This window comes from Pseudomonas sp. WAC2, assembly GCF_030403525.1.
Lineage (GTDB): Bacteria > Pseudomonadota > Gammaproteobacteria > Pseudomonadales > Pseudomonadaceae > Chryseomonas > Chryseomonas luteola.
In genome coordinates this window covers 57,672-288,357 of record NZ_JAUEPD010000007.1, presented here as the reverse complement: position 1 = coordinate 288,357, position 230,686 = coordinate 57,672, and the positions used below count along the sequence as shown (strand labels likewise).

Annotated in this window: 187 protein-coding genes and 5 pseudogenes (2 of these 192 only partly in view); 92 read left to right on the top strand and 100 right to left on the bottom strand. The window is 54.9% G+C overall.

The genetic code is table 11. From position 1 onward, the window contains the following. From QWJ10_RS16705 to QWJ10_RS16695, 3 genes are all read left to right on the top strand, one after another. A protein-coding gene (locus tag QWJ10_RS16705; protein WP_289928136.1) for an AGE family epimerase/isomerase crosses the window boundary here: on the top strand, window positions 1-338 show its 3' end. The gene continues 874 nt to the left of window position 1, outside the view; only the last 338 of its 1,212 coding nucleotides appear in the window; its start codon lies off the left edge, out of view; it ends in the stop codon at window positions 336-338. Window positions 339-414: 76 nt separating this feature from the next. Then, window positions 415-1,731, top strand: a complete 1,317-nt coding sequence (locus QWJ10_RS16700; RefSeq protein WP_019365555.1) for a carbohydrate porin — start codon at window positions 415-417, stop codon at window positions 1,729-1,731. Window positions 1,732-1,805: 74 nt separating this feature from the next. Next, window positions 1,806-1,979 (top strand): DUF1289 domain-containing protein, encoded by a 174-nt coding sequence (locus QWJ10_RS16695; protein ID WP_010798440.1) that lies wholly within the window; start codon window positions 1,806-1,808, stop codon window positions 1,977-1,979. 44 nt (window positions 1,980-2,023) lie between these two features. On the opposite strand, the gene QWJ10_RS16690 is transcribed toward QWJ10_RS16695, so the two are convergent. Next, window positions 2,024-2,899, bottom strand: coding sequence for a MurR/RpiR family transcriptional regulator (locus QWJ10_RS16690; protein WP_010798439.1), 876 nt, complete (start codon window positions 2,897-2,899; stop codon window positions 2,024-2,026). A 161-nt stretch (window positions 2,900-3,060) separates the two neighbouring features. On the opposite strand from QWJ10_RS16690, the gene zwf reads away from it, so the two are divergent. From zwf to rluB, 4 genes are all read left to right on the top strand, one after another. Beyond that, entirely contained in the window at window positions 3,061-4,530 is a 1,470-nt protein-coding gene (gene zwf / locus QWJ10_RS16685; protein ID WP_010798438.1) for a glucose-6-phosphate dehydrogenase, read from the top strand. Beyond that, window positions 4,517-5,227 (top strand): 6-phosphogluconolactonase, encoded by a 711-nt coding sequence (gene pgl / locus QWJ10_RS16680; RefSeq protein ID WP_019365558.1) that lies wholly within the window; start codon window positions 4,517-4,519, stop codon window positions 5,225-5,227. The genes zwf and pgl overlap by 14 nt, the downstream gene beginning before the upstream one ends. A gap of 2 nt (window positions 5,228-5,229) precedes the next feature. Further along, complete coding sequence (locus QWJ10_RS16675) at window positions 5,230-5,877, top strand: bifunctional 4-hydroxy-2-oxoglutarate aldolase/2-dehydro-3-deoxy-phosphogluconate aldolase (RefSeq protein WP_033352374.1); 648 nt, start codon at window positions 5,230-5,232, stop codon at window positions 5,875-5,877. A gap of 171 nt (window positions 5,878-6,048) precedes the next feature. Continuing rightward, window positions 6,049-7,155, top strand: coding sequence for a 23S rRNA pseudouridine(2605) synthase RluB (gene rluB, locus QWJ10_RS16670; protein WP_019365560.1), 1,107 nt, complete (start codon window positions 6,049-6,051; stop codon window positions 7,153-7,155). Between the two features lie 69 nt (window positions 7,156-7,224). Here the strand turns inward: rluB and QWJ10_RS16665 are convergent, their stop codons facing one another. The 3 genes from QWJ10_RS16665 to QWJ10_RS16655 form a co-directional block, all read right to left on the bottom strand. Next, the gene (locus tag QWJ10_RS16665; protein WP_010798434.1) at window positions 7,225-8,412 is read right to left on the bottom strand and encodes a benzoate/H(+) symporter BenE family transporter; all 1,188 of its coding nucleotides are present in this window, start codon (window positions 8,410-8,412) and stop codon (window positions 7,225-7,227) included. Window positions 8,413-8,422: 10 nt separating this feature from the next. After that, window positions 8,423-9,025 carry a LysE family translocator gene (locus QWJ10_RS16660; protein ID WP_037030959.1) on the bottom strand — a complete coding sequence of 201 codons (603 nt, stop codon included), beginning with the start codon at window positions 9,023-9,025 and terminating at the stop codon, window positions 8,423-8,425. A 119-nt stretch (window positions 9,026-9,144) separates the two neighbouring features. Continuing rightward, window positions 9,145-9,615 (bottom strand): MarR family transcriptional regulator, encoded by a 471-nt coding sequence (locus tag QWJ10_RS16655; protein ID WP_010798432.1) that lies wholly within the window; start codon window positions 9,613-9,615, stop codon window positions 9,145-9,147. 80 nt (window positions 9,616-9,695) lie between these two features. Here QWJ10_RS16655 and QWJ10_RS16650 point away from each other — a divergent pair, with 80 nt between their 5' ends. Both QWJ10_RS16650 and QWJ10_RS16645 read left to right on the top strand, forming a co-directional pair. After that, window positions 9,696-10,853, top strand: coding sequence for a PLP-dependent aminotransferase family protein (locus QWJ10_RS16650; protein WP_019365563.1), 1,158 nt, complete (start codon window positions 9,696-9,698; stop codon window positions 10,851-10,853). A gap of 15 nt (window positions 10,854-10,868) precedes the next feature. After that, a complete protein-coding gene (locus QWJ10_RS16645; RefSeq protein WP_289928119.1) occupies window positions 10,869-11,471 on the top strand; it encodes a glutathione S-transferase family protein in 603 nt (200 codons plus the stop codon). Between the two features lie 54 nt (window positions 11,472-11,525). Here QWJ10_RS16645 and galE read toward each other — a convergent pair whose 3' ends face one another. Continuing rightward, on the bottom strand, window positions 11,526-12,635 hold the full coding sequence (gene galE, locus QWJ10_RS16640) for a UDP-glucose 4-epimerase GalE (RefSeq protein ID WP_010798429.1): 1,110 nt from the start codon (window positions 12,633-12,635) through the stop codon (window positions 11,526-11,528). A gap of 432 nt (window positions 12,636-13,067) precedes the next feature. Between galE and QWJ10_RS16635 the strand changes: the two genes are divergently transcribed. From QWJ10_RS16635 to QWJ10_RS16620, 4 genes are read left to right on the top strand one after another with little or no spacing between them, the layout of a single operon-like run. Then, window positions 13,068-14,258 carry a glycosyltransferase family 1 protein gene (locus QWJ10_RS16635; protein WP_019365566.1) on the top strand — a complete coding sequence of 397 codons (1,191 nt, stop codon included), beginning with the start codon at window positions 13,068-13,070 and terminating at the stop codon, window positions 14,256-14,258. Between the two features lie 14 nt (window positions 14,259-14,272). Continuing rightward, a complete protein-coding gene (gene glf / locus QWJ10_RS16630) occupies window positions 14,273-15,451 on the top strand; it encodes a UDP-galactopyranose mutase (protein ID WP_289928213.1) in 1,179 nt (392 codons plus the stop codon). An 18-nt stretch (window positions 15,452-15,469) separates the two neighbouring features. After that, entirely contained in the window at window positions 15,470-16,606 is a 1,137-nt protein-coding gene (locus tag QWJ10_RS16625) for a family 1 glycosylhydrolase (RefSeq protein WP_019365568.1), read from the top strand. Next, window positions 16,603-18,405, top strand: a complete 1,803-nt coding sequence (locus tag QWJ10_RS16620; RefSeq protein WP_026003916.1) for an ABC transporter ATP-binding protein — start codon at window positions 16,603-16,605, stop codon at window positions 18,403-18,405. Before QWJ10_RS16625 ends, QWJ10_RS16620 begins: the two co-directional genes overlap by 4 nt. 44 nt (window positions 18,406-18,449) lie before the next feature. Here QWJ10_RS16620 and folE read toward each other — a convergent pair whose 3' ends face one another. The 4 genes from folE to pnuC form a co-directional block, all read right to left on the bottom strand. Beyond that, a complete protein-coding gene (gene folE, locus QWJ10_RS16615; RefSeq protein ID WP_010798424.1) occupies window positions 18,450-18,998 on the bottom strand; it encodes a GTP cyclohydrolase I FolE in 549 nt (182 codons plus the stop codon). A 92-nt stretch (window positions 18,999-19,090) separates the two neighbouring features. After that, window positions 19,091-19,648 carry a Smr/MutS family protein gene (locus QWJ10_RS16610; RefSeq protein WP_010798423.1) on the bottom strand — a complete coding sequence of 186 codons (558 nt, stop codon included), beginning with the start codon at window positions 19,646-19,648 and terminating at the stop codon, window positions 19,091-19,093. 49 nt (window positions 19,649-19,697) lie between these two features. Further along, window positions 19,698-20,222 carry an AAA family ATPase gene (locus tag QWJ10_RS16605; RefSeq protein ID WP_197870699.1) on the bottom strand — a complete coding sequence of 175 codons (525 nt, stop codon included), beginning with the start codon at window positions 20,220-20,222 and terminating at the stop codon, window positions 19,698-19,700. Then, window positions 20,219-20,779 (bottom strand): nicotinamide riboside transporter PnuC, encoded by a 561-nt coding sequence (gene pnuC, locus QWJ10_RS16600; RefSeq protein WP_019365572.1) that lies wholly within the window; start codon window positions 20,777-20,779, stop codon window positions 20,219-20,221. Before pnuC ends, QWJ10_RS16605 begins: the two co-directional genes overlap by 4 nt. 193 nt (window positions 20,780-20,972) lie before the next feature. On the opposite strand from pnuC, the gene QWJ10_RS16595 reads away from it, so the two are divergent. After that, a complete protein-coding gene (locus tag QWJ10_RS16595; protein WP_019365573.1) occupies window positions 20,973-21,803 on the top strand; it encodes an undecaprenyl-diphosphate phosphatase in 831 nt (276 codons plus the stop codon). A gap of 162 nt (window positions 21,804-21,965) precedes the next feature. On the opposite strand, the gene mqo is transcribed toward QWJ10_RS16595, so the two are convergent. The 3 genes and pseudogenes from mqo to QWJ10_RS16580 form a co-directional block, all read right to left on the bottom strand. Beyond that, window positions 21,966-23,456 carry a malate dehydrogenase (quinone) gene (gene mqo, locus QWJ10_RS16590; protein ID WP_289928107.1) on the bottom strand — a complete coding sequence of 497 codons (1,491 nt, stop codon included), beginning with the start codon at window positions 23,454-23,456 and terminating at the stop codon, window positions 21,966-21,968. 546 nt (window positions 23,457-24,002) lie between these two features. After that, window positions 24,003-25,592, bottom strand: coding sequence for an ABC-F family ATPase (locus tag QWJ10_RS16585; RefSeq protein ID WP_289928212.1), 1,590 nt, complete (start codon window positions 25,590-25,592; stop codon window positions 24,003-24,005). Window positions 25,593-25,631: 39 nt separating this feature from the next. Next, a pseudogene (locus QWJ10_RS16580) lies at window positions 25,632-25,816 on the bottom strand (site-specific integrase); the annotation flags it as partial. A 157-nt stretch (window positions 25,817-25,973) separates the two neighbouring features. On the opposite strand from QWJ10_RS16580, the gene QWJ10_RS16575 reads away from it, so the two are divergent. Continuing rightward, entirely contained in the window at window positions 25,974-26,387 is a 414-nt protein-coding gene (locus QWJ10_RS16575) for a hypothetical protein (RefSeq protein WP_289928104.1), read from the top strand. Window positions 26,388-26,855: 468 nt separating this feature from the next. Here QWJ10_RS16575 and QWJ10_RS16570 read toward each other — a convergent pair whose 3' ends face one another. Together QWJ10_RS16570 and QWJ10_RS16565 are read right to left on the bottom strand one after the other, a co-directional pair. Then, window positions 26,856-27,254: a hypothetical protein gene (locus QWJ10_RS16570; RefSeq protein ID WP_289928101.1), complete on the bottom strand. Its 399-nt coding sequence runs from the start codon at window positions 27,252-27,254 to the stop codon at window positions 26,856-26,858. 1,693 nt (window positions 27,255-28,947) lie between these two features. Further along, entirely contained in the window at window positions 28,948-30,606 is a 1,659-nt protein-coding gene (locus tag QWJ10_RS16565; protein ID WP_289928098.1) for a glycoside hydrolase family 5 protein, read from the bottom strand. A 338-nt stretch (window positions 30,607-30,944) separates the two neighbouring features. On the opposite strand from QWJ10_RS16565, the gene QWJ10_RS16560 reads away from it, so the two are divergent. Continuing rightward, window positions 30,945-31,184 (top strand): hypothetical protein, encoded by a 240-nt coding sequence (locus QWJ10_RS16560; protein WP_289928095.1) that lies wholly within the window; start codon window positions 30,945-30,947, stop codon window positions 31,182-31,184. Here QWJ10_RS16560 and QWJ10_RS16555 read toward each other — a convergent pair. Continuing rightward, a pseudogene (locus QWJ10_RS16555) lies at window positions 31,181-32,023 on the bottom strand (IS5 family transposase). The gene QWJ10_RS16560 and the pseudogene QWJ10_RS16555 sit on opposite strands and share 4 nt — an antisense overlap. A gap of 236 nt (window positions 32,024-32,259) precedes the next feature. Here QWJ10_RS16555 and QWJ10_RS16550 point away from each other — a divergent pair. Then, window positions 32,260-32,409, top strand: coding sequence for a hypothetical protein (locus tag QWJ10_RS16550; protein WP_289928092.1), 150 nt, complete (start codon window positions 32,260-32,262; stop codon window positions 32,407-32,409). Between the two features lie 243 nt (window positions 32,410-32,652). Here QWJ10_RS16550 and QWJ10_RS23190 read toward each other — a convergent pair. Further along, a pseudogene (locus QWJ10_RS23190) lies at window positions 32,653-33,258 on the bottom strand (tripartite tricarboxylate transporter substrate-binding protein); the annotation flags it as partial. Between the two features lie 814 nt (window positions 33,259-34,072). On the opposite strand from QWJ10_RS23190, the gene QWJ10_RS16545 reads away from it, so the two are divergent. Beyond that, window positions 34,073-34,261, top strand: a complete 189-nt coding sequence (locus tag QWJ10_RS16545) for a hypothetical protein (RefSeq protein ID WP_010798406.1) — start codon at window positions 34,073-34,075, stop codon at window positions 34,259-34,261. Between the two features lie 142 nt (window positions 34,262-34,403). Further along, window positions 34,404-34,748: a hypothetical protein gene (locus QWJ10_RS16540; protein WP_074826654.1), complete on the top strand. Its 345-nt coding sequence runs from the start codon at window positions 34,404-34,406 to the stop codon at window positions 34,746-34,748. A gap of 67 nt (window positions 34,749-34,815) precedes the next feature. Here the strand turns inward: QWJ10_RS16540 and QWJ10_RS16535 are convergent, their stop codons facing one another. The 4 genes from QWJ10_RS16535 to QWJ10_RS16520 all read right to left on the bottom strand — a co-directional run bounded on the left by QWJ10_RS16535 (window position 34,816) and on the right by QWJ10_RS16520 (window position 39,760). Next, entirely contained in the window at window positions 34,816-35,040 is a 225-nt protein-coding gene (locus QWJ10_RS16535; protein ID WP_074826650.1) for a hypothetical protein, read from the bottom strand. A 590-nt stretch (window positions 35,041-35,630) separates the two neighbouring features. Next, a complete protein-coding gene (gene ssb / locus QWJ10_RS16530; protein WP_289928085.1) occupies window positions 35,631-36,110 on the bottom strand; it encodes a single-stranded DNA-binding protein in 480 nt (159 codons plus the stop codon). A 1,226-nt stretch (window positions 36,111-37,336) separates the two neighbouring features. Then, window positions 37,337-38,548 carry an MFS transporter gene (locus tag QWJ10_RS16525; protein ID WP_289928084.1) on the bottom strand — a complete coding sequence of 404 codons (1,212 nt, stop codon included), beginning with the start codon at window positions 38,546-38,548 and terminating at the stop codon, window positions 37,337-37,339. 21 nt (window positions 38,549-38,569) lie between these two features. Next, window positions 38,570-39,760, bottom strand: a complete 1,191-nt coding sequence (locus QWJ10_RS16520; RefSeq protein ID WP_289928083.1) for an MFS transporter — start codon at window positions 39,758-39,760, stop codon at window positions 38,570-38,572. Window positions 39,761-40,365: 605 nt separating this feature from the next. Between QWJ10_RS16520 and QWJ10_RS16515 the strand changes: the two genes are divergently transcribed. From QWJ10_RS16515 to QWJ10_RS16495, 5 genes are read left to right on the top strand one after another with little or no spacing between them, the layout of a single operon-like run. Continuing rightward, a complete protein-coding gene (locus tag QWJ10_RS16515) occupies window positions 40,366-40,800 on the top strand; it encodes a type IV pilin protein (protein WP_019365586.1) in 435 nt (144 codons plus the stop codon). Then, window positions 40,794-41,288: a prepilin-type N-terminal cleavage/methylation domain-containing protein gene (locus QWJ10_RS16510; RefSeq protein ID WP_289928082.1), complete on the top strand. Its 495-nt coding sequence runs from the start codon at window positions 40,794-40,796 to the stop codon at window positions 41,286-41,288. Before QWJ10_RS16515 ends, QWJ10_RS16510 begins: the two co-directional genes overlap by 7 nt. Next, window positions 41,263-41,685, top strand: coding sequence for a hypothetical protein (locus QWJ10_RS16505; RefSeq protein WP_019365588.1), 423 nt, complete (start codon window positions 41,263-41,265; stop codon window positions 41,683-41,685). Before QWJ10_RS16510 ends, QWJ10_RS16505 begins: the two co-directional genes overlap by 26 nt. Continuing rightward, the gene (locus QWJ10_RS16500) at window positions 41,682-42,404 is read left to right on the top strand and encodes a hypothetical protein (RefSeq protein ID WP_019365589.1); all 723 of its coding nucleotides are present in this window, start codon (window positions 41,682-41,684) and stop codon (window positions 42,402-42,404) included. The genes QWJ10_RS16505 and QWJ10_RS16500 overlap by 4 nt, the downstream gene beginning before the upstream one ends. Beyond that, complete coding sequence (locus QWJ10_RS16495) at window positions 42,380-44,533, top strand: hypothetical protein (protein WP_289928078.1); 2,154 nt, start codon at window positions 42,380-42,382, stop codon at window positions 44,531-44,533. The genes QWJ10_RS16500 and QWJ10_RS16495 overlap by 25 nt, the downstream gene beginning before the upstream one ends. On the opposite strand, the gene QWJ10_RS16490 is transcribed toward QWJ10_RS16495, so the two are convergent. The 3 genes from QWJ10_RS16490 to xthA all read right to left on the bottom strand — a co-directional run bounded on the left by QWJ10_RS16490 (window position 44,524) and on the right by xthA (window position 48,001). After that, window positions 44,524-45,558, bottom strand: coding sequence for a TerC family protein (locus QWJ10_RS16490; RefSeq protein ID WP_289928076.1), 1,035 nt, complete (start codon window positions 45,556-45,558; stop codon window positions 44,524-44,526). The genes QWJ10_RS16495 and QWJ10_RS16490 overlap by 10 nt on opposite strands. 123 nt (window positions 45,559-45,681) lie before the next feature. Continuing rightward, window positions 45,682-47,058: a phosphate ABC transporter substrate-binding/OmpA family protein gene (locus tag QWJ10_RS16485; RefSeq protein WP_289928073.1), complete on the bottom strand. Its 1,377-nt coding sequence runs from the start codon at window positions 47,056-47,058 to the stop codon at window positions 45,682-45,684. Window positions 47,059-47,188: 130 nt separating this feature from the next. Next, entirely contained in the window at window positions 47,189-48,001 is an 813-nt protein-coding gene (xthA, locus tag QWJ10_RS16480; protein ID WP_019365593.1) for an exodeoxyribonuclease III, read from the bottom strand. Window positions 48,002-48,138: 137 nt separating this feature from the next. On the opposite strand from xthA, the gene QWJ10_RS16475 reads away from it, so the two are divergent. From QWJ10_RS16475 to QWJ10_RS16445, 7 genes are all read left to right on the top strand, one after another. Further along, window positions 48,139-49,872 carry an autotransporter assembly complex family protein gene (locus QWJ10_RS16475; RefSeq protein WP_289928071.1) on the top strand — a complete coding sequence of 578 codons (1,734 nt, stop codon included), beginning with the start codon at window positions 48,139-48,141 and terminating at the stop codon, window positions 49,870-49,872. Beyond that, entirely contained in the window at window positions 49,872-53,555 is a 3,684-nt protein-coding gene (locus QWJ10_RS16470; RefSeq protein WP_289928211.1) for a translocation/assembly module TamB domain-containing protein, read from the top strand. Before QWJ10_RS16475 ends, QWJ10_RS16470 begins: the two co-directional genes overlap by 1 nt. A gap of 165 nt (window positions 53,556-53,720) precedes the next feature. Then, window positions 53,721-54,221 (top strand): thiol peroxidase, encoded by a 501-nt coding sequence (tpx, locus tag QWJ10_RS16465; protein WP_010798387.1) that lies wholly within the window; start codon window positions 53,721-53,723, stop codon window positions 54,219-54,221. Window positions 54,222-54,470: 249 nt separating this feature from the next. Beyond that, a complete protein-coding gene (locus QWJ10_RS16460) occupies window positions 54,471-55,751 on the top strand; it encodes an MdtA/MuxA family multidrug efflux RND transporter periplasmic adaptor subunit (protein WP_019365596.1) in 1,281 nt (426 codons plus the stop codon). Then, a complete protein-coding gene (locus QWJ10_RS16455) occupies window positions 55,748-58,891 on the top strand; it encodes an MdtB/MuxB family multidrug efflux RND transporter permease subunit (RefSeq protein WP_289928067.1) in 3,144 nt (1,047 codons plus the stop codon). The genes QWJ10_RS16460 and QWJ10_RS16455 overlap by 4 nt, the downstream gene beginning before the upstream one ends. Beyond that, the gene (locus QWJ10_RS16450; protein WP_019365598.1) at window positions 58,888-62,016 is read left to right on the top strand and encodes a multidrug efflux RND transporter permease subunit; all 3,129 of its coding nucleotides are present in this window, start codon (window positions 58,888-58,890) and stop codon (window positions 62,014-62,016) included. Before QWJ10_RS16455 ends, QWJ10_RS16450 begins: the two co-directional genes overlap by 4 nt. After that, window positions 62,016-63,512: an efflux transporter outer membrane subunit gene (locus tag QWJ10_RS16445; protein ID WP_289928210.1), complete on the top strand. Its 1,497-nt coding sequence runs from the start codon at window positions 62,016-62,018 to the stop codon at window positions 63,510-63,512. Before QWJ10_RS16450 ends, QWJ10_RS16445 begins: the two co-directional genes overlap by 1 nt. A 74-nt stretch (window positions 63,513-63,586) precedes the next feature. Here the strand turns inward: QWJ10_RS16445 and QWJ10_RS16440 are convergent, their stop codons facing one another. The 4 genes from QWJ10_RS16440 to QWJ10_RS16425 form a co-directional block, all read right to left on the bottom strand. Then, on the bottom strand, window positions 63,587-64,978 hold the full coding sequence (locus QWJ10_RS16440; RefSeq protein ID WP_289928063.1) for a TolC family protein: 1,392 nt from the start codon (window positions 64,976-64,978) through the stop codon (window positions 63,587-63,589). Continuing rightward, a complete protein-coding gene (locus QWJ10_RS16435) occupies window positions 64,975-68,145 on the bottom strand; it encodes an efflux RND transporter permease subunit (RefSeq protein WP_289928061.1) in 3,171 nt (1,056 codons plus the stop codon). The genes QWJ10_RS16440 and QWJ10_RS16435 overlap by 4 nt, the downstream gene beginning before the upstream one ends. 94 nt (window positions 68,146-68,239) lie before the next feature. Further along, complete coding sequence (gene mexE, locus QWJ10_RS16430; RefSeq protein WP_019365602.1) at window positions 68,240-69,472, bottom strand: multidrug efflux RND transporter periplasmic adaptor subunit MexE; 1,233 nt, start codon at window positions 69,470-69,472, stop codon at window positions 68,240-68,242. Between the two features lie 169 nt (window positions 69,473-69,641). Further along, window positions 69,642-70,556 (bottom strand): LysR family transcriptional regulator, encoded by a 915-nt coding sequence (locus QWJ10_RS16425; RefSeq protein ID WP_019365603.1) that lies wholly within the window; start codon window positions 70,554-70,556, stop codon window positions 69,642-69,644. Between the two features lie 179 nt (window positions 70,557-70,735). On the opposite strand from QWJ10_RS16425, the gene QWJ10_RS16420 reads away from it, so the two are divergent. The 5 genes from QWJ10_RS16420 (at window position 70,736) to QWJ10_RS16400 (ending at window position 80,537) form a co-directional block, all read left to right on the top strand. Next, the gene (locus QWJ10_RS16420) at window positions 70,736-71,752 is read left to right on the top strand and encodes a zinc-dependent alcohol dehydrogenase family protein (protein ID WP_289928057.1); all 1,017 of its coding nucleotides are present in this window, start codon (window positions 70,736-70,738) and stop codon (window positions 71,750-71,752) included. Window positions 71,753-72,029: 277 nt separating this feature from the next. After that, window positions 72,030-74,033: an alpha-1,4-glucan--maltose-1-phosphate maltosyltransferase gene (locus tag QWJ10_RS16415; RefSeq protein WP_289928055.1), complete on the top strand. Its 2,004-nt coding sequence runs from the start codon at window positions 72,030-72,032 to the stop codon at window positions 74,031-74,033. 18 nt (window positions 74,034-74,051) lie between these two features. Continuing rightward, a complete protein-coding gene (gene treS / locus QWJ10_RS16410; protein ID WP_010798376.1) occupies window positions 74,052-77,384 on the top strand; it encodes a maltose alpha-D-glucosyltransferase in 3,333 nt (1,110 codons plus the stop codon). Next, complete coding sequence (glgB, locus tag QWJ10_RS16405; protein ID WP_289928053.1) at window positions 77,381-79,612, top strand: 1,4-alpha-glucan branching protein GlgB; 2,232 nt, start codon at window positions 77,381-77,383, stop codon at window positions 79,610-79,612. Before treS ends, glgB begins: the two co-directional genes overlap by 4 nt. Window positions 79,613-79,811: 199 nt before the next feature. After that, window positions 79,812-80,537 carry a polysaccharide lyase family 7 protein gene (locus tag QWJ10_RS16400; protein ID WP_197870666.1) on the top strand — a complete coding sequence of 242 codons (726 nt, stop codon included), beginning with the start codon at window positions 79,812-79,814 and terminating at the stop codon, window positions 80,535-80,537. Between the two features lie 15 nt (window positions 80,538-80,552). Here QWJ10_RS16400 and QWJ10_RS16395 read toward each other — a convergent pair whose 3' ends face one another. From QWJ10_RS16395 to QWJ10_RS16340, 12 genes and pseudogenes are all read right to left on the bottom strand, one after another. Next, complete coding sequence (locus QWJ10_RS16395; RefSeq protein ID WP_019365608.1) at window positions 80,553-81,560, bottom strand: YbhN family protein; 1,008 nt, start codon at window positions 81,558-81,560, stop codon at window positions 80,553-80,555. Between the two features lie 32 nt (window positions 81,561-81,592). After that, the gene (clsB, locus tag QWJ10_RS16390; RefSeq protein ID WP_019365609.1) at window positions 81,593-82,837 is read right to left on the bottom strand and encodes a cardiolipin synthase ClsB; all 1,245 of its coding nucleotides are present in this window, start codon (window positions 82,835-82,837) and stop codon (window positions 81,593-81,595) included. Further along, the gene (locus QWJ10_RS16385) at window positions 82,834-83,595 is read right to left on the bottom strand and encodes an endonuclease/exonuclease/phosphatase family protein (protein WP_019365610.1); all 762 of its coding nucleotides are present in this window, start codon (window positions 83,593-83,595) and stop codon (window positions 82,834-82,836) included. The genes clsB and QWJ10_RS16385 overlap by 4 nt, the downstream gene beginning before the upstream one ends. After that, a complete protein-coding gene (gene glgX / locus QWJ10_RS16380) occupies window positions 83,592-85,790 on the bottom strand; it encodes a glycogen debranching protein GlgX (protein WP_197870664.1) in 2,199 nt (732 codons plus the stop codon). Before glgX ends, QWJ10_RS16385 begins: the two co-directional genes overlap by 4 nt. A 389-nt stretch (window positions 85,791-86,179) precedes the next feature. After that, window positions 86,180-86,314 (bottom strand): annotated as a pseudogene (locus tag QWJ10_RS16375) (general stress protein); the annotation flags it as partial. Window positions 86,315-86,955: 641 nt separating this feature from the next. Then, a complete protein-coding gene (locus QWJ10_RS16370) occupies window positions 86,956-87,303 on the bottom strand; it encodes a DUF2934 domain-containing protein (RefSeq protein ID WP_019365612.1) in 348 nt (115 codons plus the stop codon). Further along, entirely contained in the window at window positions 87,303-90,107 is a 2,805-nt protein-coding gene (gene treY, locus QWJ10_RS16365) for a malto-oligosyltrehalose synthase (RefSeq protein WP_289928043.1), read from the bottom strand. The genes QWJ10_RS16370 and treY overlap by 1 nt, the downstream gene beginning before the upstream one ends. Further along, window positions 90,104-92,179, bottom strand: a complete 2,076-nt coding sequence (gene malQ, locus QWJ10_RS16360; protein WP_289928041.1) for a 4-alpha-glucanotransferase — start codon at window positions 92,177-92,179, stop codon at window positions 90,104-90,106. The genes treY and malQ overlap by 4 nt, the downstream gene beginning before the upstream one ends. Then, window positions 92,176-93,975 (bottom strand): malto-oligosyltrehalose trehalohydrolase, encoded by a 1,800-nt coding sequence (gene treZ, locus QWJ10_RS16355; RefSeq protein WP_019365615.1) that lies wholly within the window; start codon window positions 93,973-93,975, stop codon window positions 92,176-92,178. Before treZ ends, malQ begins: the two co-directional genes overlap by 4 nt. Before the next feature lie 125 nt (window positions 93,976-94,100). Then, window positions 94,101-95,675, bottom strand: a complete 1,575-nt coding sequence (glgA, locus tag QWJ10_RS16350; RefSeq protein ID WP_289928038.1) for a glycogen synthase GlgA — start codon at window positions 95,673-95,675, stop codon at window positions 94,101-94,103. 346 nt (window positions 95,676-96,021) lie between these two features. After that, entirely contained in the window at window positions 96,022-97,143 is a 1,122-nt protein-coding gene (locus QWJ10_RS16345; protein ID WP_019365617.1) for a mechanosensitive ion channel family protein, read from the bottom strand. Between the two features lie 64 nt (window positions 97,144-97,207). Further along, a complete protein-coding gene (locus tag QWJ10_RS16340; RefSeq protein WP_010798360.1) occupies window positions 97,208-97,351 on the bottom strand; it encodes a hypothetical protein in 144 nt (47 codons plus the stop codon). 453 nt (window positions 97,352-97,804) lie between these two features. Between QWJ10_RS16340 and QWJ10_RS16335 the strand changes: the two genes are divergently transcribed. The 13 genes from QWJ10_RS16335 (at window position 97,805) to QWJ10_RS16275 (ending at window position 115,615) form a co-directional block, all read left to right on the top strand. After that, complete coding sequence (locus tag QWJ10_RS16335) at window positions 97,805-99,835, top strand: PAS domain S-box protein (RefSeq protein ID WP_289928037.1); 2,031 nt, start codon at window positions 97,805-97,807, stop codon at window positions 99,833-99,835. Between the two features lie 16 nt (window positions 99,836-99,851). Further along, complete coding sequence (locus tag QWJ10_RS16330) at window positions 99,852-100,508, top strand: response regulator transcription factor (protein ID WP_010798358.1); 657 nt, start codon at window positions 99,852-99,854, stop codon at window positions 100,506-100,508. An 85-nt stretch (window positions 100,509-100,593) separates the two neighbouring features. Next, window positions 100,594-104,577, top strand: a complete 3,984-nt coding sequence (locus QWJ10_RS16325; protein ID WP_289928035.1) for an EAL domain-containing protein — start codon at window positions 100,594-100,596, stop codon at window positions 104,575-104,577. 357 nt (window positions 104,578-104,934) lie between these two features. Then, on the top strand, window positions 104,935-106,845 hold the full coding sequence (locus QWJ10_RS16320; protein WP_125888413.1) for a methyl-accepting chemotaxis protein: 1,911 nt from the start codon (window positions 104,935-104,937) through the stop codon (window positions 106,843-106,845). Between the two features lie 23 nt (window positions 106,846-106,868). Then, window positions 106,869-108,410 carry a chemotaxis protein CheW gene (locus QWJ10_RS16315; RefSeq protein WP_289928030.1) on the top strand — a complete coding sequence of 514 codons (1,542 nt, stop codon included), beginning with the start codon at window positions 106,869-106,871 and terminating at the stop codon, window positions 108,408-108,410. Window positions 108,411-108,428: 18 nt separating this feature from the next. After that, window positions 108,429-109,544 (top strand): chemotaxis-specific protein-glutamate methyltransferase CheB, encoded by a 1,116-nt coding sequence (gene cheB, locus QWJ10_RS16310; RefSeq protein ID WP_289928028.1) that lies wholly within the window; start codon window positions 108,429-108,431, stop codon window positions 109,542-109,544. Further along, window positions 109,528-110,151 (top strand): HEAT repeat domain-containing protein, encoded by a 624-nt coding sequence (locus tag QWJ10_RS16305; RefSeq protein WP_289928026.1) that lies wholly within the window; start codon window positions 109,528-109,530, stop codon window positions 110,149-110,151. The genes cheB and QWJ10_RS16305 overlap by 17 nt, the downstream gene beginning before the upstream one ends. Then, on the top strand, window positions 110,148-110,996 hold the full coding sequence (locus tag QWJ10_RS16300) for a protein-glutamate O-methyltransferase CheR (RefSeq protein ID WP_289928024.1): 849 nt from the start codon (window positions 110,148-110,150) through the stop codon (window positions 110,994-110,996). Before QWJ10_RS16305 ends, QWJ10_RS16300 begins: the two co-directional genes overlap by 4 nt. Beyond that, complete coding sequence (locus tag QWJ10_RS16295) at window positions 110,993-111,364, top strand: response regulator (RefSeq protein ID WP_010798351.1); 372 nt, start codon at window positions 110,993-110,995, stop codon at window positions 111,362-111,364. Before QWJ10_RS16300 ends, QWJ10_RS16295 begins: the two co-directional genes overlap by 4 nt. Next, window positions 111,361-113,775, top strand: coding sequence for a chemotaxis protein CheA (locus QWJ10_RS16290; protein ID WP_289928022.1), 2,415 nt, complete (start codon window positions 111,361-111,363; stop codon window positions 113,773-113,775). Before QWJ10_RS16295 ends, QWJ10_RS16290 begins: the two co-directional genes overlap by 4 nt. Beyond that, window positions 113,772-114,008 carry a hypothetical protein gene (locus tag QWJ10_RS16285; protein ID WP_010798349.1) on the top strand — a complete coding sequence of 79 codons (237 nt, stop codon included), beginning with the start codon at window positions 113,772-113,774 and terminating at the stop codon, window positions 114,006-114,008. Before QWJ10_RS16290 ends, QWJ10_RS16285 begins: the two co-directional genes overlap by 4 nt. A gap of 11 nt (window positions 114,009-114,019) precedes the next feature. Further along, window positions 114,020-114,394 (top strand): response regulator, encoded by a 375-nt coding sequence (locus QWJ10_RS16280; RefSeq protein WP_125888409.1) that lies wholly within the window; start codon window positions 114,020-114,022, stop codon window positions 114,392-114,394. A gap of 9 nt (window positions 114,395-114,403) precedes the next feature. After that, window positions 114,404-115,615, top strand: coding sequence for a methyl-accepting chemotaxis protein (locus QWJ10_RS16275; RefSeq protein ID WP_289928019.1), 1,212 nt, complete (start codon window positions 114,404-114,406; stop codon window positions 115,613-115,615). A 56-nt stretch (window positions 115,616-115,671) separates the two neighbouring features. Here QWJ10_RS16275 and QWJ10_RS16270 read toward each other — a convergent pair whose 3' ends face one another. The 15 genes from QWJ10_RS16270 to QWJ10_RS16200 form a co-directional block, all read right to left on the bottom strand. Further along, on the bottom strand, window positions 115,672-116,325 hold the full coding sequence (locus QWJ10_RS16270; RefSeq protein WP_289928018.1) for a methionine ABC transporter permease: 654 nt from the start codon (window positions 116,323-116,325) through the stop codon (window positions 115,672-115,674). After that, complete coding sequence (locus tag QWJ10_RS16265; RefSeq protein ID WP_125888407.1) at window positions 116,309-117,469, bottom strand: ATP-binding cassette domain-containing protein; 1,161 nt, start codon at window positions 117,467-117,469, stop codon at window positions 116,309-116,311. The genes QWJ10_RS16270 and QWJ10_RS16265 overlap by 17 nt, the downstream gene beginning before the upstream one ends. A 3-nt stretch (window positions 117,470-117,472) precedes the next feature. Continuing rightward, entirely contained in the window at window positions 117,473-118,297 is an 825-nt protein-coding gene (locus QWJ10_RS16260) for a MetQ/NlpA family ABC transporter substrate-binding protein (RefSeq protein WP_289928017.1), read from the bottom strand. 62 nt (window positions 118,298-118,359) lie between these two features. Continuing rightward, complete coding sequence (locus tag QWJ10_RS16255; protein ID WP_289928015.1) at window positions 118,360-119,760, bottom strand: LLM class flavin-dependent oxidoreductase; 1,401 nt, start codon at window positions 119,758-119,760, stop codon at window positions 118,360-118,362. Between the two features lie 7 nt (window positions 119,761-119,767). Next, window positions 119,768-120,970 carry an SfnB family sulfur acquisition oxidoreductase gene (locus QWJ10_RS16250; RefSeq protein WP_289928013.1) on the bottom strand — a complete coding sequence of 401 codons (1,203 nt, stop codon included), beginning with the start codon at window positions 120,968-120,970 and terminating at the stop codon, window positions 119,768-119,770. Between the two features lie 3 nt (window positions 120,971-120,973). Then, window positions 120,974-122,212, bottom strand: coding sequence for an SfnB family sulfur acquisition oxidoreductase (locus QWJ10_RS16245; RefSeq protein ID WP_289928012.1), 1,239 nt, complete (start codon window positions 122,210-122,212; stop codon window positions 120,974-120,976). A 169-nt stretch (window positions 122,213-122,381) separates the two neighbouring features. Next, complete coding sequence (locus QWJ10_RS16240; protein ID WP_289928010.1) at window positions 122,382-123,218, bottom strand: ABC transporter substrate-binding protein; 837 nt, start codon at window positions 123,216-123,218, stop codon at window positions 122,382-122,384. Window positions 123,219-123,277: 59 nt separating this feature from the next. Continuing rightward, window positions 123,278-125,263: a Fe(3+)-hydroxamate ABC transporter permease FhuB gene (fhuB, locus tag QWJ10_RS16235; RefSeq protein ID WP_289928008.1), complete on the bottom strand. Its 1,986-nt coding sequence runs from the start codon at window positions 125,261-125,263 to the stop codon at window positions 123,278-123,280. Window positions 125,264-125,307: 44 nt separating this feature from the next. Continuing rightward, window positions 125,308-126,078, bottom strand: coding sequence for an ABC transporter ATP-binding protein (locus tag QWJ10_RS16230; RefSeq protein WP_289928006.1), 771 nt, complete (start codon window positions 126,076-126,078; stop codon window positions 125,308-125,310). After that, window positions 126,059-126,835, bottom strand: a complete 777-nt coding sequence (locus QWJ10_RS16225; RefSeq protein WP_289928005.1) for a siderophore ferric iron reductase — start codon at window positions 126,833-126,835, stop codon at window positions 126,059-126,061. Before QWJ10_RS16225 ends, QWJ10_RS16230 begins: the two co-directional genes overlap by 20 nt. Window positions 126,836-127,038: 203 nt before the next feature. Beyond that, window positions 127,039-128,238, bottom strand: coding sequence for an MFS transporter (locus tag QWJ10_RS16220; RefSeq protein ID WP_289928003.1), 1,200 nt, complete (start codon window positions 128,236-128,238; stop codon window positions 127,039-127,041). Window positions 128,239-128,517: 279 nt separating this feature from the next. Next, complete coding sequence (tcyN, locus tag QWJ10_RS16215; protein ID WP_289928001.1) at window positions 128,518-129,270, bottom strand: L-cystine ABC transporter ATP-binding protein TcyN; 753 nt, start codon at window positions 129,268-129,270, stop codon at window positions 128,518-128,520. A 3-nt stretch (window positions 129,271-129,273) separates the two neighbouring features. Then, the gene (gene tcyL, locus QWJ10_RS16210) at window positions 129,274-129,942 is read right to left on the bottom strand and encodes a cystine ABC transporter permease (RefSeq protein ID WP_125888398.1); all 669 of its coding nucleotides are present in this window, start codon (window positions 129,940-129,942) and stop codon (window positions 129,274-129,276) included. After that, window positions 129,939-130,727, bottom strand: coding sequence for a cystine ABC transporter substrate-binding protein (gene tcyJ / locus QWJ10_RS16205; protein ID WP_289927995.1), 789 nt, complete (start codon window positions 130,725-130,727; stop codon window positions 129,939-129,941). Before tcyJ ends, tcyL begins: the two co-directional genes overlap by 4 nt. A gap of 166 nt (window positions 130,728-130,893) precedes the next feature. Continuing rightward, entirely contained in the window at window positions 130,894-131,058 is a 165-nt protein-coding gene (locus QWJ10_RS16200; protein WP_010798332.1) for a hypothetical protein, read from the bottom strand. 224 nt (window positions 131,059-131,282) lie between these two features. Between QWJ10_RS16200 and QWJ10_RS16195 the strand changes: the two genes are divergently transcribed. From QWJ10_RS16195 to thpR, 7 genes are all read left to right on the top strand, one after another. Continuing rightward, complete coding sequence (locus tag QWJ10_RS16195) at window positions 131,283-132,539, top strand: lipase family protein (protein ID WP_289927991.1); 1,257 nt, start codon at window positions 131,283-131,285, stop codon at window positions 132,537-132,539. Window positions 132,540-132,788: 249 nt separating this feature from the next. Next, the gene (locus tag QWJ10_RS16190; RefSeq protein WP_289927988.1) at window positions 132,789-133,940 is read left to right on the top strand and encodes an amino acid deaminase; all 1,152 of its coding nucleotides are present in this window, start codon (window positions 132,789-132,791) and stop codon (window positions 133,938-133,940) included. Between the two features lie 53 nt (window positions 133,941-133,993). Further along, window positions 133,994-135,343 carry a gluconate:H+ symporter gene (locus QWJ10_RS16185; protein ID WP_019364162.1) on the top strand — a complete coding sequence of 450 codons (1,350 nt, stop codon included), beginning with the start codon at window positions 133,994-133,996 and terminating at the stop codon, window positions 135,341-135,343. Next, a complete protein-coding gene (locus QWJ10_RS16180; RefSeq protein WP_289927986.1) occupies window positions 135,343-136,203 on the top strand; it encodes a MurR/RpiR family transcriptional regulator in 861 nt (286 codons plus the stop codon). The genes QWJ10_RS16185 and QWJ10_RS16180 overlap by 1 nt, the downstream gene beginning before the upstream one ends. A 2-nt stretch (window positions 136,204-136,205) precedes the next feature. After that, window positions 136,206-137,666 carry a D-aminoacylase gene (locus tag QWJ10_RS16175; RefSeq protein WP_289927984.1) on the top strand — a complete coding sequence of 487 codons (1,461 nt, stop codon included), beginning with the start codon at window positions 136,206-136,208 and terminating at the stop codon, window positions 137,664-137,666. Between the two features lie 9 nt (window positions 137,667-137,675). Further along, window positions 137,676-138,065: a RidA family protein gene (locus QWJ10_RS16170; protein ID WP_289927982.1), complete on the top strand. Its 390-nt coding sequence runs from the start codon at window positions 137,676-137,678 to the stop codon at window positions 138,063-138,065. 57 nt (window positions 138,066-138,122) lie between these two features. Continuing rightward, window positions 138,123-138,638 (top strand): RNA 2',3'-cyclic phosphodiesterase, encoded by a 516-nt coding sequence (thpR, locus tag QWJ10_RS16165; RefSeq protein ID WP_289927981.1) that lies wholly within the window; start codon window positions 138,123-138,125, stop codon window positions 138,636-138,638. A gap of 76 nt (window positions 138,639-138,714) precedes the next feature. Here the strand turns inward: thpR and QWJ10_RS16160 are convergent, their stop codons facing one another. Together QWJ10_RS16160 and QWJ10_RS16155 are read right to left on the bottom strand one after the other, a co-directional pair. After that, on the bottom strand, window positions 138,715-139,323 hold the full coding sequence (locus tag QWJ10_RS16160) for a PH domain-containing protein (protein ID WP_289927979.1): 609 nt from the start codon (window positions 139,321-139,323) through the stop codon (window positions 138,715-138,717). Window positions 139,324-139,687: 364 nt separating this feature from the next. Next, the gene (locus tag QWJ10_RS16155) at window positions 139,688-140,821 is read right to left on the bottom strand and encodes a tyrosine-type recombinase/integrase (protein ID WP_260466382.1); all 1,134 of its coding nucleotides are present in this window, start codon (window positions 140,819-140,821) and stop codon (window positions 139,688-139,690) included. Window positions 140,822-141,187: 366 nt separating this feature from the next. On the opposite strand from QWJ10_RS16155, the gene QWJ10_RS16150 reads away from it, so the two are divergent. Continuing rightward, window positions 141,188-143,368: a bifunctional diguanylate cyclase/phosphodiesterase gene (locus tag QWJ10_RS16150; RefSeq protein WP_125888391.1), complete on the top strand. Its 2,181-nt coding sequence runs from the start codon at window positions 141,188-141,190 to the stop codon at window positions 143,366-143,368. Between the two features lie 47 nt (window positions 143,369-143,415). On the opposite strand, the gene QWJ10_RS16145 is transcribed toward QWJ10_RS16150, so the two are convergent. From QWJ10_RS16145 to QWJ10_RS16125, 5 genes are all read right to left on the bottom strand, one after another. Then, window positions 143,416-143,964 (bottom strand): hypothetical protein, encoded by a 549-nt coding sequence (locus QWJ10_RS16145; RefSeq protein WP_289927975.1) that lies wholly within the window; start codon window positions 143,962-143,964, stop codon window positions 143,416-143,418. 17 nt (window positions 143,965-143,981) lie between these two features. Next, entirely contained in the window at window positions 143,982-145,151 is a 1,170-nt protein-coding gene (locus tag QWJ10_RS16140; protein ID WP_010798320.1) for a zinc-dependent alcohol dehydrogenase, read from the bottom strand. Window positions 145,152-145,391: 240 nt separating this feature from the next. Further along, the gene (locus QWJ10_RS16135) at window positions 145,392-145,823 is read right to left on the bottom strand and encodes a DUF393 domain-containing protein (RefSeq protein WP_289927971.1); all 432 of its coding nucleotides are present in this window, start codon (window positions 145,821-145,823) and stop codon (window positions 145,392-145,394) included. Window positions 145,824-145,872: 49 nt separating this feature from the next. Further along, window positions 145,873-146,916, bottom strand: a complete 1,044-nt coding sequence (gene mgrA, locus QWJ10_RS16130) for an L-glyceraldehyde 3-phosphate reductase (protein ID WP_289927969.1) — start codon at window positions 146,914-146,916, stop codon at window positions 145,873-145,875. A gap of 81 nt (window positions 146,917-146,997) precedes the next feature. Continuing rightward, window positions 146,998-147,909: a LysR substrate-binding domain-containing protein gene (locus tag QWJ10_RS16125; RefSeq protein WP_019364172.1), complete on the bottom strand. Its 912-nt coding sequence runs from the start codon at window positions 147,907-147,909 to the stop codon at window positions 146,998-147,000. Window positions 147,910-148,039: 130 nt separating this feature from the next. Here QWJ10_RS16125 and QWJ10_RS16120 point away from each other — a divergent pair, with 130 nt between their 5' ends. Both QWJ10_RS16120 and QWJ10_RS16115 read left to right on the top strand, forming a co-directional pair. Continuing rightward, window positions 148,040-151,615 carry an indolepyruvate ferredoxin oxidoreductase family protein gene (locus tag QWJ10_RS16120; RefSeq protein WP_289927966.1) on the top strand — a complete coding sequence of 1,192 codons (3,576 nt, stop codon included), beginning with the start codon at window positions 148,040-148,042 and terminating at the stop codon, window positions 151,613-151,615. Between the two features lie 166 nt (window positions 151,616-151,781). Next, on the top strand, window positions 151,782-152,171 hold the full coding sequence (locus QWJ10_RS16115; protein WP_289928209.1) for a hypothetical protein: 390 nt from the start codon (window positions 151,782-151,784) through the stop codon (window positions 152,169-152,171). Window positions 152,172-152,217: 46 nt separating this feature from the next. Here QWJ10_RS16115 and QWJ10_RS16110 read toward each other — a convergent pair whose 3' ends face one another. Beyond that, window positions 152,218-153,900 (bottom strand): AMP-binding protein, encoded by a 1,683-nt coding sequence (locus QWJ10_RS16110; RefSeq protein ID WP_289927964.1) that lies wholly within the window; start codon window positions 153,898-153,900, stop codon window positions 152,218-152,220. A 243-nt stretch (window positions 153,901-154,143) separates the two neighbouring features. Here QWJ10_RS16110 and QWJ10_RS16105 point away from each other — a divergent pair, with 243 nt between their 5' ends. The 6 genes from QWJ10_RS16105 to QWJ10_RS16080 are packed head-to-tail and all read left to right on the top strand — an operon-like array spanning window position 154,144 to window position 160,999. After that, entirely contained in the window at window positions 154,144-154,530 is a 387-nt protein-coding gene (locus tag QWJ10_RS16105; protein ID WP_010798313.1) for a MerR family DNA-binding transcriptional regulator, read from the top strand. Between the two features lie 45 nt (window positions 154,531-154,575). After that, the gene (locus QWJ10_RS16100; RefSeq protein WP_289927962.1) at window positions 154,576-155,739 is read left to right on the top strand and encodes an isovaleryl-CoA dehydrogenase; all 1,164 of its coding nucleotides are present in this window, start codon (window positions 154,576-154,578) and stop codon (window positions 155,737-155,739) included. A 53-nt stretch (window positions 155,740-155,792) separates the two neighbouring features. Next, on the top strand, window positions 155,793-157,400 hold the full coding sequence (locus QWJ10_RS16095; protein WP_019364176.1) for a carboxyl transferase domain-containing protein: 1,608 nt from the start codon (window positions 155,793-155,795) through the stop codon (window positions 157,398-157,400). Between the two features lie 11 nt (window positions 157,401-157,411). After that, complete coding sequence (locus QWJ10_RS16090; protein ID WP_219652723.1) at window positions 157,412-158,212, top strand: enoyl-CoA hydratase-related protein; 801 nt, start codon at window positions 157,412-157,414, stop codon at window positions 158,210-158,212. Between the two features lie 2 nt (window positions 158,213-158,214). Further along, window positions 158,215-160,119, top strand: a complete 1,905-nt coding sequence (locus tag QWJ10_RS16085; protein WP_289928208.1) for an acetyl/propionyl/methylcrotonyl-CoA carboxylase subunit alpha — start codon at window positions 158,215-158,217, stop codon at window positions 160,117-160,119. Continuing rightward, the gene (locus QWJ10_RS16080) at window positions 160,106-160,999 is read left to right on the top strand and encodes a hydroxymethylglutaryl-CoA lyase (protein ID WP_289927955.1); all 894 of its coding nucleotides are present in this window, start codon (window positions 160,106-160,108) and stop codon (window positions 160,997-160,999) included. The genes QWJ10_RS16085 and QWJ10_RS16080 overlap by 14 nt, the downstream gene beginning before the upstream one ends. A 476-nt stretch (window positions 161,000-161,475) precedes the next feature. On the opposite strand, the gene QWJ10_RS16075 is transcribed toward QWJ10_RS16080, so the two are convergent. Beyond that, complete coding sequence (locus QWJ10_RS16075; protein ID WP_197872268.1) at window positions 161,476-161,946, bottom strand: Hsp20 family protein; 471 nt, start codon at window positions 161,944-161,946, stop codon at window positions 161,476-161,478. 645 nt (window positions 161,947-162,591) lie between these two features. Here QWJ10_RS16075 and QWJ10_RS16070 point away from each other — a divergent pair. Further along, on the top strand, window positions 162,592-162,906 hold the full coding sequence (locus QWJ10_RS16070) for a hypothetical protein (protein WP_010798306.1): 315 nt from the start codon (window positions 162,592-162,594) through the stop codon (window positions 162,904-162,906). A gap of 83 nt (window positions 162,907-162,989) precedes the next feature. On the opposite strand, the gene QWJ10_RS16065 is transcribed toward QWJ10_RS16070, so the two are convergent. Further along, complete coding sequence (locus tag QWJ10_RS16065) at window positions 162,990-163,604, bottom strand: cyclodeaminase/cyclohydrolase family protein (RefSeq protein WP_289927954.1); 615 nt, start codon at window positions 163,602-163,604, stop codon at window positions 162,990-162,992. A 149-nt stretch (window positions 163,605-163,753) separates the two neighbouring features. On the opposite strand from QWJ10_RS16065, the gene QWJ10_RS16060 reads away from it, so the two are divergent. The 4 genes and pseudogenes from QWJ10_RS16060 to arsH all read left to right on the top strand — a co-directional run bounded on the left by QWJ10_RS16060 (window position 163,754) and on the right by arsH (window position 166,632). Then, on the top strand, window positions 163,754-164,110 hold the full coding sequence (locus tag QWJ10_RS16060) for a metalloregulator ArsR/SmtB family transcription factor (RefSeq protein WP_019365753.1): 357 nt from the start codon (window positions 163,754-163,756) through the stop codon (window positions 164,108-164,110). Between the two features lie 30 nt (window positions 164,111-164,140). After that, window positions 164,141-165,424 carry an arsenic transporter gene (locus QWJ10_RS16055; RefSeq protein WP_019365752.1) on the top strand — a complete coding sequence of 428 codons (1,284 nt, stop codon included), beginning with the start codon at window positions 164,141-164,143 and terminating at the stop codon, window positions 165,422-165,424. 15 nt (window positions 165,425-165,439) lie between these two features. Then, entirely contained in the window at window positions 165,440-165,907 is a 468-nt protein-coding gene (locus QWJ10_RS16050; protein ID WP_019365751.1) for an arsenate reductase ArsC, read from the top strand. A gap of 38 nt (window positions 165,908-165,945) precedes the next feature. Next, window positions 165,946-166,632, top strand: a pseudogene (gene arsH, locus QWJ10_RS16045) (arsenical resistance protein ArsH). Here arsH and QWJ10_RS16040 read toward each other — a convergent pair. Continuing rightward, a complete protein-coding gene (locus QWJ10_RS16040; RefSeq protein ID WP_289927952.1) occupies window positions 166,617-167,678 on the bottom strand; it encodes an ArsO family NAD(P)H-dependent flavin-containing monooxygenase in 1,062 nt (353 codons plus the stop codon). The pseudogene arsH and the gene QWJ10_RS16040 overlap by 16 nt on opposite strands. A 174-nt stretch (window positions 167,679-167,852) precedes the next feature. Between QWJ10_RS16040 and QWJ10_RS16035 the strand changes: the two genes are divergently transcribed. From QWJ10_RS16035 to QWJ10_RS16025, 3 genes are all read left to right on the top strand, one after another. Then, entirely contained in the window at window positions 167,853-170,075 is a 2,223-nt protein-coding gene (locus QWJ10_RS16035; protein ID WP_289927950.1) for an ATP-binding protein, read from the top strand. Window positions 170,076-170,521: 446 nt separating this feature from the next. Beyond that, on the top strand, window positions 170,522-171,943 hold the full coding sequence (locus tag QWJ10_RS16030) for an amino acid permease (protein ID WP_219652731.1): 1,422 nt from the start codon (window positions 170,522-170,524) through the stop codon (window positions 171,941-171,943). Window positions 171,944-172,052: 109 nt separating this feature from the next. Continuing rightward, window positions 172,053-172,841 carry an SDR family oxidoreductase gene (locus QWJ10_RS16025; protein WP_289927949.1) on the top strand — a complete coding sequence of 263 codons (789 nt, stop codon included), beginning with the start codon at window positions 172,053-172,055 and terminating at the stop codon, window positions 172,839-172,841. A gap of 30 nt (window positions 172,842-172,871) precedes the next feature. Here QWJ10_RS16025 and QWJ10_RS16020 read toward each other — a convergent pair whose 3' ends face one another. From QWJ10_RS16020 to phhA, 3 genes are read right to left on the bottom strand one after another with little or no spacing between them, the layout of a single operon-like run. Continuing rightward, complete coding sequence (locus QWJ10_RS16020; RefSeq protein WP_289927948.1) at window positions 172,872-174,068, bottom strand: amino acid aminotransferase; 1,197 nt, start codon at window positions 174,066-174,068, stop codon at window positions 172,872-172,874. Then, complete coding sequence (locus QWJ10_RS16015) at window positions 174,065-174,427, bottom strand: 4a-hydroxytetrahydrobiopterin dehydratase (RefSeq protein WP_019365745.1); 363 nt, start codon at window positions 174,425-174,427, stop codon at window positions 174,065-174,067. The genes QWJ10_RS16020 and QWJ10_RS16015 overlap by 4 nt, the downstream gene beginning before the upstream one ends. Window positions 174,428-174,444: 17 nt before the next feature. Continuing rightward, on the bottom strand, window positions 174,445-175,230 hold the full coding sequence (phhA, locus tag QWJ10_RS16010; RefSeq protein ID WP_289927947.1) for a phenylalanine 4-monooxygenase: 786 nt from the start codon (window positions 175,228-175,230) through the stop codon (window positions 174,445-174,447). 278 nt (window positions 175,231-175,508) lie between these two features. On the opposite strand from phhA, the gene QWJ10_RS16005 reads away from it, so the two are divergent. Then, complete coding sequence (locus tag QWJ10_RS16005) at window positions 175,509-177,077, top strand: sigma-54-dependent transcriptional regulator (protein WP_289927946.1); 1,569 nt, start codon at window positions 175,509-175,511, stop codon at window positions 177,075-177,077. 159 nt (window positions 177,078-177,236) lie between these two features. On the opposite strand, the gene QWJ10_RS16000 is transcribed toward QWJ10_RS16005, so the two are convergent. From QWJ10_RS16000 to QWJ10_RS15965, 8 genes are all read right to left on the bottom strand, one after another. Next, window positions 177,237-178,424: an extracellular solute-binding protein gene (locus QWJ10_RS16000; protein WP_289927945.1), complete on the bottom strand. Its 1,188-nt coding sequence runs from the start codon at window positions 178,422-178,424 to the stop codon at window positions 177,237-177,239. Beyond that, window positions 178,421-179,410, bottom strand: a complete 990-nt coding sequence (locus tag QWJ10_RS15995) for a GTP-binding protein (RefSeq protein ID WP_289927944.1) — start codon at window positions 179,408-179,410, stop codon at window positions 178,421-178,423. The genes QWJ10_RS16000 and QWJ10_RS15995 overlap by 4 nt, the downstream gene beginning before the upstream one ends. Beyond that, the gene (locus QWJ10_RS15990) at window positions 179,407-179,706 is read right to left on the bottom strand and encodes a hypothetical protein (protein ID WP_219652736.1); all 300 of its coding nucleotides are present in this window, start codon (window positions 179,704-179,706) and stop codon (window positions 179,407-179,409) included. The genes QWJ10_RS15995 and QWJ10_RS15990 overlap by 4 nt, the downstream gene beginning before the upstream one ends. Window positions 179,707-179,818: 112 nt before the next feature. Then, entirely contained in the window at window positions 179,819-180,568 is a 750-nt protein-coding gene (locus tag QWJ10_RS15985; RefSeq protein ID WP_289927943.1) for an SDR family NAD(P)-dependent oxidoreductase, read from the bottom strand. A gap of 46 nt (window positions 180,569-180,614) precedes the next feature. Next, window positions 180,615-181,379, bottom strand: a complete 765-nt coding sequence (locus tag QWJ10_RS15980) for an SDR family NAD(P)-dependent oxidoreductase (protein WP_033352437.1) — start codon at window positions 181,377-181,379, stop codon at window positions 180,615-180,617. 21 nt (window positions 181,380-181,400) lie between these two features. Beyond that, window positions 181,401-182,756: an MFS transporter gene (locus QWJ10_RS15975; protein ID WP_289927942.1), complete on the bottom strand. Its 1,356-nt coding sequence runs from the start codon at window positions 182,754-182,756 to the stop codon at window positions 181,401-181,403. A 27-nt stretch (window positions 182,757-182,783) separates the two neighbouring features. Then, entirely contained in the window at window positions 182,784-183,665 is an 882-nt protein-coding gene (locus tag QWJ10_RS15970) for a polysaccharide deacetylase (protein WP_289927941.1), read from the bottom strand. A gap of 72 nt (window positions 183,666-183,737) precedes the next feature. Then, window positions 183,738-185,063, bottom strand: coding sequence for an amidase (locus tag QWJ10_RS15965; RefSeq protein WP_289928202.1), 1,326 nt, complete (start codon window positions 185,061-185,063; stop codon window positions 183,738-183,740). A gap of 331 nt (window positions 185,064-185,394) precedes the next feature. Between QWJ10_RS15965 and QWJ10_RS15960 the strand changes: the two genes are divergently transcribed. Continuing rightward, complete coding sequence (locus QWJ10_RS15960; RefSeq protein WP_197870561.1) at window positions 185,395-186,399, top strand: GntR family transcriptional regulator; 1,005 nt, start codon at window positions 185,395-185,397, stop codon at window positions 186,397-186,399. A gap of 172 nt (window positions 186,400-186,571) precedes the next feature. Here QWJ10_RS15960 and QWJ10_RS23185 read toward each other — a convergent pair whose 3' ends face one another. From QWJ10_RS23185 to QWJ10_RS15915, 10 genes are all read right to left on the bottom strand, one after another. Beyond that, entirely contained in the window at window positions 186,572-186,949 is a 378-nt protein-coding gene (locus QWJ10_RS23185) for a PQQ-binding-like beta-propeller repeat protein (protein ID WP_354669632.1), read from the bottom strand. Between the two features lie 77 nt (window positions 186,950-187,026). After that, window positions 187,027-187,182, bottom strand: coding sequence for a hypothetical protein (locus QWJ10_RS15955; RefSeq protein ID WP_185749682.1), 156 nt, complete (start codon window positions 187,180-187,182; stop codon window positions 187,027-187,029). Window positions 187,183-187,256: 74 nt separating this feature from the next. Continuing rightward, window positions 187,257-188,816 (bottom strand): altronate dehydratase family protein, encoded by a 1,560-nt coding sequence (locus QWJ10_RS15950; protein ID WP_289927940.1) that lies wholly within the window; start codon window positions 188,814-188,816, stop codon window positions 187,257-187,259. 18 nt (window positions 188,817-188,834) lie between these two features. After that, on the bottom strand, window positions 188,835-190,013 hold the full coding sequence (gene uxuA, locus QWJ10_RS15945) for a mannonate dehydratase (RefSeq protein ID WP_289927939.1): 1,179 nt from the start codon (window positions 190,011-190,013) through the stop codon (window positions 188,835-188,837). A gap of 11 nt (window positions 190,014-190,024) precedes the next feature. Next, the gene (locus QWJ10_RS15940) at window positions 190,025-191,482 is read right to left on the bottom strand and encodes a mannitol dehydrogenase family protein (RefSeq protein WP_289927938.1); all 1,458 of its coding nucleotides are present in this window, start codon (window positions 191,480-191,482) and stop codon (window positions 190,025-190,027) included. Continuing rightward, window positions 191,475-192,578 carry an Ldh family oxidoreductase gene (locus QWJ10_RS15935; protein WP_289927937.1) on the bottom strand — a complete coding sequence of 368 codons (1,104 nt, stop codon included), beginning with the start codon at window positions 192,576-192,578 and terminating at the stop codon, window positions 191,475-191,477. Before QWJ10_RS15935 ends, QWJ10_RS15940 begins: the two co-directional genes overlap by 8 nt. A 10-nt stretch (window positions 192,579-192,588) precedes the next feature. Further along, entirely contained in the window at window positions 192,589-193,878 is a 1,290-nt protein-coding gene (locus tag QWJ10_RS15930) for an MFS transporter (protein WP_289927936.1), read from the bottom strand. An 84-nt stretch (window positions 193,879-193,962) separates the two neighbouring features. Further along, the gene (locus QWJ10_RS15925) at window positions 193,963-194,994 is read right to left on the bottom strand and encodes a Zn-dependent oxidoreductase (RefSeq protein WP_122042566.1); all 1,032 of its coding nucleotides are present in this window, start codon (window positions 194,992-194,994) and stop codon (window positions 193,963-193,965) included. Window positions 194,995-195,119: 125 nt separating this feature from the next. Further along, a complete protein-coding gene (gene manD / locus QWJ10_RS15920; RefSeq protein WP_125888369.1) occupies window positions 195,120-196,331 on the bottom strand; it encodes a D-mannonate dehydratase ManD in 1,212 nt (403 codons plus the stop codon). 3 nt (window positions 196,332-196,334) lie between these two features. Continuing rightward, entirely contained in the window at window positions 196,335-197,321 is a 987-nt protein-coding gene (locus QWJ10_RS15915; RefSeq protein WP_125888367.1) for a sugar kinase, read from the bottom strand. Window positions 197,322-197,587: 266 nt separating this feature from the next. Here QWJ10_RS15915 and kdgR point away from each other — a divergent pair, with 266 nt between their 5' ends. Beyond that, window positions 197,588-198,376 carry a DNA-binding transcriptional regulator KdgR gene (kdgR, locus tag QWJ10_RS15910; protein ID WP_289927930.1) on the top strand — a complete coding sequence of 263 codons (789 nt, stop codon included), beginning with the start codon at window positions 197,588-197,590 and terminating at the stop codon, window positions 198,374-198,376. A 23-nt stretch (window positions 198,377-198,399) separates the two neighbouring features. Here kdgR and QWJ10_RS15905 read toward each other — a convergent pair whose 3' ends face one another. Beyond that, window positions 198,400-199,050: a DUF4198 domain-containing protein gene (locus tag QWJ10_RS15905; RefSeq protein ID WP_289928200.1), complete on the bottom strand. Its 651-nt coding sequence runs from the start codon at window positions 199,048-199,050 to the stop codon at window positions 198,400-198,402. A gap of 314 nt (window positions 199,051-199,364) precedes the next feature. Here QWJ10_RS15905 and QWJ10_RS15900 point away from each other — a divergent pair, with 314 nt between their 5' ends. Next, the gene (locus QWJ10_RS15900; RefSeq protein WP_289927928.1) at window positions 199,365-201,596 is read left to right on the top strand and encodes a TonB-dependent siderophore receptor; all 2,232 of its coding nucleotides are present in this window, start codon (window positions 199,365-199,367) and stop codon (window positions 201,594-201,596) included. Between the two features lie 64 nt (window positions 201,597-201,660). Here the strand turns inward: QWJ10_RS15900 and QWJ10_RS15895 are convergent, their stop codons facing one another. Beyond that, on the bottom strand, window positions 201,661-202,131 hold the full coding sequence (locus QWJ10_RS15895) for a 3'-5' exoribonuclease (RefSeq protein ID WP_125888364.1): 471 nt from the start codon (window positions 202,129-202,131) through the stop codon (window positions 201,661-201,663). 59 nt (window positions 202,132-202,190) lie between these two features. Here QWJ10_RS15895 and QWJ10_RS15890 point away from each other — a divergent pair, with 59 nt between their 5' ends. Beyond that, the gene (locus tag QWJ10_RS15890; protein WP_125888363.1) at window positions 202,191-202,811 is read left to right on the top strand and encodes a flavin reductase family protein; all 621 of its coding nucleotides are present in this window, start codon (window positions 202,191-202,193) and stop codon (window positions 202,809-202,811) included. A gap of 193 nt (window positions 202,812-203,004) precedes the next feature. Here QWJ10_RS15890 and QWJ10_RS15885 read toward each other — a convergent pair whose 3' ends face one another. Both QWJ10_RS15885 and QWJ10_RS15880 read right to left on the bottom strand, forming a co-directional pair. Beyond that, the gene (locus QWJ10_RS15885) at window positions 203,005-204,447 is read right to left on the bottom strand and encodes a heavy metal sensor histidine kinase (RefSeq protein ID WP_125888361.1); all 1,443 of its coding nucleotides are present in this window, start codon (window positions 204,445-204,447) and stop codon (window positions 203,005-203,007) included. Continuing rightward, window positions 204,420-205,115 (bottom strand): heavy metal response regulator transcription factor, encoded by a 696-nt coding sequence (locus QWJ10_RS15880; protein WP_125888360.1) that lies wholly within the window; start codon window positions 205,113-205,115, stop codon window positions 204,420-204,422. Before QWJ10_RS15880 ends, QWJ10_RS15885 begins: the two co-directional genes overlap by 28 nt. A gap of 139 nt (window positions 205,116-205,254) precedes the next feature. Here QWJ10_RS15880 and QWJ10_RS15875 point away from each other — a divergent pair, with 139 nt between their 5' ends. The 4 genes from QWJ10_RS15875 to QWJ10_RS15860 all read left to right on the top strand — a co-directional run bounded on the left by QWJ10_RS15875 (window position 205,255) and on the right by QWJ10_RS15860 (window position 207,946). After that, window positions 205,255-205,878 (top strand): hypothetical protein, encoded by a 624-nt coding sequence (locus QWJ10_RS15875; RefSeq protein WP_289927920.1) that lies wholly within the window; start codon window positions 205,255-205,257, stop codon window positions 205,876-205,878. A 53-nt stretch (window positions 205,879-205,931) separates the two neighbouring features. Then, window positions 205,932-206,555: a cytochrome b/b6 domain-containing protein gene (locus QWJ10_RS15870; RefSeq protein ID WP_125888358.1), complete on the top strand. Its 624-nt coding sequence runs from the start codon at window positions 205,932-205,934 to the stop codon at window positions 206,553-206,555. Further along, complete coding sequence (locus tag QWJ10_RS15865) at window positions 206,548-207,324, top strand: molybdopterin-dependent oxidoreductase (protein WP_289927915.1); 777 nt, start codon at window positions 206,548-206,550, stop codon at window positions 207,322-207,324. The genes QWJ10_RS15870 and QWJ10_RS15865 overlap by 8 nt, the downstream gene beginning before the upstream one ends. A 346-nt stretch (window positions 207,325-207,670) precedes the next feature. Next, the gene (locus QWJ10_RS15860) at window positions 207,671-207,946 is read left to right on the top strand and encodes a hypothetical protein (RefSeq protein ID WP_289927913.1); all 276 of its coding nucleotides are present in this window, start codon (window positions 207,671-207,673) and stop codon (window positions 207,944-207,946) included. Here the strand turns inward: QWJ10_RS15860 and QWJ10_RS15855 are convergent, their stop codons facing one another. Beyond that, window positions 207,947-209,071, bottom strand: coding sequence for a metallophosphoesterase (locus tag QWJ10_RS15855; RefSeq protein ID WP_289927911.1), 1,125 nt, complete (start codon window positions 209,069-209,071; stop codon window positions 207,947-207,949). A gap of 221 nt (window positions 209,072-209,292) precedes the next feature. On the opposite strand from QWJ10_RS15855, the gene QWJ10_RS15850 reads away from it, so the two are divergent. From QWJ10_RS15850 to QWJ10_RS15830, 5 genes are all read left to right on the top strand, one after another. After that, window positions 209,293-210,036, top strand: coding sequence for an SDR family oxidoreductase (locus tag QWJ10_RS15850; RefSeq protein ID WP_019365713.1), 744 nt, complete (start codon window positions 209,293-209,295; stop codon window positions 210,034-210,036). Between the two features lie 197 nt (window positions 210,037-210,233). Beyond that, window positions 210,234-210,899 carry a 4Fe-4S dicluster domain-containing protein gene (locus tag QWJ10_RS15845; RefSeq protein WP_289927909.1) on the top strand — a complete coding sequence of 222 codons (666 nt, stop codon included), beginning with the start codon at window positions 210,234-210,236 and terminating at the stop codon, window positions 210,897-210,899. Between the two features lie 37 nt (window positions 210,900-210,936). After that, window positions 210,937-213,567: a molybdopterin-dependent oxidoreductase gene (locus tag QWJ10_RS15840; RefSeq protein ID WP_289927908.1), complete on the top strand. Its 2,631-nt coding sequence runs from the start codon at window positions 210,937-210,939 to the stop codon at window positions 213,565-213,567. 279 nt (window positions 213,568-213,846) lie between these two features. Continuing rightward, a complete protein-coding gene (locus QWJ10_RS15835; RefSeq protein ID WP_019365709.1) occupies window positions 213,847-215,523 on the top strand; it encodes a Na+/H+ antiporter in 1,677 nt (558 codons plus the stop codon). A gap of 355 nt (window positions 215,524-215,878) precedes the next feature. Beyond that, the gene (locus QWJ10_RS15830) at window positions 215,879-216,223 is read left to right on the top strand and encodes a hypothetical protein (protein ID WP_289927904.1); all 345 of its coding nucleotides are present in this window, start codon (window positions 215,879-215,881) and stop codon (window positions 216,221-216,223) included. A 2-nt stretch (window positions 216,224-216,225) separates the two neighbouring features. On the opposite strand, the gene QWJ10_RS15825 is transcribed toward QWJ10_RS15830, so the two are convergent. The 3 genes from QWJ10_RS15825 to QWJ10_RS15815 all read right to left on the bottom strand — a co-directional run bounded on the left by QWJ10_RS15825 (window position 216,226) and on the right by QWJ10_RS15815 (window position 219,104). Then, complete coding sequence (locus QWJ10_RS15825; protein WP_010798266.1) at window positions 216,226-216,564, bottom strand: hypothetical protein; 339 nt, start codon at window positions 216,562-216,564, stop codon at window positions 216,226-216,228. Between the two features lie 121 nt (window positions 216,565-216,685). Further along, the gene (locus QWJ10_RS15820; RefSeq protein ID WP_289927899.1) at window positions 216,686-218,230 is read right to left on the bottom strand and encodes a sensor domain-containing diguanylate cyclase; all 1,545 of its coding nucleotides are present in this window, start codon (window positions 218,228-218,230) and stop codon (window positions 216,686-216,688) included. 127 nt (window positions 218,231-218,357) lie between these two features. Beyond that, window positions 218,358-219,104, bottom strand: coding sequence for an NYN domain-containing protein (locus tag QWJ10_RS15815; RefSeq protein ID WP_125888350.1), 747 nt, complete (start codon window positions 219,102-219,104; stop codon window positions 218,358-218,360). Window positions 219,105-219,388: 284 nt separating this feature from the next. Between QWJ10_RS15815 and bglX the strand changes: the two genes are divergently transcribed. Further along, window positions 219,389-221,686 carry a beta-glucosidase BglX gene (gene bglX, locus QWJ10_RS15810; RefSeq protein WP_289927896.1) on the top strand — a complete coding sequence of 766 codons (2,298 nt, stop codon included), beginning with the start codon at window positions 219,389-219,391 and terminating at the stop codon, window positions 221,684-221,686. Window positions 221,687-221,727: 41 nt separating this feature from the next. Here the strand turns inward: bglX and QWJ10_RS15805 are convergent, their stop codons facing one another. The 6 genes from QWJ10_RS15805 to QWJ10_RS15780 form a co-directional block, all read right to left on the bottom strand. Further along, entirely contained in the window at window positions 221,728-222,951 is a 1,224-nt protein-coding gene (locus QWJ10_RS15805) for a DUF445 domain-containing protein (protein WP_051001224.1), read from the bottom strand. A gap of 122 nt (window positions 222,952-223,073) precedes the next feature. Beyond that, window positions 223,074-223,349 carry a peptidylprolyl isomerase gene (locus QWJ10_RS15800; protein ID WP_289927894.1) on the bottom strand — a complete coding sequence of 92 codons (276 nt, stop codon included), beginning with the start codon at window positions 223,347-223,349 and terminating at the stop codon, window positions 223,074-223,076. A 78-nt stretch (window positions 223,350-223,427) separates the two neighbouring features. Continuing rightward, window positions 223,428-223,958: a hypothetical protein gene (locus tag QWJ10_RS15795; protein WP_289927892.1), complete on the bottom strand. Its 531-nt coding sequence runs from the start codon at window positions 223,956-223,958 to the stop codon at window positions 223,428-223,430. 107 nt (window positions 223,959-224,065) lie between these two features. Then, entirely contained in the window at window positions 224,066-224,950 is an 885-nt protein-coding gene (gene mmsB / locus QWJ10_RS15790) for a 3-hydroxyisobutyrate dehydrogenase (protein WP_286788840.1), read from the bottom strand. A 37-nt stretch (window positions 224,951-224,987) separates the two neighbouring features. After that, a complete protein-coding gene (locus QWJ10_RS15785; RefSeq protein ID WP_289927888.1) occupies window positions 224,988-226,514 on the bottom strand; it encodes a CoA-acylating methylmalonate-semialdehyde dehydrogenase in 1,527 nt (508 codons plus the stop codon). Continuing rightward, window positions 226,511-227,884, bottom strand: a complete 1,374-nt coding sequence (locus tag QWJ10_RS15780) for an MFS transporter (RefSeq protein ID WP_197870509.1) — start codon at window positions 227,882-227,884, stop codon at window positions 226,511-226,513. Before QWJ10_RS15780 ends, QWJ10_RS15785 begins: the two co-directional genes overlap by 4 nt. A 126-nt stretch (window positions 227,885-228,010) precedes the next feature. Here QWJ10_RS15780 and QWJ10_RS15775 point away from each other — a divergent pair, with 126 nt between their 5' ends. From QWJ10_RS15775 to QWJ10_RS15760, 4 genes are all read left to right on the top strand, one after another. After that, entirely contained in the window at window positions 228,011-228,964 is a 954-nt protein-coding gene (locus tag QWJ10_RS15775) for a LysR family transcriptional regulator (RefSeq protein WP_289928195.1), read from the top strand. 218 nt (window positions 228,965-229,182) lie between these two features. Then, window positions 229,183-229,794, top strand: a complete 612-nt coding sequence (locus QWJ10_RS15770; protein ID WP_019365697.1) for a paraquat-inducible protein A — start codon at window positions 229,183-229,185, stop codon at window positions 229,792-229,794. Next, window positions 229,791-230,408, top strand: a complete 618-nt coding sequence (locus QWJ10_RS15765; protein WP_019365696.1) for a paraquat-inducible protein A — start codon at window positions 229,791-229,793, stop codon at window positions 230,406-230,408. The genes QWJ10_RS15770 and QWJ10_RS15765 overlap by 4 nt, the downstream gene beginning before the upstream one ends. After that, window positions 230,398-230,686 carry the start of an MlaD family protein gene (locus QWJ10_RS15760; RefSeq protein WP_019365695.1) on the top strand. Its footprint extends 1,388 nt past the window's final position, so the window shows 289 of its 1,677 coding nt (coding positions 1-289); the start codon lies at window positions 230,398-230,400; its stop codon lies beyond the right edge, outside the window. The genes QWJ10_RS15765 and QWJ10_RS15760 overlap by 11 nt, the downstream gene beginning before the upstream one ends.

Below are 230,686 nucleotides of genomic sequence, written 5' to 3'. Positions count from 1 at the left end.
CGTGGAAAACCTCATGGGATCATGAACATGGTGGCCTATATTACGGGTTCGCTCCGGATGGCAGCGTTTGTGATCCAGACAAGTACTTCTGGGTTCAGGCCGAGGCCTTGGCGGCTGCAGCCTTGCTTGCCGAGCGCACCGGCAACGGTAAATATTGGAAACAATATGAACAGCTCTGGCACTATAGTTGGGAGCATTTCATTGATCACGAGTATGGCGCTTGGTGGCGCATCCTCGACCGTCGAAATACTAAGTATTCCGACGAAAAAAGTCCGGCCGGAAAGGTCGACTACCACACCATGGGAGCCTGTTACGAGGTACTCAATGTTCTGCCGTGAAGTTTAGCCAGTTATTGGCGTGGGACCTGTGGTGTGTTGCGTATAGCCCATTAAAAATTATAAAGGACCGAGAAGAATGTATAAGCATAAAGGCAAACGCGTACGGCACTTGGCTGTGTTGTCGTTAGCTGCACTGGGTGGACTCAGTGCCACTGCCCATGCAGCCGATGCCTTCGACCCTGAAGCAGGTGGTATGACAGGCGATTGGGGTGGCCTGCGTACTGAACTGCTAGATAAGGGTTACGACATCAAGTTGGAGTACGTCGGGGAAGGCGCTACCAACATGCGAGGTGGATACGACAAGGATCACACCGCACGTTGGTCTTCCCAGTACATGTTCGGCCTGGCGGTCGACATGAACAAGACGTTGGGTTGGGAGAATTCCGTATTCAAAGTTGCCATTACTTCACGTGACGGCCGTAACCTGACCAACGACAATATTGGTGATCCACGTTCCGGTACGTATTCTTCCGTACAAGAAGTCTGGGGTCGCGGCCAGACCTGGCGCCTTACCCAGCTGTGGTTGAGCAAGGGGTTCTTTGATGGCCGTCTGGACATTAAGGCTGGTCGTTTCGGCGAGGGTGAAGATTTCAACTCGTTCGACTGTGACTTCCAGAACCTGGCGTTCTGTGGTTCCCAGGTGGGTAACTGGGTAGGTGATCAGTGGTACAACTGGCCGGTCAGCCAGTGGGCCATGCGCGTCAAGTACAACCTGACACCTGAGCTGTTTGCCCAGGTTGGGGTTTACGAGCAGAACCCGTCGCTGCTTGAAACCGGTAATGGCTTCAAGATGAATACCAGCGGTGCCAAAGGCGTGATCCTGCCAGTTGAGCTGGTATGGTTGCCAACGCTGAACAGCCTACCGGGTGAGTACCGCTTCGGTTACTACTACAGCACCGCTGATGCGGATGATGTGGATGGTGTTTCCAGCCGTCATTCCAGTAAGCATGGCTACTGGGTTGTAGCCAAGCAGCAGCTGACCAAGCACAACGGTGATGCTTCTCGTGGTCTGAGTGTATTCGCCAACTTCACGGTGCATGACAAGGCTACCAACAAGGTAGACAACTACATCCAGGCTGGTGTGGTGTACAAGGGACCATTCGATGCGCGACCAAAAGACGACATCGGTTTCGGTGTGGCTCGTATCCACACCAACAGCGATGCGCGTGATGCGCAACGTGCAGCCAACCTTGCTACCGGTATCGACGATTATGACAACCCAGGCTACGTACCGCTGCAGTACAGCGAATACGATGCTGAGCTGTACTACGGCGTACACGTGACCAACTGGCTCACCCTACGTCCGAATATTCAGTACATGCGTAACCCGGGTGGCGTCAAGGAAGTCGATAATGCTGTTGTCGGCGGCCTGAAGGTCCAAGCGGTGTTCTAATTCCGCAGATGGTACTGGGCGCAGCGAGCAGTGTGTTTATACTGTTCGCTGTGTCCAGATGCTGAGGTAGCCCTGTGGGTAAGGTTGAGAGTCCCTGCGTAAGCCAATGCAAGCTCAAGGATGAAGTCTGTCAGGGATGCGGCCGCAGCCGCGATGAAATCAAGGGCTGGAAGTCCATGAAGGACAAAGAGCGCAAGGATGTAGTCGAAAAGGCCAGCAAGCGTCTCAAGAAGCTCAAGAAGAAATAACCTCGCTACAGGCTGAAGCGTACTGCTCCAGCCTTTCTCGTCGATTACAACTCTTCCTGTTCCTGCTCCATTGGATAGCGTGTTGCTACCAGACTTTCCTTTACTTTGCGCAGGTGCGGCTGGAAATCAACGCCGCGGCGCAGCGTAACGCCAGTGGCCAGAATGTCGAGTACTGTCAGCTGAACGATACGTGACGACATTGGCATATAGATATCAGTATCTTCGGGCACTGGAATATCAAGGCTAAGTGTTGAAACCTTCGCAAGCGGAGAATTAGCAGCAGTCATCCCGATAACTGATGCCCCGTTATCCCGTGCCAGCTTGGCAACATCCACCAGTTCGCGCGTGCGGCCGGTGTAGGAAATGATGACGAAGACTTCGCCCATCTGCGCTACAGACGCAAGCATGCGTTGCATCAGAATGTCTGAATGGGCCGAAACAGCTAGACCGAAGCGAAAGAATTTGTGCTGGGCATCCAGCGCTACAGGTGCAGATGCACCCAGGCCAAAGAAATGAATCTGCCGTGCCTGAATCAGGAGATTGACGGCTCGATTGATCACTTGAGCATCCATGCGCTGACGAGCATTATCGAGCGAGGCGATGGTGCTACTGAAAATTTTTTCTGAGTAGGCTTCAGGCTCATCATCCGCTTCCACCGCCTGGCTTACGTAGACGGCGCCGCTGGCGATGCTCTGGGCCAGCTGAATCTTCATTTCAGGGTAGCCGCTGATTCCCAGTGATCGGCAGAAGCGATTGACAGTCGGTTCGCTGACGTGTGCTGCCTGCGCCAGGGCCGCAATGGTCAGGCGGGTAGCCTGCCGTGGATTGTTTAGAATAACCTCGGCTACCTTGCGTTCGGCACGGTTCAATTCCGGCAGACGGGTCTGAATCAATTGCAGCAATGTGCTGGCCCGATCCATCAAATGCTCCTGAAAGTTGTCATCCTTTTATCGTACAGCTATAGAGGAATAAGGCTGCACAAAAAGGTTTTATTAAATTTTTGATTTTTATACTACGTAAAAGGGGAAAGCTCACTTAAACTGGGCTTTCATTCACCAACTTTTCGTAAAAGAACGAATATATGCCAGCAGTTCGCGTACTCCCTTGCACTTTGGCCCTGTTCGGCGCGTTGGGCGATCTCGCTCTGCGCAAGTTGTTTCCGGCTCTCTATCAACTCGATCGCGAAGGTCTCCTCCATGATGACACGCGTATCGTCGCGCTTGCTCGAGATCAAGGAGACGGCACCAAGCAGCTCGCTCACATTGAAGAGCGGGTTCGGCATTACGTGCCGAATGCTGACTGGAATCAAGCCGTCTGGGAACGTTTCGCCGCCCGCTTAAGCTACCGTGCCATGGATTTCCGACGCATGGAAGACTATGCCGGACTGGCCGAAGACGTGGGTGACTCCGAAACGGTGATTGCGTATTTCGCAACACCCGCCTCAGTATACAGCTCGATTTGCGAGAATCTTGATGCGGTAGGGCTTAGCAGCCGTACACGCGTCGTCATGGAAAAGCCCATCGGCCATGACCTTGAGTCTTCGCGTGTCGTGAACGACTCCGTGGCTCGGTTCTTCCCGGAAAGTCAGGTCTACCGTATCGACCATTACCTGGGTAAGGAAACCGTACAGAATCTGATTGCTCTGCGGTTTGCAAACAGTCTGTTCGAGACCCAATGGAACCAGAACTATATCTCCCATGTGGAGATTACGGTTGCTGAGAAAGTAGGGATCGAAGGCCGCTGGGGTTATTTCGATCAGGCCGGGCAGCTACGCGACATGGTGCAGAACCACTTGCTGCAGCTGCTTTGCCTGACTGCAATGGACCCGCCCGCTGATCTCTCGGCGGACAGTATCCGTGACGAAAAGGTCAAGGTGCTCAAGGCGCTTGAGCCGATCACCGCCGATCAGCTGGCCAGCCGTGTCGTGCTGGGCCAGTACACGAGTGGTTACAGCGATGGCAAGCCGGTGCCTGGCTATCTGGAGGAAGAGAATTCTAACGAGAGCAGCAGCACGGAAACATTCGTGGCCATTCGCGCCGATATTCGTAACTGGCGTTGGTCTGGAGTGCCTTTCTATTTGCGTACCGGCAAGCGTATGCCGCAAAAACTTTCGCAGATCGTTATTCATTTCAAGGAACCGCCACACTACATCTTCGCGCCTGAGCAGCGGAGTCTGATCAACAACCGACTGATCATCCGTATTCAGCCGGACGAAGGGATTTCCCTGCAGGTCATGACCAAGGATCAAGGCTTGAGCAAAGGGATGCAGCTGCGCAGCGGTCCGTTGCAGCTCAATTTCTCCGAGGCCTTCAAGTCGGCGCGGGTACCAGACGCGTATGAGCGTTTGTTGCTGGAAGTGATGCAGGGCAACCAGTCTCTCTTCGTGCGCAAGGACGAGATCGAGGCGGCCTGGCGCTGGTGCGACCAGCTCATGGAAGGCTGGGAAAAAATGGGCGATACCCCGAAATCATACGCAGCTGGCACATGGGGCCCGCTGACTTCCATTGCTCTCATTGCACGTGACGGGAGATCCTGGTATGGCGACATCTAACCTGCCACAAGGCGTCGAATTCATCGAGCTGAACGGTCGTGAGGCCCATGCTGAGCAGCTGACCCAGGCTGTAGCGGCTGCTCTTCGTGAGGCCATTGCACAGAAAGGGGCGGCCACACTGGTGGTTTCGGGTGGTCGTAGCCCAGTGCCGTTCTTTGAACAGTTATCCGAGCAGGAGCTGGACTGGGCGAAGGTCACGATTACGCTCGCCGATGAGCGCTGGGTGCCTTTAGAGCATCCGGATAGCAACGGCGGGCTAATTCGCAAGCACCTGTTACGTAATGCAGCCCGTGCAGCGACTTTTGTAGACCTCTATGCCGCTGGCGAAAACGCTGAAACGGCTGCTCAGGAGGCTGATAACCGCTTGCAGAATCTGCCCAAGCCTATCGATGTGCTGGTGCTGGGAATGGGCGACGATGCACATACTGCTTCGTTGTTTCCCGGAAGTCCTGGGCTTGAAGATGCGCTTGATCCACAGAGCGAGCGCTTGTGCCTGCCCATGTGGGCACCTTCCGTGCCTCGTCAACGTCTGACCATGACACGCGCATTGTTGTCTGGTGCTCACAATCAGTTCCTGGCCATCCAGGGCCAGAGCAAGTTGGCCGCTCTGCAAACCGCTGCAACCGCCGGTGATGAGCTGGCGACTCCTATCAGCGCCTTCCTGCGAGAGCCGCTGAAGATCTATTGGTGCCCTTGAGGATGAGTGACATGCAAAACAAGATCGCTGCCATTGATGCGCTGAGCCAGAAAGCACGCATCCTGCCCGTCATCGTGATCAACGATCCGGCTGACGTCCTGCCTTTTGCCGACGCGATGGCAGCGGGGGGGCTCAAGACACTGGAAATCACGCTTCGCTCTGCCCATGGTTTGGATGCTGTGCGCCTGCTGCGCAAGGAGCGCCCGGAGCTAACGGTGGGTGTCGGTACTGTTCTGGACACCCACATGTTTGATGCTGCGGTAGAAGCAGGTGCTCAGTTCATTGTAACGCCCGGCTGCACGGACGAAATCCTTGAGGCAGGCGTTAAAAGCGATGTGCCACTACTGCCCGGTATTGCTACGCCTTCAGACATCATGCGTGCCTATCGGCTGGGTTACCGTCGCTTCAAGCTCTTCCCGGCCAATGTTTACGGTGGAATAGACGCGCTTAAAGCCTTTGCCGGTCCTTTTGGCGATCTTCGATTCTGCCCAACGGGCGGCGTCAATCCGGGTAATGTCAAAGCCTATTTCCAGCAGAGCAATGTCATGTGCGTAGGAGGTAGCTGGATGCTGCCTTCCGACGCTATCAAGGCGCGTGACTGGACAAAGATAGAGCAGCTTTGCCGCGAAGCCCTGGCTGCGCTCGATTAAGGCAGTCATCTTGTTCGACGGCCTGCATCATGCAGGCCGTCTGCATCTCAGACCATCCATCTCTTTTCTGTCGAAAGGCCTGCACGTCGAGTCATTTAGTCGCTAGGCTCAAGGGCTAGGTGACGCTATGATGCGCGCCTTTTTGTTGCCGCTTACACCGGGAGGTGCCTTATGAACGACAACACTCCTCATACCCCAGTCGGGGAAAAACTCCAGAAAGTCCTGTCCCGTATGGGTGTAGGTTCCCGCCGTGATGTGGAAGCCTGGATTGCCGAGGGCCGTATTCAAGTAAACGGAAATGTCGCCACTCTGGGTCAGCGTGTTACGCCTCAGGATGCCATTGCTGTGGACGGGCGTGTGCTACGCCGCGAAGAAGCCGCCGAAAATGTTCGCCGTGTACTGATTTACAACAAGCCTGAAGGTGAAGTCTGCACCCGTGATGACCCCGAAGGGCGTCCTACGGTGTTTGACCGATTGCCGCGCCTGAGAGGCGGGCGGTGGATCAACATTGGTCGTCTGGATATTAACACGACCGGCCTGCTTTTGTTCACGACCGACGGTGAGCTGGCCAACCGCTTGATGCATCCCTCTTATCAGATGGACCGGGAGTACGCGGTACGTGTGCGTGGTGAAGTCGATGAGGCCATGATCGAGCGTCTCAAGGCAGGTGTCATGCTGGAAGACGGTCCTGCACGTTTTACCGATATCCAACAGGCTCCCAATGGTGACGGTTTCAACCACTGGTTCCATTGCGTGGTCATGGAAGGACGTAACCGAGAGGTTCGTCGCCTGTGGGAATCCCAGGGCGTGCTGGTCAGCCGCTTGAAGCGGGTACGTTTCGGACCGGTTTTCCTGACGGCTGAATTGTCCATGGGCCGCTGGCGCGAGATGATGCAGGGTGAAATCAATATTCTCAGCGCAGAAGTAGGGCTGACGCCTGTTGAATTGCCTCCTGTGACCGCGAAGGTTCGCGAAAAGCTTGAGCGTATGCAGCGCAAGTCCGGCAAGCCTGTTGAGGCTGGCCGCGGCGGCCGTGGTGACAAGCGCTCTGGCAAGCCGCAGGGCGAGGGCCGCCGTGGTGGCACACCATTAGCCGAGCGTCCATCCGAAAGTGGGCGCAAGCGTCCGGTACGGACTCGTGAAGAGCATGCCTCTGGTGATGACGGACGTCGCGAGCGTCCTGTCCGGGAACGGGCCGCACCGGCACAGCGCCGTAATGGTCCAGCCCGTGAAGGTCAGCGTCCAGGCTTTGGTAGTAATAATCGCGGTAAACGCTAAGCGGTTACCTGTGCTCGAACGGCTCGCCTAGGCGAGCCGTTTTTGTATGGGCTCTACCTATATCGTTAATCAAGTAGCCTTCTTCCAATTCAGGACTAACTGGGTGATCAGGCCTGCGACCACTCCCCAGAAAGCCGACCCAACGCCTAATAATGTCATGCCTGAAGCGGTTACAAGAAAAGTGACAAGAGCGGCTTCGCGTTGTTTGGGGTCGCTCATGGCACTGTTAAGCCCATTCATGATGGACCCAAGCAGTGCAAGTGCGGCGATGGATAGCACTAATTCTTTAGGAAGCGCTGCAAACAGGGCTGCCAGTGTTGCACCAAACGTTCCGGCTATACCGTAAAAGAAGCCGCACCAGAGCGCTGCGGTGTAGCGCTTTTGTGAGTCTTCGTGGGCCTCAGGCCCTGTACAGATGGCTGCGCTGATGGCCGCCAGGTTAATTCCGTGGGAGCCGAATGGGGCCAACAGTAACGAGGCTATTCCGGTAACGGATATCAGGGGGGAGGCAGGTGTCTGGTAGCCGTCGGTCCGCAAAACCGCAATGCCTGGCATGTTTTGAGAAGCCATGGCAACAACAAATAGCGGAATACCAATGCTGATGATGGCGGACATGGAGAAGGACGGTGTGGTCCAGACAGGCACCGCCAATTGCAAATGAAAGTGCTCGAAATGCAACAGCCCTATGACGGCGGCGATGATCATTCCAATCATCAGGGCAGCCAACACGGCATAACGGGGTGCCTGCCGCTTGGTCAGCAAATACGTCAGGAACATGCCTATTACAAGCAGAGGTTGCTGCTCAGTAGCCGAGCAGATCTCAATGCCGATCCGAAACAGGATGCCTGCCAGCAGCGCGGCGGCCAATGCAGCAGGAACCTTGCGCATCAGACGCTCGAAGCTGCCAGTCATACCGCAGAAGGCCGTGAGGAGGGCGCATAACATGAAAGCGCCAATAGCCTCGCTGTAAGGGACCTGAGGCAAGCTGGTCATCAGCAGGGCAGCACCGGGGGTAGACCATGCGATGACGATGGGAGTCCTGAAGCGCAGCGAGAGCGCGATCGTGGTTATCGCCATCCCGATGGACAGCGCCCAGATCCAGGAGGAAATCTGAGCGTTGTTCAGCCCTGCATTCTGGCCTGCCTGGAACATAAGCACCAGGGAGCTGGTGTAGCCAACCAGCATCGCTACGAAACCGGCAACGATTGAAGAAGGCGATGTGTCGGCAAACGGGCGCAAGGCGGTGGATACGGTCATGGTACGGTCTTCAATGGGTAGACAGCAGAATGGGGTACAGAGAAATAACTAGCAGGGCAGCCATCGTCCAGTTGAACGCACGCAGACGCATCGGGCTATTCAAAAGTGTACGTAATGCCATACCAAACAGCGTCCAAAGGCTAACGCTAGGCAAGTTGATAAGCGCAAACAGCAGCGCTATCAGCAGCAGGTTGCTGTTGAAATCTTGAACGGGCAAATACGTGGTGACGGCGCCTATGGCCATTACCCAGGCTTTTGGATTAACCCATTGAAAGGCAGCTGCCTGAAAAAAACCGAATGGTTTGCCGGAAGCCTGCTTGGGCGTAGGCGGTGCGGCGTTGGCAATTTTCCATGCCAGGTACAACAGGTATGCAGTAGCCACGACCTTCAAGGCCATGTGCAGTGAGGGGTACAGGCTGAACAATTGTCCAAGACCCAATCCCATGGTGATTACCATCACCATATGCCCAAGGCTAATGCCGAACATATGCGGAAGTGTCCGGCGGAAACCATAGTTAACACCTGACGCGAGCAGCATCATGTTATTGGGACCCGGAGTAGCTGAGGATACGAAGGCAAAAAGTATAAAAGCGGTAAGTAATTCGGCTGTCATGGCTGGGCTTCCTTTTTTCCAGCATAAACAGCCTGTTGGCTGGCGTACCGATACACTCACCTGTAGAAGGAGCCGTACAGTCGATCAGGCTTTGTCTGAATGAAGCCGCTAGTCTGTGCTCAAGTCGACCCGTCTTTCCGGCTCGATTCGCGTTGGCGCTCCTGGCCTGCCAGCGTCTGGTTGATTTTCATCCATCCCTCTACTGCGGCTTCTCCGGCTTCGTCAAAGGCACGCTGTAGCAGCTTGACCTGTTCCCGCCGCAGGAGCTGCTCAAGCTTTGCACCGTGCGATGTCAGCCGCAACTTGCGCTTGCGCTTGTCTTCCGCGTCTGACTCCACCACAAGCATATCCTTTTCAATTAGCTGGCGAACGGGCGGATTAGCGGCCTGCTTGGTAACCCCCAAAGCCTCCAGCAACTCTTTGTGGCTGATTCCTGGCGAGCCAGCCACGAAAAAGAGAATACGCTGGTGTACGCGGCTAAACCCGCGGCGCGAAAGCATTTCGTCGGCCTTGGCGGTAAATGCCTGGTAGCCGAAGAAGAATGACTGCATCGCCTGGCGTTGGGCTACGGTATTTTTTAGGTCAAGCATATTGACGCTTCTATCCGGTTCAGCGTAGTTTCGGTCAAGCAGTTTGACTTATTCTCCGGCCGCTGACTACTGGTGCTTCCATGGCTTTCTCCGAACGCGTTACCCGTCTAAAAAGCAGTCTTATCCGCGAAATTCTGGCAGCGGCACAGCGTCCGGAAGTGATGTCCTTTGCAGGTGGTCTGCCTGCGCAGGAGATGTTGCCTCGCGTGGAATGGGATGCTCTGCCGGTGAATCTGGGGCAGTATGGAACGAGCGAAGGAGAGCCGGAGCTGCGCGAAGCGATCGCTGCCCAGGCCAGAGCCTTGGGCGTTGAGTGTGATGCCAGTCAAGTACTGGTTACGGCTGGTTCGCAACAGGCATTGGATCTGGCTGCAAAACTCTACATCGACCAAGATACTCAGGTGCTGTTAGAAGGCCCCAGCTATCTGGCTGCGCTGCAAAGCTTTCAATTTTTCGGTGCCGATTGCCTGACAGTACCACTGACGGCGGAAGGCATGGATATTGAAGCGCTGCGCCAGTGCCTCGAGACCAACAAGCCAGCCTTTGCCTATCTGATTCCTACTTTCCAGAACCCGTCCGGTGTACGTTACACCGAAGCCTGCCGTGATCAGGTGGCAGCCTTGATGGATGAGTTCAGCGTCACGCTGATCGAAGATGAGCCATATCGCGAGCTGATCTTTGATGATGCTCCGGCTACGCCTATTGTAAGCCGCTTGAAGCGAACCAGCTGGATCTATACCGGTACAGTCTCCAAGACGTTACTGCCCGGTTTGCGGGTGGGGTATCTGATTGCCTCTCCTGATTTGTATCCCTATCTGCTACGTCTCAAACAGGCCGCTGACCTGCACACGAATCGTATCGGGCAGTGGCAGGCCTTGCAGTGGGTCGGAACGCCACGTTACCAAGCCCATATTCAAGAACTGCGCAATTTCTATCGTGCTCGTCGCGATGCCTTCCAGGCTGCGCTGGTTCGCCACTTTGGTGAGCTTGCAGACTGGAATCAGCCTCAGGGGGGACTATTTTTCTGGCTAACACTGCGCCAGCCAATCGACACACGCTTGCTGTTGGAGCCCGCTTTGGCTCAGGATGTGGCCTTCATGCCTGGGGAGCCTTTCTTCAGTGACCCGGAGGGCAACCTTGGTCGCTTGCGCCTGAATTTCAGCCATGTGGCACCTGAGCGTGTTGATGAAGGGCTGAGCCGTTTGGCCAGTGTCATAAAGGCCGCCCAGGCCTTGTAATGAAAGGAGATCATTATGTACCGGATTTATGGAGACCAGCGTTCCGGCAACTGCTACAAGGTCAAGCTGATGATGGCCTTGCGCGGATTTGCCTATGAATGGGTTGATGTAGATATCTTAAAGGGCGAGACACGCTCTCCAGCGTTTCTTGAAAAAAACCCCAATGGCAAGATTCCTGTGCTTGAGCTGGATGATGGCTCCTACCTATGGGAGTCCAATGCCATTCTGAACTACCTGGCAGAAGGCAGCACATTCCTGCCCCAGGAGCCGCGTTTGCGGACTCATGTACTGCAATGGCAATTCTTCGAGCAGTACAGTCATGAGCCCTACGTAGCAGTGGCGCGGTTTATTCAGTTTTACCTTGACATGCCTGAAGAGCGGCGTGCCGAACATGCAAGTTGCCTTAAGGGAGGCTATAAGGCATTGGATGTTATGGAGCAGCAACTCTCCCGGACCCCGTATCTGGTAGGCGATACGTACTCCATTGCCGATATTGCGCTATACGCCTATACGCACGTGGCGGCAGAAGGTGGATTCGACTTGTCTCGGTACCCTGCCATCAATGCCTGGCTACAGCGTATTGCAAGCCATCCGCAGCATGTGGGCATGTATGATTAATTGACGAGAATGAAAAAGGCCGCTGTTTTACAGCGGCCTTTTTATAGCTGAGAATCAAGCCGAGGCGTTGGCAGACGTGTTTATCCGGCTTCCGGTAGTGCCTGTAATAGGCTTTGCTGGAATCTGTTTGATGGACTTCTTCACTGTCTCTGCAACACGATAACCATTTGGATTCTGCGATTGCCAGCGCCAAGCATCGGCAATCATCTGCGTCAGGCTGCGTTCTGCTCTCCAACCCAATTCCTGTTCGGCTTTGTGAGGATCGGCCCAGCACTCCGCAACATCCCCCTCGCGGCGAGGCGCCAAGCGATAGGGCAGCTGCATCTGTGCAACCTCTTCAAACACCCTGACTAACTCCAGTACCGAATAGCCGCGCCCGGTTCCGAGGTTCCAGACGTGCGCTCCCTTGACGCTTTGTAGCTTGCGCAGGGCGGAAAGATGTCCTTTGGCCAGATCGACTACATGAATGTAATCACGTATCCCGGTACCGTCTGGAGTAGGGTAATCCGAGCCATAAATGCTCAAGCGCTCCAAACGGCCAATGGCTACCTGCGTGATGTATGGCAGAAGGTTATTGGGAATGCCACTTGGGTCTTCACCAATCATGCCGGATTCGTGTGCACCTATGGGATTGAAATAGCGCAACAGGGCAATGGACCAGCGAGGATCTGCAGCAGCCAGATCGCGCAGCAGGTTTTCAACCATGAGCTTGGATTGCCCGTACGGATTGGTTGGTATACCGGTAGGTGCCTGCTCGCTGATAGGAACCGTGTCAGGCATGCCGTAAACGGTTGCTGATGAACTGAACACCAGCTTGAAAACACCCGCGTCAGCCATTGCCTGGCAAAGCGTCAGGCTGCCACCCACATTATTGTCGTAATAGCTCAACGGGTGTCTTACGCTTTCGCCTACTGCTTTGAGCCCGGCAAAGTGCAGGACAGCCTCGATTGGATATTGTGCAAACAGAGCATCCAACTGCGCGCGTCGGCGTATATCACCTTTGACGAAATGCACGCTGCGGCCAGCTAGCTGCTCGACCCGTTGTAATGCTACACGTGAACTGTTGCACAGGTTATCCAACACGAGAACGTCTTGCCCTGACAGTAACAGCTCCAAAACAGCATGCGACCCTATATAACCCGCGCCCCCAGTCACAAGAATCATCGTCACGCTCCATTGATCTAGTCGTAATACAAAGCACGCCGACACAGCGAAGCGCTGAACGAGGTTCAGCGGCCTATTCGAAGCGGCAAACAAGACAGGCCATGCACAAAGAATATGCATGTATAAAGCCAGACCCGGTGATATGACGACTAGTTCCTATAGGAATGAGGTAAGTGTAAAAAAACATGTATCGACGAAAGGGTTGGAACTGGGTTTGCTCAGAACCAGTCTCACCGCCCAGTGACTCTATTGATATTCGATGATGTTCGAATGCAAGGTGTTCTGATTTTTGCCGGTTTTGGCGTATTGAGTAGCCGGCGGGTTTAGCTCTTAAATGGAAAGGATCGGATCTTTCCAACGGGAAAAGGCATAGAACTCGATTCGTGTTGTACGAGTTCCTGACTTGGTCATACACGAGTTAAGGAGTAATCGATGAGCTGGGCTGGACCCTTTCAATATGAGATTGGCAAGTCAAAGCCGTCATCCAGAACGGAAATGGGCTTTGATGCATCAGGCAGGGAAAACCTTCCTACCCTGATCTGTCTTTCCCATCTGCGCTGGAATTTCGTCTACCAACGGCCTCAGCACTTGATGTCCCGCTTTGCGCGCGACTACAACGTACTGTTCTTTGAAGAGCCGATGCCATCGGATGAACCTAATCCCTGGCTTGAAGAAATCGAGGCTGATCTAGGCGTTACGCGTCTGGTACCCAGACTGCCTGCTAACGTACAGGGCGAGGCGGCTGAGGCAGTATTGAAGCGTCTGCTGGACAGATACGTCGAAGAGTCCGGAATTGAGGAGGCGGTTCTCTGGTATTACACTCCCATGAGCTGGCCCTTCAGCCATCACCTCAAATCCACGCTTACCGTGTATGACTGCATGGATGAGCTTTCTGCTTTCCGAGGCGCGCCGCCGGAAATGCTAGAGCGTGAACGACTTCTGTTGGAAAAGGCCGATGTGGTGTTTACGGGCGGTTATAGCCTGTATGAGGCCAAGCGCGAGCGCCACCCTAACGCCCATCCTTTCCCGAGCAGTGTAGATATCGCTCATTTCGCTCAAGCCCGCGCCGAGCAGCTTGATCCTGATGACCAGAACAGTATTCCGCATCCGCGTCTTGGGTTTTATGGCGTGATTGACGAGCGTCTGGATATCGACTTGCTGGCCGAGGTCGCACGTCAACGGCCTGATTGGCACATTGTGCTGATTGGTCCGGTCGTCAAGATAGATCCCAATAGTTTGCCTAAGCTCGACAACATTCATCTCTTGGGCGGCAAGGTATATGACGAGCTGCCCCATTATCTTGCGGGCTGGGACGTCGCGATCATGCCTTTTGCCTTAAACGAGTCGACACGTTTCATCAGTCCTACCAAGACGCCCGAGTATTTGGCAGGCGGTAAGCCTGTCGTATCGACGCCCATTACCGATGTAGTACGCACCTATGGTGAGTCGGGCATCGTCCGTATTGCAGATAGCGCTGAAGCATTCATTCGTGCCGTAGAGGCTTCGCTGGTAGATGCCCAGGACCGGGAAGGGCTTTTGAAACAGGCCGATTCTATCTTGGGTGAAATGTCGTGGGATGCCACTTGGCAGGGCATGACGGAGCAAATGAAATGCGCACGATAAACGAGGGGGAAGCCATGTCTGCAGGTGTAGCGAGTTCAAACGAATCCCAGAGACGTGGGTTCGACTATCTGATCGTAGGCGCTGGATTTGCCGGGAGCGTACTGGCTGAGCGTCTGGCCGTAGGGCTCAATAAGCGTGTCCTGATTGTAGATCGCCGGCCCCATATTGCGGGCAATGCCTATGATCACTATGACGAGGCAGGGGTTCTGATTCATCGCTATGGTCCGCATATTTTTCATACCAACTCGCAGCGGATCGTGGACTATCTTTCCCGTTTTACCGAGTGGCGTACCTACGAGCACAAGGTGCTTGCTTATGTGGACGATCAACTGGTACCGATCCCGATCAACCGTACCACGGTGAATGCGCTGTATGGTCTTGACCTGAAAACAGACGCGGAGGCCGAGAGCTTCCTGAAAGGTCGAGCTGAACCGGTAGAGCCTATCCGGACATCCGAGGATGTTGTCATCAATCAGGTAGGTCGTGAGCTTTACGAGAAGTTCTTCCGTGGCTACACCCGTAAGCAATGGGGGCTTGATCCTTCACAGCTGGATAAATCAGTCACTTCGCGCGTTCCTACCCGTACCAATACGGATGATCGCTATTTCGGCGATACCTTCCAGATCATGCCATTGCATGGCTTCACCCGTATGTTCGAGAAGATGCTGAATCATCCCAACATCAAGGTCATGCTCAACACCGATTACCGCGAGATCCGTAACGAAGTCCAGTTCGATCATCTGATCTATACCGGTCCTGTCGATGAATATTTTGATTATTGCTACGGCAAGCTGCCGTACCGCTCGCTAAAGTTTCATCACGAAACGGTTAATTCGGCGCAGTTCCAACCTGTGGCAGTCGTCAATTATCCCTCTGAAGATGTTCCATACACCCGTATCAGTGAATACAAGCACCTGACAGGCCAAGAGCATTTGAAAACCAGCGTGACCTATGAATATCCATCGGCGGAGGGCGACCCTTATTATCCTATCCCTCGCCCGGAAAATGCCGAGCTCTACAAGCGATATCAGGAGTTGGCTAACTCGACGCCTAACGTGACATTCCTGGGCCGCTTGGGTACGTACAAGTACTACAACATGGATCAGGTCGTTGGACAGGCATTGACAGCCTACAAGCGTATCGCGGAATCGGAAGGTGTGGTTGAGGACACTGCTGAAGTCTCAGCAGTATAAAGACCGGAGCACATTACGATGCATGTACCTGGGACTTTTAACAGTTTTTTCCTGGGTGGGTTCGAGTGCTCAACTCACCGCCGTTTCGATAACCGTCGCCTGGATTTGATCCAGGCGACGGGGCATGATCACTTTGCGAAAGCCGACTTTGCGCGCTTGCGTACCCATCGTATTCAGGCTGCTCGTGATGGTGTGCGCTGGCATCTGATTGAGACGCGGCCAGGTTTTTTTGACTGGTCGAGCCTGCTTCCCCAGGTCAAAGCCGCCCGGGAAGAGGGTGTCCAGATTGTGTGGGACCTGTGCCACTATGGGTGGCCTGACGACATCGATATTTGGTATCCCGGCTTTGTGGAACGCTTTGAGCGATTCACAAAGGCTGTTGCCACGTTTATGCGTGACGAAGGCATAGAGGTACCCTTTTATTGTCCAGTCAATGAAATATCTTTTTGGGCATGGGGTGGTGGTGATACGGGTCAGTTCAACCCCAAGGGTGTCAAGCGGGGAGCTGAACTCAAGCATCAGTTGATCCGAGCCTCGATTGCTGCCATCGAAGCCATTCGTGGTGTTGCGCCCAAGGCTCGGTTCGTCCAGGCAGACCCACTCATCAATGTGATTCCTGCCTCTGGTAGAGCAGCAGACCGCGAGGCGGCCGAAGCCCACCGGCAGTCTCAGTTCGAAGCCTGGGACATGTTGTGTGGAAAAGCTTGGCCGGGGCTCGGTGGGAAGGCTGAATATCTTGATATCGTTGGGCTCAACTTCTATTCCGATAATCAATGGTTTAACGGCGGTAAAACCGTTTTTCGCGATGATCCACTGTATCGTCCCTTGCGTGGAATGTTGGCTGAGGTCTATGCCCGCTACCAGCGGCCGCTCATGATTGCAGAGACAGGAGCGGAAGGTGAGGCGAGGCCTTCATGGCTGGCATACGTATGTGAAGAAGTTCGTAACGCCATGACTCAGGATATCCCTGTCGAAGGCATTTGCCTGTATCCCATCTTGGACTATCCGGGATGGAACGATGAGCGCCTATGTGAAGTCGGTTTATATGGTTATGCTGATCCTCAGGGTCATCGAGCCATTTATTCTCCGTTGGCAGAAGAGCTGGAGCGTCAACAGGCTCAGTTCGCTGCGATGGCTGAAGGGCAGGCTTCATGAGCAACACTTCCAACTCCCCAGAGGGACGACCGTTCCCCTCTCGTCCGATCGCGTTTCTATGGCGCTATGTCTGTCGGCGCCGTTTGGCGTTTGGAGGGTTGTTTTTCCTAATGGTTGGCGGCGCTACCTGCGCCGTTGCCGTTCAGTACGCCATGAAGCTTCTTGTGGATGCCATGGCCAGTGACAACCGGATGGAAGCCAATGTCTGGCTCCCCTTTGGTTTTTTCATCGGACTTATTGCTCTTGAAAACATCCTGTGGCGAGGAGGTGGGTGGCTTGGCTGTCGGACTATTGTCAAGACAGGCGTAGATCTGCGAATCGATCTGTTCGAGTATTTGACCGGCCACCCAATGCGTTACTTCAAGGAGCATTTCTCTGGCGCATTGGGCAATCGAATCAATCAGACCAGCACAGCCGTCGCGAATATTTTTTCCGCGTTGACGTGGCGTATCGTCCCGCCCTGTACCGATTTCCTGGGGGCTGTAGTCGTTATGCTGTCCATCCGCTGGGAAATGGCGCTGGCGTTGATAGGCTTTGTGCTGCTGGTTGGCTGCATCATTACGGGTTTTGGCATCCGTGGTCGCCATAAGCATCAGGCCTTTGCCGAGCAAGCGTCGCGTGTAGGCGGAGAGGTTGTGGACATGGTTTCCAATGTCTGGACTATCAAGGCTTTTTCGGCTCAGGCTCGAGAGCGTGATCGCTTGGCGCAGGAGCTGGGTGTTGAGGCACGTGCTCAGCGTCGTAGCTGGATGTACGTGGAGAAAGCGCGAGTTCTACACGATATATGCCTGACCTTGATGGCTGGCTCTATGCTGCTCTGGGCTATTTACCTGTGGCGACAAGGTACTGTTACGCCTGGTGACGTCGTCGTGGTGAGTGCACTGACCTTCCGTATTCTGCATGGCTCCAGAGACTTGGCGCTGGCACTGGTCGATGCCGCGCAGCAGTTTGGAACGGTAGCCGATACGCTCAAGGTGATTGCCCAGCCCCATGGCATTCAGGACACGGAAAATGCTGCTACTCTCAATGCCAAATCAGGTTCCATCACGTTTGAGCATGTTTCGTTCAGCTATCCTGACGGATCCAAAGTCATCGATGACCTGTCCTTGCACATTCCCTCAGGCCAAAAGGTTGGCCTAGTGGGCACCTCCGGGGCAGGCAAGTCTACGCTGATTAACCTTCTTCAACGTCTGGATGAAGTGAGTAGCGGTCGAATTCTTATCGATGGTCAGCCTATTCATGAAGTCAGCCAAGACAGCTTGCGCGCAGCCATCGCGGTGGTGCCGCAGGAGATCGCTCTCTTCAATCGCTCCATCCGTGAAAATATCCGTTATGGAAAACCCGATGCTACAGATGAAGAGGTCTATAAAGCAGCTTGCCACGCCTATTGCGATCATTTCATACGCCAGCTACCCGAAGGGTACAACACACTGGTAGGCGAACGAGGGGCTCGCTTGTCAGGAGGGCAGCGTCAGCGTTTGGGCATTGCGCGGGCATTTTTGAAGGGCTCCCCCATCCTGATTCTGGATGAGGCGACCTCTGCGCTGGACACGCATTCGGAAAAGGAAATTCAGATGGCGCTGACGGACCTGGTTCGTGGACGTACCGTTCTGGCAGTAGCCCATCGGTTGTCTACAGTCGCATCGTTCGATCGGGTCATCGTGATGGACAAAGGGCGTATTGTTGAAGATGGCCCGCCAGCTGTTCTGCAGCGAAGTGGAGGATTGTTCGAGTCGTTATGGACTATCCAGGCCAAGGGGCTTGATGACGTACAGGCCCAACACCGCAATGCAGGTTAAATAAAAAACCGGCCATTCAGGCCGGTTTTTCACGAGCATCAGACTTATCGGTTAATAAGGCCCATGAACTCGGCGCGTGTTGCATCGTTGCTACGGAACTGGCCAAGCATGACGGAAGTAACCATCGATGAGTTTTGCTTCTCGACGCCGCGCATCATCATGCACATATGTTGAGCCTCGATGACTACCGCTACACCCGCCGCGTTGGTGACTTTCTGAATCGCCTCGGCAATTTCACGGGTCATGTTTTCCTGAATCTGCAGGCGGCGCGCGTACATATCAACGATGCGGGCAACTTTGGACAAGCCCAGCACCTTGCCGCTTGGCATATAGGCTACGTGAGCTTTGCCGATAAAGGGCAGCATATGGTGCTCGCAGAGCGAATACAGCTCGATGTTTTTGACCAATACCATCTCGCTATTGTCTGAAGTGAACAGCGCATCTCCAACCACTTCTTCCAACGTCTGGTTGTAGCCTTTGCACAGGTACTGCATGGCCTTGGCGGCACGTTTGGGCGTATCCAGCAAGCCTTCCCGGGAAACATCCTCGCCTAACTGAGAAAGAATGGCGGAGTAGTGTTGTTCCAATGACATGGTAATTCCTATGGATATTGACACCGCAGCGATGCGGGATGAGGAGAGTAGGGGCTGCGGCGATTAAAATCAATTCTGACTGGAAAGCTAGGTTATTCGTCCCGGCCCTCCAGCATGGTTCGTTTAAGCAGTACATAGACGGCGCCAGTACCACCATGGCGCGGTTGGCAAGACACAAAGCCCAGCACCTGAGAATGTTGACGCAACCAGGTGTTGACATGACTCTTGATGAGCGGACGTCGTCCATCAAGGCGCGCGGCCTTCCCGTGAGTAATGCGAACGCAGCGAACTTCGAATTTCGTCGCTTCAGCGATAAAGTCCCACAGTGTCGCGCGCGCTTTCTCTACCGTCATGCCATGCAAATCCAGGCTGCCATCAAACGGAATCTGCCCGGCCTTGAGCTTACGAATCTGGCTATCCTGAACACCATCACGTGCCCAGTAAAGCTCGTCTTCAGCACCCACGTCGATGATGAACTGATCAGACAACCCATCAACCTTGATAGCTGCCGTTGACTGTATGGCGGCTTCACGACGCTTGACGACCTGCTGACGATCCGTGCGCGGTTTACCGGTGTCTGCATGGTCATCTACCAAGCGTCGAACGCCTCGCATTTCACTGGCGAATGATGAGAAATCGTCGTCTGGCATAGGGCCTCCAAATGATTTCATCATTTTACTGGATAGACATGCAGGTACGCTAACCTTCCAGCAACTCAGTGACATATTGCAAGGCCAGTCGTTGTCTATTCGCCCAGTTGCCTCCGATGCACCGATAGGTTTGCTTATGGTTATCCAGCCACGTTTTACAAGCCTCATAAAAGGCCAGGCGGTCTCGCATGTCAGGCTGGCAGCGCTGCCCGTCGCTGTTCCAGGGTACCTCCCGCGGGTCCAGCAGCAGATGAAGATCGTAGTGGCGCGCAAGCAATGCAGCTTCCAGCCATTCCGGGCAATCATCGAATAGAAAGCGGCTCCACAAGATATTGCTTAAAAGATGAGTATCTAGGATCAGAAGAGCGGGGCGCTGCTGGCGTGCTGCGTCTTCATGTTCAAGCTGACGACGCGCGATAGGAGTAATGTCTTCGTAAGTGGTGTCGCGCCCTAGCGAGGCAAAATATTCCCGCACATACTCGCCCACCAGCACCCCGCCCAGTTTGTCTTTGAGCGTCTGGGCCAGCCATGACTTGCCGGTGGACTCAGGGCCTGTTAGTACGATCACCTTCATACGGTTGCTACCTCACGTCGCCATACAAACCAGCCGCGCGCGGCCAAACCAACAAACAGTACATAGAGCAGGGCAGTCAGGTAGAGGGCCTTGTAGATAAAGAGCGCAACGTAGATTACATCGACTACGAACCAAAGCACCCAACATTCGACCCGCTTCTGCGCCATCCAGAGCTGAGCAACCAGGCTAAAGCTGGTCAGCCCCGCATCCAGCCAGGGCTGGCTTGCGTCGGTATGGGTGCTCATTAAATAACCTAAGGCAATTGTCCCGAGAGCACCTACCAGCAGATTACCCAGCAGAGCTGCATTTGAAAGACGAGTGACGTGTCGTCCTTGATGATCTTGTCCGCCCTTGACCCACTGCCACCAGCCATAGAGCTGCAGAACGGCATAAACGCCCTGAAGCAGCATATCTGAGTACAGTTTGACATCATAAAAGACCCAGGCATACATCACGACCATGATCAATCCGACCGGCCAGCCCCAAACATTTTGCCGAACCGTGAGCCAGACCGCGATAACGCCTAAAACGGCTGCAACTATTTCAAAAGAAGACACCCTAAGCACCCTGGGAAAATATGTCGGACAGGGGCCGTATCTTACCTTCAGTTGTATCGCTCCGTTTTATTGAACGTATGCCAACAAAAAGTAAGGCCTCTGGTATTGTTCACGGCGTTCCGGTTGTAGACCTGACTCCCCAATTGAATAAGCAAGCTAGCGCTGCTACCTCGGCAGCTATATGGAGAAACGAATGGATCTATGGAGTGCCATCCAGGCGCTAATTTTGGGCATCGTAGAAGGCTTGACCGAGTTTCTGCCGATCTCAAGTACAGGTCACCAGATTATTGTGGCCGACCTGTTGGGATTTGGTGGCGATAGAGCCATGGCGTTCAACATCATTATTCAGTTGGGTGCGATTCTGGCTGTCGTTTGGGAGTTTCGCCGCAAGATCATCGATGTCATAGTCGGCCTGCCCCGCCAACGAGAGGCTCAACGGTTTACCGTAAATCTGATGGTAGCCTTCTTTCCAGCCGTCATTCTGGGCGTTGCCTTTGCCGATGCGATCCATGAATACCTGTTCAATCCCATCACGGTAGCTATGGCACTGGTTATTGGTGGCGTGATCATGCTGTGGGCGGAGCGGCGCCAACACAACACGAATATCGATCATGTCGATGACATGACCTGGGTCGATGCGCTCAAGATTGGCTGCATTCAATGTTTGGCTATGATCCCAGGTACTTCCCGTTCGGGGTCTACCATTATTGGTGGTTTGCTGATTGGCCTTTCTCGAAAAGCTGCAACCGAGTTTTCATTCTTTCTCGCCATGCCTACCATGGTCGGCGCCGCGGTCTATTCAGGCTACAAGTACAGGGATCTTTTTCAGCCCAGTGACCTACCTGTATTCGCTATCGGTTTCATCACGTCCTTTATTTTCGCGATGATCGCCGTGCGTGGTCTCCTGAAATTTATTGGTAACCACAGTTATGCGATGTTCGCCTGGTATCGGATCGTCTTTGGTCTGCTGATCCTGGCAACCTGGAAGTTTGGCTGGGTGGATTGGACGTCTGCAGTGGCTTGAGTAAGGTCGCGAATCGAATGCCATGGAAGAGTTTCTCATGGCATTCGACAGTCACTGAGGCGGTATTCGGGGCGGGGTGGACGGTTGTCCAGTGAATACACGCTAGCTAGATATTCTAATTATTCTAAGAGGACGTGCTCAACACGTCCTCTTTCACCGATATTATCGGAGTTGCAAAACTTCATTACAGTGTGAACGCACGCGCTGAAGCAGCTCAGGGTCCTTATCCAACGAACCATTGAGTGCTGGGAACATCCTCAATAACTGAGCCTGCCAGGCCTCACTCTTGTATTGCTCAGGGAAGCAGCGCTGAATGAGCGTAAGCATGATCGAGACTGACGTCGACGCGCCTGGAGAGGCACCCAGTAGCGCTGCAATCGATCCGTCCTGTGCCGACACGATTTCCGTTCCGAACTGCAGAGTGCCGCCCGTCTTGGGATCTTTCTTGATGATCTGAACGCGTTGACCTGCAATCTCAAGGCGCCAGTCATTCTTGTCCACTTCTGGATAAAAGCCCCGAAGCTCCTCGATACGCTGGTCGAACGTCTGCATGACCTGACCGATCAGATACTTGGTCAAGGGCATGTTATCCCGTGCCACAGCCAGCATGGGGCCCAGATTATTGGCTCGAATGGATTTAGGCAGATCCATAAAGGAGCCTTGCTTCAGGAATTTCGTTGTGAAGCCTGCAAATGGACCAAACAGTAGAGATTTCTTGCCGTCCACCACACGCGTATCCAGATGGGGTACGGACATGGGGGGCGAGCCTACGCTTGCCTTGCCATACACCTTGGCCTGATGCTGACTGACCACTTCCGGCTTGTCACAGCGCAGCCATTGACCGCTCACCGGGAAACCGCCATAACCGTGGCTTTCCGGTATATCGGATTTTTGCAGGAGTGGTAGAGCACCGCCGCCTGCGCCAAGAAAAACAAACCGGGCCCGTAAGGTGCGAGTTGCGCCGGTCTGGGTATCTTGGATGGTCAGTCGCCAGCGATTGTCAGGCTCGCGATGCAGATCGGTAACCTTCTGGTTATACGTAATCTTGGTATCCGGCTGCTTGGTCAGGTGATGGAGCAGGTTAGTGGTCAGTGCGCCAAAGTTCACGTCGGTACCGCTCTCGGTGCGTGTCGCCGCGATCTTTTCATTCGTGGTGCGTCCCTTCATCATCAGGGGCATCCACTCTTCAAGCTTTGCACGATCTTCGGTGTATTCCATCCCGGCAAACAAGGGGTTCGCCGACAGCGCTTCGAAGCGCTTGCGCAGGAACGAAATATCCTTATCGCCGCGGACAAAGCTTAGGTGAGGAACAGGATTGATAAAGCTTCTAGGCGAATCGAAATGGCCCTGTTCGACAAGGTAGGTCCAGAACTGCTTGGACGTCTCGAACATGATGTTGATATCGATGGCCTTGGTAATGTTTACCGTACCGTCCTTGCCTTCCGGGGTGTAGTTCAGCTCGCAAAGTGCTGCGTGACCTGTGCCAGCATTGTTCCAAGGGTTGGAACTTTCGGCGGCGCCGGAACTGAGTAGCTCTAGAACTTCCACATTCAATGAGGGGTCAAGTTCCTTGAGCATGACAGCAAGCGTCGCACTCATGATGCCGGCTCCCACGAAAACGAGATCCGACTCTCCGCTACCACGTTGGGTCATTAATGGTACTCCTGAAGCACAAGGTCATTCTTGAATTATAAAAGCCAAGCCTTTTATGACTTGAGCCTGCATTACCTAGTTCAGATACCTCGAGCCCGCGTGCCGGGCGCATCTGGCTGTGACGCGATGCAAAGCAACACCTTATCCATATGGGGCTTGAGGCATAAAACACAAACGGAAATACGTTATAAACAATCTTAAGCCAGATCGTAAGCAGACTAACAATGCTGACAGATAATTTTGTTGAAGACAGTCGGCGGCGATGCTTAAGGAAACGAAGAATATCGCTGCGGTCAGGCATCATGGCTGCCTGATGGAAGGATCGAGTACACAACGACTCGATAAGGTGAGCGACGTAGGAAAAGGCATTTTCTCTTTTCAACAGCCGGACATACCGTAACATGCTTGAAATATCCGTTTCATGGGCGAATCGGAAAAGCATGGCGGATGATACAAGCGCGGAGCTCAGGATAAAACCCAAAAGCGGTGGACTTTTAATAAATCTCACCGCTTTTTGTAGCGTTATATACTAAAGGCTACATTTGCCTAGACAATTACACCTTGGCTACGCAGGTAATCATCATAGGTACCACTGAAGTCAGTAATACCTGTTTCGGTCAACTCAACAATACGGGTGGCGAGCGAGGACACAAATTCGCGGTCGTGGCTGACAAAAATCAGTGTACCGGGATAGTTTTCGAGCGCCAGGTTCAAGGCTTCGATGGACTCCATATCCAAGTGGTTTGTCGGCTCGTCCATTACCAGTACGTTAGGCTTTTTGAGGATAAGCTTGCCAAACAGCATGCGACCCTGTTCGCCACCCGAGATGACTTTTACAGACTTCTGAATGTCATCGTTGGAGAATAGCATCCGACCTAGCGTTCCACGTACCAGCTGTTCTCCGCCCTGGGTCCATTGGCCCATCCAGTCGAACAGGTTGATATCGTCTTCGAAATCCTCAGCATGATCCTGGGCGAAGTAGCCAACCTCCGCGCTATCTGTCCACTTGACTTCACCTTTATCGACAGGCAACTCGCCGACAAGGCAGCGGAGAAGGGTGGTTTTACCAATCCCGTTCGGTCCGATGATGGCTACGCGCTCACCGGCTTCAATCTGAAGACTCAAGCGGTCAAAAAGCGGCTTGCCGTCATAGCCCTTGGCAACGCTCTCTAAAGTTACAGCCTGGCGATGCAGTTTCTTAGTCTGTTCGAAGCGAATAAAGGGGCTTACCCGACTGGAAGGCTTTACCTCTTCAAGCTGAATCTTGTCGATCTGGCGTGCTCGGCTTGTAGCTTGCTTTGCTTTGGAGGCGTTAGCCGAGAAACGGCTGACAAAGGACTGAAGCTCAGCAATCTGTGCTTTTTTCTTTGCATTATCAGACAGCAAACGCTCACGCGCCTGGGTAGCGGCCGTCATGTATTCGTCGTAGTTGCCAGGAAACAGACGCAGCTCACCATAATCCAGATCGGCCATGTGCGTGCAGACGCTGTTAAGAAAGTGGCGATCGTGCGAAATGATGATCATGGTGCTGTTACGCGCAGTGAGTACACCTTCGAGCCAACGGATTGTGTTGATATCCAGGTGGTTGGTGGGTTCGTCCAACAGCAACACGTCTGGATCTGAAAACAGCGCCTGCGCGAGAAGCACGCGAAGCTTCCAGCCTGGCGATACGGCACTCATGAGACCAAAATGCTGTTCAAGAGGAATACCGAGCCCGAGCAGTAGTTCGCCTGCACGTGATTCGGCTGTGTAGCCATCCATTTCGGCAAACTGAACTTCAAGCTCGGCAACCGCCATTCCGTCGTCTTCCGACATTTCCGGAAGTGCATAAATGCGATCACGCTCGGCTTTAACCCTCCACAGCTCGGTGTGCCCCATGATGACCGTATCGATGACGGTAAACTCCTCATAGGCGAACTGATCCTGGCGCAGCTTACCCAGACGAGTATTCGGCTCCAACATGACCTGACCCGCTGACGGTTCCAGATCACCACCCAGAATCTTCATGAAGGTCGACTTGCCACAACCGTTCGCGCCGATCAACCCGTAACGGTTGCTATTGCCGAATTTGACTGAAACATTTTCAAACAGGGGCTTTGCCCCGAACTGCATGGTGATATTTGCGGTGGAGATCAAGAGTCTTACCTGTAGCGGTGTCCAGACTGTCATAAGCGAGGCGAGGACCGATTCAAGGCCAATTTGAAGTTTTGCCAGCTCGTTGCAGTCTGATTGTGAAGAGATCCAGTGGCTTAGGGTAATAGCAGCAGTTGAACACTATGACCCAGCCGACCGGTGATGAAAGCGGGATTCGTTCCCGACATTAGGCATATTGTGGCATAACTGTGCCTACAGTTATACGGTAGCCAATGATGAGGGTTTGGCTTAAAGGTGTACGGCAAGATTTATGGTTTCGACTCCTCCAAGCTGTTCAGAGAAAGCGGTAGAAACCGGCGTAATCATATTCGGACTTCAATGTAAAAATGTATTTAGCCTTTCAGCGGTTTAAAGAGACCAGTCGTGAAGAGAAACGCCCTGTTAATCGCTATTGCTTTCGTGTGCTTGGCTGGATGTAGTCCAACCGAGAAGGATGCTATTGAAAAAAGTCAGGCGTTAGTCAAGAAAGAGCTGAAAGACCCAAAGTCAGCAAAATTTGGGTATACCTACTTTTTAGGCTCATTGAGTAACGGGGCTGGAGACGGATATGTATGTGGACGCTTAAGCGGGGTAGGCGTCAGGGAAACTGCTCCACGCTTCATGAGGTATGTTTCGTCAGTGTCAGTTAAAGACAGTACATTAGTTATAAATAATATATGGATCGAGGCTCCTGATAGTGCGAGTATTTTGGGTACCAAAGAAACGATCTTTGACCGACTCTATTGGAATAAATATTGTGTTGATGCAAAGCATCCAGCTAGCCAATCAGGGGTTTGAGCTTTAAGTTCTGGCGTTTCAGAGTTTGCTATCTGGAAAAAATAATGGAATTTTGTTTGAGTAAAATTTAAATTCTTGATTTGGCTGCATTGAGAAGAATATAGAGAGAAACCTTTGGATTTGGCTTTAGTGCATTATATTTTCCAGTGCTAAGATGTCATCGGGTTTTGCTGCTTATGTTGCATAATAAAATGGCTGGCAGTGGCGCGCGTTTCTAAAAAATAATCCTCTTGGTTTTAAAAAATAGGATTATTTTACATTGCTAGGAATGCGTATATACCAAGATGGAAATGTAAAATCGCTACCTTGTTGTTATTCTACTTGCCTACCCGCGGCCTATTCTAGCTATGGGCATCTGGTTGAATGAAGCTCTCCATTTGGTATCTTCATTGACCATCCTGCCGGTTTTATTAGCACTTGAGAATAAAGTCCATCCATGGTTTTGGCAGCGCACAGTCGATCTCCAAATTATTTGCCTTGGTAAATTACCATCACTGGTCTGCCTCTTTCGAATATTGAGCTTGCTTTCCAAACATAGGAAAAAGCAATCAGTGCCAACAATGAATAACATGCAATGCGAATATTTCTCCCTGCACTTTCGATAATAATTGAGAGCCCCAGAACTAAGCAAAGCATCGCAGTCAAGTTTATTCCGGCAAAATAACGGCCAGGGAATGTCGAGTTATATCCGTTTCGCAAAGTCGTCAATCCCCCGCGCATCTTGAATGTTAGCGCAACGTAGATGAACAGCGATGCAGCTGAGAATGCAAGTATAAACCACTTGCCGTTTTTGCGGGAAAGGTAAAGTGCATATGCAATAAGTATGATAAATACAACCAATAAAACTATAGAAGTAACATCGGTCATGTGTCTATAAATTGAATTAACGAATGGGTAGAGCACGCTCCTTGCTACAATCGCCTCTACAGCATGATTTTAGTCCCACGCTATAGGCAGCGACGAGCCTAGTCGAACGTTATCCTTTACCGCGATAATGGCGAGGAGGTTTCTGTTTTTTAGGAAGTAAAATGCTGCGTATAGAAATATCAGTAAAGCAACGACTGGGTTTGTTATCACGAACAAAAATAAAATCGCGTCGATATTAATATTGCTGATAACTCCAGGCCTTTGGTCTCTTATCATCAGAATAAAAATAGAAGCCAGCGGCAAAAAGAACCCTATTTGGAGAATCCTTCCAAATATTTCATTTCCATGCAGACTCACTGGAGCCATTACAATTAGAATGTAAAGCACGATCCTCAATGGGTGGCCGATAATATCTTGCGTAGCAAGGTAGTCAAGCGTAGCGATAGCGGCAAAAAAGCATATGAAAATATAGCTATAAAGAAAGCCAATTCTTCTATATGGCTTCCTGTAAAAATATAGCTTGTTTTTGCAGCTAGCCAAAGCATGGCGACATTTAGGACGACCTTATAATCAGGCCTTGCATTCCATGCGGTTTGTAGCTATCCATGCTCCATTCCCATACCTGTCCAAACACCATCCTCAGCAAACACAGTCGGATTGAGGAGAAGCACCGTGTTTCGCATAAAAAACAATATGAATGCTATTGCGAAAAAACTTATTGCTACAAGTTTCGGAATTGCAGTAGATGTTCTTGGTGCTTTTTTGTCGTGCTTCAAATAAGATTGGTTAGTAAGCATGAGAGCTTCCAATAAAAATATGACTAGCGTCAAGGAGGTGTTGAAAAGCCAAAATTTTAAAGATTTTATTAAAGCCATCTGGCTGATTGCTTATTCTTAATTAATTAATTAATTTAAAAGTTAAGGAATTATAAAATTCATGAAATTCTGAGTACTTTTATGTCATATCCTTATTGTTTTTTGAGAGATTTATAAGTTTTTTGTGGAGTATAAGCACTGCCCGAGATGTGTAAAAGAGTCTAGATAATTTATAATTTCAGTTCACCAAGCCGCTAGGGGATTAAAATTGATTACGGCTGTACAAGGGAGTGGAAAGCTGTCCACCAACTTGCTTCCTTCAGCATGTGCTACGGATAGAAGAGCGGGGGAAACGCTGATTGTCTTTGGTGTTGTATATGCGATAGGCGATTATCTATGCAACGCGAGGGCTGACAAATTAGGGCATCGCTAGCAAGGGGAGGGCCAACGCAGCGCTTGGGACTCCTAGCTCAGTGGCGAGAAAACTGCTATTTATTGATCCATGAGTAGAGGCAGATCTATGCTCAGACTCATACTAGTTAAGGGATTCCTTCAAAAAGGTCTTTGCGATCGCCAGGGGTCAGCATTGTTAGCGCGCAGCGCTAATTATATTGCAGGTGGTAGTCGGGTCCGCCTGTGCAGGCCTAGACGTGAGTCTAATTTACCCTGATGTTGCCGCTAGTTTTGCCCGGTTTCCAGTGATGCTGATCAGTGAGAGTTAAAACCTAGTGCATTGCAGCTGAAATAAGTGGCTGGCTTAGTTAAAAATAGATTATTGAAGGTCATGGATGATCAGAAGTACTTTGAAATATATAAAGACTTTTGGATTTCGAATCATCAAGCGAATAGTTTCGTGCGATTCGAAATCCATATGAGCGTCAGGGTGAGCGCCCTTCCTTATAGCCATGATCTATATAGTGCAGGGTCGCAAAATTTTTATTCGACCCAAACGCAGCGCGGAGGTCTGCATATTTTGCCAAGTATCTATCTGGGCTGAAGGAAATTTTTCTGCCTTCTTTAGATCCATTTAGTATGTAGTGTTTGGCTGCTGCATTGATGTCAGTACCAAACGCTTTTATAAGATCAGGATAGCTTGCGATATAAGATAGAGCATTAAAGGATACCGTTCTGCCTTCCCTATATCCATAAAGGATATAATGTCTGGCCGCAGCATTGGTGTCTGCACCAAAGGCTGTAATTAGATCAGGGTATGAAGCTATATAGCTTAGAGGGTTAAATGATACAACCCGTCCTTCCTTGTATCCATAAAGGATATAATGCTGCGTTGCAGCTTGAACGTCTGTACCAAAAGCAGCCGCTAAGTCCGGATATGACGCTATATAGTTTAATGCATCAAATCCGGATAGCGAAACCGAGGTGTTTGAAGCAGGAGCCGTATTTGTAGGTGTGGCTGTTGGTATAGTTGTATTAGATGTCGACGGGGTAATGACTCCTGATTCTGATGGCAGAGCTGCGGCAGGTGTTACTGCAGGTCCATAGGAAGAGCAGCTTGTATTATCGATATATTTTTTCAGTGTCGACCACTGAGGGCGGTCTTGCCCACCAATGGGTTCTACTGAAAGGTTATATGTTCCCCAGCCAGGACCTGCTGCCCAGTAAGTTGCTGGTATGCAGTTCTGTCTTAGATAGGCCAGCATGTTGTCCATAATAGTAAGCCAGCGAGGGTCATTATCTGGAACACCGAATTCTCCAATAAAGCCTCGCCTGCCATTTTTCTTCAGCCATTCTATAAAAGGCTTAACACGTTCAACACCATATGTTGGGCTTAGGGTGCTGACGTCGACAGCGTCGTATGTGCCGCCAGCTCCCTCATCAAAGTAGGTATGTGCTTCGAAAATAATATTATTTGCAGGATCCTGCAGTTTGAGCAGCGGATCATTCCAGTATGCCCAGCGGGTGGCCTCAGCCCATCCGTTACCTTCGATCATAATGGGGCGAACATTATCTATACTGCGAACCCCATTAATCCCATATTGAGCAGCCGTTGGCCAATAGGCTAGGGCATCATGGGGCTCGTTCATGATGTCGTAAGCATACAACGATGGTTGGGTGCTCCAGCGCTGTGCAATCTTGGCCATGATGTCCTGATATCTCTGATAAGGCACACCACTTGTACCAATAATCTGTCCCCGATAACGCATGTAGTTATGCAGGTCCAGAATTACCTTCATGCCATATTTATTGGCAAGATTAAATGTACCATCTATCAAGGCAGCGTAAGTCGGATCCAGCGGTCCACCTAGGGTAGGCTGAAGGCGTTCCCAAAGAATAGGAAAGCGAATCAGCCGTATACCTTTGGCGCTCCATTGCTGAAAGTAAGGCTCTGTAGGAAAAATGTAGTTACGGCCGTTTACGCCAGGCAGCACTTGTCCTGCAAACCCTGCTCCAGACATATTCAGACCTATCAACTCTACGGATGCCTTAGCAGTTTCGGTTTGGACGGTCAATAAAACAAAAAATGACAGGAAAAGCGGCGCTTTTCTGATAAAGCCGGACAGATAAAAAAGGATATTCATTGCTCACACCTAATACGGACAACGGAGCGCACGTCTGCTTATCGTCAAAACCGGCCGAAAATTTAATTTGATGGTTTTTTGACAGAATAGAGCTTGAGGAATAGTGCTTCAGTGTTCTAGCAATACTCAGGCCAGGCTCTAAAGTACGGCTGCGTTTGCTGGCGAAAGGCTACAAAGAAGGCATCACTACCTTTTGTGCGGTTGCTAGCCTAGTGATGAGCTTGTCTTTTGATGCTTTAACGATTCATGATCTTTTGATCATATCGGCGTATGAGTAGGTTAGGTATAACATTCAAGTGATGTGTAGTTTCATTCCTAAGCTCAGGAGTCTGCCCGGTATGCTTTACGGTGATCAACAAATCATGGTGGCTTTACTGTCCCGTTTGAACCGGAACCAATTAGCGCTCGGCGCAGCGGTTGAGGAGCTTGCAATTTGGATTGATCAGCGCGGGTCAACCGATGTGTCAGGTCGTGCCATGGAGCATCTTGAAGAGCTTGCAGCAAATGCTGATTTCATTAGTGAAGCTCTTCTGACACTTATGGATAGTGCCCAGTACAAGCACCAGAATGACTCCTAGGGTTTGTCTGAAAAGTCAGCACGCATGCATCGCTCGATACAGGCCAGCGTTACCATGGCCTTGAAGCTGTTAGCCAGCTTGTCAAAGCGAGTACAGAGCCGACGCTTTTCCTTTAAGCCGTTCGATCACGTTACGCTGTTGATACTTGGGCCTATCAAACAGGCGAGGCAGACCTGTCCGGGGCTTGCGGTGCATCGTGCGCTGGGCAATCACCGGCTGCATACCGAAGCGGTCGCAATAGCGACGCAACCCTTCACTATCGTAGCCCTTGTCCGCGATCACTGTCCGGCAACGCTTGCGTGGTCTGCCCTGAGAGCCAGGAAGACGCACCTGATCGAGTAACGGAATAAAGTTGCGCGAATCGGCCTGCTGACCAGGCGAGAGGGTAAAGCTCAGCGGATAACCATTGGCATCGCAAAGCAGGTGAATCTTGGTACCTAACCCACCCCGGCTGCGTCCCAGGCAATGATCTACAGGTTCGTCCGGGCCCCTTTTTTTCCGCCTCCTGCCGCGGCACGGGTAGCTCGAATGGTCGTAGAGTCCACCATCCAGGTATCCAGATCGATAAAGCCATCCTGGCGAAGCCGCAGATGCAGACGAGTCAATACGCGCTCAAACGTTCCGTCGTCCCGCCATTGGCGAAAACGCTGATAGACCGTTTTCCAAGGGCCGTAGCGTTCGGGTAGATCACGCCATTTGGCGCCGGAGCAAAGGATCCAGAAGATACCATTGAGCATCTGTCGATCATCCCGGCGAGGACGGCCCATGGTCTGGGGAGGAGAAACGATGTCTTCAATCAATGCCCAGCGCTGACTCGAAAGCTCGTAGCGACCTGTCATGTCTGCCTCCGCTTGCCACAACGGCATTAAGCTAACAAACGCGACTTTTTAGACAAACCCTAGGAAAGAAACGCCGTAGAGCCTCTCGTCTTGCACTTATTGGCCATGTTGAGGGTCCCACTTAGTCCAGACAGGAGGATCCAAAATGAAACGAGCAGCATGGGTGACGAGTATTTTATTCGGGGCATTGTTGGCGACTGGCTGTATACCGTGGGGCAAGGATCAAGGGGGCGGTGATGTCAGTCCGCAGGAGCAAGGTGGTGCGGCAGGTGGGCCTGGAGGTGCGGGCAGCGGTATGGGCGGCACTGGCGGGGCTGGCGGATCTTCATCCGGCTCGGGCGGCGGATCAGGCAGTCGCTGAGTTTATTCCCTCACAAGAGGAGTAATGTTTGGAAGCAGCGCCTTATACACTGGTACGAAGCACGCAGTGATATGGCCTGCTTTTGAAGGGAGTATTCATAAGTGCTGATTCAGCTTGTTGAAACCCGGCCGATGAGTCGGGTTTCGCTTCCGTATCAAGCTGGTCTTCACGTTGTCTGAACTTATGTGTCTGCTGATTGTGCAGATAGGCCCTCAGATAGGCTGCCGAAGCGGTGCTGGTCAAGTTCAGAATCTATCCGTTGTGACGCTTAGGCGCTATTGCTCAGCTTGCTTATACCTAATTCTGTTATGAGCTTACAGGAATAACCATTTTCATCAGTGATGCGTTGTTTGAATTTGCTCGGGTGAAAGAGAAGCCTGAGTAAGCAGATAACGCTTTTGCAATTCCTGATAGTCCTGGGTCTGCTGCATACGTTAAATAGGTCGGAAATCGTTGGGTCTGATGTATTAGCTGACACGAACCATCCAATCCAGCCATTTATATCCATCGGCATACCTTGTCCAGTGAAGGTTTTGACGGCCGGCCAGTTATGAGGGCGATCTTTGCTGGTTACAGTAAGAGCGTGTACCTTTCCTTCTGCTCTACGGCTGTTAACCTGTCCGCATACAAATATCGTGGCGGCCAATCCTCCGTCGAGTAGGTCGTCGATAATAGCTGTGGTGTGACTGTATGTTTGCATGCGCAGAGCAATTTCTTCTTCACAGCCCAACATCAAGCCTGCCAGATGACTTTGAGACCCATACAGGGCTATACCTACATCTCGGAAGTGTGGTTTTTTGCTAACCCAGTCGACATAGGCAGCCACGCTCTGGATAGACTGCGGAGCTGCTGGCCCTACAGCAAGAGCATAAGTGTAGTCCCTAACAAGGCGAGGGGCGTAAAGTCGTTGATCGGGTCATATTCGATCGAGTCATAAACATTGGGAAGTAGGCTCATTGAGGCTGAAACGGCTTGGAGAATAGTTGTGCCGTCTGGTGTTGCCTGTTTGGCTAGTGCGACTAGCCAAACGTGTGTTCTGCTCACTGATGATCTGCAAGCAGTACTCAAATGGAGCTTGTTTGGAGAAAACAGGCTATAAGCGCTCAGCCATTTCGGTACTGAATGCTTCTTTTGGCTGACCAGTTTTACATTGTTGGACTTCTGGGCTTCCAAGGAAGTTAATGAAGCACCTAGAAGGGCGACCCAGATCCATACAAAAAATGTCTTCGACTGATGATGACGTGGCTCTTGTACTGACCGATGAATACTCAGAGGCAAGCGCTAGGGCTGCTGGTATTTCAGGGTAGTTCGAGCTATTGAATACGCTAATTGGTAGCGCGTTAAAATACTCTCAAATTACTTTCAGACGTAATTATGCATTTAGTCTGTATTATAAATAAGAATTATTTGTATTTCTGAAGCGCCGATGCGTAACTTTGATGATGGGATATACAAAGCCTTTCCTGCACATCGACAACTCTGCCGCAATAGTCGGTTAAGCAGTACTTTATTTGGTGTAAAATAGAGAGTATCGAAAGAAACGCGCGCTATCCTGATCGATAACCAGCGATCTTGAAATCGGTACTGAGTGTCGGGTTGTGTTTTCGATCACTCAAATCTTGAGTATCCTTACACGTTTAACGTTGTAGTTCGCTCTGTACGGAATAGTCTGGAGCGGCTGAGTGTATATGGGAAAATGGATTAACCTGAAGCGCAATCTCCAGATAGAGGGGTGGGCGTTTCTATTGGCGTTTGGCTGTATTTTCTTTGGATTCAGGCACAGTTACTGGCTGTGGATGCTGGTCCCGTTGTGTCTAGGGTTGGGTGTTGATTGGCATCGACTGATGCCAGACAAAGATCCTGAAGAACTACCGTGACACTTAGCCAATCTGACGCGGCCGCACCAATACTGTTGATGCAGCTTTCATTCGAACATCTTTCTTGACGTTAATTGATCGAGACGGCTCCAGAGGTTCTGGATTCGTATTTAATCAATGGAGCGGTTTAGCCGGGGTAGGCATGAAGCGTTTAGTAGTAGTTATCAGCCTTGCTTTAACAGGTTGCGCTGGGGTTGGCGATATTGAAAAGGTACAGCCTTCTCTAGCGGGAAGATCAAATAAAGATCCAGATGCCTTTATGGAGTGCCTGATGACAGACCTGTCTGTCAATCAGTCAAAAGTTATTATTGAGAGGAAGGGAGGTAGTATCAAGGCCCTGGTTCCTCAAGGGTTGGCCTCGCCAGCTCCGGCACTGGTTATTGCTGACAAGACTTCGCATGGGACTAAAGTCGTCCTGCGAGACGGCAAGGCGAATAATCCCTTTCCTTTTGCTGGAATCAGAAGCACCGTATCAGGCTGCTTGTAAATAGCGATAGCGATCATTAAGCCTTTTAAAAACAAAGCTCCACATGCAGTGGAGCTTTGTTTTACGGTTAGCGATAACGACGATGAGAAACATCAAAATCTGTTTTCGCCGTCAGGCTCATGTCAACACTGCGCTGGTCGTTGACATTGGCCGCTAATGACATGTCAGCCGATGGCCTACACTGCTCAAGACAGGAATCTCCATCATACGCCCACCATACTGTCATACTGAAAGCGGCAAGAAATAGCCAGCTCAGCAAATTACCGGTCTCTACTTTTGACGACTCGTTCATAACGTTTCGCTCCATGAATACGCTAAGGATGATGGCATTTTGGTGCCGCTCTCTTTTTACTCTTAACGTTTGAAGTTGGCTAGTGCTTGTTTGACAATTAGCAGCGTCTTTTAAAAATATGTGGAACAGCTTAAGTTAGTTGCGTAGCTAACTTCTCATAAGGGCTTTGCCTAATAGATTGCACGAAAGAGGAAGGCGCTCTAGGTGTGACTAATGTTAACTCTTAACTATCACTAACTGGATACAAAATCAGCCAGGCCTAATACAGAAATAACCCCTGCATAAAAAAGCAGTGCGTAAGCAAAACTTGTCCAGATGAGTCGACGGCGAAGTTGTATGCGGGTCATAAAGCATTCCTTGCTGAGTAGAGATAGAGCGGGAAGCGTGAGTCAGCTGGGCGATAAAACGAAGTGATGAAGCTGATCTGCCAGCTATGACCATCGAAATTTAAAAGCGCTGCACAGCGGGCGAAAAAAATTAGCTCAAAAGGTGAATGGCACATCATTCACCGCCTGAGAAGCGATGTGCGTATGCCCTGAAGAACTGAGAGCCGGCCCTCACATGGCAGAAGAAAAGGCGCCTAAGCGCCTTTAAAATGGAATATCATCATCGAAGCTGTCGTAGTCTGGAGCCGGCTGGGTTGAGGGCTGCGGCTGTGTAGGCCTACGGGCTTGCCCAGAGGGTTGTTTGCCGGATTGTTGGTTACTCGATGGTTCGTTATCCCCTCGGCCGCCAAGCAGTTGCATGGTACCGCTTATGTCGACGATAACTTCAGTCGTGTAGCGGTCTTGCCCGTCTTGGCCCTGCCACTTTCGTGTGCGTAACGTACCCTCTACGTAAACCTGTGATCCTTTGCGAAGGTATTCGGCGGCTATCTCGGCCAGCCGGCCAAAAAAGACGACCCGATGCCACTCGGTTCGTTCTTGCAACTGACCACTCTGCTTGTCCTTCCAGCTTTCACTGGTTGCAAGGGTGATATTGGTGATGGGGTTACCATTGGGCGTATAGCGGATTTCGGGATCGGCACCTACATTACCAATGAGAATAACCTTGTTGACACCTCTAGCCATTCGAAACCTCACAGTCAGCACTAGGGCTGCGGTCTTTTGTATACATTACTGATGTCTATACGTATAAGCGACTATTTTAGTTTGCCCATCAATACGTTCAATCGTTCCTGAAAACTGAAGTTGGGAGTTGCTCAGTAAGCTGATATCTAAACGGTCAGAAGCGTGCTTTATAATTAACTTACGCGCTCGTTTTAAATTTCCGAAGTTCTAGGTCGTGCTTTACAGATATGGGGGCGAGAGGGTTAAAAACAATATCAATTGTTTGGGTTGTATGGACCGCTTGTCGCTTTTTCAAGTGTTTGGATCGTAGAGTAAGAACTATAAGCTGGCGTTTTGCAGGTCATTAATGAAATTACGAAGCCCTGATATGAATTTATATAGAAAATTCCATTTCTAAAAAACATGAGGCATTAAGCGGGTGCCTGATGCAGGGGCTTTTTCAAAACAAGCAGCCTAGGCGTAAGCTTTAGTAACGACTTAGGTGCGGAAGGGGTTGTTAGTAATCGCTTGGATATGGGAGCCATGCTCTGTTGGCTCCTTATGGCACCAGCGGCAAAGCTTTTAGACTAGTGGCCATTTGATAGCATCTGGTGATTGTATAATGGGCTCTCTTGGATCGACGTAGCGTTGAATGCTTTATGTCTGATATTCATTTCAGCTTTGGGATAGGAGGCCGTTAAATTGACATTGATTCAACGTTTCGGCTTACCCGATAAGATTTCCCGGTTGTTTGTATAGTCAGGCGTCTTCAAAGGAGTCATTAATTGTCTTTTATTCGTGTCGGGCTCTATGGGTTTTAGACTTTTTGCCATGCCTATATTGGTGCTGTTGGTAGGTCAGGCTATTTCGATCGTTCTTTTCGTTTGGGCGGGTAACGTTGAAGCGCTAGTGCTTTTGGATCTAGCGATTACTGCCAAGCTGATTAGCTTGATGATGTGGTTAGTAAGTTTGTCGATAGGCCTGTCATGGCTGTTAACACGCCTCCGAAAACTGCTGCGCTGGAAAAAAGGAAGGCTGCATGGAGGGTGTATCCATTGTGAGGGCTTGTTAAGCCATCACGATGATGAGCATGGGTTCTACAGTAAGTGCTTGATGTGTAATGCGAGGCATTATTGATAATATCTTGCTAACTTGGCCCGAAGCTTTTACGCCACAGGTTGTTAGTGTGTGCTGAACGAAAGTATCCAGCTGACATACGTATCAGCTGGATACTTTCATCTGTAAGCCTAGCTTGGCCGATCCTGCCTGGCGTTAGGTGTTTCCATAGCGCGCTGCGCCTGTTTGAAAAGATAAAGACACAGCAGAAGGCCGGCTAGAGACATCATTGCAGCAAAGAGATAAATGGAGTTGAAGCCAAACTCATTGGCAATGCTGCCGGCTACGGGGCCGGTAATTCCGAGCGACATGTCCAGGCACAGTGAGTAGGCACCTAGCGCAGCGCTTCTATTAGTGGCGGGGACCTTTACAATGGCCTCTACACCTAGGGCGGGATAAACAAGCGAGAGGCCAAAGCCTGCTAACGCGGCTCCTGCCATGGCCATGCCGGGTGAAACAGCTAACCACAGAAGCAGCAGACCTAGTGTTTCCACGATAAAGCAGGCAATGGCGACGGGGTATCCGCCGAAGCGGTTGACTGTTCCTGCAAATAAAAGACGGGCGCAGATGAACGCAGCACCAAATGCTGTCAGGCTATAGGCAGCGTTTGGCCAGCCATGGCTGCCGTAGTACAGCGTAATGAACGTCGCGATGGTGCCAAAGCCAATCGAGCTTAACAGTAGACCCAGCCCATAAGGACTGATGCGCCAGAAGACGCGAAGAAAGGGGAGGCGCTCGCCAGGAATGACAGGAGCAGGCTCTTTATTCCAGGCCAGGGCTAGGCCGATGGCGGCCAGTAAAACAATGCTTACACCCAGGCTCCAGAGTCCCAGGCTGCTTACCATGGCAACGCCTAGCGGAGCACCAATGGCCAAGGCGCCGTAGGCTGCGATTCCGTTCCAGGAAATCACCTTGCTGACGTGCTGCATCCCAACACTGCCCATGCCCCAGCTCAGCGAGCCTGTACCAATCAGTGCCTGGGCGCATCCTAGAAAGACTCGCCCTATGATAAGCAGCACCAAGCTTGCAACCTGAAAGTCCTGTAGCAGAGTTGAGATGAAAGTCAGGATGCCACAGATGCCGCAGCCAAACAGTCCTGCGATTACGCCTTTCTTGGGGCCGATGCTATCAGCAATCTTGCCTGCAATCGGGCGCGTAAACAGGGTGGCGATGTATTGGATGCTGATGGTCAGGCCTGCCATGACCGACCCAAAGCCCAGGGTGTCATGGACATATCCGGGCAGGATAGCAAGCGGTAGACCAATGGCCAGAAACGTCAAAAAGCTGAAAACGACGATTGAGGCGATACGCAAGGTAATGGCAACGGATTCTGAAGCGTTCATCAGTAGGTAAGGCCTCCCGGCTCAGACGTTAGGATTCCGTTTTAGCAGCGTGATACTCAATGCCAAGCCCATTAACGACGCCAGGGCTGCGCTTAGGAACATAATGGGATAGCCAAAGTTCGCTGCAATGGCCCCAATCAATGGACCCGTGATACCTAATGAGAGATCAATGAAAACTGAGTAGGCGCCCAGCGCCGAGCCTCGGTTCGCGGCAGGCACCAGCCGGACGGCCTCGACACCCAATGCAGGAAATACCAGGGAAAAGCCAAACCCGGTCAGGGCTGCGCCTGCAAGCGCAAGGAAGGGTGTCGAGGCCTGCCAGAGCATCAATAATCCGAACGTCTCAACGGTCAGGCAGACAATCGCTACCCGAAATCCGCCTAGTCGATTGATGGCATTGGCAAACAAGAGGCGTGCACAGATGAAGAAAAAGCCGAATACGCTTAGGCAAAAGGCTGCGTTGTCCCAATGATGGCTGCTGTAGAAAAGTGTGATAAAGGTTGCGATGGTTCCAAAGCCGATTCCGCCTAGGGCAAGGCCCATGCCATACGGCGCAACGCGCCCCAGCACATTGAGAAAGGGCATGCGTTTACCAGGTACAATTGCAATGGCAGGTTTAGGTCTGGCCAGGTAGAAGCCTAGCAGGGCAAGCACAAGAATGCTGACACCCATGCTCCATAGGCCCAGACCATTGACCAGCATGACGCCCAAGGGTGCGCCAACGGCCAAGGCCCCATAGCTGGCGATGCCATTCCAGGAAATGACCTTGGCCGTATGCGCCGCCCCAGTACGGCCAATCGCCCAACTGATGGCTCCCGTTCCTACAAGACTTTCCGAGCAGCCCAGGATAAGGCGTCCTACCAGCAAACACCCTAAGCTGATTGAGGGTGCGCTCTGCAAAAGCGTAGATGCCAGCATGAGTATCCCACTTAGGCCACATCCAGCCATGCCATAAATGACGGCTTGCTTGGCGCCTATGGTATCGATGACTTTACCGGCATGGGATCGTGAGAGAAGCGTAGCGAGGTATTGACTACTAATGACGAGTCCGGCGACGACCGAGTTGAACCCCAACTGGTCGTGCACATATTTGGGCAGGACCGCAAGTGGGATTCCAATGGTCAGATAAGCAAGGAAAGTAAAGAGAACAGTTGAAACGACTACAAGCGTAATTGCAAAAGGTCGTTGTGATTGGGACTCGGTGTTCGACATGGACAACAAAAGCGTTCCTGAATGTTTGAACTGCTTATTGGATCATTAGCTAAGCATCCAATAAAGCGATATTACCGTGTAGACGCTGCTGAGCAGGGTTTCGTTACGTAAGCCACTGCATGAGGTATTTGCCGTATTAAAGCGTTATCAGATGAGAGGGCTAGAAAGCCATACCTCATTTCAGAACACAGATTAAAAGTTAAAGTAACTTCTAGAATTTTCTAATTTATACCGATTAATCAACTACTTAATGAATAAAGTTGAAGCTAACAGTAAGCAGGTAATTGAGGAAAGGATCTTTCTGGCTAGACTGTTTTCTGGCAGCGTCTTCCGCTTCGCTAGCTTTGCGCCAGAATATTGTCATCAACGACTTGCATCATGGCGCTTTACCAGCTTCTCTTATCGTATATGCATAAAGTTTGAAGGTGCTCCGGCCCTTTATTGATGCTGTGTCTAGCCTGAAGCAGAACAACAGTTTGCTTAGCTGGCACAGCATTTGAATAGATATTGGTAGTTGGCTGTATAACGATCAATGGTTCAGGGAAAGTCCGAATACTGTTCGGAATTATCGTGCATGGACGTTAAAGAGACGTAGGTTCAAACACATGCATAAGCATATCGATACTCGCCGCAGCGGCGGTTTTACACTTATCGAAATTCTGATCGTGGTCGCCATAGTCGGCATCCTGGCGGCTATCGCGGTTCCGTCCTACAGCTCGTATGTCACCCGCAGCCAGATCAAGACAGCGCAGGGCGACCTTGTGGCGCTTGGACTTAATATGGAGAACGTGCGGCAGCGTACCCTGAAATATTCCTCTGCGCCGGTTACAACGACCACAGCTGCCACACAGGCGCTGTTCAATGGCAAATGGCAGCCTGCTCAGGGTGCGGATTTCGAATACATGATCACTCAAGTCACCGATACGGCCTATACGGTATCTGCCCGTGGCAAGAGTGCCAAGTTGAGCACCTGTACGCTTACATTGACAAGCAAGAACGAGCGTACCGCGATCGGTTGCCCAGGAGTGACATCATGGTAAAGCAGGCCAAGGGTTTCACCCTGATCGAACTAATGGTCACGTTGGCTGTGATGAGTATTCTTTTGATGGCAGGCGTTCCCTTGACTCAGGGGTGGTTGAACAGTGCTCATCAGCGTGATGCTGCCGGTGTTCTTCAGCAGGGGATTGCACGGGCCAAGGCGATGGCATTGAGAAACCCGGCGGGTATCATCGGAGCGGACAAACCTGCTGCCTTGCTGTGTTTGAACGACACTTCCCTGGTGCTGGCCCAGCCGGTTGCAGGGCAGAGCGCTTTTAATTGTGGTCAGGTGGGTAACGCCCAGGTTGTATGGAGCAGTGCGCTACCCAAACAAGTTACCATCGAGTCCGACAACAGATCCTTCCAGTGCGTCGCATTGGATAACCGAGCGCTACCTTTTCAAAGTAGCCAGTCGGGACTTGATTGCGCTACGGTGGATCTGGCAGTGAAGGCGGGTCGAGAAGATGCGCTTCCGATCACCATTATTTAATGGCAGGTCCTGTCAGCGCGGCGATACGCTGATCGAGGCCCTGGTGGGTGTCTTGCTGATGTCAATCATAGGCATCGGCATGATTCATATCGCCACGCGTATTCAGCAGACGCAAACAGACCTGCATATCCAGAACTATATCGTGGTGCAAATGCGCAACCTGCTGCATGTCTATGGAACAACGCTCTGTCCAGGTAATAGTGCCAATAGCAAGGCCATTGTCTATTCACCCATTGATGGTTCCCCATTTCCACTGGATGTGGAGTGCACGACGACGTCGGGCGCTATTTCGCTGGGTGGACGCACAGTAGATGCGTCTCCTCAACACGTTATGCTACAGACCCGTGCCATGGATCAGGAGGTATTTGGTCTGCCCATTCAGGTGGGCGATCTGTGACAGATAATCGTCAGAGGGGATTTAATCTGATCAGCCTCATGATAGGCATGGTCATTTCGCTGATTACCGTACTGGCGATGTTGTCGCTATACCGGACCCTGGTAGGCGTAAGTGTAGAGTCGGCAAGCCTGGCCAAGGTGGAGGGGCAGAAAGCCTCGGGACTTTTGACTGCACAGATCGCTTTGCAACAGGCAGGGTTTGGTTTGCCGGTGACTGGTACCAAGCGACCTCAACTAGGTACGGATCTGGTCTTCATTCGTGATGCAGTGCTGTCCAAGGCAGACGAAAACAATGTGCGCAAATTATCGGGTGGAACGGTAATAGATTTTACTAAAGCGGATCCGATTAAAGGGTCGTTGGGAAACGCGATTATCTGGGGCTTCAATGCCAGCACTATTACGGCCGCTCCGATCGCGGATGCCTATCAATGCAGCGGTCTGGTCTCGACTTCCTCAGGACTTGTACTGCTCAAACCCATGAAGTGCACCAGTGCGAAGGTGTGGGCATCGCTGGATTGGATCACGGCTGACCTGATCAACGAGATGGGCAGCGATACACAGGGCGCCTATATGCAAGTGGTCGAAGCGACATGTTGGCCTTTTAGTACAAATGAAGGGGTTCATGCGGTACAGGTGCGTTTTCCCGTGTTGGATCTGGAACCGCAGCCTGAGCCGCTGACGATTAGTTTTACCACGTGCCTATCGAATTTCGCGCCATGATTAGCTTTCCGGCTCGCCAAAGAGGTATCGCCTCACTGATGGTCATTCTGCTGACTGGAATGACGCTGACCATTGCAGCGCTAGGTATGATGTACATGGTGCAAGGCACGCAGGAGCGGCAGCTGGCGGTTCATGCAACAACGCCAGCCCAGTTGAAGGCCTGGACAGGCGTGGAGCTGCTGAGACAATTTTTGACAAACCGATCTACAAATGATCTGGAGGCGCTTGCGGCAGGAGAAATTGCTGTAGGCGGAACTGAAGGATTACGGGTAGAGCTATTGTCCAAGACTAAGCCCAAAAGCGATCAGTACCGCATAGTAGCTAATGTTACGGGTAGAGCAGCCGACTCAACTGCTGTCGTACAAGCGATTTTTGATGTCAATCCGCTGGACTACACCTCAACGGGTACAGGCCCGGCGACTGGAGCTGCTTCAGGTACAACCGGTCCCTCAAGTCCTGCATCAGTACCGCCTCTCATCCGAATTAGTACAGATCTCAACCTTAATGGGTCTGTCAGCTTCGAGGGGCCGCAACAGGCCAATATAAGTGTCAAAGGAAAGGTCAATCTTTCTGGTAATGTCACGGGTCTGGATGCAATCAGTTCAACGGATGATATTACGGTTGGCAGCTCGGTCTCTGTCAGTTCATTGACGACAAACGGCAACGTGACGCTGGAAGGAAACGCTTCGGCACTAACCGTCTCAGCTATCAAGAACGTAACCCTAACCGGAAATGCCAGCGCGGGAACGGTTACCGCCAATGGCACGCTTAATATGGCTGGGCGTCAGATTTCGACAGCGAACGTAACCGGGAATGTCAATATAAGCAGTGGCGCTATCACGACACTCAATAGTCAATCAGACGTTTTTTGGACAAGTAAGGATTCAGCCAGAGAAATCAATACCAATGGTAAGGTTACGTATTCCGGTTCCAATAACGGTACGGCTGTAGCGGCTATTGGCGATGTACGAATTGATGACGGCACGGTCCAGACGGTTAGAACTCAGGGTAATACGCTAATAGATCGAGGAGAGATAACTAGCCGCCTCGATGGACAAGGCGCTTTGACCGCAAGTACTGCTGTTGTTGCAAGCGGAACAGTTGGCGGTGCGTTCACGGTAGATAAAAATTCCAAGGTAAACGTAGTACGGACTGTTAATTATCAGGTCAATGTACCGCGCGTTACTGTTCAAACTGTGAAAGAAACAGTAGTACAGACGAGTAAGGTAGACGCTTATCAACTTCGTTCCAACGCCAATTATGTATTTCAACTCTCATCCACTGGGCAGCGACAGGTAACTGTCCAAGGTGTCAGTGGTATTGCTAATGGTGTTTATCTCCTGGGAAATTACCCGGATGCTGGCGGAAGAGGTTACCGTGATTTTCTTTGTAACGAAGTTAATGCTCAGGGTATGTGTACCGCTCCGCTTCAGCCTAATAAGACGATATGTCAGGGCGCAACTACATTTAATGGCTGCATAACTTACAGAGATGGATTGTGGTCGCTTTCTGGCTGGAGCCTTGCGCCAGGTGTCCTATGGTTTCAAGGGGATGTTCAGGCTGGGAGCGGTGTTTATTACAACAGCATTATTGCGACGGGCAACATAGCAACTACCGCCAAAAATAAAACCATCGCTGTCAATTATGCTGGCTTTGATCCGATTTGTAGAAATACGCGACGCGCAGAAGACAACGTTCCGGCCAGCCTGGATTTGGCTGGACTCTATCCTTTGAATCTTTGTGATATAGCAAAAGGTCTTTATAAGCCCTCTGCTGTAGGAAACGTGGCGCTGCTAGCGGGGGGTTACCTCAACGGCACTTTCTCTGGGGGGACGGTCACTTTGGGAGCCAGTAACGATGTTTATGGCAGCGTAGTGGCGGGTAATAACGTTGTGACAACCGGGAACACACGCGTCCACGGTACGATTACGTCTGCCGCTCAAGGCGGAGGCATTCAACAACTTGGAGGCTCAACCACGATTGATACCACAGCGTGGCCTTCCACCTTTTCTCCCGAGCAGGCCCCCGGTAATGCGCCGGAAGGCTCTGGTACGACAAACAGTGGCGCTATGTATGATATTGGTCGGGCTCAGCCTACGGTCCAGATTCTTTGGACCCGTTATTTATGACCCCCCCAAGGGCCGGAGTTGTTTTTAGAGGTGCCTGTCTTTAAGTGCTCGGCGTGTCCGCGTGTCTTGAACAACGACAACACGATACCACCAGCCAGCAGACCAAAGGTTACACCCAGTGATAGCGGTGCCGGGATTGGGCCAATGAAGGAGTGTGCAAAGATCTTGGCCCCGATGAAAATGAGCACCAACGCCAACGCATATTTTAAATAGGCGAATCGGCTGATCATGGCAGCCAAGGCAAAGTAGAGCGCTCGAAGGCCCAAAATGGCACAAATGTTTGATGTGTAAACGATAAAAGGCTCTTGGGTGATCGAAAAGATGGCCGGAACGCTATCCACCGCAAAAACCAGGTCCGCCATTTCGATGAGTATCAACGCCAAGAGAAGCGGGGTGGCGTAGACCAGGGGCTTGCTGAAGCCTTCCTTTTCCTTGCGTATCAGAAAGCGATCACCATGAAGCTGGTCCGTCACGCGGATATGCTTGCGCAAGAAGCGCAGCATGGGATTTTGGGCCAGGTCGGGCTGGTCGTCGTGGCGGCTGAAGAGCATTTTGATTCCTGAGATCAACAGGAATGCGCCAAATACATAAAGGATCCAATCGAAGCGTTGTACCAGCGCAGCGCCAACGCCAATCATGATGGCACGCATGACAATGGCGCCGAGTACACCCCAGAACAGGACTTCATGCTGGTATTTACGCGGAATTTGAAAAAAGCTGAAGATCAGCGCCATAACAAAGACGTTATCCATCGAAAGCGACTGTTCGACCAGATAGCCTGTGTAATATTCAAGGGCGCGAGTGGCACCAAATTCGTACCAGATCCATCCACCAAAGGCGATCCCGAACGAGATGTAGCCTGCCGACATCACCAGGCTCTCCTTGATGCCTATTTCGTGATGATTGCGCTGCAGGACACCCAGATCGAAGATCAGAAGCAAGAGTACGATGATAAGAAAGCTCAGCCACAGCCAAGCGGCGGCGCCCATGAAGGGCGTAATCAGGAAATCAAATGCGTCGGGCATGATCGATCCTGTCGATGTCGTTAGGTGACTCCGACATGGCGATCGGGTGATCGTCAGAGGGGCCCGGCGTCACACCTCCATAGAGGTAGGGTTGAATCTAACAAAGCGGTTGGCTTCGTCATCTCAATAGACCCACACTTCTACGCGCCGGTTCTTCATCCGGCCTTCATCAGTATTGGCTGCTACAGGCAAGGCATCGCCCAGCCCTACGATGTCATGGAACATCACGCCACCCTTGTTCAGCTCCCGCCGTACGGCCATGGCGCGTAGCTTGGAGAGCAGTTCGGCTCGCTTCAAGTCTTCCTTTGTATCGCTAAAGCCAATCAGTGCTACCTTCTTGTCGAGCTTGTCATTTTCTCTGAGGTAGGTCATCAGACGTTCGATATCGAGGTTGGCCTTGTTGTCCAGCGTGGCGCTACCCTCAGCGAAGCGAAAATTGACCGAAAGACGCTGCGCATGGTCGGCAAGCTGACGATAAAACGCTGGCGCATCTGCCGGCACGACGGGCTGGACCGCCAGTACTTCTTGAGCCACGAATCCGCTCTTGCTGACCCATCTTTGCCCCTCCGAACTTTGAGCGTAGCGGATGAAGGCATTTACCCACGGATTTTTCTCGTCGGGTTTGTTATAGAGGAACAGACGACGTGAGAGGGGATAGTCTTCCGTAGCAACGGTGGTAACCGTTGGGGGTAGGGCTAGCGCCGATCCGTCAGAGATCGATACGGCTTTTGCCTTGCCTACAGCAGCCAGTCCGACAAAGCCGATTCCATATGGATCCTGGCTGATAGCGTCGGATAGCTCGTCATTGGATTCGAAACGCGTAGCTGTAGGCGAAAGGCTTTTGCCATGAGAGGACATGACCAGTTCCTTGAAGGTATCAAAGGTGCCTGATTGGTCATCTCTCGCATACAAGTGAACAGGACCTAGTGAACCCCCAATGTCTTTCCAATTCTTCACATCGCCTGAAAAGAGTCGGGCCAACTCATCGGTTGAAAGCGTGGTCAATGGGTTCGCCGCGTTCAGGATGATAGCGATGCCATCAATACCAATGACATGCTCGGATCCGGCATCTCGTGCATTACCCAATCGCTTGAGCTCGAGTGCCTCGCTGTCCTTGATAGGGCGTGAGGCAGCAGCGATATCGGTATCGCCATGAATAAGATCGGCAAAGCCGGTACTCGATCCATGCGCCGCCATATCGATGCGAACCTGATCACCGTTGGCGCGTCTGCCAATAATAATGCGTTCGTTTTCATGACTGCCAGTCCGGCTGTTTATGGTCTCGAACCCATGTGTTTTGAGAAAGCCTTCGACCATGAGCGGGGAAAGCTGAGCGCCGATGGTGTTGGAGCCATGGATACTCAATACCGGTTTGCCATCTGTGCGAAGCGGTAATGGCTGCGCCACGGTCGACCATGATGAGACGGTGCAAACGATGCCGAGAAGCGCGCCGGCAAGAAGACGGCTCCAACGGATGGAATCCTGACGGGCGGAATTCATATTCCTACAGCTACCCTGGAAATGAGACGCGGGCAGCATAAAAGGGAAAAATGATGAAAACGTTACAACGGCAGCTTTTTGCCACTATTGCGTTGTGAGGTGGCCTGCTTGAGCAGACCACTGTATCGCGTCAGGTCAGCTCAACCCAGATAGGGGCATGGTCAGAGGGCTTTTCCATGGCACGGATGTCATAGTCGATACCGGCATCTTTGAGGCGAGGCTGAACACCTTGCGAGGCCAGGATCAGATCAATGCGAAGGCCCCGCTTGGGCTCCGCTTCAAACCCTTTGCTACGGTAATCAAACCAGCTGAAACGATCCGCAACAATAGGGTTGAGGTGGCGGAAGCTATCAACCAGCCCCCAGTTCTTGAGCTTGGCCAGCCACTCGCGCTCCTCGGGTAGAAAGCTGCATTTGCCGGTACGCAGCCAGCGCTTGGCATTATCGGCACCAATGCCGATATCGCAGTCTTCAGGTGAGATATTGAAATCGCCCATTAGCAGCAGCGGTGTGTTGGCGGAGTAGCGCTGTTCAAGAAGTTGCTGCAGGTCTGCATAGAACTTGGTCTTGGCAGGAAACTTGACAGGATGGTCCCGGCTTTCGCCCTGCGGAAAATAGCCGTTCATAATGACGACCGGCTGGTTGTTATGGTCGGCATAAACGCCATAGATGAAACGTTTCTGGGACTCTTCACCGTCGTTGGGGAAACCCTTGTGGATCTCCAGCGGTGCCTGGCGTGAAAGCAGTGCTACGCCATAGTGACCTTTTTGCCCGTGATAGTGAACGTGATAACCCAACGCCTCGATATCAGCCAGCGGGAACTGGTCATCCGAGACCTTGGTTTCCTGAAGCCCGATAACATCGGGTCCGTGACGTTCGATCAAGGCAGCCAGCTGATGAGGACGTGCTCGCAAGCCATTGATATTAAAGCAAACAATCTTCATGGGCGAAGAAGACTCTCGGTAAAATGGCCATCCTAGCGTATAGAACGGCTTCATGACGAGCCTGCTTCGCAGGTATAGCCGATGAACGCCACGACGCTGCGTTTGTCTCACGACCACTCGCCCGGTAGCATCGCGTCATGACTTTTCATTTACGACTCCGACTCAGTATTGCCGGCCTGCTTTTAATGAGCGGCGTCGCCATGGCCCAAGCGGCCGAACTCACCGTGCACGTTACGCCTGATAATCGTGCGCTGCGGGATAACATTTCTGCGTATATAGGCAGCCTTGCCGATCGGGATGCGGTTGCCTTGCAACGGCTGCGGCGTACGGCTGAAGGCCAGGCGGAGCAGGCTGCCCAGGCACTGGGCTACTACCATGCGCAGATTGATAGCCGGGTCGAGCTGGGGCAGACGCCTCGGTTGGTCCTGGATATCCAGACTGGAGAGCCCGTTCGACTGCGCCAGGTAGATATCCGCGTGGAAGGCCCGGCGCGGGAACTCAAGTCATTCAAGGCGCCTGATGGTGCCAATCTGAAGTCTGGCGCTCAGCTCAATCATGGCTTCTATGAAGATGCCAAGACACTGATCCAGAATCAGGCTGCACGTTATGGCTTCTTCAGTGGGCACTTCACCCAGCAGAAATTGATCATCGATCCGCAGGCTGGCTACGCAGACATTGCGCTGGTTTACGAAAGCGGGCCTCGCTACCGGTTGGGTAACGTGGAATACGAAGGAGATTTTCCATTCGATCAAGACCTGCTCAATCGCATGGTGCCGTTCAAGCCAGACGAGCCCTATGATTCGGAAACCCTTGCTGAGCTTCAGCAGACGCTGCTCCGAAGCGGTTATTTCGACAGCGTGCGCGTCAACGCTGTTCCGGCAGATGCCAAAGACCAGACGATTCCGGTCATGGTGAACCTGACTACTCGCAAGCCACGTACGCTGGGGTTGGGGCTTGGCTACTCTACCGACGTCGGCCCGCGTGTTCGCGCAACCTGGGATCGACATTGGCTCAATGCGCAGGGGCATAGCTTGGGCGCGGAGATGGAGCTTTCCGCGCCACGTCAGAACATCGGCGCCTGGTATGACATTCCCGGGCGCGACCCCATCAACGATAAATTCCGTTTGGCGGGGGGATATCAGTATGAAGAAATCGCCGATGACGATTCGCTGAGTCGCCTGCTCACCGTCGGGCCCGAATGGCACCGCAAATTACCCAACGGCTGGACACGGGTGCTCTCCCTGAAACTCCAGCGAGAGGAATACCGTCTGGGAGATGATTCAGGTCTGTCGACACTGCTCATGCCGGGAGTCGATTATTCCTACCTGCGCAGCGATAACCGGATCGATCCTAGCCATGGTTACCGGCTGCAGTTTGGTGTCTCGGCTGCTAAAGAGGGCATCGTTTCCGATGCCAACATGGTGCATGTGACGGCGCTGGCGCGTGGCCTGACCACTTTTGCCGGTGGGCACCGGCTGCTAGGGCGGGTTCAGGTCGGCGGCAACGCCACCAATGGGTACAAGCAGATTCCGCCATCGCTGCGCTTCTTTGCCGGTGGTGATCAGAGCGTCAGGGGCTACGACTACCAGACGCTATCGCCCACGAACTCCGACGGAGACAGAATCGGTGGACGATACATGGTCACCGGCAGCGTTGAGTACCAGTATCCGCTCAAGGATAAATGGCGACTGGCGACCTTTGTCGACCAGGGGGGAGCGTTCAATGCGCTCGATAATCCGGATATCAAGACCAGTATCGGCCTTGGTATCCGTTGGGTTTCGCCAGTAGGGCCCATACGTGTCGATCTGGCTCATGGCCTTGATGAAGAAGGTGGCTTTCGTTTGCATTTCTCGATGGGGCCGGAATTATGATGCGTGCGCTCAAGATTGTTGGCGCCACGCTGCTGACGGTTGTCGTTGTTCTTGTATTGGGCGTGACCATCTTGTTGGGAACCGAGGTTGGAAGCCGTTGGGTGTTGGGCCGGGTTCCCGGGCTTGCAGTGGAAGGCTATATGGGTCGACTGGGAGGGCACTGGAAGGCCGACACGCTGACTTGGGCTCAGGCCGGTACGCAGGTTAGGCTGGTGTCTCCTGAGTTCGCTTGGTCGCCTGGTTGCCTGTTCAAGCGAACACTTTGCATCGATACGCTCGTAGCCAGCGAGATCAATCTCGATCTGGCGCCCACTGAGGAGCAGACGCCCGATGAGGGGCCGGTTACGTTACCCGACCTCAAGCTACCGATAGACGTTCAGCTGGGTGATGTACGCATAGGACGGTTTACGCTCGATGGCAATGAGCAGTTCGCAAACGCCACGCTACGCGCTCATTCTGAAGGTGGCAGCCTGGTCATTGAGCAGCTGGATGCACACCGCGACGACATGATGCTCAGCCTTACCGGGACGTTGCAGCCTTCCGGGCAATGGCCTTTGACGGCGGACGCCAATGCCCGTCTGCCTGCGCCTGACCAGCAGGAGTGGCCACTGACCTTACATATGGAAGGTGATCTGCAGGGAAGCTTGACTCTTCAGGCCGACAGCAGCGGCTACCTGCCGGGCCGGTTGACAGGCGACGTGCAGCCTTTGGCAAAGGGTGTGCCGGCTTCGCTGCATCTGACGGCCAACGGTTTCAAGCCAACAAAGGATCTGCCAAAGACCCTGACGTTCAACGCGCTCGACCTGACTGCAAACGGCACTCTTACAGATGGATATAAGTTGGTGGGCACGTCTGTACTGCCGGGTGAAGGAGGTGACGTCGCCCTGAAGCTTGATGGCACCGTTACGGCAGAAGGTGCAGACCTTAAAGGACTGACGCTCGATGCGGGGCAGCAGCGTAAAGTCGTCTTGAGCGGCAAAGCAGGCTGGTCGGAAGGACTCAATGCGAATGCCACTATCAACTGGAATGAGTTCCCATGGCGTCGTTTGTATCCCGAGATCGAGGAACCGCCCGTAGCGCTGCGTCGACTGAAAGGTGAAGTTCAGTACACCGATGAGCGCTATATCGGAAATGTGGACGCTGCACTAACGGGGCCTGCCGGTGATTTCACGCTGGTGACGCCGTTTACAGGTGATCTCACACAGATCAATTTGCCGTCGCTGGATCTACATGCCGGGCAAGGACGTGCCGAGGGGCAGGTGAACGTCCGGTTTGCTGATGGTATTGGTTGGAAGGCGAACCTGAACCTCAGCCAGTTTAATCCTGCATTCTGGGTCGCCCAGCTGCCTGGCAATCTGGGCGGACCGCTACGCAGTGAAGGGGAAATCAAGGGTGAGCAGCTACGTGTGACGGCTGATCTGGGGCTGCAGGGACAGCTGAGAGGTCAACCTGCTCAGCTGGCAGCGCAGGCGCGTGGTCAGGATAAGCAATGGGATCTTGATAACCTGACTGTCCGTCTGGGCAGTAATCGCATTCAGGGAAGCGGTCAGCTGGCCGAGCAATGGAAAGGGCACCTGGATATCGACTTGCCTCGTCTCGGTCAGTTATGGCCAGGTCTGGCTGGTGCCATTAATGGAAAAGTGGATTTGCGCGGAACTCAGCAGGCGCCGCAAGGGGAGCTAGTGTTGAATGGGCGAGAGGTTGCCTATCAAACCAACCGGCTGGCGGCCTTGAGCCTTAAAGGTACGCTTGATGCGCGTCAGCAGGGACGAATCCAGCTATTAACCTCCGGTGTGCGTGCAGGCACTAGCGACATTGGACGTGTGATGCTCGATGGACAGGGTAACCGTCATCAGCAGGCAGTCACGCTTGATGTAAAAGGGCCGCTGGCAAATCTGGCGCTTGCCCTGGAGGGTACGCTCGATGATGCGATGAACTGGCGAGGGTGGCTTACTCGAGGTGCTGTCCAGAGTGGTCCCCAGGACTGGCGCCTGCAAAACCCTGCAAGCCTTGAGCGTCTGGCAAACGGGCAACTGACGCTTGGCCAGCACTGCTGGCTATCAGGTAAAGCCTCGCTCTGTGGGGAGGACCAGCGCCTGATGCCGGAACCACGGCTACGCTACCATCTGCGCAACTTTGACCTTGCCGGACTGGCGCCTTTCCTGCCCGAGGATTTTGGCTGGCAAGGTGCGCTTAATGCTGATATCCGTCTTGATCTTCCTGAGAGCGGGCCAGACGGCACGGTTACAGTCGACGCAGGCACAGGGACGCTGAGAGCACGTAATGCCGATGGTCAGTGGGCAGATTTTGCCTATGACACGCTCAAGCTCAATAGTACGTTGCGCCCGAACGATGTGCGCGCCTCTCTGGATTTTAGCGGCCCGCAGCTTGGCAACCTCACCCTGAATGCACAGATTGATCCACGGCCTGATGACAAGCCTGTCTCAGGGCGCTTCGATCTGCGCGGGTTGAATGTAGCCATTGCCAAAGGTTTTGTTTCAGGTATTGAGCAGCTGGACGGAAGAATCGACGGTAGTGGTCAGGTAAGCGGTACGCTGCTTCAACCTTCGATCAATGGTCGGATCGATTTGAGCAATGGTCAGGTCGGGGGCGGTATCGTTCCAACCCGTCTTCAAGATCTTCGGCTGACTGCTCTGATTGCCGGGAACCAAGCGAACGTGAGCGGTGGATGGCGCAGCGGCGAGCGCGGCCAGGGTAATGTGAGTGGAGCGATATCCTGGGCGGATGGATTGGACATGAATGTCGCCGTACGTGGCGATCGTCTTCCTGTTGTGGTTGAGCCCTATGCTAACCTTATCGTGGCGCCTGACCTGAATATTGTCATGCAGAACGGTAGTCTGGCGCTCAAGGGTACGGTTCGCGTGCCGAGCGGTGCCATTACGGTTCGGGAGTTACCACCGTCTACCGTCAAGGTTTCCAATGATGCGGTAATCGTTGGACAGGAAGCGCCTGCGCCCAAGCAGGAGACCCAGCTGTCCATGGATGTAAATGTACTGGTGGGGCAAGACAAGCTCACGTTCTCGGGATTCGGCCTGACCGCCAACCTTGAAGGGAACGTTCATATTGGTGACAACCTGGATACGCGTGGTGAAGTTCGTTTAACGGATGGGCGCTACCGCGCTTACGGGCAGCGACTGACTATTCGGCGAGCGCGTATATTCTTCCAGGGTCCGATCGCTCAACCGTTCCTGGATGTGGAAGCAGTACGTGTCGTGGATGACGTAACCGCAGGATTACGCCTGTCAGGTCTGGCTGATCAGCCGCGCGTCGAAGTGTTTTCGGATCCCACCATGGGGCAGGAGCAAGCCTTGGCCTATATTGTTCTAGGGCGCCCGCTGACCAACAACGACGAAGGCGAGAACAACATGTTGGGGCAGGCCGCACTTGCGCTGGGCCTTGCCGGAGGATCATCCACGGCGGGTGAGCTGGCGCAGCGTTTGGGCGTACAGAACTTTCAGCTGGATACCGAAGGGACAGGCGACAAGACCAGTGTCGTTGCGTCAGGCAATATTACCGACCGCTTGGCGCTTCGATACGGCGTAGGCGTCTTCGAGCCGGCCAATACGGTCGCCTTGCGTTATCAGCTTACCAAGCAGCTGTATCTTGAAGCAGCCAGTGGTATTGCCAGCTCATTGGATTTCTTCTACAAGCGAGACTTCTAACCCGCCAGGGTTGCCCGATCGTATTGGTCGGGCAACAGGGTAACGCTTGGGTAGTGACCCGTTAGTGCACGGTAGGGATGATTTGCAATAAACAGGTCTTCAGGCTTTAAAGCCTGAGGCGAAGCGTGTTTACTTGATGTTCCATTCAATTGTAGGAAACAGGTCATGACAGAAGTCACTCTTCGCGGTAATCCGGTTCAGATTGAAGGTACTCTGCCTCAGGCGGGTCAGTCCGCACCGGCATTCAGCCTGGTCAATGGCGATCTGGCCGATACCACGCTGGAAAGCTTTGCCGGCAAGCGCAAGGTGCTGAATATTTTCCCCAGTGTGGATACCCCGACCTGTGCCATGTCGGTTCGCAAGTTCAATACCGAAGCCGCCAAGCTGGAAAACACCGTGATCCTGTGCGTGTCAGCTGACTTGCCGTTTGCCCAGAAGCGTTTCTGCGGTGCGGAAGGCATTGAAAATGTAATCAACCTATCCACGCTGCGTGGTCGCGAGTTTCTGAAAGATTACGGTGTTGCTATCGCTTCCGGCCCCTTGGCGGGTCTTGCTGCACGTGCGGTAGTGATTCTGGATGAAAACAACAAGGTGCTTTATAGCGAACTGGTGCCTGAAATTGGGCAGGAGCCCAACTACGAAGCGGCTATCGCAGCGCTGAAATAAGATAGAAGAAAAAGCGCCCGGGCCTCGATCAAGGCCCGGGTGCTGATGCATGAGGTCGATGCGCTTCAAGATGTAGCAGGGCAAGGTAGAATCCAACGTTCCGTCATACTGTTATGACATTCTGGCGGCAGTGTATTGCTTGCTGCTCCGCACCATTCAATCCTGTATGTAAACAACGCGTAAATCCGCTTGGTCTGATGAAGGCTGCGGCTTACCGTTATCTTTCCGAAACTTATTGCTGTGGCGTTCATGAGCGATTCCCTCAATTCCAAACCTTCTCGCTCCAAATTTCCTTTGTTGATTGCTGTTGTGGTGGTGGCGGTTGGCGCTGTAGCTGCATGGCATTTTCTGGGTAAATCGCCTGAACAGGCGGGGCCTACCGGTCGTAACGCTGCTCAAACTGAGCAGAAAGGGCCGGCTGGAGCCGGGCGCCGTGGTTCCATGGCGCCAACAGACATGATCGTGAGCACTGGAAAGGCCGAAAAAACGACGCTTTCGGTTTACCTCAATGCATTGGGCACGGTAACGGCCTACAACACGGTTGAAGTTCATGCCCGTGTCGACGGTCAGTTGGCCAAGGTACTGTTTACTGAAGGGCAGGAGGTGAAGGCCGGGGACGTACTGGCTGTCGTCGATCAGCGGCCTTATCAGGCGGCGCTGGCACAAGCCCAGGGCACCTTGCAGGAGAATCAGGCTCAGCTGAAGAATGCACAGATCGATCTGGAGCGTTATCGCCAGCTCTTCAAGGAAGACTCAGTAGCCAAGCAGACACTGGATACACAGCAGGCGCTGGTTGCTCAGTATCAGGGAACCGTCAAGAACAGCGAAGCGCAGGTAGCCGATGCCAGACTGAACCTGACCTTTACCGAAGTACGGGCTCCCATCAGCGGCCGGTTGGGTCTGCGTCAGGTGGACGTGGGTAATCTGGTGGCTAGCGGTGACACTACGCCGATAGTAACCATTACCCAAACCAAGCCTATTGCCCTGACATTCAGCCTGCCTGAGGATCAGCTCAGCACGGTGCGTCGCCAGATGGCGACCGGAAAGCCGCTGGCCGTAGAGGCATGGGACCGCGGGCGAAACAGGGTTCTGGCAACGGGTACGCTGGTAACGGTGGACAACCAGATCGATACCAGCACGGGCACGGTCAAGTTCAAGGCTCGCTTCGATAATCAGGATGAGTCGCTGTTTCCCAATCAGTTCGTTAATGTCCGCTTGCATGCGCTGGAGCTGAGCGATGTCATTGTCATTCCGATCTCGGCCATTCAACGTAACGACGAAGGGCCTTACGTCTTCGTCGTTGGCGAAGGCAATAAGGTTGCAACGCGCAAAGTCAGCCTGGGCGAGATACAGGGCGAGCAAGTAGAGGTCCGCTCAGGCCTGGATGCCGGTGAAACTGTTGTGACAGAAGGACTCGACCGCCTGCGTGACGGCCAGACAGTCAAGGTTACTCAGCCTATTACGGAAACTGCGCCCAAGTCAGATCCGGACGCCAATGAGGCCACGTTAGGCGGCGGAGCCGGTGAATGAACCCGTCTCGTCTTTTTATCCTTCGGCCGGTAGCGACCACCTTATTGATGGTCGCTGTTCTGCTGGCCGGTATTATTGCTTACCGGTTGTTGCCTGTAGCCTCGCTGCCAGAAGTTGATTATCCCACCATTCAGGTCAAGACCCTTTATCCGGGAGCCAGCCCTGAAATCATGAACTCAGGCGTGACCGCGCCGTTGGAGTCAGAGTTAGGGGAGATTCCTGGGCTGGAGGAGATGTCTTCCACCAGCTCCGGAGGCGCCTCTGTCATAACGCTGCGGTTCAGTCTGGACAGTAATCTGGATGTGGCGGAGCAGGAAGTACAGGCGGCGATCAACTCCGCCAATAACCTGCTGCCCAACGACCTGCCGCAGCCGCCGATCTTTAGCAAAGTCAATCCGGCCGACACCCCGATTCTGACGTTGGCAGTCACCAGCAGCAGCCTGCCCTTGCCCAAGATTCAGGACTTGGTGGAAACCCGCCTGGCGCAGAAAATCGCTCAGGTCAGTGGCGTTGGTATGGTTAGCCTATCCGGCGGGCAGCGTCCTGCTGTTCGGATTCAGGCCAATCCTACTGCATTGGCGGCCTATGGTTTGAGTCTGGAAAATCTGCGGACCGCCATCGCTAACAACAACCAGAACGGGCCGAAGGGAAGCTTTGACGGACCGACACGCTCATCGACACTGGACGCGAATGATCAGTTGCAATCAGCCGATGAGTACAAAAACCTCGTCATTGCCTATCAGAACGGTGCGCCTGTACGGCTGAAAGACGTTGCGTTGGCAATCGATGGGGCTGAGAACAACAAGCTGGCTGCCTGGGCCAACGACACTCCTGCAGTCATTCTGAACGTTCAGCGGCAGCCCGGCGCCAATGTCATTCAGGTTGTGGATCAGATCAAGCGGCTACTGCCAACCCTGCAGGAGACCTTGCCGGAAAACCTGGATGTGATGGTGCTGACGGATCGCACAACCACTATCCGGGCATCGGTCCGTGATGTTCAGTTCGAACTGGTGCTGGCTATAGGACTGGTGGTCATGGTGACTTTCCTGTTCTTGCGCAACATCTCGGCGACATTGATTCCCAGCGTCGCTGTGCCGCTGTCGTTGGTCGGTACGTTTGGGGTCATGTACCTGGCTGGCTTTTCCATCAACAACCTGTCGTTGATGGCGCTGACGATCGCTACCGGCTTCGTCATTGACGATGCCATTGTCATGGTCGAAAACATTGCCCGCTATCTGGAGGAGGGAGAATCGCCACTTGAGGCTGCACTCAAAGGCTCAAAGCAGGTAGGTTTCACGATCATCTCGCTGACCTTCTCGCTGATCGCCGTACTGATCCCGCTTCTGTTCATGAGTGACATTGCTGGGCGACTGTTCCGTGAGTTTGCCATTACGCTGGCTGTCTCCATTCTGATTTCCTGCGTGGTTTCGTTGACCCTCACACCAATGCTCAGCGCGAAACTGTTGCGTCATGTGCCGGAAGACAAGCAGAGCGCATTCTCGCGCAAGGCCGGAGCCGTTATCGACGGGATGATCCAACGATACGCTACAGGTTTGCGCTGGGTTCTTCGGCATCAACCGCTAACACTGATGGTTGCCATCGGTACGCTGGTGCTGACCGCGGTGCTTTATCTCTTCATGCCGAAGGGGTTTTTCCCGCTTCAGGACACAGGCCTGATTCAGGGAATTTCCGAAGGCCCGCAAAGCATGTCCTTTGAAGGGATGGCCAAGCGGCAACAGGCGCTGGCTTCGATCATCATGCAGGACCCTGCGGTCGACAGTCTGTCATCGTTTATTGGGGTTGATGGTGATAATCCGACCCTCAATACCGGGCGCATGTTGATCAACTTAAAGCCTCATGATGCCCGAGATGTATCTGCCTCGGAAATCATTACACGCCTTCAGGACCAGATGGCCGATTTGCCTGACATGAAGCTTTATCTGCAGCCGGTACAGGATCTGACCGTGGAAGATCAGGTTAGTCGTACGCAATACCAGTTCCGCCTGGTCGACTCGAGCCTGGAAACGCTCAAAACTTGGGTTCCAAAGCTGGTCGAGCATTTGCAGACGCTACCGCAGCTGACGGAAGTTGCTAGTGACTTACAACCGCGCGGTCTGCAGGCCTATATCAGCGTTGATCGGGATAACGCGTCTCGGCTGGGCGTGAGCCTGAGCGATGTTGACAACGCATTGTACAATGCGTTTGGTCAGCGCCTGGTTTCAACCATCTTTACCCAGTCCAACCAGTACCGGGTCGTACTGGAAGTGGGGCCGCAGTTCCAGCTGGGACCGCAGGCGCTGACGCAGATCTACGTGCCAAGCTCCACGACGACCACTACCAACGGCACGACCACTACAACCAGTGGGCAGGTGCCGCTATCGGCCATCGCCCATGTAGAGGAACGCAATACCCTTCTGGCGATCAACCATGCCGGGCAGTTACCCGCCGCGACAGTTTCCTTCAACTTGGCCAAGGGTGTATCGCTGGGTGAGGCTGTGGAAGCGATTCGTCAGGCGGAGCAGGATCTCAAAATGCCGGCAACTGTTGATACCCATTTCCAGGGTGCAGCGCTGGCGTTCGAGTCTTCCCTGTCGAGTACGCTACTGCTGATTCTGGCCGCAGTGGTCACCATGTACATTGTGCTGGGAATTCTTTATGAGAGCTTTATCCATCCCGTCACGATTCTATCGACGCTGCCTTCGGCCGGGGTAGGAGCGTTGCTGGCACTCTGGATTGCCGGGCAGGACATCGGCATGGTGGCCATCATTGGCATCATTCTCCTGATCGGTATCGTCAAGAAAAACGCCATCATGATGATCGACTTTGCCCTTGAAGCCGAGCGGGAAGAGGGTAAAACACCGGAGGAGGCTATCTACCAGGCCTGTCTGCTGCGCTTCCGGCCGATCCTGATGACTACCATGGCTGCCTTGCTGGGCGCCTTGCCATTGATGTTGGCCAGTGGTGCAGGCGCTGAGCTGCGCCAGCCGCTGGGTATTGCGATGGTAGGCGGTCTTCTGGTTAGCCAGCTGCTGACCTTGTTTACCACTCCGGTCATTTACCTGGCGTTTGGCCAGTTAGCCACACGATTCAACCGCTGGCGCTATCGGCATAACCTGGATTTCTCCGGGAAAATCCGATGAATTTTTCGGCACTGTTCATTCGGCGACCGGTTGCGACTTTGTTGTTGACGCTGGCTATCGTGCTATCCGGTTGGCTGTCTTTCGGTTTGCTGCCGGTTGCACCGCTGCCACAGGTGGATTTTCCTACCATTGTGGTCAGCGGCACTCTGGCAGGAGCCAGTCCCGAGACCATGGCCTCTTCAGTAGCCACGCCTCTAGAACGCTCACTGGGACGTATTTCAGGCATTACTGAAATGACGTCCACCAGCTCTCAAGGCAGTACCACCATCATTATCCAGTTCGATCTGGATAAGAACATCGACGGTGCCGCGCGTGAGGTTCAGGCTGCCATCAATGCGGCGGTGCCTTCGTTGCCCACAGGAATGCCCAGCAATCCGACCTACCGTAAGATCAATCCGGCCGATATGCCTATCATGGTATTGGCGCTCACGTCGGATAAGCTGGACAAGGGCAAGCTTTATGATCTGGCATCCAATACGGTCGCCCTTAAATTGGCCTCGGCCAAAGGTGTCGGTCAGGTCAGCGTAGGCGGCAGTTCGTCGCCTGCCGTGCGGATTGATCTGAACCCGGATGCGCTCAACCATTATGGCTTATCTCTGGACGATGTTCGTACCGCGATCAATGCGGCCAATTCCAATTCGCCCAAAGGCGCATTTGAGTACGGCGATCTGCATTGGCAAATTGACGCCAATTCCCGGTTGAACAAAGCGAGTGACTATCGACCGCTCATCATTCGTACTCGTAATGGGCAAGTGGCGCGACTGGACGATGTAGCCACCATTACCGATTCAGTCGAAGACACCCGCAACCTTGGTTTCTCCAATAATTCTCCGGCGGTGCTCATTCTGATTTCACGGCAGGCCGGCGCCAATATCATCGAAACCATCGACGGTATCCGGGAGCAGTTGCCAACGCTACAGGAGACATTGGGCAAGGACGTCACGCTGAGCATCATGGATGACCGTAGCCCCGGCATTCGCGATTCGCTGCATGAAGCCGAGTTTACGCTGATCATTTCCATCGCCTTGGTCATTCTGGTGGTATACCTGTTTCTGCGGGACATTCGTGCGACATTGATCCCCAGCATTGCCGTACCAATCTCTCTGGTGGGCACCTTTGCGGTGATGTATCTGTGCGGGTTTTCGCTCAATAACCTGTCGCTCATGGCGTTGATCGTCTGTACCGGGTTTGTGGTCGACGATGCCATTGTGGTGGTGGAGTATATTGCCCGCCGGATCGAAGAGGGCGAGAAGCCTTATCAGGCCGCGTTGTTGGGCGCGCGCGAGGTAGGGTTCACGGTTCTTTCCATGAGCCTGTCGCTGGTGGCGGTCTTTCTGCCGATTCTGTTGCTGACGGGCATTATCGGTCGCCTGTTCCGCGAGTTTGCAGTGACGCTATCGGTTGCCGTTCTGGTGTCGATGGTCGTATCGCTGACGCTTACGCCGATGCTGTGCGCCAGGCTTCTCAGGGCGCACCGGCCCCGCAAGGAAACGCCTGTAGAGCAAAAGACAAGTCGTTTGGTTGCGGCAATGTCCCGGTATTATCGGGCAAGCCTTGCCTGGGCGTTGGATCACTCGTTTCTCATGCTATTGATTCTGATCGCCACGATTGCGCTCAACTTTTACCTGTATGCCGTAGTACCCAAGGGTTTTCTGCCGGATCAGGATACCGGCCGCCTGCGTGGCTATGCTGTGGCAGATCAGGGAATCTCCTTCAGTGGGATGCAGAGCAAGATGGAGGCTTATCGGAAAGTGCTCATGGCCGATCCGGCGGTCGACAACGTGCTGGGCTTTACCGGAGGTCGAGGGCCTGGCGGCTCATCCACCAATAGCGGGTCATTTTTTATTACGCTCAAGGATATCTCCCTGCGCGATCCAGTCGAGACCGTCGCCATGCGGCTGCGCAAAGCCGCGGCAGCTCAGGTGCCTGGTGCCAACCTCTTCCTGGTGGCGTCACAAGACTTTCGCGCCGGAGGGCGGGAAGGAAATGGTGCTTATCAATTCACGGTCAAAAGTGACGACCTAGAGCTTTTGCGTACCTGGAATCCACGGATCGAGGCTGCTCTTCGAAAGGTCTCGCAGATCATTTCCGTGAACAGTGATTCACAAGACAAAGGAGTTGAGTTGTCCCTGGACATCGATCGCGACACGGCCAGCCGTTACGGCGTCAACATCGAGATGATCAATGCCGTCTTGAACAACTCGTTCTCGCAGCGGCAAATCTCGACTATGTACGAGGACCGCAACCAATATCACGTTGTGCTGGGTGTGGGTGATCAGTACAGGCAGAGCGTAGACGTCCTGAGCCAGGTGTATGTGGTCACCAGCGAGGGTAATCGTGTCCCGCTTTCCAGCTTCACTCGTTATCGGTTCAGTAACGCTCCGCTGCGGGTTGCCCATGACGGTCAGTTTGCCGCGTCGACGTTTTCCTTCGATCTCGCGCCTGATGTAAGTATCAGTCAGGCCAGGGATGCGATCCGTGACGCGATCAAACCTTTGAAGCTTCCGATTGGATTACAGACGGCGTTTGCGGGAAATGCCAGCATGGCGCAGCAGTCCCAGAGCGCTATGCCCCTGATTATTGTGGCTGCCCTGGTTGCGGTATATATCGTGCTGGGTATGTTGTATGAAAGCTATATCCATCCACTGACGATTCTGTCGACGCTGCCTTCGGCGGGCGTTGGAGCTTTGCTGGCGCTGCAGCTCTTCAATACGCAGTTCACTTTGATCGCACTTATTGGCGTAATCCTCCTTATTGGGATCGTCAAGAAGAATGCCATCATGATCGTGGACTCTGCGCTGGATGCCGAGCGGCGTCTGGGGCTGGCGCCTCGCGAGGCGATTTTGGATGGCTGCGTCAGACGTTTCCGACCAATCATGATGACCACGCTGGCTGCAGTGCTTGGCGCCTTGCCCTTGCTTCTGGGCATGGGCGGTGATGCGCCGCTGCGTCGGCCGCTGGGGATCACCATCATTGGTGGCTTGATTGGCAGTCAGTTGCTGACGTTATATACCACTCCCGTTATCTACCTGTATCTGGACCGTCTGCGACACTGGTTCAACCGCCGTTGGGCGGGACGCCGAGCAGGCTCGCGCACGCATGCGCCCATGGAGAAATCATCATGATGTCGTTTTCAGCTCGCCCCCATTACCTGGGACTTGCCCTTGTCTTAGCCGTGGGCGGCTGTACGGTGGGCTCGGACTACCAGCGACCCCAGGTCACTACGCCCATCGCATTCAAGCATGCTGAAGGTTGGCAGATGGCCAAGCCCAGCGATGCCACCAAGCGGGGGCAATGGTGGGAGGTGTATGGAGACAGCACCCTTGATGGTCTGATGCAACGCCTAGAGAACTCTAACCAGACACTGGCCCAGTATGAAGCCCAGTATCGCCAGGCACGCGCTCTGGTACGCGAAGCACGCGCCTCCTTCCTTCCCGCGGTAACCGGAAGCGCTGGCGCAACACGCTCGGGGCAGGGCGGTGGAAGCAGTTCGAGTTATCAGTATCAGACGTCAACAGGAACGACCGTAACATTGCCACAAGGCACCAGCAGCGCCACTACTTCCAACAGCTACACCACCAGTCTTGGTGTCAGCTGGGAGCTTGACCTGTGGGGAAGCATTCGCCGCAGCGTGGAATCCCAAACAGGATCGGCGCAAGCCAGCGTGGCCGAGTTGGCCTCTACCAAGTTGAGTCTGCAATCGGAGCTGGCCCAGAACTATCTGCAATTGAGGGTTCTGGATGCCCAGCAACGGCTCCTGGATGCTACGGTGCAGGCCTATGAGCGGTCACTACGGGTCACCGAAAACCAGTATCGCGCCGGTATGACTACGCGTTCAGACGTTGCCCAGGCTACGACTCAGCTCAAAAGTACCCAGGCGGATGCCATTGACCTCAAGTACCAGCGTGCGCAGCTGGAAAATGCGATTGCTGTGTTGATTGGTGTTCCGCCATCCGAGTTCAGTCTAGCGGCAGTGGAGACAGTACCGACCGTGCCCGGCATCCCTGCCAGCGTGCCGTCCGAGCTGTTGCAGCGTCGTCCGGATATTGCTCAGGCTGAGCGGCAGGTAATGTCTGCCAATGCCCAGATCGGTGTTGCCAAGGCGGCATATTACCCGACGCTTTCCCTGACAGCCTCGGGCGGTTATCGAAACAGCCAGTGGGGTAATCTGGTCAGCACCCCTAACCGTTATTGGTCCATCGGGCCAGCGTTCGATCTGACATTGTTTGACTTCGGTGCACGCCGTGCACAGGTCGAGCAGGCCGAAGCATCTTATGATCAGACTGTTGCCCAATATCGTCAGGCGGTACTCAACGGTTTCAAGGAGGTCGAAGATTACCTGGTTGAGCTGGACGTTCTTAATCAGGAGTCCGGTGTAAGGCAGGAGGCACTGGATTCGGCGCGGGAGTCGCTGCGTCTGGCAGAAAATCAGTACCGTGCAGGTCTGATCGATTATCTGGACGTAGTAACGCTGCAAACCACGGCATTAAACAACGAACGCACCAACCTGACGTTGTTGGGTAGTCGTCTGGTTACCAGCGTTCAGTTGATTGCTGCAATGGGTGGTGGCTGGGATGCCGTTGAGCTTCAGCAGGATCCGCTCGCCAGGAGTGAGCCGTAACAAGAAAAAGCCCGCGGCCCAAGGAGCAGGGAAAGCCGCGGGCCAGGGCGACATCGTCGCCCCTAACCGAAGGATCAGACGTTGGGGATCTCCCAACCGCCGCCTAGTGATTTATAGATCGCCACAATGCCTTGGTAGAGCTCAACTTCCGCTTGGGCTTGGGCATCTTCCGCCGCCAGTCGCTCGCGCTCTGCATCCAGCAATACCAGGAAGTCCGACCCGCCTTCACGGTAGCGGATCGCTGCCTGCTCGGCTGCTGCGCGGCTGGCTTCGGACTGGCGAATCAGTGCAACCAGGCGGTCCTGACGTTTACCATAGTCGCTAAAGGCATTGGCACTTTCTTCAAGGGCAAGCAGCACTTGCTGCTCATAGTTGGCCAGGGCGCCTTCGGCATCTGCCTTGGCCCCACGCAGGCGTGCGCGAACGCTACCTAAGTCAAAGGCTGGCCAGCTCAGGGTAGGACCCAGGCCCCATGCGCGGGCGGCCGAAGAGCCGATCTCGGAACCCCGCCCCGCGGTGAACCCTAGAAAGCCGCTCAGGCTAACTCGCGGGAAGAGATCTGCAGTAGCTACACCGACATTCGCGGTTGCGGCTGCCAGCTGACGTTCGGCTGCCTGGATATCCGGACGGCGGCGCAACAGCTCGGCCGGGTCACCAATGGGAAGCGCCTTGGCAATTGCAGGCAATGGCTTGGGTGAAAGGTCAATGCTCATCGCATCAGGCCGTTCGCCTATCAGGGTCGCTATCCGATTCTTTGCCCGCGCCGCTTCTGCCTGGAGTTGCGGCAGAGTCGCCTCGGTGGCCGCAAGGCGTGCATCAGCCCGCAAGACATCCAGCTGGCTGCCTACGCCTGCTTCATCCAGGGTTTGGGTCAATTGCCGGGAGGCCCGCTGATTCTTCAGGTTTTCCTGCGCAATATGCTCGCGCAGCTGGGCACCGCGGAGCGTGCCATAGGCGTCTACCAGTTCTGCAATCAGGCTGACCTGCAGTTGATTGAGTTCTGCCTGCGCGGCGTCTGCCTGAGCATCGCTGGCTTCCAGTTGGTGCTGGATCCGGCCGAAGAGATCAATCTCCCAGGCCATGTCTAATCCAAGATCATAACGCTCATTGTTTGTACGCTTATCGGTGAAGCCCGGCTGCTGCGCCTTGCCGATCTCGCTACTGGCGCGACTGGTCACAACAGGAAAGCGGTCATTGGCCGTGTCATCACGCAGGGCACGAGCCGAGCGCAGCCGGGCGTAGGCCACGCGAAGCTCCCGGTTGCCGGAAATCGAGCGCGCCACCAGCTGATTAAGGGTGGGGTCCTCGAATTGTTGCCACCACTGTGCCTGGAAACGGGAGTGATCATATTGGCTGCCCGCCGCGCTCTGCAGATGAGCCGGTTCGGTTTGCGGTGCCTGATAGGTCGGACCGACCGCACAGGCACTCAAGGCAAGGGCCAATAGGCTTGGAACAAATATTCTCATGACAGCACCTCCTGTGCGGCGATACGGCGCTCAGCGCGACGCTCGACGAACGCGCGGATCAGTACATAGAACAAGGGGGTCAGCAACAGGCCGAAGAAGGTCACGCCCAGCATACCGGAGAACACCGCAACGCCCATGGCATGACGCATCTCGGCACCTGCACCGGTAGACGTCACCAGCGGCACCACGCCCATGATGAAGGCAAAGCTGGTCATCAGGATCGGACGTAGACGCAACCGGCATGCTTCCAGTACGGCTGCCACACGGTCCATGCCTTCTTCCTGTTTATCCTTGGCGAACTCCACGATCAGAATTGCGTTTTTGCAGGCCAGGCCAACCAAGACGATCAGGCCGATCTGGGTAAAGATGTTGTTATCACTCCCGGACAGAATGACACCTGTGATAGCGCACAGAAGCGTCATTGGTACGATGAGAATAACGGCAAGCGGCAGGCTCCAGCTTTCGTATTGGGCAGCAAGCACCAGGAAGGCCAGCAACACGCACAGCGGGAAGACCAAGAAGGCCGTGTTGCCCGACAGGATTTGCTGGTAGGTCAGCTCAGTCCACTCGTAGGTCATGCCATTGGGCAACTCTTCCTTCATGAGTTTTTCCAACGCGGCCTGTGCCTGGCCCGAGCTGTAACCGGGTGCCGGGGCGCCGTTGATTTCGGCCGTGATAAATCCGTTGTAGTGCATCACGCGGTCGGGGCCTGCGCTATCACTTACTTTCACGAAGGTAGACAGCGGCACCATCTCGCCCAGGTTGTTACGTACCTTCAGCTGGCCGATCTGGTCGGCTTCAAGGCGGAACTGCTGATCGGCTTGTACGTTGACCTGGAAAGTACGGCCAAAGCGGTTGAAGTCGTTGGCATACAGCGAGCCCAGGTAGACCTGTAGCGTATCGAAGATATCGCTGATCGCAACGCCATGAGTCTTGGCTTTCTCACGATCAATATCGGCATCGATTTGCGGAACGTTGACCTGGTAACTGGAGAACAGGCCTGCCAGTTCCGGCACGCTCTGGCTTTTCGCAATGATGTTCTGCGTTTGGGCGAACAGCTCGTTGTAGCCCAGGTTGCCTCGATCCTCGATTTGCACACGGAAACCGCCGATGCTACCCAGGCCCTGAACTGGTGGAGGCGGGAAGATCGCGATGACCGAATCCTGAATCGAACTGAACTTGCCGTTGAGTGCACCTGCAATCGCGTTGGCTGACAGACTCGGGTCCTTACGCTCTTCGAAGGGCTTGAGTGTCACGAAAACAATGCCGCTGTTGGGGCTGTTGGTAAACCCATTAATGGAGAGTCCCGGGAACGCCACGGTGCTTTCCACGCCTGGATACTTGAGCGCGATATCGGACATCCGCTTGATGACGTCTTCCGTACGATCCAGCGTAGAAGCGTCAGGCAGCTGCGCAAAGGCGACCAAATACTGCTTGTCCTGCTGCGGCACGAAACCTGTAGGCGTGTTCGTCAGCCCAAACACCGTCAGCGCCATCAGACCGGCATAGACCACTAGCGCAATCGAGCCGCGGCGAAGCACACGTGCAACCACGCCTACATAGCCGTGACTGGCGCGTTCGAACATACGATTGAATGGTGCGAACAGCCAGCTGCCCAGCAGGCGATCCAGCAAGCGCGAAAAGCGGTCCTTGGGAGCATCGTGTCCCTTGAGCAGGACGGCTGCCAGTGCAGGGGAGAGCGTAAGCGAGTTGAAGGCTGAGATGACCGTTGAAATAGCAATGGTCAGGGCGAACTGTCGATAGAACTGTCCCGTCAATCCGGAAATAAAGGCGGTGGGTACAAACACAGCGCACAGCACTAGCGCGGTAGCGATGATAGGACCGGTTACTTCCCGCATGGCCCGCTGGGTTGCAGCAACCGGCGAGAGGCCCAGCCCAATGTTCCGTTCGACGTTTTCCACGACCACGATGGCATCGTCCACCACAATCCCGATAGCTAATACCAGCCCGAAAAGGGAGAGCGCGTTTAGCGAAAACCCGAACAGGTGCATCAAGGCGAATGTGCCGATCAGCGAAACCGGAACGGCTGCCAGCGGGATGATAGAGGCGCGCCAGGTTTGCAGGAACAGCACCACAACCAGCACAACCAGCACGATGGCTTCAAAAAGGGTATGCACGACCGCTTCGATGGAGCCACGGACGAAGACCGTAGGGTCATAAACGATGGAGTAGTCCATACCCTGAGGGAAGCTCTTCTTCAGGTCAGCCATTTTCGCCCGCACCTGATTGGACAGGTCGATTGCGTTGGAGCCTGGACGCTGGAAGATCGGTATGGCGACGGCTGGTTTGTTGTTCAGCAGTGAACGCAGGGCGTACTGGTTCGAGCCCAATTCAACGCGCGCAATGTCTTTCACGCGGGTGATTTCACCATTTGCGCCGGCTCGAACGATGATGTTTTCGAACTCGTCCTCATTGACCAGGCGGCCTTGGGTGTTGATGGCCAGCTGGAAGCTGTTCGCGTTGGGCGCGGGCGGGGCGCCCAGAGAACCTGCCGCAACCTGGCGGTTCTGCTCACGAATGGCATTAACGACATCTGTTGCCGTCAGGCCGCGGGAGGCCACCTTGTTCGGGTCAAGCCACACACGCAGGGAATACTCGCCCATGCCGAACAGCTGGACATCACCCACACCGTCCAGGCGGGACAGCTCGTCCTTGATGTTGATCAGCGCATAGTTGGACAGGTACAGCATGTCGTAGCGCTCATCGGGCGAGGTAAGGTGCACCACCATGGCCAGATCCGGTGAGGCCTTGTCAGCGGTTACGCCCAGACGCTGCACTTCTTCAGGCAGCTTGGGCAGGGTACGGGTGACACGGTTCTGCACCTGTACCTGCGCCGTATCCAGATCTGTGCCCAAGGCAAACGTAATGGTCAGGGTCATCTTGCCGTCGGCAGTGGCCTGGGACGACATATAGAGCATGTGCTCGACGCCGTTCATGGCTTGCTCCAGCGGGGCTGCCACGGTCTCGCCGATAACCTTGGGGTTGGCGCCCGGGAAGGTGGCGCGAACCACTACCGTAGGCGGCACGACTTCCGGGTATTCACTGATGGGAAGTTGAAAGAGCGAGACGGCTCCGCCGATCAGGATAATCAGCGAGAGAACGGCCGCGAAAATGGGACGCTTGATGAAGAACTGTGAGAAGTTCATCGGACCATTCCTTTGTAAACGCGAGCAACAGGGCACCGTCGCTCTCCTGGTAGAAGAGCGAGGCGCATGAGCTTGGCGGCAGGGTTAGACGGTGTTAACGACGCGTATCGTTGGCAGTAAGCTGAATCGGCTTGTCCGGCAGAGGCAGGCTTTTCGCTACCAGCTCGCGCTGATGCTTGAGTGCAGCCAGGGTGGCCTCGTCAGCCATGGGTACGATCTGAGCGTCTGCCTGGGAGCCCGGACGGATGCGTTGCAGGCCATTGATGATGACCTTGTCATTGCTGGCCAGACCTGTACGGACAATCCGCAGCCCTTCGATTTTCGGACCCAGTTCAACCGAGCGGTAATCCACGGTGCCGTCGTCTTTGACTACCAGCACGTATTTTTTGCCCAGATCAGTACCTACAGCCTCATCCTTGATGAGCATCGCGTTATAGGTACCGCTGCCAACCAGCTTCAGCCTTGCATAGAGCCCAGGAGTAAACTGGCCATCAGTGTTTTCGAATACGGCCCGTCCCCGAATGGTGCCTGTACGGGGATCAACCTGGTTATCAAGAAAGTTCATCTTGCCTAGGTGAGGGTGGCCGGTTTCGCTGGAAAGTCCCATAAAGACCGGACTGGTTTCGCCCCGCACACCTTGGCGTTTCAAGTTGGAATACTTGAGGAAAACACGTTCATCAGCATCGAAATAGGCATACACCTTGTCGGTGGATACCAGCGTGGTGAGTTGGCTTTCCCCAGCATTTACCAGGTTACCCGCGGTGACCTCGGCCCGGCCAACGCGACCTGTAATGGGAGCGGTAACTTGAGTAAAGCTCAGGTTCAGACGGGCTGCGTCCAGTTCGGCTTGCGTAGCGGCAAGCGTCGCCTTGGCTTCCAGTGCTTCGCTGGTGCGGGCATCCGCTACTTCGGCAGAGATCGCATTGCTTGAGCGCAAGCGCTCGCCACGTTGCGCTTCATTCTGAGCCCGATCCAGATGAGCCTTGGCCTGTTGCAGCTGCGCTTCCAGACGCTTCACTTCGGCCTGGAAGGGACGGGGGTCGATCTGGAAAAGCAGGTCGCCTTTCTTGACCAGGGTGCCTTCCTGAAAGACAACCCGATCGATATAGCCCGAAACGCGCGGACGAATGATGACAGACTCGGGCGCTTCGAGGCGGCCAGTAACCTCGTCCCATTCTGTGATCGGTTGTTGGATGACCTGAGCGGCGCTGACCTTGGGCTTTGCTGGTGCTGTGGCCGACGCATCAGGCTTGTTGTCGCAGGCGCTGAGCAATAGAACGCTGGCTAATGCCAGAGAAGATCGCCAGAGAGTGGAAGACTGTTCCATGTTCGTTTCCGCCGGGCAAAATGAGGAAAATTTAAGTACGGCGGAGTCTGGCTTAAGGGGCTGATACGATCGAATCGAACACCCTGAATTTAACTATCGATCAAAATGATAAAAGTCCTCAAATATATCGATAGCAGACTATCTTTAGCTATGTAATACCAGCCCATAACTATAAGCTGTCTGGATCTCCCACAAACATTTGTATACGAGAGCGTAACCAGCGTTCGGCGGGGTCGTTATCGTGCACACCGCTCCAAGCCATGGAGAGTTCAAAGGATTGCACCTCCAAAGGCGGATTTTCGATACGCAAGCCTCCATTGGAAGCCAGTACCTGGGCGGTATAGTCCGGGACGGTGGCGAGCAGATCCGTATTGGTCAACAGTGTTCCTAGACCGTTGAACTGGGGGACTGCCAGCACGACGCGCCTCTGCTTGCCCAGCGTGGCCAGCGCATCATCGATAAAGCCGCTCAGGTCTCCGGCAGGCGATACCAGCGCATGAGGGCGCGCGCAAAAATCGTCCAGGGTCAGGGTGCCGGGAATGGAGTCGGCTCGAAGTACTTTTGAGCGCGAGCGCCGCAAGGTCTTGCGTTTGGCATTGGCAGGCAGCTCCGAGGTATAGGCAACGCCTACTGTGATCTCGCCGGAGGCCAGTTGGCTGGAAATGTTCAGGTAGTTGGTTCGGCGTATGACCAAGGCTACTCCAGGTGCCTCTGCGCGAAGGCGCCTGAGCAGGGGCGGCAGCAGGGCAAACTCGACGTCGTCCGACAGTCCTATTCTGAATACGCGATCGGCGCTTGCCGGTTCGAAATTCTGTGCACGGCTCATGGCCGAGGAGATTGAGTCCAGGGCCGGTGAAAGCAGGCCGAAGATCTCCATGGCACGGGGCGTAGGTTCCATAGTGCGGCCGGTGCGGACCAGCAATGGATCGTCAAACAGGCTGCGCAGACGGGCAAGGGCGGCGCTGATGGCAGGCTGGCCCAGGAAGAGCTTTTCAGCAGCGCGGGTTACGCTCCGCTCCCGCATCAATGTCTCGAACACAATCAACAGGTTGAGGTCTACTCGGCGAAGATCGTTGCGATTCATGGTATGCCCTTAACCGTGGCCATGCATTTGTTCGAGCGCATGAGACTGTAGTGAGTCGAGGGCGGCGTCAAGCCTTGCATCACTGGCATTCATGACAACTATCGATACGGGCGGGTAGCGTTGAGGCGCCAGCTTGGATACAGTCCGTAGCCATACGGAATCCACCAAAGAGGTTTGCGATGTCCCGTGTGATTCGCTTTCACCAGTTCGGCAGTGCTGATGTCCTGTGCTGCGAAAACCAACCCACTCCTGAGCCTGGTGCAGGGGAAGTACTGGTGCGTGTACAGGCGCTGGGCGTATGTTGGGGCGACGTGCTCTGGCGGCAGAACCTGGCCGATGAGCCTGCCACGTTGCCGGCTGGGTTTGGTTCTGAGCTGGCGGGTGAGGTTGTGTCCGTAGGCGAGGGCGTCCGCCATTTCCAACCAGGCATGCGAGTGGCCAGCTTTCCTGCCCACTCGATCAACCAGTATCCGGCCAGTGGTGATATGGTGCTGATGCCCCAGCAGGCATTGACCGAATACCCTGACACGCTGACGCCGGCTGAAGCGGCGGTGCATTATGCCGGTCTGCTCCTGGCCTATTTTGCTCTGGTGGATCTGGCTCAACTCCAGGCCGGACAGCAGGTGTTAGTCACCGAAGCCAGCAACTGCGTCGGCCCGGCGGTGGTTCAGCTGGCGGCCGCGTTGGGCGCACAGGTGATCGCGGCTACCAGCGAGTCGGAAAACCGCGCAATGCTTAAAGGGTTGGGTGCTGTGAAGGTCGTATCGACCGACGAACAGGACTTGGTGCTGGAAGTAGAGCGTTTTACCGAGAGCCGCGGCGTTGAGTTTGTGCTGGATGCGCTATGTGGTCCGCAGCTGTCCCGCCTGGGTGATATTGCCGCGACGCGGGGTAAGCTGATCATTTACGGCATGGGTGGTGGTAACGAGGCGTCCTTTCCGGCCTGCGCTGCGTTCAAGAAACACCTGCAGATTTTCCGGCATAGCGTCCTGGATTTCACAGGCCATCCAGAGCTTGGTCTGGAGCCCCATGCCGAGGCGGTACAGCGCGCGCTGACGGTGATTAATCAAATGACCCGGGATGGTCTACTCAAGCCGGTCGTTGCGCATACGTTGCCGTTTGACCAGTTTGTGGAAGCCCATCGGCTTGTAGAAAACGAATGCCTCAAGGGGCGGGTCGTCTTGACCGTTGAGTAAGTAGACGGGCAGTGCGCTTGCAGTGCATTGCCCGACACGTCTGATTTCTTCCCCCGCCTGTGCTGCAGCCGAGTCAACCGTTCGGCTGCTTGCAACTTATCTCCATCAATAGCCTGAACTTTTCCCTTAGGCGTCGGCTCAGTATTTCATACCTATTGGGCTCAGCGCGGTAGAGGTTATGACCCTCCGCCGCACCCGCCACAAGGCATCGAAGGATGTTCCGATTGCCGGAAGCTGGGCATGAGCCAGCCAACAGCACTTTAAGGAGTCAGGCTCGATGTCGAATACCGATCTCCCCGGTTCACTCGCATATCTACCTTATGACCCGGAAACGGCGTCGCAAACACCGAGAATTGCCATCGAGTCGGTCAGCCCGACAGTGGATAACGGACAATTCGCTGCCAAGGGCATCGCCGGCCAGCCCATCACCGTAAAGGCCACCATTTTCGCAGACGGGCACGACAAGCTGGCCGCCTGCGTACTGTGGCGCGTGGAGGGTGCTGAAGACTGGCAGCGAGTACCGCTGGAGCTTCAAACCAATGACCTGTGGCTGTGCGAGTTCACGCCGGTACAGGTGGCTCGACATGAATTTGTCGTTCAAGCGTGGTGGGATGTTTACGGCAGTTACCGCTACGAACTTGAAAAGAAATATGGCGCTGGGGTGCCGATCGGACTTGAGTTGCAGGAAGGACGCATCCATCTGGAGCAGGCCCTGACTCGTGCGGATGACGAGGTGCGGCCCGGTCTGGAATCCTTGCTGGCACGGTTCGATCAGTGCGCTACCGAAGGTGACAAGGTGGCTTTGTTGCTTAGCTCGGAAACTGAGCGCAACATGCGCGACGCCGATGCCTATCCGCATCTGACTCACAGCGTCGAGTACCCGTTGGATATTGAGCGCCTCAAGGCACAATTCGCCAGCTGGTATGAGCTCTTTCCCCGCTCGATCACTAATGACCCACAGCGTCATGGCACCTTTCGCGATGTAATCGGTGAGCTGCCTCGTGTACGTGACATGGGCTTCGATGTCCTGTACTTCCCACCGATCCATCCGATCGGGCTTGCCCACCGCAAGGGCAAGAACAATACGCTGGGTGCCGGCCCTGACCAGCCTGGTAGCCCTTATGCCATTGGTAGTCCCGATGGCGGCCATGATGCCGTACATCCGCAACTCGGAACGCTTGAAGATTTCCGTGCGCTGGTTGCCGCAGCGGCTGACCATGGTCTTGAAATCGCACTCGACTTTGCTATCCAGTGCTCACCTGATCATCCCTGGCTCAAGGAGCATCCGGGCTGGTTCTCCTGGCGTCCTGATGGCTCCATGCGCTACGCGGAAAACCCGCCCAAAAAGTACCAAGACATCGTCAACGTCGATTTTTATGCCAAGGATTCCGTCCCGGACCTCTGGCTCGCGCTGCGTGATGTGGTCTGGCATTGGGTGGAGCAGGGCGTCAAGATTTTCCGGGTCGATAACCCCCATACCAAGCCATTGCCGTTCTGGGAATGGCTGATTGCGGATATCCGTGGCCGTGACCCAGAAGTCATGTTCCTGGCCGAGGCCTTTACCAAGCCAGCGATGATGGCCCGTTTGGGCAAAGTCGGATATTCGCAGAGCTATACCTATTTTACTTGGCGCAATACAAAGGCTGAGCTGACGGAATATTTCACACAGCTCAATAGTTCGCCCTGGCGCGAATGCTATCGGCCCAACTTCTTCGTCAACACGCCGGACATCAATCCGGTTTTCCTACAGACCAGTGGGCGTCCAGGGTTTTTGATTCGCGCAGCGCTGGCCACCATGGGGTCGGGCCTGTGGGGCATGTATTCAGGTTTTGAGTTGTGTGAAGGCACGCCGCTAACGCCCGGCAAGGAAGAATATCTGGATTCTGAGAAGTACGAGTTGCGCCCCCGCAACTGGTATGCGCCGGGCAACATTATGGCGGAAGTTGCACAGCTCAACCGGATCCGCAAGCAGAACCCTGCTCTCCAGACACATCTGGGGATCAAGTTCTACAACGTGTTCAATGACAACATCATCCTGTTCGGCAAGTACACGCCCGATCTCAGCAATTTCGTACTCGTGGCAATCAATCTTGATCCCCATAACGCCCAGGAAGGCCACTTTGAACTCCCCTTGTGGGAATTCGGACTCGACGATAATGCATCCATGCATGGCGAAGACCTCATGACCGGCCACCGCTGGACATGGCACGGGAAAACACAATGGACGCGTCTCGATCCTTCCATGCCATTTGGCATATGGCGTATCCGCCCGGCCATCTAGGCCAAAGGAAGACTATAAATGGCGAAACCAAAGAAAACGCGCTCGCGCAAACCGGCGGCCTTTATCAATGACCCGTTGTGGTACAAGGATGCGGTCATCTATCAGGTTCACGTGAAGTCGTTTTACGATTCCAACAACGACGGAATCGGTGACTTTCCTGGCCTGATCGATAAGCTCGACTACATTGCTGGCCTGGGCGTCAATACCATTTGGATACTGCCGTTCTACCCGTCGCCGCGCCGCGATGACGGGTACGATATCTCCGAATACCGTGGAGTGCACCCGGATTACGGCACCATGGCAGATGCCAGGCGCTTTATTGCCGAGGCGCACAAAAGGGGATTGCGGGTCATCACTGAGCTGGTAATCAACCATACCTCTAGCGATCACCCCTGGTTTCAGCGTGCACGCAAGGCGAAGAAAGGGTCTTCGGCGCGCAACTTTTATGTCTGGTCAGATGATGACAAGAAGTACGACGGTACGCGGATCATCTTTTTGGATACCGAAAAGTCCAATTGGACGTGGGATCCCGTCGCTGAGCAGTATTACTGGCACCGATTCTACTCGCACCAGCCTGACTTGAACTTCGATAACCCTCAGGTCATGAAAGCGGTGATCTCGATCATGCGCTACTGGCTGGACATGGGCGTCGATGGCTTGCGTCTGGATGCCATTCCCTATCTGGTGGAGCGTGACGGCACCAATAACGAAAACCTGCCCGAAACCCATGCGGTACTCAAACAGATTCGTGCCGAGATCGATGCGAATTACCCGGACCGGATGTTGCTGGCGGAAGCCAATCAGTGGCCGGAAGATACGCAGCAGTACTTTGGCGAAGGTGACGAGTGCCACATGGCTTTCCACTTTCCTCTGATGCCTCGCATGTATATGGCTATCGCCCAGGAAGACCGCTTTCCTATCAGCGATATCCTGCGTCAGACCCCTGAAATTCCAGCGAACTGTCAATGGTCGATCTTTTTGCGCAACCACGACGAACTGACGCTTGAAATGGTGACTGACCGGGAGCGGGATTATCTGTGGAATTTTTACGCCTCGGACCGGCGCGCGCGCATCAATCTGGGGATTCGCCGTCGCCTGGCACCGCTGCTCGAGCGGGATCGCCGGCGGATCGAACTGCTCAATAGCCTGCTTCTCTCCATGCCAGGTACGCCTACGATGTACTACGGCGATGAAATCGGCATGGGCGACAATATTCACTTGGGCGACCGAGACGGCGTACGTACGCCGATGCAATGGTCGGTCGACCGCAATGGTGGCTTCTCCCGTGCCGATCCGGCCAGCCTCGTGCTACCGGTGGTAATGGACCCGCTATATGGCTATCAGTCGATCAACGTAGAGTCACAGGCGCGCGATCCTCATTCGCTGCTGAACTGGACGCGCCGCATGCTGGCCGTGCGCAAGCAACAGAAAGCCTTTGGTCGCGGCACCATGAAGATGCTCCGGCCAACCAACCGCCGTATTCTGGCGTATTTGCGTGACTACACTACGCCCGAAGGCGAGCACGAGACCATTCTCTGTGTTGCCAACGTGTCGCGTGCTGCCCAGGCCGTCGAACTGGATCTGTCATCCATGGCAGGCAAGGTGCCCGTGGAAATGCTGGGAGGCAGTGCCTTTCCGCCCATTGGCCAACTGCCTTACATGCTGACACTTCAGCCGTACGGATTTTATTGGTTCTACCTCGCAGGCAATGAACAGATGCCTGCGTGGCACTCCGAGCCTCCAGAAACCATGCCTGACTTCCAAACGCTCGTCATCAAAAAGAATCTGCAAGAGTTGCTCAGCGGTACGCCGCGCAAGGCTCTTGAGCAGGAAATCCTGCCGCTGTATCTGCCCAAGCGCCGCTGGTTCGGTAGCAAGGACGAGGCGATCCAGCAGGTCACCCTTATGTACGCTGTGGAAATTCCAACGCCGAAATTCCCCGTGCTGTTCATGGAAGTCTGCGTGAAAAATGCCAAGGGCCAGGAACATTATGCCTTGCCGTTGGGCTTCTTGGCCGAGAGTGACCAGCATTGCAGTCCGTTGGCTACCCAGTTGGCGATGTCCCGCATTCGCCATGTTCGCAACGTAGGTCTGGTTACCGATGCCTTTACGCTGACTAGCTTTGTGCATGGGGTGTTCAAGGCCTTCAAGGATCAGGCCGTACTGAAGTCGCCTGCAGGTGAAATCCGCTTCCAGCCGTACATGGATGTCGAGAACTTCACTACAACCGATGAAACTGAAATTCGGCACATGGGTGTGGAGCAGTCCAATAGTTCGCTCATTGTAGGCGACAAGTACATGCTCAAGCTGATCCGGAAGGTAGCTACAGGTATTCACCCTGAAGTCGAAATGGGTCGGTTCCTGACGGACAAAGGCTTTGCCAACATGGCGCCCTTGCTGGGTGAGGTAACACGCTACAACGAAGAGGGCACACCCAATGTGCTCATGCTGGTGCAGCCTCAGATCCATAACCAGGGGGATGCCTGGAAGTGGACGCTGGACAAGCTGGACCAGGTAACCCGTGACATGTTGGAGGCAGGTCTGTCAGAGGTGGAGAACGAGTTCACTGCCATGTCCGATCTGGAAAACTTTGCCGCCATTCTGGGGCAGCGCCTGGGTGAAATGCACACCTTGCTTGCCCAGGACACCGATGACGCTGCGTTTGCACCCGAGAAGATCGATGCAGACTCCGCGCGTACGTTTGCTCACCGTGTACGAGAGCAGGTTGACGCTGCGCTGGATACGCTTGAGAACAAACGCGCCTCCTTGGATAGCGCCAGCACCCAGCACCTTGACAAGTTGGTGTCTCAGCGCAAGGAACTTGGGGAGCGTATCGAAGCTCTTGCCGAAGACGTAGCGGGTGGCTTGCGCATCCGTGTTCACGGAGATTTGCACCTTGGGCAAGTCCTGGTGTCTCAGGACGATGCCTACCTGATCGACTTTGAAGGTGAGCCTGCCCGTTCGCTGGACGAGCGTCGTGCCAAGTACGGTCCGCACAAGGACGTGGCAGGTCTGCTGCGATCCTTTGACTATGCGGCGGCCATGATCACCATGAGCAGTAACAGTGGTGCCGATACGTCGGAAGAGGCAATGCGTCAACGGCGACAGGCAGCAGAGACCTATCGCACAACGGCTTACGCTGCCTTCCTCAAGGCTTATCGTGAGGCTGCTGCCGGTATCGCCCATGAGTGGAGCGAGCGTGGTGAGCAGGCAGCGCTGGATCTCTATACGCTAGAGAAAGCCGTTTATGAAATTGGTTATGAAGCGGCCAATCGGCCTAACTGGATCAACATTCCGCTGCGCGGCGTAGCCGCCATTGTGGATTCGCTCATTTCGGGAGCAAAAGGATGACTCAAGCCGTAGCACCCCAGAACCACCAACCAGACTACGCCCAGCTATCTGCTCCAGAGGCGGACGCGCTGGCTCGCGGAGAACATGGCAACCCGTTTGCCATCTTGGGGCCTCACCCGGATGGTACCGGGTTTCTGGTTCGTGCCTTTTTACCCAATGCGCTGGGTGTCGAGCTAGTCGAGCGTGAGAGCGGTCGCCACTTGGCCCATATGGAAGCCGGGCAGATTCCCGGGCTGTTTTATGCCCGCCTGGACTATCAGGCAACGTATTTCTTCAAGATCCGCTGGCCCAGTGGCGTACAGGAGACAGAAGACCCTTACAGCTTTGGTACGCTGTTGGGCGATGTCGATATCTACCTGATCAATGAGGGTAAGCATCGTCAGCTGGGCCAATGCCTGGGTGCTCAAGCGATGACGATCGATGGTGTTCAGGGTGTACGCTTTGCTGTGTGGGCACCTAATGCACGTCGGGTTTCCGTAGTGGGTAACTTCAACACCTGGGACGGTCGCCGTCACCCAATGCGCCTACGGCACGGGGCAGGGGTATGGGAATTGTTTATCCCCCGTATCAAGCCGGGTGACTCATACAAGTACGAAATCCTTGGCCAGCATGGGTTATTGCCCCTAAAAGCTGACCCAGTCGCCCTGGCAACGGAGCTACCGCCTTGCACCGCCTCGGTAGTGGCTGATCCGGCTCCGTTCGAATGGCATGATGATGATTGGATGGCGCAGCGCAAGGAGCGCCAGTCTGTTCATGCGCCGTTCTCGGTATACGAGCTGCACTCTACCTCGTGGCGTCGTGACGGTGGCGACGATGGTCGTATCTTGAATTGGCGGGAGCTAGCTGAACAGCTGATTCCTTATATTCAGGAGATGGGCTTTACCCATATCGAGCTGTTGCCTGTGATGGAGCACCCGTTCAGTGGATCATGGGGCTATCAGCCACTGTCGCAGTTCGCTCCAACCTCTCGTCATGGCACGCCGGCTGACTTTGCAGCCTTCGTAGATGCCTGCCATCAGGCGCACATCGGTGTAATTCTCGACTGGGTACCCGCGCATTTCCCGACGGATCCCCATGGACTGGCGCGTTTCGACGGTACAGCACTCTATGAGTACGAGCATCCTTTCGAAGGTTTCCATCAGGATTGGAACACTTACATCTATAACCTTGGGCGCAATGAAGTACACGGATTCATGCTGTCGTCTGCGCTGCATTGGCTCAAGCATTTCCATATAGACGGCCTGCGTGTGGATGCGGTTGCATCCATGCTGTACCGCGATTATTCCCGCAAGCAGGGCGAGTGGATTCCCAATAAATATGGCGGCCGCGAGAACCTCGAGACAATCGATTTTCTCCGCCATTTGAACGATGTGGTGCATGAAGAAGCGCCCGGTGCGTTGATGATTGCAGAGGAGTCCACCGCATGGCCTGGTGTCAGCAAGCCTACCTCCGAGGGCGGTCTTGGGTTCTCCTACAAGTGGAACATGGGCTGGATGCATGACACGCTGCATTACATCGAGCGTGATCCGATCTACCGCCGTTACGACCATCACAACATGACCTTCGGTATGGTATACGCCTATTCCGAGCGTTTTGTTCTTCCTATTTCCCATGATGAAGTCGTGCATGGCAAAGGGTCTTTGCTGAACAAGATGCCCGGTGACAATTGGCAGAAGTTTGCCAACCTGCGTGCGTACCTGTCCTTCATGTGGACGCATCCGGGCAAGAAGCTGCTGTTCATGGGGTCCGAGATCGGTCAATGGCGTGAATGGAGCCACGACCGCGAACTGGACTGGTTCCTGCTGCAGCATCAGAACCACCAGGGTGTACAAAAGCTGGTAGCGGATCTGAACCGGTTATACCGGGCAGAGCCCATGCTGCACGAGCATGACTGCGAACCGGAAGGCTTCCAGTGGCTGGTAGGTGATGATTCTGCCAACAGCGTATTCGCCTGGTTGCGTTTCGACTCACAGAAGCGGCCCCTGCTGGTTGTTGGAAACTTCACGCCCGTTCCCCGTAGCGACTATCGGATAGGCGTTCCCGAAGGGGGGCAGTGGCTGGAGCTCTTCAATAGCGACAGCGATATTTATGGTGGGAGTGGGTTCGGCAATAGCGGTGCCGTCATGGCCGACGAAACCTCTAGCCATGGCCAGCCAGCCTCTTTGAATCTGAAGTTGCCGCCATTGGGTGTTGTTATCCTGAGACCTGGCACTCGACCCGAGCATTGATCGGAAGACAAAAAAGAAAACGGCGCTTAACGCGCCGTTTTTCTTGCGTTTTTTGACTGGTGAAAGAGGCTGATATTTTACTGCTGTCGGGGTTGTTAAGCGGCTGTTTGCATCATTCACGTTTTATTGACACGCTATGGGTTCTACTAATGCAGTAGCACCGGATCAGGGTCTTTATAGGTAATCAGGGAGGACTCACATGGTAGATCTGGCAGAGTGGAATCTGACAATTCCCGAGCCATCCAGTCCTGTTGTTATTGAGACCAATGTACTCAATCGCAACTACCGCAGTGATTACTTTTATCGTACTCCCGATGGTAGCGTGACCCTCTGGGCTCCCGTAACAGGACGTTATGCGCCGGAACTCAATTATCCCAGTACTGAGCTTCGGGAAACGCGCCCGGATGGCAGTGAATACAATTGGAAATACGAAGACTCCGTCAGCCTGATGCAGGCTGACCTGCGCGTTAATCAAGTGCCTTCCAGTGGCAAGATGATTATCGGACAGATCCGTACGGTGGGAGATAGTCAGGGTACACCGGACTCAGCATTGATCAGCCTGCGTTATCGTCTGGACCCTACCATGGAGGGGAAAACGCCTGTCACTGGACAGGTTGAGGCCTTGATTCGTACCAAGCCGGACACCCTCAAGATTCCGCCACAAATTCTGCTACGCAATATTCCATTGGACGGTCCGTTCAGTTATGAGTTGCGCTTGAGTCGGACCGGTGTGCTGAGCGTAAGGCTTTTTACACATGGGCGCGGAAACGGGGAGCTGTCTGTACAGTTGGATCAGCGCTGGGCAAGTTACCACCTTTACTTTAAGGCGGGCGCTTATGTGGAGGACAAGGAGGGACCTTCTACCGAAGGGGGTAAGGTGACCTTCAACCGATTGGTCACCATGCATCAACCTAACAACCGATAAGGATTCGGCAGCCGGTCAGGCTGCCGGACCTTTGGCCTGCGCCTGTTCGTCCTGTTTTTCCATCTTGGCCTCGTTTCGTGCCCGGATTTTCTTAGCGCGACTTTCCATGAAGAAATACACAACAATGGCAATCAGCAGCGGAGCGATGAAATAAATGGCTCGGTAGGCAAGTAACGCCGCAATAATGTAGGAATGATCCAGTTCATGCCCCATGAAGGCCACGAAAACTGCTTCCAGCACTCCGATCCCGGCTGGAATATGCGTGATGACACCAGCAAAACTACTGATGAGCAGGACGCCCAGCACAAACACATAATCCATCTTCTGTCCGAGCAGCACATAGATAATGGCACCCATTGCCATCCAGTTGATGGAGGAGACGACCAGTTGAATACAGGCCATGCGCAGGGAAGGCAGATTAAGGTCCTGCCCCTTGATGGTCCATGAGCGACGTTTGGAAAACTGGCAAAACAGCAGATAGACAGCAATAAAGGTGACGAGGCCAATGCCTATCATCCGTAGCGTCATATTGCCGATGTACCAATGTGGCGGAATCTTCACCAGCCCTGCTGTAAAGATAATCCCTGCCAGCAGGATGTAGCCCAGCCAGTTAGTCGCCAGGCTTAGGCTGAAGATACGGGTAATGGTGCCGCTTTCCAGACCCAGGCGAGAATAGAGTCTGTACCGCAAGCCAATGCCGCCTACCCATGTACTGAGCGTAAGAGTAAAGGCATAACAGATAAACGACACGATCATCACCTGCCGTTTGCCCAGCTTGTGCCTGCAGTAGGCTCGCCCAATCAGGTCATAAAAGCCATACATGATATAACTGACCACAACCAGGCCCACGGCCATGAGGATAGCGGTCCAGCCATACTGGCGAATGGAATGCCAGACCTGCACCCAGTTCACCTGCCGGGCATACATCACGAGTAGAACAGTAACGGCAATGAAAAAAGCGTAGGTCAGAAGCCTCTTGGCGATCGGCCACACTTTACCTTTGGGAGAAGGTTTCGACTTCACGGAGGCATCCTGAGAGTGCCTTAGAGTGGCGGTCATGTATGAGTCCTCGCACGTTCCGGATCTGCTACATCGGATCGTTCAAGATGCGATTGAGCGGGCGGTTCGACCAACGCTATTTTAGGGGTGTGTGCCGGTAACCAGCCTACCCAGGCAGGGAAGTGCCGAAGGAAGTGAAACACCAGCATGGTTTTGGCCAAGTGCCAGATGGTCTTGCGCGGCACTTTGGTCATGTCCACATGCTGACAATGCTGCGCCATGAGTTGTTCGAGCCGACCACGCAAGACCTGATTAAAGGCTCGGTCATGGAAGATGAGATTGGATTCGAGGTTAAGAGAAAGACTTAAAGGGTCTAGGTTGCTGGAGCCCACCGTAGCCCAATAATCGTCCATCAGCGCCACCTTGCCATGTAGAGGGCGGCGGCAATATTCATAAACTTCAACGCCCTCAGGTACAAGGTAGTTGTAAAGCATCCGTGCACCGACCTTCACGATCGGCATATCCGGTTCGCCCTGGACGATCAGTCTGACCTTCACGCCACGCCGGGCCGCATCTCGCAGCTCACGCAACAGGCGATAACCGGGAAAGAAATAGGCATTGGCAATGATGATTTCACGCTTGGCGCTTCGCATCATCTCGATATAGTGCTGCTCGATATCTGTACGATGCTCTTCGTTGTCTCGGTAGACGAACAGTGCCTGTGCATCACCGGGGAAGTCGTTGCGAGCAGGCTCATTGCGGCGTCGACCCCACCAGCGACGAGGCTCTTCGCTATTGCCCAGAGCCTCAAGGCTAAAGCGATGAATATCGGCTACGATGGGGCCTTCAACTTCTACTGCGTAGTCCTGCTTGGCCGTAGGACCAAAGTCACCCAGATGATCAGCAGAAAAATTGATGCCTCCAACAAAGGCGATCTCAGCATCAATGACAACGATCTTGCGATGAAGACGGCGGAAGAGGTTGGTCCTACGCCCCATGAAGAGGGGACGCGGATCGTAAAAGCGGAAGCGAACACCGGCAAGAACGAGTTTATCAAGGAAGTCCTTGGTCAATTCCGCCGAACCGTAGCCATCCACCGTGACCTCAACGCGTACGCCACGCCGGGCTGCTTCTATCAGTACACGGTGTAGCTCATTGCCTACCTTGTCTTCAAACAGAATGAACGTTTCCAGCAGGATTTCCCGCTTGGCCCGGGAGATAGCTTCAAATACCCGGGGAAAGTATTCTTCGCCATTCTCTAGGAGCTGAATTCGATTGCCGTCTCGCCATTGCGGATTCATACACACAACTCCACAGCCAGCGGGGCATGATCGGACAGGTGAGACCAAGGGCGGTTGGATAAGACTTCAGGGGTACGCACCGTAAGGTTGCGTGTGTAGATCCGGTCCAATCGCAGCATGGGCATACGCGCTGGGAATGTCTTAGCGTGTTGCCCGTTGGCGTTCAGAAACGCTTCCTCAAGTCCTGCGCCCGCCTTGAGCACATCGCTGGCGCGTTGGCGCCAATCATTGAAGTCACCTGCAACAACCAGCGGCGCATCTTCCGGCAGATTTTCAATGAGCTTGCACATCAGTTTCAGCTGTTGCAGACGGTGGTTCTCTCTGAGCCCCAAATGGCAACAGATCGCATGGATATCAACGTCATGGTCCGGAACGCGCAACACACAATGCAGCAAGCCGCGCTTTTCCGGGCCGGTAATGGACACGTCCAGGTTCTGGTACGTCACGATCGGAAACTTGGACAGTACAGCGTTGCCATGATGGCCATCCGGGTAGACCGCATTTCGCCCGTAGGCGAAATCGGTCCACATGGAATCAGCCAGAAACTCATACTGCGGCGCCGCTGGCCAGTTTTCGAAGCGCAACGGGTGTTTCTCGTGCGTACCCAACACTTCTTGCAGAAACACGAGATCAGCCGATGTCGTGCGCACCGCATCACGCAGCTCCGGCAAGATGAACTTGCGGTTGAAGGACGTAAAGCCCTTATGCGTGTTGATAGTGAGGATCTTGAACGAGAAACCCTTTGTTGCGTTCGTCATGCTTGACGCTTCCTCCGTTTGGTTTGCTTGGTCAATTCGAACAACAGAAATGACCGTCCTGTTACTTGATAGACATCGCCAAACGCAAAGGTGTCGCCGGTTTCCAACAAATCAGGTTGATTGGTATCAACCTGCAAAACCCAGTGCTCACCTTGAGGCACTTCGGGCAATGTGAAATCCACCATATCGTAATGGGCATTTACGATCATCAGAAGCGACGTATCAGAGCCGGCACGGCGAATCCCTGTAGGTTGCGCACGACCGTCAAGCAGAATGCCCATGCAGCGATTGCTGCCGTCCTGCCACTGTTCCATGCCCATTTCTTCACCGCTGGGCATTAACCAAGTCACATCCTTGATATCCAGCTCTTCGTTGTATACGCCAGTAAAGAAGCGGCTACGACGTAGTAACGGATACTTCATGCGAAGCTCGATGAGTCGGCGCGTGAAGTCCTGAAGCTCAGCACTGCGCTCCTTGATATCCCAGTTTACCCAGCCGATTTCGCTGTCCTGGCAATAGGCGTTGTTATTGCCGCCTTGCGTCCGCGCGAACTCATCACCCGCCAACAGCATCGGTGTGCCTTGGGAGAAAAACAGGGTTGCCAGGAAATTACGCATCTGGCGGTAGCGCAGGTCGATGATTTCCGGATCGTCCGTTTCACCTTCTACGCCACAGTTCCAGGACAGGTTATTTGAATGGCCGTCGTTATTGCCCTCGCCATTGGCTTCGTTGTGCTTGTCGTTGTAGGACACTACATCGTTGAGGGTAAAGCCGTCGTGAGCAGTGACAAAGTTGACTGACGACGCTGGCTTGCGGCCACGCTGGTTGAATTGATCACCCGAGCCGAGAACGATCTTGGCAAAGTCGCCAAGTTTGTCGTCATCGCCTTTCCAGAAGGACCGTGCCGTATCGCGGAATTTATCGTTCCACTCCATCCAGCCGGGTGGGAAATTACCCACCTGATAGCCGCCTGGACCGCAGTCCCAGGGTTCGGCAACAAGCTTGAGCTGATTGAGTACCGGATCCTGACGGCAGGCATCGAGGAAACCGCCGCCTTCGTCGAAACCATGGGGTTCACGGCCCAGGATGGTAGCAAGGTCAAAGCGGAAACCATCCACACGCATCTCGGTTGCCCAATAGCGCAAGGAGTCAGTCACCATCTGCAATACGCAAGGGTGACTCATGTTGAGTGTATTACCCGTACCGGTATCGTTAATGTAATACCGGGGATTATCCGGCATCAGACGATAGTAACTGGCGTTATCGATCCCCTTGAGCGAGAGAGTCGGGCCCATCTCATTGCCTTCGGCTGTATGGTTGTAGACCACGTCGAGAATGACTTCAAGGCCAGCCTTGTGCATCCGCGCGACCATGATCTTGAACTCGCCGATGGATTGGCTGGCCATGTAACGGGCATGAGGGGCAAAAAAGGCCAGGGTGTTATAACCCCAGAAATTACGCAGCCCTTTCTCAAGCAGATGGTTGTCATCCAAGAAGTAGTGGATTGGCATCAGCTCGACGGACGTCACACCCAGCGAACGGATGTAATCTACAACATCGCTTTCGTGGAACGCGGAGAATGTGCCGCGGGTGTTTTCCGGCACTGAAGGATGCTGCATAGTGAAACCACGGACATGGGTCTCGTAAAAGACAGTACGGTCCCACGGTACCTTGGGCTTCTCTGTAGTGCCCCAGGTAAAGGCCGGATCGATCACGCGGCAGCGAGGCATATAAGGTGCACTGTCGCGTTCATCGAACGAGAGATCACCGTCAGGATGGCCAATGGTGTAACCAAACAACGCATCGTTCCATTCAAGCTCGCCTACGATCTGCTTGGCATAGGGATCGATCAGTAGCTTGTTGTGGTTGAAGCGATGGCCTGCCTCTGGCTCATAGGGGCCGTGTACACGATAACCGTACAGCGTCCCTGGGCGTGCGTCAGGCAAGTAGCCATGCCAGATCTCATTAGTGTACTCGGGCAACTCGATGCGCTCGATCTCTTCAAGGGTATCCTGATCAAACAGGCAAAGCTCAACCTTGGTAGCATGAGCCGAAAACAAGGCAAAGTTGACGCCGGAGCCGTCCCAGGTGGCTCCCAGGGGATAGGGCAGTCCTTCGCGAATGCGGGATGTCGTGCGGTTGACGAAAGCGTTTTGGGTCTTCTCAGAACTATCGCTAGGCTTGTTAGCGCTCATAGTAATCGACTCAGGTCTATGTCTTAGAGCTCAACCAGGTGCTGCCTGTATTGAGGTAACGGTACCGGCTCTGTCTGGAGCGAGGTACTTTCAACCATCCGGTAACGTGATGTTTCCGGACCTTCTTGTACGTCATAGGTATAGAGGCTTCCGGATGCTGGCAGTTCCGAAAGGACGTGTGTCATGCCGGTTAGAGCGAAGCAGCGCAAGTTTCAATAAATAATTAGTTATTTTTATAAGGTTTCGTGTATAAGATTTGTAGAGTTATAAATTTCAGATTGAATTAAAAAGGCGGAAAAGAATGTTCATTCTTTTCCGCCTTTTTAATGGTGATCAATACAACTTAGTAACGAGTCGGAAGATCAACACCTTTTATTTGGAACCGCCCTTTATTTGGAACCGCCCTTGCGGCCGGCTTCAGCTGCACGCTCACGGTCGTTGGCAAAGTTGCCTCCGCTATTACGGCCACCTTTACGTCCGGCTTCGGCCGCTCTTTCACGATCATTGGCAAAATTACCAGGATTGTTGTTCTTGGCAGTCATGAATTTACCCTCACGTTGGTTTCTGGAAATAGCAGTTATTACCGCTATTAACTGCTAACCCTTCACTGTATGGGATAGCCTCATGAGGCTACGGTTCACCCGCTAGAGCCCACGGCTGACGAGCGGTCCAGGCCTTTTTTGGATGCTCATCGCTTGCTTAAATGGTAGGTTGAGAACATTACCTGCAAATAGATGGCGCATGGTAAGACCTATTCATTTGAGTCTTAACTGATTAATTAAAATCCGCCGTGTGTGGATTGGCATTTAGTTGGCAGCAATTAGGCTCGGAAGTTAACCAGCCGTCTAGATCGCGTGGTTCAAACTCAATGCAGCTAGGCATCTTGGCAGGATTGTCACTTACGATCGGGTCAGGTTGAGGAACTTCAGGACGGTGTGCCATGGCATCAATTCTCATAGGATTAAAATTACACCCGAACACCTTGAATCGAGTGCTGGAATTGATACGCAGAGGGAAGGCTAGTTCCAGCCTTTTATCGGCCGTTGATAGTATCCGGATAAAAGGTATATGGCTTTTTGATATATAGGCAGAGCCACATACCAAAGAGAAAAAGTGTTTACCCCTTCTGCTAGTAGCAGAAGGGGCAGAGACATTAAGGCAGGACTTACTCTTTAGGTACGGCCTTGGCACGCGGAGCACGGGGCTTCTTGGGCGCTGCAGCGGCAGCTGTAGTTTTTTCGACCGGAGGCTTTTCAGTCTTGGGCTTAACGGCTTCCTTGACCTTTTCGACCGCTTTTTCGGCCAGCGAGGCAGCCTTGGGCTTGGTTGCACGAGGCTTCTTGGGCTTGGCTACAGGCGCTGCTGCAGCTTCAGGCGCTACACCTTGCTGCTGCTCGGCTTCATAGAGCTTGGTAGCCATTTCCCAATGGCGATGCTCCTGATGAGCAGGGCGACCTTCGGACTCCCAAATCTGGTAGGCGAGCTGCTGAATGCGTTCGGTGCGTTGACTCATTATAATGTCTCTCCTTGTGACAGGTCTTGTGTAATCAATAAACCAAGAGGAAAGCTCGCAAGAAGCTCGCTTAATGAAAGTTCACTCTGTTTCACATGGACAGATGAATGGCTGAAAGTTTCCGTAAAAATTTGATCGATGAACTGTTTTGGCACTTTTACAGAGGTGTCCTGCCATGCTGATGCCTCAAAAGAGGGAGTGGGGTTCTCCCCAATGAAGCGCCAAACGCGTAGCGGTACAATAATGATAGCGGCCTTGCCCTGATACTCACGGGCGAATGCCAGCACGTGGCTCGCCTGTGCTCCCGAGACTTCCAGCGGTATGTACTGGCCCTTGAGAAACACATCCGCATGGGAGGTACGGGCCGCCAGGGTTCTTGCAATTACACTCTGCTTAACGCGGCCATTCTTCCAGCTGGAAAGCAGCTCTGCCGGGGCCTTGGCCTCTTTCAGCGCAGCGATGCGAGGCGGGTAATCCACCGGGCGGCGGTTGTCAGGCTCGACCAGACTCAGATCCCAGAAGTCACATCCCTGATAGAGGTCCGGTACACCGGGTGCGGTCATTCTAAGCACCGCCTGGGTCATGCCGTTCAGCGCACCTGCAGGAGCGATACGGGCTACCGTCTCGACAATTTCCTTACGAAGTGCCGCGCCTTTTTCACCGGTGATCAATTGTTCCAGGAAATTACGGCACGCTGCTTCGTATTCGGTATTAGGCGTCCACCAGTCTGACTCAAGCTTCTCTTCACGTAAGGCTTTTTCCTGCCAGGGCAGGAGACGGTCCAGATACGCCTGAAGCCCCTGCCTGTCATCGGCTGCCAGATCAAGCGGCCAGCTAGCCAGCAGGGTTTGGTAGAGCATCAGCTCATCACCCGGGGTAGGGGCAGGCTTGTCAGCAAAGGTTCCCCGCAGCGGTGAACCCATCTCCAACCAGCGGGTTGCAGCCTGGGTATAGAGATCAGCCATTTCGGAGATGACCGCGAGGCGTGCTCGTGTGTCTTCGCCGCGTTTGTGGTCATGGGTCGCGGTAGTCAGCATGTTGCGTGGGAACTGCTCGGACCGCAGCTTGCTGCTTGCATGGAACTCTTCTGTGCTCTGGCTGAAGTTCTGTGGGTCGAACCCTACATCGTTGCGCGAGAGCAGGGCGCCTGAGCGGTAACAGGAGGTGTCTTCCACGGCCTTGGCTGCAACGGGTGAGGTCAGCTGCTGGAACTTGGTAATAGCGCGACGCTGCTCGCGACGTGCCACGCTACCCACCGGCTGACGGCAGGGAGCCTTGCCACCCAACCATTCATGCAGCAGCTCCAGTACTGGTAGCTCGGCTTCCGAAAGATTGGGGCGCGCACCGTCTACGGCTTTCTGGAAGAACTTTTCATCCTCACCAGTAAAGCCGGCTGCGCTGGCGTAAGTGCGGTAAACCGGGAAGTAGGTAATCAGCTCAAGCAAGACGCGCCTAATGGAACCCAGGCTGATGTCACGGGTACGCCAGTCCTGCTGAGCCACAACATGCAAGGTATGCGCAGTGGATTCGAATTCACTGGCCAGTGCAGTGGTAACCACGAGGCGGCGCGCCTCACGAACTTCTTCCATGAAGTCGGCTGGGCGTCCGGTCTTTTCAGCCCAGAATTCGTTCAGAGGTTTTTCGCCGGCCGGATCATGCATAACCCCCGACACTTCGTTCATGAACTCATAGCCGGTGGTGCCGTCAATGCCCCAGTCGCCACGCAGGTGCTCGCCCTCGGCAAGGATCTTCTCCACATAGATGGGGAAGCCGCCTTCAGGCGTGCCGTTAGGACGGCTCTGGCAGATCGTATCGATCTGTCGACGCAGCTTACGGCAATAGCCACGGGGATTGGCCAGACCGTCGATATGGTCCAGGCGCAGACCGTCGATCAAGCCTTCGCCGATCAGTCGGAAAATCATGGCATGCAGCGCGTCGAAGACCTCGGGGCGCTCCATGCGCAGGCCACCCAATTCGGTGATATCGAAGAAGCGGCGCCAGTTGATATCGTCGGAAGCGGTACGCCAGCTTGCCAGGCGGTAATGTTGACGCTCCAGCAGCGCATGCAGACGCTCGTGATTGGCCGCGTCGCTTGCATCGAAAGCTGCCAGGCATTGGTCCAGCGCTGCCTTGACTACAGGGTTTTGACGAGCACTTTCTGCCAACTGGGTAACGGCCTCGTTGGCGCCTTCACGGTCACCCTCGCGGGCCTCGAACGCATCGGCAAACAGGCGCAACTCGGAGGCATCGCTTGCGCGTAGGATATCGGCGTAGGTAGGCGGTGAAATAGGGAAATGGTGCGCGTAGTACTCGACCCGGAAACCGTCTTTCTCATCAAATACCAGCTTCAACTCACCGGCCTGCAGGATGTCACCATAAGCGCCACCCAGGAAAGGCAGCAGTAGCTGACCATGCAATTCAGGGTCGGGGCTGTACCAGTTGATGTCGTAGAATTTGGCGTATGGGCTATGGCGTCCCCATTTGAGCACATCCAGCCACCACGCATTCTCCGATCCGCCCACGCTCATGTGGTTGGGTACAAAGTCGACGATCAGTCCCATGCCACGCTCGCGCAGACGGGCAACCAAACGGCGCAGGGCCTCTTCACCGCCCAGTTCAGGATTGACACGGGTAGGGTCCACAACGTCATAGCCGTGAACCGAGCCGGCTCTCGCCGTGGTGATGGGGGAGGCATAGATATGACTGATGCCCAGGTCGGCAAAATAATCGACCAGGGGAATGGCATCATCCAGGGTAAAGTCCTTGTGAAACTGCAGGCGAACAGTCGCGCGCACTGGGCTCATGATGAGTGGCTCTCCGCTTCTTGACGGGCTGCCGCCAGTAACTGCAGGCGACGCTTGGGGGTTTCGTTATTGAGTAGGGTGCTGGCCTGATCCGGCCAGCGACGGCGCCAATTGGGGTGGCTATCAATGGTGCCGGGCAGGTTGGCTTGTTCTTCCAGGCCCAGCGCATCTTCAACCGGCAGGATAACCAGTGGTGCCGGGGTTTTACCGATATGGCTTATGCAGGCATCTACAGCCGCTTTGGCACTGTCAAGGCTGGTGTCTTTCAGGCCCAATGTCTTGGCCAGGCGCTGGCGATCCTCTACACGCTTCTGCTTTTCTTTTTCTTCGGTAGTGTCTTCCGCCAATTGTTCCAGACGGGCCTGCCACTCGATATCACGCGCGATCCACCAGCCAGTCATGGTAGGAAGATCGTGCGTCGTGGTCATGGCGATGGAGGTGTTGTTCCAATCCTCGATCTCTTTGAAGTTCTGGTCTTCGTCGCGCTCAAACATCAGCACTTGCATGCCCATGATGGACTTTTCCATCAGGCGCTCACGAAACCCTTCCGGTACGGTGCCCAGGTCTTCACCCATGACAATGCATTCGTTACGCCAGGACTCGAGAGCCACTAGACGAAGCATGTCTTGAATGGGATAAGACAGATAGGCGCCATCGGCCGGTGAGGCGCCCTCGGGCACCAGCCACAGTCGTTGCAGACCCATCACATGGTCGATACGTACACCGCCTGCGTGGGCAAAATTCGCCTTGAGCATTTCAAGAAATGCCCGAAAGCCATGACGCTGCAAGCCTGAGGGTGAGAATGCAGAAATTCCCCAGCCCTGGCCGCGCTGGTTGAGCAGATCAGGTGGCGCTCCTACGCTGACGGATGACAGCAGCTCTTCCTGGCGGCTCCATGCCTGACTGCCGCCGCCATCGGCGCCTACGGCAATATCAGCGACAAGGCCGATTTTCATACCTGACGCTTGGGCAGCCTTTTGCGCGCTTTCCAGGCCGCGGGCGGCCAGCCACTGCGTGAACGCGTAAAACTCCACGTCTTGTGCATGGGTTTCCGCAAACGTGGCGACGGCAGGGTTTTGAGGATCCTGATATTCCTTTGGCCAGTGCTGCCAGCTGGGCGCCGCGGTACCATGGGCAAAGGATGCGTGTAGCGCTTCGAACCGGCAGTGGTTTTCCAGCGCTTCGCCACCCTGTTGGCGGAAGGCCTTGAAATCATCCTGCAACTCACCGCTTTTCACGCGGAAGTCCATGTGCAGCGCCCTGAGTACACGCAGGCGAGTCTTGGCCACGGCAGGCCAGTCGACCATCTCCAGTCCTTCCAGGCGGGACCACTCCTGCGCCAGACCAGTCTTGTCCAAGGCGTGCTGTAGCGCTTCCTCACCCAGAATCGCGGCAGGAGAAGCATTCAGAATATTGAGAAACATCCGGCTGGAGGGTGAATAGGGGCTGTAACGATTGCCGTCAGCACTGAACATGGCATGCAGCGGGCTGATAGCAACCGCATCGGCGCCCAGCTCTGCCGCCGAGCGGACAAACTCTTCCAGCGCTTTCAGATCACCTAGGCCACCGTCCCCGGGACGACGCAGGCTATACACCTGCACGGCCAGGCCCCAGGTTCGCGGTTCGGGTTTACCCAGGGCATCGGCAATGCTGTAGCAGCGCTCGGGTGCGATCGCTAGGGTGACCTGCTGTTCACCTATTTTAAGGGTGTGATAGCCCATGGTGTCGATGGGTGCGAGTTGGCCGTTCCCGTCCACCTTGCCGGTCACGCTGCTACCCGATTCAAGGGTAAGCGCATAGGTCTGTCCAGCCTTGAACTGACCTGTCCAGCCGACAGGCTTGTTGCAGTCTCCGGTAATGAGGGGAGGAAGGTTTTCGCTGTCTTCCAGCTCATCCAGTTTGGCCAGGCTGGCCTTGATGTCCGCCTCCGAATCTGCGGGCAAGCCAAGTGCGGCGAGCAGACTACACAAGGCCTCATCCGATACCTGTTGAGGCGTGCCGTCATAGGCATCCCAGTGAATGGAGATGCCAGCTTTTTCTGCCAGTGCGTGCAGTTGGTCAGAATCGTTCATTGAGCATCCTCCAGCCAGGCGAAGGCGGTATGTCCAGCCAGTTGGCCTTGTTCGCGCGTGGAGAGACCATTGTCCATGCTGGCGAAGAGCAGTCGACCCGGTTGCTTGGCATCGACAGAAACGGCTTGCTCGCTCAGGTTGATTTCCAACGTAAGGCGGGCACCATCACCCAGCGTCCAGCAGGCGGTGACCGCCTTTTCGCCTAACGCTTTAGCCTCTGCCGGACGAGCACCAGGCAGACGCGGAATAATCTCCTGATGGCGAATCTCGAGAAGCTTTTTGTATAGCCCGACCCACAAGGCATGATCTGGCTGGTCCGCTTCTCCAAAATTGGGCTTCGAATCTTCAAAGGTGGTAACCGCATTAGGGTCCGGGATCTTTTCCCGGTTTTCTTCATGGGTGAAAAATTCGAAATCCTTGAACTCGTTGCGGCGACCGTCTCTTACCAGCTTGGCTAACTCTTCGTTATGACTGGTAAAGAACAGGAAGGGCTGCCGGCTACCCCATTCCTCACCAATGAAGAGCAGTGGAATCATGGGGCTGAGCAGCAAGAGAGTCGTAGCGGCTTTTAGAGCATTCTCTGGGGCGAGAAGTGTCAGGCGCTCACCAAGGGCACGGTTGCCAATCTGGTCGTGGTTCTGCAGGAAGATGACAAAGGCCGTTGGTTGCAGATGGCTGCTCGGCTCCCCGCGCCCCTTGCCGTGGCGAGTGTCTTCGCCCTGGTAGATAAAGCCCTCGCTCAGGCAACGAACCAGCTTGGCAGTGGCGTCTTGGGTAAAGTCCTGGTAGTACCCTTCGTTCTCACCGGTAATCATGGGATGAATCACATTGTGCCAGTCATCCGCCCACTGCCCATCGTAATGTACGCCGCCCAGGAGGGAGGCGGTGTTGTCCTCGTTTTCCAGAACGAGATGCACATGGCGACCCGGCTCGACCGTTGAGCGAATCTCGTCTGCCATTTCCATGAGGAAACCCTTGTCACCAATGGCATGGACCGCATCGAAGCGCAGACCGTCGAAGCGGTATTCCATCAGCCACATCAAGGCATTGTCCTTGAAGTAGCTGCGTACGGCCTGTTGACGGAAGTCAATGGCTGCACCCCAGGGCGTGTGGATGTCTTCACGGAAGAATTTTTCGGCGTAGGCGTGCAGGTAGTTGCCGTCCGGGCCGAAGTGGTTATAGACCACATCAAGGAACACCATAAGACCATGCTCATGGGCCGTATCGATCATGGCCTTGAGATCTTCAGGCGTGCCGTAGGAGGATTCCACGGCGTAGGGCAGCACACCGTCATAACCCCAGTTGCGACCGCCAGGGAATTCGCTCAACGGCATCAGCTCGATGGCCGTGACCCCGAGTGCAGCCAGCTTGGGCAGAATATCTGCAACGCCTTTGAATCCACCCAGCGTACCGACATGGACTTCGTAGATAACACTCTCATGCCAGGGACGGCCGCTCCACTCGGTATGACGCCATTCATAGGTATGCGGATCAATGACAATGCTGGCCTCATGTACGTCACCCGCCTGGGCCCGGGACGCAGGATCGGGAACCAGAAGGTCACCGATACGATAGCGGTAGCGTGTGCCGACACCACAGGCGGCTTCAGCGCTGAACCAACCCCCATCGAGGGCTTGCATGGGAACAATCATGCCGCCATCGAGCACTACGTCGACAGCCGTGGCGCTGGGGGCCCAGAAACAGAATTGGGTACGATTGTCGGAGAGAAGAGTGGCGCCAGCCGTGCATTGCCAGGCGTAGCGGTTATTTTTGGACGGGCGTGACAAGTCCTTCATGCGTTCTGTCTCCCAGTGGAGGGCAGGGTAAGGCACGTGGGTGCAGGTTCGGTTTGTGGTGCGCGCTCCCGCCATGAAGGCGGGAGTGTTCTTTCTATGACCAGAAAGATGGCGCTAAAGTTGAATCAGATCGCAGCTTGTTCCTGACGAACTTTAGAAAGCAGCGATTGATAGAGCTCATCGTACGGCTGAGCGCTCTGAGACCAGTAGAACGGGCCGTTCATGGCGCGTCGACGCATAGCTTGCAACAGATCCTTACGCTCGAACACTTCGAACGCACGATCAATAGATTTCGTGTAGCTCTCCAGGGTGTGCCTGTCGAACAGGAAACCGGTAACACCGTCTTCGATACTGTCTGCCAGACCACCTGTACGGCGTGCAATTGGCAGAGAGGCAAAGCGCTGCGCATACATCTGGCTCAAGCCACAAGGCTCGAAGCGAGAGGGCATCAGCAGGAAGTCGCTGCCTGCGAACATGCGGCGAGCTTCGGTCTCGCAGAAACCTACGTGTACACCAACGCGACCCTTATAGCGCTTGGACAGCTCATTCACCGCGCGCTCGACCGCAGGTTCTCCGCAGCCAATGATCACCAGCTGACCGCCACGGGAAATAATGTGGTCAACTGCTTCAATGGTCAGATCGATACCTTTTTGGTGCACCAGACGGGAAACGACCGCGAACAAGGGGCCTTCAGAGACTTCAAGACCGAAATTTTCACGGATACGCTCTGCGTTGGCCTGCTTGCCTGTCCAGTCATAGGGAGAAAAGCTCTGGCACAGGTGTGGGTCATTGCAAGGATCCCAGCCCTCGTCGATTCCGTTGAGGATTCCAGACAGCTTGCCCTGCCTGGCCTTGACCTGAAGCAGACCTTCCAGCCCACAACCAAACTCAGGTGTGGTGATTTCCTTGGCATAAGTCTGACTTACCGTCGTAATGTGACTGGCGTAGCTCAAGCCTGCTTTGAGAAAGGAAATCTTGCCGTAATACTCAAGGCCGTCAATGGAAAACGCTTCGGCTGGGATACCGAGGTCTGCCATGCAGTAACGGGGGAACACGCCTTGATAGGCCAGGTTGTGAATGGTCATCACTGATGGTGTCTTCAGTCCGCGCCATTGCACATAACCTGCGGCCAGGCCTGTCTGCCAGTCATTCAGGTGCAGGAGATCAGGGCACCAGCGAATGGACGCCGTACCTGCCGCCAGATCCGCTGCCGCCGAAGCCAGTCGACCAAAGCGGATATGGTTGTCGACCCAGTCGGCACCATGGGTATCGGCATAAGGTGTGCCCGGACGCTCATAGAGTTCGGGGCAGACCAACACATAAATCACGAGACCGTCTTCCTGATCGACACGGGCGATGTCGCAGGCAGGCATGGCAGCCAGTGCCGGAATACGTCCGACAATCTGCATTTCGTCGCGGATGGCATCCATGACAGGACGATAGCCGGGAATAAGAACCCGGACGTCATGTTTGGAGGACAACGCGCGTGGCAGGGCAGCGGAGACTTCTCCCAGGCCGCCAGCTTTTACGAAATCGGTAATCTCGGGTGTTACGAACAAAATACGCTTACGTGTTTCAACGACTGAGCTCAGCTTGAGCTGGCGCTCGTCGGTTTGAGTAGGGAAGCGATTGGCATTGCGCACTTCTGCTGAGTTCGCAGCTACAAGCGTTTCAAATTTCCCCACAACGGCATTTGCCATATTGCGCTCCCAAAAAGCAGTAATGACTGAGGTTTGCCCAATGAACGCTTCTCGTCGAAGCCGACATACCGATCAAAAACGTCCACAGCCATGCTGCTTACAGCCCCCTGGCGACGTCCCCCTGTAAGGGACTGGACAAAGGGCATTGCAAGGTTGCGCCCGATAGTCCAGTCTGCATAAAAGATGACCTGCGCCAGCTCGCCTAAGTTTCCTGGTTGGGTATGCACATTTGACGAACGTGCTAGAACCGTGCCGCTTCTGGCTGGTTTGAAATAAAGCACGCGCCTGCAGCTTTAGCGAAGATCATTACAATTACGCGACAGTACTCTGCGTAATCGCCTTAAATTCAGATTTCAGGCTGTCTAGCTGGCGTGTTGTGCATTTCGTCGGATACTGAATGAGGCCGTTTGATTTGCGTACCCACTTCCGCCCGCAGCTGAGGCAAACACTCGGGAAATTCCCGATTTACGAAGGCAATCAGACGCTCACGTACATGGCAGCGTAGATCCCAGTTCTTAGACGAGTCTGGAGAAGTAACGAGGACGCGTAACTGTATGGCTCTGTCCGAAGCATCCGTGACTTGCAAGACGCATACACGGCCATCCCACAAATGGGGCACTTCGTTGCACACACGCTCCAATTCAGCGCGTATCGGCTCCATCGGAAGTGAATAGTCCACCCACATGAAGACCGATCCCATGAGGCTGGAATTGGTGCGGGTCCAATTCTGAAAAGGCTTCTCGATAAAGTACTGCAGGGGTACTACCAAGCGACGATCATCCCAGATCCGCACCACGACATAGGTTCCGGTAATCTCTTCAACCCGGCCCCACTCACCCTCGACGATCACAACATCATCAATCCGAATGGGTTGGGTCACGGCAATCTGCAGACCGGCAATGAGATTGCCCAGTACAGGGCGTGCGGCGATACCCGCCACGATACCGGCCACACCAGCGGAAGCGAGCAGACTAGCGCCGATTTGCCTGACCTCTGGAAAGGTCATCAACATAGAGGACAGGCCTACCAGAAAGACGACAAAACCCAGGCTGCGCACCATGACGCGCGTCTGGGTCTGGATACGTCTGGCGCGAAGGTTATCTTCGATATTGACCGGGTGACGAATGGAAATGGTCGCGCCAATGGCTTTTACGCACCGTAAACCCAACCAGGTAAACGCAGCGATTGTGATCAGAGCCGTCAGGTGCCTTAAGCCACCAATTAGGGGCAGGGTGTCAGGCGCTGAACCCAATACACCTTGCAAAGCTATCAGCGGAATCAGCAGCCGGGCAGGGCGCTCGGAGTAGCGGATCAGTGTCTGGGCCAGCAAAAAAGGGCGCGCGATTCGTTTAAGTACGGTGGATATAACCAGTACGGCAATACTGGCGATCGCCATCGAAACACATGCCGCTACCAGAGTAGCCAGCCACGGAGAGGAGAGAAATGTCGACCAGTCGATGGACATCATCCAGAGTCCTTAGGAATCAAAAAGCCGCGAAGCGCGGCTTTATCGGCTGATTCAGTCGGTGGGTTTAAAGCGAAGTAGGGCTTTCAGGCGGAAGGGGGGTGTTATCAACACTACCGGCATCAGCGTCGTTAGCGGCTTGAATAGTTTGAATACGTGCCACAGCAGACACATTGCGCGCATAGCTGCGGGTGATATCGATGATCATCATGGCATCTCACCTCAATGCTGCAAGGAATTTGGACTTGGTGGCGCTGATGATTCAGCGCTTGTCAATTCCGACTGGGCTTCTCGGGCTCTGGTTCCCCAGCCTCCCGGCTAGAGCGGCTTTAGCAGCTGAACGGTCATCAAACAAGTAGTAATACCAGCCTATATAAGAAACGGATGCCAACAATCCCAGCTCGTTTGAACACGCCATACGTAATTATTGAGAAGAAAGTAATGAATCGTTTCAGCTATAGACGTAAAGCTTATCAAGGAAAGGCCGACATCCTTATGGAAAGGCTTGGCTGATGACAGTTTCAAGGGATATGCAGCGTCGATTTACTTAGCCAAACGGCCATTCAGTGCTACTAGTTAAATAAGCACCTCGTGTTGAGGCGAGTCACTTGAATAGGTAATCCGTCCTTTGATGTTTATGCGTTCATCCGATATTGACACCCAAGTGTCGTCCTCTCGAAATATCCTGCTGTCAGCCCCATGGCGACTGGTTCTGATATATACCGTAGTGGGTGTCCTTTGGATCGTAGGTACGTCCTTTGTCATTGAGACATTAAAGCTTCCTGAATGGAGCTATACGCTTCGCGGGCTGCTATTTACCTTGTTTACGGCCATCACGGGATGGTGGTTTATCAAGCGGCTGACTCAAATTGCAATTCAGACCCAGCGACTGATCAGCCAGTCGGAAGGCGATTACCGAGCGTTATTCGAAATCCATCCAGCACCCATGTGGCTCTATGACAAGCACAGTCTGCTTATCATCAAGGCAAATGAGGCGGCTCACAGGACTTATGGTTACACCAGTGCTCAATTTGCCCAGCTGAAGATCACTGACTTGTACGCACCCAGTGATAGGGATGAAGTTAAAAATCGCACCCATAAAAACGGTATTAACAGTCAGCGTCTTTCTGGCATTCGCAAGCATATCAATCAATCCGGCAATTCCATGGATGTAGATGTGCTTTGCCATGAGCATATTTTCAAACATGAACCTTACGGGCTTCTGATGGCACAAAACGTCAGTGCCCATTTCGAGCTTGAGAAAAAGCTGGCCAATAGCTTGAGGCAGCTTGAGCTGGCCCAGCATATCGGCATGATGGGTTATTGGGAGCGGGATCTAAAAGACCAGTCGATTCGCTGGTCGCCTGAGATTTATTCAATCCTCAACCTGGACCCCAGACAGGAAGAACTTACCTTCGAGCGCTTTCTTTCTCTTATTCACCGGGATGATCGAGCGCGCATGGCCAAGATATATCATGAGGCGGCTTCGGTAGGGCAGACCACTCATGAGTATCGGGTTACTCCAAATAATGGAGAGCTTCGCTACGTGTTTGAGCGTACTCAACTCATAGGAAATGAACAGGGAGTCGCTCGAACACTGTTCGGGACGTTTATTGATGTATCCGAAATCAAGGTGGCCGAGCAGGCACTGGCTAGGCAGCAGAAGCGATACGAGCACATGGTCGATAGCCTTCCTGAAGGTGTACTGATCATCCATCAGAGGCGTGTTACATACGCCAATAAAGCCGCCTGCCATATGTTCGCCGAACATTCAGGTGCGCGGTTACGGGCGCTGGATATCGGGCTGTGTTTCCATCCGGATCATCGGGAGCGCGAGATGGACCGCCTTGATGCCTTGCATAAAGGTCTGACGCAAGAGCAGACATTCAGGCATATCACATTATTACGGCTGGACGGCTCAGAATTCGAGGCTGAATTGGCTGAAATTATTCTTGAAGAGCATGGACACCGTGACGTGCAGTTGCTTGTTCGGGATATCAGTCAAGCCTCTCAGATGCGGCGGGACCTGGAGGTAGCCAATAAGAGCTTGCAACGTCTGTCCCAGCGACTGATCGAGGTGCAGGAGTTTGAGCGCCGACAGCTGGCCCGCGATCTGCATGATGATATTGGGCAGCAGCTCACAGGCATCAAGCTGCACCTGCAACGACTTGTTCGCAAACTCGACCATGAATCTGAAGTCAAAACATTAGCCACCGACCTTGGCCAAAGCGTAAATGATGCTCTGGCCAAGGTGAAAAGCCTCTCGTTGTCCCTTCATCCTCTACAACTTGAAACACTAGGACTTGAAGCTGCCGTGCGGTGGCATCTGTCCCAATTTCTAGGGGCTACGTCTACTCAATGGGAGCTGAATGTTGAAGGGACGTTGGATAACCTGTCAGCCGACATGGCGGTTGTCGCGTTCAGAATCATTCAGGAGGCCGTGAACAATGTAGCTAAGCATGCGCAGGCGGCTTCCATAAGGATCACCTTAAGTCATGACGTCGAAGGGCTAAGATTAGAGATATTGGATGATGGTTGCGGATTTGATGTCAGCAGTGCGTCTCAGGGGGCCAGAAGTCTGGGGCTTACCAGCATGCATGAGCGGGTGGCTTCTTTAAACGGGAAGGTCAGGATCTCAAGCATATCGGGCGTAGGCACACGTATCACAGCGGTTCTGCCTGTTGCGATTAATTGATGAAAGGAGAATGAGCTTGGTAACCCGTGTAGCGCTCGTTGATGATCATGCCTTGATTAGGGCTGGGCTGCGGTCTTTGGTCGAAGACCAGCCTGGCTATGAGGTTGTGGCGGAGGGAGGAGATGGCTCCGATGTAGAAAGTATTCTGCGGGAGCATAAACCTGACATCTTATTATTGGATATCAGCATGAAGCACCTTAGTGGTCTCGATGCGCTACGCCAATGGCGTGAACAGTATCCAGATGTTCAGATTCTTATGCTTTCCATGCATGCTACACCTGACTATGTTCTGGCTGCGTTACGCCTAGGTGCGCGGGGCTATCTGCTCAAGGATGCGGCTGCACAGGAGCTAGACCTTGCTTTGCAAGCCCTAGCCCGTAACGAGTCGTATTTAAGTCCTGGCATTGCCCAGACCGTTATTCAGTCCGCTATCGTCGAAGGCCGGCCACGCGAGAGTAGTAGCGGCGGTTCGGTATTGACGCCCAGGCAAACAGAAATCTTGCGTTTGATTGCACGTGGTTGCTCGACACGGGATATCGCTCAGGGCCTTGGACTCAGTGTAAAAACCGTAGATACCCATCGCTCGCAAATCATGGACCGCCTTAATCTGCATGATGTGCCCTCGCTGGTTTTATACGCTGTACGTAAAGGCTTGATAAGCCCTGAGGATTAACAGCCTATTGGCTTAGGGAATTCCCTGATAGTCAAGGTAGCGCAAGTTTCGCACACTAGGTCACTGGCTATTGAAAGAGTGCCCTATGTCTTCATTTTCATCCCAAGCTGATCGTTTCCTGGAGCATTATCTCTCACGTCATAATGCTTCAGACGCACCTTCTGCTTTGTTTTCAGTGTCCTACTCGTGGGCGCTCTGCTTGGGCGTTTCCATGGTCAGTCTCCTTTGCCTGGGCCTTGGCCGGCTAGAGGTTGCGTTACTGGTCTGGGGATGCGCGCTGACAATGGCCACGGTAAAGCGTCTGGCTTGGCAAGCGTTCAGCGTTTGCGGGCTGGTTACCCTTGTAGGGTGTCTGGTCTGGTATGTCATTGATCCCCACCCCTACGATATCGATATTCATCTCGTGATCGTTTGCGGGTTGGTTATTTCGGTCAGCTATCTTTCGGGGAAGGTGGCTCGGCTGAAGACAAGACTCAAACAGCAGCACATACACAACCACTTGTTGGCGCAGTTCAGTTCGATCCTTACCCAGTCGCCTGACGTATGCCTTAAAGAGATTGACTTGAGCGGTCGTCTTTTAAGCATGAACGACCAGGGTCGATTGCTCATGGAAGTTTGCAATTCCGAGCAGGTCCACGGCGCGGATTGGTTGAGCTTCTGGAAAGACGAATGGGCTCAAAAGGCGCGTCAGGCATTTGATCAGGCCTGTTTGGGCATGCCGGGGCGTTTTGTTGGCCAATGTGACACCCTCAACGGCACATCCAAATGGTGGGATGTACTGGTCCTGCCTGTCCGTGGGCAGCAGGGGCAGATCGAGACGATATTGGCGTTCTCTTGGGACATTACCGAAGCTCAGCGTAACGCTGCCAAGCTTAAAAATACCCACGATGAATTTGATGCCCTTCTGAATAACCTTGATGAAGGAATGTATCGGCTCGATCAGGAGTGGCGTTTCATTCAGGTCAATGAGATGGCTGAGGTCCTGCTCAGGCGCACACGAAAAGAGCTATTGGGCGCTTACATTTGGGACCTTTACCCAGAGGATGAAGATCGGGAACTCGGTTCGGCTTATCGGGATGTAATGTATTCCGGTTTCCCTCGTCATTTCGAATTTTATTTTCGGCCTTTTCAGCAATGGCATCGTGTCAGCGCCTATCCGCGGCCTAACGGTATCACGGTGTTCTTTAGCAACATCACCTCGGATGTCGCCAGCGTCCAACAGAGCCAGACAACAGAAACTCGCCTGCGGTTGGCTCAGGAAATTGGTCGTTTCGCTGATTGGCAATTCGATCTGGCCTCGCGTGAACTTATGTTGTCCGAGCAGGCGATACAGCTCCTGAATATCTCCATGGAGGCAGGTGGCTCGCATCAGGATGAGTTGATGAAGCATTTGCATCCTGATGATCGTCTGGGTCTGGTTTCAGCGCTGCTGGATTTGACCGAGGGAAAAGCTTCCTTGAGTGTCTCTTTACGTCTCAAGCACGTCGGGCGGTCGGGAACATGGAGAAACTTTCAATTTGCAGGCGTGGTGCTCCGCCCTAAAGCTCATCCCCAAGGCCTTTTGGTCGGTTGCATGCAGGATGTGTCCTTGCAGAAGCATCGCGAGCAGCGCCTGATTCAGGCGGAAGCCTTTACACGCAGTATTCTTGATGCACTACCTCAGTTGGTATGTGTATTGGACGAAGCCGGTACTGTAATTACCGTCAATCAGGCGTGGACCCAGTTTATTGATACCCATCCCGCCCAGTGGGACTGGCCGGATGCTGGAACGAATTACCTGAAATTCTGTGCAGGTATGGCAGGCCGGGGTGGGGCCGTGGCGCAGACTATTTTGGCTAAACTCCAGTCTCTGCTAGATGGAGAAGGTGATCCTTTCAGCCTGGAGTTCAAAATGGACTTGGGGGATGAGGTTCGCGTCTTCAAGATGTTTGCCCTGCTGATGGACACTGAGCAGAAGCAATTACTTATTGTGCATGAGGATGTCACCGAAACGGCTCGTCTTCAGCGAACGCTAAATACTCAGGCCCAACGGCTCAAGTTGATTTACGAAGGCTCGAGCGATGGGTTGTGGGAGTGGATCCCGCAGCGTAAAGCGCTTTACCTGTCCGAGCGTTTCATTGAATTGATAGCAAGCATCCCTGATGAGCATCAACCGTTTCCACAGTGGTTGATTGAACAGACTCATCCCGATGAGACCGAGGCGTTGGTATCTATGCTTGAGTGCCATCTGGTGCACGACGCGCCATTTGATATCGAGCTGCGTCTGCAAACGGCTATGGGCTGGCATTGGTTCAGGATCCGTGGCAAGGCCGAGCGGGAAGGGGAGGTACTGGTGCGCTTCGCAGGATCGCTGATGGATATCGATTTTCAGCGAGACCTTTTAGCTCAGCTTCAAGAAAGTGAAGCTCGTTTCAGGGAAATGGTTGAATATCTTCCTCATGTCTTCTGGGTATATGACATTTCCAAGGAAAAAGTCAGCTATGTAAGCCCAGCCTTCCAGAAAATATGGGGACATTCTCCTGAGTTGCTATACGAGAACGCGACACAATGGATCAGCCTTGTCCATCAGGATGATCAGCCATTGGTTGAGCGCTTTCATCAAGAAGTGATCTGGCATCACCGGTCTGCTGAGGTCGAGTACCGCTCAGTCGATGCCAACGGTAAACTTTTGTGGGTCCGTAATAAGGCTTTTCCATTTCCGAACGCCCAAGGAGAGGTTGCTCGTATTGTGGGTATCGCCGAAGACATCACCGAGGCGCGTACCTACCAGGAACAACTTTATGCGGCTGCGCATTTCGATAGTTTAAGTGGGTTACCCAACCGAGTCATGTTCCATAAACGTCTGGAAGAACAATGTGTTCAGGCTGGAAAGGGTAATCGCGAGTTCTCGGTACTCTTCATTGGGCTTGATCGTATCAAGTGGGTTCAGCAATGCCTGGGTCAGCGTATACGGGATGAATTGGTCAATCAGGTTTCCGAGCGTTTCCAGACCGTACTAGGCGCAAGGGGCTACCTTGCCAATCTAGCCAGCGATGAATTTGCGGTACTGTTGAGCCGAGAGGAGGAAATGGCGCATGTGCATGATGTTATCAAGGCCTTGCTTCAGTCGCTTGATGAGCATTTCTTACTGGCGACAGAATCGATCCGGCTGACAGGTTGCATCGGTGTAGCTCAGTATCCACTGGATGGCGACACGGCCGAGCAATTGATCAAGAACGCCAATGCTGCCGTGTACGCCGTACAGAAAGCTGGGCGCAATGGGTATCAATTCTTCAACCAAGGATTGCTCAAGCACAGCTTCGATACGCTTAAGCTTGAAGCTGAACTTAGTCGTGCGATCGATCAAAACGAGTTCGTTCTGTATTACCAGCCCAAAGTGGATATGGCTAATCAACAGGTATGTGGCGCCGAGGCCCTGATTCGCTGGGAACATCCAGCTCATGGTCTCCTTAGTCCGCTACGGTTCATTTCATTGCTTGAGGAAACCGGCCTGATCGTGCCCGTTGGGCTCTGGTGTATCGACCAGGCTCTGGCGCAACTGGCTGAGTGGCAATCAAGGGGGCTAGGCCATTTTGTAGTAGCGGTGAACCTGTCGCTTCGCCAGCTGCAGCCCGACCTATGCGAGCAAGTGCGAGCCAGTTTGAAGCGACATGGTATCGAGCCGGGCTGCTTGGAACTGGAACTTACCGAGTCCATCATGCCTGAGGCAGGCAGCGAGTCGAGCGCCATCATCAATGATCTAAAAACGTTGGGCGTCCGGATAGCGGTGGACGACTTCGGTACGGGTTATTCGACCTTGGGAAGTTTGCGTTCCTTTGTGCCGGACACACTCAAGATTGATCGATGCTTTCTTAACGAGATGGCCAGCAATGCTTCTGATCGTGCCATTGTGAAAAGCGTTATTGAGATGGCTCACGCCTTGTCGATGACGGTTGTGGCCGAAGGTGTCGAGTCGCTGGAGCAACAACGGTTACTAGAGGAACTGCATTGTGATCAGATGCAGGGTTTCTTGATCAGTCCGCCGATTGACGCCGTTATTTTTGAGGAAAAGCATATTGCCATTAGGTAAATGACTTAGTTCTTTCAGCTTGTTGTGTCATAGAGCCGCTCCGCTGTAGAGCGGCTTTTTTTTGAGCTTACGGCGTGGCAGGCCTTCGATTCTGCCATCCATCCTGAAACTTTAGCCGCTCGGTGGCTTAGATGTTTCAGGTTTTTTCCTAGGAAAAGCAGACGTTTTACCTCAGGTTCTCCCCGATAGTTTCTCTTGAGCACCGACGCTTAAATATGCCTGCCGTGGATGTCAGGCGAGCCGAAGTGTTTCGGCCTACATCAGACAGGCCGCACGCTTTGGAGTGAGCAGGAGCCACCCAGCTGCGTTACGCATCCATTTCATTGAAACCATCGTTCGTAGTTGAGGAAGTTTTTCATGGCACTGGTCAAGAAACCCACCGCGCCTTCCACCGCAGCTGAAAAAGTCGTATCCCGTAATGTAGCCCGTGATGCTGAAGTACAACGCAAGCGCGCTCGTACCATGGCCAAGCAGCAGCAGGCTGCTGAGCGTATTGCCGCGGCTACCAATCAATTATCCACAGGTGTGAACGAGGCTGCTTCTGCAGCGGAGGAGCTGAAGCGTGCGGCTGATCAGATCGCCAGCGGCGCTGAAGAGGCTTCAGGTGCAGCCCAGCAGTCTCTAAAGGCCTTCGAAATCGTTGGGCGCTCACTTGAGTTGCAGCAGCAGAGCGCTGCAGTTGCCCAAGAGAAGTCTGAAGCGATGCAACGCCTGGCGGCTACCGTTAATAGCGATGTGACTGCACTTATTTCCAATGTTGGTATCGCTGCTGAGCGTCAAGCGGGGTCAGTTGAGCGTGTGGCGGAACTTAAGCAACAAGCCGCCAATATCGGTGAGATCGTCAAGGCTGTTGGCCGTATCGCCGATCAGACCAACCTGTTGGCTCTGAACGCTGCCATTGAAGCTGCTCGTGCAGGTAAACATGGTAAAGGCTTTGCCGTAGTGGCTGACGAAGTCCGTACCCTGGCCGAAACGTCTGAAAAGAGCGCTAAGCAGATCTCCGACATGGTTGGGAAGATCCAGCATGACGTAGAGAGTATCGCTCAAGGCATTAACCTCTCTGCTGAAACCATCCAGACGGAAGTAGAAAAGGGGGGCGTTATTACTCAACAGCTCGAACAGATCCGTTTGGATTGCATCGAGATTGTGAGGGGGGCTCAAGATATCGCTGCTGGCGCTGTACAAAGTAGCGCGGCGGCTCAGCAAGCCTTGCGTGGTGCCGACTCCATCGCCTCGGCTGCTGAACAGCAGTCTGCTGCCGCTGAAGAATCCGCCAAGACAGTTGATGAGCAGGCCCAGGCATTGGCTGAGTGCGAGCAGGCCGCTCAGAGTTTGTCTGAATTGGCTGAAGAGTTGAAGACATCTACCGATGTCAGCAAGAGTGCTGAAGAAGTGGCTTCGGCGGCTGAGGAGCTGTCTTCAGCCGTTCAGGAAATTAACCGTGCTTCTAGCCAAATCGCAACAGTGATTGATCAGATCCGTCAGGGCGCACAAACACAGGCTGCTGCAACAGAAGAATCTGCTGCGGCTGTTACTCAGATAGAGACAGGTCTGGAGTTAGCTCAGAGTCGTGCCTCGACGGGGCTGGAAAAGGCCTCTGCCATCAAGACGCTGATGAGTGCCAACAAAGGCAATATCGATACTTTAGTGAATGGCGTAATGGCTTCCATTGAAGCGACGCGTGTTAGCTTGAAGCAGATCAAGGATCTGGAGCTGATCTCCCGCCGAATCGACAAGATCGTCGACGCAATTACTACAGTGTCTATCCAAACCAACATGCTGGCCGTGAATGGCTCCATCGAAGCAGCCCGTGCCGGCGAGTTTGGTAAAGGTTTTGTGGTAGTGGCTACAGACATTCGTAACCTCGCCCATGACTCGGCTGAGAACGCTGACCGCATCAAGGACTTGGTAAAAGCTGTTCAGGACCAGATTGGTGTAGTAGGTCGCGATCTCGAGGAAATCATCAGTTCCGCCCTGGCCGAAGCTCAAAAAGCTACGGTTATTACCCGCAACCTGGATTCCATGGGCGGTGATATTGCCAGCGTGGAAGTGGGTTCTTCTGACATCCTCAAGTCTGCTGAAGAAATCAGCGCCAGTATTGCGCAAGTGAAATCAGGTATTGAGCAGATTTCCGCAGCCGCCCAAGAAGCTGAGCATGCTGCTCAGGAAGCCGCTGCTGCTGCCAAGCAGCAATCGCAGGGTGCGGAGGAGCTGTCCGCCGCCATTGAAGAGATCGCCTCCCTGTCAGACGAGCTGCAAAGCGCCTAAGTCCCTGAAGTGAGGGGATTGTGATGACTCAAGCAACTGTAAATAACGCCCCCGCTGCTCGCATCGAGGGCGACGACGAAGACTTGGCTCACGGCCATCAGTTTGTGACATTCACTGTAGGTCAGGAAGTGTTCGCCGTCGAAATGCTACCGGTGCAGGAGATCATTCGTGTACCGGATGTGATCCGCGTGCCGCTGACACCACCGGCCCTTAATGGGCTGGCCAACCTGCGTGGCAATGTACTGCCCATCATCTGCCTGCGGACTCTGTTTAACATGGCGGCCCGAGAGGCGGATGATTCGACGCGGGCTATTGTGCTCAACATGGGCCAGCCGTTGGGCTTTGTAGTTGATCGCGTAGCCAGCGTGATCATGGTTGAAGAGGATCAGATCGAGCCAGTAAGTAATGTACAAGCCACTATCAATAGTCGCTTCCTGACAGGTTTGCTCAAGCAGGTCGGCGGGCATGAACTGGTAATGATCCTCGACTTTGCTGCACTGATTCGCGACAGCTTTAGCGAGAACAGTCTGCTTCAGCGCACCGTCATGGCGAGTGCCATGTCTGCCATGCACGACGAGATGGAAGAGGACGAGAACAGCGATGAGCTGCAACTGGTTAGCTTTACCGTAGACGGGCAGGAATATGGCATAGCCATACAGGATGTTCAGGAGATTGTTCAGGTTCCCGAGCACATAGTCTGCGTGCCTAAGTCGGCCTCCCATGTCCGCGGCGTGATGACGCTGCGCCAGCGCCTGCTGCCGCTGGTGTCGCTGCGTGAGATGTTCCATCTCCCCAGTCAAGAGACGGACGAGCGCAGCCGCATCCTGGTGGTAAGTCTCGCCGGAGTGTCGGTTGGGATCATTCTTGACAGCGTTAATGAAGTGCTGCGGGTGCCTGCCAGTGAAGTCGAGCCCATGCCGCCGATGCTGGCGCGTGATCAGAGCATGGCTGAACTGACCGGTTTATGCCGACTGCAAAACGGCAAGCGATTGGTTTCGGTGGTATCGGCTGAACGCCTCTTTCAGCACCAGTCCGTGCAGCATGTGTTGAATACAACCGATAAGGAGCCGAACGTGGACGAAGAGCTGATGGACCAGATTGATAACGACGACGAAGAGCAACTGGTGGTGTTCCGTTTGGGTAAAGAAGAATTTGGCGTACCCATCGACAGCGTCCAGGAGATCGTTCGCGTCCCGGAAAACCTGACGCATGTACCCAAGGCGCCTTCCTTTGTCGAGGGTGTCATGAACCTGCGCGGCGTTGTGCTGCCGGTAATTGATCAGCGCCGCCGCTTCGGATTGCCGAGCATCGAGAACAATGATCGCCAGCGCATCATGGTGTTTGTCATCAATGATCTGCGCACCGGCTTTATCGTGGATTCGGTCGCTGAAGTGCTGAAAATCTCACGCAACCTTATCGAGCCTGCACCGGCACTGTCGAGTGAACAGCAGCGCCTGTTTGGTCGCGTGGCAAACCTGCCCAAGCAGAAGCGCATGATCCAGCTTGTCGAGCCGCGTCAGCTTCTCGGCGAGCAGGAGCTTAGCGCCCTGTCGAGCGTCGCGTAAGGGAAGGGTGCTGCCGTCATGATTCGTCTGCTTATCGTCGATGACTCCGCATTAATGCGTCGCCATCTGCAAAAGGTGTTCGAGGCCGAAGGTGATTTCGAACTCGAAACGGCCCGCAATGGCCTCGAAGCGATTGAGCTGGCTCGCCAGTTCGATCCGGACGTCATCACCCTGGATATCAATATGCCTGAGATGGACGGGCTGACGGCTTTGTCCATGCTCATGGCAGAAAAGCCTCGTTCGGTCGTGATGTTTTCATCACTGACCGAGCAGGGCGCTATTGCCTCGCTTGAGGCGTTGGCGCTCGGCGCGGTGGATTTCTTTCCCAAACCGGGCGGTACGATTTCCCTGAATATCGATCAGGTGCGTGACAGCCTGGTTGCCAAGGTGCGTGCCGCTGCTGGCGCTCAGCTCAAGAAGGCGGGAAAACCACGCGCCGGATCAACCGCACCGACTCGCTCCCGAATCGAGCGCGAGTCGGTGGAAAAAGCTGTAGAGATGGCAGGTGATCTGGGTGAAGGGCTTGTGCTGATCGGCTCCTCTACCGGCGGCCCTCGTACGCTGGAAGAAATCCTGTCGAAGCTTCCGGCGAGCTATCCCTGGCCGATCGTGGTTTCGCAGCACATGCCGGCCAACTTTACCCGTGCTTTCGCCGAGCGCATGAACAATGTCTGCGCACTCACGGTGGTAGAGGTCAGCAGACCCCTGCCGCTCGAGGCGGGTACGGTTTACGTTGGGATGGGGGGTAGTGACGTCTGTATCGGTCGTCGTGCAGGCCGTCCTTATGCCTTGCCCAAGCCGGAAAACAACAAGTACCTCTGGCATCCCTCCGTCAGCCTGATGGTGGAGACTGCCATGCAGCACTTTCTACCGACTCAACTGATCGGCGTAATGCTGACAGGTATGGGGTACGACGGTGCTGATGAAATGACTGAACTCAAGCGCCGTGGGGGCCGCACCCTGGCTGAATCCAAGGAATCATCTGTTGTGTTTGGTATGCCGGCGGAGCTGATTCGTCGTGGCGGTGCCACGGAAATTATGGCCTGCACTGAAATGGCCGCCACCCTTATCCGTTGGGGCAGCGGTAAAACCACTACGTCTTCTCGAGTATCCCGCCATGCCACTCGTTCGTAATACTCTGGCCGATCAAGCCGGTGATGACCAGCCAAGCGGGTTCGAGCAGCTGCTTGATACACTCGACAGCCCCGATACTGCGGCTCGTCGCTTGGCCGCACGTGCAATAGCAAGGTTTCCAAACGCCAGTAGCGCTCTGATCGATCACCTGGAGGAAGAAACCGAACCGTCTGTACGTGAGGCCATTATTACCAGCCTGGCTGCTATTGCCGATGTTAGTGCCGTGACTGCGCTGCTTGACTGCCTGCGCAGTGAGGATGCGGCGCTACGTAACGATGCCATCGAAGCTCTGAAGACGGCAGGTGTCCAGCACCCTGGGTTGATTCAGAACGCGCTGCAGGACTACGACGCCGACGTCCGCATCCTGGCTATCGGCATTCTGGAATCACTCAAGCATCCGGATGTCGAGCTGTGGCTGATCGATCTGCTGGAGCATGACCCGCACCTTAACGTTTGTGCCTGCGCCGTGGATTTGCTGTGCGAAATCGGGAGCGAGCGTGCGGTGCCGGCGCTTGAGGCTTGTCTTGAGCGCTTCCCCGATGAGGCTTACCTGCGTTTCGCCGTTGATCTGGCTATCCAGCGCCTGCGTGGAGAATCAGCCCTGTGAGCCAGACACCCGCGATTACCAAAGAAGATTTCGTGAAGTTTCGCGAATTCTTCTACCGCAAGACCGGTATCCACTTCGATGACTCGAAGCGCTATTTCGTGGACAAGCGGCTGATCGAGCGCATCGAGGCCACGGACGCGGGTACTTTTCGCAACTATTTTGTGAACCTGCGTTTTCAGGCATCGGGTGATGAGCTGCAGTCTCTGGTCAATGCGATGACCGTCAATGAGACCTACTTTTTCCGTGAGGAGTATCAGCTCAAGTGTCTCGTGACGAACATGCTGGAGGAGGTCACCCGGCGTAAGCGTGACTCAGGGCCCATTCGTATCTGGTCGATGCCGTCGTCCTCCGGTGAGGAGCCTTACTCCATCGCCATGTACTTGCTCGAATACTGGAAGGGTATTGATGAATGGGACGTCGAGCTGATCGCCTCGGATATCGACACCAACATTCTGGAGCGTGCCAGAAGAGGTCTTTATAGCCCGCGTTCGGTACACAACCTGCCGGCCACGCTTTTGGAAAAGTATTTCAAACAGCAGAAAAGCGGGGATTACCAGCTGATCGACGATATTCGTCAAAGCGTCGAGTTCAGCCGGGTAAACCTGATGAGTGCTGCCGATGTGAAGGCTTATAAGGGCTTCGACATTATTTTCTGTCGCAATCTGCTGATCTATTTCGATGACCTGTCGCGTCGCCAGGCGGCCGACACGTTTTTTGATGCACTCAATCCAGGCGGGATGATCTGCCTGGGTCACTCGGAGTCCATGAGTCGTATCTCGTCTCTGTTCCAGGTGCGCAAATTCCCTGAAGCAATTGTTTACCAGAAGCCGTTGGAGGCCCGATGAAACGCATTCTGATCGTCGACGACGCGGCCACCGTACGGCTGTTCAACCGACAAATACTAGAGAAAGCCGGTTATCACGTTGACGAGGCCATCAACGGCATTGAGGCGCTGGAAAAAAGCCTCGAGACGCCCTACGACCTGTATCTGGTAGACGTGAATATGCCCATGCAGGACGGCTTCAGCTTCCTGCGTGAATTGCGCTCCCGGCCTATTGAACAGGCCCCTGCGGTAATGATTACAACCGAGTCGGGTGATCATGATCGTCAGCAGGCTTGGGAATCTGGTGCTAATTATTACTTAACTAAACCGATTAAGCCGGAAGCGTTGCTGAGGCTGGTGAATGTTCTGACCGGAGAAGGTGCCCAGTGAACGCATTGCTGCAACAGTTTATTCAGGAAAGCCGGGAAGCCCTGGAGTCCATTGGTAGTACCTTGCTTGCCATGGAGCGAGAGCCTGGCGATACCGCCCCACTGGGCGAACTGTTCCGCCTGGTGCATACGCTTAAAGGTAACTCAGGCCTGTTTGATTTTCCGGCGCTGACCAGTGTATTGCATGCCGCTGAAGACGTGATGGATGCAGTCCGTAACGGTGAGCTGGATTTCAATCAACAACTGGCTGATCAGCTTTTGAACACGGCTGACTATGTCAGCGAGTTCCTGGATGAGATCGAGCAGAACAGTCAGCCGGGTGACGGCTTTCAGGTTCCGCCTCGTGAACTGGTCGATGGGCTGCGCGCGTGGCTTACCAGCAGCGAGGCGACCGTGGTTGCTGCTGGCGCAAAAAACGGTACGTCTGAAAGCGAGTCGCCCGCCTGGGCTACTGAACTGAATGATGAAGTACGTCAGCACATAGCCGATAGTTTGAAGGACGAACAATGCGTTTACCGTGTTGAGTATCGTCCTGCCGCCGATTGTTTTTTCCAGGGCACCGATCCTTTGCACCTGGTGCGTCAGCTGCCGGACATTTTCTGGCGTCGTGTGACCGCTGCAGAGCCCTGGGCGGCAGCGTCAGAGCTGGATGCCTATCACTGCAATCTGCGTATCGAATTCCTGTTAGCGATACGGGAAGAGGATCTGGCTGAGCACTTCCGGTATGTCAGTGATCAGGTCAGCTGGGAGGCCGTAACAGCGGCACTGTTTACTGCACCTGCTCCGGCCGAAGAGGCTCAACAGAGCTCAAGCCATGGTAACGAAGCAATCGATCCACTGGTACGGGACGTAGTAGGCACTCAGCAGATAGCCTTGGCTGCCTGCCTCTCTCAGCCTTGGCGTAGCGGTCAGCATGTTGCCATCGTCCGGACATTAACCAATGTTCTCATAGCTTATCCTGCACTCACTGAGACCTTCCAGCGTAGCGTGATGGACGCCGATCAGCAGCGCAGCGCTACACCGATCATGGCCTGGTTCCAGGCACACTGGCAGGCGGGTGCTGACTCCATATCCGAGGCGTCCAAAGAGGAGGATCGTACTCACGAGGCCATGAGCGCATGGCTGTCGGCACAGCTTGATCCCGCAGCACCTGTTGTACCGGTGGTGGAAGCTGCACGCGCGCCTTCCGAAGTATCTGCCGGTCGGCGTCAGGAGGAGGCTGGCAATCATGTTACGCCTAAGGTCCTCAAGATCGAGCAGGAAAAGATCGACCGCCTAATGAACCTGATTGGCGAGATCGTAGTTGCCAAGAACGGATTACCTTATCTGGCCGAGCGTGCTGAAGACCAATATGGTCAGCGCGAGCTGGCGCGAGAGATCAAGGCTCAATATGCCGTAGTCAACCGTATCGCCGAAGACCTGCAGGACGCCATCATGCAAGTGCGCATGATGCCGGTTTCTTTCGTGCTGCAGCGCTTCCCGCGTCTGGTGCGTGATATCGCGCGCAAGCTGGGCAAGAAGGTCAACCTCATCCTGGAAGGGGAAGACACCGAAGCGGATAAGTCCATGATCGAGGCCTTGGCCGATCCGCTTGTGCATATCGTCCGTAACTCCATGGATCACGGGCTGGAGCTTCCGGAGGAGCGTACAAACGCTGGCAAGCCGGAAACCGGCACGCTGCGTATTCGCGCCAGCCAGAACGCGGACCATGTGGTTATTGTTATTGAAGACGATGGTCGCGGTATCGATCCACAAAAGATCAAGGCCAAGGTGGCTGGTAAAGGTCTGGTCGAGCAGACCGCCCTGGATGCGATGAGTGATCAGGAGCTGGTTAATCTGGTCTTCCTGCCGGGCTTTTCGACTGCGGAGCAGATTTCCGATCTGTCCGGCCGTGGCGTTGGTATGGATGTGGTGCGCTCAGGTATCGAAAAAGTGGGCGGCCAACTGCGCCTGACCAGTCAGGTCGGCAAGGGTACGCAGCTGAGCCTGACACTGCCGCTGAGCATGGCAGTAACGCAGGTCATGGTGATTGAGTCAGGCGGTCAGCGCTTTGGCATTCCCATGGATCAAGTCATGGAAACCGTGCGCTTACCCAAGGATTCGATCCATACCATCAAGCATCAGCCCACCGCGCAACTGCGCGGTCGCACGATTCCGCTCAAGAGTTTGAACCAGATGCTGGCGGTCTCCGAGGAGCAGGTGCTTAACGAGGATGATGAGTACGCCTTGATGGTGCTACGCAGCCGAGGCGAGCTGGTCGGCCTGATCATTGATGATTTCCACGGCTCGATCGACATCATCCTAAAGCCCATGGTGGGCATTCTCGGTGAGCTATCTGGTTACTCCGGTACGGCCGTGATGGGGGATGGCTCCATCCTGATGATCCTCAACCCCACGGAGCTATTCGAATGAGCATTACCTTCAAGAAAAGCGTAGCCGTATTGGCTGATCAGGTCACGGTGGAAGAGGCAGAAACCCTGCTGGAATGGCTGGTGAAAAACCCGGCCGCAAAGGTCAATCTGGGTGACCTCGAACACCTGCATACCGCTGATCTGCAAGTACTTATGGCATTGAAACCAAACGTTTCAGTTTGGCCGAAAAATACCGATATAAAGGTGTGGCTTGAAGCCGCACTGAATGCGTAGGAGAGAGTGAAATGAGCAAGAACATCATGATCGTCGACGACTCCGCGACCATGCTGATGAGTCTGCGCAGCAGCTTGGAAATGTCCGGCTTTAAAGTCGAGGCGGCCAATGATGGCGTGCAGGCGATGAGCAGGCTGCAAGGCGGCTACAAGCCGGATCTGATCATCACTGATATCAACATGCCCAACATGGGTGGTCTTGAGCTGATCGGCAAGGCCCGTGCGTTACCTGGAATGCGCTTTGTTCCCATTCTGGCGCTCACTACCGAGAGCCAGCAAAGCAAGCGTGACGAGGCCAAAAAGAATGGTGCCACCGGCTGGCTAGTGAAGCCTGTCGGGGCAGCGGACCTGCTCAAGGTCATCAAGCAAGTCCTGCCGGGTGCCTAAGGAGCTGAGATGAATAACCAAGCCTACCTCAAAGCCGGATTGCTGCTGACCATCGTGGCGCTGGGCCTCAGCTCGCCGGTCTGGTCGGCTTGGCTGGCGCAACAGTCAACGCTGGCCTGCATGGGCATCGCCGTGTTTTTCTCTATTCCATTGTTATTGATGACGTGGAAGTTGTCCCAGACCTCTGTCCATGTTTCTGAGCGACTGGAAGAGCGAAGCACACAGGCGGCACTGTTCGACAAGACGGTTGCCACGGCAAATGCCGTACCTGGCCTGAGCCGCATTGTGCAGCGTAACCTGAAAGAGGTGAGTGATGAGACCGAGCGCAACGTGCTAAGCGCCATTGAGCGCTTGAACAATATTCACCTTACGGGTCAGAAGCTATCCGAAACAGTGAATGAAGGCTGTAGCTCTGCTAAGCAATTATCTTGCGAGGCGGACAGCCATCAGCTACGCAACGAAAAGACATTGGCTACGCTGTCTTCATTCGAGAGGGAGCGCAAAGAAAGCCTGAGCAGCGATATCGAGCGTATGCGCCGATTATATGAGGAGGTCAAGGCGACGGGACCGTTGATTGCACTCATCAGCGATATTGCCAAACAGACCAACCTGCTCGCGCTTAATGCTGCAATCGAGGCTGCAAGGGCAGGGGACTCTGGACGTGGATTTGCTGTAGTGGCCACCGAAGTACGTAATCTTTCTGCCCGTACGGCAGAAGCTGCTAATTCAATCTCTTCAACCATCCAAAATCTGGCCTCGCGCTTTGAAGAAGAGTCAACAGCAGCCCAAAATCGTCAAGAGGATTTTTTAGCCAAGAGCGGGTTGGACCATGTGGGTAATGAGTTGCGCTCGATGGTCAAATATCTGCAGGAAGCAGCTGATTGCATGACAACTGTAGTGAGCGGCGTTAAGGGGTTGAGTTCCGAAGTAAATAATGACCTTCAAAACGTGCTGTCCTGTTTGCAGTTCCAGGACCCGCTACGTCAGCGCCTGGAGCAGAGCAGTCATATGCTGGACACCTTGAGCGATGTTATGGAGGCCTATAGTGTCGGGCTTGCCTCACCTGAAACCTGTCAGCCGGGGGAGCTACCTGATCTCGATGCTCGGATGCAAAAGCACCTGAACAGCTATGTGACGCACTCACAGCACAAAGGCCATCTTGAAGAGATAGGTCGGGGACACGAAGTGCAGTCCGAAGGACTCAAGATCGAACTGTTTTAAACTTCATACGAATGCAAAAAAGGCCAGCGGGCTCCCGACTGGCCTTTTTTATCGGCTCATGCCCGATGGTTTAACGCCTTCGCCAAGCGATCCCCGCCAAATTGAATCAATGTTACAAGTAATACCAGCCCTATAATGACAATCAACATAACCGATACATCGAAACGCTGGTAACCATAGCGATAAGCAAGGTCCCCTAGACCGCCCGCGCCAATAGCGCCCGCCATGGCAGAAGAATTGATCATCGTAACAAGCGTAATGGTGAATCCGCCCACGATACCCGGCAGGGCCTCAGGTAGCAGAACATGCCAGACGATATGTCGGCGTCGGCATCCCATGGCCTGGGCGGCCTCGATCAGGCCATGGTCTACCTCACGCAGGCTCACTTCAGCGATACGGGCGAAGAAGGGCGTTGCTGCGATAGCCAACGGTACGACGGCGGCCCATACACCGTAAGTGGTGCCTACAATCAGGCGGGTGAACGGAATAAGAGCCACCATCAGGATCAGAAAGGGAATGGAGCGGAAGAGGTTGACGACACTTCCAATCAGCTTATTCAGACGGACAGCCTCGAACATTCCACCTTTACCACTGGTAACCAGAAACACGGCCAGTGGAATACCGGCAATCAATGCGATCAGGGATGAGACGCCTACCATTAGCAGGGTATCCAGTAGCCCTTGCCATAGACGATCAATCAGCAGCGACATAACCCAATACCTCCACATCGTCGAAAATATGCCGAGCCCGCTTGATCAGCTCTTCCTGAGCGTGGGGAGAGCGCCTGATCGAGACCAGCAGATGGCCTACCGTGCGCCCTTGAAGTCGTTGGATGCTCGATCTGATAAGCATGAGCTGTCCACCCAACGCGTTGAAGAGTGATCCCAGGTCGGGCTCACGGCTGCTTGAGCCACTCAAGCGCAGTTCAAGCAGGAGGGCATCGTTTTGGCGTAATGGCTGTATCTGCAGACGCGCTTTAAGATCATCTGATAGCGTTTGCTGCAACGGAGAGAGCAGGGTGCGGGTCACGTCATGGTGGGGATCACCAAAGACTCTCCATACGGGGCCTTGTTCGACGACTTCACCACACTCAAGCACGACGACACGATCACAGATCTCGCGAATCACCTCCATTTCATGGGTGATCAACACAATGGTCAGCCCCAGCGACCGATTGATATCGCGTAGCAGTGCCAGAATGGCCTGTGTCGTTTCAGGGTCCAGTGCTGAAGTCGCTTCGTCGCATAGCAGGATATCAGGATCATGAACAAGCGCTCGGGCAATGCCGACGCGTTGCTTCTGGCCGCCGGACAGTTGCGCAGGATAGGCATCATGCTTGTTGTCCAGACCTACCAGCTTGAGGAGTGAGTCGACTTTCTGCTGCCGCTCCTGCCGCGGTACGCCGGCCACTTTAAGGGGCAATTCCACATTCTGCCGCACGGTTTTGGCGGAAAGCAGATTAAAGTGCTGAAAGATCATGCCGATGCGCCGACGCAAGGCAACCAGCTCGCTTGTGCCATAGCGACCGATATCTTCGCCGCCGATCAGAACCTGTCCTTCGCTTGGCTGCTCGAGTCGGTTGATTGTCCGTAACAGGGAAGACTTGCCCGCACCACTGCGCCCGATGATGCCGAATATCTCACCCCTGCGCACAGCCAGATCTATACCATACAGCGCACGCACCGGCCCTTGCTCACCGTTATAGGTTTTACCAATATCCTGAAAGCGGATATGGGTCTCGGCGCGTTCCAGTGCGGTAGAGGCAAGGGGGTAGGGTAGTGCATGAGAGGATTGGTCCGCCTCTGTTTCATGAGTGCTTCGAGTCTGCCGAATAGGTGTAATCGATCCCGTCATGAATCAACTCCTCCAGCCGGTTTGGTAAAGGGTTCCATGTGCTTTGTCCAAGGCTGCACGCACAGCCGGGGAATGCTGATAGATATTGACGAACTTGCGCAGGCGTTCGTCGTTCTGCCGGTCAGGCCGAATGACGAACTGGATGACGTATTCAGGATGATCAAGCCCGTCAAAAAGCAGAGCTGAGTAGGGGTCGAAGGTATTGGCCAGACGGATGTAGGCCGGGTAGCCCTGGACCAGATCGACATCATCATAGGCGCGCACCAGTTGAACGGCTTCCAGCTCGATGATCTGTATATGCTTGGGATTGGTCAGGATGTCGGCTTGAGTCGCCTTGTATCCCACGCCGGGCTTCAAGGTGATCAGGCCCGCTTTTTCCAGTAGTTGTAAGCCACGTCCTCCATTGACAGGGTCATTGGCAATTGCCACACGGGCGCCGTCCGGCAAGTCTTCAAAGCGTTTGTACTCTTTCGAATACAGGCCTACGTTGTTGATGATGCCGGGGGCATAGGGAATCAGGTCATAACCACCTTCCTTTCGTGCATTTTCTAGAAACGGAATGTGCTGGAAGTAGTTCACGTCAATGTCCCCGTTAGCCAAGCTGACATTAGGGGCAATCCAGTCGGTAAACTCGACCAGCTCCACCTTCAACCCCTGCTTTTCCGCTTCAGCCACAGCTGCTTCCAGTGGAGGGGCAAAGGCTGCTGTCGTGCCGAGTTTCAGTGGCTCATTAGAGTCGGCCGCGTAGCTCATGCCTGCAGCGCCTAGCAGTGCTGCAAGGGCGAAGGTCTTTATCCAGCCACGGCCTGGGTTCAATCGGTGCAGCATATCGGTCATCCTGTTCAAGGTCATGGGAGGCGAGGCTGGAAGCGTTCCAGTAGTCGTTGAGATCAAATTGCAGTTCGTCTAGCCGTTTGGCTGGCCTGATGTGTCAGGTTTCGCCAATGTGTACCGGCATGGTCTGGTGGTAACCGAGCACCTTGGGCGAACAGCTTTTCACGCAGGGTGCCTGGCTCGTAGGCTGTCTTGTAGCGACCCCGTGCCTGCAACTCTGGAATTACTAAGTCGATAAAATCCGTATAGCTTTCCGGTGTAACGATGCGTGTCAGGTTGAACCCATCCAGCCCGGTTTCGTCGATCCATTGCTCCAGTGCATCGGCCACTTGGCTTGGCGAGCCAACAACAAGCGGGTATCGGCTGCCCAAGGCGTGCTGCTCAAGGAGCCTGCGCTTGGTCCAACCACTGTCCTTGGTGGTAAACGCCTTAACAACCGACTCGATAGCATTGGTCTTTTGATAACGGATAGGCTCATCAAGCCCATAGCCTGCGAAGTCGATACCCGTCGAGCTGGAAAAGTGAGCAAGGCCTGCTTCTGGATTGGCGTAGCGTAGATAGTCCGCATGCTTTTCACGGGCCTCAGCTTCAGTCGGCGCAACGATCACGCTCAACCCCATAAAGACTTTGATGGCGTCCGGCGTACGCCCGGCGGCTACTGCGCAGGCACGTGTTCGGTCAACCTGATGCCGGACCGCCTGAATATTCTGACCGCCAATGAAAACGCATTCCGCATGTTGCCCGGCGAAATGGACACCGCGCTCGGAGGATCCAGCCTGGTAAAGCAGCGGTGTGCGCTGTGGGGAGGGTTCGTTCAGGTGATAACCTTCAACGTCGTAGAACGCTCCGTGGTGTCTAACCTTGTGTACCTTATCCGGTCGTGCGTAGACACGGCCCAGGCGGTCAGCGATGACAGCATCATCTTCCCAGCTGCCTTCCCACAGTTGGTAAAGCACGCTTAGATATTCATCAGCCTGATCGTAGCGACGATCGTGCTCATGCTGAGCGGTAAGCCCCATCGCCCTGGCTGCGCTGTCCAGATAGCCCGTCACGATGTTCCAGCCGATACGGCCGGCCGTTAGGTGATCCAGCGTTGAGAACCGTCGAGCCAGCAGGTACGGATGTTCATAGGTGAGATTTGCAGTCACACCAAACCCAAGGTGCGTGGTATGGGACGCCATGGCAGAGACAAGAAGGAGAGGGTCGTTAACCGGAAGCTGGATGGCCTCCCTCGCCGTGAGGTCGATACCGCCACCGTACACGTCGTAGACCCCTACGATGTCAGCAAGGAATAAACCGTCGAATAAACCGTGCTCCAGCAGCTTAGCCAGCTCAGTCCAATAGCTCAGCGTCTTGTACTGGGTGGACGCATCCCGTGGATGCGTCCAGAGCCCATGGTTGATGTGCCCGACGCAATTCATGTTGAAGGCGTTTAGCCGAATCTGTTTCTTTGCCATGACAACCTCAGAGGTAGCTGCGTCGGGGCGGCAGGGTATCGTTCAGGTAGTAGTCGCCAATGGCGTGATATTTCCAGCGCACGGGGTCATGCAGGGTATGTACACGTGCATTACGCCAGTAACGATCAAGCCCATGCTCTGCCAGACTGGCCCTGGCACCACCCAGCTCAATGAGTTTATTACCAGCCAGTAGAGAGGCCTCTGTACTCAACGCACGCGCCTCAGCGATCGCAATGGAGGCGGCAGCTACGGTGTCTGCGGTCGGATCTTGCTGCGCCTTGTCGAGTGCCTCTCCAGCTCGCTCAAGCAGGGCCTCCGCGGCGGCGACACGTATGGCCAGCCGGCCTATGTCACTGATCGTCAGGGGGTCTTCAAAGGCATGTTCAACACCGGAATCGGGCCAGGGACGTGCCTGTTCACGGACAAAAAGAAGGGCATGCTCATAAGCACCTCGCGTAATGCCTGTATCGATCGCTGCGTGTAATAGCTGGGCAAAAGGGCCTACCGTAGTAGGGCGCTCGAATGCTGTCTGAAAGGGTACGACCTCGTCAGCCGTTACCGCGACATTATCCAGTACGACCGAGCCGCTGCCCGTTGTCCGCTGCCCAAAGCCAGACCAATCATCAATAACGGTTACGCCCTCACGGGTGCGCGGGATAAAGGCCAGCCGCTGCTTGCCTTCGTCATCCACAACCGAGGTGGGGATGCGCTGAGCATACAGTGCGCCGGTTGCATAGAACTTGCGCCCGTTGACCTTGAAACTGTCCCCGTCAGGGGTGAGACGGGTAGTGCGGTCCAGTACCGTCTTGGTGCCAATCTCGGCCAATGCATTGCCGTAGCGGGCGCCCGCCAGCACCTCGGTATACAGCTTGCGCTGCTGTTCAGCACTGCCATTTACCCGCAGCACTTCCAAGGCGTAGTAGTGATTTTGTGGTATCTGACCCAGGGAGCCATCCGCCGCAGCAATAATAGCGATGACCTTGGCAAGCGTTACGCTGGAGACTTCAGCACCTCCCAGCGCTTTGGGTACTGTAATGGCCCAGAGTCCGGACTGGGAGAACTGCTCCAATTCACTCCACGGCAGCGTCCGATGTTGATCCCGCTGGGCAGCGTCTTGCTTGAAAAGGGCAGCCAGCTCGGTGGCCATCCTTAATGCCTGTTCATCACTTTCGATCCGGTCGGCAATACCGTGCAGTACAGGTGCGTTCATGGGTCAGATCCAGGCGTGGCGGGCAGGGAATATACCGTTCAGGTGATAGTTGCCAATGGCATGTACCTTCCAGCGCACAGGGTCATGAAGGGTATGCGTCCGAGCGTTGCGCCAATGTCGGTCAAGGTTGAACTCGGCCAGCGTGGCTCGGCTACCAGCCAGCTCGAAGAGTTTTTCACTTGCGGCTAGCGCAATCTCGGAGGTCAGTACCTTGGCCTGGGCTACTGCGATCGAGGCTTGAGCCGCCTGCAATTCATCAACCGGCTGGTCTTTGAGAGAATCAAGCACTTCGGCTGCCTTTCGCAGTAGCGCTTCAGCTGCATGCAGTTCAACTTCCAGTCGTCCAACATCTGCAATCAGGTAGGGCTCGTTTCGTGCTTCAGTAATACCAGCCTTAGGCCAAGGTCTGGTTTTACCAACAACAAACCACTGTAAATCAGCCAGAGCAGACAGGGTTATGCCTGCATCGATGGCTGCATGGATCAGCTGCGCGTACGCACCTTGTAAGGAAGGCTTAGTGCTTACCAATCCGCTCGGAATAATGTCTTCTGCGGGGAGACGAACATTATTGAGAATGACTGTTCCGCTTGCTGTGGTGCGCTGTCCAAAGCCGGACCAGTCATCAATGATTCGAAGCCCCGGTGTTCCGCGCCGGACGAACGCCATGACTTGTCGTCCGGTTTCATCCAATGCCTTGACGGTTACCCAATGGGCAAACAGGGCACCCGTCGAATAAAACTTTTCGCCGTTCAAGCGGAAGTGATCACCTTCGGGTGTCTGGCGCGCTTTCAGGTCCAATGTATGTTTGCTGCCGCGCTCGGGGCCTGCATTGCCTATTCTCCAGCCAGCCAATACGCTTTCGAATAGACGCTGCTGTTGCTCGGCGGACGCTACGCTTCGAATGACATTGAGAATGCTGAAATGATTCTGGGGAATTTGAGCCAATGCTGGATCAGCCTTGGCAATGATCTTGAAGATTTCAGCGATCGTTACAAAGGAAACCTGAGGGCCTCCAAAGGCTCTGGGAACGAATACGCTACCCAGACCGCTGGTAGTAAAACGCTCGATTTCGGCCCAGGGAAGTTTGCGCTCCTGGTCACGCAGCGATGCTTCTTGCGCAGCGAAACGGGCTAGCTCATGAGCAGCAGCAATGGCTTCGGCGTCGGTAGTGAGAATACGGGCAGGGTAGACGGGTGGAGCTACATCCTGATCGTTATCAAGAAGGGTATCTGGCTTGAGCATACGGCCTCGCAATGAGCAATGCCGGCCAGATCCATAGCGGAGCCGGACCGACAGATGAAAAGTCAGTGCAGGTCCGGTGATCCGGTAAATAGACGTTAAAGGAATTTAAAAAGAGTTATAAATACTTTCTAGCTATAAGCTTAAAACGAGCTTAAGAGCAGAAAGCTCGTTACTCAGGCTGTAAGGTCAGGAGCGCGTCTACAAGCGACTCAGCCAGATATTCCACCGAGAAAACACCACCATAGGTCCAGGTTGAGCGGACCGTAGCGAATCGTCGTGCTTGCACGAAGGGCATCGCCTGCCAGAGGCGGGTAGGAAAGAGTTTGTCCTCCTGGGAGAACGGCTCGATATGGAGCACAGCGCCTTCACGTATTTTCCCCAACTCACTGATAGGTTTCTGTGTGATACCCCAGGCAGTGGCTGGCAATGGGTAGGCAGGCTGAAGATGCAATAGATCCATGGCATATTGAGGCATGGAATTGTCGCCATACACATAAGCTACCGCTGGCGTAGAAAAGCGAATCACCGTAACCTTGGGCGGTTCGCCATTGAAGTGCTCAAGCAGCCGCTGCCGTAGTTCAGCAATATGGCGATCCATTTCCGCCAAGCGCTGCTGTGCCTGATCGAGGCGATTAAACTGCCTGGCCAGTGTCAGATAATTTTGCCGTGCGGTTTCGTAATTGTTGTGATCCTGTCGATAGCTGTCGAATGACTCTACCGGGGCGATCCGCTCAAGCTTGTCACGTAGATCTTCAAGAGCCGGGCTGGAGATGATCAGGTCTGGCTTGAGTTCGGCCAAGAGCTCAAGATTGGGCTCGACACGGCTTCCGGCATTGAGAACCGATGACGGCAAAGCAGGGCGCACGACCCACACCTTGTAGTCATCGGCGTCCGCTACCGCCAAGGGCGTGATCCCCATTTCGACCAAGTGTTCAGCCGCTTCCCAGGTGAGCGCGACTACCCGCTGCGGTGTTTCGGCTGCGTGAGCGAGTGCAGAGCCGATCATCAAGAGTCCGGTTAGGACCCAACGGAGCAGGCTGGGACTGATTTTATGCTTAAGCAACCCTACGCGCCTCGCTGTCTGGCTAACAAAATAATGAAATAGACTCCACACAGAACGGACGCCACGATGCCTACCGGCATCTGGAGGGGATAGATCATGACTCGGCCTATCCAGTCAGCGACAAGCATCAATACGCTGCCCAGCGTGGCGGCGAGTAAGAGCTGAGGCAGGACTTTCCTGGCACCCAGGATGGCTGCAATATGCGGTGCCAGCAGGCCCAGAAAGGCGACCGGCCCCATTACGCTGGTCACGAGCGCGCACATCAGCGAAACCAGAACCAATAGCACGATACGTAGGCGCGTCAGATTCAGGCCGCGACCAAGGGCCACGCCGTCACCTATCGAAATCAGCGACAGGCCTCGATGGAACAATAGACTGACCCCTCCGATAAGCAGAACGCCTACACAAAGTCCGACAGACTGGCTGGCCGAAACCCGGTAGGTCGAACCTGCCAACCAGCCCATGATGGCGAAGGAGTCTGCTGTCCCCTTGGCCAGGGCAAATTGAAGGATGGCGTCCAGCAATGCCATCAGGGAGATGCCTACTAATGCCAGCATGCCCGGTGCATATTGGTGCCGGCGACCAAACAGAAGCAGCACAGCCAAGACCAGCATGCTCCCGGCAAAAGCCGCCAATGGCCCGCCTGCAGTCTGGATAGTTCCACCCATGACAAACGCACTTATGAGAAGGGCAAGCGTTGCCCCGGCGGAAAGGCCAAGAATGTCCGGACTCGCCAAAGGGTTGCGCAGCAGACGTTGAAGAATGACGCCTGCAATCGCCAGTCCGAATCCTGCCGAGGCGGCCGTTAGCGTCCGCGGCCAGCGAAAGGACCAGACGAGGGAGGAGGGCCAGTTCAACTGCCAGCCTTGGGCGCCCGGCGCTAGGCATAGGGTCAGTAATACAATCGCCAGGGCAATGCCCAGAATGAGTACCCAGCCTGATGTGGTAATTCTTCTGTCGCTATTGCCTGGGAGCGTCAGTCCACGCTGATCTTCTGCCGACATTTTGCGGCGCGAAAGCCATAAGAGTGCCGGTGCACCTATCAATGCGGCCGCGGCTCCGCTGGGAATCAGGTTGATCGTCCATTGACTAGCGAGCACAGCCAGTGCATCGGTTGTCAATAGTAGAACGGCTCCCAGCAGCGTGCTGTATAGCAGTTCATCAAAGGCGGTACGAGCGCCGAACAACCGCGCAAGATTAGGTGTGAGCAGACCAATGAATCCAATCAGGCCGACCGCGGTAATGGAAACGGATGTGAGCCACAGTGAGGCGAGAAACAGCATCAGCATAACCGGCCATAAACTCATGCCGCGTGCTTGTGCACCTTCACTGCCCAGGCGCAGCAGGGTCAACGGTCGCTGAGCAAAGGCCAGGACAAGCAGACCGACCGCCAGCTTGGGCAGCAGCCAGATGACCCATTGCCAGTCCATTTGCGCCAGATCGCCAGCCCCCCAGAGGAAGAGATTCCGGGCGTACTGATCGTTGAGCAATATGAGCCCCGAGGCCAGCGCTCCTAGAAGAAGATTCATGGCCATACCGGCCAAAACGATTGGAAGACCAGCAATACCAGATCGCCCTGCAATCAACAGGACAATGCCTACTGCAGCCATTGCGCCCAGTAGCGCGGCCCATTCACCGTGATCGGCAGCCAGGGTTGGTGCAATCAGCGTGGCACAAACCAGTCCCAACCATGCCCCTGAGGCCGACCCGATAGTCATGGGTGAAACTAGACGATTTTGCGTCAATTGCTGAAGAAGACTGCCTGATAAGCCCAACGCTGCCCCAACCAGAAGACCCATTACAACCCGTGGAAGCGCAGAGTCACGAAATCGCAGCAGCGTGAAATCTTGGCTGGAGGCATCGAACAAAGCATGCCACTGCTGACCTAACGACAGCGGTGAAGCGATCTGCAGGTGTATGAGCAGTACCAGAAGCAATGACAGTAGCGTGAGCGGATAACGCAGAAGACCTGGTGCAGTAGATAACATGGTTCTGGACGGGACACCCGTCCCGGTGCGTGTAACGTGCATCTTCAGGCGACAACCGCAATCTTGCGCTGCGCCGCAGGCTGCTCAATGAGTTGAATATCGATCTCGTACAGCTCGGATAGCAAACGACTGGATAACAAGGCCTGTGGCGTCCCGTCAAAGAACAGTCGACCCTGCTTGAGGGCAACGATACGGTCGGCATAACGTGTAGCCAGATTGATGTCGTGCAGAATGACGACAATTCCGCGTCCGGTCTTCTGGTTCAGCTCATGTAAAAGGCCCATCAGTTCATACTGATGAGAGAGGTCCAGGGCCGATGTGGGTTCATCCAGCAGAATCAGTGGCGATTCTTGGGCCAATAGCATCGCAATCCAGGCCCGTTGCCGTTCGCCACCGGAAAGGGTGTCGGTCAGGTGATCAGCATAATGCGCCACATCCGTTTGCTGCATGGCTCGCTCGATGATCGTCTGATCTTCACGCTGCCAGCGGCCTAACAGACCGCGCCAGGGAAAACGGCCCAGGCGCACCAGTTCACGTACTGTAAGCCCGGCGACTTCCGGCAACCGCTGAGGCAGAAAGGCAATCTGCCGCGCAAATTCGCGTTGGCTCAACCGTGCGATGGGCTGGTCGTCCAGCTCGATCCTGCCACTGTCGGGCATGGTCTGACGCGCCAGCAGGTTCATCAATGTCGACTTGCCGGAACCGTTATGCCCTAGAATGACTGTCAGCTCATTTCCGGCAAGCCGCAGCTGGTCCAGACTCAGAATGAGTCGTCCGCCGCGGTTGACGCGGATATCAGTGAGTTGCAGCTTCAAGGGTTAACTCCTGTCGTAAACGGGCAATGCGCTCTTCCTGCTTGAGCTTGGGGCAGGTGCTGCATAACTCGCCATCTGCGCGGCGGAAGTGTTGGCAGCAGACCTTGCGTCCAAGCGCCAGCCGCTCTTGTCCGTCGTCAAGCGCAATGCAGATCAGCTCGCTGTTGTCCTTGAGGCCCAGCGCCTCTAGCCACATACCTTCCAGCACACGCATACGGGTGTTGCATAGCGTTTCGCGCAGGTTGTTCTGCACATAGAGAAGGGCTGCCAGCACACAGTCTGCTGCCAGACGGCGGGCCATTTTCGGGTTGAGCTTGAAAACCGTGCCGGCTTCTTCCAGCTGCCGTTCGCAAAGGTTCTGTAATTGCTTGGCGGCGACACGAATCAACGTGTCCTGGTCGGCGATATAGGGACAATGATCATGCAGGTAAAACCCTGCCACGAACCCGTGGTGCACGCGCTGGGCAAACTGATCGAGAGAAGGAACACATCGACCGAGGTGGACACCCAGAATCGTCAGGTAGATCGGCTGCCAGACCATGAGCGTCCAGCTACGCGCTGACCAGTAATGGGGGCCGGCCTCCGGATGGGCCTGCTGCCAATGGTCATAAAGCGCTGCAATGCGCACATGGTTTTCGGCACTGCCGCAGGCGAGGTCATCCGGGCCTGCAGGGCCTATCGTTCCCTTGAGCCCTAAATAGGAAAGGGCGGAAAGATCCAGCAGGCGGGTAAGATCGGTCTTTACCTGAATCGTCATACGTCGGACCCAGAACGAGGTTGAATGTCATCTCCCCAACGTCTGGTTCGGCCGTTCGAGAGGACATGCTCGGAAATGCCGATTTAAACACTTAAATACAAATGCATCAAATTATCATTAGCAATCCAGGTGTCACATTTCGCTAGATTGCGATGAGCGGAACAGGGTGAGCGGTGGCAGAGGGTTGCCACCGCCTCAACCATTTACGCCTTGACTGCTGTTGTAGCCTTGTTGGGCGCTTTAACCAGTAGCGGAAAGAGAACCGCCGTGAGCAGCAGGCCGACTGCGCCTACCCAGAACGGCGTAGAAAGCGTGAAATGGCTGACGAGAAGCCCAGCGCCATAGGATGAACACATGACACCCAGACTTTGGAAAAAATTGACCTTGCTGAAGTCCACAGCATACGCCTCGGGCTTGCTCATCTCGAACATGAGCGCATCCAGGCGCACCGTGACCTGATACAAGGCCCAGCCGAACAGTAAACGACCTCCTAGGATGGCCACTTCGTTTTCAAAGCCCTGAATGAAAATACCGCAGACGCCAAGCAGCAGGGCGGACAGAATACCTTCCCAGGCATGGCCTTGTTGGCTGGCTCGCTTGCTCCACCAGAGTGCGACTAGCGCCACAGCGCCTGGCAGCGAATAGACGAAGCCGGTGACGAGCTCATTTTCCAGAGCGGAAACCTCTTGCCAGTAAACCGAGAAGAACGGTCGAATGACATAGGCACTGAAGTAGAACAGCAACATGATCAGACAGAGCTTGTAAATGATCAGGTGGCTACCCGGTTTGGCAATAGGCGCCTCGGTTGCAGACTGTTCTGGGGTTTCGCTGGAGGCTGGAGCTTCTCCCGAAGCGGGAGGCTTGTCTCGCATCAGACGCATACAGATTGCCATCTGGATGAAGTCGCCCAGCGCCATGATCAGGAACACTTCGCCCATTTCCAGCGCCTGGAGAACCAGCCCGCCCACAGCTGCGCCAAAGATGGCTCCGAAATGCACCACAACCGACAATGTGCCAATGGTTCGCGTGTGGCTTTCCTTGGCTTCCAGACTCATCACATAGGGATACATCAAGAGATAGCTGCCCTTGAAGACCACCATGCCTAGCGAGACAACCCAGAACAAGGGCAGGGAGTCGATGGTATAGCAGCATACGCTGAGCAGCCCCGCAGCCAGCTGTGTCCAGATCAGGATCCGGATAGGATGCACGCGCTTGGCCAGTTTGGCCCAGAGAGGAAAGGCAAACATGACAACAACGCAAATAGCAGCCAGGTAGGCACCGACCTGCTCGGGACGAGGGTCGTCAAAACGGCTAGCAAAGTATTGCGGATAAAAGGGAATGAGCATGTTATCGCCAATAACTGCCAGGGCCGTCATGGCAATGAGGCAAAAACGTAAATTCATAGCGAACGGGCTCAGCCAGCTGAAAAGGCCGCAAATCATGCATGCGGATCAACAAGAAAGCGACTGTTTGATTATGCGTATTCTTTGCATTCTCGATTACAAGCCGTTACAAGCATCGAAAGCGATATAGTCATGAATTAAATATGTCTATCGTTTAAATGCACTGACTAGCTCGGAGCAGCGCCAAGTGATCTCGGGCCACCTCGGTTAATAGGCTGTTCCAGCTGTTAACCGAGGTGGCCCGACAAGCAGTGACCAACAGGCCATGAAGGTCAGTATCTAACCTTCATGGCTTCTGAACTTGCTCAAGAACCGTTGCGTCCGTTCTTCCTGGGGACTGGCAAACAGCGCCTTAGCTTCTCCTTGTTCAACGATCACGCCCTGATCGACAAACAGCACGCGATGCGCCACGTCACGGGCAAAGCTCATCTCGTGCGTCACGATCACCATGGTCCGCTGCTCATCGGCCAAGTCACGAATGACTGTCAGCACCTCACCGACCAGCTCAGGATCAAGGGCTGACGTGGGCTCATCGAAGAGAATAACGTCGGGCTGCATCGCCAGCGCACGGGCAATGGCAACGCGCTGCTGCTGTCCGCCGGATAGCCGTCTGGGATACGCATCTTCCTTGCCCGCCAGGCCTACTTTCGCCAGTAATGCCCGGCCCCGGGCTTCGGCGGATTCCCTGGCCTCCCGTTTGACCACAATCGGCCCTTCGATCACGTTTTCCAGAGCCGTACGATGAGGAAACAGGTTGAAGTTCTGAAACACGAAGCCGGCGCGTTGGCGGAGCACCCGAATCTGGCTCTGCTGCGAGTTCAGGTTCTGACTTGCATCAATAGCGATATCCGCAACGCGGATACGGCCTTTATCGGGCGTTTCAAGAAGATTCAGGCAACGAAGCAGGGTGGTCTTGCCGGAGCCACTGGGGCCAATAATGGCAACGACTTCGCCCGCTGCTACATCCAGATTGATCCCCTTGAGCACCGGCTGGCCATTGAATGACTTGGTCAGGTTACGTACTTCAATCATGACTCAACGCTCCTGATCATGCCGGTTTACCCGATTTTCCAGCGTGTTCTGTAACGCCGCCAAGGTGCTGGCCAGAACCCAGTAGATCAATGCTGCCGTTAGATACATGCTGAAGATTTCAAAGGTACGCGCCGTAATGAGCTGCGCTTGGCGAAACATCTCTGGGACCTGAATGGTAGCCGCAAGAGAGGTATCTTTTACCAGCGAAATGAAGCTGTTACCTAAAGGTGGGAGCGCCGTACGGGCTGCTTGAGGAAGGATGGTCCTACGCAGTGTCTGTGCCCGTGTCATGCCGATGCTGGCAGCCGCCTCCCATTGTCCTCGGTCAATCGAGGCAATGGCTGCCCTCAGAATTTCACAGATGTAAGCGGCCATATTCAGCGAAAAACCCACGAGCGCAGCGGGCAGAGGATCTAGCTGAATGCCCAGCTCAGGCAAGCCGTAATAGATCATGAACAGCTGCACAAGCAGTGGGGTGCCTCGAAAGAAAGACACGTATACCCGCGCTACTGCGCGCACTATCATGTTTTGACTAAGCCGCATCAGTGCCAGAAAGAATCCTAGCACCAGCCCGAAAAACATGCCGCCCAGACTGAGTAGTACAGTCCAGACGGCACCTTTGAGTAGAAACGGAAGCGAATCCAGTATCAGTTGAAGGCTGGATTCGCTCATTGAGTGACGTCAGCCTTGAACCACTTCTGTGAGAGCTTGGCCAGCGTGCCATCAGCTTTCATCTTGGCAATGGCCTGGTCGATGGCGGCATGGAATTCGGGATTTCCCTTGCGCTCGGCCACGCCCGACTCCTGACGATTGAACGGTTCGCCTACTGGTACAAACTGGTTATCGGTTTTGGCAGCCATTTCAAAGGCGGCCAGTCGGTCTACCAGAACGGCATCGATCCGACCTACACGCAGGTCCTGAAACTTGGTTGGGTCGTCTTCATAAGTGCGAACATCAGCCTGTGGTACGTTTTCCTTGAGCCATTGCTCATAATTGGTACCAAGACCAACACCCACCTTCTTGTTGGCCAAGTCTTCCGGCTTCTTGATGGTGTCCTGCTCGTTCTTGCGAGTCATTGCCTGGACACCGGAGACCGTATAGGGCGTCGAAAAATCATATTTTTTCTTGCGCTCTTCGCTAATGGTGACCTGATTGATCACCACATCCAGACGCCTGGAATCCAACGCGGCCAATAAACCATCCCATTTGCCCGGCTGGATTTTTGGCTGTACGCCCATTTCCTTGGCCAGCGCCTGGGCAAACTCGACTTCAAAACCGGTCAGCTTGCCGTTTTCATCCTGGTAACTGAAAGGAGGGTAAGTACCCTCAAGCCCAATCACCAGCGTACCGCGCTGCTTGACTTCCTTTAACAGGTCTTCTGCATGGGCATTAACGAAGATACCGAGTGCCAGAGCCAGGCTTACAAACGTGAAATAACGACGCAGAGCGGTTCTCATGTTCTTATTCCATAATGTAAGGATCTAGAACTATAAGATTACACAAGTGGGCTAATAAAATAGCTTCCGGCGCTATAGATATAGCAAAAAGCTTTAATCAGGAGATTAGCGTGCGGCTGATCAGGTGCAGCCGCAGCGGGAGAAGTACCGTTTAACTCAAGAGCAATCAGCCAAGATTGGCTTCCAGCTCAACGGCTTCCTCAGTCTCTTCCGAGATTTTCTGTCTGATGCCGCGCGCCAGTTCGAGAAAATCGTCACGCTGCATGTCCAGCGATGCCAGAGCACATTCCAGGTCTTGCTTAACTGTCATTTCCGCTTGATCAAGCGACATAATGCAACCTCAGTCCTTTTCCTGTTTGGATATACAGTATTCCAAGCGAAGCGGTACGACAAGCAAAAACAGGATAGACGGTCTTCGGTTTTTTAACTGTGCGAGTCTTCGCACTCCTATTTCTGGTACGGCGCAGCAGGTCAAAAGGGCGTTGATCAAACCATGAGCCGTAGTCGCTGTCTTGCATAAAAGCCGTCCCATAAAATCTGCGGAGAGACAGTACGATGTCATTCAGAGCAAGACCTGTTCATGAACGTAGAGGACTGCTCAGAGCAACTCTGCTGGTCAGTGCCCAGTTGTTACTAATGGGGATAGAGCCAGCGAGGGCCCAGGAATCTTGGGATTCGGGGGACGGTGGCGTTTCAACGTTCTATCGGTGGGATAAATCTATTCCAACCGCTGCAGGTGAGTTGCTGCGCAGTGAGCCACTTCCCCCACAAAATCGGTTGGAGGATGCAGAAGGGCAGTTTCGTATTCTTTACACGTCAGTGAGCGGTCTGGACAGCTCGCCCATTACGGTCTCTGGTCAGTTGTTCGTTCCCAAAGGGCAACCGCCTGAGGGAGGGTGGCCGTTGCTGGCGTGGGCTCATGGAACGGTAGGCGTAGCCGATGTCTGCGCGCCGTCCTGGAATGAAGCACCAACCGTTTACAAAGATTACTTGAATCGCTGGCTTAAGCAGGGTTACGCCATTGTCGCGACGGATTATGAGGGGCTTGGCACGCCCGGTTTGCATCCCTACCTGACCAAGCGCTCCGAGGCCTACGGTGTGCTCGATAGTATCCGCGCCGTTACGGATGGACGATATCCCATCGCCAACAAGGTGATCGTAGCAGGACAGTCACAAGGGGGCGGAGCGGCCTTTGCGACGGCCGGATTTGCCAAGGAGTATGCGCCGGAGCTGGATATCAAGGGCACGATAGTCACAGGTATACCGTATCTGACGGAAAGAACGATGACCGTCTCGGGGGTAGATCCTAACCAGGTGGATCCCGGCATTGCCTATATGCTTTACGTAGCGCTGGTTGCCCATCAGAGGCAGCCAGTAACCGATGCTTCGACGCTGTTTACGCCAAAAGCCATGCCGTTATTCGAAAAGGCCGCCCGCTTGTGTGTGGGCACCTTGGCACGAGAGGTCATGCAGGCTGGCCTCACTCAGGCTAATACGGTTCAACCCGAGGCGGTAAAGACGATGGCCAAGATTCTTTTGCCTCAATATCGCTTCAATACCTTGAAGCTGGACCAGCCCTTGTTTGTCGGAACCGGCGATGCGGACCGGGATGTTCGCCCAGAGGGGCAGCAGCTACTGGTTCGGGAGGCCTGCAATGCCGGTACGACAATTGAGGCTCATGTATATAAGGGCGAAAGCCACTCAGGGGCTTGGCTGGTCTCTCAAAAGGATGCATTGAGCTTTGCTCACAAAGTCATGACAGACGAGCCCATTGTCTCTACATGCCCTGCCAAAAGCACAACCTCTTCCTAAATTACGACCTGTTTTTATCCAATAACGGCATCAGGTCTTCTGCTTATGAAATTAGTTTTCATGATCAATTGATAAAACCTCGCTTCGGTGTATGTTGCTTTCAAAAAGCCAGGCAGGGGAATCGCCGTGAAGCCTCACCATGCTGCATCTGAACAAGTCAATGGACTCGGAAAGGGTCTCGGTTCGTTAGCGGGTACTGTCTCTACCCAAGAAGTTGCCGCCTCGGGGTGGGATATCTTGAAGGAGGACGTGAGTCTGCCTGTTGCGGTACTGCGGGAGCAGCGTATCGAGCATAACCTGCAGTGGATGAAGCAGTTTATGGAGCGATACGGCGTACAGCTTGCGCCGCATGGTAAAACCACCATGAGCCCGGCATTGTTCAAGCGGCAAATGGAGGCGGGGGCTTGGGGTATTACGCTCGCCACTGCACCACAGGTTCGCGTAGCGTTTACCCACGGGATACGGCGTGTGCTAATGGCCAATCAGCTGGTTGGCAAAGCCAATATGGCCCTGATTGCCGATCTGCAAGAGGCCGATCCCGGTTTCAGCTTTTGCTGTGTAGTTGATTCTCCTCAGAACATCGAAAGCCTGGGGCGTTACTTCAGCGGGAGAGGTCAGCGCCTCAGGGTTCTACTCGAATACGGCGTATCAGGTGGACGAACTGGGGTACGTAATGAGGAGCAGGAAAAGGCAGTGCGAGACGCCATTTCACACTGGCCACACGCATTGGCCCTGGTAGGGGTTGAGGTCTACGAGGGAGTCTTGAAAGAGGAGGCCGAAATCCGTGATTTTCTTAAGCAAACCGTAGCAAGGACGCGTGCCATAGCTGATGAAAGCGGGTTTGCCGAGCCTCGCATTATCCTGTCAGGCGCTGGGTCTGCCTGGTTCGATCTGGTTGCCGAGGAGTTTGCGCTACCTCAGACGGGGCTGCCTTTGGATATTGTGTTACGCCCCGGCTGCTATCTCACCCATGACGTAGGTATCTACAAAGCGGCCGAGGCACGTATTCAGGCCAATAACCCTGTTGCACAAGAGATGCAGCGTAGCCTTCTGCCCGCCCTGCAGCTGTGGGCCTATGTACAATCACGACCCGAGCCGGGTCGCGCCATCATTGCACTGGGCAAGCGTGATGCGGCGTTCGATGCCGGTTTCCCTGTTCCCACGCTGCATTTTCGGCCCGGTCATTCCGCCTCTCCAATGGAGGCGCCTGTAGCCTGGAAGATCAGCGCCATGATGGATCAGCATGCCTTTATGGACGTACCACCCGAGGCGGATCTGCAGGTAGGGGACATGCTGTGTTTCGATATTTCTCATCCATGTCTCACGTTCGATAAATGGAAGCAGCTCCTCCTGGTAGATGAGCAATACCGTGTCACCGGAGCCGTCGCTACTTATTTCTAACAATGACGTTATGCCGTCCAGCCATGGACGGATTCAGGCACGAGGAATGCTCGATGACGCCTTCTACCGGGTTCTGGCTTCTGATCTATGCCGTAGTGGCCATCATTGCGTTGATTGTCTTGATTGCGCGGTATCGGTTGAATCCCTTTATCGTGATTACCCTGGTATCGGTAGGACTGGCTCTGGTCGCCGGTATGCCAGCCAATACGATTGTTGCTTCTTATGAGGCCGGCGTCGGTAAGACGCTTGGGCATATCGCCCTGGTCGTGGCATTGGGCACCATGCTCGGCAAGATGATGGCCGAGTCAGGCGGCGCAGAGCAGGTCGCTCGTACCCTGATTGCCAGGTTCGGTGAGCGCAATGCCCATTGGGCGATGGTCTGCATTGCCTTTCTCGTGGGGCTGCCCCTGTTTTTTGAAGTGGGCTTCGTGCTGCTGGTTCCTATCGCCTTTACCGTGGCCCGCCGTGTAGGTGTCTCTATCCTGATGGTAGGCCTGCCCATGGTCGCGGGGTTGTCGGTTGTGCATGCGCTCGTTCCGCCGCATCCTGCTGCCATGCTGGCCGTGCAGTCCTATCATGCCTCGGTAGGGCAGACGCTCTTCTATGCGGTTCTCGTAGGTATTCCGACGGCTATTCTTGCTGGACCGGTCTACGCCAGGTTCATCGTTCCAAAGATTCAGTTACCTGCCGAAAATCCACTGGCCGAGCAGTTTACCGAGCGTGAGCCTCGTAAACAGCTGCCTGGTTTTGGCGTCACGATCGGTACGATTATCCTGCCCGTTGTGCTGATGTTGATGGGTGGCTGGGCCAACCTGATTTCAACGCCGGGCAGCGCCTTCAATCAGTTTCTGCAATTTATCGGCAACTCCGTGATTGCACTGCTGGTTGCCACATTGGTGAGTTTTTGGACGTTAGGGCTGGCTCAAGGCTTCAACCGCGATGCGATCCTGAAATTTACCAATGAATGCCTGGCTCCAACGGCCACGATCACATTACTGGTAGGCGCTGGTGGAGGGCTCAACCGAATCCTTATCGATGCCGGTGTAACCACTGAAATCGTTGGACTGGCCCGGGAATTCAACCTGTCACCCCTGATGATGGGGTGGCTTTTTGCTGCGCTGATGCGCATTGCCACCGGCTCGGCCACGGTCGCCATGACCACGGCTTCAGGCATCGTCGCGCCTGTTGCGCTAGGGTTAGGCTATCCACACCCTGAACTGCTGGTTCTGGCTACCGGGGCAGGGTCGGTCATCTTTTCCCATGTAAATGACGGCGGGTTCTGGTTGATCAAAGAGTATTTCAACATGACGGTAACCCAGACGTTCAAGACGTGGACCGTATTGGAAACCTTGATTTCCATCATCGCCTTTCTTCTGACATTAGCGTTGGCGGCTGTACTGTAATGGACATTCTTTATCAAATCCGTGCACGTCTCGAGCATATGAGTGCAGGCGAACAACGTATCGCTCGCCTGATCCTGGAGGACGTGCCGTTCGCAGCCAGCGCCAGCCTGGACGAGCTGGCGACACGGGCTGAGGTCAGTAGTGCGACCTTGTCCCGCTTTGCCCGCAGCGCAGGGTGCAAGGACCTTCGGGACCTGCGCTTGCAGCTGGCTCAGGCCAGCGGTGTTGGAGCGCGGTTTCTGGGCCGAACACACGCACCGGAGCATTCTGCATTCTTTGGCAATATCGTCAGTGACATTGAAACAACGCTTCGCCAGCATCTGGCCTGTTTCGATGAGCAAACCTTTGCACGGGCCGTTGCACTTGTTCACGAGGCGCGCATGGTTTACGCCTTTGGTATGGGCGGTTGCTCCACGATCTTTTCGGATGAACTGCAATACCGGCTGGTTCGGCTGGGTTACCCCATCGCGGCTTATCACGATCCGGTTCTGATGCGCCTGACGGCTGCCACGTTGGGCCAGGATCAGGTAGTGATTGCCTGCTCGATGACGGGCATAACCCCCGAACTTGTCGAGTCGCTGCAGCTGGCCAAGGGGTACGGCGCTCGCATTCTGGCCATTGCACCTGAAGCATCGCCGGTTGCCCAACTGGCTGATGTCGTACTGCCGCTGTTTCTGGCTGAAACAGACTTTATCTATAAACCTACCGCCGCCCGCTACGGAATGATGCTCGCCGTGGATATTCTGGCTACCGAGCTGGCATTGAGCGCACCTGAAGCGAATCAGGAACGCTTGCGGCGCATCAAGCTCGCCATGGACGACTACCGTGGCGGCGATGAGCGATTGCCGCTGGGAGACTAGCAATGCCAACCTACGATGCTCTTATCCGCAATGCACAGGTGATCGATGGCAGCAACTCGCCGGGTTATCAGGCGGATATCGCTATACAGAACGGCCGAATAGAACAGATAGGACGCATAAGTGGGGCAACGGCAACCCATGAGGTTGACGCCGCGGGGAGGGTGCTTGCACCGGGCTTCATTGATGTTCATACCCATGACGATACCGTGGTGATCCGTCAACTGGAGATGCTGCCCAAGCTAAGCCAGGGTGTAACGACTGTTATCGTAGGCAACTGCGGCATCAGCGCTTCTCCCGTCAGTCTACGGGGCGAGCCGCCAGACCCAATGAACCTGTTGGGGCCAGCATCTGCCTTTGCCTATCCGACGTTCGCCGATTACAAGTCAGCCGTCGAACAGGCGCGTCCAGGGGTAAACGTTGCTGCCCTCGTTGGGCATACAGCATTGCGCAGCAACCATATGGATAACCTTTATCGTACGGCAACGCCTGATGAAATTACTGCCATGCGGGCTCAGTTGCGTGAGAGTCTGGAGCAAGGTGCGCTGGGGCTTTCCACAGGGCTCGCTTATGCCTCGGCCTATGACGCAAGTACCGACGAAGTAATGGAACTGGCCTCAGAGCTGGACGCCTACGGAGCGGTATACACCACACATTTGCGTAGCGAATTCGAGCCTGTACTAGAGGCCTTGGACGAAGCGTTTCGTATCGGTCGTCATGCGAAGGCGCCCGTTATCGTCTCGCACCTCAAATGTGCCGGTGCAGGCAATTGGGGACGTAGTCCACAGCTTCTGGCGGCGCTGGAGCAAGCTGCACGGGATCATCCAGTTGGGTGTGATTGCTATCCTTATTCAGCCAGTTCCTCAACGCTGGATCTCAAGCAGGTAACAGCTGATTTTCGCATCACCATTACCTGGTCTACACCCTATCCTGACGTGAGCGGCCGCGACCTGAACGACATTGCAGAGGAGTGGGGCGTATCGCTACTGGATGCTGCCAAACGCCTGCAACCGGCCGGGGCAGTGTATTACGGAATGGATGAAAACGATGTGAGGCGCATTCTGGCTCATCCGCTATCAATGATCGGGTCGGACGGCCTACCCGAAGACCCATTCCCGCACCCTCGCTTGTGGGGTGCCTTTCCGCGAGTGCTGGGACATTACAGTCGCGACGTGGCCCTGTTTCCCCTGCATACCGCGGTATACAAGATGACCGGGCTTTCAGCGGCCCGTTTTGGGCTCTACAAGCGCGGATTAATCAAGGAAGGCTATTGGGCGGATCTGGTCTTGTTCGATCCCAAAACTGTACATGCCGCCGCCGATTTCAAAACGCCCAAGGTTGTCGCAGAGGGGATCGATGCTGTCTGGGTAAATGGAATCCTGTCGTATTCAGCTAAACAACTGACTCCCCATAGAAACGGTCGCTTCCTTTCCCGGCAAGGCGACCTGCGTACACACTTTAATTAGGAGGATGACATGTCAATCAAACGTTACGGTGTTGAGGGTGGTAGCGGGACAGGCGGGCAGCACCTGCCGTTTGCGCGCGCTGTTGAGGCTGATGGATGGCTCTACGTCTCGGGCCAGACCCCTATGGTCAACGGAGAAGTGGTCGAAGGCGGCATCGTCACTCAAACGCGCCAATGCCTGGATAACGTCATGGCCATTCTCAAGGAAGCCGGCTACGGCCCGGAACATGTGGTGCGTTGCGGTGTATGGCTGGATGATCCTCGTGACTTCATGTCTTTCAACAGGATCTTCAAGGAATATTTTGGCGAGCATCCGCCTGCACGCGCCTGTGTAGTGTCGAGCATGGTGATTGACTGCAAAGTCGAAGTGGATTGCGTTGCTTACCAAAAACCGGAATAAGGCTTCCGCTCCTGGGTCAGAGTGTTTGATCGCTCTGACTATAGGGATTCCATCATCATGCGTATGTTTTTTGCGTTGCCGTGCCCAGCCTCTGTGGTTGCACGTGTAGTCGCCTGGCGAAAGGAGCAGGGCATGGATGGGCGCCTGGTTTCTCCTGAAAATCTCCACATGACACTGGCTTTTCTAGGTGAAATTCCAGAAGAACAGATAGACGCGTTTATGGCTCTAGGCGATCACATACGCTTTGAGCCATGTACGGTCGTGCTTGATCGCGTCGAGCGTTGGCATCAGGGGCTTATCAGCATGATTGCATCCAAGACGCCAGTGCCGCTGGTTTCGCTGGTTGACGATCTAAACCTGGGACTGAAAAGTTTGGGCGTTCCGCTGGATCGCAGACCCTTTGTCCCACACCTGACGGCTGCACGTAAAAGCCGCTATCGGCCAAATGGACTCTTGTCATTGGCATGGCCAGTAGAGCGCTTTGCCTTGTTTGTATCGGAAAGCAGCCAGGGAAGCGTGCAATACAGAGCTTTAAAAGAATGGACAGTAGCTGAAGGCAGTCCGGGAGAATAGGGCGGTGATAGCTGCCGCCCATTACGCATTTTACTTTTTATGTAAACTTTATCTATTGCTGCTGCTTGGCGAATATTTAAGCCTGGACATACTTGCTGAATACAGCGCTGTAGTCATGGGTCATATAAGTCTCCAGCATCAATGTATTGAGCGTATCCAAGGTACCTGTGTATTGCTGGGTTATGTGTTCAGGCGATGCTGGGTTAGCAATCTTGTACATGGAGGCCGTCACATCCAGTACTTTTAGTGCATTGGCACGCTTGAGTTCTTCCAGGTGCTGAATCTTGCTGATCCCGATCAGAGACTTGTAGATGTCTTTGACTTGTTCAAGAAAGGTCTTTTTGATATCGATGCTGAAGGGTTTGCCGCCTATGACGAATTTCAGCTCGACATCTAGATCCACCGTGCCGGCCGTTTCAATCATGACGCTCTGAATACGCTCGCTGAGGTAATCGTAGCGTTTGATAGTGCGCTTGGAGGATACCGCAGATTCGCCGTCCACATGAATCAACGCCAGATTGGTAAAGCAATATTCATCCTTTTTCGATTTGATCAGAAAGAAAATCTTTTCACAGTCCTCGTGAAAGAGATAGTCGTCCGCATCGACCTTGTCGAAGTCTGCCGGTTTGATAATTGACCCGATGTCGCTTAGTCCCAAAGCATCTGCTGCAAATCGTTTGAACATACCAGGCTTTCCTTGAGTGACAGAATAAGGCGCAACATCGAGGCTGCACGCACGCAGAAAAAGGTTTACTGAACATGCAAAGTGAATTTCAGTTGGGCAGTTGTATCAGGCAGTGAAAAAAAGACAAGGCGTAGGAAGGTTCATTAACGAGGCAAGAAAATCTGTCTTGGCTTAACCGGATCCAGATGAAGGTTTAGGACCCAAAACCCATGAAGGGGATAGAGGCGTCAGTGCTTGCTAATATCTAATTTAACATAATATACATTATGTGAAGTTATGTATTCTGGATATGGAGCCATGGGGCAGCGCCTTGAACGCTGCGAAACCCCATATGAGCTTTTTTAGCTTTTTATGGCTCACTTCTTTATTGATCTTTCAGGCGCCGCTGTTTACCAGACGCCGCTCGCTCCTGGTTAATGGCGTTGTAGTAAATGTCTTGCGTTGTACTCGCCTTGGCGTGGCCAAGATCTTCCTGCAGGTGTTTGAGTGGTCTGCTGGGTGCATCGTAGGTTGCGCTGGTGTGGCGTAACCAATGGGCGCTGGCTGCACGCAGATTGGATACTTCGTCCTCGCTGCGACCTTCCTGTTTCATTCGTACAAGCGCCGTGTCGAAGCATTCCTGTACCAGGTTGCGAATCTGCCGATCGGTCAGGCCGCCTTGCCCGTTGTGTTTGGTCAGCAGCGGCGCAGGATCTCCGGCATATGGCAGCGGCGTCAGATTGCGGAAGGCCCGGTAGCGCTTGAGATAGACCAGCATGTCATCACTGACCGAGATACGACGCTCCTTGTTGCCCTTGCCGATTGCAACGTACCACCAAGAACCGTCAGGATCTTTCTGAAAGGCGTCCATGGTGGGAGACCAGCCGGGCCGCCCGGAAAGTTCGGAGATTCGCAGGTAGAGTGAAAACAGGGTCGCTATGATAAAGAGTGTACGCTCGTGCTTTTCAGGCTCCTCTGCAGCCATCCATTCCGCTGTTTCGATAACGAACTCCCATTGAAGGCGGTCAAGGACCTTGCCGCTGACAGCCTTGGCTTTCTTTTGAAAGAAGCGGCTCTTTTGCTTGATTGCCCGAAAGGGATTACCCACCAACACGTCCTGATCATTGAGGTAATCATAGAATGAGCTGCAGATTGCAAAGACTTGCTTGAGCGTACCCTGAGCCATTTCATAGCGTTCTGGGGTAGTGTCATCGTCGTCTCCTGTTTCGGCAGCAAGCTTGCGTGAGGCTTTATCACCCTGAATCCCAAAGGGGCGCCACAACGGATTGGGCTCCATGCTGCCATCTTTCAGAATGAAGCGGCGACGAACAGAGGTGCCCACCCAGTCCTCGTCAGGCTCCTGACTGAATGCCAGGAACGCCTCGGCATCCTGACGGCGGAGCGAAAGGATAGACCTCCCTTCCTTGATCCAGCTCCATAGAAGGAGACGCTCAACTTGGGTGCGATAGGCTTTGAATGTCGTTTCCCATCCGGCATAAGAGCGCAGAAATTCACGCACATGAAAATAATCGTCTTTAGCCGGAATACTAGGCTCAAACCTTTTCAGGTAATTCAGGATAGACGTATGTTCTGCCTCATAAGACGTAGCGTTAAGCCCAAGAAAACTGGCATAAGTATCAAATAAAGGCTGGGGTTTAGACGAGAAAAGCATCGAAATAACACTGAAAAGGCAGGTTTTTTAGTATACCAACTTCCGATTATGGACGTAATCGGAAATTAGCTTATTTATAGGATTTTATAGAAGACACAAGTACTTACGAAAGCCGTCTCGTGCCGCTTCCAACGAACCGTTAAAGAACTAAGCTGTGTGAGATTGATCTCATTTTTATAGGCAAATGCCGTTCAGCTTTAAAGGTGGCTCGCCGTGGACTGGTTAGGTATTCATTTTCTCACAGATCTTCAGCAATCCGGCCTTTCGCCTGTCGAGCATAGCCACACTTCTCTATTGGTTGTCTTTTCCTATCTGATTGCAACTGCCGCCGGTTATACCGCGCTGAGTCTTGCTGATGTTGCGGTCGCGGATGATCGCCGAACGCGCATGCTGTGGCGCTGGATCGGTGCCTTTTGTTTGGGCGGCGGTATCTGGTCGATGCACTTCCTCGCCATGATGGCGTTCGTCATGCCGATCCCGGTGTATTACGACCATCGCCTTACAGCCCTTTCGCTGGTCATCGCTATCATGGCGTCCTTGCTGGCCATGGTCATGATTGGTCGCCCTGCTCTTACCGCCAAGCAATATATCGGCGCGGCGATCAGTATTGGCTTGGGGGTTACAGCCATGCATTACATCGGTATGGCCGCCATGCAATCTGCTGCGACGGCCTACTATGATCCCTGGCTATTCGTGCTTTCTATTGTGGTATCGATGTTGGCCAGCCTCGGATCGATGATGTTGATCTTGAAGCTACGCCAGCCGGACAACCCTGCTCCGCTCAAGTTGAAACTGGCGGCGAGTCTGGCGCTGGGTGCAGGTATTATCTCTATGCATTTCAGTGGTATGGCGGCCGTTACCTTTACCCTCCCCGCCGGCTCGACGTTTGACCCTGGTGCGCACGTTGACAATCACTCACCTTACCTAGGCATAGCGACGGCCTTCATTTCGCTGATTATTATCAGCTGCAGCCTGGTTGCGGTATGGGCAGGAAAGAAGCTGGAAAGCCAGCGTCGAGATCTTGAACGGGTCAACGCCCTGCTCCACGAACTCGATAGCACACAGGCTTCACTCCATAACATCGCTCATTTCGACGCCCTTACAGGTCTGCACAATCGCTATTCCTTCAACAAGGAAATCCAGATGCGGTTGGATGAACATGCGGCCCAAGGCACTTCCATGGCACTGCTGTTTCTGGATTTGGACAATTTCAAGCGGATCAATGATTCATTAGGTCATGATGCCGGTGATGAGCTGTTGCGTGTTGTGGCTCAGCGCCTGAAAAGTGCCCTGCGTGAGCGAGACCTGATTGCACGCCTAGGCGGTGATGAATTCTGCATTCTTGCCAACGTTGAAGAGAATTATGAGGCCGAGCTGTTGGGGCGCCGCATCCTGCAAAAGATGAAAGAGCCTATTATCCTGGCCGGCCGAAAGATGGTTATAACCACGTCCATTGGGGCCAGCCTCTTCCCGCAGGATGCAACGACCGGTGAAGATCTCATGAAGCATGCCGATCTGGCCTTGTACAAATCCAAGGCTAATGGTCGCAACATGCTGTATTTCTTTCAGGAGCAGCTCAGGAGCAAAGCGTCTCTTGAGCTAAAGATGGAGGAAGAACTACGACAGGCGTTGAGTCGTAATAATCTGACCGTGTATTACCAGCCCGTCTTTGACTTGAGTAGCGGCAAGGTTTGCCACGTAGAGGCATTGGTGCGTTGGCAGCACCCGGAACAAGGTCTCCTGCTGCCCGGTAACTTTATTGATATTGCGATAGCAAACGGGTTTATTGCCGATATTGACCGTTGGGTGGTTCGCCGAGCCTGTCGTGATATCAAGAAACTGCATCGGCAAGGCTTTAAGATTGGAGTTGCGGTCAACTGCTGTGTACGCAGCCTGGAGCGTGAAACGCTCGTATCCGACGTTCAGGAAGCCTTGAGTCAGGCGCGTCTGGAGCCCCAGTTTCTCGAACTTGAAGTAACCGAAAACGCGCTAATGGCTAACATCGACCAAGTTATCGGGCAGCTAAGGCAGCTGCGTGAGCTTGGCGTGCGGTTGTCCATTGACGACTTTGGTACAGGTTACTCATCACTGGCGTATCTGAGTCAGCTTCCCTTGGATGCCATCAAGGTGGACCGCTCGTTCATTCAGGATATTCCCAACAATGCGCGGGATCTTGATCTGGCGGAAGCCATTATTGCCATGGGACATAAATTGCATTTGAAAGTCATTGCCGAAGGCGTGGAAACCCAGCAACAGATTACCTTTCTGATCGATAACCAGTGCGACCTAGCCCAGGGGTTTCTACCCAGCCGCCCTCTTCCCTTCGAAAAACTTCAGGCGTTCTTGCTTGATGAGATAGGTAACAACGCATTTTCCCAGTCTCACCTCGCCTGAAATGACAAGGCCTGCTTTCAAGCAGGCCTTGTCATTTTAGTTTCTGATTACGCGCGGCCAGTATCTGCACGTGCATAACCGTTACCGATATCGGCTCGCATATCAGCCGGTGTTTCAAAGTCACTTGCGGCACCACGCATGTCGCTTATTGACTTTGGAAAGCCGGATCGATTGCTGTAGTCACGTATAGGCATATGTCGTGGACGGTGGTGGCGCTCTGTGACGCCCCGTGTTGCCATGACATCGACCAACGCGGTAGCCAGCACGACAGCCATCGCGATTTTCACGTTTCCCCGCTTGGGATTATCGGCATTCAGACCGGTCGCCAGTGTAGCGAGATCTAGGGCATCACCCGCTACACGGCTCCAGAGCGCAGGTGTAGGGTTGTCACTCAGCGCGCCGACACCACTGACAATCTCACGCACCCCATAGGCACGAACAATATTCTCCGACCCTTCCATACCCAAGGCGCGGGTCAGTAGCCGTGGAGCAGCTAACTCCAGGAGACCAAGACCCAGGCTGTAAAAGCCGAGGCCACGGGCCAGCTTGTCTGAAGCGCCTAGTGATCGCTGGGGGGATGAAAATTTCTCAAGCATGGTCATAGCCGTCTCCCTCAAGGTTTCAGAACAACCTTGATGCAGTTGTCGAGTTTGTCCCGGAAGGTCTTATACATTTCCGGGCCCTGGTCGAGACTTACCGTATGGGTAATCACGAATGAGGGGTCGATCTGTCCGTCATCGATACGGCGCAGCAGGTCATCCGTCCAACGTTTGACGTGCGTTTGCCCGGTGCGCATGGTAAGTCCCTTATTCATGAGCGCTCCCATGGGAATCTTGTCGACCAATCCGCCGTAAACGCCCGGGATAGATAAAATGCCCGCTGGGCGACAGACATAGATCATCTCGCGTAATACATGAGGACGATCACTCTCCATCATGGTCGCCTGCTTGACCCGATCATAAACGGCATCCAGCGACCGCGTCGCATGGGACTCAAGGCCTACGGCATCAATGCATTTTTCAGGACCCTTACCGCGGGTAAGCTCGTTCAGACGTTCAACCACGCTCTCCTTGTCGAAGTTGATGGTTATCGCCCCGCCCGCTTCTGCCATGAGCAGTCGTTCAGGCACGTTATCGATCATCACGACCTGCTTGGCGCCCAGCAGTATGGCGCTGCGCACACAAAACTGACCCACCGGACCCGCCCCCCAGACCGCTACGGTATCAGTAGGCTGAATGTCACACTGCACCGCAGCTTGCCAACCCGTGGGGAAAATATCACCCAAGAACAGTACCTGTTCGTCCGTAAGCGTGCTTGGAACCTTTACATGGGTAGAATCTGCGAACGGAACACGTACGTACTCGGCCTGCCCGCCTGCGTAACCGCCGGTTAGGTGCGAGTAACCAAAAAGGCCTGCTGTGGAGTGACCAAACACTTTGTCACCCAGGTCTTTACGGCGGTTCGAGCGCTCGCAGACAGAAAAATTACCGCGTTTGCATTGCTCGCATTCGCCACAGGTAATGGTGAATGGCACGACGATGCGATCGCCTACCTTTAGCTCTTTGTTTTCCGAGCCGACCTCAACCACCTCTCCCATGAACTCATGACCCATGACATCGCCGCACTCCATGCCGGGAATGAAATGGTCATAGAGGTGAAGGTCGGAGCCACAAATGGCGCAGCTGGTTGTCTTGATAATAGCGTCGCGTGGGTGTTCGATCTTGGGGTCCGGAACGGTGTCGTAGCGGATATCGTTTTTCCCGTGCCAACAGAGTGCTTTCATGCGCGTTCTTCCAACGTTGGTTGAAAAGTCCCGTCACCAACAGCGTGAAGGTCCCTCCTGTCTGGGACATGGGCGGGCTGTATGAATAAGGCCACTCCCTTGGCAGTGATGCTATTGGGACATCAGAACGCATAGGAAAAGTTCAAAGATTGCCCGGATCCTCAAACCAAACGGTAAGGAATAAAGATGACCTGCTGGTCATTTCCTCTTAAGAAACCTTATAGAGCTACTTTCTAGCTATTAATTGCGGGTAGCGTTCGGTTTCTCAGGAAGCGTACATTGATCATCCTTGCAGCGCTTGGAGCCTTGTGGATGAGGAATCCAGGCCAGTTGCGGGCGAGCGCGCAAAAACAGGCGATAACCCAAATCAAATAACGGCCGCAGCGGCTTCCAGGCAAGAGGTGCTGCCCAACGGCCAAGCCCTGCCGCTCGCCAACTCCAATAGGTTGCATCCAGCCCCTTGACCCATTGCCCGTCGGCAAATCGGGCGTGCAACAGATCCCTGAACTGCTGTGATGACATCTCAGGTGCTGGTGCTTCGAAGGTTGGATCGGCTACGTCTATAAACAACAGGCGTGCAGGGTCAGCATGTCGACGCAGATGTCGAATCTCGCGGGCACACAGCGGACAGTCGCCATCGTAAAACAAGGTGAGCGGCCACGCGGGTTGCATATACTTCTCCAAAGGGTACGCCCTGAAGAGGTCGTACCCTTTCACTCGATCAGATAGGGCTATCGGTAGAGGGTTTTTCCCACAGATTGATTCCCCCTTCAACGGCATACTTATCGATTTCTGCCAGCTCCTCTGCGCTAAAGGACAGATTGCTCAAGGCTCCGATATTTTCCTGCAACTGTTCCGGACGACTCGCCCCAATCAGAGCCGAGGTGACACGCGAATCGCGTAGTATCCAGGCCAGGGCAAGCTGAGCCAGACTCTGACCGCGACGCTGGGCAATCTCGTTCAGTGCGCGCGCCCGTGTGATGTTGTCATCGGACAGGTGCTCCGGTCGCAAGGAGGCACCACCGGGACGGTTCACCCGTGCATCCTCCGGTACGCCATTGAGGTATTTGCCGGTCAGCAAGCCTTGGGCCAGCGGTGTAAATGCGATGACGCCTGCACCGACCTTATCAGTTGCATCCAGCAGGTCTTTTTCGATCCAGCGATTGAACAGGTTGTAGGAAGGCTGATGGATGACAAGAGGAACCTTCCACTCCTTGAGCAGCGCCGCCATCTCGCGTGTCTTGCCAGCCGAATAGGATGATATGCCAATGTATAGAGCCTTACCCTGCTGCACGGCCGTAGCCAATGCACTGGCGGTTTCCTCAAGTGGTGTGTTGGCATCGAAGCGGTGGGAGTAAAAGATGTCGACGTAATCCAGCCCCATACGCTTCAAGCTCTGATCAAGGCTTGCCAGGACGTATTTGCGTGAGCCGCCGCCCTGTCCATAAGGCCCTGGCCACATATCCCAGCCGGCTTTGCTGGAGATGATCAGCTCGTCCCGATAGAGCTTGAAGTCTTCCCGCAGGATTCGGCCGAAGTTGGTTTCGGCGCTGCCGTAGGGAGGACCATAGTTATTGGCCAGATCGAAATGGTTGATGCCAAAGTCGAACGCAGTACGCAACAGGGCCCGCTGGTTTTCAAGGGGTGTGGTGTCACCGAAGTTGTGCCACAAGCCCAAGGACAGCGCGGGCAGGACCAGACCACTCTTGCCTACCCGACGGTAAGGCATGGATTCGTATCGGTTGATGGCTGCCGTGTAGCTCAAGGCATTCTCCTCTTTTCTGTTGTGCTTATGTTTAGGTCTGCAACTGTTATACGACAACATTACTATCTAGCAAAAGTGCTTCTACATTCCGCAGGCTTGAATGAGAAATTGTCGAAAGGCTTCTGCTGCCGTTGGGAGTTCGGTATCCGGCTTCCAGATCAGCCCGAGCTCCATAGGCGGAACGGCATCATTGAGCGGGCGGACCTCGATCTTCTTACCTTCAAGCGACCAGGTGCGAAACACCATGTCCGACAGGATGGTCACGCCAAATCCATGGGCAACCAAGCCACGTACAGACTCCATGGAGGATGTTCGAAACGCGACCCTTGGTTCCAGACCGCGTGCCTGCCAGTAGCGCTGAGTCGAGGCTTCGCCCTCTTCGACCGTCCCGAGGATGTAGGCATGCTCTGCCACATCCTTGAGGGTAATGTCGGGTTTGGTCATCAGCGGGTGGTGACTGGCCAGCCAGAGCTGGCGGCGTGATCGGATCAGAACATAATGCTCGAAACGGTCAATGGCCTCGCTGTTGGATACAATGATCAGACCAAGATCCAGGCGTCCTTCCAGAACAGCCTGCTCGATGCTGGGCCGATCCATGTCGACCAGATCAATATCCACCTGTGGATAGCTGCGCTTGAAGCGAGCCAGCAGGCTGGGCAGAAAATACCCTAGCACTGCATAAGTGGCTCCTACGCGTACCACCCCTTCCTGGGTATGGCTCAAAAACAGGGGTTCTTTGAGCGCGTCATTCAATGTATCGAGAATGTGCCGGGCATGCTGCAGGAACCGGTGTCCTTCTGCTGTCAGAGCAACCCCGTAGGGCTGTCGCTCAAACAGATTGACCCCCAGATTTTCCTCCAGTTGAGCCACTGCTGAGGTAATCGCGGACTGGGAAACATGGACATCCAATGCCGCCTGGGAGAAACGGCCCGTGGTGGCAGCCGCCACAAAGTAGCGTAGTTGACGCATCGAAATATCTTTGGAGCTGGCCATCTGATTTTCGAATACCTGAGTGCGGTTTTTAGAATTTTACGTTACCTGTACCCCTTCCTACACTCAAAAGCAAATGGGGCTTCGCTCGCCCCGATCCTGATGACAAAAACAATAAATCGAGGAGTAGCGAATGAGTGCAGCCAACAAGACGTTGGATGAAAAGTACACGTTGGAAAGCGGGCGTATCCTGCTAACCGGTATCCAGGCGCTCGTTCGCCTACCCTTGATGCAACGGCAACGTGATCTTGCAGCAGGTTTGAATACTGCTGGGTTCATCTCGGGCTACCGTGGCTCGCCACTGGGCGGCCTGGACCAGGCTTTATGGAAGGCTCAGAGCCATCTCAAACAGCATCACGTTGTCTTTCAGCCCGGCCTGAACGAAGACCTGGCCGCTACGGCCGTCTGGGGATCACAGCAGGTCAACCTCTTCCAGGGTGCGCAATACGACGGCGTGTTTGGCATGTGGTATGGCAAAGGTCCAGGTGTTGATCGCTGTGGCGATGTCTTCCGCCATGCCAACGCAGCAGGCTCTTCGCGCTTTGGGGGCGTGCTGGTCATCGCTGGTGACGACCATGGCGCTCGTTCTTCTACGCTGCCCCACCAGACCGAGCACATCTTCAAAGCTGTGATGATGCCCGTGTTGTCTCCCTCCGGGGTGCAGGAATACCTCGATTTTGGTTTGCATGGCTGGGCCATGTCCCGCTATTCAGGCTGTTGGGTGGCCATGAAAGCCATTTCGGAAACCGTGGAAAGTGGCGCGGTGGTCGATGTCGACCCGCTTCGTGTACAGCCCAAGGTGCCTACCTATGAGCTCCCGGCGGATGGTCTCAACATCCGCTGGCCCGATCCGCCACTGGTGCAAGAGAAGCGCTTGCTGGAGCATAAGCTCTATGCCGCCCTCGCCTATGCGCGGGCCAACGGGCTCGACCGCATCACCCATGATTCTCCCAATGCCCGCATCGGTATCATCACGTCAGGCAAGTCGTATCTGGAAGTCTGCCAAGCCCTGAAGATTCTGGGTATCGACGAAGACATGGCCCGGCAGATCGGCTTGCGCGTATACAAGGTGGGCATGGTCTGGCCCCTGGAAGCCGAAGGCGTCCGGCATTTTGCCGACGGGCTGGAAGAAATCATCGTGGTGGAAGAAAAACGCCAGTTGATCGAATACCAGCTCAAAGAAGAGCTGTACAACTGGCGCGAGGATGTCCGCCCCCGCATCGTGGGCAAGTTTGACGACAAGGGCGAATGGTCACTGCCCCATACGGACTGGCTGCTCCCGGCCACCAGTGACTTGACCCCAGCGCAGATTGCCCGTGCGTTGGCCAAGCGCATCCTGCAACGCCAGTCCAATGGCCTGCTGCAGATGCGCCTGGCGGTGTTGGATGCTCAGTTGGCGGCTAAAGGCGGACTGGTCACCAAGATGGCGCGGATGCCCCATTACTGCCCTGGCTGTCCACACAACACTTCTACTCAGCTCCCGGAAGGCAGTCGCGCACTGGCCGGGATCGGTTGTCACTACATGGCAACCTGGATCTACCCTGAGCACACCCAGACATTCAGCCAGATGGGTGGTGAAGGTGTTGCCTGGGTAGGACAGGCACCGTTTACCCAGACAAAGCATGTATTTGCGAACCTGGGCGATGGGACTTATTTCCACTCAGGGCTTCTAGCCATTCGCGCATCGGTCGCCGCGAAAGTACCGATTACCTACAAGATTCTCTACAACGATGCCGTGGCCATGACAGGCGGCCAACCGGTGGACGGTACCTTGACCGTGCCGCAGATTTCACAACAGCTACGTGCTGAAGGTATCGAGCGCATCGTGGTCGTTACGGATGACCCGGACAAATACAAGCCAGTCAAAGGGCTTGCCGAGAATGTACCAATCAAACACCGTGACGAGCTGGACGCTGTGCAGCGTGAGCTGCGAGAGCACCCGGGCGCATCCGTCATCATCTACGACCAGACCTGTGCCGCCGAGAAGCGGCGTCGCCGCAAGCGTGGTGCCTATCCTGATCCTGCTCGTCGCGTTGTGATCAACGAGGCCGTGTGTGAAAACTGCGGTGATTGCAGCAGCAAGTCCAATTGCATGTCCGTGGCTTCGGTCGAGACTGAGTTCGGACGCAAGCGCGAGATCGACCAATCCGCTTGCAACAAGGATTTCAGTTGTCTTTCAGGTTTCTGCCCGAGCTTTGTCACGGTGGAAGGCGGAAAGCTGCGCAAGGCCAAGGCGCTGGCGGAAGACCCTTCCGATAGCTGGGATCTGCCTGAGCCTGTACTGGCCTCGGTCAGTGAGCCTTACAGCATTCTGGTAACCGGTGTGGGCGGTACAGGAGTCGTCACGATCGGTGCCCTGCTGAGCATGGCGGCTTATCTTGAAAGCAAGGGAGTGCTGACGCTGGACATGGCTGGGTTGGCGCAGAAAGGTGGCGCAGTGTGGACCCATGTCCGTATCGCCGAGCGGCAGGAGCAGCTCTTTGCACCCCACATTGCCGAAGGTGAAACCAACCTGTTGTTAGGTGGCGATCTCATCGTCAGTGCCAATGCCGAGACGCTTGATAAGCTTCGCCAGGGCGTCACCCATGCGCTCGTCAACAGCCAGGAAAGCGTAACCAGCCACTTTGTTCGCACCTTTGCCCATCAGGCAAACAGTGGCGATGTTCACACCCATCCTGATCCTCAATTCCAGTCTACGGACATGGCCGCTCAGATCGCCGAAGCCGTAGGAACGGATCGTGCCTTTTTCCTCAATGCCAGCCGTATCGCCACTGCGTTGATGGGGGATTCGATTGCAACCAACACCTTCCTGATGGGAGTGGCCTATCAGAAAGGTTGGCTGCCGGTTAGCCAGGACTCGCTATTCCAGGCGATCGAAATGAATGGCGCTGCCGTCGAGCTGAACAAAAAAGCCTTCATCTGGGGTCGTCGAACTGCCGTTGACCAAGCGCGGGTCGAGCAGAAGGTCAAGGAAGGCTCCGTTGTTACCGCATCTCACCAGTTATCCAAAACCCTTGAAGAAGTGATTCTGCGGCGTGTGGATGACCTGACGGCGTACCAGAACACCGCCTATGCCGAGCGCTACCTCGCGCGTCTTGAAAAGATCAAGGCGGCTGATACTGCCCTGATGGGACAAGCCGGAGAGTTGAGTGAGGCGGTTGCCCGTGCCTATTACAAGGTCCTGGCTATCAAGGATGAGTACGAGGTGGCGCGTCTGTACACCGATGGCGACTTCCAACGCAAGATTGCTTCGATGTTTGAAGGCGACTACACGCTCAACTTCCATTTGGCTCCGCCTATCTTCAATAAATCCAAGGCTGGTGAGGGTCCGAAGAAGCAGCAGTTCGGACCCTGGATGATGAAAGGCTTCAGCATGCTGGCGCGCCTGAAAGGTATCCGCAATACCTGGCTGGACCCCTTTGCCCGCACTGAAGACCGCAAGCGAGAGTTGAAGACGCTCAGGGAATACGAAGCCAACCTGGATGAAATCCTGCAGCGTCTGACGCCTGACAATTATTCCGTTGCAGTTGAGCTTGCCAAGTTACCGCTGGACATTCGGGGGTTCGGCCCGGTGCAGGAGCGTTATCTGGCTACTACCGAACGCAAGCGTGCCGAACTGCTGGCCCGCTTGAGGCAACAAGCCTCGTTTGTAGACGCTGCCGCTGAGGTACAGGAGACTCTGCAGCGCATTCGTACTACCCAGCTGTAAGGTGTTGAATCGAGCGGTTGCAGGAATGAGCCGCTCGTATCCCAATGCAGAAGGTAGCTTTATCAATGGCACGGCAAAATGTTAACCTAATCACAATTCGCATGGTGCGAATCAAGGATGCCCGAAAGGATTAGTGGTGTATCGTAAAGCAGTTGCGGCTATCGGAATGGCCGTATTATTAAATGGATGTGCCTCTGGCTTGAACAGTTTTCAGAAGTCAGAACTCGACCGGTACGAAGCCCGCGGTCTGGTCGTTCAAGAAAAGAGCCCTGGTCTTGCAGCAGGCCTTGGCCTTCTTCCCGGAGGAGGTTCTTTCTATAGCAGAGAATACGGCTTTGGCGTCGTGAATCTTCTGCTCTGGCCTCTTTCCATCATCTGGGACCCGGTTGGCGGTTACGATGCAGCCAAGGTCATCAACTATCAGGCCACCAAGGCTAAGCTTGATGCTGAGCGTGACAAGGACCTGGACACGCTTGATAGCCAGCTTCAGCTGGGTCAAATTGACATGACCCAGTACACACTGGAAAAGCGTAAGATCGAGAGCAAATACAAATAATTCCCCCCGCTCCCGCTGACATCATGACCAGCGGGAGCGGTACGCACTACGACGCCTTTCGCTGCGTCAGCTCCTCGATCATGATTTCCCGCATGCGAAATTTCTGAATCTTGCCCGTTACGGTCATGGGAAACTCGTCTACGAAGCGAACATGTTTCGGCACCTTGAAGTGTGCGATGTGGGCCTTGCAGAAGTCGCGAAGCATCTCCTCCTGCGGGCTGTGCCCGTCATGCAGCTTGACCCAGGCGACGATCTCCTCACCGTACTTGTCGTCAGGAATGCCAATTACCTGAACATCTGCCACTGACGGGTGACGGAATAGGAACTCTTCGATTTCACGTGGATAGACGTTTTCACCACCCCGAATGATCATGTCCTTGCTGCGGCCCACGATCTGCACATAGCCCTGCTCGTCCATGCAAGCAAGGTCGCCCGTATGCATCCAGCGGGCACTGTCCAGCACGTCGGATGTGGCCTTTGGATTTTCCCAATAGCCCAGCATCACGCTGTAGCCGCGTGTACATAACTCGCCTATCTGTCCACGAGGAACGATGCGGCCCTGCTCATCGACGATCTTGCTTTCCAAATGAGGTTGACTGCGGCCCACGGTGGTAACGCGTCGCTCCAGTTCATCGTCCGGGCCGGTCTGAAGGGAGACCGGACTGGTTTCGGTCATGCCGTAGGCTATCTGCACTTCGCTCATGTGCATCTCGGTTATGACTCGGCGCATCACTTCGATCGGGCATGTCGATCCTGCCATGATGCCGCTGCGCAGGGAGGACAAGTCAAAACGCACACGTTCAGGATGATCAAGTTCGGCGATAAACATGGTGGGAACGCCATAGAGCACGGTGGCCTGCTCTTCCGAGACAGCGCTCAATGTTGCCAATGGCTCAAAGGATGGCGCCGGATAAATCATGGCGGAACCATGGGTCAGGCAACCTAGATTACCCATGACCATACCGAAGCAGTGATACAACGGTACGGGAATGACCAGACGATCCCGCTCGGTCAGCCCAAGGCTTCCTCCCACCATGTAGCCGTTATTGAGAATGTTGTAATGACTCAGAGTGGCTCCCTTGGGAAAGCCTGTGGTGCCCGAGGTGTACTGGATATTGATAGGGTCATCGAACTGAAGTAGCACGCTGCGCTCATGTACATCAACCGTGCTCGTTTGCTTGGCGAAATTGGAAAGATCACTCCAACGCAGGAAACCGGCAGGTGCCGTTTCGCCCAGCGTGATTATGCCGTGCAGATCCGGAAGATTTACACAGCGCAGCCGCCCTGGGGGCTGGCTTTCAAGATCAGGGAGAAGCTCGTTCAACATGGCGTGGTAGTCGCACGTCTTGAAGGTATGCGCGCACACCAGCCAACGGCAGCCGGATTGCTTCAGCACATACTCCAGCTCACCTACCCGATATGCCGGGTTGATATTGACCAGAATGGCCCCGATTCTAGCGCTGGCAAACTGTGTGACGCACCATTCCATGCAGTTTGGTGCCCAGATACCCAGTCGGTCCCCCTGCTCTACACCCAATGCTATCAAGGCCCTGGCGCAACCCTCTACCTCCTCGGCCAACGCCTGCCAGGTTAGCCGTACATTCTGGTGACGAACAATTAGCGCTTCGCGCTCAGGGTAACGGGCTACCGTAAGATCAAAGGCCTCTCCAATCGTCATGGCCAGTAAGGGCTTGTCTTGACGGCCCTGGGTATAGCTCGGTTGGTTCATGGCTTTCCCTTCTTGTCATTGTTGTGGGAACTACTGACTCATGTGGCTACCGCTAAAGCCTAGCTATCTTTACGTTAACGTAAAGGGCATGGCAAGTCGTTGCATCCAACCAGCACAGCTAAATTTCTGAAAAGGTGTCTGGCATGCTTGCGAGGTATTTACATCCAGACATTACCGAAGCGAGTTGACAGCTTCGCTGACCAGCTTTACGTTAACGTAAAAGTAATCCAGTTGAGTTTACATATGACGGCGAGTTACAGCATTTCCGATCTGGCCCGAGAGCTGGACATTACAACCCGAACCATTCGCTTCTATGAGGAGCAAGGCATGCTTACGCCCGAGCGGCGTGGTCAGGAGCGCATCTACTCGGCCAAGGATCGCGTCACGCTCAAGTTGATTCTGCGGGGTAAGCGAATCGGGTTTTCGCTGGCGGAGTGCCGGGAATTGATCGAATTGTATGACCCGAGTTCAGGTAACCAGAAGCAGCTTAATAGCATGCTGACCAAGATTGCGGAACGTCGCGAGCAGCTTGCACAGCAGCTGCTGGATATTCAACAGATGCAGCTTGAACTGGACACGGCTGAAGAACGCTGTCGCGCGGCGCTGGAGATGGCTAACGCAACGGCTTGATCCCCTTTTTGCTTCCACCAGACAAAAACAATCACAGGTGACCCCATGACATACCCCTCGCTCAACTTTGGCCTCGGCGAAACCATCGACATGCTGCGCGAGCAGGTGCAAAGCTTTGTCAGAGCGGAAATCGCACCCCGTGCAGAAGCCGTTGACCGTGAGAACATGTTCCCTCATGACCTCTGGCGCAAATTTGGCGACATGGGCCTCCTGGGTATCACAGTGAATGAAGAGTACGGCGGCTCGACGCTAGGGTATCTGGCTCATGTGGTGGCCATGGAAGAAATCAGCCGAGGCTCGGCTTCTATCGCCCTTTCCTATGGTGCGCATTCAAACCTGTGCGTCAATCAGATCCACCGTAATGGTACACCTGAGCAGAAAGCCAGATATCTGCCCAAGCTGGTATCAGGTGAGCATGTCGGCGCCCTGGCCATGAGCGAGCCGAATGCCGGTTCTGACGTGGTTTCCATGAAACTGCGTGCAGAGAAACAGGGTGACCGCTACATCCTCAACGGCACTAAAACCTGGATTACCAATGGACCAGATGCCAATACCTATGTGATCTATGCCAAGACTGACCTGGATAAAGGACCACACGGCATCACAGCATTCATCGTTGAACGTGACTGGAAAGGCTTCAGCCGCAGCAACAAGTTCGACAAGCTGGGCATGCGAGGCTCCAATACCTGCCAACTCTTTTTCGATGGCGTCGAGGTGCCGGAAGAAAACATCCTTGGCGCCCTGAACGGGGGCGTAAAGGTACTTATGAGCGGGCTGGATTACGAACGTGTCGTACTCTCTGGCGGACCTGTCGGCATCATGCAGGCCTGCATGGATGTCATTGTCCCCTACATTCACGACCGCAAACAGTTTGGCCAGAGCATTGGCGAGTTCCAGTTGATCCAGGGAAAGGTGGCGGACATGTATACCCAACTCAATGCCAGCCGCGCGTACCTGTATGCCGTTACCCAAGCCTGTGATCGAGGAGAAACCACGCGCAAAGATGCCGCGGGCGTCATTCTCTATACGGCTGAGCGAGCCACTCAGATGGCGTTGGATGCCATCCAGATTCTTGGCGGCAATGGCTATATCAACGAATTCCCGACCGGCCGCCTCCTGCGCGATGCCAAGCTGTACGAAATTGGTGCGGGGACCAGCGAGATCCGGCGCATGTTGATCGGGCGCGAGTTGTTCAAGGAAACGATGTAACCCGCTTTTTATCCTGCGGACATTCTAACAACAACGCTGAAGCGAGATCCGCCATGACCGTTATAACCAGTCAGCTCGACCCCCGCTCGCCTGACTTTATCCGCAATCAAGACGCCATGCAGGCACAGGTGGCGAACCTGCACGCGCTGCTTGCCCACATCCAGCAAGGCGGCGGACCCAAGGCGCAGGAGCGTCATACCTCACGCGGCAAACTGCTGGTACGAGACCGCATTGATCACCTGCTCGACCTCAACTCGCCTTTTCTGGAGGTTGCCCAACTTGCCGCTCATGAGGTTTATGGCGAGGACGTACCGGCGGCTGGCGTGGTAGCCGGTATTGGCCGAGTCGAGGGCGTGGAGTGCATGATTATCGCCAACGATGCGACAGTCAAAGGAGGGACGTATTACCCCCTGACCGTCAAAAAACACCTGCGTGCTCAGGCCATTGCCAAAGAGAACCGACTGCCGTGCATCTACCTTGTGGATTCTGGTGGTGCCAACCTGCCCCGACAGGATGAGGTCTTTCCTGATCGCGAGCATTTCGGACGAATTTTCTTCAACCAGGCAACCATGAGCGCCCAAGGCATTCCGCAGATTGCGGTAGTGATGGGTTCTTGTACTGCCGGTGGCGCCTATGTGCCCGCCATGGCGGACGAAACCATCATGGTTCGCAACCAGGCCACCATATTTCTGGCCGGTCCGCCCCTGGTTAAAGCCGCTACCGGTGAGGTAGTGACCGCTGAGGAACTGGGTGGCGCTGATGTACATTGCAAGGTGTCCGGCGTGGCAGATTACTACGCCGAGAGTGATGAGCATGCCCTTGCCCAGGCGCGTCGCTGTATTGGTCATTTGAACTGGCGCAAACAGGGTCAGGTGCAGATGCGCTCTCCCATAGCACCTAGATACTCGCCCGATGAGCTTTATGGCGTTATCCCGGCAGATGCCAAACAGCCCTACGACGTTCGCGAAGTGATTGCGCGTCTGGTTGATGGTAGCGAATTCGACGAGTTCAAGGCGCTGTTCGGACCTACGCTGGTCTGCGGTTTTGCGCATTTACACGGCTACCCCGTAGCAATTCTGGCCAATAACGGCATCCTGTTTGCCGAGGCGGCGCAAAAAGGTGCGCACTTCATCGAGCTGGCCTGCCAGCGAGGTATTCCGCTGGTGTTTCTTCAAAACATCACGGGCTTCATGGTTGGCCAGAAATATGAAGCAGGCGGCATTGCCAAGCATGGGGCCAAGCTTGTGACCGCTGTCGCCTGCGCACAAGTCCCCAAGTTTACCGTGATCATTGGCGGCAGCTTTGGCGCGGGAAATTACGGCATGTGCGGCCGAGCCTATGATCCCCGCTTCCTCTGGATGTGGCCTAACGCCCGTATCGCGGTAATGGGCGGTGAACAGGCAGCCGGTGTACTGGTGCAGGTCAAGCGGGAACAGACCGAGCGGACAGGCGGAGCACTCAGCCTGGAAGAGGAAGCGGCCATCAAAGAGCCGATCCTTGAGCAGTACGACCGTCAGGGTCACCCCTACTACTCCAGCGCCCGTTTATGGGATGACGGCGTGATCGACCCTGCCCAGACGCGTGAAGTACTGGCCCTGGCTATCTCCGCTTCTTTAAACGCACCTATTGAGCCGACCCGCTTTGGCGTGTTCCGCATGTAAGGAATCCCGCGATGACTTACCAGACCTTGCAACTTGATATCGACAGCCGCGGCGTTGCCACCTTGTGGCTGAACCGCCCGGAAAAAAACAATGCGTTCAATGCCGAGGTGATTGCCGAGCTCATTCACGCATTGGAAGCAATTGGTGCTAATGAGGCCATCCGGTTTCTGATTCTGCGTGGACAGGGACGGCACTTTTCCGCAGGAGCAGACCTTGCCTGGATGCAGGCATCGGCCACCTTGAGCCTCAAGGAAAACCATGACGATGCACAACGACTGAGCCTTTTAATGGAAACACTTCATGCCCTACCCCAACCTACGTTGGCGGTCGTGCAGGGAGCGGCCTTTGGTGGAGCGCTTGGATTGATTGCCTGTTGCGACATGGCCATCGGTTCGCAGGATGCTGTGTTCTGTCTTTCTGAAGTCCGCATCGGTCTGGCTCCGGCAGTGATCAGCCCCTATGTCGTCCGGGCTATTGGCGAGCGAGCCACGCGCCGCTATGCCTTGACAGCCGAGCGCTTTTCCAGTGGTCGTGCACAAGCCTTGGGGCTACTGGATGAAACCTACCCGGCTGACCAGCTGGAAGCCGCCGTCAATGAGTGGAAAAACAATCTGCTCCTCAACAGCCCCGCAGCCCTTAAAGCCTGCAAGAGCTTGCTACACCAAGTGGGTACGGCTGCAAACCTGGATGATGCATTGAAAGGTTATACCCAGCACTTCATTGCATCACTGCGGGTAAGCCCTGAAGCACAGGAAGGGCTAAGCGCCTTCCTTGAAAAACGTATGCCCAGCTGGCAGGAGCCCTCCGTATGAGCATGTTAAAGCCTCTCGACACTCTCCTGATCGCCAATCGCGGCGAGATTGCCTGTCGTATCATGCGTACCGCCCAATCGCTGGGCATCCGAACGGTCGCCGTGCACAGCGAGATCGACATTACAGCCCGCCATGTTCGCGAAGCAGACCTGGCTGTTAACCTGGGTGGTAGTAAACCGGGCGAAAGCTATCTGTGTATCGACAAGATTATTGCAGCGGCCAAGCACAGCGGTGCCCAGGCCATCCATCCGGGGTATGGCTTTCTTTCCGAAAATGCAGCCTTTGCCCAGGCTATTGAAAAAGCAGGCCTGCTCTTTCTTGGCCCTCCCGCCTCCGCAATTGAGGCGATGGGTAGCAAGTCTGCCGCCAAGGCCCTGATGGAAACCGCCGGCGTGCCCCTGGTTCCCGGCTATCATGGCGAGGACCAGACGCTAGAAACATTCAGACAGGCCGCCGAGCAGATCGGCTATCCCGTTCTGCTGAAAGCGGCTGCCGGCGGTGGTGGCAAGGGCATGAAAATCGTTGAGCGAGAGGCCGATCTGGCTGATGCCCTGGCCTCGGCGCAGCGTGAAGCTCAATCTGCCTTTGGCGACGCCCGCATGCTGGTTGAAAAATACGTGCTCAAGCCTCGACATGTCGAAATACAAGTCTTTGCCGATCAGCACGGTCATTGTTTGTATCTGAACGAACGCGACTGTTCGATTCAGCGTCGCCATCAGAAAGTCATAGAAGAAGCCCCTGCCCCCGGACTTTCTCCTGCATTGCGTAAAGCCATGGGAGAGGCTGCCGTACGGGCTGCACAGGCGATCGGCTATGTCGGTGCCGGTACCGTCGAGTTTCTGTTGGACGACCGTGGCGAATTCTTCTTTATGGAGATGAACACGCGCTTACAGGTAGAGCATCCCGTGACAGAGGCTATCACCGGACTGGATCTTGTTGCTTGGCAGATTCGCATCGCCCGAGGTGAAGCCCTGCCCATCACTCAGGAGCAGGTCCCGCTTGAAGGGCATGCTATTGAGGTACGCGTGTATGCAGAAGATCCTGGCAATGATTTCCTGCCCGCTACCGGTACCTTGCATCTCTATCAGGAACCCGCCAGTGGTCCAGGTCGCCGCATCGATAGTGGTGTAACCGAGGGTGATACAGTATCGCCCTTTTACGATCCCATGCTGGCCAAGATCATCGCTTGGGGCGAGAACCGCGAAGAAGCCAGACAACGTCTGCTCGCCATGCTGGAGCATACCCAGGTAGGCGGGCTGCGAACCAACCTGGCCTTTCTCAAGCGCGTGTTGGCTCACCCCGCCTTCGCGCGTGCTGAACTGGATACAGATTTCATTCCTCGGTATCGGAATGAATTACTGCCAGCCCCTGCAGAGCATGACAATGATTTCTGGCAAGCAGCTGTTCAAGGCTGGCTAGGCAGTGAGCCGCCGGTAGCAATGGCTGATGACCCCAGCGCTCCCTGGGCATCGTTGCCCGGATGGCGAGCAGGCTTGCCGAATCGGCAGGCAGTAACGCTGATATGCAATGAAGAAAAACAGCGTGTTGTCTGGGATGGAAAAGATCGAAAGGTCAAGGCGCAGCGCCGCGACGACAACCTCTATCTGAATTGGCGAGGCGAAACCCACACCCTTACCCGCTTCGATCCCATACAGGCCGCAACCAATAAAACGGCCCACTCAGGTGGGCTTACCGCTCCTATGAATGGCAGCATCGTGCGGATACTGGTAGAACCAGGTCAACGCGTTGAAGCTGGCACCCCGCTGGTGGTTCTGGAAGCCATGAAGATGGAACATACCATCCGGGCCCAGACTCCAGGCATGCTCAAGGCCATCCTTTGCCTTGAGGGTGACATGGTCAGCGAGGGTTCAACCTTGGTTGAAATGGAGGCTAATGATGTTGCCTGAGCGTGTTCGTCTGGTTGAGGTAGGCCCACGAGATGGCCTTCAGAATGAAACACAGCCGATTAGCCTGGAGGACAAGGTACGGCTGGTAAATGATTTGACTGATACTGGCCTTGATTACATTGAAGTGGGTAGTTTTGTTTCTCCCAAATGGGTCCCGCAGATGGCAGGGAGTTCTGATCTATTTTTGAAGATTCTTGAAAGGGCTGGTATTACCTATAGTGCCCTGACGCCTAACATGATGGGTTTCGAAGCTGCCTTGAATGTAGGTGTGAAAGAAATAGCCATCTTTGCAGCAGCATCCGAGAGCTTTTCTCAACGTAATATCAACTGCTCTATCAATGAGAGCCTGCAGCGGTTTGAACCTGTAATGGAGGCTGCACGGCAGCATGGGATTAACGTCCGTGGGTATGTTTCCTGCGTACTGGGGTGCCCTTATGAAGGCGATATTACGCCTGATCAAGTCTTATCAGTTGCACGTGAACTGATTGATATGGGATGCCGTGAAGTTTCATTGGGTGACACGATAGGGATTGGTACACCGGGCGCTGTACGAACGCTCATAGATAGGCTCTCCCAAGAGATTCCGCGTGATCGACTGGCTGTGCATTTCCACGACACTTATGGCCAGGCATTGGCCAATATCTATGCTGCCCTGCTGGAGGGTATCTCTGTGGTCGATAGCTCTGTTGCCGGCTTGGGAGGCTGCCCCTATGCAACTGGTGCAAGCGGCAATGTGGCCACGGAGGACGTGCTCTACATGCTCAACGGCCTTGGTATCCAGACTGGAGTAGATCTTTCTCGGCTGATTACCGCGGGTAAGCGAATCTGTGAAGTCCTAGGCCGCAATACAGGCTCTCGAGTCGCCAAGGCTTTTAAATAGCGCTCCTCCCCTACCGTTACGAGACTTTATAGATACTCGTAACGGTTCATATGCAACGTACCCGCTTTTACCGATCATGCTTCATGAGGTAAGCATCAACATCATGGAACAATGCCAGAGCTCTGGATACATTGGGCGTATTTCCTACCGTTCGATTACTGCTCGACACGCTGATTACGATGCCGACGCGAATGCCCCGCTCCGCTGATCTGGAAGGAAAAGATGAAGCTGGAGCACTGGAAAAATATTTGGTTAGACAGCGATTTATTTCTACGGCTGGTAATACCCCTCTTCTCCTGGCATGAAAGCTACGTTTGTATGAAGCCAGTCTCTTAACGTAGCGTTTTTTTCTGATGACTTGCTGCTTTTGCTTTTTATGGAGATGTTTGAAAAGACTATATGGGCTGGTATTACTTAAATATTACAAAAAGGGACGCACATGGCGTCCCTTTTCTAGGGTCTGATGCCTGCTGTACTTAGGCAATCTGGCCTTCCAGCGCAGGCTTTTCATCAGCACGCAACTGGCCGTTGATGGCGATGCGCTTGGGCTTGGCCTCTTCCGGTACTTCACGTACCAGATCAATGTTGAGCAGGCCATTCTTCAAGCTCGCACCTTTCACCTCGATATGATCAGCCAGGCGGAAGGACAGCTTGAAGGCACGCTGGGCGATGCCCTGGTGCAAATAGGTCACGCTGTCGGCGCTCTTCTCACGACGGCCACTTTTCACGGTCAATACGCCCCGCTCCACTTCAAGCTCAAGGTCGTCTTCGGCAAGGCCGGCAGCAGCGATCACGATGCGATAGCGATCGTCGCCATGCTTTTCCACGTTATAGGGTGGATAGGAGCTGCCCGACTCGTTGCGCAGCGCGGATTCGAACAGGTCATTGAAGCGGTCGAATCCAACGGAATGGCGGAACAAGGGAGCAAGAGAGAATGCAGTGTTCATATAGGGAATCTCCTGAGTCATCAGCAAGTTTCAACGCAAGGCCCGGCTTCGGCGCCCCGCAGAATTCCATATAGGAACCCGCTCGCTTTTTTCAAGTAGTACGTCCGACGAACGGTAAATTTTCACTTGGTATCAGTCGATGTGTGCAGGAGTCGGTAGATGAACACGGCTTCGCTGCGTATCGGTACAACTTCTTTCGTACTGGCGTCGACTTTATGACGATCAGAAGACAGCAAAATGCAATAACGAGACATGCGTCTCACTTTTCTAGCGCTATGAACGCTACCCTTTCAAACACGTGAGATGGACGGGTTTGAGCAACGCGGTATTCATGCTGAGGGTAAGAAGTTGATTCAGCTATGAAATTTTTGATCCCCGCCAAATCTCGCCGTTGTTGTCGAGTAAGTGCTCGTAACGGTTGCCCCATTAAATTGGAAAACGTTTGCAAACTGCCTGTGCGTAGTATGCAAACGCTATAGCGGCTGGAAAATCTCGTTTCAGATCGCCTGAAATTTTTCTCAGGTGAGGCTCAGGCTGAACAGTTCACCGTTCTCATGGCCGGTCGTAGCTGATGGAGCTCCAGCAATATTGAGACTGGTTCAGAGCCTTTGCTCCCGTCTCCCAACCGATTTCGAGATACCTTTCATGGCCAAATACAACAACGCCCTGCGCCGCACCGAAGAAATCTTTTTTGATGATCGCAAACGCAACGAACTGATCATTATCCCGCACGATACTGATGAAATTAGCGAAATTGAGGCACTTTTGACACAATTATCACGTGCCTCTTTACGAGTCATCCATAAGAATGGCCAGAAGGCGACATTGATGATTCTTCAGGGCTGGAAGTCCAATCCCAAAAAAATCACGGCCAGCTTTACGCCGGGCGTGATTGATGTACTGGGACGTGACCTGGAGCCCAAGGATCTACTGGCCTTGGCTATCGAAAAAGCAACTTAACCCGTACTGCAACACCGTACAGGTACGATAGAACCATTTGGCTTATTCAGGCCAAATGGCTAGTCACATCCGTAGAAAAGTGTCTAGCGGGTACAGACTGCCTTTCTGATGGACTGTAGATACAGGTCTGCCTGCTGCTCAAGCCATTGCCGTTTTGTAACTGCCTGCTCCCGCATCTTGCCCTCCTCCAGCATCTTTGCATCTGCATCTACATTGAGCAGTACCGCCGATAACCCACCCTGCAATAACAGACTCCCAGACAGTATGTCGCTCAGCACATTCTCGGACGTAAACGAAACGCCTTCTTCCGCCAGACGAAGCAGTTCGAGACAGGTTTCTGCTGTTTCCAACGGGACCTGCGTGGCCTCGACCACGGCATCTTGTACCTCCTGCTCACGTTCTTCTGCCTGGATTGAGGAATGCTCCGGTAGTCGAGCCGCATCCATATAGCGCTCAAACACTTTTACATCTGCGTCGGCGTAGGTACCAAGCTTCGCCATCTGCTGCTCGACGCGCTTGATCAGCTCGCTCCGACCAGGAGCAGCCGATTTGGATTCGCTGATCCGCAGCGCCATGAGTATCAACGCACTTCCCATCGTGGCCGAAACGACCGCTGCTGCCCCACAGCTGGGTGTCGAGCTGTTGGCAGCCGTTGCATCACGAAAGGCTGCCAGCGTCATGCTCCAGATACTGCTCATGATTCACACCTGCACTCTTTGTCTGTTCTTATCAGAGTGGCCAGCAAGCAAATACGTTTCCAATGTAAGTGCTGACAGATTATATGGATGTGCATATATACGATTTCTCATATATTAATTATAGTGCCTCCCTCATTGAAGGAAGCCATATGTCCCAATCCCTGACACCTTCACTCCTGTTTAAATGCCTCGCCGACGAGACCCGTGCACGCATGACATTGCTGATCCTTCAAGAGGAAGAGCTATGTGTATGTGAGCTCGCCAGCGCTCTGGATGAAATCCAACCAAAGATTTCTCGCCATCTAGCACACCTGCGCCAATGTGGACTGCTAGCGGATCGTCGCCAGGGCCAATGGGTGTATTACCGGATTCACCCGACCTTGCCCGGGTGGATTCAAGCTGTCCTTCGAAGCACGCTGGAAGCCAATCCAGCGTGGCTCGAGATGGACATGGAACGCCTGCACAAAATGGGTAACCGTCCCGAGCGTAAGGCGCTTTGCTGTTAATCAACGTCAACCTTCCATCGAGTTTCATGCATGCTGATTGCATCTCTGATCTTTCTGATAACGATCGTTCTGGTCATCTGGCAGCCCAAAGGGTTAGGCGTGGGCTGGAGCGCGTCCCTAGGAGCCGTTCTGGCACTTCTGACAGGTGTTGTAAGCCTGGGAGACATCCCGGTCGTATGGCATATCGTATGGAATGCTACTGCCACCTTTATCGCCATTATCGTTATCAGCCTGCTACTGGATGAGGCAGGCTTTTTCGAATGGGCCGCATTGCATGTCGCCCGCTGGGGTGGCGGCAACGGACGCAGGCTGTTCGCGTTCATTATCCTGCTGGGGGCTGCGGTTTCTGCCCTGTTCGCCAATGACGGTGCGGCGCTGATCCTCACTCCTATTGTCATCGCCATGCTAATGGCCTTGCGCTTTTCTCCAGCCGCCACGCTGGCATTTGTCATGGCGGCCGGTTTTATTGCCGATACAGCCAGCCTGCCGCTCGTGGTATCCAACTTGGTAAACATCGTTTCGGCGGATTATTTCGGCATCAGCTTTGGCGAATATGCCGCCATCATGGCACCCGTGAATATCGTGAGCATCCTGGCCACGCTAATCATGCTGCTCTGGTTTTTCCGCCGTGAAATCCCTCAGCACTATGACTTGGCCCAGATCAAGGACCCTCGTGAAGCCATACGCGACCGTGCAACGTTCATTGCTGGCTGGTGGGTGCTGGGCCTTCTGCTCATTGGCTTCTTCATCATTGAGCCGATGGGTGTACCTATCAGCGTTATTTCTGCGGCCTGTGCCCTGCTGCTATTCATAATTGCGGCAAGAGGTCATGTGATCAGCACCCAGAAGGTTCTCAAGGACGCTCCCTGGCAAATTGTCGTCTTTTCCCTTGGGATGTATCTGGTGGTATACGGGCTACGCAATGCGGGCCTGACAGACTACGTGACGCAGGCGTTGAAATATTGCGCTCATTACGGTGTATGGGGCGCTGCAATCGGAACCGGCCTGCTAACCGCTTTTTTGTCGTCCATCATGAACAACCTGCCCACGGTTCTCATTGGAGCGCTTTCCATTCATGACAGTGAAACCACCGGTGTGGTCCAGCAGGCCATGATTTACGCCAACGTTATTGGCAGCGACCTGGGCCCGAAGATCACCCCTATCGGGAGTCTAGCCACGCTGCTCTGGCTACATGTTCTTGCACGCAAGGACATTACGATTACCTGGGGTTACTACTTTAAGGTAGGTATCGTGCTTACCCTGCCCGTTTTGCTCGCGACGCTTGCTGCGCTCGCTCTGCGTCTAAGTCTGTAAGCGCCAGGAGGCTTTATGAAAGTACTGTTCATGTGTACTCATAACCGTTGCAGAAGCATTTTATCGGAGGCAGTGTTCAATCATCTGGCTCCTGATGGATTCGAGGCGGTTAGCGCTGGTAGTCATCCTAGCGGGGTGGTCAGTCCATTGACTTTAAATGCTCTAAAAAGGGCTGGTATTACAACGGAGGGACTTTATAGCAAGTCTTCCGACGTGTTTGCTGACGCTCCGCCTGATGTGGTTATTACCGTCTGCGACCGTGCAGCTGGCGAAGCCTGCCCGGTCTATTTTGGTCATGCACTCAAGGCTCATTGGGGGCTGGAGGATCCCTCTGCACTGGAGGCCAGCGAAGCGGATATTCAGCAAGCCTTCGAGAAAACGCTAAGGATCATCGAGCAGCGCGTGCAGGCATTCCTTGCCCTACCGTTTGATCGGTTGAATCGGGACGAACTCCGCTCCGCAGTTAATGCGCTTGGCAACTGACCGGGAGGCTTCACTTGGATAACCTGCCGAATCTCGATATGTCCCTGATCGACATTCCCGCTGTCGAGCGCCTGGATAATCAGCAGCCCCTGCCCCATAAGCCCAGGATCCTGTTGCTTTATGGATCGAACCGAGAGCGCTCCTTCAGCCGACTCCTGACACAGGAAGCCGCTCTTCTGCTCGAACATTTTGGCGCCGACGTCCAAATTTTTGACCCTTCAGGTCTCCCCTTGCCTGACGATGCCCCCGATACCCATGAGAAAGTCGTTGAGCTGCGGGAATTGATGCAATGGTCAGAAGGTCAGGTATAGTGTTCACCTGAGCGACACGGCTCCATGAGCGCCGTTTTCAAAGCACAAATCGACTGGGTTCCGCTGGCCATGGGTGCGGTTCGCCCTACCCAAGGCAAGACCCTCGCTGTTCTGCAGGTCTGCGGAGGCTCGCAGTCTTTCAATGTCGTGAATCAACTGCGTGTTTTAGGTCGTTGGATGCGGATGTTCACGACTCCAAATCAGTCCTCGGTGCCCAAGGCGTTTCTGGAATTCGATGAGGCAGGACGAATGAAACCTTCGCCCTATTACGATCGCCTGGTAGACGTCATGGAAGAACTGATGAAGTTCACGCTCCTGCTCCGTGGGCGCCAGACGTATCTGGTAGATCGTTACTCGGAACGCAAGGAATCTGCCGAGGCACTGTCCCGGCGCGTCAATCAACGCTCTCTTTGATCGAGATAGACTTCAATCTCCTGAACGGTGCTCCGTGCCGTTCGGGTGACGCCTATCAGCGTTGCTGATGCCATACCGGTCCACTCACCGTAGCCCACGAGCCACACACGGGGCTCCTTGACCGAACGAGTGCGGTCAACCTGAACGCATCCATCCGGCTCGACCAGCCCTAGCGCTTCCAGATGCGTCAACGCAGGCCTGAAACCCGTGCACCAGATTACCGTATCTACTGTAATTTCATGTTCGTCGGACCAGACTATGCCGCTCTCAGTAAAGCGCTCGAATGGCCGCACGGCCCGTAATACGCCTCGTGTTCTTGCCTCCTTCACGCTGGGAACCATGACAATATCGCCCAACCCACCCGCGGGCTCATCCCAGACGCGGCCTTCCTGCTGCGCCCTCCAGCGCTCGGTTGCTCGCTCGAACAGGACATCCCCATCTACATCGTCCGGTAGAAATTGTGGATCCGCCAGGGTAATCCAATGAGCCTCTGCCACCCTGGATACTTCAGCCAGGATCTGAGCCCCTGAATTGCCCCCTCCGACAATCAATACGGTTTTGCCCATAAAGGGCTCGGCATTGACATAATGTGCCGAATGAATCTGCTGCCCTCTGAATAGCGTTTGGCCCGGATAACGGGGCGTATAGGGATGTCGCCAGGTTCCGGTTGCACTAACTACCGCCTGAGCCAGCCATGCCTCTGCGCCAGCCTTGACCAGCAAGCCGTCCGGGTGTGGCTCAATGCTCTCTACCCAGACAGGACGCCTGATGGGAAACCCGTAACGCTGCTCATACCGGGTCAGATAATCCAGGACACGGTCACGCGAAGGCGTTTCTTCGTGGGTAGGAGGCATGGGCCAACCAGGAATGGAGCTGGAGCTGGCCGGTGAGAAAAGATGCAACGAATCCCACCCATGTTGCCAGGCACCACCTGGATGCTGCTCTGCATCCAGCAACACGAATGAACGTGACGTACGACGCAGGAAATAGGCAACTGCCAGCGCGGACTGCCCTCCTCCTACCACAACCACGTCAATCTGCTGCATAACCCTGCTCCACCCTGCCATTCTCGGTAGTTTCTGACCGTTCACGCACCTAGGGGTGCCTACCGCTTCGACACCTTGATCAAACGATCAAGGCCAAATGCAGTCACATCTATAACAGACGAAGTGGCAGTTATTGACTGCACAGCTCTGGATTAGAAGGAGTTCACATTCGGCATGACTGGCCACGATCAACGCGAAGCCGACCCCATACGCTGTGAGAGCGAGCCTATTCATATTCCAGGCGCTATTCAGCCTCATGGGTACCTGATTGCTTTTAGAGAAGCCGATACTCGCGTTCAGCACATCAGCGCCAACCTCCCTACGCTTTTGGACTGCAAAGCGGATGCGGTACTTGGACAGCCTCTTGCAAAGATCCTGAATGCTCAAGCGCTGTCGCAGGTCAAGCAAGCGCTCCGGCAGCCCGATTTCGACGAGGTCAATCCGCTGTTATTGACGGTCGGAGGCCACGAATACGAGGGTCTGCTGCATCAACATGATGGCTTGATCTTTCTCGAACTGGAACGTGCTCAACCCACTTCGCCTTCTGACGGCGTTCTGAATTCACGCGCGCTGCGTCGCCTGCAAAAAGTACGCACGTTGGCGGATTTGCAGCAGGTGGTTGTAGAGGAGGTCCGAGCCCTGACAGGTTTCGACCGGGTTGTGGTCTACCGATTCGATAACGAAGGTGACGGCCAAGTGGTGGCAGAGGCGCGAGATCCTGAGGTAGATCCCTACCTCGAGCTTCGGTTTCCTGCCTCTGATATACCGGCCCAAGCCCGTAAGCTCTATGAGCATAACTGGATTCGCCTGATTCCCGATGCTCGCTATGAGCCGGTCCCCCTGCTCCCGCCATTCAGAAGCGAGACAGGCCAGCCGGTGGACCTTAGCTGTGCAATCCTGCGCAGTGTTTCACCGCTGCATCGAGAATACATCGGCTATCAGGGCTTGCGGGCGTCAATGAGTGTATCGCTTATGCAGGGCGATTCCTTATGGGGGCTGATCAGCTGCGGTCATAGGGAGCCCCATTACCTTCCCTACCGAATCCGTGCCGCTTGCCAGGCAATTGGCGAGTTAACGTCGCTCCAGATCAATGCGCTCCAGGAGCGGGATGCCCAACAGCAGCGTGAAGCCAAGCAGGAATACCTTTCTCGCCTGGTGAAAGCCATGCATTCGGCTGAAGATGAGGCGTTGATCGGGCTGATGTACAAAGGAGACGATCTTCTGGCGCTTGCGGATGCCAGTGGCGCTGCCATTTTAGTCGATCAGCGCGTATTGGTCGTGGGGGATTGCCCGGGTGATACTGAAATCAGGGCGCTTGCCCAATGGGCTGAATCGCAACTTGGCGAGAGCGGGATTTTCCATACGCGCTGTCTACCCAATGAGCTGGCTGATGCCTCTACCTATACGCACCTGGGTAGCGGCCTTATGGCTATTACCCTGCCCAAGCCAGTCACCAATATGGTGCTGTGGTTCAGACCAGAGCTGGTCAAAACCCTCAAATGGAGCGGTAATCCGAATAAACCCTTGGAAGCGGACCCAGAGACCGGTCAGCTGCGTCCTCATCCGCGGCGCAGCTTTGCCGTTTGGCGAGAACAGGTACGTGGACGCTCCAAGCGCTGGCTTCCTGGAGATATTTATGCCGTCAAGGACTTGCGCCGCTCAGCGATAGAAATTGATCTGGCCCTTCAGGTCGCCCGCGAACGCGAGGCCGTACGTGCACGTGACGAGATTGTGGCAGTAGTCTCCCATGACCTGCGTAATCCCATGACGATTGTGACCATGCAGGCAGGCCTTATGCAGCGGATGATCGTGGGCGATCAACGTGAATCATCCAAGCGCTTGCTGTCGGCGATCAATATCATTCAAACGGTCGCTACACGCATGAATAGCATGATTGGCGACCTGTTGGACCTGTCCAAGATTGAATCGGGCCGCTTTCAGATTTCACCTCAGCCCCATGATGCTTCCAGTCTGGTCCACCAGGCGGTGCAGCTATTGCAGTCGCTCGCCGAAACCAAATCCATTCAGCTCAAGATTCATGTAGAAGACGACGTGATCCTGAATGCCGATGCCGAGCGGCTCTTTCAGGTGCTATCGAATCTGATCAGTAACGGTATCAAGTTCACGCCTGCTGGTGGCAGTATCGAGATATCCGTGACGCGTGAGGGTAGCCACGCCTGCTTCTCCATCAGAGACAGCGGCATAGGCATTTCCGATGACGAATTGGAGCACATCTTTGATCGTTACTGGCACGTCAAGGCAGGCAACCCAACGGGAACCGGGCTGGGCCTATTCATTAGCAAGGGAATTGTGGAAGCGCATGGAGGCCGAATCTGGGCCGTGAGCGATCCAGGGCAAGGCAGCACCTTTCATTTCACGCTGCCCCTGGCCGCTTGATTGACTGAGGCGTTATTCCACACAGTGATCTGCTCGTCAAAAAACTTTTACGGCAAGCCTCGTAAATCGTGGGTTTTGGCGCGACTGTCAGAAAAACGTGACACTTTCTCTCACGGGAACAGCCCTGGCTCTTCAGGCCGGGGTTGTTACCTAAGTTGGCTTCGGCTCATATAGGTCTACTGGAAAGGACATTCCATTACCGTTTCTCTGGTACGTCCGCTCCGTCACATACAACAATAAAAGGTGACGCATGATCCTGAACGTAGACTGCTTGCTTTCTAGCCCTAAAACCGCCTCGATTAACCTTACCTATCACAGGTGTACTCATCAAAAGAGTGCTTCAACCGATAAAAGGCGGAGTACCTGCGACATTTTTACCTAGTTTGGCCTTCGCATAGACACGCTTCACACCGCACAATAACAACACCTTGCGTGAGGACGTTTAAATGGTTGGTCGTAACACCCAATCGGGTACACTCAAACGTGGCCTGAAAAATCGCCATATCCAATTGATAGCCCTGGGTGGCGCTATTGGTACTGGTTTGTTTCTTGGCTCGGCAGGCGTCATGCAGTCGGCCGGCCCTTCCATGATCCTGGGCTATGCCCTGGCTGGATTTATTGCCTTTCTCATCATGCGCCAACTGGGCGAGATGATTGTCGAGGAACCTGTAGCCGGCTCGTTCAGCCACTTCGCTCATCGATACTGGGGAGGCTTTGCCGGCTTTCTGTCAGGCTGGAACTGCTGGGTTCTCTATATCCTGGTAGGCATGTCCGAGCTGACGGCGGTTGGCAAGTACATTCACTATTGGTGGCCGGAGATACCCACTTGGGCCAGCGCCGCCTTCTTTTTCCTGCTGGTCAATGCCATTAACCTGGCCAATGTGAAACTGTTCGGCGAGGCCGAGTTCTGGTTTGCGATCATCAAAGTGGTTGCCATCATTGGCATGATCCTGCTGGGAACTTACCTGCTTATCGGTGGCAGTGATCCACAGGCTTCTGTCAGCAACCTGTGGTCGCATGGCGGGTTCTTCCCCCACGGTATTCAGGGATTGGTCATGTCCATGGCCATTATCATGTTCTCGTTTGGTGGCCTGGAAATGCTGGGCTTTACCGCCGCCGAAGCCTCGGAGCCCAAGAAAGTCATTCCCAAAGCCATCAACCAGGTGATCTACCGTATCCTGATCTTTTATGTCGGCGCCCTGATCATTCTGCTTTCACTCAAACCCTGGGATTCGCTGGTACAGACGCTGACTGCCTCCGGCGATGCATACAGCGGTAGCCCCTTTGTCCAGATCTTCTCTCTGATTGGCAGTGATGCAGCGGCCCACATCCTGAACTTTGTCGTACTGACCGCAGCGTTGTCCGTCTACAACAGTGGTTGCTACTGTAACGGACGCATGCTGTTGGGTCTGGCTGAGCAAGGCGATGCGCCTCGTTTCCTGGCCAAGGTCGATACTCGCGGCGTACCGGTAAGTGCCCTTCTGTTCTCGGCCGCCATTACCTTCCTGGCGGTAGTTGTCAATTATCTGATGCCGCAACAGGCGCTTGAACTCCTGATGTCGCTGGTAGTGGCAACGCTGGTAATCAACTGGGCGATGATCAGCCTGGCGCATCTGAAGTTTCGTGCGCAGATGAAGCGCCAGGGTGTCAGCACGGCGTTCAAGGCGTTCTGGTATCCCTATGGGAACTACCTGTGCCTAGCGTTTGTAGTCTTCATCCTGGGCACCATGCTGTTGATTCCCGGCATCAATATCTCGGTCTACGCCATTCCGGTATGGCTGGTCATTATGGTGGCGTGCTATCGCCTCAAGCGTAAGCCGGACGCCAACGCCGCAGAACCTTCGCTGGCAGCCACTTCGGCTGACTAAGCCAGACACCTGGACCCGTAAGGGTCCAGGCTCCTCCTCTGTATCAACTTTTCCCTCCCGCTGTAGCCTAATGCTCCGATCTTGCGTATTCGCAACCGGAGGAAGAGCAATGAATTTAGGCATTTCGGGACGCTGGGCAGTGGTATGTGCTGCCAGCAAGGGGCTGGGTAAAGGCTGTGCCAGCGCGTTAGCTCAGGAAGGCGTCAACCTGGTAATCAATGCACGCGGCCTTGAAGCACTAGAGGAGACCGCCACATTTCTACGCTCGCTCAATCCTGCTATTGAGGTCCACTGTGTCGCAGGCGATATCAGTGATGAAAACGTCAGACAGGCACTCCTGACTCAATGTCCACAGGTCGACATCCTTGTGAACAACGCAGGCGGACCTCCGCCGGGAGACTTTCGTGACTGGACGCGGGAGGACTGGCTGAGCGCCGTCGAGACTAATATGCTGACGCCCATCGACCTGATCAAGGCAACCGTTGATGGCATGGCGGAGCGAGGATTCGGTCGTGTCGTGAATATCACGTCCTCTGCCGTCAAGGCGCCTATCGATATTCTGGGCTTGTCCAATGGCGCACGCAGCGGCCTGACGGGGTTTGTCGCCGGGCTTGCGCGTCAGGCTCGTCTGGCGGAGCGCAACGTTACGATCAACAACCTTCTGCCAGGCTCTTTCGATACCGATCGGCTACAGAACACGCTGGAGCGTTCTGCACAGTCCACTGGCAAGCCGGTAGCAGATATCGTTCAGCAGCGATTACAGACGATCCCCGCCAGACGCTTCGGCACGGCAGATGAATTCGGTGCGGTGTGTGCTTTTCTATGCAGCCAACATGCGAGTTACATGACCGGCCAGAACGTGTTGCTCGATGGTGGGCATTACCAGGGCACGTTCTGAAAGAAAAGCCGGCGATTGCCGGCTCTTCCGCTACCGAGAGACCTCGGCAATCGCACGTGCCAGCTCATCAAGCCGGCTCTGGTCCAGCCCGGCGACATTGGCCCTGCCGCTACTGACGAGATAAACGCTATAACGCGCCTTGAGCTGTGCGACCTGCTCAGCGGTGAGTCCTGTATACGAGAACATACCGCGCTGCTCGGCAATATGAGCAAAGCGCTCGTTCAAGCCAAAGGGGATCAGTGCTTCGACCAGTCCCTTGCGCAAGCTCGTGATACGCGTGCGCATGGCATTGACTTCTTCCTCCCACATTGTGCGCAATGAAGCAGTACCCAGGATCTCGGCCACGACCGCCGCACCATGGGAAGGTGGCGTAGACCAAAGATTACGGGCAATCGAGGCGAGCTGGCTGCGTACGGCCAGAAGACGATCTGCATCTTCCGCCACCACGATCAGCCCTCCCGTACGCTCACGGTACAGACCAAAGTTCTTCGAGCAGGAGCTGGTAATCAAAAGCTCTGGCAACGCCTGGGCAAATAACCTGACAGCCCAGGCGTCTTCTTCCAGCCCGTCGCCAAACCCCTGATAGGCAAAGTCGAACAAGGGCAGCAGCTCGCGCTCCTTTACGATCCCCAATACCTGCTGCCAATCGGCTCGACTCAAATCGAAGCCAGTCGGATTATGACAACAGGCGTGCAACAGGATGACGTCACCTTTGGGAATCTGCCGCATGGCTTCGAGCATACCGGCTACATCAAGACGGTTATCTGCCCCCACATAGGGGTAATGCTGCACGGCGAGCCCGGCGGCCCTGAACAGCGTTTCGTGAATCGGCCAAGTTGGCTGACTCAACCAGACGCCCTTGCCCGGCAGACACTGCGCAATGAACTCCCCTGTTAGCCGCAGGGCTCCTGTACCACCGGCGGCCTGGGTACAGCCGGCCCGTTTGTCATCGATCACCGCGCTATGTGCACCTAGAACAAGGTGCAGCAGGTAGGTCCCGAAGCTTATATCACCATGGCCGCCAACATAGCTCTTGGTCTGTTCGCTGCCAATCAATGCCTGCTCCGCCAGTTTGACGGCTTTGGGAATAGGAGTAAGGCCTTGCCGATCCTTATATACGCCTACGCCCAGATCCAGCTTGGCAGGATTAGGATCGGCTCGAAACGCTTCAAGCAGCCCCATGATCGGGTCGCCGGCTACCCAGTCGACCGTCTTGAAATGGCTCACTTGCGCCCCTCCGCTGTAGCCGCCACCTCGTCCGTGCGGGCCGCCATGATGAAATCATTGCGATGTAGCCCTTTGATCGAATGGCTCCACCAGGTCACCGTCACCTTGCCCCACTCGGTCAAGAGGCCGGGATGATGCCCTTCTTCCTCAGCAATAGCGCCAACGGCATTGGTGAACGCCAGCGCATGGCGGAAATTCTTGAAGCGGAAGACCTTTTCGAGCTGCATGATTCCGTCACGTACTTCAATGTTCCAGTCCGGAATCTGCCGAATCAGCTCCGCCAGCTCTTCTTCACTGACTTTGGGGGCATCGGCGCTACAGGCTTCGCAGTGGCCTTGTTTCAGAGCGGTAGCAGTCATGTGTTCTCCTTGTAATATCAGGCTGCTTTGGGCGGAAAGCGGGGTTTGTGAAGTCCGAGCTGCATGGCCTCGCGAACCATGCCCATGATGTCTTCATGAGCGACCTGGAATAGCCGCTTGAGTTCAGGCAACACGAAATAGACGGGTTGCAGAATATCGATTCGATACGGGGTACGCATGGCCTCGATGGGGTCGAACGGCAGGTGCTCCGGTTCGGCCGAAAGCGAATACACCGTCTCCTTGGGCGATGACAGGATACCGCCTCCATAGATCTTACGTCCCATTGGCGTATCCACCAGTCCAAACTCGATAGTCATCCAGTACAGGCGCGCCAGGAAGATGCGCTCTTCCTTGGAAGCGGCGAGCCCCAACTTGCCGTAGGTATGGGTGAATTCGGCAAACCAGGGATTGGTCAACAGCGGACAATGGCCAAAGATTTCATGGAAGATATCGGGCTCCTGCAAGTAGTCCAGTTCTTCCCGGGTTCGAATGAACGTGGCGACTGGAAACCGCTGGCTAGCCAACAAGACGAAAAACGTCTCGAAAGGGATCAACGCTGGCACCTGTGCCACGCGCCAGCCCGTGGTGCGTTCCAGTACGCGGTTGACTTCGGACAACTGAGGTATGCGGTCCATAGGCAGATCAAGCTGGGTAATACCGTCCAGGTATTCCTGGCAGGCCTTGCCTTCAATCACCTTCAACTGCCGGGTGATCAGCGTATTCCATACACCGTGTTCGTCATCCGAGTAATGGATAAAACCGGACTCATCCGGTTTTCTCGCCACGTACTGCGTACCTTTCATGTAGCCTCCTTGACGGCGGATGCCGCTGGGTCTTGTTGTATGGCTCTAGCAATAGCGCGAAGACGGTCTGTATGTATAAGGCTAAAAGATCAAGGCGGCATATTTTGCCTGGATGATTCGTAAGAAAATCTTTACAGCAAACTGTTAAGGGTTCACTTCAGGCTATGCGGTTTACTTGATAAAGGGCATATCTGGCACATATTCTTGACACTCAACTTGCGGCCCGTTGAAAAACTCGGCTGCACCGCCCGCCATAATCACAACAATGGGCCCGCTCGATGCGAATCAAAGTTTTGTGTCAGAACCGCGTAGGCATTCTGCGCGACATGCTCAATCTGTTGGCTGACTACGGGATTAACGTGGCCCGTGGCGAAGTGGGAGGCGACCAAGGCAATACGGTCTATCTCTACTGCCCTAATCTGATCAATCTGCAATTCCAGGCACTGCGCCCCAAGCTCGCGGCCATCCCCGGTGTGTTCGATATCTGGCGTATCAGCCTCATGCCCAGCGAGCGTCGCCACTTGGAACTCAATACGCTGCTCGGCGCGTTGGAGTTTCCCGTGCTGTCGATTGATATGGCCGGGCATATCGTTGCAGCCAACCGCGCAGCAGCGCAGCTATTGGGTGCCCGAGTGGACGAGGTGCCCGGGATGGCACTCTCAAAATATGTGGATGAGCTGGACCTGCCTGAGCTGGTTCGTGCCAACAAATCCCGGCTCAATGGTTTGCGTATTCAGATCAAGGGCGATGTCTTTCTCGCCGATATTACCCCCCTGCAGACCGGGCATGACGACAGCGAGGCCCTGGCGGGCGCCGTACTGACGCTGCACCGTGCCGATCAGGTGGGCGAGCGTATCTATCAGGTACGCAAGCAGGAGCTTCGAGGGTTTGACAGCATCTTCCAGAGCTCCAGGTCCATGGCTGCTGTCGTCCGGGAGGCGCGACGCATGGCTCCTCTTGATGCGCCGCTGCTGATTACCGGCGAAACCGGTACCGGCAAAGAGCTGCTGGCGCGGGCCTGTCACCTGGCAAGCCCTCGCGGTCAAGCCCCCTTCATGGTGCTTAACTGTGCGGGCCTGCCCGAGTCGATGGCTGAGACGGAACTGTTTGGATACAGCGCTGGTGCATTCGAAGGGGCTCGCCCAGAGGGCAAGCTCGGACTGCTTGAGCTTACCGCCGGCGGCACGCTTTTTCTGGATGAAGTGGGTGAGATGAGCCTGCGCCTTCAAGCCAAACTGGTTCGGTTTCTGCAAGATGGGATTTTTCGCCGGGTGGGTAGCGACGAGGAGGTCTACCTGGACGTACGTGTCATCTGCGCCACCCAGCAGGATCTGTCCGATTTGTGCGTACAAGGCGAATTTCGCCAGGACCTGTACCATCGCCTCAATGTGCTTTCGCTGCACATCCCCCCCTTACGGGAGTGCCTAGATGGACTGGAGCCGCTAGTCGAGCACTTTCTGGATCAAGCCAGCCGCCAGATCGGCTGCCCGTTCAAGCCTTTGGCCCCTGCCGCCTTCGAGCGACTACGCCATTACCCCTGGCCTGGCAATGTGCGTCAGCTTGAAAATGCACTCTTTCAAGCGGTTTCCTTGGCCGAAGGCAAGGTGGTTAAACCTGAGCACATACGTCTGCCTGATTACGGTACCCCACAACCGCTGGGACACTTCACGCTGGACGGTAATCTCGATCAAATTGTTGGTCGATTCGAAAAGGCAGTGCTGGAACAGCTGATCACCCAATACCCCAGCAGCCGCTTACTGGGAAAACGACTTGGCGTCTCCCATACCACCATTGCCAACAAGCTCCGTTTATACGGTATCGGGCAACATACCGAGCCGTCAGGTTAAACATCCAAAATCAATAAGGCCATTGCGGGCAAATTAGCCACAGGGCCGGACTTTCGTGAGGCGTGGGAGATTCAGAAAGTCATCGATACTGCGGTTCTGTCCTCCCAAGAGCGTGCCTGGTTGCCGATCAGTTAACGACGCGTGAATTAGGCAGCCTTATCAGGCTGCCTTGCGAGCGCGCAGAAAGTCATTCCAGCGACGCACCAGGTAATTGTGCTCATCCATCACGGAATTCCAGACGCTGATATGCCCCATGCGCTGCGCATAAGACCCACCTTCACGGCGCTCGCCGCTGTCGATCAGGGGAAGCCCATCACTACCCGGCAACTCTTCGCGCGCGGGCTTGCCGTCATACCAGTAATCCCATTCGGCTGCGCTCAGGTAATCACGGGCGCGGGGCGGATTGGAGATATAGAAACCTTGCCGTGCCATGACGGCGCCAGGCCAGCCGGACAGCCACCAGTTCAAATAGGCATAGGCAGCGTCCTTGACGCGTCCTTCAGCCCGACGTGACAACGACAGTCCGCCGAACCAGGCTCGATATCCTTCCTTCGGAACCGCGAGGCGGTACTGGATACCGGCCCGATGGAGCTGCATCAGGGTGGGTGACCATAGGCTCTGGATGGAAACAGCAGGGTCGAGCATCAGCCGGCCGGCTTCCTGATCGTCCGACCAGAACGCGGCGAAATGGCCATGATGCTGTTTTTTGATCAGAAGGTCTGCCAGCTGGTCGATTTCATCTAGCCGAAGATTGCCCAGATTCTCGAATCGTGCAAGACCAGCCGCCTGTAACGCCAGCGCTGCGTCGAGCGCGCCGATGGCGGCATCGCTCTGTAAGGCAATATGGCCGCACCAACCCTCATTGATCAGCCAGGACCAGCTCTCTTCGGTTGCAGCGAGCGTGTCGGGCAGCCGCTCCGGGCGGTAGGCAAAGCTGTCAGCATTATGGGTCAGTGGCAGCATACTAATCCGCTCGGTAGGCTGACTTCCCAGTTTGCCATCATGCTGAACGAACAGCCGCTCGCTAGGCAGGCTGCCAGCACCCAATTTATCACTGGTGTGGAGCCTTCCCCGCTTGGGCAAATCGTTGATTTCATCCCATAACGCAATCCGGCGAATGTCGATCGGCTGGATGGCCCCGGCAGGCCACACGAAATCCACGTTGTGAAACCATTGATCATAAAGGTCGTAGCGTTCCGGCTGCATGACTGCAATACGCTGCGCCTGCTGGACATTGTGGATCTCGTAGACTAGACGGATACCGAGTTCCTCTTCGGCACGCTGACGGATGGATTCGAGCAGCGTTACCGAGGTGCCCAGGACACGAAGCGTGACAGGCTCGCTCATGCCGCAGCCCTCAAACGCCCCAGAAAGGCAGCAAAGGAGCGCTTGAGAAGGCCGGTATCCAATCCTCTTACGATAAAGACCAGGCGCGAGCAACGCGCCCCTCCGGGCCAGGCCGGTAGATGTACAGGCGCATGCAGGCAGTGCTGTACGCCATGAATGACGATGGGCTCAGGGGAGTCGATCACGTCCAGAATACCTTTGACCCTGAGGATACGTTCACCATGGCATCTTAGCAGCATCGACAGCCAGACGCCGAAGGCAACCCAGTCCAGCGGTGTAGCAAATTCCAGACAGCAGACCTCCGCGTCACCGTGCCGGGCATTCGGTACCGGTGCAAAGAGCTGCCAGCGCTGCACCTCTGCCATAGCGTCATGACCCTGCACCCCCTCGCCCAGGAGCAGTTCATCCCCACTGCGAACCTCAGCGGTAATAGCCAAGGTGGCGGATGGATTCAATGCCTGGAGCTGCGCACGACAAGCCTCTACAGCAGGCGGCTCGATTAGGTCGATCTTGCTGATCAGCAGACGGTCCGCCGCAGTAACCTGCCCCAACCATTCGGGATGCAGACGCTGCTGCAGCTTGGCATGCTGCGCATCCACCACGGTAATGAGCAACCCTAGATGATAGCGGCCACGTAACTGCGGATCCTGGGTCAGGGTAGCCAGAATCGGTGCCGGATCGGCCAGCCCGGTGGTTTCCAGTAGTACACGTTTGAAGGGCGGTACCGCGCCCCGGCTACGCCTGTCATGCAGATCGATCAAGGCCTGCTTGAGGTCTTCCCTGACGGAGCAGCAAACACAGCCACTGGGAAGCAGCACCGTATCCGGTGCCACTTCCTCAACCAACAAATGGTCGATACCCACTTCGCCAAACTCGTTGATCAGCAGCGCCGTATCCCCCAGTTGTTCATCAGCGAGCAGGCGCTTGAGCAGCGTAGTCTTGCCGCTCCCCAGAAATCCGGTAATCACGTTGACCGGCACGCTCATGGATGCATCTCCAGATGTTCGAGCAGGCGCACATCAAGTGGGTCCAGTGGCCTGCCCAGAATCAACTCTGCCGAGCGCCACAACTGGTCCAGTCCGTGGGCAATTTCCTGCCGGCCGGTCGCCCCCTGTACCACATACGCCGAGCCCTGAAAATCCGTCACACTCAGACGAAACGGTGTAATCACATGGTTGATTGCCTTGATGCGCCGCAGCCGTTCACGACGCCGTGGCAACTCATCACCCAAGGGATCGCTCCAGTGCCTCTCTTCGCCCAACAGGCCACACAGCCCACACATGTCAGCTCCTCATGATCGTGTACCCAGCCACTTGGGTAGGTGGTTGCTCAACCTGCCCTGCGAGGAAACGGCATGGCAACGGTGGTTGAGCATAACAACACCCATCGCTTCGTTACGGCATGACATCCCCTGAGTTCGGTCCCAGCGTCTGTCCGACAAACAGGTTGCCACCCGGCTCGGAGGCCAGGAGCACGGCCACTGGTGCCACCTCTTCAGCCCTGCCGAATCGCCCCAGTGGCAGCTCCTTGGCTTTGGCAACCTTCCAGTCCTGACTAATGCCATTGACGAGCGGCGTCTCGATCGGCCCCGGCGCAATGGCATTGACCAGTACGTTGTCCTTGGAAACTTCCAGCGCTAGGGATTTCGTAAAGCCGATCACTCCGGCCTTAGCGGCCGCATAATGGGTCAACTCCGCTCCGCCCTTGATACCCAGCTGCGAGGCCACATTAATGATGCGCCCCCACCGCTGCGCCAGCATGTGCGGCAATGCACGCTGGCTGGCAATGAATACGCTGGTGAGATCTATTCTGAGCATGTCATCCCACATGGTCTGGGTCAGCTCAACGCAGGGCGCCTGCGTCAGCATCCCTGCATTGTTGACGAGAATATCGATCCCTCCAAAGGCTTGCAGGCAGACATCTATACCTACCTGAGCACCCTCTCGCGTCCCGACATCCGCCACACACTCGATCACGTCGGCACCTTGAGCACGGCACTGCTGCGCCGTCACAGCCAACCGTTCGGCATCACGATCACACACCACCAGACGAGCCCCTTCCCGGGCATACGCCTGGGCGATAGCAGCGCCAATACCGCTGGCAGCCCCAGTGATAACAGCGCGACGCGCCTGCAACTGTTTCATGACATTCTCCTTTTGGTTCGCGGTGCAGGCACCGTCGGCATTAATCTCATTCAGGCCAGCGTACCGTCAGGCCACCATCGACGATAATGCTCTGCCCGGTGATATAGCTCGCCTCGGTACTGGTCAAGAAACGTACCAGCCTGGCGACCTCGTCGGCACGCCCCACACGCCCGAGCGGAATGGCACGTGCGGCCTTTGCCAGTCCCTCCGGACCAAGGGAGTTCTTGGCATCCAGCGACTGAGGTGTCTCGATCAAGCCCGGGATTACCGCATTACAGCGGATGCCACGCGGTGCCAGTTCAACTGCCAGGGAACGACACAGCCCGGGTACACCCGCCTTGGCCGAGGCGTAATGAGCATGGTTCTGCCAACCATAGACACCCCCTGCAATCGACGAGATGGCAACCATTGCGCCCCCCTCGCCCATATGGCAAGCCGCCGCGCGGAACGTCCGCATGACGCCTGTCAGGTCCACGTTGAGCATTTCGTCCCAACGCTCGTCGGTCATCTCCAGCAATGGCGAAGCGCGTAACAGACCGGCGTTGGCGATCGCATAATCCAACCGGCCGAAGCGTCCCATGGCGGCCTCCGCCAGCGCATCGACCGACGCGCTCTCGGTTACGTCCAACGGCTGCATCAGGCATTCACCGCCAGCCTCTTCCACCAGGCGAAGTGTCACCTCGTGATCATGGGGATCACCCAGGAAATAGCCTCCTGCCACGCGTATGCCCTGCTGGGCATACGCGACAGCCAGGGCCTGACCAATACCGCTGGCGGCACCGGTAACCAGGGCAACGGGGTGAGAACTCATAGTCATGTCACACTCCACTTTTTATTTGAGACTGGAGGGTTCGACGTGGCGTGCGGCCCACATCACAACGCCGGAGAGAAAGCATGGCCAGGCACCAAACCAAAGCGCGGCGCTGTGCCATTGACCACCGGCGCCCAGAACGCTGGTGATGCCCAACCCTGCCAGAATGGCGCCGACCGGACCCATGGCATGCACAATGGCACCGCCGGTAGCCCGGATACTGGTAGGAAAGCTTTCACCCATGAAGAACAACATGGCCGAATAAGGCCCTGTCAGAAAAAACAGACCGAGGCTGTACAGCGCCACGACAGGCATCAACTCACTGGGTGCCTGTAGCATAGCCGCAAAGGCCAGTCCGCCGCACATCCAGCCCAGCGCCACGGTGTTGCGCCGACCAATACGGTCACCCAGCCAGCCATGGAACAGGTAGCCGATAAAACCGACCAGGTTGGACAGCACTAGAATCCACAGCGAATTTTCGAACGACAGATGATGAACGCTGACAATCACCGACGTCCCGAGCACACTGAAGACCTGAATGGCCGACCAGTTGAGCAGGATCGCCACGCTTAGCACGACGGTCGGGCGCAGCGCCGCACCACGAAATGCAGCCGCAACCCCTGCCTTGGCATGCTCGTCGTAATCGACGTCATACTCGTACGCCAGGCTGCGGGCCTCGCTTTCCTGACCCGCCTTGCGCAACTGAGCAATACGCAGATGTACTTGGAACTGTGGGCTCTCTTTGAGCTTGCGGGCCAATACTGCAATCACAAAGGCCGGTACGGCGGCAAATACGAAACAGCCTTGCCAGCCTATGGCTGGCAGCAACAAAGCAGTTAGTCCCGCCGCAATCAGGGCACCGACCGGCCAGCCGCTCTGCACTAGGCTGTACACAAAACCGCGACGCTTGATCAGCTTAGGATCATCAGACGCCGCATAGATTTCGGTCAGGTAGGTCGCGTTGACCCCTTCCTCTGCATACCCCAGACCTGCCACGGAACGTACACCAATCAAGGCCCCCTTACCCATGCCGGCACAGACCGCCGTCAACAGCGAGCACAGCGCCGCTCCTCCAATGGTAAACATGATGCCGCCACGCCGCCCGATGCGATCCACGATAGGGCCAATCGCAAAGGCTACTACTGCACCTCCAACGGCTACCCACGTTGCGATTTCGGCCTGCTCGGCCTCGCTCCATGAATAGTGGCCACCCATGACCGGCAACAAGGTACCGAACAGGATGAAGTCATAGACCGCAAACACCCAGGCAAAGAACGCAATCCAGGTTGCGTACTTCACATCACCTGAGGACAACGTTTGAGGTTTCCAGCCGGACGTCAGGTCCGTTTGAAGCGGTGTAGCAGCATGCGTAGTCATATCGGTTTCCTCGAGGGAAAAGAACGATCAGCGCTGGCGCGGCTGACGCTGCAGGAAGTCATCGGCAATCTCGTCCATGGTGACGAAACGCACCCCTTCATGGCCCTGCATGTGCTCGATGAAACGCTCCAGCATCAACAGAACCTGTGGGCGGCCTGAAACATCAGGGTGAATGGTGATCGGGAAGACGGCATAGTCATGTTCGCGGTAAACCCAGTCGAACTGGTCACGCCACATCTCTTCTAAATGGCGAGGATTGACGAAGCCATGGCTGTTGGGGGACTTCTTGATAAACATCATGGGCGGCAGGTCGTCCAGGTACCAGTTGGCCGGAATCTCGACCAGATCTGTTTCCTGCCCGCGAACCAGCGGCTTCATCCACGCCTCAGGCTGCTGGCTGTAATCAATCTTGGTCCAGCTGTCGCCTACCCGTACGTAATAGGGATGAAAGTCGTTGTGCATCAGGCTGTGGTCATACTTGATACCTTTCTTGAGTAGAAGCTCATTGGTGACACGGCTGAACTCCCACCAGGGCGCGACGTAGCCTGTCGGACGCTTGCCCGCCAACTGCGTGATCAGCTCGATGGATTTGTCGAGCACGGCCTCTTCCTGTTCGGGAGTCATCGCGATGGGATTTTCATGGCTGTAACCATGAATACCAATCTCATGGCCGGCTTCAGCGACGGCCTTCATCTGCTCGGGGAAAGTTTCAACCGAGTGACCCGGAATGAACCAGGTAGTACGCAGACCATACTTCTTGAACAGGTTGAGCAAACGGGGAGCACCAACTTCACCGGCGAACAGGCCACGGGAGATGTCATCCGGCGAATCTTCACCACCGTAGGAGCCCAGCCAACCGGCTACGGCGTCCACATCCACACCGATCGAAACGAAGATTTCCTTTTCCATGCCTAACCTCATTGCCCGGTATTATGAGGCGCTGGAGAGAGCCGGGCCCCTGCTCCAGCGCGTCAAAAAGCGTTAGCGCTGGAGCAAGACCGCTTCCACGCCCAAGGCGACCCGAAGCAGGTAGGTATCCTCCCCGCTGGGCACGGATAACAACAGGCCCGTCGGCAAGCCATCACCGTCGCATCCGCTACGCAGCGAAACTCCGGGCATGTCCAGCAGACTGCCGGGCATGGTCAGGCGAAGTGTGGCAAGATTGGTGGCGATGAACAGCGCATCGTCGCGCTCCAGCGGCTCGAGTAACGGAGCGACATGGGCGACGGTCGGTGTCACCAGGACGGCCCCGTCGAGCTCAAGGGTCATTTCGCGCTGTAACCGTTCCCGTGCCTGATAAAGCTTTATCTGCCGACTGGCCGGAAAGTGACGCGCCGCCTCGAGGCGGGTACGAACCCGCGGGTCCAGCTGGTCTGCTTCAGGGCTGCCCAGTAGCGCCTCGTGCAAAGTGAACGCTTCGGCAGAACCAAGCCAGCCCTCGGTTTCAACCATCTTCAAGGTCTGTTGGAGGGCCTGAACTGGACGGTAGTCAACCAAGGCGCCTGCATTGCAAAGCTGTTTAAGGGCCTGTTCGAGATTTTCTCGTACAGCAGGCTCTACACGGGAATCGGTCAACACATCAGGATCAACCCGCAAGCGCAGCCCCCTTACAGGGAGCGCCTCTGGGGCGCTGGACGTCGCTCCCTTGATCAGCGCATCAAGCACAAGTACATCACGAACGCTTCGGGTTATCGGTCCCAAGGCATCCAGAGTTCGAGCCAACGGGAGCACACCATCCATGGGGTACCGGGCCGTTGTACTGCGATAACCCACCACGCCATTCAACGCCGCCGGAATACGAATCGAGCCGGCAGTATCAGTGCCCATGGCAATTGGAACGATGCCCGCACCTACTGCGACCCCGGAGCCAGAGGAAGAGCCGCCCGGAATACGTCTTTCCTGAGCTGAGGCTGCATTAGCCGGTGTGCCGAAATGCGGATTGAGACCAAGACCTGAATAAGCTAACTCGCTGAGGTTGGTCTTGCCCACGCTTACCAGCCCTGCGCGAGCTAACTGCCGGACCAGATACGCATCGGTGGTTGCTACGGGCGAGCCTCTTCGAACGGCAGCGCCCGCTGTTGTCACGCTGCCCGACACGTCAAACAGGTCCTTCCAGGCGATTGGCACCCCATCCAATACAGATAACGGTTGGCCGGCCTTCCAGCGTGCCCATGACGCCTCTGCCTCACGACGTGCCCGCTCAGGATCCAAGAAAATAAAAACGTGCTCTGCCTGCCTAGCGCTCTCCAGCGTTTTCTCTAATACGGCAACCGGATCGGTAGCACCCATCCGATAGGCCGCCGCCAGCGTGAGGCCATCGTTTGCTAAAAGACCTGACCGAGTGACTGACACAATCCACCTCTAAAATGTACATATTTTAATTAGTACATTTATTGCAAGCACTGATTGTGCCAGATTCTTTTTGTAACTCTACGAACGCCTGAACCATGCGTCGCAGAGCTATTAAGTTGAGATTATTTAACGATGCACAAAAATGTATTTATTAAAAAAGATCCATTTTTGTGCATTTAAGTAACACACTGTCTCAAAAGGCCCCAACGTAGTGCATGGCAAGTCGAGCAGAAACACCTAAAACGACTGTGAGAGAATTCCACGATCATCGGATGGAAACCCGCGAATGACTGCTGAAGACTCCGCAAGCTATGAAGATGGGCGGGCCGCCGTTCCCCGTTACGGCATGATCCGGAATGCCCTTCGGGACGCGATACTTGGAGGCCGTGCCGAAGCTGGCCTCGTCCTGGTTGAAGCACCACTAGCCCAACTATTTGGTACGAGTCGGGTGCCGGTTCGTCAGGCCTTAACCATGCTCTATGAGGAAGGGTTACTCTCCCGTTTCGAAGGCCGCGGTTATCTGATCAACCCAAACAATCTTGAACTTGAACCCAAGCGCCTTGCCCTCAGCCGTCAGCTCCTGGGCCTTGAGCCTATCGATACCCGGCCACTCGGAGAGCGGGTATTCGATGACATTTCCGCCTGCGTATCCAAGGCCATGGTATTTGGTCATTACCGGCTCGATGAGCAGGACGCTGCGGATTATCTAGGAGTCAGCCGCAGCGTTGTTCGGGAAGCCCTGATGCGCCTGCGGGATCGTGGCCTGCTAGAAAAGGAGCCCTACTCACAGTGGCTGGCCGGTCCGCTGACAGCACAGGCCATTACCGAGGATTACGAGCTGCGGGCGCTACTGGAACCAGAAGCCTTGCGACAGAACGCTCCAACCCTTACCCGAGCGGAACTTATCGCAATGTTGGAACGTATTCTCAAGGCGCAAGCTCTTCAGGGGGGGCCTTCGCGTCAGGTAATTGAGATCATCGAGCACGATCTACACGGTCAATGCCTGAGTGGTATCCGCAACCGCAAAATGGCCACACTTATTCGGCACAGCCAGAGCCCGATGAACATAGGCCGGATTTTCCATGAAGCTGTTCAGACCGGTAGTAACGAAGCCATGCTAATCGAGCATCGATTGATCATCGAATCCCTGCTACATGGTGCTGTGGACTCAGCGGCCTTGAACCTGCGGGATCACTTGATTCGAGCGCGAGACAGAACGCTTCAACGTCTCAAGGTAATTTCCGTACTTCCAGACCCTGAGTTGCCAGGGTATCTGACTAGACTTAGTTAGCGTTTAATTTCAATGAGTTAACTTACTAAATTGATTCTATATCTAACTTTAAGTAAAAGACTCCTCGGTGCTGGACAGCTAAGTAAAGGTCAGCTCAACACTCATCATTTTGAAAAATTTAATTGCTATAAATCAAATAGTTAATTAGTTAATTTAATGTTATTTATTGACATTAAATTAACGTTAAAGCGTGCCTCATATTTTCATCTAAAAAAAGCCTCCTACGGTCAGACAGGATGCTTTGTACGGGGTCAATGCTGAACTGGCTACCGATCCCCAACACACACTTCCAGATCGTGGTCCCGGTATTGGCGTCGAGCACTACCATGTCACCAGACATCGAACCGGCATAAACCAGACCCGGCGACGACGCCATCGGCCCTAACCCGCTAGTATGTTTTGACGTCACCGGATTGGTACCGGTGGCAGGCACTTGCCAAAGAATCCGGCCAGTTTTTGCATCCAACGCGGACCACGTACCGCCCTTCCAGCTTTTCTTGAAATCAGGCGCCAACGTTTGATTCTGACTTGAGGAATTGTTGATCGACACATAGATTTGCGAATTGAGCGGATCTACCGATGAGCTTCACTCGATTCCGCCGATTGTGTATCTAGGGCCTACCTAGATTAACCAAAGGGTTCGCCGGTTCCTGCATCCAGCACCAGCCCCGAGTCGGCATAGTTATCCGGTATTAGTCGAAGCGCCCTAGACACAACAGCACGCTGCGCTCGCCGAATGGCATAGACCCGGCGGTTGAAGGGGTCACCGTCAGCATGCCTCACACGGCAGCGCTGGCAGGCTGTTAGTTGACCTGCCGGAGCCGCTATAGGGAGATCAAATCATGCACCAGAACAGATTATGTGATGGCGCCAATATGCCAGGGAACGAATTCATTCTGTCCATAACCGTGCTGCTCGCTCTTGCTGCGCTCGCCCGAGGCAATCCTGAGCATTTTTTCGAAAATCTCGGCCCCAGATGCTTCGATGGTCAGCGTACCGGTCGCGATTTCGCCACAATTGATGTCCATGTCCTCTTCCTGACGCTGCCAAAGGGCATTATTGGTCGAAAGCTTGATCGAGGGTGCCGGTGCGCATCCATAGGCTGAGCCCCGTCCGGTGGTAAAGGCAATGAGATTTGCGCCACCCGCCACCTGCCCGGTAGCGGAAACCGGGTCATAGCCGGGCGTGTCCATGAACACCAGCCCCTGAGCCCTTACCGGCTCGGCATATTCATAGACAGCCATCAGGTTACTTGATCCGGCTTTCGCTACCGCGCCAAGCGATTTTTCCAGAATGGTCGTAAGACCACCCGCCTTGTTGCCTGCAGACGGGTTGTTGTTCATCTCCGCTCCCGTGCGTCGGCAATACTCTTCCCACCAATGAATGCGCTCGATGAGCTTTTCGCCTACTTCGCGGCTGGCCGCCCGACGGGTCAGCAGATGCTCGGCACCATATATTTCCGGAGTTTCGGACAGGATAGCCGTACCACCGCAGGCCACCAATCGATCCACCGCATTACCCAGGGCCGGATTGGCGGTAATACCGGAGTAGCCATCCGAGCCGCCGCATTGCAGGCCTACTATCAAATGACGGGCACTCACAGGCTGGCGCTCGATGCGATTGGCTTCGCTCAAGAGGTCCTTCACATACGCAATGCCTTTAGCTACGGTCTTGGCCGTACCTCCCGTATCCTGGATGGTAAACGTACGCAGTGTTGCGGTCGCTTCCAGCCCCTGAGCCGCCATCATGCCTTCGATCTGATTGGTTTCGCAGCCAAGTCCGATCACCATGACCGCCGCGAAATTGGGATGGACGGCATATCCGCCCAGGGTGCGGCGCAAGATGGCCAGAGGCTCGCCTGCTGAATCTACAGCGCAGCCGGAGCTATGCGTCAGCGCGACGACGCCATCCACATTGGGATAAGGCGCCAGGGCGGCCGGATTGATATCCCGCCGAAAATAGTCAGCCACTGCCCGAGCGACAGTAGCCGAGCAATTTACCGAGGTCAGGATACCGATATAGTTGCGCGTCGCTATACGACCATCCGGGCGGACGATACCTTGAAACATCGGCCCCTCGGTGGGAAAGGCCTGCACTTGGGCATCCTCTCCAAAAGCATAATCCCGGGCAAACTCGCCCATCGCCAGGTTATGAACATGGACGTGCTCGCCGGGCATGATGGGGGCCATGGCAAAGCCGATGATCTGACCATAGCGGCGCACCGGTTGCCCACTGTCGATCCGGCGCACCGAGAACTTGTGGCCTGCGGGAATAGCCTGAGTAAGGGTTACGCGCTCCTGCACGATGGCAAGCCCTGCCGGCAGCGGCTGTAGCGCCACGAGGACATCATCCTGCGGGTGAAGGCGAATCACGGCTTTGGCGGTATCGATCCCGCCTGTTTTTGTTATCAGTTCCATGGCGTTCTCACGGTAATGTCAATCTTGCAGTAATTGACGCACGGCCAACTCTACTCCACGCAACTCTGCCAATCCCTTGAGACGGCCGATCAGTGAATAGCCGGGGTTGGTGCGGCGATGCTGATCATCCAGCAGCTGATGACCATGATCGGGCCGCAGGGGAAGTCGGGGGCCATGCTCATGTTCGCGTCGACGCTCTTCCAGAACCAGCTCACGGATCACACCGACAATGTCTGCGTCTCCGGCCAGGTGATGCGCTTCGTGAAAGCTGCGCGGATCAGCCTCGCGCTTCACCGAGCGCAGGTGAGTGAAATAGATGCGAGGCGCAAACTGCCGAGCCATGGCAACGAGGTCGTTATCTGCACGCACCCCATAGGATCCGGTGCAAAAGGTCAACCCGTTGGCCGGACTGGGTGCCGCATCAAGAAGCCATTGGGCGTCCTGTGCGGTAGACACGATACGAGGCAAGCCCAGAAGAGGCCGTGGCGGATCGTCGGGGTGAATGGCCATGCGTACGCCCACCTCCTCGGCCACCGGCACAATGGCCTTGAGAAAGTAGCTCAGGTTTTCCCGGAGCTGTTCCGCATCAATATCCGCATAGGTCGCAAGCAGTCCTCTGAAATCATCCAGGCTATAGTGCTCTTCAGCGCCTGGCAGACCGGCAATCAAGGTAGCAACGAGCGTATCGCGCCGGGTGTCGTCCAGGTTGTCAAAATAGGTACGGGCCCGCTGGATATCGTCCTCGGTGTAGTCCGCCTCGGCGCCTTCACGCTTGAGGATAAAGAGATCAAACGCGGCAAATGCATCCTGATCAAAGCGTAGTGCCCATCCGCCGTCCTCCAGCGGCCATGCGAGGTCCGTACGGGTCCAGTCGAGGATGGGCATGAAGTTATAGCAGACAATATCGATACCGCACGCCGCGAGATTGCGAAGGCTCTGTTGGTAGTTGCCAATGTAGTCATCGCGGCGGCCACAGCCTCGCTTGATATCCTCGTGAACGGGAATACTTTCCACCACCGACCAGGTCAGTCCAGCTGCCTCGATCATCGCCTTTCGTTCACTGATCGCCTCTACTGTCCAGACTTCCCCGTTGGGAACCTGATGCAAGGCCGTGACGATGCCTGTCGCACCGGTCTGCCGAATGTCGCTCAAGCTGATGGGGTCATTAGGGCCGAACCAGCGCCAGGTATGCTCCATGACTTCGCTCCTCAGTGATTATTATTGTTCGTCGTTTCTGCGAGCGCCGCGGCAATACCTTGGGTGCTCAGCACACGGTAGGCTTGATGCACGGGCTGCCGGAACGCCTCCTGCTCGGTCAGACTCGCCGGAAAGACGTCTGAAAGCCCTAGAAAGGCCTCGACCAGTGCCTCTCCCTGCCGGTGCGCATGCAACTCAGCAAAGGTGTCACGCAGCGGATCATTTACCTCATGCGCCCCTCGGCTGCTATGCCCGGAGCAGTACTCAATCCAGGCCGCTACGCCAAACGCAATGCAGCTGATTCCGCCTCCCTGAGCAAGCCGTGCTTCCGTTCCGGAGAGCCAGCGCTGGGGCAGCTTTTGCGAGCCGTCCATAGCGATCTGATGCAAACGGTGCTGGAGGCTGTCGTTGCGAAAGCGTGCTATCAGATCATCAGCATAGGCGTTGAGGTTGATTCCTGCCGGCATTTCCAGTGTCGGCATGGCCTCGTCTTTCATGTAATGCCGGACAAGTCTGACCAGCGCAGGATCGTTCATGGCGTCATACACCGTGGTATGACCCGCCAGTGCACCTACGTAGGCCAGAAGTGAGTGGCTGCCATTGAGCAGGCGTAGTTTCATGGTTTCGAATGGGCGTACATCCGCCACCATCTGCACCCCCTCCTGCTCCCAGTCGGGCCGCCCCTGAGGAAACTGATCCTCTATCACCCACTGGCTGAAGGCTTCGCCAATAACGGCTGCCGGGTCCTCACAGCCAAGCTGACGCAATGTTTCGAACGAGGCGTCAGTCATGGCAGGAACAATGCGGTCTACCATACTGCTGGGAAACGCGACCGCCTGACTGATCCAGGCGGCCAGTCGTTCATCCTGAGCAGCCGCCAATTGCGTTACCGCCTGCCGTGTTCGCTGACCGTTATCCGGCATGTTGTCACAGCATAATACTGTAAAGGGGGCTACCCCTCGGGCATGACGACGGCGCAAGGCCTCTACCAGCAGACCTGGGGCCGTACGCGGCGCATGGGGCGTGCAAATATCATGGGCGATATTGGGGTCATCTACGCGTAGCTGTCCGGTAGCAGGACTCAGGCAGTAACCCTTTTCCGTTACGGTCAGTGTCACAATGCGTGTCGCCGGGTCGGCCATTCGTTCGAGCAAGGCTTCTTTATCTTCACCGTCTTCGCCGGCATAAAGTACCTCCTGCAGCGCCGCGATTTCCCGCAAGGCAACGTGCTCACTGTCGCGGTATTCGGCCACGTGATAGCGGCAGTCTTGCGCACGAAGCTGATCGACAAGTACCCGGTTGGAGCGAATGTTGGCGCTACATATACCCCATTCTCCGCCACCATGCCGTGCCAGAGTGCGCTCCAGGTAGACCGCCTGATGCGCACGATGAAACGCACCAAGGCCCAAGTGCACAATGCCAATGATCGGCTTTGGATACGTGGAGGGATATCGCTCGACTTCACGCATGGGAAGGCTCCTTGATTCCTGGCAGAGTAACGCCACAGGCTTCCCCCAGCGCTTGAAGGGATTCGATCACCCCTGTCTCAACCGGCACACCCTCACGCGATGCCGCTTCCTGGGCCTGGATTTCCTTGAGTCCCGCATACCAGACCTGATCGTGCCCTGCGGCAGGCTCCGAGGTGCGCAGGTCTGACAGAAGCTGATCCATGGCTTGGCGAAACTCATCCGCGGGACGGAACAGGTCGATTCGAAAAGCAGCAAAAAAGTGCCCTACTCGCCCCGTACTCCCAGGCGTATCGTGCAGGTGCCTGCCAAACCCATGCCCCGCCAGTGCGCCACAAAGGATGTCAACCATTACGGCAAGACCATAGCCCTTGTGGCCACCAAACTCGGTGCCCGCACCGCCTAATGGGTGCAACCCGCCGCCTGCATAGATGTTCATGCTTTCCAGGAGACTGGGGGCATCATGGGCATCGCCTCCATCCGGTGCCGCAGCCCATCCAGTGGGCAACGGTGTGTTCTGCCGGCCATAGACTTCCAGCTTGCCGCGCGTCACGGCTGTGGTCGACATGTCCAGCACAAAGGCCTTTTCCCTGTCGGCCGGTGCGGCAAAAGCGATCGGGTTGGTGCCAAACATGCATTGTCGACCATGCGTGGGAACGCCAAGTGCCGCCGTGTTGGTCATGGCGATGCCAATCAGGTCATGGGGCAGCGCCTGCATGGCGTACCAGGCGGCAATACCAAAGTGGTTCGAGTCGCGTACGGTCGCGAAACCCGCGCCGTGCTCGCAGGCTTTGGCAATCACGGCATCCATGGCCTGCTGGCTGACCGTGGTGCCCATACCGCCCTGGGCGTCCAACACCAGCGAGAGCGGCGTTTCATGAACCACCTTCGGCTTGGCATCTGTCAGGATACTGCCCGCCTTGAGCCCTCGCACATAGCGCGGCAGACGTGCTACGCCATGGGAAGGAATGCCCCGGGCGTCAGAGTTCACCAGCACCCGGGCAGCGAGTTCGGCGTCCGGTGCGGCGAGACCATGGGCTCTAAAGACCTGCTGGCAGAATCCTTCAAGCGCCCCTTGTTCTACACGTGTGTACTGCATCTGCAACTCCTTACGAGGAACGGCCCAGTACTGACGGCGCAGCGACCGGTGGCGCCATCTCCGCCTGCACAGGGGCAATAGGCTTGACAAAACGGGCCACACACAGCGCACCCACAACCGTCAAAAGACCTGCCAGGAGGAAGGCACTGGTAAATGCCCCGGTAAACTGGACGATAAAACCGGTCACGGTTGGTCCGACGATGCCGGAGGTGTTGGCCAGGAAGTGCATGAAGCCGCTTACTCCACCGACCCGTGCCGCCGGTACGGTATCCTGGATGATGGCCCAGTAAATAGCGCCGGTCAGATACAGGAAGAATACAGACAGCGCCACCAGCGCTACCGCGCTATACATGGTGGAAACAAGCCCGGCGCAACCGATGCAGACCGCACAGCACAACAGGCACCCCACCAGCACCACCTTGCGCGAGAACATCACCCGGCCGGTTTTCTTGAGCACGAAGTCGGACACGAAGCCACCCAGCGCCAGTCCCAGGCACCCCAGAATCCAGGGAATGACGGTCGCGATACTCATGTCCTTCACGTTCATGCCGTGGGCCATGGTCAGGTAGCTTGGGAACCAGGTCAGGAAGAAGTACAGCGTGTAGTTGTAGGTGAAGAAGGCAAACGCCGTAAACAGCACGGTAGGCTGCTTGAGGTAGTACCGGAGTGGCTGAGTCGGCACATTGGCAATCTCGGTGAGCCGTTCACCTTCTTCGATTTCACGTGCTGCCGCGCCGTCCGGCTTGGCCTTGATGAACTTGAACCACACCGCCGCCCAAACGAGGCCAATGATCATGATGACGATGAAGGACTCCTTCCAGCCGTAGGTGACGGCAATGATGCCTACCACCGGCCCGGAAATGGCGCCACCCAACGGCGTACCGGCCATGGAAACACCCAAGACGCGTGCTCGCTTATCGGGCGCATACCACGTGTTCACCATCTTGCTGGTTGTCACGCTCAGCGGCCCTTCCCCCATGCCAAACAGCACACGGATCAGGAACAATGAGGCAAAGCCCAGGGCCAGCACCGTCAAGCCACTGAACAGTGACCACAGCACCATAGCCACCAGCAGCGTGGTTTTGGCACCATAACGATCCGCTGCCCAGCCGCCAACAAAGTTGAAGGCTGCATACCCTACGAAAAAGCTGCTGAAGATCAGCCCCATCTCGCCGGCATTGAGCCCAAAGTCCTTCTGAATGAACGGAGCCGCCACAGACAATGCCGAGCGATCCAGATAATTGATGACACCCGCCAGAAACAGCATGACGAGTACCAGGCTACGACCTTGACCAAACATGAAAACCTCCCGCTTCTTGTATTTATCGGTGAGGGCGCCCGGGTGGGCGCGTATCGATTGGAAAGACGGCTCAGGCCGTCCGAGTTAACCCGCCACGTGCATCAACTCCACTAACACCTTACGCGTCTGCTCAGGATGACTTTCGATCAGATCAATGGCCTCAGGCATATCGTCAAAGGCTACGCGATGGCTGATCAGGTCCTGCGCATTCAGCTTTCCGGTCGCCATCAGCTCAATCACCCGCGGAAACTTACGGTTGTTGAGCCGCGATCCTACTAGCGTCAATTCCTTCTTGATCATTTCCAGCTGTACCAGGTCGCTGGGCGCTGCATTGAAACCCAGAAGACCAATCCGCCCGGCGGGTGACGCCAGCCGCACCATTTGAGGCATCAACGCAGGAATACAGGCCGCGTCCACAATCAGCGGTACGCCCTCGCCTCCGGTCTGCTCTTTCATGACAGACTCCACATCCTGTGCCTGCCCGTTGATCGTGCGTGTCGCGCCCAACGCCCGGGCTGTTTGCAGGCGCGTATCAATCACATCGGTAACGGTGATATCGGTAAGCCCCAAGGCGCGCGCCATCTGCACGATAGTCAGTCCGATCACGCCGGCACCATAGACCAGTACAGAGTCGCCTGGCTGAGGTTGCATGCGATCCAGTACGTTCAGCGCGATGGAATACGGCTCCACCAGAGCGGCATGGCTGAGCGGCATCCCCTCTGGCAGTTTGTGAGCGTTTTCAGCCGGCACGCTGACGCGCTCGCTGAAACCACCGTCGCGGTGCACGCCAATCACTTGCAAATGGGTACAGACATTAGGCCGACCAACACGGCAGGGGTAGCAGGTACCACAACTGATAACCGGATCCACGCAGACACGATCACCGACGCTCAGCGTCTCGACACCCTCGCCGACCTCCTGAACGACGCCAGCAAACTCATGCCCGGTCACCCGGGGAAACCGAACGAACGCGTTCTGCCCATGGATGATATGCATGTCCGAACCGCAGATACCCGCATACGCCACGCCTACCACCACCTCACCTGGCGCAGCGACCGGCGTCTCGACCTGGGCCAGACTGAACTCATGGGGAGCACGTACCTGAAAGGCTTTCATTATTTGCCACTCCTCTGGATCGACCTAACGGCTGCACCGGCGTTACCCAGCAGCCTCCCTGCATACAATCGGTTCTGTTTGTTCATTGTGCGTACCCGTCTGTTGTTGTCATTGTCGAGCATGATTCACCAGTGCCAGAGCGTGCCGTCTACGAGGCGGTTTACCGGCAGACTGGCACGCTTGTAGGGATAGCGCGCCGCCAGATCTTCATTGATGTCTACGCCATGCCCTGGCGCTTCGCCCGGCGTGAAATGACCATCTTCGAATCGATACGCGTGGGGGAAGACTTCATCGATCCGCTCCTCATGGGGCATGTGCTCCTGGATGCCAAAGTTAGGTACCCAGGTATCGAAGTGCAGTGCCGCTCCCATGCATACCGGTGACAGGTCAGTTGCGCCGTGAAAACCGGTACGCACGTGATACAGCGCCGCCAGATCGGCGATGCGCCGGACATGGGTAATCCCGCCGGCATGTACAAGGGTGGCGCGGATATAGTCGATCAGCTGCTCCTGGATCAGCTCGCGGCAGTCATGAATCGAGTTGAAAACCTCACCCACCGCCAGCGGTGTGGTGGTGTGCTGGCGGATCAGGCGGAAACCTTCCTGATTCTCGGCAGGTGTACAATCTTCCAGCCAGAACAGATTGAATTCCTCTACCGACTTACCCAGACGCCCTGCTTCAATGGGTGTCAGGCGATGGTGCACGTCGTGGAGGATGTGCAGGTCGTCACCGAAGCGTTCACGAACCGCAGCAAACAGCTTGGGGACATACTTGAGGTACTTGGCAGTGTCCCAGACGTGTTCGGCCGGCAGGTCACTGTCTGCCGGCTCGTAGCGCTCACCTTCGCGCTTGGCTACACCATAGGTGGTGGGAATACCGGGAATGCCACATTGGACTCGGACGGCCTTATAGCCCAGCTCTACATGTCGGGCTACCTCATCCAGGCAGGACTCAATGTCCTTGCCGGTAGCGTGCCCGTATACCATCACCTGCTCACGACTCTTGCCGCCAAGCAATTGATACAACGGCATATTGGCGGCCTTGGCCTTGATGTCCCACAACGCTAGGTCAACCGCGGCAATCGCCGTCATGGTGACGGGCCCACGACGCCAGTAGGCACCGCGGTACAGGTATTGCCAGATGTCTTCGATTCGATGAGCATCCCGTCCGATCAAGGCAGGAATAACATGTTCTTCCAGATAGGCGACCACGGCCAGCTCACGGCCATTGAGGGTAGCATCGCCGATTCCGTAAAGACCTTCGTCAGTCACAATCTTGAGAGTGACCAGATTACGACCGGGACAGGTCACGATAACGCGGGCTTCTCTTATCTTCATTGTTCAAGCCTGGGCAGCTAGGGAATACGAAAGCGCGGGCATTGCCGGCATAGCGGGAGGCGGGATCAGGGCGCCTCGGTGCTGAATGACATTGACAGCTAACCGGTGACCCCACCGGGCAGCCTGTTCAGGATTACCGCCCTGCAGACGACAGGCTAAGTATGCTGCGCTGAAAGAGTCACCGGCGGCGGTGGTATCGACCACCTGCTGCGCCTTCTCGCCGGGAAACGTCAGAACCTGCCGTCCGGTATGGATCAGACACGGAGCCTCCCCCCGCTTGAGGACTATTTCAGTAACGCCTGATTCGACATATGCTCGGAACAAGACCTCAGGTGAAGAGAAGCCGAACAGCTCGACATCGTCTTCCCAAGTAATCAACGCCAGGTCGACCAATGCCAGCAATGCCTGGTAGCAGTGCTGCGCCGTAGCGCGATCCGGCCAGAGTCGGGGACGGTAATTATTATCGAACACGATCCGCGTGCCCTGCCTGCGCGCCTCGGCCAATGTCTCAAGAAGCCGTGCACGGCCTTCGGCAGTCAGGACGGCCAGGCTGATGCCACTCAGGTAGATCACGTCATAGTCGAGCAAGGCTGCTAGCGTCTGGGCTGATTCATGACCATCGAAGCAGCGTCGGGCGGCCGCCTCACCACGCCAGTAAAGAAACTGCCGCTCGCCGTGCTCATCGGTCTGGATGAAATAAAGACCAGGCAATGCATCAGGCAGGTGTCGCACATTTTGTGTACCCAGCCCTTCAGCCTGCCAGGTTTGACACATGGCCTCGCTGAACGGGTCTTGACCGATGGCGGTTATATAGTCCACCGAAATGGCCGTGGACTGGCATAGCCGAGCCAGGTAGACCGCGGCGTTGAGTGTATCCCCGCCAAATGCCTGAGTAATCGTGCCTACGCTGTCGCGTTGCAGCTCGATCATGCATTCACCAACCAGGGCAACCCGTATCGGGGATGGCAAAGATTTGAAGAGGGTCGTCATAGGGAGCCCCCCACCCGATTCGTCACATACGCGTCTGCCTGAACGGGCATTAGATACCGCTGTGGAATAGCCTGCATTATCTGGTGCCTTCTTATTTTTGTAGCGGGGTTCCACGTTTGCGGCCCCTACATCAGCATTATTGAAACGCGGTTTCAATTCCTGTATTGAACCGAGTGTAGCGATTCAACAAGACACGTCAAGAGAAATGAAACGCTGTTTCGAAATGGAATTCAGATACACTTAACAACGTTCGCAGAGGAGCCCGCATGGATAGTCCCACTACCAATAATGAATCTGTAACCGCGGTTAGCCGGACCATGGCTGTTCTGGAAGCGCTGGGTCAGTGCCCTGAAGAAAGTGGCGTTTCAGAAATTGCGCAAAAGCTGGACATGTCCAAGAGCACCGTCTACCGCTTTCTACAGACCCTTAAATCGCTGGGGTATGTCGTACAGGACAGCGAAGATCGTTATCGCCTCAGCGTGCGGCTGTTCGAACTGGGCAGTAAGGCATTGCCGCATATTGATCTAGTACGTGAAGCCGAGCCCGGCATGCGTACCATCAATGAGCTTACGAGCGAAACAGTGCATCTAGGCATTCTCGATGAAGACAATATCGTTTATGTCCACAAGATCGACTCGCGCTACAACCTGCGGATGTACTCGCGGATCGGCTTGCGTGCGCCGCTTTATTGCACAGGCATTGGCAAGGTACTGATGGCCTGGCGCGATGAGCAGGATATACGCAAGCGCTTGGCGAACGAGACCTTCCAGCCACGTACGGTCAATACCCTGTCGAGCCTGGAATCTTATCTTGAGGAGCTGGCATTTATCCGTAGTCAGGGATACGGTGAAGACAAGGAGGAATTCGAAGAGAACATGCGTTGCCTTGCTGCCCCCATACATGACCGCTTCGGTCATGTCGTTGCAGGCATGAGCGTGTCCTTTCCCTGCTTTCGCTTCAGGGAAGAGCTTAAAGAAGAATATGTTCAGGAGCTGTTGAAAACAGCCCAAGCCATTTCACGCCGCCTGGGCTATACGGGGAAAACGCCTGATTGAATGAAACACCGGTTCGGCAATAATCAGTCCACAACAAAGCTGGTTGTGGTGCCGTAGTACAGGGTATCCATTTTCTGGCCAGCCACTTCGTAGCCATTACCCGGTGTCTGATAGCCGCTTGCCAGAATGAAACGGCCTTTGCCCTTGACGGGTACATCGACAATACCCTGGCCGTCCGTCTTCAACTTCAATGCCTGTCTGTTCGGATCCAGCAGCGTGACTTCATGCGCAGCCACAGGCTGGCCCTTGAACAGCAAGGTAAAACGATTGCTGTTGGCCGTGACCGGTACAAGCTCGTAATCCAATACCGCCTTGCTCTCGGTGCGCCCTGCACGGGCCTGCATCAAGGCTGCCGTGTAGCGGCCCTGCTCATCTTTCCAGGGTTTCCAGACATCGCCGTTATAGGAGCGAACATCACCTCGCTCACTGACAGCGGCCTCAAGATGATCTTCACGCGCTACAACCTTTGCAGTTGCACTGCGATCACCGGTAAACACCTGGGTGGTAGGCGCCAACGCTGTGATGGTCTCACCGGTTTCCAGCATGCCTTCGTCCGGTTCTCCCAGATAAACACGCACGGGGCCATTTGCATCACGCTCGAGCCAGAGCTCGTGTGCGCTTGCGCCAAGCGCAACGGTACTAAGACCAAGACACAGCAAAGCGTTTTTTAGCATCACCACAGGATGTCCTTACTGAACGTTAACGGATAGGCAACACACGGCCCCGCTCAGCTGTAGCGCTGCCGCTTACAAGCCTTACAGGTATTGCTGACGGAACGCTTTTCTCAAGGATGTTCCACTTTGCAGCCTCATGTCATGGCCATCCTATTCCGGTACATCAATAGAGTCGTATCGTTAATTTGTAATGAGATGTTTTCTTTTTTGATACAAATTCACAAACGATATAGATTATCAATTGCAAAGATCACTATCCCTTCTTGCGCTGTTAGCTGTGGTTGTATTTAAGCGCTTATCTACAAAGGACTTGTATGTACCGCTCTGCTGCTTCATCTTGCGCTATCGTTGCCTGTGTGCCCCTGCTTGCCTCACCCGTAAATGCGGCTGAACAAGAGGCTGCCTTTGAACTGGACGCTACCGAAATCAGCGAGGAATTGCTGGATGAAAGTCCTACAGGGCCGGTGAGTGGATATGTCGCCAATCGCAGCCTTACGGCGACCAAGACCGATGCCTCATTAATCGAGACACCGCAGTCCATTTCGGTCATTACCCGTGATCAGATGCAGGCTCAGGATGCGCAGAGCCTCAATCAGATCCTGCGTTACACCGCGGCCGTCATTCCGGAAAGTCGTGGCGCTACCGCCTCGCGCCTGGACCAGTTGACCATTCGGGGGTTTTCACCAGGCAGTTACCTAGACGGGCTGCGCATGCCCGGCAGCCGGGATGCCCTTCCTCAGGAAGATGCCTTTGATCTGGAGCGTGTAGAGGTACTAAGAGGGCCTGCGTCGGTACTCTATGGACAATCCAGCCCGGCAGGCGTGATCAATATGGTCAGCAAGCGTCCCCTGGATACGCCCTACCATGAAATCGGTGTTCAGATAGGCACGTTTGACAAGAAGCGGACCACGCTGGATTTCAGCGGTCCTTTAGACGACGCAGGAGAGTTTTCCTACCGCCTGCTGGGTCTTTATGACGATGCGGATGGCCAGATCGAACACACCGAAGTACGTCGACAGTCCATTGCACCGTCATTCACCTGGCGCCCCTCGGAGAACACGACCCTCACGGTACTGGGCCATTTCCAGCAGGACCCCAAAGGGGGATCCTACGGCTCCATTCCCGCCTATGGCTCAGCGCTGCATAGTCCAACCGGCAGGCGCATCAAGGTCGACTTTTACGACGGTGACAAGGAGTTCGAAAAGTCTGATCGCGAGTACTACTCGCTCGGGTATCAGTTCGAACATCACTTCAACGACACCTGGACCATAAGGCAAAACGCCCGCTACCTGCGCAGCGAGGGCATTTACCGCAGCTTGTACAATGCATCCGTTCTGGCAGCTGACTACCGCACGATGAGCCGCAGCACCATTGCAACCGATGTAGACATTGACGCCTACGCCCTCGACAATCAACTCCAGGCCAAGTTTGGTACGGGCCCGTTACAGCACACCGTGTTACTGGGTGCTGACTATCAGAACACCAGCAGCGATACCAAGGCCGGTTATGGAAAAGGCAGTAGCCTGGATATCTTCGACCCTGTCTATACCGGTATCGATCGCTATCCTGCCTTCTCAACCGACGCGACTCAGCGCAGTGAGCAGAAAGGTCTCTACCTACAGGATCACCTGAGTTGGGACCGCTGGGTCCTGCTAATGGGAGGACGATACGACTGGGCCGATACCAGCAATAGCACTCTCACCCTCAGCACCGGCAGAAAAGCAAAAAGCTCGCAGTCCAGCGAAGCATTTACAGGACGTCTGGGGCTGGTCTACCTGTTCGATAATGGGTTCGCACCTTATGTAAGCTATGCGGAATCGTTCGAGCCACAGTCGGGCACGCTCTATGGCGGCTCGCTCTTTCAGCCATCGGAAGGCAAGCAGTACGAAATAGGAATCAAATACCAACCGCCTGGGAGCAACAGCTTTATCACCATCGCGGTGTTTGATCTACGCAAGACCAACGTACCGACACTCGATCCAGACCCTACCCATCTGTGTAACGGCAGTCGCTGCCAGGTACAGGATGGCGAAGTCCAGTCCCGTGGCCTGGAGATTGAAGGCAAAGCCAGCCTGACCAACAATCTGGACATCACTGCCGCCTACGCCTACCTCGACAACCGGATCACAAAATCCAACAACACCACCAACAGAGCCCCTGGGGTGACGGGTGTTGCAAACGGTCCCGAGGTACCCGTGGAAGGCACGACCACTTACGGCCTGCCTCGCCATACCGCTTCCGCCTGGGCCGATTACACTTTTCATGAGGGGCCGGTTAAAGGTCTTGGAGTAGGCGGCGGTGTACGCTACGTCAGCTCCTCTTGGGGCGATGCCGCCAACACGTTAAAAGTATCTGGCTATACGCTGTTTGATGCCGCCATCCACTATGACATCGGCCACATCAATAGCCCTACCGACAACTTGCGGCTGGCGCTGAATGTAACCAACTTGACGGACAAGGAATACATCACAACCTGCTACTCGTATTCGTGGTGCTGGTACGGTTCGCAGCGTACGGCGCAGTTAAGTGCTACGTACCAGTGGTAACCAACCCTCCGGGCCGCACCCTGCATTATTCTACTGATATCGTCGATAGCCTGTAGACTGGCACTTAACGTCTGGTAGCTGAAAGATACTGTTCAGCTACCAGACGCGCATCCAGCAGTGCGTGGTGAGGCACCTGCTCTTCAGCAATTGCCTCGGCAAGATCGGGTATCAGGTCATAGCTATTACGGGGCGCGTTACGCACATTGGCAGGCCACTTGCCATGGCGATATGCCAGTTGACTGAAGAACTCCCAATCCCACAGTGGCGCATCACAGCACACGATGACCTCCTCATCAAAGCGGGATAGAAACTGCCATAGCGCATCCCTGGCGTCAGGCACACTCATGCCATACTGCACAGGGTCCAGCTGCGGCAGCACAATTTCAATGACAAAGTCAGAGCAGTCTGCAAGGTCCCAATTCTGCGGCAATTCAACATAGAACTCGGGGCCGTCTGGAACAACCAGCGCCAGCGAAATCAGTCTGGCTTGCGCAGTAAGAGTGGTGAACTCTGTATCAAGAAAAGCAAATGGCATTGCGTCACCCCGAGCTGGTGTGTGTCAGTATGTAATCATCTAGTCAGGAGAGGCTGTCGATGTCTGAACACGTTCATTTCTACGAACCCGCCAAAGGCCATGATCTGCCCCACGATCCCTTTAATGCGATCGTCGGCCCACGCCCGATTGGCTGGATTTCCTCTCACAACGAGCAGGGGCAATTGAATCTGGCGCCGTACAGTTTCTTCAATGCCTTCAACTATGTGCCGCCCATTATCGGCTTTTCCAGCATTGGCTATAAGGATAGCGTACGTAATATCGAGCGGACGGGTGAGTTCTGCTGGAACCTTGCGACACGCGCACTGGCGGAACAGATGAACACCAGCTGTGCAGCGGTAGCGCCGGAGGTCAACGAATTTGAGCTGGCCGGGTTGACGACTGCACCCTCACACGTGATCTCGGTACCACGTGTTGCCGAAACCCCGGTGTCCTTCGAATGCAAGCTCACTCAACTGATCCAACTGCAAACCGCAGCCGGGGATTCGGTGGAAAGCTGGCTGGTGTTGGGCGAGGTGGTCGGCGTACATATCGACAGGTCACTGCTGGTCGACGGGGTCTATCAGACTGCGGCCACACGGCCCATCCTGCGCGGGGGTGGCCCGGCAGACTATTTCGAGATTACCGAAGCGCAGCTCTTCAAGATGTACCGGCCGAAATAAATACCCAATAATTATTCAGCGCAAACGAAAAACCCCGCGCTTGGCGGGGTTTCGTCGACCTTACTCAACATCCTGTCAAGTTGCCATCCTGGCGTGGTCGTCGTCCTTGAGGTGCGATGAGCGCTTCCTGCGCTGCATTCCGATATGTGTAGATTACGCAGATGCTGCATGCAGGCCTAGCGCCAACCGACTTCTATCCGTGTAAGCCTTTTGCCATAGGTGCCGTCAGTATGGACTCGCGCTTTGGAGCCACATGGGGAAAGCGCAAGGTAAAGCAAATGTGCCGATGCTCATCCTGCTCGACGCTTGCACTTCCCCCATGCAGACGCATGATGGCTGCTACAATCGCCAGTCCAAGCCCGTTGGATTCCGAGCCATGCCGTGCCGCATCACCTCGGTAGAACCGATCAAACAAGCGCTCCAGCTGACGAGGTTCGAGCATAGGGCAGCTGTTCTCTACCTGGATCCATTGCTCCTGTCCTTTTTGCAGTGTACGGATATGGATAACGGAACCTTTGTCCGCATATCGAATGGCGTTGGCAACCAGATTGCTCAGCGCACGGCGCACCATCATCGGATCAGCCTCCAACTTCCCGTCGCCTTCAATACTGAGCCGTAGCTCGCGCTCTTCGGCCAACCCTTCGAAGTAGTCCGCTATACGCTCCAGCTCGTCTGCGAGCGCCAGGGTTTTGTAATCCAGTACCGCCTGTGCATCATCGGCGCGGGCAAGAAACAGAATGCTCTCCACCATGCGTGAAATACGCTCCAGCTCTTCCAGATTGGAGGCGATCACACTTTGGTACTCATCCAGAGAGCGAGGTTGCTGCAACGTAACCTGGCAGATTCCCATCAGCGAACCGATAGGCGTACGAATCTCGTGGGCAAGGTCCGCCGAGAACTGCACCAGACGCTGATAGCCATCCGCCAGCCGATCCAGCATACCGTTGAACGCTGTGGTGAGTTGATCCAGCTCCTTGGGCGTATTGGCGGGGTCGAGTCGACTGTTCAATCGCGCGGGTGTGATTGTTGCGGCATGGGCTGCCATTTCACGAATAGGCAGCAACCCTCTGCGCAGCAATAGATAGCCCAGAATAGCTGTCAGCAGAAACGCCAGCACTACGGCGCCCAGGATGCGCTCACGGAACGTATCAAGCATGGCCATTTCCTTGACCAGCAAATGAGCCGCCACGACACGAACCGAGGTATCCCCGGAACGGACTTCAGCCGCCGCCGCGCGCAAGGGAGTATTGTCCGGCGCAACACCACTGCGCAGGTCATCCAGACTTAATGACTCGTCACTGCCGACCACAGGCAAATCCGGCAGTACGGCCTGCCTGGGATTGACCATGACGATAGGCTGTCCCTGCTGGCTGATGATGAAGACATCCTCCTCGTTACCCAGCATGTTCTCGAACAACTGCGGATTGCGCTGCAGATCCGCCAGGTTCAGGTCATACCTCAACAGTTTACGAAAGTGGTCGACCCGGCCCAGTACGGCGTAATCGCTGCGCTCCAGTAGCGTGTGCTTCAACGAGCCGTACAGGTAGACGCCCGCGCCGCCCACGGTAAGCATCGCGACAACCGCAAAGGCCAGGGTTGCCCGGAGGGTTACAGAAGGCTGTCTTCGGGTGCGCATGGCCGAGCCTCACAGACGTAGCCAATGCCGCGTACCGTATGGATGAGTTTGATGGAATAGGGTTGGTCGATCTTGCTGCGTAGTCGCTTGATGGCTACGTCCACCACATTGGTGTCGCTATCGAAATTCATGTCCCACACCTCCGACGCAATCAAGGTACGCGAGAGCACCTCACCTTCACGGCGCAGCAGCAGATGCAACAATGCGAACTCCTTGTTGGTCAGCGTAATCACCTGCTGCTGCCGCGTGACGCGCCGCCTGAGCAGATCCAGCTCCAGATCTGCCAGGTGATAGTGATCGACCTCACGTACAACGCCACGTCTGAGTAGCGTACGGATGCGCAACACCAGCTCGGTAAACGAAAACGGCTTGACCAGATAGTCATCCGCGCCCAGCTCAAGGCCGCGGATACGGTCCTGCACCTGATCGCGGGCAGTAAGAAACAGGACGGGCACGTCGTGCTTCTTGCGCAGCACTTCCATAATCTGCCAACCGTCGATGCCAGGCAGCATGACGTCCAGAATGATCAGGTCATAGTGCTGCTCAAGCGCCAGGTGCAGGCCGTCCGCTCCATGCTGGGCCCAATCCACCGCATAGCCCGACTCACCCAATCCTTTCTTCAGGTACTCGCCGGTTTTTGTATCGTCTTCAATCAGTAATAGGTGCACAGATGCTCTCCTGCGATCCGTTGATTCTAACGAGCACGACGACGACGGTGGATTACATTTTTGTCATTCCCCCGTCATCTTCATGACCCCTTCCCTGCGCGAGCATTACTCCTGCAACCTATCCCAGAAGGATTCGCCCATGACCAAGAATCTGTTATCCACTGCCCTAGGTACCTTGTTACTGGGCAGTACGCTGCTTGCCCAGGCCGCCGCCCCCGCAGGCACCGCCATGCCGACTGTCAAGCCGGTTCGCGGAACAGTAGATGCCGTTCAATCCAATATGCTGAATCTCACCACTCGCAATGGCCAACACCTGTCGGTTGCATTGACTGACAAGACATCTTATCGCCTGGTCTCTCCGGCCAAACTGGACGCGATCGAGCCCAACAGCTTTGTAGGTTCCGCCGCCATTCCGCAGCCGGACGGCAGCCTCAAGGCACTGGAAGTTACCGTATTTGAAGCCAGCCTGCGGGGTACTGGCGAGGGTCACTATGGGTGGGAAAATGCTGATGGCTCCGCTGGCACTATGACCAATGGCACTGTGGGCGAACTTAAAAACGCCAATGGCCGTACGCTGACGGTTCAATACAAGGGCAGCGAAAAGCAGTTGCATGTGCCTGAGGATGTGCCTATCGCTTATGTCGAGCCCGGTAAGGTGGACGAACTCAAGCCTGGGACCAAGATCGTGTTGTTTCCTGATGCTGATGGCAAGACCGCCAAAGGTGTTGCGATCGGTAAAGACGGCTACACCCCACCCATGTAGTCCCGCTGAGGCGCACCGGAGCGGTGCGCCTACCCTCCTATCGGAGATGACCCATGACGCATCCGACTACCACGCGGCGGCTGGTGCATACCTGGCCGGTACGCCTGACTCACTGGATCAACGCCCTTGCCATGCCCTGCATGTTTTTGAGCGGATGGGGTATCTACAACGCCTCACCGCTATTCGGGTTCGCCTTTCCGACCTGGGCTACCTTGGGCGGCTGGCTGGGTGGCTCCATTGCCTGGCATTTCGCGGTCATGTGGGTCCTAGTGATCAATGGCGCCCTCTATGTGCTGTACAGCCTCGCCAGCCGACACTTTCGTCGGGACTTGTTGCCCATAGGCGTCCAGGCCTTTCGCCAGGACCTTATGGATGCGCTGCGCTTTCGGCTAGCCCATCGACTGGGTACGTATAACGCTGTGCAGCGGCTGATGTACTGGTTCGTACTGGCCATGGGCGCTCTGGTCGTACTGTCGGGTCTTGCAATCTGGAAGCCCGTACAGTTGCAGGCCTTGGCCACTCTGTTCGGTGGATTTGACCGGGCACGCTATGTCCACTTCCTTGCCATGGCTGGGATCGGCGGGTTTGTGATTATCCACCTGACCCTCGTCATGCTTGTCCCTCGCACTTTTCTTCCGATGATCACCGGTCGGGCCAAGGAAACGCATCATGAGTGAGCGCAAAACTAGGAGTGAGCGCAAAACTAGAATTCACCTTGAGCCAGCGCAGCATACGCAATTGGTTAACCTGCAGCGTCGACTGTTCCTGCGCTCCGGTCTTACCGTTGGCGCCATGGCCATACTGACTGGCTGTAATCTTCAGGATGGCGATCAGGTAGACAAGGTGCTCTGGGCCCTGTCCCGTTGGAATGATCGGGTTCAGGCCTGGTTGTTTGGCGGCCAGCGTCTGGCGCCGGTCTACCGGGAAGACCAGATCACTCACCCCTTTCCTTTCAACGCCTTTTACCCTGAATACAATGTTCCTGACGTAGACTTGAGCGATTATCGCCTTGAGGTCTCGGGGCTCGTACAAAAGAAGCAGCCCTGGACGCTGGAAGCGCTGCGGCGACTTCCTCAGCGCAGCGACATTACTCGGCTGATCTGTATCGAAGGTTGGAGTGCCATTGGTCAGTGGAATGGCGTACCGCTCAAGACCTTTCTCGAACACATCGGTGCTGACACCACGGCAAAGTATGTTGCCTTCAAGTGTGCCGACCGCTATTACTCCAGCATCGACATGGCCACTGCCCTTCATCCACAAACCCTTCTGGCACTGGACTTTGGCAAGACACCGTTACCGCCCGACTACGGCTACCCGCTTCGCCTGCGCGTACCTACCAAGCTGGGCTTCAAGAACCCCAAGCATATTGGCGAGCTGTTTGTAACCAACCAATACCCGGGAGGGTACTGGGAAGATCAGGGCTACAATTGGTTCAGCGGTATTTGAAACCCAGCATTCTGCCCTTATATTAAGAGCCAGCCATATGATGCGTACCGTATTTGCCTTTGCGCCGGTACGCCTCTTTTCAGCGTCATGCTGCGCTTGTACGGGTTAACGCCCTTATTCCTAGAACAATCCCAATACCGCCTAGGCTGGCATCGACCAGGTCTGAACCTGTCGTACGTCGACGGCCCGATTCAAGTATCGGACAGCCGTGCCGTCATAGAGCATATGGGCATCGAGCTTTCAGACCTGATAAATCAATCATGCCGCTCCTGAACAAGAGCGCAGCATTGTTGCTGAAAAGACCGACCGGGCCTTATTTATCCAACGTCTTTTCAAAGGTTATTTCATGCACAACTTACTCGCCTCGAAGAACGCGCGCTATTACGCACTCGCGCTAGTCTTCCTATTTTGCGGCACGCTGGCACTGCTCGGCCTGCTAGGTTTTTTCGACCCCTTCAAAACGCATCATCTGATGCTGAACAGTGCAGATAACCGCAGCGACATCATCATCTGGATGCTGCGCAAAGTATCCTGGTTCCTGTTCATGGCGGTGTCTTTCAGCGGATCACTTCTGTTCCTGGATGCAGCGGTTACGCCAGCAACCGCCACGTCCGACAAGTGATCAGCGACGCGTGGAGACCAGCCGAATGCGGGTGATTTCAGAGGGCGCGCCAAAGCGAATCGGCGGACCCCAATAACCTGTGCCGCGGCTGATATAGACACAAAGCCTTCCCAACTGATGGATACCGGCCACCCACGGTTGCTGGAAACGCACGAAATGCATCCACGGCCAGAACTGCCCTCCATGGGTATGTCCGGAAAGCTGAACATCAAACCCCGCCTCGGCTGCCAGCTTTGCTGAGCGTGGCTGATGGGCCAGAAGAACCTTGGGCACGTTGTTCGGCGCACCCTGGAGCGCCGCCTGCGGATCGCTTTTGTGCTGCGGCACAAACATTCCGGCGGAATAATCCGTAATTCCCGCCAGCACCAGCTCAGCCCCGTTGTGAGCAATCACCACGTGCTCGTTGAGCAGTACCCTGAGCCCTATGTGTTTCAAGTGGCTTACCCACTCCAAAGCACCTGAGTAGTACTCATGATTGCCTGTCACCACGTACACACCGTAACGGCCTTTTAGTTCGGCCAGTGGCTGAATGTGCTCGGCCAGCTGCTTCACAGAACCATCGACCAGATCCCCTGTTACCGCTACGACATCGGCGTCAAGACGGTTCACACGTTGAACGATGGCAGAAATATAAGATCGGTGAATTGTCGGTCCGACATGGATATCGCTGATCTGAGCGATCGTAAAACCTTCCAGGGCTTTCGGCAGGTCTTCGACGGGTAATTCAACGTCAACGACGTTTGCAATTCGTCGTGCATTGAAGACGCCCAGCACCGTGAAGAGCAGCACCAGACCTATGACTGCCTCGGCAGAGCGTTCTGTGACCGCCTCGGAAAGCGCGCCAGGAAATAACATGAGCACAGCGATCAGCACACCGCGCAACAGGCTTAGCACGGCCAGGCTGGAAAAGACTCCCATGGCCAGCAGACCTGCCCAGGCCAGCCAGGGCATGCGCAAACTGCGCGAGCGAAACCCTAATGGCACCAGGTAGCAGGACAGCGCCAGCAAAAGCGCGGCAAGCAACTGCCCTACATCGTTAAGCGGCAGATGGGGAATCAGCGTCACGCCGACATAAACATGAAGCAAAATCAGGATGACCGGCATCGTCCAGCGTGAGCGAAACATTTAAAGATCCTGTTCTAGAGCATTCAGGTAAGACCACAACGTTGCGGAAACATAACCGCGTTATAGGCAGCACACCAGCAGAAAGCCGCTGATAGAAACCGGTTCCATGATTGCAACAAACGACCGGCCTTCTGTTTCCCTGGCCTGTAGGAGACTTCAATAGAACCTATGCCCGTTCGTGTTGTTCTTTATCCAAGGCTTAAACCCCAAGGAGACAGGCCATGAGCAATAACATTGAAGGCAAGATCGTTGTGATTACCGGTGCCAGTAGCGGGCTGGGCGAGGCAACGGCCCGACAGTTAAGTCAGATGGGCGCAACCGTTGTTTTGGGCGCGCGCCGTCTGGAGCGTATCCAGGCCTTAGCTGATGAAATCAATGGCAACGGCGGCAAGGCGCTTGCCATGAAGACTGACGTAACCGACAGCGCACAGGTCAAGGCACTGGTCGAAAAAGCCATCGCCACCTATGGCCGCGTCGACACCCTATTGAACAACGCAGGACTCATGCCGCACTCCCCGCTTGAGCGGCTCAAGATCGAAGACTGGGACCGCATGATCGACGTCAACGTCAAAGGTGTGCTTTACGGCATTGCTGCGGTACTGCCCCACATGTCTGAGCGCAAGGCCGGTCATATCATCAACGTATCGTCAGTAGCCGGACACAAGGTGCGCGCTGGCAGTACGGTCTACTCTGCGACCAAGCATGCCGTACGCATCATCTCCGAAGGACTACGCCAGGAGGTGAAGCCCTACAACATCCGCACCACCATCATTTCTCCAGGCGCAGTTGCTACAGAGCTGCCAGACAGCATCACCGAGCAGGACGTCGCCGAAAACGTCCGCAAATTTTATGAAATCGCTATTCCGGCCGACTCCTTCGCGCGAGCCGTCGTTTATGCCATGAGCCAGCCGGATGATGTAGACATCAACGAGATTCTCTTCCGTCCTACGCTTCAGGACTACTGACACTGCTCCAATGGGGTCTTGCCTGCAAGACCCTGTTTCACCCTGCGCTATCCCATCAGTTTTTTGACGTCCTGCCTAGCTGTGCCACAATTTCCGTCTTTACCGCTTACGCCCTGACTGAGATTGCCCGTTTCGTCTGGATCAGACCAGACGTTCCGGTGCACGAATCACTTATAAATAACACTAGAAGGTTTGGTATGGAGGACATCTCCCCCCAATGGCGCATGGCAATCGATTTGGAGCGCTGTATCGGTTGTCATGCCTGCTCGGTCGCCTGCAAGGTCGAAAACCAAGTGGAACTTGGCCACTTCAGAACCAAGGTCTATTACTACGACCAAGGCGAATTTCCTCACACACAGCGCAGCTTTCTTCCGGCCTTGTGCATGCAGTGCGCCGATGCACCCTGTATCAAGGCGTGCCCTACGCATTCCATCGAAAAGGGCAAGGACGGCATTGTTCGAATCAACGTGGATACGTGTGATACCTGGGGCAGCTGCGTAACCGCCTGCCCATACGGCGCCCTGCACATTGATCCGGTCCAGTGGGTCGCCGACAAGTGCGACTTCTGTAGCCACCGCCTGGAACAGGCCATGCAGCCCGCCTGCGTCGAAGCCTGCCCAACCGGCGTACTGGTCTTTGGTGATCTCAGCGATGCAGCAAGCCCTGTCGCGCAGTTCTACCAGAAGCGCGGAGCCGAGCTGGCCAGCCTCAAGCCTGAACAGGCCACTCAGCCGCAAGTTCTCTACCGAGGACTGGATCGCGTTGCGCCTCGTACCATCGAGACCAAGCTGCCATACGGACGCAACCACGATCCGCATTCCTACGAGATCGATACGTGGGCGGAGCTCGGTACGCCTACCTGAACACGCTTGCGTCCTGTCCCTTTTCGAGTATGAATCAATGAAACGTCGCACGTTCATCAAATCCGGAATGGCAGCGCTCGCGCAGCTTAAACTAGGTGAATACATCTATCTGGGCGTAGGTACCGCCGTTAGTGCCGGTGGTGTCGCTGCCGCACTGGCCATGGATCCACCGCCCCGCAAGACCAGGCATGACTACAGTCAGGCCAAACGCGTCAAAAGCGTATGCCTGAACTGCTCCACCGTATGCGGTATCGAAGGCTTTGTCATTGATAACCAGGTCGTCAAGATTCGTGGCAACCCTCTCGATCCGAACATGGATAGCTACATGACCTGTGCCAAGGGTCAGAGCGGGCCGACGATCAATGACTATCCCGAGCGACTGCTTTATCCTCTGAAGCGGGCGGGCGCTCGGGGCGAAGGCTTATGGCAACGGATTAGCTGGGACGAAGCTTATACAGAGATTGCCTCGCGCATTCAGCGCAGTATCGATGCAGGGCACCCCGAACGGGTCGCCTTGCATGCCGGACGCTCTCGCATCGATGCGGAAATTAAGCGTTTTTTAGGCGCTATAGGCTCACCCGTGCAGCTCAACCATCGCGCCTTGTGCTCGGCCAGCAAGCGCGGTGCCAACTACATCAGCCTAGGCGACACCGACTGGGAATCTATCGATGCCGAGCGCTGCCGATACTTTCTGAATTTCGGCTCTAATTTTTATGAGGCCCACCAAGGCGGTCTGCATTTGGCCAAGCGTGTGGCAACCGCCCGCTTCGATCATGGTGCCAAACTTGTAACCTTCGACGTTCGCCTATCCAACACTGCTGGCCGCAGCGATGAGTGGCACGCGCCTTTTCCCGGTACCGAGGGTGCCATTGCACTCGCCATGGGCCATGTCATCATGCGCGAGGGTGAATACGACCGCAGGTTCATGGAGCACTTCGTCAACCTGAGCCTGAAAGAAGTCCATGCCTTCCTTGCCCCTTACACGCCTGAATGGGCGGCCCAGCAGTCAGGGATAGCCGCCAGCGACATCGAACGCCTTGCACTTGAATTTGCTCGCCAGCGCCCCGCTGCTGTGGCGTTTACCAACCGGGGGACAGGCGCCCATTACAATGGACTCAATGCTGAACGCGCTGTGGTCATGCTCAATGCCCTGGTTGGCGCTGTAGGCCAGCCGGGTGGTTATTGCTATGGCCTGGAAGAAAAGCTCAGCGCCACTCGCTACCCGCAGCCGCAACCTGTGCCGCCCAAGCCGAAGCTGAGAACGGATCTGGAAGATCCGCCCGAGTGGCCACTGGCCAACCGCTGGCAGGAGATGAAGGTGGGCCAGATTGTGTATGACTACATCCGCCAAGGCCGCGCCAAGGTTGATGTGTATTTGTCCTATACGATCAGCTCCCCTATGACCTGGCCTGAGGGCCGCTCGACAACGGTCGAGGTGCTCAAGGATGAATCCCTGATCCCTTTTCATGCCTGCTCCGACGTAGTTTATTCAGAGATGGCCCATTACGCTGATCTGATCCTGCCGGATGCGACCTATTTGGAGCGCTGGGGGCTTGATACCCGTAACAGCCTGGAGCTCCAGCACTTCGTTACCTTGCGTCAACCCATGGTGCAGCCGCCGGGCGAGGCACGTAGCTATGCCGATGTGCTGTTTGATATTGGCCGACGCCTCGGCCCGGAACAGGCCAGATACTTTCAGTTTGGTGACCACGAGGCGTTTGTCCGACACCAATGCGCCAATATACCGGCTGGTGGAGAAGCTGATGGCTTCGAGTACATGAAAAAGCATGGCGTATACGTCGACCGCAGCGCTCCGAAAAGCTACGAGGTACATCGCCGCCGCCTTACGCCTGAACAGCTCCGCAACACGAGAGTCGACGAAGCCACGCAGGTCATCTACACGGCCAATGCGGCCGGCCAGGAAAGTGCTATTGGCCTAATGATCGAAGAGGACGGGATTCGCACAGCAGTCAGAGGTTTCCAGACACCCTCTCGCAAATTCGAGCTGTACTGTCCGGAGCTGGTCAAGGTCGCTACGACACTCGGCATTACCGATGACGGTCTGCCCAGTTATATCCCTATTCCTGCGCACCAGAACCTGCCGGAAGACCGGTTCATCCTGACCAGCTTCAAATGGAATGTGCATACTCAAGCCCGGACAGCCAATCAGAAATACCTGACGGAAATCGTCCATGACAATCCCATGTGGATCAACGCATCCACTGCCGCGTCACTTGGCCTTAAAACCGGCGACTGGGTTGAATTGACCACCTACCGCCCGGTCAGCGGCCCGCATGGTGACCAGGCCTATAAGGGGACAGGTGAGCCTGTAGGCTCCGAGCGTGTTCGTATTTTCGTAACCCAGGGCATACATCCTCGCGTGTTTGCGGTATCCAACAGCCTTGGCTATCTCGTATCGGGTCGCGCTGCCCTTGCACGTCAGGGCGAGCGCAATACCGAAGCGACACTTGGCCAGCAGGGTTATGGAGGGACTCCAGAACAGGATGACCTAAGCACCTCGCTCTGGTGGGATGAACGCCAGGGCGGCCGCGGTAACGGTTACAACGTGAACCGAATTATTCCCATCAACCCACAACCGCTCATTGGTAACCAGGCTTGGTTCGATACAGTTTGTACGATTCGCAAAGTCGAAGGTAGAGAGGCGTGAAAAGGCAGGCAGGGCCTAGGCCATGCCACAACGCACGCGACAATGCGTTCATGGACATCGCGATAAATAACTAATAAAGTCTAATCGGTACGGCCTTGCTTATAGCCAAAAGCTATGTCAAGGCTATCTCGACTGCAATCCATTCTGGCTTCAACACCTTAAGCTGTACCTTGCCGTAGTTATGCTTCCCTGCGTTTCCCTCTAGCATTCATACGCCTCGTCCCGCTCGAAGGTTTGATTAGCCATCAACCCTTTCCCGCAGGTTGATTCGCCTTACCCATGAATACCGTTTATCTCGTTCTGATTCTGCTACTGGTAGCGTCTGCAACCGGTGTGGCTGCCCGCTTCCTACCCGTACTTCCGACACCGCTGGTTCAAATTGCATTTGGTGCCTTGCTGGCCTGGCCTGCCGGCGGTCTGCATGTGGAACTTGAGCCTGAAATCTTCATGCTGCTCTTTATTGCTCCGCTTCTCTTTGCCGATGCGCGACGCTTCCCTCAAAGGGAGTTCATGATTCTGCGAGGTCCTATCCTGGCGCTGGCCCTGGGTCTGGTGTTGATGACAGTGGTTGGTGTCGGCTATGTCGTGCATTGGATATTCCCTCACCTGCCCTTGCCCGTCTGCTTTGCGCTCACTGCCATTCTGTCCCCCACCGATGCCGTGGCGGTGTCCGCCATTTCCGGTCGTCTCCCCGTTCCACCGCGGCTCATGCATATCCTCGAAGGCGAATCGTTGATGAACGATGCCTCAGGCCTTGTGGCGTTCAAGTTTGCAGTTGCGGCAGCGCTTACCGGCGCGTTTTCCATCATGGATGCCACTGTGGGCTTCTTCATGATCTCGATAGGTGGTCTCGTCATCGGCGCGGCCATGGCCTTTGTTTTCAACTTCATCAGGACGCGCCTGATCGAGCGCCGACTGGGCGAAGCTTCAACGATCCAAATCGTGCTTCTACTGCTTCTGCTGCCCTTTGCAGCTTATCTGGTGGCTGAGCATTTCAATATGTCGGGCATCCTGTCCGCCGTAGCTGCGGGGATGGTCATTAACTATAAGGACCTGAAACGTCAGGACCAGACCAGCTCACGCATTCAAACGCGCAGCGTTTGGGACATGCTTGAGTTTGTGCTCAACGCCCTGGTCTTCCTGCTCCTAGGTTTTCAACTACCCGAAATCATCGAGGGTGCCCTGCACTATGCGGAGCAGAATGGCGGTACGCTCGAATTCTTCAAGCTGCTAGGTCTGGTCGGCCTGATTTCCCTATCATTGTTTGCCATGCGTTTTGTCTGGATTCTGGGCGCAGCCCACCTGCCTCGCCTGCTGTCCAGGCGTGAAGCCAGACCCAGGGTATCGATGCGCGTCATTCTTGCGGGTAGCCTGGCTGGTATCCGTGGCACGGTAACCTTGGCAGCAGCGCTCTCCTTACCGGTCGCAATGAATGACGGCACTCCCTTTCCAGCACGAGAGCTACTTATCTTCCTGGCTACCGGCGTCATTATGTTTACCTTGATTGCCGGCAGTATCGGCCTTCCCCTGGTGCTTCGGAATCTGCACTTGCCAAAGGACACTAAGGCGTATGAAGAGGAACGAACAGCCCGCATTCGCGGCGCTGAAGCGGCTATTCGTCGAATTGAAAGCTACCGTCAGGAAAAAGCCAAGAAACTGGCCGAGCACAAGGGTGATGAAGAAATCATCATTGCGTTCAATGACGTTACGCTCCAACTGATGGACTACTACCACAAGCGACTGGAAATCAATAATGTCGAACTCTCCACACCTGTCCTGGAAAGTCGCCGGGAGCTGGAGCGTGAAACCCGTCTGGAAGCATTGAAAGCTGAGCGCCATGAGTATTACAAGTTGCGCAGCAAGCACATTATCAATGACAACACCTTACGCAAACTCGTGCGTGAGGCAGACCTGCTTGAGACCGCCTTGGGCAGCAACACTGAAAAATCTCATTAGATATCGCTGACACTGATGTCCCATGGGAGCCTGAACCGGTCCTGCGGGGTTGCCGATAACCATTGGATTTTCTTAAGGCAAATAAAACCCCGCCGAGGCGGGGTTGTCAGTAATGCGGTTCTAACGGTGCTGACTAAGCTCATAGGAGGTGATGAGATTGCAGTTTCAAGATATCCCATCCAACCAAAACAAAAGCTGAACAGCCTTTAATCTTCTAGGGTGAGCCAAACGTGCAGACATCAAGGCGTTATCTGAGCGCTTTGGAACCTAGATCAAAATGATATAAAGGCAATTAGCCATTACCATTAACCCTGTGATCTAATAACCTACATTTATTGTGGAATGGAAGATCATCTTGAGTTTCACTCATGCCAGCAAGGATGCCAGCAAGTTTCGTATCGACAGTGCTGTAGCGGCCATCGATTCAGCACGCTTTCAGACATATGTCTCTGAGGTTTGCCGTCTGGTCTTGGTGCTCGATGGCAGTATTCATCCTGAATACGCAGACAAGGCACGTTATCTGATAGACCGGTTGATCCAGATCGACACTGAACTTGAAGCGCTGCTCGGTTCTGCCAAGGCGCTGATAGCCGAATCCAGAAACTATCAACGCCCAAAGCCGACCCCTGATCATGTAGAGCCGCCTTTGCAACCAGGACTGGACATACGCCCCTTCTCAGACGGCAGACGACTCGACTGAACTCAGGACGTTGCAGCTCGCATGGTGGGGCCTGGCTTGGGTAACACCCGCTTGCGCCATGTCGCCAGTTTTTCAAGCGTAATGCAATCCTGCCAGTCAGCGAGCGCAACGCCTTGGTCAGCCAAGCGCTCACGTAAATCCTTCAGGTAATGATGCAGGACGATGGGGTTGCTGAAATAAGCACTGTTCAACGGCTCGGAACTGAACAGGATGCCATTTTCCTTATCGTGAACCATGAAGCTGAAAGTTCTGTACGCCTCACCTTGTTTAAAGACGCAGCGAAGAGGCGCCAGGGCGTATCGGATCTTTCCACAAATGGCTTCGTAACGTAAATGTTGCATAGGTCCCTGCCCAACTACAGATAACTAGGTTGCGCAAAGACCTTACAGATGAGAATTAGTTCAATTTAAACAATAAACTAGGCTGTAATCTTATAGCAAACTCTCATCTACGCCATGCAGATTATGCTTGATGAAAAGGCTCACGGTTCGCCTGAACCTGATTTCTGCCGTCACGTTTGGCACGGTAAAGTGCCTGATCCGCGTTCATGATGAGTTTCTTGCCGGAACACTCATCGCCACGACTAGGTACATACGCATGTACACCGCAGCTGACCGTTACATAGCCGGTTGGATTACCAGGATGCGCCAGCTTGAGCTCTCGTACGTTTTCACGAATCCGCTCCGCAACCAGAACGGATCCATCCAGATCGCTTCCTGGTAGAAGTACCGAAATCTCTTCGCCACCATAGCGAACAGCAACATCGCTGGGGCGGTTGAGGCTTTTCTGAATGGCTTTGGCGACACGTTGCAGACAATCGTCGCCGCCTGGATGGCCAAAGAGATCGTTATACGTCTTGAAGTAGTCGATATCGATCATGATCAGACCGACCGGATGAGAATAACGAAGCGCGCGTCCCAGCTCCGCAGGCAGCAACGTATCCAAATACCGTCTATTGGCGAGACCGGTCAGACCATCGTGCATGGCCAGCTTTTCAAGCTCCTGTTTGGCACCGACCAGATCAGCCTCTGCCTGTATGCCATGTTGAATCTGCCTGAGCAGTAAAAGCCCAAACATCGTCATGCCTAGCAGCATCAGCGCCACCATGGCAACGGCTCTGCGCGTCTCGTCAGTCCAATTAGCCAGAACAGCTTTTTTGGACAAGGCGGCACCCATCACCAATGGATAACGCTCTAACTGGCGATAACCGTACATGCGCTCAACGTTATCCACGGACGCACGGACCACCGCGACACCTACAGGTGCGCCGGGAAGATAATTACTGAAAATCGGACCTTGCTGAATGCTTTTGTTAACGTATTCATCTTTGAAAGGACGTCGGGCAATGATCGAGCCATCGGTCAGGGCAAGAAAGATCGCGCCCTCGTCATCAAGCTTGAAACTGTCATAGAACTGTTGGAAATAGCTCATCTTGACCGTAGCCAACACGATGCCACCAAAGCTTCCATCAGGCTTGTTGAAACGCCGCGAGATCGGAATGATCCAGTTGTTGGAAGAGCGGCTGCGCACGGCATGATCAATGTGCGGCGTTAGATTGAAATTGGAGACATGTTGCTTGAAGTAATCACGGTCCGCATTGTTGCTATTGGCCGGTATCGTCGGAAAGGATGTCGCCAGCCAACTGCCCTTTTCATCATAGACGAACAGCCCTTCAAGCTGTGGAAGCTCCTGCACATGCCGTCTGAGCAGCATACTCATCCGAGCCATATGCTGGGCGCTGGTGCCATCTATCTCCATACGCTCCTGCAGACCGAGCAGTACGGCATCAGCCTCGGTGAACGTATCTTCGGCATGCTGGGCCAAGGACTTGGCAAGGTTGGAGGTCATGACCTCGCCCTCGCTGATCTGGACATTCCGCGAATTCCAGACCTGCCAAGCCGTCAATGCCACCATTGACAGGCAAACCGTGACCAAAAAGAGAATCGTCAGGAGCTGTAGCGGTAACCGCTTGGCCTTCGAGTCGTACCCATTTTCGAAATCAAGCATATCTAGGCAAACCTGGAAGACCAAAAGCCTGAAACAAAGATTGCATACTGTAAAGGTTAATGCTGCAAATCACCTTAATTCATAGAGTACCGTCCTGCACCCCGAGTCACATGGCGACAGCATTAAATTACAGTCGTTGCGTTGCCAAAACTTCAAACGCCTCCTCATCCGCGTTACGTCCACGCCAGGCGAGAATCTTGCCGGGACGGAAATTACGGGAGTCAATCATCGACTTGGTCAACCTGAGCTCGCCACGCAACCAGGCTGGATCGTCCGGCGAGAGCGAGGTGGGCGCCTGCTCCAGGCAGGAATAGAAGGCTCGCTGCCCATTCAGGTCCACATTCATGATCTGAATAACTCGGTCCCGGGGCTGGGCATCGCCAGCCAGAATATCGGGGATCAGATAGGCATTCAGGAACACATCGGCGATCTGGACAAGATCGCTTGAAATATTTTTGAACGCTACGACTTCCACCCGTACGCCCTTCGCCTGAAGCGCCTGTGCCAGCGCGACAAAATCACCGTCGCCTGTCACCAGCACGACCCGATCCAGCTTGTCAGCTTGGGTCAGGACATCAACGGTGAGTTCCACATCGACATTGCCCTTGCGGGACGTGCCTGTATCGTTGTTGTAGCGCTTGACCGGCTTGATCAACAACCGAAACCCGGCGCCCTGGATACGGGCTACGTGGGCAGCATGCCAGTTCGCATACTCGGGCTTTTCTTCGGCCAGCACTTCGTCGAAGGCATGATAAGCCTTGGCGATAGTGACTACGCTGGATGCCTCATAGAAACGCCTGAGCGTTTCGTAGCGCATGTAGCTGCCGCCACTTGAGCTGATATTGTCTGAATCGACGTAGATGCCTGTGCGCACGGGTAACCCTTACTGAACTGCAAACCATGACAACGTCCGATGAACGCTATCAGTATAGATAGCTAATATACCCTGCCGCGTCCATCCGCCGAAGTCACAGGTTGTCAGAATGACATCACGGACCTGAAAACAGTAGCCTATCGAACTAAAAAGACAGTCGGTCAACCGGCTGAACTCGACGTTTCAGAAATCACATGCCCGCATTTTGCTGTTATGCGAAACTGCTCACTCTTGCCGTTTCGTTGCAAGAAGAGAAAGAAGAATAAAACCCTTTGAGGTGTCACTTGAAGAAGCTGTATGTGCTAGGAACCTTGGCGGCATGCTTTTGTGCTGCTGCGCTGGCTGAAACAGACCGCGCTGCCCCTTCAGTCAGGGAACATGACAAGAGTGTTTTTATCGACAAGCTCATGAAACAAATGACGCTTGAAGAAAAGATAGGCCAGCTCAACCTAGTAAGCGTTGGTCCTGACTATACCAAGGACGCTATCATGGCAGACATTCGGGCCGGCAAGGTAGGCGCGATGTTCAATACGGTCACTCGGCCCGACATTCGTCAGATGCAGGTCCAGGCGGTAGAGCACAGCCGCCTCAAGATCCCACTGCTATATGCTTATGATGTGGTGCATGGCCACCGCACCATTTTTCCTATCAACCTGGGGATGGCGTCCAGCTGGGATCTGGAAGCGATTGCCTTGAGCGGGCGCATTTCAGCAGAGGAAGCCAGTGCAGACGGCCTGAATCTCACCTTCTCGCCGACGGTTGACGTCACTCGCGACCCTCGCTGGGGACGGGTTTCCGAGACGTTTGGTGAAGACAGCTACCTGACCTCAAGGATTGCCAGCACACTGATCAAGGCGTATCAGGGTGACAACCTGGCGTCTACGCATTCGATTATGGCCAGCTTCAAGCACTTCGCGTTGTACGGCGCGACTGAAGGCGGTCGTGATTACAACACGGTCGACATGAGCCCCCAGCGCATGTTCCAGGACTATCTTGCTCCCTACAAGGCGGCAGTGGAGGCAGGCTCGGGCAGTGTTATGGTTTCGCTCAATGCCATCAACGGCATTCCCTCCACGGCTAATCGATGGCTGTTAAAGGATCTGCTGAGAGACCAGTGGGGGTTCAAGGGCCTCATCATCAGCGATCACGGCGCCATCAACGAGTTGATCCGTCACGGCGTCGCCGAAGATGGGCGCGAAGCCGCAAAACTCGCTATCAAGGCAGGCGTGGACTTGAACATGCACGACGACTTGTATGGCACCCAGCTTCCCGCCCTGCTCAAGAGCGGCGAAGTCAGCCAACAGGAAATCGACGATGCCTGCCGTTATGTACTCAGCGCCAAATATGACCTGGGCCTGTTCAAGGACCCTTATGCCTTCCTGGGCAAACCGAACGATCCACCTTTTGATACCAACGCCGAGAGCCGCTTACACCGGGAAGCCGCGCGGGAGGTAGGCCGCAAAAGTCAGGTCCTACTCAAGAATAAAGGTAACCTGCTCCCACTTGAAAAGAACGGTACCATTGCGGTTATCGGCCCTCTGGCCAAGAGCCAGCGTGACGTAATGGGAAACTGGTCAGCCGCCGGGATGACCCAGCAAGCCGTCTCCCTTTATCAGGGCCTGGCTAACGCAGTCGGTGACAAGGCCACACTGGTCTATGCCAAAGGCGCCAACATTACTGATGACGCCAGCATTCTTGCCTATCTGAACTCCTACGACCCTGCTGTTGAGGTAGACCACCGCTCTACCGAAGACATGATCGAGGAAGCGGTAGAGGTAGCCTCGAAAGCGGATGTCATCATCGCCGCGGTAGGTGAATCGCAAGGCATGGCCCATGAAGCATCCAGCCGCGCCCATATCGATATTCCGAATAATCAGCGCCGCTTGATCAGAGCCTTGAAAGACACTGGTAAGCCTCTGGTGCTGGTGCTCATGAATGGCCGACCACTGGATCTGAGTTGGGAAAGCCAACAGGCCGACGCGCTACTGGAAACCTGGTTTAGCGGCACTGAGGGCGGTAACGCTATCGCCGATGTCTTGTTTGGCGATTACAACCCCTCCGGCAAGCTGCCCATGACCTTTCCACGCTCGGTTGGCCAGATACCCATCTATTACAATCACCTCAATACCGGCAGACCGTTCAATCCGAAGGACCCAGGCAAATACACGTCTCGCTATTTCGATGAGGCTAACGGACCGCTGTATCCCTTCGGCTACGGCTTGAGCTACACCACTTTCGACCTTTCCGATATAACGCTCTCCAGCGGCACGCTGCACCGAAATGGCAGACTGAAAGCCAGTGTGACGCTGAAAAATACGGGACAGCGCGCGGGCGAGACAGTTGTACAGCTGTACCTGCGAGACGTTACTGCCTCAATCAGTCGTCCGATCAAGGAGCTGAAGAATTTCCGCAAGGTCATGCTGCAACCTGGCGAAGAAAAGATTATCGACTTCGACATCAGTGAAGAAGACCTCAAGTTCTACAATGCGGATCTCAAGTACACCGCTGAGCCCGGTGCATTCAAGGTCTATATCGGACTGGATTCGGAAGAAGTAAAGGAGCAGCAGTTCCGCCTGCTTTAACCAGCTAGAAGTGCCGGGCCATCCGGCACTTCTTCACCCTGCTACCCTACCAGCAGTTGGGTGACCGTATGGATGATCAGTCCAACCAGTCCGCCTACGAGCGTGCCGTTGATACGGATGAATTGCAGGTCTCTGCCTACGTTCTTCTCAAGCTGTTCGACCAACTCGTCAGTGTTCCAGGCTTCGACTCGCTCGGCGATGTAGTCTCCCACCTGACCGCGATAACGCTCAATGACAGGAGGCGCTACCTCCTCGATCTGGTCATTGATCCATTGCCGCATAGGCGCATCCGCTGCCAGCGCAGCCCCCAGCCCTTGGGTCAGACGAATCAGGCGTCGACGTATTGAGGAATCGTCCTTGCCCAGATCATCCTGCAGCCAGTCGATCAGATCATCCCAGAGCCCTTGCAGATACCCGGCAATGGCGGGGTGCTCGATCAGCTGCATACGGACCTGCTCGCCTTTCACCCGAAATTCGGGATCGTTCTTGAGCTTCTCGATGAAGTCCGCGACATAATGGTCGAAGCGAGCCCTCATCTCATGATCCTTGTCTTCGCTGATCTCGGTAATGAGCACCGAGATCCGCTTGACGACCTTCTCGGCCGACCAGCGCCCCGCATATTCATCGAGCCGAACATAGCGCAACGCACTGAGCTCTGAAGAGATCGCCCGGGCAATCATCGCCTGAGTATCTTCGTCGCGCATCATGCGGTCGATCTCACGCAGCACATCATCGAGCATGGCCTGATGGCGTCGGTCTGCCGTCATGACATCCAGCAACTGCCCGCTCAACAGTGCCAGGTCAACCTGCTGCAACCGAGCCGTCGCCGTGCGCTGGATGAAGCGCTGAACACGCTCATCCCGCAAGGCACCTACACCGAATCGGGCCACCCCTATCAGATGACTACCCAGGGCTTCGGCATGGTGAGGCTTTTGCAGCCAGCCGGCCAGCTGGTCGGCTGCGTTGAATTCTCTGACCTTTGCCATCAGCTGAGGGGTGGACAGGAAATTAAGACAGATGAAATCCGAAAGCTTGCGCCCTATGCCCGCCTTGTTACGTGGAATGATAGCCGTGTGAGGAATAGGCAGCCCCAGGGGATGCCTGAACAGCGCGGTAACCGCAAACCAGTCGGCGATCGCGCCAACCATCGCCGCCTCGGCAAAGGCGGCGACATACCCCCAGATAGGATGGATGTCATGCAGTGCGGTAGCGACCGCATACAGGACAGCGGCTGCCAGCAACAGGCAGCCCGCCAGAACCTTCATGCGAAAGACTGGGGACTGCCAGCGATCGGATTTTGCAGGTGCATCAGGTGTTACAGGTTCGTTGGCCAAAACGGTCCTCGCTCGGGTCGTTGTTCCTGTCTGGGTGACTGAGCAGGCTGCGCTCAGTCCCGGTAATACACTTTGACCAGGTGATAGCCAAACTTGCTTTTGACCGGACCATGAATATCACCGACCGCCTTCTTGAAAATCACCTGATCGATCACCCTGACCATCTGGCCCGGTTTGACCTCGCCAAGGTCGCCGCCCCGCTTTCCTGAAGGACAAATCGAAAATTTCTTCGCCACTACGTCAAAGGCCTCGCCTTTTTCAAGGCGCTTCTTGAGGGCGTCCGCCTCGTCGGATGTCTTGACCAGAATATGCTTGGCCATGGCTTTCATAAAAGGGAACCTCAGGGTCGATAATGGCCGACCCGCTGTTTATCCAGTGGAGAAATGGCAGGTTAATGACTGAACGCCTCAGTCTTCCAACGCGTTCTTTAGCGCTTCATAGGACGGTGCCGCGTAGATGTCGAGCTCAACGCAGAGATCCAGTACGCGCTGCACGTCATGGGTGTACACCAGAACGGTTTGCAGCTCATCATCAAGTGGCTCACTGAAATCCATCAGGGTGTAGCCACCCTTTTCCTTGTACATGCTGCTCAGCTGAACCTGGATCCGATTAAGTGCTTTGAGTGGTTCAACTTTCACCAGCTGCTTGGGTTTGATGTTGAACGGCACATCCTTGCCGAAGGAATCCATGATGTGCTGGAGCAGCTCATCGTAGCTATCGGCCTGGAACAGTACCGTTTCCGGCAAACTGCCGACTACTATCCACTCGCCCAGCGAAATCGGGAAGGTCTCGTCGTAATTGATATCCGGATTGGCTGCCAGGAACGCTTCGGGATCGGCATAAGCTTGTGCAGCTTCGTCAGCGATCCGCGCGATCTCCTCATCGCTCATACAGCCGGAGCTGATTAGGGTAATCAGTTCAAGGAGTTGGTCTTTCATGTGAGGCATCCGGAAATAATCGAATGCCTAGTGTACAGGGAGGCGGTGCCGGATGCCGACTCGCTGGCCCAGCGGCATGGTATTACCGCTGGGCCGACTGATCAGCGCTAAGGCTTGCGGTACAGCCCGATGATGCCGGAAAAGTCCTTGCCGCCCTCACCTCGCTGGCTCATGCTCTGGTAGAGCTGTTGTGCCAGCGCACCCAACAGAACCGGTTGGCGCACCTGCTTCGCCGCTTCAGTGGCAAGCCCCAGATCCTTGAGCATGAGGTCAGCCCCAAAACCACCGGTGTAGCCTCGTGAAGACGGCGCCGTCTCGATGATACCCGGCCAGGGGTTATAGGTATCCGAACTCCAGCAGCGCCCGGTAGAGGTATTGATGATGCCGGCCAGAACCTTGGTGTCGATGCCGAGCGCATCGCCCAGCGCCATGGCTTCTGCAACACCGATCATGCTGATGCCCAGCAGCAGGTTGTTACAGACTTTAGCGACCTGTCCGGTTCCGACCTCACCACAATGCACGATATTCCTACCCATATCAGAGAGTACCGGCTGTATGAGATTGAACAGCTCAGGCGTCGCGCCGACCATAAAAGTCAAGGTGCCTGCCTGCGCACCGCCGGTCCCCCCTGAAACCGGCGCATCGGCCATGGCGACTCCTCGCCCCGCCGCCACCTGGGCAACCTCCCGGGCCGTCTGAGGGTCGATGGTGCTGCTGTCAACTGCTACGGCTCCGTCAGGCAGCGCCGCCAGCAGCCCCTCCTCGCCCAGGTAGACGCTGCGCACATGGGCCGCGGCAGGCAGCATGGTAATGACCAGCTCACATTCCAGTACAGCGTCCCGGGCGGAGTTTGCCGCCTTGGCGCCCGCTTCCGCCAGGGCGCCAACCGCCTGTGCGTTGACATCGAAGACCGTGAGCGCATGTCCGGCTTTCAGCAGGTTATGCGCCATCGGAGCCCCCATGTTTCCCAAACCGATAAAGGCAATACGCATGGCTATTCTCCTTCTGTAACGTTGACGACCGCGCCGATCAACGCAAGGTAATCGTGGTATTCACCCCATCACTGACACTGTCATCGTCGAACCAGCGGGCTGTGACGGTTTTGGTCTGGGTATAGAACTGAACAACCTGCTTACCGTAGGGCCCCAGATCACCCAATTTGGAGCCGCGAGAACCGGTAAAGCTGAAGAAGGGAACCGGTACCGGGATCGGAATATTGATTCCTACCTGACCAACATCGATTTCACTTTGGAATTTGCGAGCCGCTGCACCGCTCTGGGTAAAGAGCCCAGTTCCGTTACCGAAGGGGTTGCGATTTACCAGAGCAATCGCCTCATCCAGCGTATCAACTTCGAGGGTCAGCAGAACCGGACCAAAGATTTCTTCCGTGTAGATACGCATGTCTGTCGTAACGCCGGAAAACAGCGTAGGTCCTACGAAATTACCCTGCTCGTATCCGGGCACCTGAACATTGCGGCCGTCAAGCAGCAATGAAGCACCTTCCGCCACCCCGCTTTCGATCAGACCGAGCACACGCTCCCTGGCCTGTTTGGAAATCAGCGGACCAACTTCAGTCCCCGGTTCGGACCCGGCATTGACCTTGAGTTGTTCAGCCTTGGCCTTGAGCTCCGGCAGCCATTCGCGCGTCTTACCTACCAGAACAGCCACCGAAGTGGCCATACAGCGCTGGCCGGCAGCACCAAAAGCCGCACCTACCAATGCATTAAGCGTCTGCTCCTTGTTGGCATCGGGTAACACCACTGCGTGATTCTTGGCGCCCATCATCGCCTGCACGCGCTTGCCGTGCTGACCCGCCAGGTTGTAAACATGGGTACCAACAGCTGTAGAACCCACAAAGGAGACAGCCTTGATATCAGGATGAGTACACAGCGCATCGACCACGTTCTTCCCGCCGTGCACAACATTGAGCACGCCTGGTGGAATACCGGCTTCAAGGGCCAATTCGACCAGCTGCATCGTGGAAAGCGGGTCCTGCTCGGAAGGCTTGAGCACGAACGTATTGCCACAGACGATAGCCATGGGGAACATCCACAGCGGGATCATGGCCGGGAAATTAAAGGGTGTAATGCCTGCGCAGACGCCAATGGGCTGACGTAGCGTATAAGTATCCACCTCGCCCGCCACGTTTTCGGCAAACTCTCCCATCTGCAGACTACCCACCGAGCAGGCGTGCTCGACGACCTCCAGACCCCGGAAGATGTCACCTTCGGCATCGGCCACGGTCTTGCCCTGTTCTGCACTCAACGTTTGGGCAATCGGCTTCATATGCTCACGGATCAATGCCTGATACTTGAGCATGATGCGCATACGCGCACCGATAGGCGTACGCTTCCAGCGGGTGAACGCCTGCTGGGCAGCAGCGATAGCCGCATTGACCTCATCGGTCGTGGCAAAGGGAACACGAGCCAGCACCTGCTGAGTTGCCGGGTTGACAACATCGCGCCACTCCTGCGTTTTGGAGTCCACCCACTCACCGTTGATCAGCAGTTTGACTTGGCTGATATCAGCCTTGGCATCATTCAAGGGGGCGTTCATAGGGATTCTCCTGAGGTGGAATTGACCATGCCAACGGGGCGGGAAGCGGTAGTGGAAATAGCGGAGCGGCCGATCTGAGCATCCGGCTTCATCAGGGCTGTACAAAGCAATGCGATCGCACCCATGACCAGTAGATAGACGATGACATATCGCGGATTACCCTCTCCCAGCGATAGCAGCGTAGTGGCGATCATGGGTGCAAATCCGCCGCCCAGCACGCCAGCAAACTGCACGGAGAGCGAAATTCCGCTATAGCGAATCTGCGCTGGATATTGACGGGCAAACAGCAGTGACTCAGGCGCATACAGGATGGGAAACACAACGCCCACGGCCAGCACCATGGCCCACCAAACAAGCAGGGGTTCACGTGTTCCCAGCATGGCAAAGAAGGGATAAACAAAGGCGCACAGCAGGAGCAGCCCGGTGAAATAGAGACGCCGCTGCCCTACCCGATCAGAGAGATAACCACAGAACGGCATGGTGACCAGGGACAGTGCGGCACCGGCGGTAATAGCATTCAGTACACTGGCGCGGGGAATCTGGAGCTGATTGGCGGCATAGGCCAGCGCAAAGGTGACCGCCATATAGAACCAGGCGTTTTCAGCCGTGCGGGCGCCGATGATGGCCAGAGTTTCCCGAGGGTGCTCCTTGAGCACTGTAAACAAGGGGATCTTGACCTTACGCCCCTCCTGCTTGAGCCGTTCAAAGTCAGGCGACTCCGCCACCTTTACCCGGATCAGCCAGCCGATACCCAGCAGTACCACACTGGCCAGAAATGGCAGCCGCCATCCCCAGGCCAGCATATCTTCCTCTGGCAAAGTGGCCACCGCCCCCATGGCCAACGAGGCCAGTACCAAGCCTGCCCCAACACCAGTCTGCGGCAGGCTGCCATAAAAGCCTTTTTTGCCTTCCGGCGCATGCTCGACCGCCATCAGCACGGCGCCGCCCCACTCGCCACCTACGGCCATGCCTTGCAGGAAGCGCATGACTACCAACAGCAAGGCCGCCCAGTAGCCGATCTGGTCATACGTGGGAATCAGGCCGATGGCGATGGTAGGAACGCCCATCAACATGAGCGTCAGCAATAACATGGATTTTCGCCCAATCCGGTCACCGAAATGACCAAACACGATGCCGCCCATGGGACGACCAAGAAACCCCACGGCGTAGGTGGCAAAGGCAGCCAGTACGCCACTCATGGGATCGAGGGCAGGAAAGAACAGCTTATTGAAGACCAATGCCGCAGCAGTGCCGTAGAGGAAAAAGTCATACCACTCAATGGTGGTTCCGGCCATGCTGGCCAACCCGGCGATCCGATAGTGCTTGCGACCAGATGAGGTCGCTCTGGATGATGTCGTGCCTGCAGTCATAAACGCCTCCGCTTATTGTTGTTGTGCGAGGTGTCATCAGCCGAAATCGCGTTCTGGCGCTTGCGGCTGTTTCGGAGTATAGGTGTGCAAACTTCCAATAAGAACGCACAAAAAAGCCAAACCGATATGCAAAAAAATCTCATGTCCCCTGCCGCGCTTGACTGGGACGATCTGAAGTTTTTCCTGGAAGTAGCCCGGACACGAACGGTTACCGGCGCGGCCCGCAGGCTGGCGGTGGACTACACAACAGTGTCACGTCGTATTCGTATTCTGGAGCAGACGCTAGGCGCCTTACTGTTTGAAAAATCACGCAGCAGCGGCTTTGCAATGACCACCGAAGGCCAGCGGCTCCTGGGCTATGCAGAGGCTATCGAGAGCACGCTGCAATCGGCCTGTGAAGAGGTCGCCGGCGCAGGGCTGTCCCTGTCGGGACATGTCCGAATTGGCTCCACAGAAGGGTTCGGCAGCTTCTTCATCGCGCCGCAAGTCAGCCATTTTCAGCAAACCTATCCAAGCCTGACGGTCGATGTCTTGCCGGTTCCACATTTCATCAGCCTGTCCAAACGTGAGGCAGACATTGCCATTACCCTGGAGCGGCCTGAACGAGGGCCTTACGTTTGTACGAAACTGTGCGATTATCAGCTCAAGCTCTATGCGACTCCGGGCTATCTAGAGCGGCACGGCCCTATTCATGATCGGAGCGATCTGGCTGAGCATACCTTTATCACCTATGTAGATGATCTCGCTTTTAGCCCGGAGCTGTTGTATTTGGAACACGCTGTTCCAAGCGCTCGATCGGTGTTACGCAGCACCAGTGTAATCGCTCAATATACGGCGGCGCTTCAGGGACGCTCGCTGGCGATCTTGCCCTGCTTTCTGGCCGGCCCGGATCCCCGTTTGCAACCGCTGCTTGCGGGGGAAATCCAAATAACACGGCATTTCTGGATGTATTGTCAGGAGGATTTGCGGGCATTGAAGCGCGTTACGCTACTTTGGGACTACCTCAAAGCCTGCGCCGAACTGAACGAACCACTGTTAAGCGGCGCCTCCAGTGAAATGAGATTCATCGATCCTTCGTGACCTACAGCGTATCTAACGCTTCTACCACCCACAGGTTTTTACCGGACATATGAAACAAGTACGGTGCTCTATGTGTCCTTGTTACAAAATCGACAACGCACCGTTTCGAACACCCATACAGCGAAACGGCCTAACGCAGTATCCTAACGACCAGGTGCTGGTCGACGGGTCGGCGTTTCCACACTTCACCGAAACCTATCCAATGCACACCATCAGCCATGCCTCAACACCCTGACTGGATCATCTGCGAGCACTGCGATTCGGTCTACCATCGCCGCCCACTCGCGCGGGGCGAAGCTGCCCGCTGCGTGCGTTGCGATGCCGTGATCGAGCGCAGCAGACGGCTCAATATCGAACAGTTGTTCGCCCTTACGCTGGCAGCTGGCATCCTGTTCATATTTGCCAACGTCTTCCCCATCATGCACATCAGCTTGCAAGGGCTGAGCAACGAGGCCACGCTCTGGGAATCTGTCGAGGCATTGGCTCAAGGTCGTATTACGTTGATTGCGCTGGTGGCAGGCCTGGCGATTATCTTCGCGCCGCTGTTTCAGATCCTGCTGCTGGGCTGGGTGCTGGGTTACGCTTATGTGGGCGAAATGGCCCCAGGGTTCAGGGCCTGTATGCGGGCGCTTGAGCATTTACGACCCTGGAGCATGCTGGAGGTCTGCCTGCTTGGCATTCTCGTAGCCATTATCAAACTGGCCGGTATGCTCAACGTTTCGCCTGGCGTCGGCTTATGGGCTATGGCCATGCTGACGGTGCTGATTATTCTCATTGCCGGTCGTGACATCCGCTACCTCTGGGACGATCTGGAGGTGCCGGTTACATGAATAAACCGCCCTACGCGCGCGAATTCAAGGTTTGCCTGTGCCATACCTGTGGATTTGTCTGCCCTGAGGGAGCGCATGAATGCCCGCGCTGCTATTCGCCGGTTCATACGCGCAAACCCAACAGCATCGCCCGTACCTGGGCGTTTCTGCTTGCTTCGATCATCTTTTATGTGCCGGCCAATGTCCTGCCGGTGATGTATACCAGCATGTTCAGCGGGGGCAGTGAAAATACGATCATGAGCGGTGTCATCGAGTTCTGGCAGCACGGCTCATGGGACATCGCTATTCTGATTTTCATTGCCAGCGTTGCCGTGCCTTGTATGAAATTTTGCGTCCTGGGTACTTTGCTGATTACCTGTCAAAGGCGCAGCCGCTGGGCCATGCGCGAACGGGCCAAGCTTTATCGCTTCGTAGAGCTGATCGGCTATTGGTCGATGCTCGATGTATTGGTCGTGGCCCTGGTGGCTGCGCTAGTTCAATTCCGAGCCTTGAGCACGATCGAGCCCCGTCTGGGTATCCTGTTCTTTGGCCTGGTCGTCGTCTTGACCATGCTGTCTGCCATGAGCTTTGATCCGCGCCTGATCTGGGACGCTGAGGTAAATGATGTCGAATAACCCGAACACTGCTTTTCCAACCCCTGGCACGCCTCAGATCAGAAAGCGGCGCTTCAGTATTTCTCTGGTCTGGCTGGTCCCGATCGTGGCGGCTCTGGTAGGGCTATCCATGGTCGTCAACAGCTGGTTGCGGGCAGGTCCTCAGGTCAACGTCAGTTTTCAAACGGCTGAGGGGCTTGAAGCAAACAAGACCCAAGTAAAGTACAAGAACGTGGTAATCGGTACGGTTACCCGGATCGCCCTCAGCGAAGACCGCACCCACGTTACCGCCACGATTG

What these genes read in the sequence shown, in the direction of transcription:
- QWJ10_RS16700 (WP_019365555.1), top strand. Translation starts at nt 415, where the DNA reads ATGTATAAGCATAAAGGCAAACGCGTACGGCACTTGGCTGTGTTGTCG.
- QWJ10_RS16690 (WP_010798439.1), bottom strand. Translation starts at nt 2,899, where the DNA reads ATGGATCGGGCCAGCACATTGCTGCAATTGATTCAGACCCGTCTGCCG.
- zwf (WP_010798438.1), top strand. Translation starts at nt 3,061, where the DNA reads ATGCCAGCAGTTCGCGTACTCCCTTGCACTTTGGCCCTGTTCGGCGCG.
- pgl (WP_019365558.1), top strand. Translation starts at nt 4,517, where the DNA reads ATGGCGACATCTAACCTGCCACAAGGCGTCGAATTCATCGAGCTGAAC.
- QWJ10_RS16675 (WP_033352374.1), top strand. Translation starts at nt 5,230, where the DNA reads ATGAGTGACATGCAAAACAAGATCGCTGCCATTGATGCGCTGAGCCAG.
- rluB (WP_019365560.1), top strand. Translation starts at nt 6,049, where the DNA reads ATGAACGACAACACTCCTCATACCCCAGTCGGGGAAAAACTCCAGAAA.
- QWJ10_RS16665 (WP_010798434.1), bottom strand. Translation starts at nt 8,412, where the DNA reads ATGACCGTATCCACCGCCTTGCGCCCGTTTGCCGACACATCGCCTTCT.
- QWJ10_RS16660 (WP_037030959.1), bottom strand. Translation starts at nt 9,025, where the DNA reads ATGACAGCCGAATTACTTACCGCTTTTATACTTTTTGCCTTCGTATCC.
- QWJ10_RS16655 (WP_010798432.1), bottom strand. Translation starts at nt 9,615, where the DNA reads ATGCTTGACCTAAAAAATACCGTAGCCCAACGCCAGGCGATGCAGTCA.
- QWJ10_RS16650 (WP_019365563.1), top strand. Translation starts at nt 9,696, where the DNA reads ATGGCTTTCTCCGAACGCGTTACCCGTCTAAAAAGCAGTCTTATCCGC.
- QWJ10_RS16645 (WP_289928119.1), top strand. Translation starts at nt 10,869, where the DNA reads ATGTACCGGATTTATGGAGACCAGCGTTCCGGCAACTGCTACAAGGTC.
- galE (WP_010798429.1), bottom strand. Translation starts at nt 12,635, where the DNA reads ATGATTCTTGTGACTGGGGGCGCGGGTTATATAGGGTCGCATGCTGTT.
- QWJ10_RS16635 (WP_019365566.1), top strand. Translation starts at nt 13,068, where the DNA reads ATGAGCTGGGCTGGACCCTTTCAATATGAGATTGGCAAGTCAAAGCCG.
- glf (WP_289928213.1), top strand. Translation starts at nt 14,273, where the DNA reads ATGTCTGCAGGTGTAGCGAGTTCAAACGAATCCCAGAGACGTGGGTTC.
- QWJ10_RS16625 (WP_019365568.1), top strand. Translation starts at nt 15,470, where the DNA reads ATGCATGTACCTGGGACTTTTAACAGTTTTTTCCTGGGTGGGTTCGAG.
- QWJ10_RS16620 (WP_026003916.1), top strand. Translation starts at nt 16,603, where the DNA reads ATGAGCAACACTTCCAACTCCCCAGAGGGACGACCGTTCCCCTCTCGT.
- folE (WP_010798424.1), bottom strand. Translation starts at nt 18,998, where the DNA reads ATGTCATTGGAACAACACTACTCCGCCATTCTTTCTCAGTTAGGCGAG.
- QWJ10_RS16610 (WP_010798423.1), bottom strand. Translation starts at nt 19,648, where the DNA reads ATGCCAGACGACGATTTCTCATCATTCGCCAGTGAAATGCGAGGCGTT.
- QWJ10_RS16605 (WP_197870699.1), bottom strand. Translation starts at nt 20,222, where the DNA reads ATGAAGGTGATCGTACTAACAGGCCCTGAGTCCACCGGCAAGTCATGG.
- QWJ10_RS16595 (WP_019365573.1), top strand. Translation starts at nt 20,973, where the DNA reads ATGGATCTATGGAGTGCCATCCAGGCGCTAATTTTGGGCATCGTAGAA.
- mqo (WP_289928107.1), bottom strand. Translation starts at nt 23,456, where the DNA reads ATGACCCAACGTGGTAGCGGAGAGTCGGATCTCGTTTTCGTGGGAGCC.
- QWJ10_RS16570 (WP_289928101.1), bottom strand. Translation starts at nt 27,254, where the DNA reads ATGACCGATGTTACTTCTATAGTTTTATTGGTTGTATTTATCATACTT.
- QWJ10_RS16565 (WP_289928098.1), bottom strand. Translation starts at nt 30,606, where the DNA reads ATGAATATCCTTTTTTATCTGTCCGGCTTTATCAGAAAAGCGCCGCTT.
- QWJ10_RS16560 (WP_289928095.1), top strand. Translation starts at nt 30,945, where the DNA reads ATGCTTTACGGTGATCAACAAATCATGGTGGCTTTACTGTCCCGTTTG.
- QWJ10_RS16550 (WP_289928092.1), top strand. Translation starts at nt 32,260, where the DNA reads ATGTCAGTCCGCAGGAGCAAGGTGGTGCGGCAGGTGGGCCTGGAGGTG.
- QWJ10_RS16545 (WP_010798406.1), top strand. Translation starts at nt 34,073, where the DNA reads ATGGGAAAATGGATTAACCTGAAGCGCAATCTCCAGATAGAGGGGTGG.
- QWJ10_RS16540 (WP_074826654.1), top strand. Translation starts at nt 34,404, where the DNA reads ATGAAGCGTTTAGTAGTAGTTATCAGCCTTGCTTTAACAGGTTGCGCT.
- QWJ10_RS16535 (WP_074826650.1), bottom strand. Translation starts at nt 35,040, where the DNA reads ATGAACGAGTCGTCAAAAGTAGAGACCGGTAATTTGCTGAGCTGGCTA.
- ssb (WP_289928085.1), bottom strand. Translation starts at nt 36,110, where the DNA reads ATGGCTAGAGGTGTCAACAAGGTTATTCTCATTGGTAATGTAGGTGCC.
- QWJ10_RS16525 (WP_289928084.1), bottom strand. Translation starts at nt 38,548, where the DNA reads ATGAACGCTTCAGAATCCGTTGCCATTACCTTGCGTATCGCCTCAATC.
- QWJ10_RS16520 (WP_289928083.1), bottom strand. Translation starts at nt 39,760, where the DNA reads ATGTCGAACACCGAGTCCCAATCACAACGACCTTTTGCAATTACGCTT.
- QWJ10_RS16515 (WP_019365586.1), top strand. Translation starts at nt 40,366, where the DNA reads ATGCATAAGCATATCGATACTCGCCGCAGCGGCGGTTTTACACTTATC.
- QWJ10_RS16510 (WP_289928082.1), top strand. Translation starts at nt 40,794, where the DNA reads ATGGTAAAGCAGGCCAAGGGTTTCACCCTGATCGAACTAATGGTCACG.
- QWJ10_RS16505 (WP_019365588.1), top strand. Translation starts at nt 41,263, where the DNA reads ATGCGCTTCCGATCACCATTATTTAATGGCAGGTCCTGTCAGCGCGGC.
- QWJ10_RS16490 (WP_289928076.1), bottom strand. Translation starts at nt 45,558, where the DNA reads ATGCCCGACGCATTTGATTTCCTGATTACGCCCTTCATGGGCGCCGCC.
- QWJ10_RS16485 (WP_289928073.1), bottom strand. Translation starts at nt 47,058, where the DNA reads ATGAATTCCGCCCGTCAGGATTCCATCCGTTGGAGCCGTCTTCTTGCC.
- xthA (WP_019365593.1), bottom strand. Translation starts at nt 48,001, where the DNA reads ATGAAGATTGTTTGCTTTAATATCAATGGCTTGCGAGCACGTCCTCAT.
- QWJ10_RS16475 (WP_289928071.1), top strand. Translation starts at nt 48,139, where the DNA reads ATGACTTTTCATTTACGACTCCGACTCAGTATTGCCGGCCTGCTTTTA.
- QWJ10_RS16470 (WP_289928211.1), top strand. Translation starts at nt 49,872, where the DNA reads ATGCGTGCGCTCAAGATTGTTGGCGCCACGCTGCTGACGGTTGTCGTT.
- tpx (WP_010798387.1), top strand. Translation starts at nt 53,721, where the DNA reads ATGACAGAAGTCACTCTTCGCGGTAATCCGGTTCAGATTGAAGGTACT.
- QWJ10_RS16460 (WP_019365596.1), top strand. Translation starts at nt 54,471, where the DNA reads ATGAGCGATTCCCTCAATTCCAAACCTTCTCGCTCCAAATTTCCTTTG.
- QWJ10_RS16455 (WP_289928067.1), top strand. Translation starts at nt 55,748, where the DNA reads ATGAACCCGTCTCGTCTTTTTATCCTTCGGCCGGTAGCGACCACCTTA.
- QWJ10_RS16450 (WP_019365598.1), top strand. Translation starts at nt 58,888, where the DNA reads ATGAATTTTTCGGCACTGTTCATTCGGCGACCGGTTGCGACTTTGTTG.
- QWJ10_RS16445 (WP_289928210.1), top strand. Translation starts at nt 62,016, where the DNA reads ATGTCGTTTTCAGCTCGCCCCCATTACCTGGGACTTGCCCTTGTCTTA.
- QWJ10_RS16440 (WP_289928063.1), bottom strand. Translation starts at nt 64,978, where the DNA reads ATGAGAATATTTGTTCCAAGCCTATTGGCCCTTGCCTTGAGTGCCTGT.
- QWJ10_RS16435 (WP_289928061.1), bottom strand. Translation starts at nt 68,145, where the DNA reads ATGAACTTCTCACAGTTCTTCATCAAGCGTCCCATTTTCGCGGCCGTT.
- mexE (WP_019365602.1), bottom strand. Translation starts at nt 69,472, where the DNA reads ATGGAACAGTCTTCCACTCTCTGGCGATCTTCTCTGGCATTAGCCAGC.
- QWJ10_RS16425 (WP_019365603.1), bottom strand. Translation starts at nt 70,556, where the DNA reads ATGAATCGCAACGATCTTCGCCGAGTAGACCTCAACCTGTTGATTGTG.
- QWJ10_RS16420 (WP_289928057.1), top strand. Translation starts at nt 70,736, where the DNA reads ATGTCCCGTGTGATTCGCTTTCACCAGTTCGGCAGTGCTGATGTCCTG.
- QWJ10_RS16415 (WP_289928055.1), top strand. Translation starts at nt 72,030, where the DNA reads ATGTCGAATACCGATCTCCCCGGTTCACTCGCATATCTACCTTATGAC.
- treS (WP_010798376.1), top strand. Translation starts at nt 74,052, where the DNA reads ATGGCGAAACCAAAGAAAACGCGCTCGCGCAAACCGGCGGCCTTTATC.
- glgB (WP_289928053.1), top strand. Translation starts at nt 77,381, where the DNA reads ATGACTCAAGCCGTAGCACCCCAGAACCACCAACCAGACTACGCCCAG.
- QWJ10_RS16400 (WP_197870666.1), top strand. Translation starts at nt 79,812, where the DNA reads ATGGTAGATCTGGCAGAGTGGAATCTGACAATTCCCGAGCCATCCAGT.
- clsB (WP_019365609.1), bottom strand. Translation starts at nt 82,837, where the DNA reads ATGAATCCGCAATGGCGAGACGGCAATCGAATTCAGCTCCTAGAGAAT.
- QWJ10_RS16385 (WP_019365610.1), bottom strand. Translation starts at nt 83,595, where the DNA reads ATGACGAACGCAACAAAGGGTTTCTCGTTCAAGATCCTCACTATCAAC.
- glgX (WP_197870664.1), bottom strand. Translation starts at nt 85,790, where the DNA reads ATGAGCGCTAACAAGCCTAGCGATAGTTCTGAGAAGACCCAAAACGCT.
- QWJ10_RS16370 (WP_019365612.1), bottom strand. Translation starts at nt 87,303, where the DNA reads ATGAGTCAACGCACCGAACGCATTCAGCAGCTCGCCTACCAGATTTGG.
- treY (WP_289928043.1), bottom strand. Translation starts at nt 90,107, where the DNA reads ATGAGCCCAGTGCGCGCGACTGTTCGCCTGCAGTTTCACAAGGACTTT.
- malQ (WP_289928041.1), bottom strand. Translation starts at nt 92,179, where the DNA reads ATGAACGATTCTGACCAACTGCACGCACTGGCAGAAAAAGCTGGCATC.
- treZ (WP_019365615.1), bottom strand. Translation starts at nt 93,975, where the DNA reads ATGAAGGACTTGTCACGCCCGTCCAAAAATAACCGCTACGCCTGGCAA.
- glgA (WP_289928038.1), bottom strand. Translation starts at nt 95,675, where the DNA reads ATGGCAAATGCCGTTGTGGGGAAATTTGAAACGCTTGTAGCTGCGAAC.
- QWJ10_RS16345 (WP_019365617.1), bottom strand. Translation starts at nt 97,143, where the DNA reads ATGATGTCCATCGACTGGTCGACATTTCTCTCCTCTCCGTGGCTGGCT.
- QWJ10_RS16340 (WP_010798360.1), bottom strand. Translation starts at nt 97,351, where the DNA reads ATGATGATCATCGATATCACCCGCAGCTATGCGCGCAATGTGTCTGCT.
- QWJ10_RS16325 (WP_289928035.1), top strand. Translation starts at nt 100,594, where the DNA reads ATGTCTTCATTTTCATCCCAAGCTGATCGTTTCCTGGAGCATTATCTC.
- QWJ10_RS16320 (WP_125888413.1), top strand. Translation starts at nt 104,935, where the DNA reads ATGGCACTGGTCAAGAAACCCACCGCGCCTTCCACCGCAGCTGAAAAA.
- QWJ10_RS16315 (WP_289928030.1), top strand. Translation starts at nt 106,869, where the DNA reads ATGACTCAAGCAACTGTAAATAACGCCCCCGCTGCTCGCATCGAGGGC.
- cheB (WP_289928028.1), top strand. Translation starts at nt 108,429, where the DNA reads ATGATTCGTCTGCTTATCGTCGATGACTCCGCATTAATGCGTCGCCAT.
- QWJ10_RS16305 (WP_289928026.1), top strand. Translation starts at nt 109,528, where the DNA reads ATGCCACTCGTTCGTAATACTCTGGCCGATCAAGCCGGTGATGACCAG.
- QWJ10_RS16295 (WP_010798351.1), top strand. Translation starts at nt 110,993, where the DNA reads ATGAAACGCATTCTGATCGTCGACGACGCGGCCACCGTACGGCTGTTC.
- QWJ10_RS16285 (WP_010798349.1), top strand. Translation starts at nt 113,772, where the DNA reads ATGAGCATTACCTTCAAGAAAAGCGTAGCCGTATTGGCTGATCAGGTC.
- QWJ10_RS16280 (WP_125888409.1), top strand. Translation starts at nt 114,020, where the DNA reads ATGAGCAAGAACATCATGATCGTCGACGACTCCGCGACCATGCTGATG.
- QWJ10_RS16275 (WP_289928019.1), top strand. Translation starts at nt 114,404, where the DNA reads ATGAATAACCAAGCCTACCTCAAAGCCGGATTGCTGCTGACCATCGTG.
- QWJ10_RS16270 (WP_289928018.1), bottom strand. Translation starts at nt 116,325, where the DNA reads ATGTCGCTGCTGATTGATCGTCTATGGCAAGGGCTACTGGATACCCTG.
- QWJ10_RS16265 (WP_125888407.1), bottom strand. Translation starts at nt 117,469, where the DNA reads ATGACGGGATCGATTACACCTATTCGGCAGACTCGAAGCACTCATGAA.
- QWJ10_RS16260 (WP_289928017.1), bottom strand. Translation starts at nt 118,297, where the DNA reads ATGCTGCACCGATTGAACCCAGGCCGTGGCTGGATAAAGACCTTCGCC.
- QWJ10_RS16255 (WP_289928015.1), bottom strand. Translation starts at nt 119,760, where the DNA reads ATGGCAAAGAAACAGATTCGGCTAAACGCCTTCAACATGAATTGCGTC.
- QWJ10_RS16250 (WP_289928013.1), bottom strand. Translation starts at nt 120,970, where the DNA reads ATGAACGCACCTGTACTGCACGGTATTGCCGACCGGATCGAAAGTGAT.
- QWJ10_RS16245 (WP_289928012.1), bottom strand. Translation starts at nt 122,212, where the DNA reads ATGCTCAAGCCAGATACCCTTCTTGATAACGATCAGGATGTAGCTCCA.
- QWJ10_RS16240 (WP_289928010.1), bottom strand. Translation starts at nt 123,218, where the DNA reads ATGATCGGCTCTGCACTCGCTCACGCAGCCGAAACACCGCAGCGGGTA.
- fhuB (WP_289928008.1), bottom strand. Translation starts at nt 125,263, where the DNA reads ATGTTATCTACTGCACCAGGTCTTCTGCGTTATCCGCTCACGCTACTG.
- QWJ10_RS16225 (WP_289928005.1), bottom strand. Translation starts at nt 126,835, where the DNA reads ATGACGATTCAGGTAAAGACCGATCTTACCCGCCTGCTGGATCTTTCC.
- QWJ10_RS16220 (WP_289928003.1), bottom strand. Translation starts at nt 128,238, where the DNA reads ATGAATTTACGTTTTTGCCTCATTGCCATGACGGCCCTGGCAGTTATT.
- tcyN (WP_289928001.1), bottom strand. Translation starts at nt 129,270, where the DNA reads ATGATTGAAGTACGTAACCTGACCAAGTCATTCAATGGCCAGCCGGTG.
- tcyL (WP_125888398.1), bottom strand. Translation starts at nt 129,942, where the DNA reads ATGAGCGAATCCAGCCTTCAACTGATACTGGATTCGCTTCCGTTTCTA.
- tcyJ (WP_289927995.1), bottom strand. Translation starts at nt 130,727, where the DNA reads ATGAGAACCGCTCTGCGTCGTTATTTCACGTTTGTAAGCCTGGCTCTG.
- QWJ10_RS16200 (WP_010798332.1), bottom strand. Translation starts at nt 131,058, where the DNA reads ATGTCGCTTGATCAAGCGGAAATGACAGTTAAGCAAGACCTGGAATGT.
- QWJ10_RS16195 (WP_289927991.1), top strand. Translation starts at nt 131,283, where the DNA reads ATGTCATTCAGAGCAAGACCTGTTCATGAACGTAGAGGACTGCTCAGA.
- QWJ10_RS16185 (WP_019364162.1), top strand. Translation starts at nt 133,994, where the DNA reads ATGACGCCTTCTACCGGGTTCTGGCTTCTGATCTATGCCGTAGTGGCC.
- QWJ10_RS16180 (WP_289927986.1), top strand. Translation starts at nt 135,343, where the DNA reads ATGGACATTCTTTATCAAATCCGTGCACGTCTCGAGCATATGAGTGCA.
- QWJ10_RS16175 (WP_289927984.1), top strand. Translation starts at nt 136,206, where the DNA reads ATGCCAACCTACGATGCTCTTATCCGCAATGCACAGGTGATCGATGGC.
- QWJ10_RS16170 (WP_289927982.1), top strand. Translation starts at nt 137,676, where the DNA reads ATGTCAATCAAACGTTACGGTGTTGAGGGTGGTAGCGGGACAGGCGGG.
- thpR (WP_289927981.1), top strand. Translation starts at nt 138,123, where the DNA reads ATGCGTATGTTTTTTGCGTTGCCGTGCCCAGCCTCTGTGGTTGCACGT.
- QWJ10_RS16160 (WP_289927979.1), bottom strand. Translation starts at nt 139,323, where the DNA reads ATGTTCAAACGATTTGCAGCAGATGCTTTGGGACTAAGCGACATCGGG.
- QWJ10_RS16145 (WP_289927975.1), bottom strand. Translation starts at nt 143,964, where the DNA reads ATGCTTGAGAAATTTTCATCCCCCCAGCGATCACTAGGCGCTTCAGAC.
- QWJ10_RS16140 (WP_010798320.1), bottom strand. Translation starts at nt 145,151, where the DNA reads ATGAAAGCACTCTGTTGGCACGGGAAAAACGATATCCGCTACGACACC.
- QWJ10_RS16135 (WP_289927971.1), bottom strand. Translation starts at nt 145,823, where the DNA reads ATGCAACCCGCGTGGCCGCTCACCTTGTTTTACGATGGCGACTGTCCG.
- QWJ10_RS16125 (WP_019364172.1), bottom strand. Translation starts at nt 147,909, where the DNA reads ATGGCCAGCTCCAAAGATATTTCGATGCGTCAACTACGCTACTTTGTG.
- QWJ10_RS16120 (WP_289927966.1), top strand. Translation starts at nt 148,040, where the DNA reads ATGAGTGCAGCCAACAAGACGTTGGATGAAAAGTACACGTTGGAAAGC.
- QWJ10_RS16115 (WP_289928209.1), top strand. Translation starts at nt 151,782, where the DNA reads ATGGCCGTATTATTAAATGGATGTGCCTCTGGCTTGAACAGTTTTCAG.
- QWJ10_RS16110 (WP_289927964.1), bottom strand. Translation starts at nt 153,900, where the DNA reads ATGAACCAACCGAGCTATACCCAGGGCCGTCAAGACAAGCCCTTACTG.
- QWJ10_RS16105 (WP_010798313.1), top strand. Translation starts at nt 154,144, where the DNA reads ATGACGGCGAGTTACAGCATTTCCGATCTGGCCCGAGAGCTGGACATT.
- QWJ10_RS16100 (WP_289927962.1), top strand. Translation starts at nt 154,576, where the DNA reads ATGACATACCCCTCGCTCAACTTTGGCCTCGGCGAAACCATCGACATG.
- QWJ10_RS16095 (WP_019364176.1), top strand. Translation starts at nt 155,793, where the DNA reads ATGACCGTTATAACCAGTCAGCTCGACCCCCGCTCGCCTGACTTTATC.
- QWJ10_RS16090 (WP_219652723.1), top strand. Translation starts at nt 157,412, where the DNA reads ATGACTTACCAGACCTTGCAACTTGATATCGACAGCCGCGGCGTTGCC.
- QWJ10_RS16085 (WP_289928208.1), top strand. Translation starts at nt 158,215, where the DNA reads ATGTTAAAGCCTCTCGACACTCTCCTGATCGCCAATCGCGGCGAGATT.
- QWJ10_RS16080 (WP_289927955.1), top strand. Translation starts at nt 160,106, where the DNA reads ATGATGTTGCCTGAGCGTGTTCGTCTGGTTGAGGTAGGCCCACGAGAT.
- QWJ10_RS16075 (WP_197872268.1), bottom strand. Translation starts at nt 161,946, where the DNA reads ATGAACACTGCATTCTCTCTTGCTCCCTTGTTCCGCCATTCCGTTGGA.
- QWJ10_RS16070 (WP_010798306.1), top strand. Translation starts at nt 162,592, where the DNA reads ATGGCCAAATACAACAACGCCCTGCGCCGCACCGAAGAAATCTTTTTT.
- QWJ10_RS16065 (WP_289927954.1), bottom strand. Translation starts at nt 163,604, where the DNA reads ATGAGCAGTATCTGGAGCATGACGCTGGCAGCCTTTCGTGATGCAACG.
- QWJ10_RS16060 (WP_019365753.1), top strand. Translation starts at nt 163,754, where the DNA reads ATGTCCCAATCCCTGACACCTTCACTCCTGTTTAAATGCCTCGCCGAC.
- QWJ10_RS16055 (WP_019365752.1), top strand. Translation starts at nt 164,141, where the DNA reads ATGCTGATTGCATCTCTGATCTTTCTGATAACGATCGTTCTGGTCATC.
- QWJ10_RS16050 (WP_019365751.1), top strand. Translation starts at nt 165,440, where the DNA reads ATGAAAGTACTGTTCATGTGTACTCATAACCGTTGCAGAAGCATTTTA.
- QWJ10_RS16040 (WP_289927952.1), bottom strand. Translation starts at nt 167,678, where the DNA reads ATGCAGCAGATTGACGTGGTTGTGGTAGGAGGAGGGCAGTCCGCGCTG.
- QWJ10_RS16035 (WP_289927950.1), top strand. Translation starts at nt 167,853, where the DNA reads ATGACTGGCCACGATCAACGCGAAGCCGACCCCATACGCTGTGAGAGC.
- QWJ10_RS16030 (WP_219652731.1), top strand. Translation starts at nt 170,522, where the DNA reads ATGGTTGGTCGTAACACCCAATCGGGTACACTCAAACGTGGCCTGAAA.
- QWJ10_RS16025 (WP_289927949.1), top strand. Translation starts at nt 172,053, where the DNA reads ATGAATTTAGGCATTTCGGGACGCTGGGCAGTGGTATGTGCTGCCAGC.
- QWJ10_RS16015 (WP_019365745.1), bottom strand. Translation starts at nt 174,427, where the DNA reads ATGACTGCTACCGCTCTGAAACAAGGCCACTGCGAAGCCTGTAGCGCC.
- phhA (WP_289927947.1), bottom strand. Translation starts at nt 175,230, where the DNA reads ATGAAAGGTACGCAGTACGTGGCGAGAAAACCGGATGAGTCCGGTTTT.
- QWJ10_RS16005 (WP_289927946.1), top strand. Translation starts at nt 175,509, where the DNA reads ATGCGAATCAAAGTTTTGTGTCAGAACCGCGTAGGCATTCTGCGCGAC.
- QWJ10_RS16000 (WP_289927945.1), bottom strand. Translation starts at nt 178,424, where the DNA reads ATGAGCGAGCCTGTCACGCTTCGTGTCCTGGGCACCTCGGTAACGCTG.
- QWJ10_RS15995 (WP_289927944.1), bottom strand. Translation starts at nt 179,410, where the DNA reads ATGAGCGTGCCGGTCAACGTGATTACCGGATTTCTGGGGAGCGGCAAG.
- QWJ10_RS15990 (WP_219652736.1), bottom strand. Translation starts at nt 179,706, where the DNA reads ATGTGTGGGCTGTGTGGCCTGTTGGGCGAAGAGAGGCACTGGAGCGAT.
- QWJ10_RS15985 (WP_289927943.1), bottom strand. Translation starts at nt 180,568, where the DNA reads ATGAAACAGTTGCAGGCGCGTCGCGCTGTTATCACTGGGGCTGCCAGC.
- QWJ10_RS15980 (WP_033352437.1), bottom strand. Translation starts at nt 181,379, where the DNA reads ATGAGTTCTCACCCCGTTGCCCTGGTTACCGGTGCCGCCAGCGGTATT.
- QWJ10_RS15975 (WP_289927942.1), bottom strand. Translation starts at nt 182,756, where the DNA reads ATGACTACGCATGCTGCTACACCGCTTCAAACGGACCTGACGTCCGGC.
- QWJ10_RS15970 (WP_289927941.1), bottom strand. Translation starts at nt 183,665, where the DNA reads ATGGAAAAGGAAATCTTCGTTTCGATCGGTGTGGATGTGGACGCCGTA.
- QWJ10_RS15960 (WP_197870561.1), top strand. Translation starts at nt 185,395, where the DNA reads ATGACTGCTGAAGACTCCGCAAGCTATGAAGATGGGCGGGCCGCCGTT.
- QWJ10_RS15950 (WP_289927940.1), bottom strand. Translation starts at nt 188,816, where the DNA reads ATGGAACTGATAACAAAAACAGGCGGGATCGATACCGCCAAAGCCGTG.
- uxuA (WP_289927939.1), bottom strand. Translation starts at nt 190,013, where the DNA reads ATGGAGCATACCTGGCGCTGGTTCGGCCCTAATGACCCCATCAGCTTG.
- QWJ10_RS15940 (WP_289927938.1), bottom strand. Translation starts at nt 191,482, where the DNA reads ATGCGTGAAGTCGAGCGATATCCCTCCACGTATCCAAAGCCGATCATT.
- QWJ10_RS15935 (WP_289927937.1), bottom strand. Translation starts at nt 192,578, where the DNA reads ATGCAGTACACACGTGTAGAACAAGGGGCGCTTGAAGGATTCTGCCAG.
- QWJ10_RS15930 (WP_289927936.1), bottom strand. Translation starts at nt 193,878, where the DNA reads ATGTTTGGTCAAGGTCGTAGCCTGGTACTCGTCATGCTGTTTCTGGCG.
- QWJ10_RS15925 (WP_122042566.1), bottom strand. Translation starts at nt 194,994, where the DNA reads ATGAAAGCCTTTCAGGTACGTGCTCCCCATGAGTTCAGTCTGGCCCAG.
- manD (WP_125888369.1), bottom strand. Translation starts at nt 196,331, where the DNA reads ATGAAGATAAGAGAAGCCCGCGTTATCGTGACCTGTCCCGGTCGTAAT.
- QWJ10_RS15915 (WP_125888367.1), bottom strand. Translation starts at nt 197,321, where the DNA reads ATGACGACCCTCTTCAAATCTTTGCCATCCCCGATACGGGTTGCCCTG.
- kdgR (WP_289927930.1), top strand. Translation starts at nt 197,588, where the DNA reads ATGGATAGTCCCACTACCAATAATGAATCTGTAACCGCGGTTAGCCGG.
- QWJ10_RS15905 (WP_289928200.1), bottom strand. Translation starts at nt 199,050, where the DNA reads ATGCTAAAAAACGCTTTGCTGTGTCTTGGTCTTAGTACCGTTGCGCTT.
- QWJ10_RS15900 (WP_289927928.1), top strand. Translation starts at nt 199,365, where the DNA reads ATGTACCGCTCTGCTGCTTCATCTTGCGCTATCGTTGCCTGTGTGCCC.
- QWJ10_RS15895 (WP_125888364.1), bottom strand. Translation starts at nt 202,131, where the DNA reads ATGCCATTTGCTTTTCTTGATACAGAGTTCACCACTCTTACTGCGCAA.
- QWJ10_RS15890 (WP_125888363.1), top strand. Translation starts at nt 202,191, where the DNA reads ATGTCTGAACACGTTCATTTCTACGAACCCGCCAAAGGCCATGATCTG.
- QWJ10_RS15885 (WP_125888361.1), bottom strand. Translation starts at nt 204,447, where the DNA reads ATGCGCACCCGAAGACAGCCTTCTGTAACCCTCCGGGCAACCCTGGCC.
- QWJ10_RS15875 (WP_289927920.1), top strand. Translation starts at nt 205,255, where the DNA reads ATGACCAAGAATCTGTTATCCACTGCCCTAGGTACCTTGTTACTGGGC.
- QWJ10_RS15870 (WP_125888358.1), top strand. Translation starts at nt 205,932, where the DNA reads ATGACGCATCCGACTACCACGCGGCGGCTGGTGCATACCTGGCCGGTA.
- QWJ10_RS15865 (WP_289927915.1), top strand. Translation starts at nt 206,548, where the DNA reads ATGAGTGAGCGCAAAACTAGGAGTGAGCGCAAAACTAGAATTCACCTT.
- QWJ10_RS15860 (WP_289927913.1), top strand. Translation starts at nt 207,671, where the DNA reads ATGCACAACTTACTCGCCTCGAAGAACGCGCGCTATTACGCACTCGCG.
- QWJ10_RS15855 (WP_289927911.1), bottom strand. Translation starts at nt 209,071, where the DNA reads ATGTTTCGCTCACGCTGGACGATGCCGGTCATCCTGATTTTGCTTCAT.
- QWJ10_RS15850 (WP_019365713.1), top strand. Translation starts at nt 209,293, where the DNA reads ATGAGCAATAACATTGAAGGCAAGATCGTTGTGATTACCGGTGCCAGT.
- QWJ10_RS15845 (WP_289927909.1), top strand. Translation starts at nt 210,234, where the DNA reads ATGGAGGACATCTCCCCCCAATGGCGCATGGCAATCGATTTGGAGCGC.
- QWJ10_RS15840 (WP_289927908.1), top strand. Translation starts at nt 210,937, where the DNA reads ATGAAACGTCGCACGTTCATCAAATCCGGAATGGCAGCGCTCGCGCAG.
- QWJ10_RS15835 (WP_019365709.1), top strand. Translation starts at nt 213,847, where the DNA reads ATGAATACCGTTTATCTCGTTCTGATTCTGCTACTGGTAGCGTCTGCA.
- QWJ10_RS15825 (WP_010798266.1), bottom strand. Translation starts at nt 216,564, where the DNA reads ATGCAACATTTACGTTACGAAGCCATTTGTGGAAAGATCCGATACGCC.
- QWJ10_RS15820 (WP_289927899.1), bottom strand. Translation starts at nt 218,230, where the DNA reads ATGCTTGATTTCGAAAATGGGTACGACTCGAAGGCCAAGCGGTTACCG.
- QWJ10_RS15805 (WP_051001224.1), bottom strand. Translation starts at nt 222,951, where the DNA reads ATGAAGGTTCTGGCGGGCTGCCTGTTGCTGGCAGCCGCTGTCCTGTAT.
- QWJ10_RS15800 (WP_289927894.1), bottom strand. Translation starts at nt 223,349, where the DNA reads ATGAAAGCCATGGCCAAGCATATTCTGGTCAAGACATCCGACGAGGCG.
- QWJ10_RS15795 (WP_289927892.1), bottom strand. Translation starts at nt 223,958, where the DNA reads ATGAAAGACCAACTCCTTGAACTGATTACCCTAATCAGCTCCGGCTGT.
- mmsB (WP_286788840.1), bottom strand. Translation starts at nt 224,950, where the DNA reads ATGCGTATTGCCTTTATCGGTTTGGGAAACATGGGGGCTCCGATGGCG.
- QWJ10_RS15785 (WP_289927888.1), bottom strand. Translation starts at nt 226,514, where the DNA reads ATGAACGCCCCCTTGAATGATGCCAAGGCTGATATCAGCCAAGTCAAA.
- QWJ10_RS15780 (WP_197870509.1), bottom strand. Translation starts at nt 227,884, where the DNA reads ATGACTGCAGGCACGACATCATCCAGAGCGACCTCATCTGGTCGCAAG.
- QWJ10_RS15775 (WP_289928195.1), top strand. Translation starts at nt 228,011, where the DNA reads ATGCAAAAAAATCTCATGTCCCCTGCCGCGCTTGACTGGGACGATCTG.
- QWJ10_RS15770 (WP_019365697.1), top strand. Translation starts at nt 229,183, where the DNA reads ATGCCTCAACACCCTGACTGGATCATCTGCGAGCACTGCGATTCGGTC.
- QWJ10_RS15765 (WP_019365696.1), top strand. Translation starts at nt 229,791, where the DNA reads ATGAATAAACCGCCCTACGCGCGCGAATTCAAGGTTTGCCTGTGCCAT.